The sequence below is a fragment of the Kitasatospora sp. NBC_01539 genome, assembly GCF_045040525.1.
In the GTDB taxonomy this organism is placed as follows: domain Bacteria; phylum Actinomycetota; class Actinomycetes; order Streptomycetales; family Streptomycetaceae; genus Kitasatospora.
In genome coordinates this window covers 7,609,637-7,837,909 of record NZ_CP109390.1, presented here as the reverse complement: position 1 = coordinate 7,837,909, position 228,273 = coordinate 7,609,637, and the positions used below count along the sequence as shown (strand labels likewise).

General features: G+C 74.7%; 197 protein-coding genes, 5 pseudogenes and 1 riboswitch (1 of these 203 running past the window's edge). Of the genes and pseudogenes, 118 read left to right on the top strand and 84 right to left on the bottom strand.

The window, feature by feature from the left end; genetic code table 11:
* Positions 1-37: 37 nt before the first annotated feature.
* The 3 genes from OG335_RS33975 to OG335_RS33965 all read left to right on the top strand — a co-directional run bounded on the left by OG335_RS33975 (position 38) and on the right by OG335_RS33965 (position 2,487).
* Positions 38-412 carry a hypothetical protein gene (locus tag OG335_RS33975; RefSeq protein WP_405014985.1) on the top strand — a complete coding sequence of 125 codons (375 nt, stop codon included), beginning with the start codon at positions 38-40 and terminating at the stop codon, positions 410-412.
* A gap of 257 nt (positions 413-669) precedes the next feature.
* Entirely contained in the window at positions 670-1,248 is a 579-nt protein-coding gene (locus tag OG335_RS33970) for a DUF4328 domain-containing protein (protein WP_405014984.1), read from the top strand.
* A gap of 435 nt (positions 1,249-1,683) precedes the next feature.
* Complete coding sequence (locus OG335_RS33965; RefSeq protein ID WP_405014983.1) at positions 1,684-2,487, top strand: ABC transporter ATP-binding protein; 804 nt, start codon at positions 1,684-1,686, stop codon at positions 2,485-2,487.
* A 15-nt stretch (positions 2,488-2,502) separates the two neighbouring features.
* Here the strand turns inward: OG335_RS33965 and OG335_RS33960 are convergent, their stop codons facing one another.
* On the bottom strand, positions 2,503-3,051 hold the full coding sequence (locus tag OG335_RS33960) for a GNAT family N-acetyltransferase (protein WP_405014982.1): 549 nt from the start codon (positions 3,049-3,051) through the stop codon (positions 2,503-2,505).
* A 230-nt stretch (positions 3,052-3,281) separates the two neighbouring features.
* On the opposite strand from OG335_RS33960, the gene OG335_RS33955 reads away from it, so the two are divergent.
* A complete protein-coding gene (locus tag OG335_RS33955) occupies positions 3,282-3,710 on the top strand; it encodes a VOC family protein (protein ID WP_405014981.1) in 429 nt (142 codons plus the stop codon).
* A 196-nt stretch (positions 3,711-3,906) separates the two neighbouring features.
* Here the strand turns inward: OG335_RS33955 and OG335_RS33950 are convergent, their stop codons facing one another.
* The 3 genes from OG335_RS33950 to OG335_RS33940 all read right to left on the bottom strand — a co-directional run bounded on the left by OG335_RS33950 (position 3,907) and on the right by OG335_RS33940 (position 7,839).
* The gene (locus OG335_RS33950) at positions 3,907-5,127 is read right to left on the bottom strand and encodes an LLM class flavin-dependent oxidoreductase (protein WP_405014980.1); all 1,221 of its coding nucleotides are present in this window, start codon (positions 5,125-5,127) and stop codon (positions 3,907-3,909) included.
* Positions 5,124-6,497: an NtaA/DmoA family FMN-dependent monooxygenase gene (locus tag OG335_RS33945; protein ID WP_405015619.1), complete on the bottom strand. Its 1,374-nt coding sequence runs from the start codon at positions 6,495-6,497 to the stop codon at positions 5,124-5,126. Before OG335_RS33945 ends, OG335_RS33950 begins: the two co-directional genes overlap by 4 nt.
* Before the next feature lie 124 nt (positions 6,498-6,621).
* A complete protein-coding gene (locus OG335_RS33940) occupies positions 6,622-7,839 on the bottom strand; it encodes an MFS transporter (protein WP_405014979.1) in 1,218 nt (405 codons plus the stop codon).
* A gap of 65 nt (positions 7,840-7,904) precedes the next feature.
* Here OG335_RS33940 and OG335_RS33935 point away from each other — a divergent pair, with 65 nt between their 5' ends.
* The 4 genes from OG335_RS33935 (at position 7,905) to OG335_RS33920 (ending at position 11,867) form a co-directional block, all read left to right on the top strand.
* Positions 7,905-8,321 (top strand): MerR family transcriptional regulator, encoded by a 417-nt coding sequence (locus OG335_RS33935; RefSeq protein ID WP_405014978.1) that lies wholly within the window; start codon positions 7,905-7,907, stop codon positions 8,319-8,321.
* Between the two features lie 100 nt (positions 8,322-8,421).
* A complete protein-coding gene (locus tag OG335_RS33930; RefSeq protein ID WP_405014977.1) occupies positions 8,422-9,123 on the top strand; it encodes a Clp protease N-terminal domain-containing protein in 702 nt (233 codons plus the stop codon).
* A gap of 640 nt (positions 9,124-9,763) precedes the next feature.
* Positions 9,764-10,711 (top strand): glycosyltransferase family 2 protein, encoded by a 948-nt coding sequence (locus OG335_RS33925; protein ID WP_405014976.1) that lies wholly within the window; start codon positions 9,764-9,766, stop codon positions 10,709-10,711.
* A gap of 598 nt (positions 10,712-11,309) precedes the next feature.
* Positions 11,310-11,867, top strand: coding sequence for a hypothetical protein (locus OG335_RS33920; RefSeq protein WP_405014975.1), 558 nt, complete (start codon positions 11,310-11,312; stop codon positions 11,865-11,867).
* A 36-nt stretch (positions 11,868-11,903) separates the two neighbouring features.
* Here the strand turns inward: OG335_RS33920 and OG335_RS33915 are convergent, their stop codons facing one another.
* Both OG335_RS33915 and OG335_RS33910 read right to left on the bottom strand, forming a co-directional pair.
* The gene (locus OG335_RS33915; protein ID WP_405014974.1) at positions 11,904-12,521 is read right to left on the bottom strand and encodes a TOPRIM nucleotidyl transferase/hydrolase domain-containing protein; all 618 of its coding nucleotides are present in this window, start codon (positions 12,519-12,521) and stop codon (positions 11,904-11,906) included.
* A 137-nt stretch (positions 12,522-12,658) separates the two neighbouring features.
* Positions 12,659-13,594, bottom strand: coding sequence for a LysR family transcriptional regulator (locus tag OG335_RS33910; RefSeq protein ID WP_405014973.1), 936 nt, complete (start codon positions 13,592-13,594; stop codon positions 12,659-12,661).
* A gap of 145 nt (positions 13,595-13,739) precedes the next feature.
* Between OG335_RS33910 and OG335_RS33905 the strand changes: the two genes are divergently transcribed.
* The 3 genes from OG335_RS33905 (at position 13,740) to OG335_RS33895 (ending at position 17,637) form a co-directional block, all read left to right on the top strand.
* Positions 13,740-15,056 (top strand): MFS transporter, encoded by a 1,317-nt coding sequence (locus OG335_RS33905; protein WP_405014972.1) that lies wholly within the window; start codon positions 13,740-13,742, stop codon positions 15,054-15,056.
* Positions 15,057-15,264: 208 nt separating this feature from the next.
* Positions 15,265-16,890, top strand: a complete 1,626-nt coding sequence (locus tag OG335_RS33900) for a S8 family peptidase (RefSeq protein ID WP_405014971.1) — start codon at positions 15,265-15,267, stop codon at positions 16,888-16,890.
* A gap of 147 nt (positions 16,891-17,037) precedes the next feature.
* The gene (locus OG335_RS33895; RefSeq protein WP_405014970.1) at positions 17,038-17,637 is read left to right on the top strand and encodes a hypothetical protein; all 600 of its coding nucleotides are present in this window, start codon (positions 17,038-17,040) and stop codon (positions 17,635-17,637) included.
* 49 nt (positions 17,638-17,686) lie between these two features.
* Here OG335_RS33895 and OG335_RS33890 read toward each other — a convergent pair whose 3' ends face one another.
* The gene (locus tag OG335_RS33890) at positions 17,687-18,277 is read right to left on the bottom strand and encodes a gamma carbonic anhydrase family protein (RefSeq protein ID WP_405014969.1); all 591 of its coding nucleotides are present in this window, start codon (positions 18,275-18,277) and stop codon (positions 17,687-17,689) included.
* 224 nt (positions 18,278-18,501) lie between these two features.
* Complete coding sequence (locus OG335_RS33885) at positions 18,502-18,909, bottom strand: hypothetical protein (RefSeq protein ID WP_405014968.1); 408 nt, start codon at positions 18,907-18,909, stop codon at positions 18,502-18,504.
* A gap of 436 nt (positions 18,910-19,345) precedes the next feature.
* On the opposite strand from OG335_RS33885, the gene OG335_RS33880 reads away from it, so the two are divergent.
* The gene (locus OG335_RS33880) at positions 19,346-19,723 is read left to right on the top strand and encodes a VOC family protein (protein WP_405014967.1); all 378 of its coding nucleotides are present in this window, start codon (positions 19,346-19,348) and stop codon (positions 19,721-19,723) included.
* Between the two features lie 105 nt (positions 19,724-19,828).
* On the opposite strand, the gene OG335_RS33875 is transcribed toward OG335_RS33880, so the two are convergent.
* Complete coding sequence (locus tag OG335_RS33875) at positions 19,829-20,239, bottom strand: pentapeptide repeat-containing protein (RefSeq protein ID WP_405014966.1); 411 nt, start codon at positions 20,237-20,239, stop codon at positions 19,829-19,831.
* A 332-nt stretch (positions 20,240-20,571) separates the two neighbouring features.
* Between OG335_RS33875 and OG335_RS33870 the strand changes: the two genes are divergently transcribed.
* Positions 20,572-21,921: a hypothetical protein gene (locus OG335_RS33870; protein WP_405014965.1), complete on the top strand. Its 1,350-nt coding sequence runs from the start codon at positions 20,572-20,574 to the stop codon at positions 21,919-21,921.
* A gap of 55 nt (positions 21,922-21,976) precedes the next feature.
* Here OG335_RS33870 and OG335_RS33865 read toward each other — a convergent pair whose 3' ends face one another.
* The gene (locus OG335_RS33865) at positions 21,977-22,570 is read right to left on the bottom strand and encodes a helix-turn-helix domain-containing protein (RefSeq protein WP_405014964.1); all 594 of its coding nucleotides are present in this window, start codon (positions 22,568-22,570) and stop codon (positions 21,977-21,979) included.
* A 114-nt stretch (positions 22,571-22,684) separates the two neighbouring features.
* The gene (locus OG335_RS33860; RefSeq protein ID WP_405014963.1) at positions 22,685-22,891 is read right to left on the bottom strand and encodes a hypothetical protein; all 207 of its coding nucleotides are present in this window, start codon (positions 22,889-22,891) and stop codon (positions 22,685-22,687) included.
* 408 nt (positions 22,892-23,299) lie between these two features.
* Here OG335_RS33860 and OG335_RS33855 point away from each other — a divergent pair, with 408 nt between their 5' ends.
* Positions 23,300-23,932: a hypothetical protein gene (locus OG335_RS33855; RefSeq protein ID WP_405014962.1), complete on the top strand. Its 633-nt coding sequence runs from the start codon at positions 23,300-23,302 to the stop codon at positions 23,930-23,932.
* 147 nt (positions 23,933-24,079) lie between these two features.
* Here the strand turns inward: OG335_RS33855 and OG335_RS33850 are convergent, their stop codons facing one another.
* Together OG335_RS33850 and OG335_RS33845 are read right to left on the bottom strand one after the other, a co-directional pair.
* Positions 24,080-25,303, bottom strand: coding sequence for a serine hydrolase domain-containing protein (locus tag OG335_RS33850; protein ID WP_405014961.1), 1,224 nt, complete (start codon positions 25,301-25,303; stop codon positions 24,080-24,082).
* 359 nt (positions 25,304-25,662) lie between these two features.
* Positions 25,663-25,866 (bottom strand): hypothetical protein, encoded by a 204-nt coding sequence (locus OG335_RS33845; RefSeq protein WP_405014960.1) that lies wholly within the window; start codon positions 25,864-25,866, stop codon positions 25,663-25,665.
* Between the two features lie 349 nt (positions 25,867-26,215).
* On the opposite strand from OG335_RS33845, the gene OG335_RS33840 reads away from it, so the two are divergent.
* A complete protein-coding gene (locus OG335_RS33840; RefSeq protein ID WP_405014959.1) occupies positions 26,216-27,106 on the top strand; it encodes an aminoglycoside phosphotransferase family protein in 891 nt (296 codons plus the stop codon).
* Between the two features lie 346 nt (positions 27,107-27,452).
* On the opposite strand, the gene OG335_RS33835 is transcribed toward OG335_RS33840, so the two are convergent.
* Positions 27,453-28,103 (bottom strand): hypothetical protein, encoded by a 651-nt coding sequence (locus OG335_RS33835; RefSeq protein ID WP_405014958.1) that lies wholly within the window; start codon positions 28,101-28,103, stop codon positions 27,453-27,455.
* A 341-nt stretch (positions 28,104-28,444) separates the two neighbouring features.
* Between OG335_RS33835 and OG335_RS33830 the strand changes: the two genes are divergently transcribed.
* Both OG335_RS33830 and OG335_RS33825 read left to right on the top strand, forming a co-directional pair.
* A complete protein-coding gene (locus OG335_RS33830) occupies positions 28,445-29,059 on the top strand; it encodes an RNA polymerase sigma factor (protein ID WP_405014957.1) in 615 nt (204 codons plus the stop codon).
* Positions 29,056-30,120 (top strand): CU044_5270 family protein, encoded by a 1,065-nt coding sequence (locus OG335_RS33825; RefSeq protein WP_405014956.1) that lies wholly within the window; start codon positions 29,056-29,058, stop codon positions 30,118-30,120. The genes OG335_RS33830 and OG335_RS33825 overlap by 4 nt, the downstream gene beginning before the upstream one ends.
* A gap of 297 nt (positions 30,121-30,417) precedes the next feature.
* Here OG335_RS33825 and OG335_RS33820 read toward each other — a convergent pair whose 3' ends face one another.
* Entirely contained in the window at positions 30,418-31,875 is a 1,458-nt protein-coding gene (locus OG335_RS33820; protein WP_405014955.1) for a family 43 glycosylhydrolase, read from the bottom strand.
* Positions 31,876-33,047: 1,172 nt separating this feature from the next.
* On the opposite strand from OG335_RS33820, the gene OG335_RS33815 reads away from it, so the two are divergent.
* Positions 33,048-33,752, top strand: a complete 705-nt coding sequence (locus tag OG335_RS33815; protein ID WP_405014954.1) for a GNAT family N-acetyltransferase — start codon at positions 33,048-33,050, stop codon at positions 33,750-33,752.
* A gap of 307 nt (positions 33,753-34,059) precedes the next feature.
* Here OG335_RS33815 and OG335_RS33810 read toward each other — a convergent pair whose 3' ends face one another.
* The gene (locus OG335_RS33810; protein WP_405014953.1) at positions 34,060-34,500 is read right to left on the bottom strand and encodes an SsgA family sporulation/cell division regulator; all 441 of its coding nucleotides are present in this window, start codon (positions 34,498-34,500) and stop codon (positions 34,060-34,062) included.
* A 341-nt stretch (positions 34,501-34,841) separates the two neighbouring features.
* Here OG335_RS33810 and OG335_RS33805 point away from each other — a divergent pair, with 341 nt between their 5' ends.
* On the top strand, positions 34,842-35,207 hold the full coding sequence (locus tag OG335_RS33805; RefSeq protein WP_405014952.1) for a PRC-barrel domain-containing protein: 366 nt from the start codon (positions 34,842-34,844) through the stop codon (positions 35,205-35,207).
* A gap of 270 nt (positions 35,208-35,477) precedes the next feature.
* On the opposite strand, the gene OG335_RS33800 is transcribed toward OG335_RS33805, so the two are convergent.
* The 3 genes from OG335_RS33800 to OG335_RS33790 form a co-directional block, all read right to left on the bottom strand.
* Positions 35,478-35,744 (bottom strand): DUF4235 domain-containing protein, encoded by a 267-nt coding sequence (locus OG335_RS33800; RefSeq protein WP_405014951.1) that lies wholly within the window; start codon positions 35,742-35,744, stop codon positions 35,478-35,480.
* A complete protein-coding gene (locus OG335_RS33795; RefSeq protein ID WP_405014950.1) occupies positions 35,741-36,214 on the bottom strand; it encodes a hypothetical protein in 474 nt (157 codons plus the stop codon). Before OG335_RS33795 ends, OG335_RS33800 begins: the two co-directional genes overlap by 4 nt.
* Positions 36,215-36,424: 210 nt before the next feature.
* The gene (locus OG335_RS33790) at positions 36,425-37,300 is read right to left on the bottom strand and encodes a SigB/SigF/SigG family RNA polymerase sigma factor (protein WP_405015618.1); all 876 of its coding nucleotides are present in this window, start codon (positions 37,298-37,300) and stop codon (positions 36,425-36,427) included.
* A gap of 547 nt (positions 37,301-37,847) precedes the next feature.
* On the opposite strand from OG335_RS33790, the pseudogene OG335_RS33785 reads away from it, so the two are divergent.
* The 7 genes and pseudogenes from OG335_RS33785 to OG335_RS33755 form a co-directional block, all read left to right on the top strand.
* Positions 37,848-38,018: pseudogene (locus tag OG335_RS33785) on the top strand (SpoIIE family protein phosphatase); the annotation flags it as partial.
* A gap of 138 nt (positions 38,019-38,156) precedes the next feature.
* A complete protein-coding gene (locus OG335_RS33780) occupies positions 38,157-38,639 on the top strand; it encodes a (2Fe-2S)-binding protein (protein WP_405015617.1) in 483 nt (160 codons plus the stop codon).
* Complete coding sequence (locus OG335_RS33775) at positions 38,636-39,631, top strand: FAD binding domain-containing protein (RefSeq protein ID WP_405014949.1); 996 nt, start codon at positions 38,636-38,638, stop codon at positions 39,629-39,631. Before OG335_RS33780 ends, OG335_RS33775 begins: the two co-directional genes overlap by 4 nt.
* Positions 39,628-41,694, top strand: a complete 2,067-nt coding sequence (locus tag OG335_RS33770) for a xanthine dehydrogenase family protein molybdopterin-binding subunit (protein WP_405014948.1) — start codon at positions 39,628-39,630, stop codon at positions 41,692-41,694. The genes OG335_RS33775 and OG335_RS33770 overlap by 4 nt, the downstream gene beginning before the upstream one ends.
* A 246-nt stretch (positions 41,695-41,940) precedes the next feature.
* Positions 41,941-44,106: a transketolase gene (gene tkt / locus OG335_RS33765; RefSeq protein ID WP_405014947.1), complete on the top strand. Its 2,166-nt coding sequence runs from the start codon at positions 41,941-41,943 to the stop codon at positions 44,104-44,106.
* Positions 44,107-44,289: 183 nt separating this feature from the next.
* On the top strand, positions 44,290-45,330 hold the full coding sequence (locus tag OG335_RS33760; RefSeq protein WP_405014946.1) for a YihY/virulence factor BrkB family protein: 1,041 nt from the start codon (positions 44,290-44,292) through the stop codon (positions 45,328-45,330).
* A gap of 177 nt (positions 45,331-45,507) precedes the next feature.
* On the top strand, positions 45,508-46,884 hold the full coding sequence (locus OG335_RS33755; protein WP_405014945.1) for a mycothione reductase: 1,377 nt from the start codon (positions 45,508-45,510) through the stop codon (positions 46,882-46,884).
* Positions 46,885-47,010: 126 nt separating this feature from the next.
* Here the strand turns inward: OG335_RS33755 and OG335_RS33750 are convergent, their stop codons facing one another.
* Positions 47,011-47,694: an NUDIX domain-containing protein gene (locus tag OG335_RS33750; protein ID WP_405014944.1), complete on the bottom strand. Its 684-nt coding sequence runs from the start codon at positions 47,692-47,694 to the stop codon at positions 47,011-47,013.
* 156 nt (positions 47,695-47,850) lie between these two features.
* Here OG335_RS33750 and OG335_RS33745 point away from each other — a divergent pair, with 156 nt between their 5' ends.
* The 4 genes from OG335_RS33745 (at position 47,851) to OG335_RS33730 (ending at position 52,828) form a co-directional block, all read left to right on the top strand.
* A complete protein-coding gene (locus tag OG335_RS33745) occupies positions 47,851-48,609 on the top strand; it encodes a DeoR/GlpR family DNA-binding transcription regulator (RefSeq protein WP_405014943.1) in 759 nt (252 codons plus the stop codon).
* A gap of 211 nt (positions 48,610-48,820) precedes the next feature.
* A complete protein-coding gene (locus tag OG335_RS33740; RefSeq protein WP_405014942.1) occupies positions 48,821-51,031 on the top strand; it encodes a SpoIIE family protein phosphatase in 2,211 nt (736 codons plus the stop codon).
* 116 nt (positions 51,032-51,147) lie between these two features.
* Positions 51,148-52,023 carry an LLM class flavin-dependent oxidoreductase gene (locus OG335_RS33735; protein ID WP_405014941.1) on the top strand — a complete coding sequence of 292 codons (876 nt, stop codon included), beginning with the start codon at positions 51,148-51,150 and terminating at the stop codon, positions 52,021-52,023.
* A 181-nt stretch (positions 52,024-52,204) separates the two neighbouring features.
* Positions 52,205-52,828 (top strand): histidine phosphatase family protein, encoded by a 624-nt coding sequence (locus OG335_RS33730; protein ID WP_405014940.1) that lies wholly within the window; start codon positions 52,205-52,207, stop codon positions 52,826-52,828.
* Between the two features lie 187 nt (positions 52,829-53,015).
* On the opposite strand, the gene OG335_RS33725 is transcribed toward OG335_RS33730, so the two are convergent.
* On the bottom strand, positions 53,016-54,683 hold the full coding sequence (locus OG335_RS33725) for a ricin-type beta-trefoil lectin domain protein (RefSeq protein ID WP_405014939.1): 1,668 nt from the start codon (positions 54,681-54,683) through the stop codon (positions 53,016-53,018).
* An 879-nt stretch (positions 54,684-55,562) separates the two neighbouring features.
* Here OG335_RS33725 and OG335_RS33720 point away from each other — a divergent pair.
* Both OG335_RS33720 and OG335_RS33715 read left to right on the top strand, forming a co-directional pair.
* On the top strand, positions 55,563-56,147 hold the full coding sequence (locus OG335_RS33720; RefSeq protein WP_405014938.1) for a TerD family protein: 585 nt from the start codon (positions 55,563-55,565) through the stop codon (positions 56,145-56,147).
* Positions 56,148-56,311: 164 nt separating this feature from the next.
* Positions 56,312-56,947, top strand: coding sequence for a TlpA family protein disulfide reductase (locus tag OG335_RS33715; protein WP_405014937.1), 636 nt, complete (start codon positions 56,312-56,314; stop codon positions 56,945-56,947).
* Between the two features lie 134 nt (positions 56,948-57,081).
* Here OG335_RS33715 and OG335_RS33710 read toward each other — a convergent pair whose 3' ends face one another.
* A complete protein-coding gene (locus OG335_RS33710; RefSeq protein ID WP_405014936.1) occupies positions 57,082-57,474 on the bottom strand; it encodes a nuclear transport factor 2 family protein in 393 nt (130 codons plus the stop codon).
* A gap of 126 nt (positions 57,475-57,600) precedes the next feature.
* Here OG335_RS33710 and OG335_RS33705 point away from each other — a divergent pair, with 126 nt between their 5' ends.
* The 4 genes from OG335_RS33705 to OG335_RS33690 all read left to right on the top strand — a co-directional run bounded on the left by OG335_RS33705 (position 57,601) and on the right by OG335_RS33690 (position 61,039).
* Positions 57,601-58,164, top strand: a complete 564-nt coding sequence (locus OG335_RS33705; protein ID WP_405014935.1) for a PadR family transcriptional regulator — start codon at positions 57,601-57,603, stop codon at positions 58,162-58,164.
* Between the two features lie 133 nt (positions 58,165-58,297).
* The gene (locus tag OG335_RS33700) at positions 58,298-58,708 is read left to right on the top strand and encodes a hypothetical protein (protein ID WP_405014934.1); all 411 of its coding nucleotides are present in this window, start codon (positions 58,298-58,300) and stop codon (positions 58,706-58,708) included.
* Between the two features lie 265 nt (positions 58,709-58,973).
* Positions 58,974-59,525, top strand: coding sequence for a LemA family protein (locus OG335_RS33695; protein ID WP_405014933.1), 552 nt, complete (start codon positions 58,974-58,976; stop codon positions 59,523-59,525).
* A complete protein-coding gene (locus OG335_RS33690) occupies positions 59,522-61,039 on the top strand; it encodes a DUF2207 family protein (protein ID WP_405014932.1) in 1,518 nt (505 codons plus the stop codon). The genes OG335_RS33695 and OG335_RS33690 overlap by 4 nt, the downstream gene beginning before the upstream one ends.
* A gap of 245 nt (positions 61,040-61,284) precedes the next feature.
* Here the strand turns inward: OG335_RS33690 and gap are convergent, their stop codons facing one another.
* Both gap and OG335_RS33680 read right to left on the bottom strand, forming a co-directional pair.
* Positions 61,285-62,283: a type I glyceraldehyde-3-phosphate dehydrogenase gene (gene gap / locus OG335_RS33685; protein WP_405014931.1), complete on the bottom strand. Its 999-nt coding sequence runs from the start codon at positions 62,281-62,283 to the stop codon at positions 61,285-61,287.
* Positions 62,284-62,413: 130 nt separating this feature from the next.
* Positions 62,414-63,370 (bottom strand): GlxA family transcriptional regulator, encoded by a 957-nt coding sequence (locus OG335_RS33680; protein WP_405014930.1) that lies wholly within the window; start codon positions 63,368-63,370, stop codon positions 62,414-62,416.
* A gap of 365 nt (positions 63,371-63,735) precedes the next feature.
* Here OG335_RS33680 and OG335_RS33675 point away from each other — a divergent pair, with 365 nt between their 5' ends.
* Together OG335_RS33675 and OG335_RS33670 are read left to right on the top strand one after the other, a co-directional pair.
* Positions 63,736-64,035 (top strand): hypothetical protein, encoded by a 300-nt coding sequence (locus OG335_RS33675; RefSeq protein ID WP_405014929.1) that lies wholly within the window; start codon positions 63,736-63,738, stop codon positions 64,033-64,035.
* A 241-nt stretch (positions 64,036-64,276) separates the two neighbouring features.
* Positions 64,277-64,801 (top strand): hypothetical protein, encoded by a 525-nt coding sequence (locus tag OG335_RS33670; protein ID WP_405014928.1) that lies wholly within the window; start codon positions 64,277-64,279, stop codon positions 64,799-64,801.
* Positions 64,802-64,909: 108 nt separating this feature from the next.
* Here the strand turns inward: OG335_RS33670 and OG335_RS33665 are convergent, their stop codons facing one another.
* Positions 64,910-65,539 (bottom strand): glyoxalase, encoded by a 630-nt coding sequence (locus OG335_RS33665; RefSeq protein WP_405014927.1) that lies wholly within the window; start codon positions 65,537-65,539, stop codon positions 64,910-64,912.
* 233 nt (positions 65,540-65,772) lie between these two features.
* On the opposite strand from OG335_RS33665, the gene OG335_RS33660 reads away from it, so the two are divergent.
* Together OG335_RS33660 and OG335_RS33655 are read left to right on the top strand one after the other, a co-directional pair.
* Positions 65,773-66,819 carry a hypothetical protein gene (locus OG335_RS33660; protein WP_405014926.1) on the top strand — a complete coding sequence of 349 codons (1,047 nt, stop codon included), beginning with the start codon at positions 65,773-65,775 and terminating at the stop codon, positions 66,817-66,819.
* 229 nt (positions 66,820-67,048) lie between these two features.
* Positions 67,049-67,393: a RidA family protein gene (locus tag OG335_RS33655; RefSeq protein WP_405014925.1), complete on the top strand. Its 345-nt coding sequence runs from the start codon at positions 67,049-67,051 to the stop codon at positions 67,391-67,393.
* 266 nt (positions 67,394-67,659) lie between these two features.
* On the opposite strand, the gene OG335_RS33650 is transcribed toward OG335_RS33655, so the two are convergent.
* Positions 67,660-68,271, bottom strand: coding sequence for a hypothetical protein (locus tag OG335_RS33650; protein ID WP_405014924.1), 612 nt, complete (start codon positions 68,269-68,271; stop codon positions 67,660-67,662).
* A gap of 231 nt (positions 68,272-68,502) precedes the next feature.
* Between OG335_RS33650 and OG335_RS33645 the strand changes: the two genes are divergently transcribed.
* The 5 genes from OG335_RS33645 to OG335_RS33625 all read left to right on the top strand — a co-directional run bounded on the left by OG335_RS33645 (position 68,503) and on the right by OG335_RS33625 (position 73,908).
* Positions 68,503-69,264, top strand: a complete 762-nt coding sequence (locus OG335_RS33645; RefSeq protein WP_405014923.1) for an ABC transporter ATP-binding protein — start codon at positions 68,503-68,505, stop codon at positions 69,262-69,264.
* Positions 69,261-71,063, top strand: coding sequence for a hypothetical protein (locus tag OG335_RS33640; protein ID WP_405014922.1), 1,803 nt, complete (start codon positions 69,261-69,263; stop codon positions 71,061-71,063). Before OG335_RS33645 ends, OG335_RS33640 begins: the two co-directional genes overlap by 4 nt.
* A 261-nt stretch (positions 71,064-71,324) precedes the next feature.
* Positions 71,325-71,894, top strand: coding sequence for a hypothetical protein (locus OG335_RS33635; protein WP_405014921.1), 570 nt, complete (start codon positions 71,325-71,327; stop codon positions 71,892-71,894).
* Between the two features lie 27 nt (positions 71,895-71,921).
* Entirely contained in the window at positions 71,922-73,214 is a 1,293-nt protein-coding gene (locus OG335_RS33630) for a sensor histidine kinase (RefSeq protein ID WP_405014920.1), read from the top strand.
* Between the two features lie 13 nt (positions 73,215-73,227).
* Positions 73,228-73,908, top strand: coding sequence for a response regulator (locus tag OG335_RS33625; RefSeq protein ID WP_405014919.1), 681 nt, complete (start codon positions 73,228-73,230; stop codon positions 73,906-73,908).
* Positions 73,909-73,995: 87 nt separating this feature from the next.
* Here OG335_RS33625 and OG335_RS33620 read toward each other — a convergent pair whose 3' ends face one another.
* Positions 73,996-74,643, bottom strand: coding sequence for a TetR family transcriptional regulator (locus OG335_RS33620; RefSeq protein WP_405014918.1), 648 nt, complete (start codon positions 74,641-74,643; stop codon positions 73,996-73,998).
* Positions 74,644-74,794: 151 nt separating this feature from the next.
* Between OG335_RS33620 and OG335_RS33615 the strand changes: the two genes are divergently transcribed.
* The gene (locus tag OG335_RS33615; RefSeq protein WP_405014917.1) at positions 74,795-75,730 is read left to right on the top strand and encodes an SDR family oxidoreductase; all 936 of its coding nucleotides are present in this window, start codon (positions 74,795-74,797) and stop codon (positions 75,728-75,730) included.
* Positions 75,731-75,771: 41 nt separating this feature from the next.
* Here OG335_RS33615 and OG335_RS33610 read toward each other — a convergent pair whose 3' ends face one another.
* On the bottom strand, positions 75,772-76,665 hold the full coding sequence (locus tag OG335_RS33610) for a hypothetical protein (RefSeq protein ID WP_405014916.1): 894 nt from the start codon (positions 76,663-76,665) through the stop codon (positions 75,772-75,774).
* Positions 76,666-76,900: 235 nt separating this feature from the next.
* Between OG335_RS33610 and OG335_RS33605 the strand changes: the two genes are divergently transcribed.
* The 16 genes from OG335_RS33605 (at position 76,901) to OG335_RS33530 (ending at position 100,294) form a co-directional block, all read left to right on the top strand.
* Complete coding sequence (locus OG335_RS33605) at positions 76,901-79,996, top strand: type 2 lanthipeptide synthetase LanM family protein (protein WP_405014915.1); 3,096 nt, start codon at positions 76,901-76,903, stop codon at positions 79,994-79,996.
* Positions 79,993-80,235, top strand: a complete 243-nt coding sequence (locus OG335_RS33600) for a hypothetical protein (RefSeq protein WP_405014914.1) — start codon at positions 79,993-79,995, stop codon at positions 80,233-80,235. The genes OG335_RS33605 and OG335_RS33600 overlap by 4 nt, the downstream gene beginning before the upstream one ends.
* A 52-nt stretch (positions 80,236-80,287) precedes the next feature.
* Positions 80,288-83,236, top strand: a complete 2,949-nt coding sequence (locus tag OG335_RS33595; RefSeq protein ID WP_405014913.1) for an AAA family ATPase — start codon at positions 80,288-80,290, stop codon at positions 83,234-83,236.
* 331 nt (positions 83,237-83,567) lie between these two features.
* Entirely contained in the window at positions 83,568-83,702 is a 135-nt protein-coding gene (locus OG335_RS33590) for a hypothetical protein (protein WP_405014912.1), read from the top strand.
* Between the two features lie 159 nt (positions 83,703-83,861).
* A complete protein-coding gene (locus OG335_RS33585) occupies positions 83,862-84,020 on the top strand; it encodes a hypothetical protein (protein ID WP_405014911.1) in 159 nt (52 codons plus the stop codon).
* A 107-nt stretch (positions 84,021-84,127) separates the two neighbouring features.
* Complete coding sequence (locus OG335_RS33580) at positions 84,128-86,857, top strand: lanthionine synthetase LanC family protein (RefSeq protein ID WP_405014910.1); 2,730 nt, start codon at positions 84,128-84,130, stop codon at positions 86,855-86,857.
* Between the two features lie 98 nt (positions 86,858-86,955).
* Positions 86,956-88,308 (top strand): MFS transporter, encoded by a 1,353-nt coding sequence (locus OG335_RS33575; protein ID WP_405014909.1) that lies wholly within the window; start codon positions 86,956-86,958, stop codon positions 88,306-88,308.
* A gap of 211 nt (positions 88,309-88,519) precedes the next feature.
* Positions 88,520-90,451 (top strand): BTAD domain-containing putative transcriptional regulator, encoded by a 1,932-nt coding sequence (locus OG335_RS33570; RefSeq protein WP_405014908.1) that lies wholly within the window; start codon positions 88,520-88,522, stop codon positions 90,449-90,451.
* Positions 90,433-91,509, top strand: a complete 1,077-nt coding sequence (locus tag OG335_RS33565) for a radical SAM protein (RefSeq protein ID WP_405014907.1) — start codon at positions 90,433-90,435, stop codon at positions 91,507-91,509. Before OG335_RS33570 ends, OG335_RS33565 begins: the two co-directional genes overlap by 19 nt.
* On the top strand, positions 91,506-92,213 hold the full coding sequence (locus OG335_RS33560) for an iron-containing redox enzyme family protein (protein ID WP_405014906.1): 708 nt from the start codon (positions 91,506-91,508) through the stop codon (positions 92,211-92,213). Before OG335_RS33565 ends, OG335_RS33560 begins: the two co-directional genes overlap by 4 nt.
* The gene (locus OG335_RS33555; protein WP_405014905.1) at positions 92,213-92,413 is read left to right on the top strand and encodes an aroma-sacti cluster domain-containing protein; all 201 of its coding nucleotides are present in this window, start codon (positions 92,213-92,215) and stop codon (positions 92,411-92,413) included. Before OG335_RS33560 ends, OG335_RS33555 begins: the two co-directional genes overlap by 1 nt.
* Positions 92,414-92,483: 70 nt before the next feature.
* A complete protein-coding gene (locus tag OG335_RS33550) occupies positions 92,484-95,867 on the top strand; it encodes an adenylate/guanylate cyclase domain-containing protein (protein WP_405014904.1) in 3,384 nt (1,127 codons plus the stop codon).
* Positions 95,864-96,721, top strand: coding sequence for a S8 family peptidase (locus OG335_RS33545; RefSeq protein ID WP_405014903.1), 858 nt, complete (start codon positions 95,864-95,866; stop codon positions 96,719-96,721). Before OG335_RS33550 ends, OG335_RS33545 begins: the two co-directional genes overlap by 4 nt.
* Positions 96,721-97,302 (top strand): GAF domain-containing protein, encoded by a 582-nt coding sequence (locus tag OG335_RS33540; RefSeq protein WP_405014902.1) that lies wholly within the window; start codon positions 96,721-96,723, stop codon positions 97,300-97,302. The genes OG335_RS33545 and OG335_RS33540 overlap by 1 nt, the downstream gene beginning before the upstream one ends.
* A 62-nt stretch (positions 97,303-97,364) precedes the next feature.
* Positions 97,365-100,178: a class IV lanthionine synthetase LanL gene (gene lanL, locus OG335_RS33535; RefSeq protein WP_405014901.1), complete on the top strand. Its 2,814-nt coding sequence runs from the start codon at positions 97,365-97,367 to the stop codon at positions 100,176-100,178.
* The gene (locus tag OG335_RS33530; RefSeq protein ID WP_405014900.1) at positions 100,175-100,294 is read left to right on the top strand and encodes an ALQxL family class IV lanthipeptide; all 120 of its coding nucleotides are present in this window, start codon (positions 100,175-100,177) and stop codon (positions 100,292-100,294) included. The genes lanL and OG335_RS33530 overlap by 4 nt, the downstream gene beginning before the upstream one ends.
* Before the next feature lie 58 nt (positions 100,295-100,352).
* Here the strand turns inward: OG335_RS33530 and OG335_RS33525 are convergent, their stop codons facing one another.
* The 3 genes from OG335_RS33525 to OG335_RS33515 are packed head-to-tail and all read right to left on the bottom strand — an operon-like array spanning position 100,353 to position 104,391.
* Positions 100,353-102,446: a dipeptide ABC transporter ATP-binding protein gene (locus tag OG335_RS33525; protein ID WP_405014899.1), complete on the bottom strand. Its 2,094-nt coding sequence runs from the start codon at positions 102,444-102,446 to the stop codon at positions 100,353-100,355.
* Positions 102,443-103,408 (bottom strand): ABC transporter permease, encoded by a 966-nt coding sequence (locus tag OG335_RS33520; RefSeq protein ID WP_405014898.1) that lies wholly within the window; start codon positions 103,406-103,408, stop codon positions 102,443-102,445. The genes OG335_RS33525 and OG335_RS33520 overlap by 4 nt, the downstream gene beginning before the upstream one ends.
* Positions 103,408-104,391 (bottom strand): ABC transporter permease, encoded by a 984-nt coding sequence (locus tag OG335_RS33515; protein ID WP_405014897.1) that lies wholly within the window; start codon positions 104,389-104,391, stop codon positions 103,408-103,410. The genes OG335_RS33520 and OG335_RS33515 overlap by 1 nt, the downstream gene beginning before the upstream one ends.
* A gap of 365 nt (positions 104,392-104,756) precedes the next feature.
* Here OG335_RS33515 and OG335_RS33510 point away from each other — a divergent pair, with 365 nt between their 5' ends.
* The 6 genes from OG335_RS33510 (at position 104,757) to OG335_RS33485 (ending at position 111,772) form a co-directional block, all read left to right on the top strand.
* Complete coding sequence (locus OG335_RS33510) at positions 104,757-106,454, top strand: ABC transporter family substrate-binding protein (RefSeq protein WP_405014896.1); 1,698 nt, start codon at positions 104,757-104,759, stop codon at positions 106,452-106,454.
* Between the two features lie 234 nt (positions 106,455-106,688).
* Entirely contained in the window at positions 106,689-106,811 is a 123-nt protein-coding gene (locus tag OG335_RS33505; protein WP_405014895.1) for a putative leader peptide, read from the top strand.
* Positions 106,812-106,984: 173 nt separating this feature from the next.
* A complete protein-coding gene (locus tag OG335_RS33500) occupies positions 106,985-108,193 on the top strand; it encodes an LLM class flavin-dependent oxidoreductase (protein ID WP_405014894.1) in 1,209 nt (402 codons plus the stop codon).
* 55 nt (positions 108,194-108,248) lie between these two features.
* Positions 108,249-109,616: an NtaA/DmoA family FMN-dependent monooxygenase gene (locus OG335_RS33495; RefSeq protein ID WP_405014893.1), complete on the top strand. Its 1,368-nt coding sequence runs from the start codon at positions 108,249-108,251 to the stop codon at positions 109,614-109,616.
* Positions 109,613-110,692, top strand: a complete 1,080-nt coding sequence (locus tag OG335_RS33490; RefSeq protein WP_405014892.1) for an LLM class flavin-dependent oxidoreductase — start codon at positions 109,613-109,615, stop codon at positions 110,690-110,692. The genes OG335_RS33495 and OG335_RS33490 overlap by 4 nt, the downstream gene beginning before the upstream one ends.
* A 120-nt stretch (positions 110,693-110,812) precedes the next feature.
* A complete protein-coding gene (locus OG335_RS33485; protein WP_405014891.1) occupies positions 110,813-111,772 on the top strand; it encodes an SDR family oxidoreductase in 960 nt (319 codons plus the stop codon).
* A 46-nt stretch (positions 111,773-111,818) separates the two neighbouring features.
* Here OG335_RS33485 and OG335_RS33480 read toward each other — a convergent pair whose 3' ends face one another.
* The 8 genes from OG335_RS33480 to OG335_RS33445 all read right to left on the bottom strand — a co-directional run bounded on the left by OG335_RS33480 (position 111,819) and on the right by OG335_RS33445 (position 122,655).
* Positions 111,819-112,706, bottom strand: a complete 888-nt coding sequence (locus OG335_RS33480) for a glutathione S-transferase C-terminal domain-containing protein (protein ID WP_405014890.1) — start codon at positions 112,704-112,706, stop codon at positions 111,819-111,821.
* Between the two features lie 126 nt (positions 112,707-112,832).
* Positions 112,833-112,973 carry a hypothetical protein gene (locus tag OG335_RS33475; protein ID WP_405015641.1) on the bottom strand — a complete coding sequence of 47 codons (141 nt, stop codon included), beginning with the start codon at positions 112,971-112,973 and terminating at the stop codon, positions 112,833-112,835.
* A gap of 30 nt (positions 112,974-113,003) precedes the next feature.
* Positions 113,004-113,149, bottom strand: a riboswitch (SAM riboswitch).
* Between the two features lie 138 nt (positions 113,150-113,287).
* Entirely contained in the window at positions 113,288-116,554 is a 3,267-nt protein-coding gene (locus OG335_RS33470) for a penicillin acylase family protein (protein ID WP_405014889.1), read from the bottom strand.
* 205 nt (positions 116,555-116,759) lie between these two features.
* Positions 116,760-118,238, bottom strand: coding sequence for a pyridoxal phosphate-dependent decarboxylase family protein (locus OG335_RS33465; protein ID WP_405014888.1), 1,479 nt, complete (start codon positions 118,236-118,238; stop codon positions 116,760-116,762).
* Positions 118,228-119,640, bottom strand: a complete 1,413-nt coding sequence (locus tag OG335_RS33460; RefSeq protein ID WP_405014887.1) for an MFS transporter — start codon at positions 119,638-119,640, stop codon at positions 118,228-118,230. The genes OG335_RS33465 and OG335_RS33460 overlap by 11 nt, the downstream gene beginning before the upstream one ends.
* The gene (locus tag OG335_RS33455) at positions 119,637-120,773 is read right to left on the bottom strand and encodes an LLM class flavin-dependent oxidoreductase (RefSeq protein WP_405014886.1); all 1,137 of its coding nucleotides are present in this window, start codon (positions 120,771-120,773) and stop codon (positions 119,637-119,639) included. Before OG335_RS33455 ends, OG335_RS33460 begins: the two co-directional genes overlap by 4 nt.
* A 668-nt stretch (positions 120,774-121,441) precedes the next feature.
* Positions 121,442-121,666 (bottom strand): hypothetical protein, encoded by a 225-nt coding sequence (locus OG335_RS33450; protein WP_405014885.1) that lies wholly within the window; start codon positions 121,664-121,666, stop codon positions 121,442-121,444.
* A 284-nt stretch (positions 121,667-121,950) separates the two neighbouring features.
* Positions 121,951-122,655 (bottom strand): S26 family signal peptidase, encoded by a 705-nt coding sequence (locus tag OG335_RS33445; RefSeq protein WP_405014884.1) that lies wholly within the window; start codon positions 122,653-122,655, stop codon positions 121,951-121,953.
* Positions 122,656-123,269: 614 nt separating this feature from the next.
* Between OG335_RS33445 and OG335_RS33440 the strand changes: the two genes are divergently transcribed.
* The 4 genes from OG335_RS33440 (at position 123,270) to OG335_RS33425 (ending at position 126,561) form a co-directional block, all read left to right on the top strand.
* The gene (locus OG335_RS33440) at positions 123,270-124,073 is read left to right on the top strand and encodes an endonuclease I family protein (protein WP_405014883.1); all 804 of its coding nucleotides are present in this window, start codon (positions 123,270-123,272) and stop codon (positions 124,071-124,073) included.
* A 186-nt stretch (positions 124,074-124,259) separates the two neighbouring features.
* A complete protein-coding gene (locus OG335_RS33435) occupies positions 124,260-124,814 on the top strand; it encodes a hypothetical protein (RefSeq protein ID WP_405015616.1) in 555 nt (184 codons plus the stop codon).
* 522 nt (positions 124,815-125,336) lie between these two features.
* A complete protein-coding gene (locus tag OG335_RS33430; RefSeq protein WP_405014882.1) occupies positions 125,337-125,696 on the top strand; it encodes a hypothetical protein in 360 nt (119 codons plus the stop codon).
* 136 nt (positions 125,697-125,832) lie between these two features.
* Positions 125,833-126,561 (top strand): hypothetical protein, encoded by a 729-nt coding sequence (locus OG335_RS33425; protein WP_405014881.1) that lies wholly within the window; start codon positions 125,833-125,835, stop codon positions 126,559-126,561.
* 161 nt (positions 126,562-126,722) lie between these two features.
* On the opposite strand, the gene OG335_RS33420 is transcribed toward OG335_RS33425, so the two are convergent.
* Positions 126,723-127,280 carry a hypothetical protein gene (locus tag OG335_RS33420; RefSeq protein WP_405014880.1) on the bottom strand — a complete coding sequence of 186 codons (558 nt, stop codon included), beginning with the start codon at positions 127,278-127,280 and terminating at the stop codon, positions 126,723-126,725.
* A 361-nt stretch (positions 127,281-127,641) separates the two neighbouring features.
* Between OG335_RS33420 and cpt the strand changes: the two genes are divergently transcribed.
* Positions 127,642-128,172, top strand: a complete 531-nt coding sequence (cpt, locus tag OG335_RS33415; protein ID WP_405014879.1) for a chloramphenicol phosphotransferase CPT — start codon at positions 127,642-127,644, stop codon at positions 128,170-128,172.
* Between the two features lie 79 nt (positions 128,173-128,251).
* On the opposite strand, the gene OG335_RS33410 is transcribed toward cpt, so the two are convergent.
* Positions 128,252-128,821, bottom strand: coding sequence for a TetR/AcrR family transcriptional regulator (locus OG335_RS33410; RefSeq protein ID WP_405015615.1), 570 nt, complete (start codon positions 128,819-128,821; stop codon positions 128,252-128,254).
* A gap of 478 nt (positions 128,822-129,299) precedes the next feature.
* Here OG335_RS33410 and OG335_RS33405 point away from each other — a divergent pair, with 478 nt between their 5' ends.
* The 6 genes from OG335_RS33405 (at position 129,300) to OG335_RS33380 (ending at position 134,335) form a co-directional block, all read left to right on the top strand.
* Positions 129,300-130,517 carry a CapA family protein gene (locus OG335_RS33405; RefSeq protein WP_405014878.1) on the top strand — a complete coding sequence of 406 codons (1,218 nt, stop codon included), beginning with the start codon at positions 129,300-129,302 and terminating at the stop codon, positions 130,515-130,517.
* 212 nt (positions 130,518-130,729) lie between these two features.
* Positions 130,730-131,110 carry a BlaI/MecI/CopY family transcriptional regulator gene (locus tag OG335_RS33400; protein ID WP_405014877.1) on the top strand — a complete coding sequence of 127 codons (381 nt, stop codon included), beginning with the start codon at positions 130,730-130,732 and terminating at the stop codon, positions 131,108-131,110.
* Positions 131,107-132,054, top strand: a complete 948-nt coding sequence (locus OG335_RS33395; RefSeq protein ID WP_405014876.1) for a M48 family metalloprotease — start codon at positions 131,107-131,109, stop codon at positions 132,052-132,054. Before OG335_RS33400 ends, OG335_RS33395 begins: the two co-directional genes overlap by 4 nt.
* 447 nt (positions 132,055-132,501) lie before the next feature.
* Positions 132,502-133,128 (top strand): MarR family winged helix-turn-helix transcriptional regulator, encoded by a 627-nt coding sequence (locus tag OG335_RS33390; RefSeq protein ID WP_405014875.1) that lies wholly within the window; start codon positions 132,502-132,504, stop codon positions 133,126-133,128.
* A gap of 436 nt (positions 133,129-133,564) precedes the next feature.
* Entirely contained in the window at positions 133,565-133,969 is a 405-nt protein-coding gene (locus OG335_RS33385; protein WP_405014874.1) for an ATP-binding protein, read from the top strand.
* 24 nt (positions 133,970-133,993) lie between these two features.
* Positions 133,994-134,335 carry an STAS domain-containing protein gene (locus OG335_RS33380; protein WP_405014873.1) on the top strand — a complete coding sequence of 114 codons (342 nt, stop codon included), beginning with the start codon at positions 133,994-133,996 and terminating at the stop codon, positions 134,333-134,335.
* A gap of 108 nt (positions 134,336-134,443) precedes the next feature.
* Here the strand turns inward: OG335_RS33380 and OG335_RS33375 are convergent, their stop codons facing one another.
* The 3 genes from OG335_RS33375 to OG335_RS33365 form a co-directional block, all read right to left on the bottom strand.
* Complete coding sequence (locus OG335_RS33375; protein ID WP_405014872.1) at positions 134,444-135,115, bottom strand: heme oxygenase (biliverdin-producing); 672 nt, start codon at positions 135,113-135,115, stop codon at positions 134,444-134,446.
* A 330-nt stretch (positions 135,116-135,445) separates the two neighbouring features.
* A complete protein-coding gene (locus OG335_RS33370; RefSeq protein WP_405014871.1) occupies positions 135,446-136,444 on the bottom strand; it encodes a polysaccharide deacetylase family protein in 999 nt (332 codons plus the stop codon).
* A gap of 105 nt (positions 136,445-136,549) precedes the next feature.
* Entirely contained in the window at positions 136,550-137,563 is a 1,014-nt protein-coding gene (locus OG335_RS33365) for a glycoside hydrolase family 11 protein (RefSeq protein ID WP_405014870.1), read from the bottom strand.
* A 656-nt stretch (positions 137,564-138,219) separates the two neighbouring features.
* On the opposite strand from OG335_RS33365, the gene OG335_RS33360 reads away from it, so the two are divergent.
* The 5 genes from OG335_RS33360 (at position 138,220) to OG335_RS33340 (ending at position 141,406) form a co-directional block, all read left to right on the top strand.
* Positions 138,220-138,651: a hypothetical protein gene (locus OG335_RS33360; RefSeq protein ID WP_405014869.1), complete on the top strand. Its 432-nt coding sequence runs from the start codon at positions 138,220-138,222 to the stop codon at positions 138,649-138,651.
* 263 nt (positions 138,652-138,914) lie between these two features.
* On the top strand, positions 138,915-139,181 hold the full coding sequence (locus OG335_RS33355) for an amphi-Trp domain-containing protein (protein ID WP_405014868.1): 267 nt from the start codon (positions 138,915-138,917) through the stop codon (positions 139,179-139,181).
* Between the two features lie 89 nt (positions 139,182-139,270).
* Positions 139,271-139,756: a GNAT family N-acetyltransferase gene (locus OG335_RS33350; RefSeq protein WP_405014867.1), complete on the top strand. Its 486-nt coding sequence runs from the start codon at positions 139,271-139,273 to the stop codon at positions 139,754-139,756.
* Between the two features lie 187 nt (positions 139,757-139,943).
* Positions 139,944-140,330 (top strand): VOC family protein, encoded by a 387-nt coding sequence (locus tag OG335_RS33345; protein ID WP_405014866.1) that lies wholly within the window; start codon positions 139,944-139,946, stop codon positions 140,328-140,330.
* Positions 140,331-140,497: 167 nt separating this feature from the next.
* Complete coding sequence (locus OG335_RS33340; protein WP_405014865.1) at positions 140,498-141,406, top strand: YhjD/YihY/BrkB family envelope integrity protein; 909 nt, start codon at positions 140,498-140,500, stop codon at positions 141,404-141,406.
* 125 nt (positions 141,407-141,531) lie between these two features.
* Here the strand turns inward: OG335_RS33340 and OG335_RS33335 are convergent, their stop codons facing one another.
* The gene (locus tag OG335_RS33335) at positions 141,532-142,389 is read right to left on the bottom strand and encodes an alpha/beta hydrolase family protein (protein WP_405015614.1); all 858 of its coding nucleotides are present in this window, start codon (positions 142,387-142,389) and stop codon (positions 141,532-141,534) included.
* Positions 142,390-143,006: 617 nt separating this feature from the next.
* Positions 143,007-144,467: an MFS transporter gene (locus OG335_RS33330; RefSeq protein ID WP_405014864.1), complete on the bottom strand. Its 1,461-nt coding sequence runs from the start codon at positions 144,465-144,467 to the stop codon at positions 143,007-143,009.
* Between the two features lie 191 nt (positions 144,468-144,658).
* Between OG335_RS33330 and OG335_RS33325 the strand changes: the two genes are divergently transcribed.
* Positions 144,659-145,117: a MarR family winged helix-turn-helix transcriptional regulator gene (locus tag OG335_RS33325; protein ID WP_405014863.1), complete on the top strand. Its 459-nt coding sequence runs from the start codon at positions 144,659-144,661 to the stop codon at positions 145,115-145,117.
* 159 nt (positions 145,118-145,276) lie between these two features.
* A complete protein-coding gene (locus OG335_RS33320; RefSeq protein ID WP_405014862.1) occupies positions 145,277-145,516 on the top strand; it encodes a DUF6296 family protein in 240 nt (79 codons plus the stop codon).
* An 84-nt stretch (positions 145,517-145,600) separates the two neighbouring features.
* Here the strand turns inward: OG335_RS33320 and OG335_RS33315 are convergent, their stop codons facing one another.
* Positions 145,601-146,341 carry an arylsulfatase gene (locus OG335_RS33315; RefSeq protein ID WP_405015613.1) on the bottom strand — a complete coding sequence of 247 codons (741 nt, stop codon included), beginning with the start codon at positions 146,339-146,341 and terminating at the stop codon, positions 145,601-145,603.
* Positions 146,342-146,648: 307 nt separating this feature from the next.
* Here OG335_RS33315 and OG335_RS33310 point away from each other — a divergent pair.
* Positions 146,649-147,953: pseudogene (locus tag OG335_RS33310) on the top strand (glycoside hydrolase family 10 protein); the annotation flags it as partial.
* 404 nt (positions 147,954-148,357) lie between these two features.
* Here OG335_RS33310 and OG335_RS33305 read toward each other — a convergent pair.
* The gene (locus tag OG335_RS33305) at positions 148,358-149,365 is read right to left on the bottom strand and encodes a hypothetical protein (protein WP_405014861.1); all 1,008 of its coding nucleotides are present in this window, start codon (positions 149,363-149,365) and stop codon (positions 148,358-148,360) included.
* A gap of 143 nt (positions 149,366-149,508) precedes the next feature.
* Between OG335_RS33305 and OG335_RS33300 the strand changes: the two genes are divergently transcribed.
* The gene (locus tag OG335_RS33300) at positions 149,509-149,856 is read left to right on the top strand and encodes a hypothetical protein (RefSeq protein ID WP_405014860.1); all 348 of its coding nucleotides are present in this window, start codon (positions 149,509-149,511) and stop codon (positions 149,854-149,856) included.
* Positions 149,857-149,942: 86 nt separating this feature from the next.
* A pseudogene (locus OG335_RS33295) lies at positions 149,943-150,218 on the top strand (response regulator transcription factor); the annotation flags it as partial.
* Between the two features lie 109 nt (positions 150,219-150,327).
* On the opposite strand, the gene OG335_RS33290 reads toward OG335_RS33295, so the two are convergent.
* Complete coding sequence (locus OG335_RS33290; protein WP_405014859.1) at positions 150,328-151,923, bottom strand: MFS transporter; 1,596 nt, start codon at positions 151,921-151,923, stop codon at positions 150,328-150,330.
* 310 nt (positions 151,924-152,233) lie between these two features.
* Positions 152,234-152,602: a hypothetical protein gene (locus OG335_RS33285; protein ID WP_405014858.1), complete on the bottom strand. Its 369-nt coding sequence runs from the start codon at positions 152,600-152,602 to the stop codon at positions 152,234-152,236.
* A 308-nt stretch (positions 152,603-152,910) separates the two neighbouring features.
* Between OG335_RS33285 and OG335_RS33280 the strand changes: the two genes are divergently transcribed.
* Together OG335_RS33280 and OG335_RS33275 are read left to right on the top strand one after the other, a co-directional pair.
* The gene (locus OG335_RS33280; RefSeq protein WP_405014857.1) at positions 152,911-153,516 is read left to right on the top strand and encodes a disulfide bond formation protein DsbA; all 606 of its coding nucleotides are present in this window, start codon (positions 152,911-152,913) and stop codon (positions 153,514-153,516) included.
* A 456-nt stretch (positions 153,517-153,972) separates the two neighbouring features.
* Entirely contained in the window at positions 153,973-155,493 is a 1,521-nt protein-coding gene (locus OG335_RS33275; RefSeq protein ID WP_405014856.1) for a sodium:solute symporter family protein, read from the top strand.
* A gap of 79 nt (positions 155,494-155,572) precedes the next feature.
* Here OG335_RS33275 and OG335_RS33270 read toward each other — a convergent pair whose 3' ends face one another.
* The 5 genes from OG335_RS33270 to OG335_RS33250 form a co-directional block, all read right to left on the bottom strand.
* On the bottom strand, positions 155,573-156,037 hold the full coding sequence (locus OG335_RS33270) for a GNAT family N-acetyltransferase (protein ID WP_405014855.1): 465 nt from the start codon (positions 156,035-156,037) through the stop codon (positions 155,573-155,575).
* A 128-nt stretch (positions 156,038-156,165) separates the two neighbouring features.
* Positions 156,166-157,452, bottom strand: coding sequence for a DUF2201 family putative metallopeptidase (locus OG335_RS33265; RefSeq protein WP_405015612.1), 1,287 nt, complete (start codon positions 157,450-157,452; stop codon positions 156,166-156,168).
* A 32-nt stretch (positions 157,453-157,484) separates the two neighbouring features.
* Complete coding sequence (locus OG335_RS33260; protein WP_405015611.1) at positions 157,485-158,759, bottom strand: AAA family ATPase; 1,275 nt, start codon at positions 158,757-158,759, stop codon at positions 157,485-157,487.
* A gap of 119 nt (positions 158,760-158,878) precedes the next feature.
* Positions 158,879-160,315 carry a hypothetical protein gene (locus OG335_RS33255; protein ID WP_405014854.1) on the bottom strand — a complete coding sequence of 479 codons (1,437 nt, stop codon included), beginning with the start codon at positions 160,313-160,315 and terminating at the stop codon, positions 158,879-158,881.
* A 186-nt stretch (positions 160,316-160,501) separates the two neighbouring features.
* On the bottom strand, positions 160,502-162,667 hold the full coding sequence (locus tag OG335_RS33250) for a SpoIIE family protein phosphatase (RefSeq protein ID WP_405014853.1): 2,166 nt from the start codon (positions 162,665-162,667) through the stop codon (positions 160,502-160,504).
* Between the two features lie 574 nt (positions 162,668-163,241).
* Here OG335_RS33250 and OG335_RS33245 point away from each other — a divergent pair.
* Together OG335_RS33245 and OG335_RS33240 are read left to right on the top strand one after the other, a co-directional pair.
* Entirely contained in the window at positions 163,242-166,121 is a 2,880-nt protein-coding gene (locus OG335_RS33245) for a hypothetical protein (RefSeq protein ID WP_405014852.1), read from the top strand.
* A gap of 41 nt (positions 166,122-166,162) precedes the next feature.
* A complete protein-coding gene (locus tag OG335_RS33240; RefSeq protein WP_405014851.1) occupies positions 166,163-166,960 on the top strand; it encodes an aminoglycoside adenylyltransferase domain-containing protein in 798 nt (265 codons plus the stop codon).
* A 35-nt stretch (positions 166,961-166,995) separates the two neighbouring features.
* Here OG335_RS33240 and OG335_RS33235 read toward each other — a convergent pair whose 3' ends face one another.
* Positions 166,996-168,216 carry a Ku protein gene (locus tag OG335_RS33235; RefSeq protein ID WP_405014850.1) on the bottom strand — a complete coding sequence of 407 codons (1,221 nt, stop codon included), beginning with the start codon at positions 168,214-168,216 and terminating at the stop codon, positions 166,996-166,998.
* A gap of 240 nt (positions 168,217-168,456) precedes the next feature.
* Positions 168,457-168,822, bottom strand: a complete 366-nt coding sequence (locus tag OG335_RS33230; RefSeq protein WP_405014849.1) for a DoxX family protein — start codon at positions 168,820-168,822, stop codon at positions 168,457-168,459.
* Positions 168,823-168,929: 107 nt separating this feature from the next.
* On the opposite strand from OG335_RS33230, the gene OG335_RS33225 reads away from it, so the two are divergent.
* From OG335_RS33225 to OG335_RS33210, 4 genes are all read left to right on the top strand, one after another.
* Positions 168,930-169,307, top strand: a complete 378-nt coding sequence (locus OG335_RS33225) for a winged helix-turn-helix transcriptional regulator (protein ID WP_405014848.1) — start codon at positions 168,930-168,932, stop codon at positions 169,305-169,307.
* Positions 169,308-169,802: 495 nt separating this feature from the next.
* Complete coding sequence (locus tag OG335_RS33220) at positions 169,803-170,930, top strand: hypothetical protein (protein WP_405014847.1); 1,128 nt, start codon at positions 169,803-169,805, stop codon at positions 170,928-170,930.
* A 173-nt stretch (positions 170,931-171,103) separates the two neighbouring features.
* The gene (locus OG335_RS33215; protein WP_405014846.1) at positions 171,104-171,523 is read left to right on the top strand and encodes a YciI family protein; all 420 of its coding nucleotides are present in this window, start codon (positions 171,104-171,106) and stop codon (positions 171,521-171,523) included.
* Complete coding sequence (locus tag OG335_RS33210) at positions 171,496-172,827, top strand: RNA polymerase sigma factor (protein ID WP_405014845.1); 1,332 nt, start codon at positions 171,496-171,498, stop codon at positions 172,825-172,827. The genes OG335_RS33215 and OG335_RS33210 overlap by 28 nt, the downstream gene beginning before the upstream one ends.
* Before the next feature lie 114 nt (positions 172,828-172,941).
* Here the strand turns inward: OG335_RS33210 and OG335_RS33205 are convergent, their stop codons facing one another.
* Positions 172,942-173,313, bottom strand: coding sequence for a hypothetical protein (locus tag OG335_RS33205; protein ID WP_405014844.1), 372 nt, complete (start codon positions 173,311-173,313; stop codon positions 172,942-172,944).
* A gap of 619 nt (positions 173,314-173,932) precedes the next feature.
* Between OG335_RS33205 and OG335_RS33200 the strand changes: the two genes are divergently transcribed.
* The 3 genes from OG335_RS33200 to OG335_RS33190 all read left to right on the top strand — a co-directional run bounded on the left by OG335_RS33200 (position 173,933) and on the right by OG335_RS33190 (position 178,364).
* Positions 173,933-175,192: a family 16 glycosylhydrolase gene (locus tag OG335_RS33200; protein ID WP_405014843.1), complete on the top strand. Its 1,260-nt coding sequence runs from the start codon at positions 173,933-173,935 to the stop codon at positions 175,190-175,192.
* A gap of 262 nt (positions 175,193-175,454) precedes the next feature.
* Positions 175,455-177,158: a beta-1,3-glucanase family protein gene (locus tag OG335_RS33195; RefSeq protein ID WP_405014842.1), complete on the top strand. Its 1,704-nt coding sequence runs from the start codon at positions 175,455-175,457 to the stop codon at positions 177,156-177,158.
* A gap of 306 nt (positions 177,159-177,464) precedes the next feature.
* Entirely contained in the window at positions 177,465-178,364 is a 900-nt protein-coding gene (locus OG335_RS33190; RefSeq protein ID WP_405014841.1) for a hypothetical protein, read from the top strand.
* A 61-nt stretch (positions 178,365-178,425) separates the two neighbouring features.
* Here OG335_RS33190 and OG335_RS33185 read toward each other — a convergent pair whose 3' ends face one another.
* Positions 178,426-179,163, bottom strand: a complete 738-nt coding sequence (locus tag OG335_RS33185; RefSeq protein ID WP_405014840.1) for an SOS response-associated peptidase — start codon at positions 179,161-179,163, stop codon at positions 178,426-178,428.
* 534 nt (positions 179,164-179,697) lie between these two features.
* Between OG335_RS33185 and metG the strand changes: the two genes are divergently transcribed.
* Positions 179,698-181,437 (top strand): methionine--tRNA ligase, encoded by a 1,740-nt coding sequence (gene metG, locus OG335_RS33180; protein ID WP_405014839.1) that lies wholly within the window; start codon positions 179,698-179,700, stop codon positions 181,435-181,437.
* Between the two features lie 193 nt (positions 181,438-181,630).
* On the opposite strand, the gene OG335_RS33175 is transcribed toward metG, so the two are convergent.
* From OG335_RS33175 to OG335_RS33160, 4 genes are all read right to left on the bottom strand, one after another.
* Positions 181,631-182,470, bottom strand: a complete 840-nt coding sequence (locus tag OG335_RS33175) for a hypothetical protein (protein WP_405014838.1) — start codon at positions 182,468-182,470, stop codon at positions 181,631-181,633.
* A 186-nt stretch (positions 182,471-182,656) separates the two neighbouring features.
* The gene (locus tag OG335_RS33170; protein WP_405014837.1) at positions 182,657-182,857 is read right to left on the bottom strand and encodes a hypothetical protein; all 201 of its coding nucleotides are present in this window, start codon (positions 182,855-182,857) and stop codon (positions 182,657-182,659) included.
* Positions 182,858-182,915: 58 nt separating this feature from the next.
* Positions 182,916-183,404: a MerR family transcriptional regulator gene (locus OG335_RS33165; RefSeq protein WP_405014836.1), complete on the bottom strand. Its 489-nt coding sequence runs from the start codon at positions 183,402-183,404 to the stop codon at positions 182,916-182,918.
* 75 nt (positions 183,405-183,479) lie between these two features.
* Positions 183,480-184,493, bottom strand: a complete 1,014-nt coding sequence (locus OG335_RS33160) for an MDR family NADP-dependent oxidoreductase (protein ID WP_405015610.1) — start codon at positions 184,491-184,493, stop codon at positions 183,480-183,482.
* 1,038 nt (positions 184,494-185,531) lie between these two features.
* On the opposite strand from OG335_RS33160, the gene OG335_RS33155 reads away from it, so the two are divergent.
* Genes OG335_RS33155 through OG335_RS33145 form a run of 3 tightly spaced genes read left to right on the top strand, consistent with a single transcriptional unit; the run spans position 185,532 to position 189,653 of the window.
* Positions 185,532-186,203: a hypothetical protein gene (locus tag OG335_RS33155; RefSeq protein WP_405014835.1), complete on the top strand. Its 672-nt coding sequence runs from the start codon at positions 185,532-185,534 to the stop codon at positions 186,201-186,203.
* Positions 186,204-186,224: 21 nt separating this feature from the next.
* On the top strand, positions 186,225-188,369 hold the full coding sequence (locus tag OG335_RS33150) for a bifunctional polysaccharide deacetylase/glycosyltransferase family 2 protein (protein ID WP_405014834.1): 2,145 nt from the start codon (positions 186,225-186,227) through the stop codon (positions 188,367-188,369).
* 57 nt (positions 188,370-188,426) lie between these two features.
* On the top strand, positions 188,427-189,653 hold the full coding sequence (locus OG335_RS33145) for an acyltransferase family protein (protein ID WP_405014833.1): 1,227 nt from the start codon (positions 188,427-188,429) through the stop codon (positions 189,651-189,653).
* A gap of 87 nt (positions 189,654-189,740) precedes the next feature.
* Here OG335_RS33145 and OG335_RS33140 read toward each other — a convergent pair whose 3' ends face one another.
* Entirely contained in the window at positions 189,741-190,460 is a 720-nt protein-coding gene (locus OG335_RS33140) for a leucine-rich repeat domain-containing protein (RefSeq protein WP_405014832.1), read from the bottom strand.
* Between the two features lie 666 nt (positions 190,461-191,126).
* On the opposite strand from OG335_RS33140, the gene OG335_RS33135 reads away from it, so the two are divergent.
* Positions 191,127-192,542 carry a lamin tail domain-containing protein gene (locus OG335_RS33135; RefSeq protein ID WP_405014831.1) on the top strand — a complete coding sequence of 472 codons (1,416 nt, stop codon included), beginning with the start codon at positions 191,127-191,129 and terminating at the stop codon, positions 192,540-192,542.
* Between the two features lie 175 nt (positions 192,543-192,717).
* On the opposite strand, the gene OG335_RS33130 is transcribed toward OG335_RS33135, so the two are convergent.
* Together OG335_RS33130 and OG335_RS33125 are read right to left on the bottom strand one after the other, a co-directional pair.
* On the bottom strand, positions 192,718-192,918 hold the full coding sequence (locus OG335_RS33130) for a DNA-binding protein (RefSeq protein ID WP_405014830.1): 201 nt from the start codon (positions 192,916-192,918) through the stop codon (positions 192,718-192,720).
* Between the two features lie 328 nt (positions 192,919-193,246).
* The gene (locus tag OG335_RS33125) at positions 193,247-193,507 is read right to left on the bottom strand and encodes a hypothetical protein (RefSeq protein WP_405014829.1); all 261 of its coding nucleotides are present in this window, start codon (positions 193,505-193,507) and stop codon (positions 193,247-193,249) included.
* A 388-nt stretch (positions 193,508-193,895) separates the two neighbouring features.
* Between OG335_RS33125 and OG335_RS33120 the strand changes: the two genes are divergently transcribed.
* Positions 193,896-195,017, top strand: coding sequence for a serpin family protein (locus OG335_RS33120; protein WP_405014828.1), 1,122 nt, complete (start codon positions 193,896-193,898; stop codon positions 195,015-195,017).
* Between the two features lie 373 nt (positions 195,018-195,390).
* Here OG335_RS33120 and OG335_RS33115 read toward each other — a convergent pair whose 3' ends face one another.
* Positions 195,391-196,764, bottom strand: a complete 1,374-nt coding sequence (locus OG335_RS33115; RefSeq protein WP_405014827.1) for a PHB depolymerase family esterase — start codon at positions 196,762-196,764, stop codon at positions 195,391-195,393.
* Between the two features lie 25 nt (positions 196,765-196,789).
* On the opposite strand from OG335_RS33115, the gene OG335_RS33110 reads away from it, so the two are divergent.
* Positions 196,790-197,965 carry a PucR family transcriptional regulator gene (locus OG335_RS33110; protein ID WP_405014826.1) on the top strand — a complete coding sequence of 392 codons (1,176 nt, stop codon included), beginning with the start codon at positions 196,790-196,792 and terminating at the stop codon, positions 197,963-197,965.
* 58 nt (positions 197,966-198,023) lie between these two features.
* On the opposite strand, the gene OG335_RS33105 is transcribed toward OG335_RS33110, so the two are convergent.
* Both OG335_RS33105 and OG335_RS33100 read right to left on the bottom strand, forming a co-directional pair.
* The gene (locus OG335_RS33105; RefSeq protein WP_405014825.1) at positions 198,024-198,971 is read right to left on the bottom strand and encodes an alpha/beta hydrolase; all 948 of its coding nucleotides are present in this window, start codon (positions 198,969-198,971) and stop codon (positions 198,024-198,026) included.
* Positions 198,972-199,165: 194 nt separating this feature from the next.
* A complete protein-coding gene (locus OG335_RS33100; RefSeq protein WP_405014824.1) occupies positions 199,166-199,936 on the bottom strand; it encodes a polysaccharide deacetylase family protein in 771 nt (256 codons plus the stop codon).
* 568 nt (positions 199,937-200,504) lie between these two features.
* Between OG335_RS33100 and OG335_RS33095 the strand changes: the two genes are divergently transcribed.
* Positions 200,505-200,708, top strand: coding sequence for a cold-shock protein (locus OG335_RS33095; RefSeq protein ID WP_187217814.1), 204 nt, complete (start codon positions 200,505-200,507; stop codon positions 200,706-200,708).
* Positions 200,709-201,067: 359 nt separating this feature from the next.
* On the opposite strand, the gene OG335_RS33090 is transcribed toward OG335_RS33095, so the two are convergent.
* Positions 201,068-201,664 (bottom strand): dihydrofolate reductase family protein, encoded by a 597-nt coding sequence (locus OG335_RS33090; RefSeq protein ID WP_405014823.1) that lies wholly within the window; start codon positions 201,662-201,664, stop codon positions 201,068-201,070.
* A gap of 300 nt (positions 201,665-201,964) precedes the next feature.
* On the opposite strand from OG335_RS33090, the gene OG335_RS33085 reads away from it, so the two are divergent.
* Positions 201,965-202,261, top strand: coding sequence for a YkvA family protein (locus tag OG335_RS33085; RefSeq protein ID WP_405014822.1), 297 nt, complete (start codon positions 201,965-201,967; stop codon positions 202,259-202,261).
* A 28-nt stretch (positions 202,262-202,289) separates the two neighbouring features.
* Here the strand turns inward: OG335_RS33085 and OG335_RS33080 are convergent, their stop codons facing one another.
* Positions 202,290-202,880, bottom strand: a complete 591-nt coding sequence (locus OG335_RS33080; protein WP_405014821.1) for a HutD family protein — start codon at positions 202,878-202,880, stop codon at positions 202,290-202,292.
* Positions 202,881-203,125: 245 nt separating this feature from the next.
* Between OG335_RS33080 and OG335_RS33075 the strand changes: the two genes are divergently transcribed.
* Together OG335_RS33075 and OG335_RS33070 are read left to right on the top strand one after the other, a co-directional pair.
* On the top strand, positions 203,126-203,575 hold the full coding sequence (locus tag OG335_RS33075) for a DUF5990 family protein (RefSeq protein WP_405014820.1): 450 nt from the start codon (positions 203,126-203,128) through the stop codon (positions 203,573-203,575).
* Positions 203,576-203,686: 111 nt separating this feature from the next.
* The gene (locus OG335_RS33070) at positions 203,687-204,247 is read left to right on the top strand and encodes a GNAT family N-acetyltransferase (RefSeq protein ID WP_405014819.1); all 561 of its coding nucleotides are present in this window, start codon (positions 203,687-203,689) and stop codon (positions 204,245-204,247) included.
* Positions 204,248-204,383: 136 nt separating this feature from the next.
* Here OG335_RS33070 and OG335_RS33065 read toward each other — a convergent pair whose 3' ends face one another.
* The 3 genes and pseudogenes from OG335_RS33065 to OG335_RS33055 all read right to left on the bottom strand — a co-directional run.
* Complete coding sequence (locus OG335_RS33065) at positions 204,384-205,613, bottom strand: C40 family peptidase (RefSeq protein ID WP_405014818.1); 1,230 nt, start codon at positions 205,611-205,613, stop codon at positions 204,384-204,386.
* Positions 205,614-205,937: 324 nt separating this feature from the next.
* A pseudogene (locus tag OG335_RS33060) lies at positions 205,938-206,659 on the bottom strand (putative Ig domain-containing protein); the annotation flags it as partial.
* Between the two features lie 249 nt (positions 206,660-206,908).
* Positions 206,909-207,268: pseudogene (locus tag OG335_RS33055) on the bottom strand (hypothetical protein); the annotation flags it as partial.
* Positions 207,269-207,724: 456 nt separating this feature from the next.
* Between OG335_RS33055 and OG335_RS33050 the strand changes: the two are divergent.
* Together OG335_RS33050 and OG335_RS33045 are read left to right on the top strand one after the other, a co-directional pair.
* Positions 207,725-208,009 carry a hypothetical protein gene (locus tag OG335_RS33050; protein WP_405014817.1) on the top strand — a complete coding sequence of 95 codons (285 nt, stop codon included), beginning with the start codon at positions 207,725-207,727 and terminating at the stop codon, positions 208,007-208,009.
* Positions 208,006-208,266, top strand: a complete 261-nt coding sequence (locus tag OG335_RS33045; protein ID WP_405014816.1) for a hypothetical protein — start codon at positions 208,006-208,008, stop codon at positions 208,264-208,266. The genes OG335_RS33050 and OG335_RS33045 overlap by 4 nt, the downstream gene beginning before the upstream one ends.
* A 29-nt stretch (positions 208,267-208,295) precedes the next feature.
* On the opposite strand, the gene OG335_RS33040 is transcribed toward OG335_RS33045, so the two are convergent.
* Positions 208,296-209,000 carry a DUF4386 domain-containing protein gene (locus tag OG335_RS33040; protein ID WP_405014815.1) on the bottom strand — a complete coding sequence of 235 codons (705 nt, stop codon included), beginning with the start codon at positions 208,998-209,000 and terminating at the stop codon, positions 208,296-208,298.
* Positions 209,001-209,252: 252 nt separating this feature from the next.
* Here OG335_RS33040 and OG335_RS33035 point away from each other — a divergent pair, with 252 nt between their 5' ends.
* Positions 209,253-210,548 (top strand): sensor histidine kinase, encoded by a 1,296-nt coding sequence (locus OG335_RS33035; RefSeq protein WP_405014814.1) that lies wholly within the window; start codon positions 209,253-209,255, stop codon positions 210,546-210,548.
* Positions 210,545-211,210: a response regulator gene (locus OG335_RS33030; RefSeq protein WP_405014813.1), complete on the top strand. Its 666-nt coding sequence runs from the start codon at positions 210,545-210,547 to the stop codon at positions 211,208-211,210. Before OG335_RS33035 ends, OG335_RS33030 begins: the two co-directional genes overlap by 4 nt.
* A 69-nt stretch (positions 211,211-211,279) precedes the next feature.
* Here the strand turns inward: OG335_RS33030 and OG335_RS33025 are convergent, their stop codons facing one another.
* Positions 211,280-212,617 carry a sugar ABC transporter substrate-binding protein gene (locus tag OG335_RS33025; protein WP_405014812.1) on the bottom strand — a complete coding sequence of 446 codons (1,338 nt, stop codon included), beginning with the start codon at positions 212,615-212,617 and terminating at the stop codon, positions 211,280-211,282.
* Between the two features lie 349 nt (positions 212,618-212,966).
* Here OG335_RS33025 and OG335_RS33020 point away from each other — a divergent pair, with 349 nt between their 5' ends.
* From OG335_RS33020 to OG335_RS33010, 3 genes are read left to right on the top strand one after another with little or no spacing between them, the layout of a single operon-like run.
* Positions 212,967-213,626, top strand: coding sequence for a lysophospholipid acyltransferase family protein (locus tag OG335_RS33020; RefSeq protein ID WP_405014811.1), 660 nt, complete (start codon positions 212,967-212,969; stop codon positions 213,624-213,626).
* 58 nt (positions 213,627-213,684) lie between these two features.
* On the top strand, positions 213,685-213,984 hold the full coding sequence (locus OG335_RS33015) for a DUF6400 family protein (RefSeq protein WP_405015609.1): 300 nt from the start codon (positions 213,685-213,687) through the stop codon (positions 213,982-213,984).
* Positions 213,971-214,228 carry a hypothetical protein gene (locus OG335_RS33010; protein WP_405014810.1) on the top strand — a complete coding sequence of 86 codons (258 nt, stop codon included), beginning with the start codon at positions 213,971-213,973 and terminating at the stop codon, positions 214,226-214,228. Before OG335_RS33015 ends, OG335_RS33010 begins: the two co-directional genes overlap by 14 nt.
* 142 nt (positions 214,229-214,370) lie before the next feature.
* On the opposite strand, the gene OG335_RS33005 is transcribed toward OG335_RS33010, so the two are convergent.
* The 8 genes from OG335_RS33005 to OG335_RS32970 form a co-directional block, all read right to left on the bottom strand.
* Positions 214,371-217,079, bottom strand: coding sequence for a lectin-like domain-containing protein (locus OG335_RS33005; RefSeq protein WP_405014809.1), 2,709 nt, complete (start codon positions 217,077-217,079; stop codon positions 214,371-214,373).
* 136 nt (positions 217,080-217,215) lie between these two features.
* On the bottom strand, positions 217,216-218,253 hold the full coding sequence (locus OG335_RS33000; protein ID WP_405014808.1) for a serine hydrolase domain-containing protein: 1,038 nt from the start codon (positions 218,251-218,253) through the stop codon (positions 217,216-217,218).
* A 206-nt stretch (positions 218,254-218,459) separates the two neighbouring features.
* On the bottom strand, positions 218,460-220,541 hold the full coding sequence (locus OG335_RS32995) for a radical SAM/SPASM domain-containing protein (RefSeq protein ID WP_405014807.1): 2,082 nt from the start codon (positions 220,539-220,541) through the stop codon (positions 218,460-218,462).
* A 213-nt stretch (positions 220,542-220,754) separates the two neighbouring features.
* Complete coding sequence (locus OG335_RS32990) at positions 220,755-222,251, bottom strand: GMC family oxidoreductase (protein ID WP_405014806.1); 1,497 nt, start codon at positions 222,249-222,251, stop codon at positions 220,755-220,757.
* Positions 222,248-223,165 carry an adenosine kinase gene (locus OG335_RS32985; RefSeq protein WP_405014805.1) on the bottom strand — a complete coding sequence of 306 codons (918 nt, stop codon included), beginning with the start codon at positions 223,163-223,165 and terminating at the stop codon, positions 222,248-222,250. Before OG335_RS32985 ends, OG335_RS32990 begins: the two co-directional genes overlap by 4 nt.
* 493 nt (positions 223,166-223,658) lie before the next feature.
* Positions 223,659-225,842 carry a 4-alpha-glucanotransferase gene (malQ, locus tag OG335_RS32980; protein WP_405014804.1) on the bottom strand — a complete coding sequence of 728 codons (2,184 nt, stop codon included), beginning with the start codon at positions 225,840-225,842 and terminating at the stop codon, positions 223,659-223,661.
* Between the two features lie 148 nt (positions 225,843-225,990).
* Positions 225,991-226,833: an HAD family hydrolase gene (locus OG335_RS32975; protein ID WP_405014803.1), complete on the bottom strand. Its 843-nt coding sequence runs from the start codon at positions 226,831-226,833 to the stop codon at positions 225,991-225,993.
* A gap of 3 nt (positions 226,834-226,836) precedes the next feature.
* Positions 226,837-228,273, bottom strand: the 3' portion of a protein-coding gene (locus OG335_RS32970) for a glycogen/starch synthase (protein WP_405014802.1). Its footprint extends 714 nt past the window's final position; 1,437 of the gene's 2,151 nt are visible here — the last part of the coding sequence; its start codon lies off the right edge, out of view — the gene reads right to left on this strand; its stop codon occupies positions 226,837-226,839.

Sequence of the window (228,273 nt, the reverse complement as noted above, 5' to 3'; positions counted from 1 at the left end):
CCGGTTCGATGGAAGCTCGATGGAAGGCAGAGGACGGATGACGCTGAAGGAAGGCCTGCGCGTCAGGTTGGCCGAGGACCTCGAAATCGGGGAGGCGGTCGCCGGGGAACCCGGGGCGGTCGTCGGGTTCCTCTCACTGGAAGCCGGGATCGAGGGCACCGTCGAACGGGTGGAGGGGGAACTCCCGGAGAGCGAGGAGTCCCGCGAGTACCAGCGGCTCAGGGCGCTGTTCGAGGACTACGGGCACACCATGCCGGCGGCGAGCCGACAGCAGCTGGAGGCGAAGATCGCCGCGCTGGAACCGGAGTGGACCGCGCAGCAGGCACGGGGCACCCGGGTGACGGTCCGGGTGCGGCTGGACAACGGCTTCGTCCTCGACGGGGCGCACCAGGACATCCTCACCCCCCTGTGAAGGACGCCCCGTGGAGCACGACGTCCCCACGCGACGGCGGCGCCGGCGGCGGCGAGGGATCAGGGAGCGGCCGCGGCGAAATCCCTTTGCAGTGCCAGGTTCGTGGCCTGCGGGCCACGGCAGGAATCATGTGGACAGCCTGAAATGCGCGGCCCTGTTCTGCAGACGATCTCTGCGTGTGACCAGCACCGCAGGTATGTCGGTGGGGGCTCGCAGTGCACTCCGAATCACCTCGTCGTGGGCCGCTTCCGCGCGCCTTGGCCTACAGCGGGCCGGTCGCCGACCCCAGGCGTCTGGCGCTGGCCGCACAGGTGCTGATCGCTGTGCAGACCGCTGCGCAGCTGGCCCTGGCGGCGGCCGGCGGCACCGGGTCGAAGCTCTTCGCGCAGTTCGCGCCGCTCTCCCTGCTGTTGTTCGCCGCCACCGTCGTCGCGTTCCTCTGCTGGTTCCGGCGCTGTCGGCTCAACGCGGAGCGCTTCGCGCCCGGGACCCATCGGTATTCGGCGGGGTTCGCCGTCGGCGCGTGGTTCATCCCCGTGGCGATGTGGTGGATTCCGCGCCGGATGGCGCTGGACGTCTGGCGGGCGAACCCACCCGCCGGCGGGGCCTGGGTGGTCGACGCGTGGTGGGCGGCGTGGCTCGCCAAGACGGTCGGCGGCGCGATCGCCGTTCGGTTCGTGGGGGGCCCTGTCGGGTACTCGCTCTATGACGAGGTCGTCGGCGTCGCCGCCGCCGTTCTGGCGATCCTGGTGATCCGGCAGGTGACCGCCCGTCAGGACGCGGCGGTTCGGGCCGATCTGGCAGCCGTGCCGTTCACCCGGGTTTCGGCGCTCTGACCGCCCCCTGCACACCGCTCTGCCCCTGCACACCGCTGCGGCGATCCGGCGGCCAGGGCCGGTGTGGGCCCCGCCTCCAGGCGTCGTCGCAGGTCAGAGGCTCCATCGCCGAGCGCGACCACCTGACACGGCAGGCCGCCCGGCTCAACGCCCACCGGGGTGGCTGACAGGTACGGGGAGCTGCGGCCCGGCTACGGCAGGGTCCGGGGCGGGAGGGGGCGGGGCAGGCCAGCATGGAACTCGACTATAGGGTACATTTATCATCATTCTCCGAGTGAGGACTCCGGTGCCCCGCTCCTTCCTGCGGACACCGCCGGGCGTGGGGCACGCTGCCGCGACCGCGGCGGCCCCCGGTCGATCGCGCGCCGCCCGGGGCCGACCGGAAGGCCGGCGCCTCCCGCAGCACCGATGTCCTGCCCGACCACGTGAGGAACCATGGCCCGCACTCCCGTACTCCAGGCCGACCGGATAGACGTCGTGCGCGACGGCAGGCTGCTGCTGGACGGCGTGTCGCTGACGGTCCACCCCGGCGAGCACTGGGCGCTCCTCGGCCCCAACGGCGCCGGCAAGTCCACGCTGTTCAGCCTGCTCGGCGCCGTGAGCCACCCCACCCGGGGAACGGTCCAGGTGCTGGGACACACACTCGGCCGCGTCGATCTGCAGAAACTGCGACGTCTGGTCGGGCACGTCAACCCGCGGCATCCCCTGAAGTCCGCGCTGAAGGTGTCCGACGTCGTCCTCACCGGTCTCACCGGCACCGTCGAGCGCGCTCCCCGCTGGTCCCCCGCCCCCGAGCAGGAAGCCCTGGCCGACAAGCTGATCGCCATGCTCGGCCTCTCCGAGCGCGCCGACGCCCGCTGGCCGGTGCTCTCCCAGGGCGAGCGCGGACGGGCGCTCATCGCCCGCGCCCTGATGTCGGACCCGGGGCTCCTGCTCCTCGACGAGCCCGCCACCGGCCTGGACCTCCCCGGCCGGGAACAACTCGTGGAGAGCCTGGACACGCTCCAGCGCGCCCGCCCGGAGCTGGCCTCGGTGATCGTCACGCACCACCTGGAGGAACTGCCCTCCGGCACCACCCACGCCGCGCTGCTCCGCGCAGGCCGCGTCCTGTCCTCCGGTCCCGTGGACGACGTACTGACCAGCCGGCGCGTCAGTGAATGCTTCGACCATCCCCTCGCCCTCAGCAGGACGGCACGGGGGCGCTGGCACGTGGAGGCCGAGCGCGACCGGACGGTCTGACTCCGCGCCGGTGCCTCAACCGGACGGTGCGACCGAGGGCCGGACGCCGAACCACTGCTCGGCGCCGTACTCCTCGAACCGCTCCACCTCGGTGAACCCCAGCTTCGCCGCGAGGCGCATCGCGCGGTCGTTGACGGCCTGGGTGCAGAGCACCACCGGCTCGCCGGGCAGCGCGTCGCCGAACCAGCCGAGTGCCGCCGCGCAGGCCTCGGCGGCGTACCCGCGCCCCCACGCCTCCGGCAGGAACACGTAGCCGAGCTCGGCCTCCCCGCCCTCGGGACGGACGTGACCGGGACGCTCCGCATCGCGCCGATCGAGCGTGATCATGCCGATCATCGCGCCGTCGAGATCGATCACGAAGAAGCCGGGACGCCGCCCGGGCACCTCCGGCACCGCCCGCTCCAGCTCGTCCCGCGGTCGAGGGCCACCGATGTAGGTGCCCACCTCCGGCGAGGCGAACAGCTCGACGAACGCCGCACGATCCCGGGCCTCGGACTCGCGGAGCACGAGCCGCCCGGTCCTGATCGGGGCCGGCGGCCAGGCGACAGGTCCGAACTCGGTCATGCCGGGCAACCTATCGCACGCCCGCGCGGCCGGAACCCCGAACGAGGTGGCATGACGCACCGGCACACGGCCACCATCGTGACGCGGCGAACGAGTCACTGACGGGCGGGGACGGCTGCGCCGCAGAGCAGGGTCCGGCGGCGCCACTCGTGTCACGCGAGGTCTCGACCCGCACGGAGATGACGTCCCCGGGGGGTGCGCTCAGCGGAACGCGTCCATAGGGTGGCCCGATGACGTCGATCAAGAAGTTCCAGGTCACCTTCGACTGCGCCGAACCCGAGCGCCTCGCCCGCTTCTGGTGCGAGGTGCTGGGGTACGTCGTACCGCCGCCGCCGGAGGGGTTCGCCACCTGGGACGACTTCACGGCCTCGCTGCCCGCTGAGCAGCAGGACGCGTGGTTCGCCTGCATCGATCCCTCGGGCGTGGGCCCGCGGCTGTACTTCCAGCGCGTCCCCGAAGGGAAGGCCGTCAAGAACCGGCTGCACCTCGACGTGCGGGTCGGCACCGGACTCGTGGGTGAGGAGCGGCTCGCCACGCTGGAGGCCGAGTGCGCCCGGCTGGTCGCGCTCGGTGCGGTGCACGTGCGAACGCTGTACGACGGCACCGATTCCTGCATCCCGATGCTGGACATCGAGGGCAACGAGTTCTGCGTCGACTGAGGGTCCGCGGGCGTGTCCTCGCGGTTCACCCGCCCGATCGCGATCGTCAGCGTCCTCCGGCCGACCGGCATCTCCCGGGCGAACGGCATCGTCCTCCCGGGAGGCCGGGTCGACGCCGAGGAGGCCGCCCGGATCGGGCCGGCGGAGCAGGTCGTCCCCGCCGCCGGCCTTCCGTCCGCCACGGGTACCGGGCTGATCACTGGCCGGCTCCTGAAGTGCCCTCCCGCGTATGACGGTTGGCGGGACGGGGAAGGCCGAGCAGTCCCCGCAGGGTGTCGGCGCCGTAGGCGGTACGGAAGGCCTTGCGCCGCTGGAGTTCGGGCACCAGGCCGCCGGTGATGGCGGTGAGGTCGTGCGGCAGCGTGCCGGGCCTCAGCCGGTAGCCGTCCAGGCCGGCCTGTTGCCAGTCCAGCAGCAGGTCGGCCAACTCGCCCGGGGTGCCGGTGAAGACGGCCGCGTCCGAGCCGAACTCGCCGCCGTCCACCCCGTCCAGCCGGCGTCTGCGTTCAGCGGCCCGGCCCGGTTCCGCGTCCAGGAGCACCACCAGGTCGGCGAAGGCCCTGACCGGTTCCCCGGCCGGCCGGCCGGACCGCTGCCGCGCCCGCCCGAACTCGGCGAGCCTGGTCGCGGCGTCCGCACGGGACTGCGGCGTGACGAACACGATGTCGGCCGCGGCGGCGGCCAGTTCGTACGGCGTGCTCGCGTGTGCGAGGACGGCCACCACCGGCTGGCCCTGCGGCGGGCGCGGTGTGATCGACGGCCCCCGGATGCTGAAGTGCCGTCCCTCGAAGTCGATGTGGTGCACCTTGTCGCGGTCGATGAAGCGCCCCGTCGGGGTGTCCCGGATCTCCGCGTCGTCCTCCCAGCTGTCCCAGAGCCGGCGGACCGCCTCCACCACCTCGCCTGCCTCGCCGAACAGTTCGCGCAGTCGCGCGGCGATCGACTCCGGGTCGAGGACGTCCTCCGGGGTCAGTCGGGGGGTGGTCCGCCGTCCGAAGTGGGCCGCGTCGGCGGCGCGTGAGGTGATCTGCGGGCGCCAGCCCGCCCGGCCCCGGCTCGCGTGGTCCAGCGAGGCGATGCCGATGGCGACGTGGAACGGCTCGGTGTGCGTGACGTTGGTGGTCGGGACCAGCCCGATGTGCGTGGTCAGCGGGGCCAGCGCGGCCGCGAGCAGGACGGCGTCCAGCCGGCCCCTGACGTGGTCGGTCCGGTCGTCCGGCAGGTGGAAGGCCGAGGTCTGCAGGCCGAGGGTGTCCTCGAAGGTGACGAAGTCGAGCAGGCCGCGTTCGGCCTCGGCGACCAGGTCGGCCCAGTACCGGGCGGTGAGGATCTCGCCGGGCCGGGCCCCCGGCTCCCGCCAGGACGCCGGGTGCCAGCCGGTGCCGTCCAGGGCGACCGCGAGGTGGAGCTGCGTCACGATGTCTCCTTCCCGGCGCGTCGGGCCGCGCCGTCGTGGGCGACCGCCCTGCCGCGGGGCGGTCCCAGGCCGAGGTGGTGGCGGAGCGTGGTGCCGGTGTACTCCGTGCGGTGGACGCCCATCTCCTGGAGCAGCGGGATCACCCGGTCGACGAGGTCGTCCAGCCCGTCGGGCACCAGGTGCGGGGCGAAGATGAAACCGTCGGCGGCGTCGGTCTGCACGAACTCGTTCATGGACTCGGCCACTTGGCGCGGGGTGCCGACGAAGGTCGGCCGCGCGGTGACCTCGGTGACCAGGCCCCGGATGCTCAGCCCGCCGGCCTCCGCGATCGCCCGCCAGCGGCGGACGGTGTCCCCGCGCCCCTTGCGGAACTGCGAGTGCCCCTCGGTGACGCCGTCGGGCAGCGGGTCGACGTCCGGCAGGGGCCCGTCCGGGTCGTACCCCGACAGGTCCCGGCCCCAGGCCGCTTCCAGCAGCATCAGCGCCGTCTGCGGGCCGACCTGGGCGCGGGCGATCTCGGCGGCGTGTTCGGCGGCCTCCGCAGCGGTGTCGCCCAGGACGTACCCGACCGAGGGAATGATCTTCAGGTCCTCCGGGGCGCGGCCGTACGCGGCGAGCCGCCGCTTGACGTCGCGGTAGAAGGCCCGGCCGTCGGCCGGATTGCCGTGCCGGCTGAAGACGACGTCGGCGTCGGAGGCCGCGAACTCGCGGCCCTCGGCGGAGTCCCCCGCCTGGATGATCACCGGGTGGCCCTGCGGCCCGGGGGGCGTGCTGAACCGCCCGGAGATGTCGAAGTGCCGCCCTCGGTGCTCGAACGCGCCCGCCCCGGCCTCGATGAACGCGCCGGAGGCCGCGTCCGCCCGGAAGTCGCCCGGCCGCCAGCTGTCCCACAGCACCCGCGAGGCCTGCAGGAACTCGGCGGCCCGGGTGTAGCGGTCGGCCTCGTCGAGGAAGCCGCCGCGCCGGAAGTTCTCGCCGGTGAAGGCGTCGTGACTGGTCACCACGTTCCAGGCGGCCCGGCCCCCGCTCAGGTGGTCCAGGGTGGCCAGCCGCCGGGCCACCTCGTACGGCTCGTTGAAGGTGGAGTTGACCGTCGCGGCCAGCCCGATGTGCGTGGTGACGGCGGAGAGCGCGCTCAGCACGGTGAGCGACTCGGGCCGGCCCGCCACGTCGAGGTCGTGCAGTTGTCCCTTGTGCTCGCGCAGCCGCAGGCCCTCGGAGAGGAAGAAGAAGTCGAACCTGCCGCGCTCGGCGGCGCGGGCGAGCCGGGCGAACGAGTCGAAGGCGATCTGGCTGCCCGAGCGGGGGTCCGACCAGACCACGGTGTTCTGGACACTGGGGAGTTGAGCGGCGAGATGGATCTGTTTCACGGGCACGGCGGACGGTCTCCTGAGGCAGCGGGATCTGCGGAGTCGGCGGGATCGGCAGGATCGGCGGGCAGTCGGACATCGGGGGCAGGACGGCGGTCGTTCCGCACCTACCGGCGGGCGGCGCTCACCTGCGCCGGAGGGGGAATCCGTGCGTTCGGGCGGCGACCACCACGGCCAGCACCGGGACCATCAGGATCAGCACGCTCCACGGGAGGGACTCCGCGCCGAGCACGCCCAGCAGCACGCCGCCGACGACCCCGCCGGCGGCCATCGCCATGTTCCACAGGGTGACCAGCATCGCCTGGGCGGCGTCGGCCTGTTCACCGCCCGCGTCGGCCACGGCGGTCTGCAGCAGGGTCGGGACGCCTCCCCAGCCGAGGCCCCAGAGCGCCGCCGCCGCGTAGACCGGCAGATGACCGTCGGACAGCAGTCCCAGCCCGGCCGCCGCCACGGCGACCAGCAGTGAGCTGCCGATCGTCAGGGCCCGCGGCGTGTGGTGGATCCGGGCGCCCACGATCCAGATGCTCACCATCGACGCGATGCCGAAGACCAGCAGCACCAGGTCGGTGGAGCGGCCCATGCCGAGGTGGTCGAGGTAGGACGCGATGTAGGCGTAAAGGACGGTGTGGGCCAGCACGAAGACGAAGGTCACGAACAGCACCGGCGTCACACCGGGGACGGAGAGCGCCCCCACGATGCGGGTCCTGCCCTCGGGGCGCTGTCCCGGGTGGTCCGGCAGGGTCGCCGTGATCCACGCGATCACGATCAGGGCCAGCACCGTCATCGCCAGGAACGCCACCTCCCAGCCGAACTCCCTGCCCAGGAAGGTGCCCGCGGGCACCCCCAGCGACAGCGCGACCGGAATGCCCGTCATGACGATGGCGATCGCCCTGCCCTGCAGCGGGACCGGCGCCATCCGGCGGGCGTACCCGGCCAGCAGTGCCCAGGCCAGCCCGGCGGCCACCCCGGCGACGAACCGGCCCGCCATGGTCAGCGCGTAGTCGGTAGACAGCGCCGTGACGGTGTTGGCGACGGCGAACGCCGCCATCGCCGTCAGCAGCAGCCGCCTGCGGCGCCACCCGGCGGTGGCCAGGGTCAGCGGGATCGCGGTGAGCGCCGTCCCGATCGCGTAGATCGTCACCGACTGCCCCATCGCCGACTCGTCGACGCCGAGGTCGGCGCTCATCGCGGGCAGCACGCCCGCCGGGATGGTCTCGGTCAGGCAGGTGACGAAGACGGCCGTGGCGAGCGCCAGCAGCGCCGGGATCGGCAGTTTCCGGTTCTCCGCCTGCTCGTCGTCCGCGGGTTCGGCCTGGGTGTTCGCCGGTACCTGTGTGCTCATGGCGGCTATGGTTGGACCCTCACATATGTGTGAGGGTCAATCAGAACGACTGTGAGGTCGGTCACATGCGCATCGGAGAGCTGTCGGAACGCACCGACACGTCCCGCCGCCTGCTCCGCTACTACGAGGAACAGCAACTGATCGTCTCCACCCGCTCCGCCAACGGCTATCGCGAGTACGACGAGCGCTTCGTGGACCGGGTGATGCAGATCCGGGGACTGCTCGACGCCGGACTTCCGACCAGGATCATCAAGCAGATCCTGCCCTGCCTCGACAAGCCCCGAACCATCCACTTCCCCGACGCCACACCGGAGATGCTCGCCACCCTCACCCTCGAACGAGACCGGATGACCGAACGCATCAACTGCCTGATCCGCAACCGGGATTCGGTCGCCGAATACCTCGACGCCGTCAGCGGTGAGCAGCGCCCCGCCGACACCGACCGTCCGGACACCGCCGTGGCGGGCCCCGGACCGGCCTGAAGCCGACGCGGAACCGGCCCACGCCGGCCCGCGCGGCCCGCCGGAAATCAGCGTCAATTACAGATTGACGATCGAAGGATCGTCAATCTACGATTGACGCATGAGTCCACTCAACATCAGCCTCGCCGACCTCATCGCCCGTCTCGACGAGGAACTCCCCGACACCGACAACCTGGCCCGCATCGGCGAGGCGCACGTCCGTGCCCACACCCTCTCCGACCTCGGCGACCAGCTCGTCGGTCACTACGTCGGCAAGGCCAAGCAGGCCGGCGCGTCGTGGACCGAGATCGGCGACGCCATCGGCGTGTCCAAGCAGGCCGCCCAGCAGCGCCACACCCCCGCCGCGTTCGAGCGGTTCACCAACCTGAACCGGCACAGCATCGTGCTGGCGCAGGAGGCCGCCCGAACGCACAAGCACGACGGCATCGGCACCGAGCACCTGCTGCTCGGCCTGCTCGGCGAACCGCAGGGCCTGGCGTACGAGGTGCTGACGGCGAAGGCCGGGTCGGAGCAGCGCATCCGCGACGCGATCGAGGAGGTGCTGCCGCCGGCCGGTCAGAAGGCGCTGCGCGGCCACATCGCGTTCCGGCCGGAGAGCAAGGAGGCCATCGAGCAGGCATCCCGCGCGGCGGCCGACCTCGGCCACGACCGGGTCGGCACGGAACACATGCTGCTCGGTCTGATCCGCGTCGGGGAGGGCCTGGCCGCGCAGATCCTGCGCGACCTCGGCTTCACCTCGGACGAGCTGCACGAGACGGTCAGGACCGAGGCCGCCGAACGGTCGGGCGAGCGCGACCGGTAGCGACGAACCGATCCGTCGCCACGGGGGGCGGACCGGGGCCCGGACCGGCGTCGTGACCTCCTGCACCCGGGACCGGCACGATGCGCACCGTGCGAACGGCCGGGAACCACGGACCGGCACGGTGCACGCCGCCGGCGCCGCGGGGCGGCCGGCCGACGACTGTTTCCCGCCATCTCCCGCCGTCTCCCGACACGGACGGGCGACGGCGCCGCACCGTCTCCCCCCGCGAGGGTCCGACGTCGCCCTGCGACCCGCGCACGCTGCGCCGACACGCCCGGTGCCGGTCCGGAGACCGTCCCACCGGCCCGGCCGGCCCCACGGGCCGCACGAGTGAGCACAGCTGACACAACGGCATCGAACGGGACATCCGGGATCATTCACGTGGCCGACCCTGGAGCCGTGGCGGCGTCGACTCGTTGACCGGCCATGTCGGCCCATGTTCGATGGGGTCCGATCCGGCCGGGCGGCCACCGCACCGGGCCGGAGCGTCCCGGCCTCCTCGTCCCCCATGACCCGTCGCCGCCCTCCGCATCCGGCAGAGGGCGGCCGACTTCCGCGTGCCGGATCACCACGCCCTGACACACAGCACCACTGCCGTCTCCCTCTCGGAGCCGGGAGGAACAGGGAACAGGGGACCACGATGGCTTCGACGTCAACCGCCACCTTCGTCATGCCGCTCTACGCCGACGGCCCGCGAGCTGCCGACCACCTCCACCACACGGTGGAGAGCCTGCTCGCCCAGACGGACCGGGACTGGCAACTCGTCGTCGTCGACGACGCCTCACCGGAGCCGGCCGTCCGGCAGCAGGTGGAGGCCCTGAGCCGGTCCCATCCCGAGCGGGTCTTCCTCCTCCCCCAGGAGGTCAACCGCGGGCAGGGGTTCTGCCGCAACCTCGGGACCCGCTGGGCGCACGCCCGCGGCTCGGACATCGTGCTCTTCCAGGACGCCGACGACGTGGCCCATCCGCTCCGGCTCGAAGCCACCCGGCGCGCCTTCGCGGAGCGGCCCGACGTCGACTTCGTCTACTCGACCTTCACCGTGATCGACGAGCACGGCGCCGCCGTGGCGGAGGACCGTCTCACCCCGTCGCTCCGCGAGATCGTGGAGTCCCACCGCACCACCCCGGTCGAGGGCCCGGACGCCTGGATCCGCATGGGCGTCGACACCGGTTACACCACGCTGACCTCGACCGTCGCCGTCCGTACGGCTCTCGCCCTCGCCCACCCGTTCCCGCACGTCCGGGCGTCCGAGGACGCGCACGCGTGGTTCCGGATGTCCGCCGGCGGGAGCTCCCTGGCCTACCTCCCGTCGGTCCCCTGCCGGTACCGCGTCCCCCAGGACACCACGGGCTCGGCCGACCGCAGCCGGATCGGGGCCGACTACTACCGGCGGAAGGCCGAGGTCGACACGGACGGCTTCCACCAGGCGATCTCCATCGCCCTCGAACGGCGGGCCCTCGACCCGGCCGAGGTCGACGGCCTCATGAACGCCTTCCTCCGGCGGCTGGCCCTCACCATGGAGCGGGAGGGCCAGCACACCGTCGCCCACCAGGTCCTCGAGGGTGCCGTGCAGGCCGCCGCCCGGTAGCGTCTGTCGGGGCCGCCCCGGGAGCGCGGCGATGGCGGCGGACGTTCGGCGGAGGCATCGCCGACGTCCGGGACGGCCAGAACGGCAACGACGTCCTGGTCGACACCGACGGCACCGACACCATGAGCAGCGGCCTGGGCAACGACAACATCAACGTCCAGGACGGTACCGGCGGCGACACCGCCAACGGCGGTTTGGGCACCGACACCTGCACCGTCGACGCGGGTGACACCGCCACCAGTCGCCGACCATCCCGCCGAGCAGACCGGGGCCGGGCGGAGCACCAAGGGAGCGGGCGCTCCCGGAGACCGGGCCCGTGGCCGATCCGGGCGCTCGTCCGCCGGCCCCTGCGGACGTCGAGGAGTCCGGGAGCCCGCCCCCACCGGCCCAGGTCCCGGCCCCTGCCGGCCAGGTCCCGGCCGGCTCGCCCGGACGTGCGGCGGCCTCCGGGAACACCGGCCCCTCCCCGCGGCGCGGCGAACCCCGGCCCGCGCGGCGCGCCGGGGGAAGTCCCCGGTGTCCAGGGCGAATCCGGTCGGTTCACCATTCCCGGCCGGAACAAGGCAAGGATTGCCTCACTTGTCTATGCTGCCCGTCCATGGAGTCACTGAGGACGGTGCTGGAGGCGGCGATCGCCGACGGCGGCGCCAGCCTGCCCAACGAGGACGAGGACGGTTCGACCACCCTGTCGCTCGAAGCGGTCATCGCCCTGTGGGCGGCGGTACGGGAACGGGACCGGGCGGACGGCCGGGCCCCGCGGAGCCCCGAGCACCTGAAGGTCGCGGCAGAGCGCGGCAGTACGGTGCGGGCGGTCCTGCGGGTCGGCGGCCACCGGTACCGCGTCGATGTCGTCGGCCGCAGTGACGCCCTGTGCTTCGTGACCGGCTGCCCCTGGACCTCGATCGGCGCCGTGCCGCTCCAGACGTGCAGCGACCACCTCGACCATCCCGAGCACGCCCCGGACGCCGCCGCCCACGACCCGGCCGGACTCACCGCGGACCGCACGCGCGCCTGGCGCGAACGGACCGACCTCGCCTACGAGCACCTGCGCGACGACCACGCCCTGCTCAGACGCTGGGAGGCCGTCGTCGAGCAGCTGACGGACGAGGAGCCGATCCGCTTCGACCTCCCCGACGCTTCCGACGGCGGCAGGTGACCCGGCTCAGGTGACCCGGCGGCGCGCCGCCGCGGGTCACAGGTTCGCGAGCAGGTCGTGGAGCGGAGCGGGCACCCGCTCGGAGTCGAGGGCCTCGACGAGGAGGCGGCCGTAGCGGATCTTGCGGCCCTTCTTCGTGCCGAGGAAGCGCCTCATCTGCTGCTGCGGGGGCCGGCCCTGCTGTGCGGGCTGGCGCACGAAGGTCCGCCAGGCCTGGAGGTCGCCCTCGGTCCGGAGCACCTCCTCGATCCGGGCCACGCCCAGCGCACGGATGAGTTCGTCCTCCAGGTCGGCCGCGCACACGAAGAAGCCTTCACGCGCAGCGCGGGCCCGGTCGAGGCCCCGGTCGTAGAAGGGCTGCTCGCCCTGGTCGCACAGTCCGGCGAGGCGCAGCCCCAGCCCCGGCGGCCCGAGGAGGTCGGCGTAGCGGCCGATGTTCATCGCTCCGCCCATGGGTATGACGCACACCCCTTCGGCGGGCAGGTCCCGGCCGTGACGCACGGCCAGCGCCTCGACGGCCGCGAGGTCGCTCAGCCCTTCCAGCAGGACGGCGGTCCGTACGCGCAGCCGTACGGCCAGTTCGCCCGCGGGCCCGCCGGGGCTGCCCGCCGCCCAGTCGGTGACCGCGTCCCGGAACGCTCGCATGTCCGCCATGCGGCGATCTTCCTCCTGAACGGTCCGGTGCGGCACCGGTTTTTGCGTCGTCCGCGCTCGGGGGGGCGGCCCGCAGTGCCGCGGTGATCCGTACCGGCGCCCGTGGACAACGGCGCGGTCGCGGACAGCGGCGGCGTTCACCGCGGGATCACCCAGGTCGGCGCCCAGGTCCCGGCGGCGGCGCGGCCGGCCGACGTGGCGGCGAGGTGGGCGCGGAGGGTTGCCAGCGCCGGGTGGGGGTTGTCCCGGTGCCACAGGAGCGAGTGCGGGTAGACGGGCGTCGGGTCGGTCACCGGGATGCGGCGCAGACCGTGGCCGGCGGGCCAGACGAGGCGGGTCTGCCCGCCCATGAAGGTGGCCAGGGCCGGGGTGTCCGCGACGGTGTCGAGGAGGGCGTCGGAGCCGAAGTTGGGACCGGTCGCCTCGATGGTGAGGCCGAACTCCGCGACGAGGTCGTCGTAGTAGGCGGCCCACTCGGTGCCGGGGACGATGCCGGGCATCCAGATCCGGTGCCCGGCGAGCTCGGCGACGGTCACCGACCGGGCGCCCGCCAGCGCGTGGGCGGGGCCGGTGAGGAGCTGGAGTTCCTCGTCGAGCACGCGCACCGACTCGATGTCCTCGGGAAGGGGACGGCCGGGCGCGGCGACGGCGCGGAACGACGCGTCGATCGCACCGGAGCGGAGCGCGGTGACGGCCGTCTCGATCTCGAACAGCATCACCACGTCGAGGTCGATCTCGGGGTACGCCTGGTGGAAGCCGCGCATGAGGCCCGACGCCGCGCCGCGCGAGGCGATCACGTCGACGCGCAGCGGGCGGCGGCCGGTGCGCACGGAGTCGACCGCGCGCTCGGCGACCCGCAGCAGCTCGCGCGCGTGGGGCAGGAACGCCTGCCCGTCGATGGTGAGCTCGGCGCCGCGCGCGGTACGGGTGAACAGCCGCACACCGAGGCTGCGCTCCAGCGCGGCGATGCGCTTGGAGACGGCCTGCTGGGTGACCGCCAGCGCGGCGGCGGCCTCCTGGAACCGCCCCGCGTCGGCGGCGGCGACGAACGTCCGTACGGTGTCGAGGTCCATGCCGCCACCCTACGGGTACAACCACTGGTTGTGGCCAGGCCGCTCCGCGGTTGTTTGACCTGCGGGTACGGTGCTCGCTTTGATGCTTCCGAACGCTTCCGAACGCGGAACGGTTGTGCAGGTGAGTGGGCGGGAGACGTCGGGCATGAGGAGCGGACACCGGCCGGGACAGCCGCTCGGACGACGGCCCGAAGAACGGCCGAAGCACCGGCCGGGGCGGCGACCGGGGCACCGGCTGGGGCGGCGGTTCGGGTGGCTCTGGGCGGCGTACGGGACCAGCGCACTCGGCACGTGGCTCGCCTTCGGCGCGTTCCCGCTGATCGCCGTCCGGGTGCTGCACTCCGGACCGGCCGAGGTCGCCGCGCTCGCCGCCGTCAGCGCCGCGGTGGGCGCTGCCGCAGCGGTGCCGCTCGGGCCGTGGGTGGAGTTCCGCCGCAAACGGCCGGTACTGATCGCGACCGACCTGGTGCGGTCCGCGGCGCTGCTGACGATCCCCGCCGCGTTCGCGCTCGGCGCGCTCACCTTCCTCCAGCTCCTGCTGGTCTCCGTCGTCGTCGCGACGGCCGACATCACCTTCCGCGCCGCCTCGGGCGCGTACCTCAAGACGCTGCTGGCGGCCGAGGACCTGCTCGTCGCCAACGCCCGGTTCGAGTCCACGGCCTGGACGACCACGATCGTCGGCCCGCCGCTGGGCGGCGCGGCGATCATGCTCCTCGGCCCGGTGGCGACGGTGGCGGCCGACGCGGCCAGCTACCTGCTCTCCGCCCTGGGCATCCGCGCGACCGGCGGTCACGAGCCGCCGCCCGAGCCCCGGAAGGCCGCCCGCATGCGGGCCGGCGACCTCCTCGACGGCTGGCGGTACATCCTCGCCGACACCACGCTGCGCCCGCTGTTCCTCAACACCGCGCTGTTCAACGGCCTGGTGATGGCCACCCAGCCGCTGCTGGCCGTGCTGATGCTCGGCCGGCTCGGGTTCGCACCATGGCAGTACGGCCTCGCCTTCGCCGCGCCCTCGATCGGCGGGCTGCTCGGCTCGCGCCTGGCCCGACCGCTCGCCACCCGGTTCGGGCAGCACCGGGTCCTCGTCACGGCCGGAGCACTGCGCGCCCTGTGGCCCGTCGGCCTGGCCTTCCCGGGGTCCGGCACCTCGGGGCTGCTGCTGGTGATCGGCGTCGAGTTCGGGCTGATCCTCTGCTGCGGGGTCTTCAACCCCGTCCAGGCCACCTGCCGCCTCCGACGCACCGCTACCGACCGCGTCGCCCGCACCCTGACCGCCTGGGCGGTCACGGCCAAGGCCTCCATCGCACTCCTGACCGCCCTCTGGGGTGTGCTGGGCGCCCTGCTCGGCCCACGCACCGCCATCGGCCTGGCCGGCGTACTCCTGCTGGCGACCCCGCTGCTGCTCCCCCGCCGCCCGGCAGCGCATCCCTCCGAACCGCGGCCGGCACCCGGCCCCGTCTGACCGGCCCCGCGGCCGGAGGCCCCTTGCCATAGATCTGATGACACGTCAAACTTGGTCTGTATCAACATAGTTGACGGTTCGATCGACTCAGGGACCGGCACCCTCCCGCCCGTTCGACAGGCGGGTTCGTCACACCGTGCGTACCCCTGCGCGCATGCCCGCAGGACGGTCACGTCGGGCACTTCGGGCAGGAACGGAAGGGGCACCGATGGCGGCAGGGCGGCACATGTACCGGGGGTCGGCCGCGGTCGGGCTGGCCGTGGCGCTGGTGTTCGGTGCGGGCGGTGCGCTCCCGGCCGCGGCGAACGGCCCCGAGGGCGTGGTGCGGGGTGCCGGGGCGCCCGGCACGATCCCCGGCAGCTACCTCGTCGTCCTTGCCCCGCAGACCCCGCAATCCCTCCGGACCCCGCAGGCCCCGCAGACCGCACAGGCCGCGCAGGCCGCGCAGGCCGCGTTGTCGGTCGCCGGGCAGGGTGCGGCGCTCACCGCACGCTACGGCGGCACGGTCCGGCGGACGTTCGGCGCGGCACTGCGCGGGTTCTCCGCGGACCTCTCCGAACGCCAGGCGCGCCGTCTCGCCGCCGACCCGGCGGTCGCCGAGGTCGTCCAGAACCGGAAGGTCTCCCTCGACGGCGCCCAGTCGGCACCGCCCTCCTGGGGTCTGGACCGGATCGACCAGAAGCGGCCGCCGCTGACCGACCGCTTCGACTACCCGGACACCGCCGGCCGGGGCGTCACGGCGTACATCGTCGACACCGGTGTCCGGATCAGCCACGAGGACTTCGGCGGCCGCGCCTCGTACGGTTTCGACGCCGTCGACGGCGACGGCGTGGCCGACGACGGCAACGGACACGGCACCCACGTCGCCGCCACCGTGGCCGGGACGACCTACGGCGTGGCCAAGCAGGCCTTGGTGGTGGCCGTCCGGGTCCTCGACGACTGGGGTTCGGGCACCGTCGAAGGGGTCGTCGCCGGGATCGACTGGGTGACCGGCCACGCCGTCAGGCCCGCCGTGGTCAATCTGAGCCTCGGCAGCGACCCGGACGACGTGCTGGACACCGCCGTACGCAACTCGATCGCCACCGGCCTGACCTACACCGTCGCGGCGGGCAACCAGGGCGCGGACGCCTCGGAGCACTCGCCCGCCCGGGTGCCGACGGCCATCACCGTCGGCTCGGCCGAGAGCGACGACAGCGTCTCCTCGTTCTCCAACCACGGCCCCCTGGTGGACCTCTTCGCCCCCGGCAGTGACATCACCTCGGCCGGAATCATCTACGACGAGGACTACACCACCATGTCCGGCACCTCGATGGCGTCGCCGCACGCCGCCGGCGCCGCCGCCCTCTACCTCGCCGACCACCGCACGGCCACCCCGGCCCAGGTGGCCGCCGCACTGAACGCCTCCGCCACCGCGGGCTCGCTGAGCAACCTCGTCGGCAACTCGCCCGACCGGCTCCTGTACACCGGCAGCATCCCCAACCGCCCGCCCGGTCCGCGCTTCACCGACGCAGCCGACCTCCCGATCGAGGAGGCCACCGCCGAGTCACGGCTCACCGTCACCGGCGTACCGGGCCGCGGCCCGGCCAACCTCGACATCGCGGTCGACATCGACCACGAGTACCCGGACGACCTGGTCATCGACCTGATCGCACCCGCCGGCACGGTGCACCGGCTCAAGGGCGAGGAGTTCACCGCCGGATGGGACGCCGGCATCCACCGGATCTTCGGCATCGACGCCTCCGCCGTGACGGCCGGCGGCACATGGCGGCTGCGGGTGGCCGGCGGCTCCGAGTACTTCTCCGGCTACCTCGACAGCTGGGCCCTGCAGTTCTGACTCCACGCCGCACCGCCCTGCTCCGGCCCGGACGGGTCCGGAGTTGGACCGAGCGGGTGGCACCCCCTGCCCGCCGGTGTGGTGCCCGGGTCCGCCCGCGGGTGGCCGCGGGAGGCTGGTCCTCCCGCGACAGGCAGGAGCGAGCGTGTGAGTGGACGCAGGACGGGCGACGCCGGGGGCCCGGCGGCCGAGGGCGGCACCGGCGCGCGGCCGGTCGGGGACGCCGGTGTGCTGGGGACCGCGCTCGGCGTGGTGCTGGCGTTCTCCTTCGCCGAGGGCTCGTGGCAGTGGTTCTCCACGTACCTCGGCATCACGCTCCTCACGGTCGTCCTGTCCTTCGGCCGGGTGCCGGTGCGGACGCCGGGCAGCCGGGCCGGCTACGGCTGGAGCCTGACGGCCTACTCGCTGGTGGTGGGCCTGTGCGTGGCACTGGCGCTCGCCCCCGCACTGCAGCGCTGGCGCTGGCTGTTCCCCATGCCGGGCACCCGTCAGGAATGCGGCCGGGCAGGCCGTTACGAGAGCCTGCACACGCAGGCCGCCCTCGGGTCCCTCTCCGGCCAGGACGCCGAGGCGCTGGCCTACGCCCGGCACGAGGCCGGCCACCAGGCCGTCGCGGACTGCCTCGCCGCCACCACCACGCTCTGGCTCCCGGCCTACGCGCTGGGCGCGGCCCTGCTGACGGCCGCGGCGTCGTGGTTCCGGGCGCGGACCCGGGCCCGCGGGGCCGCGGACCGCACCACCGGATAGGTCCCCGGTCCGGCCGGGGTTCGCGGCGCCCTCCGGGGAGACGCTGCGGCTACCCGGCGCCGCCCTCGGCCGTGACGCCCTCCACCGGAGGAGCCGGCCGGGCGATCGGCCGGGCGATCGGCCGGGCCGTCCGGTGCCCGTCGGCCAGCAGGAGGTACCCCTCGCCGTTGAGCGTGATCCCGGCGCGCTCCTCCGCGCTCAGCGCACGGCGGATCCTGGCCGGCACCCCGGCGACGAGGGAGCCGGGCGGCACCTCCATGCCCTGCGGCACCACGGCACCGGCGGCGATCAGCGAACCGGCCCCGATCCGGGCCCCGTTGAGGACGGTGGCGTTCATGCCGACCAGGCAGTCGTCCTCGACCGCACAACCGTGCAGCACGGCGTTGTGCCCGACCGAGATCCGCTCGCCGACGACCAGCGGGAAGCCCGGGTCCGCGTGGAGGGTGCAGTTGTCCTGGATGTTGCTGTCCGCGCCGACCGAGATCGCCTCGGCGTCACCGCGCAGCACCGCGCCGTACCAGATGCTCGCCCTGGGGCCCACCGTCACGGCCCCCACGACGACGGCGTTGGGTGCGACGAACGCCGTGGGGTCCACGGCGGGCACGAGGCCCCCGACTTCGGCGATGAACGGCTCCGTCATGATGCCTCCTCCTGGCGGACGACCGGCCGTCCGATGCCGGTCATGATCGCACCATGTCCTGCCCCGCCGCACGGACGAGTGGCCCGGGCCCGGGGCCGGGCCGACGGACCGCCGGACCGCCGGACCGCCGGACCCGCACACGGCGCCGCCCCCGGAAGATGGGGCCTTCCGGGGGCGGCGCCGTGCAGTGGTACGGCAGGTACGGCAGGTGCGGCAGGTGCGGCTCAGCCGGTCTGCTGCGGCTGCGCGGTGGGCGCCGGTGCGGCCGCGGGCTCGGCGGCCTGCTGGGCCGGAACGACCTGCACGGGCGCGGGGGCCTGCTGGGCGGGAACGAACTGCACGGGCGCGGCGGCCTTGCTCCGGGCCGACAGCGAGCGGACGAAGTTGATGATCATCAGCACCGGCAGGATGAACGCCTTGAAGAAGATGATGTACTCACCGCCCTCGAAGATGAAGCCCAGGTACACGCCGTAGCCGACGAAGCCGACACCCGCGAGGACGTTGAACACGCGCCACCCGGCGCTGAGGCCGCCGAAGTTGACGGCGCCGATGCCGACCATCGCTATGCCGCTGACGATGAGCAGCAGGACGTACCAGGAGAAGAGGGGCTCGGCGCTGAAGTCGAGATTCACAGATGGTTCCCGTATGGAGAAAAGACGATCATTTGATGGGGACGACCGCGAACAGTAGCGGAAACCCGACCCGGTGTCCTCCGCATTAACCCGCGGCAGGAACCGGGCCCACCGACACACTGTGGGGCCGTCGATACCGCGGGTACGGAAGGCGGCGCCCGGGCCCGGGCCGGGTGCCGACGGGCAGGTGCGGCTCCGATGGTCCGACGACGGGATGCACGTCGGCGACGCCGACACCGTGCGGCGCATCCGTGCGGACGACAGCCTGGCCGCGGAGGGCTCGTCCGGCTCGGTGGCCTCCCCCGGACCGCGATGACACCCACCTCGGACCGGGATCGACCGATGGACCGGGCGGCGCCGGCGGATGCCACCCGGGGCGGGAGGGAGGGAAGGTGGAGGGGACGAAGGACGGCCTCACGACGAAGGAGAAGCCCCGATGGCGGGTGGACGGATGCAGCTGACCTCGACGGTGCTGAACGCTCCGGAACCGGAGCGGCTGGCCGGGTTCTACCAGCGGCTCCTCGGATGGGAGACCGTCGTCGAGGAGCCCGGATGGGTGCGGATCGGACCACCGGGGGGCGGGGCCGGGCTCGCCTTCCAGTCCGAGGACTCCTACGTGCCCCCGGTGTGGCCCGCGACGCCCGGCGAGCAGCAGATGATGATGCACCTGGACATCGAGGTCGACGACCTGGACGCCGCCGAGCAGCGGGCGCGAGCGCTCGGGGCGACGGTGGCCCCGCACCAACCGCAGCCCGACGTACGGGTCGTGCTCGATCCGGCCGGGCATCCGTTCTGCTTCTGGGTACGCACCTGACGACGCCGGGCCCGGAGCAGCCACGGCACGGGCACCGCGGACAGCCGGACGAGCGGGCGGCGGACGAGCGGACGGGCGGGCCGGAGGGAGTCACCCGGTGAGGGGTCAGCCCGGGAGGGGCCAGCCGATGACCCGGTCGAGCTGAAGGCCGCGGAGGACGGCCTTGTCCAGTTCGATGCCGGTGGTGTCGGTCAGCCCGTGGGGCGGGGCGCCGGTGAGGACGTAGCCGAGTCGCGCGTCGGTCAGGTCCGCGGCCCGGAGGTCGGCGCCGGTCAGGTCGCAGCCCGCGAAGGAGACTCCCCGCAGGGAGGCGCCGCTCAGGTCGGCCCCGCGAAGGTCGCACAGCTTGAAGCGGCAGCCGTCCAGGGTGGCATGGCGCAGGTCGGCCCCGCGGAACGAGCACCGGGTGAACCACAGGTGCTGCAGGCGCACCGATACGAGATCACCACCGTCGAACGACTCCCGCCGGAGAGCCGCGTACCGGCGGCGGGATTCGAGGTGCTGCTTTGCCGTCATCGCTGCGACCATGACCGACATCGTGTCAGCCCTGGGGGACGGCCGGGTGGGGTCCCCCGGTCCGCGACCGGCCGGCGGCCCCGGTCGGGCATCCGGTGGCCGGGCACCCGGTGGTCGGCCGCCGGAGACGTACCCGGCCGTCCATCTGCGCTCCACGGGGTGTCCAACCGCCTGGTGGGACGACGACACCGGCGGGCGCGAGAGTGTGCCGGTCCCGGTCGTCCGGCCGCGGTGGGTGGCACGGCGTGCGCCGCCCGTGCTCCGCGCCCGTGTGCCGTCAGGACGACCGCCGCAGGCGGCCTCCGGGCTGCCGCAGACCGAACGGAGTCGCCATGAGGACCGGGTTCTCCACCGTTCTGGCCGCCACCGCGCTCACCGCGGGCATCCTCGCTGCGGCGAACGCCCCGGCAGCCGCTGGTCCGGGGGCCGGCCACACCTTCACCCGGTTGTTCGACACCCCGTACGCCCAGAACCAGCAGGGTCTGGCCTGGGCCGACGGCTACCACTACGTCGGCTTCGACATGGGCGGCGGGCAGAGCCGTGTCGTCGTGTACGACGACACGGGCAAGGAGATCAGGCGCAGCGGTCTCCTGCCGCTCGGCCACGCCGCGGAGCTGAGCTTCCGGCAGGCCGACGGCAATCTCTACGTGGCGACGGGCGGCGGCTCCAACCCCACCTACGTCAACGTCGTCGACATGCGTCCGGCCACACCGGTGGTCCGGCGGACGTACGACTTCACCGCGCTCGGCAACAACGGCATGGTGGCGGTCGACAACGCGAACGACCGGATGGTGGTGTTCGCCGGCCCCACCGGCGGGCCCTACACGGTGGCCTTCGCGGACTTCTCGGGCACCGTCTCGTCCCGGTTCACGCTGCCCGACCTCGGGACCCCGCAGGGCATCGAGGTGGTCGACGGCACGGTGCTGTACTACACGAGCGCCGAGGGGTTCACCCACAACACCGTCACGGTGCTCGGCACCAGCGGGGCCGTCCTCGACACGATCGACGTCCCGATCGCCAACGAGGGGGAGGGCCTCGCGGTCGACCCCACCACCAACCGGGTCTACCTCGGGTTCCACAGCCCGCGCACGGTCTACGCGATGAGCCCCGTGGCGGCGCTGCCGTACGGCGTGAACACCCTCCTCAACCCGGGTGCCGAGTCGGGTGTCGCGGGTCCGGGCCACCCCACCACGGTGGCCGTACCCGGCTGGGGCGTCACCGGGGGCATGAGCACCATCGGCTACGCCGTCGGCGGCGGCTACCCGACGGCCGGAAGTCCCGGTCCGGCCCGGCGCGGGGCCGCGTTCTTCACCGGCGGCACGGCGGGCACCGCCACACTCACCCGTACCGTCGACACGGCGGTGCTCGCCGGCGACATCGACGCGAACGGCGTCGCCTTCACCCTCTCCGGCCACCTCGGCGGCTACCTCGCGCAGGCGGACGACGCCAGGCTCGCCGTCACCTTCCGCAACGGCACCGGCGCTTCCCTCGGCACCGCACAGATCGGCCCGGTCACGCCCGCCGACCGGGGCAACACCACCGGCCTCCTCCCCCGCACGTCGACCGGCGCCGTGCCCGCCGGCACGCGCAGCATGACCGTGGTGCTCACCGCCACCCGCGGGGCCGGCACCAACAACGACGGCTACGCCGACAACCTGTCCCTGGTCCTGTCGCACCGCTGAGGCCCGTCCGGACCGGAGGGGCCCCGCCGGTCCGCCCCTCCGGCCCCGGCTTCGGTCACCGGGGTGGGACGGCCGCCTGTCCTCCGTCCTCGCCGCGCTGGTGGCCGCGGCGGGCATCGCGGTCGAAGACGCCCAGGATCTCGCAGGGTCCCCCGTCAGCGCCGATGGCGTGCGGCAGCATGGTGGGGAACTCGGCGGCCTGGTTGGTCTCGATCCGGAAGCGGCGGTTGCCCAGCAGCAGCGTTGCGGTGCCGGACAGGACGACGAGCCATTCACGGCCCGGGTGCGCACGCAAGCGCGCGGGGTTGTCCGGCGGCGGGTCGGTCATGCGCTGGCGAATGACGGTCATGCCGGGCTGGGCCTTGATGGACCAGCGCATCTGGCCGCGGGCCGCGTCGATCGTCGGGCCGGCGACGACGTCGTCCGTGGCCGTCTCGACCAGCTGGTCGAGCGAGGTGTCCAGCGCACGGGCGAGGGTGACCAGTTGGTCGAGGGCGAGGCGGCGGTGGCCGGTCTCGATGCGGCTGAGCGTGGACGGGCTGACGTTGGCGCGGGTGGCCAGCTCCTCCAGCGACCAGCCCTGCGCAACCCTCAGGGCGCGGATCCGTTTGCGTACCAGGCTGTCCAGCTCGCCGTCACCTTGCGTCATAGGCAACATCGTATGCTCATGATGCAAGACGGGCCTACGGTCGCCACCGGGCCCGTGTCCGGGTTCCCCCGGCTTCGCGCCACCCGGTCGGGGCCTGGGCGGCACAGCGGCCGGTCAGCCCTCCGCGCCCGCCAGCAGGCCGCGCAGGGCGGTGGTGTCCGGCGCGTCGGCGACGGCTTCCTCGACCGCGTCGTCCAGGCGCTCCTCCCACGCGGGCGGCAGGGCGAGACCGGGCCGGCTCGTCCAGCAGACGTCCGGGTCGGCGAGGCCCTCACCGATCAGGTGCAGGTGGACGAGGCCCGTCAGGCCGTCCCTCAGCACGGGCCGCAGGAAGTTGCGGGCCGACGAACCCGTCAGCGCGCCGGCCGCGGCGGGCCCCTCACGGCGGCAGGAACGGCCCGCCGCACGGGCTGTGCGCGAGCCTTCCGGGCGTGCCGGGCACCTCCGACGGGAAGGGCGCGTCCGGCCGGTCCGCCGCGCGGCACGCGGGGGGCTCAAGCCTCGTGCGCGGCAACGGCCTTGCGGATCGACAGGACGTCGAGGGGCGGGACGTCGGGAGGCGGGACGTCGGCAAAGGAGTCGGCGGCGCACCTGGTCGACGGGTCACCGCAGGACGCAACGCGCTCCGCCCCCGCACTCGCGTCGGCGGCCGGTTTGAGCCGGTACCCCTGGTGGACGTGAGTACGGCTACTCATGTCCACCAGGCGTGCCGGCGTGAAGACTCGGCGCATGAACAGAATCACCGCGCCGACGGAACAGGCTGCCAGATCCCCGTACCACCCGCGGCTCGTCCTCGTGGCGGCAGTTCTGGCGGGACTGGCACTCGCCGGCTGCGGTGCCGGGAAGGCGACGACCAGCTCCCCGGGCAGCCCCGCCGACACCGCCGCGGTCCCGTCCGACGGCCCCTCCCAGGCGATGCTGGACCGGGTCGCGCTGTCCTGCCCGCCCAGTGCCCCGCCGCGGGCGGTGCCGAGCGGTCCGGCGGGGCCGCCGCCTCCCGGTTCGGTGGAGGTGCCCCCGGACGTGGAACCCGTCGCGCCCACCGCCGGTCCGGAGGTGGAACTCAACGCTCGGGACTGGTGCGCGGGCAACCTCCACGAGGAGCGCGTCACCCAGGCGCTCGGGGACCTGCCGGACCCCACCCCGGCCACGGTCAGGACGGTCCTCAACAACCTCGGTTACCTCGACGAGCGCATCCACGACCTCAAGCAGTCCGGTGCGACCACCCGGTTCTTCCTCGACCTGCGGGACAACGGCGGGCGGCTCTGCCTGGAGGGCTCGGCGGCCGGCGAGAGCACCGTCGTCGACACGTGCGTGGCCCCTGCGGCCGGTCCGTTCACGCCCGACGAGCGGAAGCGGTGAGCACCACCTCGGTGGTCACGGCTTGCGGGCATGACGGAGAGTCGGGCGTAGTCGGCGGTGGGCCGGACGATGCCGGGGCCTGCCGTGGTCCGCAGCCGACCCCGACCGGAACGCCTCCGGCCGGGACGACGACCTGTGGTGCCCCGCTCAGCCGAAGTCCGGGATGGGGTGGTCCGGGGCGAGGGCGGCGGCGATCCGCTGGGTGATCTCCTGGGCGGTGTGGCCGTCAGGGGTGTCGGGGCCCTGGGTCGTCGACACCGCGATGGCGAGGCGCTCGCACGGGAGGTAGGCCTGGGAGGCGGAGTAGCCGAAGAACAGGGGGTGCTGCACGACCCAGTCGTCCAGGACTAGCAGGCCCGCGCCGTAGTGGGTGGCTTCGGTGTTCGGGAGGCAGACCGTCTCGGGACAGGTGTCGGTCGGCCGGCCCAGCCCGACCGTCCCCGGGTTCAGGAGCTCCTGGTAGGCGGACGGGGAGAGCAGTTCGCCCGAACCGATGCCGGAGGCCGAGCGTGCCAGGTCGCAGATGTCGGTGGTCTGCACCGCGCCGGGTGCGGTGGTCCACGAGGGGTTCCAGAAGGTGGACTCCTCGTACGTCCCGCGGTCGGCGGTGAAGGCGTGCAGGACGGGTGTCGGGATGTCGGGCGTGAAGCTGTTGCGGGTCTCGTCCAGGCCGAGCGGGCCCATGATCTTCTGCTGGAGCAGGACGTCCAGCCGGGTGCCGGTGATCTTCTCCAGGGCGGCGCCGAGGAGTACGAAGTTGGCGTGCGAGTAGCTCCAGTTGGTACCCGGCTCGTACCAGAACGGCCTGCCGGTCGAGATGGCCACCAGTTCGTCGGCCGTCCACTGGCGGAACGGGTCCGCGTACACGGCGTCGGAGAAGCCGGGGCTGGTGACGTAGTCGACGAGTCCGGAGGTGGAGGCGGCGAGCATGCGCAGGGTGACCCGGTCGCCCTGCGGGAGGCCGGGCAGCCAGCGCCCGACGGTGTCGTCGAGGCCGACCTTGCCCTCGTCGACCAGCCGCAGGAGCGCCGTACCCATGTAGCTGATCGCCACGTTGCCGTTCCGGAAGTGCATGGCGGGTTCGGCCGGCACCCCCGTCATCGACTCGCCGAGCGCCGCGGTGACGACCTCGCGACCGTCGAGGGTGACCCGCAGGATCACGGACTTGAGGTCCAGCTCCGCCTTGGTCCGCTCGGCGATCCGCAGGACGTCGACGGCCGGACCGCTCGTCGGCGGACGGGAACTGACACAGGGCCGACGGTGGCCACCGTCGGCCGCCGCACCGCCCACGGCCGTGGCCGGGGTGCCGAGGGCGATGAGAGCGGTGACCGCGACGAGGCGCAGCAGTGAGGTCGGGCGGGTGGGTCTCATGCCCGCAGTATCGGCCGGGAGTGCACGGCCACCGCCCGGCGGCCACCGACCCGCACCGACAATCACCCCATCGGGCCCGCACGGTGGATCGGGGACGGCCTTCGAGGGCGTGGCCGCGGCGTCCGCGCGCGGCAGGTCCGCACACCTCCGTGTCCGGCCACGGCTGTGAACGGGCGGGCATCTCCGGAGCGGTCCTGACGGCCGGGTGGGAGCCGCGGTCGTGGCGCGGCTCGCGGAGGGCGAGGGCTGCCGTGGTCAGGTGCGCAGGTGTGTGGCGAGGTGCTCCCGCCGCAGTAGCTCGCGCCGGTCGGGCAGGGCGGCCGCCGCGGTGGTGGGCGAGTTCGGCGGTGCCGGAGCGGTCAGGCGACGCGCTGCTCTCCGTCGGCGGGGACGGCTTCGGGAAGGCCGCGTTCGGCCCGGATGTCGTCCCAGGTACGGCAGGCGTCCAGGTCGACGCCGCGGTCCGCCAGGTCGAGCAGCACGTACGCCAGGGTCGGGTCCTCCAGCGCGGCGTCCCGGGCCGTGGACCGCAGGGCCTCCGCCTCGGTCGGATCGAACACCATTCGCATCGCGTCCTCCAGAGCGCCGGGTGCCGGTGTGTCGAGGCTAGCGCAGGCAGCGCGGCGACCGGTGCGGGTTCGGATTCCCCGACCGGCACGGAGTACGCGCGCCGTCCGACGGGTCCTTCCGCGCCCGAGCGGATCCTTCCCCGCCCGACCCGCACGACGCAGCCGTCCACCGGGTTGCGAGGCGACCGAGTACGCCCCGCACGCGGGTGATCCACCGCGGCGCACGCCGGCTGCGGCGCACACGCCGACCTGCCGGGCGGCCCGCGCCTGTCCGGGCGAAGCCGGGTGGACCGGCCGTGGCGCTCGGCCTCCCACGGGCCGGGTGCGGCCGTAGGGTCCTGCCATGACCGTTCACCGGATGCCGGCCGCGGAGGTCCCCGTCTCCGTCGAGCTGGTGCGCCGTCTGCTCGACGCACAGCATCCCGATCTCGCGGACCTGCCGGTCGAGGTGCTGGCCAACGGCTGGGACAACCTCGTGTGCCGGCTCGGCGAGGAGCTACTCGTCCGGCTGCCGCGCCGCGCCCTGGCGGCCGAGCTCGTCACGCACGAACAGCGGTGGCTCCCCGAGTTGGCCGGCCGGCTGCCGCTCCCCGTGCCCGTGCCCGTACGTGTCGGGCGGCCGACCGCGCAGTACCCGTGGTCCTGGAGCGTCGTGCCGTTCCTCCCCGGCCGGATCGTGGCGCAGCGGGCGCCGGACGACCTCGGATCGACGGCCACCGTCCTCGGAGGCTTCCTGCGCGCCCTGCACACCCCGGCCCCTCCGGACGCCCCCGTCAACGCGTTCCGCGGAATCCCGCTGTCCGGACGCGCCGGGGGCGTCCTGGAGGGGCTGGCCCACGTCGCCGACGCGTCCGACCGGGCCGCCGCGCTGCGGGTCTGGGAGGCGGCAGCCGCCGCGCCCGCCTGGGACGGGCCGCCGCTGTGGTTGCACGGGGATCTGCACCCGGCCAACATCCTGGTCGACCACGGCCGGGTCAGCGCCGTGATCGACTTCGGCGACATCACCTCCGGCGATCCCGCCACCGACCTGTCCGTGGCCTGGATGCTCCTCACGGCGGAGCAGCGTGCAGCCCTGCGCCGGGCCTACGGGCAGGCCGACGACGCGACGTGGGAGCGGGCCCGCGGGTGGGCGCTGGCCCTGTCCCTGGCCTTCCTGACGCACTCGGCGGACAACCCGCTGATGCACGGCATCGGCGGGCGCACCTTCCGCGCGGCGCTGGAGCAGCCGCACTGACCCGCCCTGCTCGGCACGCCGGACGAGTACGTCTCGATCGCGCGGTCCGGGGGCGAACCGGCCACCCTGCCGACGGGACGGAGGAGTTCGACGCATCGGCGCGGATCCGGATCCGCGCAGATCCGGATCGGCGCGGTCTGCGTGAGGATCCGAGCCGGCGCCTCCACCACGGATCGGTCGCGGGCGCGGAGAGATCCTGCAGCGTCCGGGCCAGGTGTCCATGGGTGGAATCCGCGGTCGGGCCACGTGTGAAGCGCAGTTCACCCCGCCCACCCGATCCGACCGGCCCTTCGCGACACCCCACCCCACCCGGCCGGGGCCTGCCTCGACCGGAACTGCGCATCCGTCAGCGGTCCTCGGCGAGGTGACCGTAGCCGCCGGCCTCCCAGACGACGGTCCGGAACTCCCGCAGGGTCAGTGCGGTGACGGCCCGTCCTCGGACGGCGGGGAAGTGCACGGTGCCGCAGCGCAGGCAGTACCAGCCCTGGGACCACACCCGCTCGGCGGCCGGCCGCCCGGCCAGGCGCCGCCTGTGTGCGGACCGGCGCACGGCCGTGCCGACCAACAACAGGACCGCTGCCAGCAGGGCGAACCCGGAGATCCATCCGAGAAAGGCGTAGTCGGGCCTCGGCGCGTCCGCGACCGATGCGAGGTCGAACGGGTAGGTCCGCCGGTCCGTCGACACAGCGTCACCGAACCAGTGACCGGCGACGGCGCCCCCGGCGAAGGTCCCGACGGACACCACCAGGAGCGCCATTCCGGCGGCACGGCCGGCTGACGCCGGCGGCGTCGGAGCCGGCTCCAGCGCGTCGGCCAACGAGGTGGTGACCGAGCGGGTGACGGTCGTCTCCGGCTCCGCGAAGCGGGCTCTCGTCGTGATCCGCTCGCTGTCCCGTCCGGCGTGGTACGCGGCCGGAACACCCACCACCAGGTCCGTCAGCCCGCAGCTCGGGCACGGCTGCAGTACCGGTGCTCCGCCGTCTTCGATCCCTGCCATGAGCCCCCCATGAACGTGAACGTGCGCAGACGATCAGGCGCGGCCATGCTGGCAGACTGCCGGGCACCTGTGCGCGGGATCTGAGCGAACCCTGAGGATCGGTCGGGATCCGCGCTGCCGGGCGGGGCCGGAAGATGCGGCGGCGCGGGTGGATGCGCGGATGGATGCGGTCGGCGCAGGTGGCGGCGAGTACCCCGGAGCGCAGGAAGGCCGGCGGGTGGGGAGTCTGCTCACGCCGCTCGCATGCCGACGCGACCGTACGCGGGCCCGTGCACGCGCGCGGCGAGAATACCTGGGAACCGTTCCCCCGCTGCGGACACCAGACTTGCGTGGAGTCTCCCTTGCCCCGTCAGCAGGACCCGCCCGGCGACCGGCGGGCATTCGCCGCGCTGTTCGACGAGCACGCCCGGACGGTGTTCGCGCATGCCGCCAGATCCACCGGCGACCGGCATGTCGCGGACGACGTCGTGTCCTTGACGTTCCTGGAGGCGTGGCGGCTGCGCGACAAGTTGCGCGGCGAGGTGCTGAACCCGCGGGCGTGGCTGCTGGGCATCGCCACCAACGTGCTGCGCAACACCGCGCGAGCGGCCCGCCGGCACCGCGCGGCGATGGCCCGCATGCCGGTCCGCGCGTCGGTACCGGACTTCGCCGACGAGGTGGTCGGCAGGATCACCGACGCCGACACGGCCGCCGCCGCACTGCGCGCGCTCGGGCAACTCCGGCGCGGCGAGCGCGAGGTGTTCACGCTGGTGGTGTGGTCGGGCCTGGGCTACGCGGAGGCCGCACAGGCTCTCGGAATCCCGGTCGGCACGGTCCGGTCCCGGTTGTCCCGGGCACGGGAGAAGCTCCACCGAAGCGTCGAGGCCGAGGGAACCACGGGCCGCCACCCCGTGGAACCGCGGCGCGGCCGCGGACACCACCTCGATGACAGCCGTCTGTCCGGGAGGCAGCCGTGAACACCGCACGTGGGCCCCTTGAGGGGCGGGACGAGCAGGGCGAGCGCCGGGAACTGGCGCGGCTGCTGCCGCCACCGCCCCACCCGGAGATGGCAGCGGAGTCGTTGAAGGAGTTCCTGTTGAACGAGATCGACCTGCACCCCCGTGCCCGAACCCCCGCCACCACCCTCCCGCTCGTCTCCGCCGATGCTCCCGCTCCCGTGCGATCCGTGCGGCGGTGGCCGCGCCTGACCGTGGTGACCGCGGTCGCCACCGCCGTGGCCGTCGCCGTGGTGGTGAGCGTCCACAGTGGTGGCGGGCCCGCGGAGCAGGCGCCACCGGCCACGGCGGCCTCCGTCCGGCTCCTGGACCGCATCGCCCGGGCGGCCTACGTCCGGCCGCAGACGGCGGTCCGCGACACCCAGTACTCCTACGTCAGGACAGTCGGCCACAGCACGTCACTGAGCGAGGCCGGCGGCGGCACGATGCGGCGCGCCACCACCACCGAGGACATCGAAGAGTGGGTCGCCGTCGACGGCGGCCGGCCCGGCCTGCAGCGCGGCGCCGGCGGCGATCGGGCGATCCCCGCGCCCGGCGGCGGATCGCTCAACTCACCCACTCACAAGCTCCTTTCCGCCCTGCCTACGGACCCTGAGGCGCTGCTGCGGCAGATCTACGCCGACGCGGACCTCAACCACGGCACAGGCTCCGGTTCCACCACCGGCCCCGACCAGGAGGCCTTCACCGCCATCGGCGACCTGCTGCGCAGCTCGGTCGCACCGCCCGGGGTCAGCGCCGCGCTCTACCGTGCCGCCGGGCGCATCCCCGGGGTGGTGACCGTCGCCGACGCGGTGGACGCAACCGGACGGCACGGAGTCGCAGTCGCCCGCGTGCACAACGGCGAGCGCTCCGAGTGGATCTTCGACAGGCAGACCCTGCGCCTCCTCGGCGAGCGCACCGTCCTGCTCGCGGACGGCCCTTGGGGCGCGGCGGGCGACGAGGTGACCTCCGTCGCCGTCGTCGCCCGCGGCATCACCGACGCGCCCGGACAGACCCCTGCGGAGGGATCGGACAACACGTAGCGACTCCGGCACCGATGGCGGGCCGCTCCATCGATCCGACCTGACCTAATCCGACCCGACCCGCCAGCGCCCACCGGCGCCCACCGGTACCCACCGGCGGAAGGGCGTGAGCCGCTTCCGCCGATGGGCACCGTCACCCCTACGGGTCGCCGCTCACCGTCGTCCCCCGGGCGGCGTGCGACACACCTCCCGGCGACGACTTCGTTGCACGGCAACGCAGTTCGTCCGACGCTGCCTGTCCGGCCCTGCGCCGCGCCACCGGAACGGGGGAAGCACGGCCCGGGACGGACACCGCCGTCAGGAGAGCTGCCACTGCTGGGTGGCCAGGCCGTTGCAGGTCCACTGCCGCACTTCGGAGCCGGGAGTGGTCGCCCAGTTGTAGTCGTCGAGGCACAGGCCGCTGGTGCGGTTCTTCAGGGTGGAGTAGCCGTTGCCGAGTGCGGTGACCTGCCACTGCTGCGGGGCGAGGCCGTTGCAGGTCCACTGCTGGACGGGGGAGCCGGCCGCGGTGGCCCAGTCCTTGTCGTCCAGGCACAGACCGCTGTGGCTGTTGCTGAGTTGGTAGTACCCGTCCGCGACGGGGGTGAGGTACCAGTCCTGCACGGCCGCGTCGTTGCAGGTCCACTGGCGCACCTCGGCACCCGGGGTGGTCACCCAGTTGTAGTCGTCCAGGCAGAGGTTGCTGTACTGGCTGCGGACCCCGACGGGGGTTCCGGCCTCGCCCGAGGGCGCGGCCAGGACGGTGGAGGTCGAGACCGGCGTGCCCAGGTCGGGTGTTCCGTCCGCGTTCCAGGAGATCTTCTGGACGCGGGTGGTGCGGGTGGTGCCACAGCCCTGGGAGGCCGAGGAGTTGGCGTGGTAGGCGATCCAGGTCTCGGTGCCGTCGGGCGAGGTGAAGAACGAGTGGTGCCCCGGCGCGAACACCCCGGCCGCGTCGTTGCGCTGGAAGATCGGGTTCGCGGTCTTCGTCCAGGAGGCCGCGGCCAGGGGGTCACCGCCTCCGTAGGTGAGCATGCCCAGCTTGTAGTTGGGGCCGTTGCAGTGGCTGGCCGAATAGGTGATGAAGGTACGGCCGTTGTGCTGGAGGGCGAACGGGCCTTCGTTGACGGCGCCGTCCTGGAGCTCCCAGGCCAGCTTGGGTGCGGAGATCCTCGTTCCGTAGGCGCCGGCCGTCCACGGGTTGGTGAGCGGTGCGATGTAGAGCGACTGCAGGCCGTCGCTCGCCGCGAACGCCGAGAACATCATGTAGTTGGCGCCGTTGAGCTTGAGCACCGCGGCGTCGATGGCCCAGCCGTTGTCGGGCATGAGGTTGAGGATCCCGCGATCCGTGTAGGGACCGAGCGGATCGGTCCCGGAGCTCTCGGAGACGTGCGTGCGCCGCGCGCCACCGGCCTGCTCGACGGAGTAGTACAGGTACCACTTGTTGCCGAGCATCTCCAGGTGCGGGGCCCACATGGCTGTTCCGCCGGTGTGGACGACGACCTGCTCGGCAGCGCCGCGCAGCCCGGAGATCGTCGTGGCCCGGCGCATGACGACGTCGGAGGACCAGGTGGTGGCGACGTAGTAGTAATAGCCGTTGTAGTACAGCAGGGTGGGGTCAGCGCTGTTGGGAGTGTCGACGACCGGGTTGGTGAAGGTCGGCCCCGGGGCCGCCGACGCCGGCGAGGGGTTGACAACGACGATCATGAACAGACTCACCAGGAGCGCCGAGAGCACGGCGGTTGCTCTCCGCGCGAAGGTGTGAGGGGGGTTCATCGGCATGGGGGCTCCTCGGGGTGGACTGCCGGAGAGGGTGCGGTTCAGGACGGACGCGGCGTCGGCATGGAGGCGGCGTCCTCCCGGCTTACGGGTACGGCCGGCCGCGGAACCCACAACAGGGCTCTCTGCGGAGGGAAATCGAGTCGTCCCGGATGGTCGACGCAGCCGGACAATGCCTTTCGATTGCCCGTGTTACGCCAGGTGCACGCACGTCACGCATTCCCGGAACGTGAGCAGCGGGCGACGCCGAGCACGGACGTGAACAACGCATGCGCACCAGTGGAACCGGCCGATTGCGCGGACCGCCGGACGGGCGGGAAAGCCTGGCCGGCGACACCGTCACGACGACACGGCAAACCGCCACCGGGAAGTGGCGATCCGGACCGCATTCGACGCATCGGACCGGCGGACGGCGCCGTCGACACGGCGCCCGCGGCCTGCCGGGGAGGCCGTCGACGGGCCCCCGAGGCAAAGCAGCGCTCGGCATCATTGCACGTCAGGCTCCTGAGAGGTGATGTTAGCGCTAACAATTCTGCTGCGCCGATCGAACGGGTTCAGTACTCGAGTGGCCACGACGCTAAACCGCCGGAGCGGAACGCACAAGAGATTCTTCAAACTCTCCTGAAAGAGGCCTGCACACCCGGTCGTTCGGAACAGCCGAGCACTCGTCAGAACTCCCGTACATGGCGGACGGCGGTCACGCTTTCCGGAGGTGCGCAATGCCCCGGCACAACGGCACTGCGGCGCACGAATGTCGGTCCGTCCGAGGGCGCACACCGGCGCCCCCAACCGGCACGTCGTGCCGACCGAGGTGCGCGATCTCGACGCAGCGCCGCCCCTTCGGTCCCCAACTCGCCCTCGACACGGGCCCCATCGCTCCCGTCCCGAACCGCTGCTCCGGCCGCGGCACACCCGACGGACCGTCAGGGACATGCAACGCCGCCCGGCAGCCGGCCTTCAGGACCTACGCTGCGCAGCGCCGCCGACTGGTCCGGGCGGCAGGCACGGTGGGCGCGGAGCGGGCATTTGCCATGGTCAGCGGATTCGCCCAGCCTGTCCCCGAGTCGGTCGCTCGTTACACTGCCGTCGCCGGTCCGAGGACGGACCGGCACCGAGCGGCATCGCGCCGGTCGACCGGCTTCCCTGTACGACGCGAGAGGTACAGCACGATGATGAACCGCGACGCGGTCGCGCTCGACGACCCGGTGGGTGAGTCGCTCCGCGGTCATCACGCCCATCTCGCCCGCCGCATCGGCCGAGCCGCCACGTACGTTCCGGAGGTCGCGACCTTCTCCGCGGTCTCCGCCGACCCGGATGCGGCGGAGTGGGCCGATCTCGCACGGCTGCTCGGGCCGGGTGGATTCGCCGACATGTTCAGCTGCCCGGCGATCCCGCCGTCGGACTGGGAGCCGGTCTTCGTCCTCGAAGGCCGCCAGATGATCCGGCCCGCCGACAGCCGGACCGACCGCCTTCGGGCCGAACCCGGCCGGGGCGTGGTCGAGTTGCACGCGGAGGATGTGCCCGAGATGCTCGACCTCGTCGCGCGGGCCCAACCCGGGCCGTTCTGGCCGCGCACCCGGGAGCTCGGCGCCTACCTCGGCATCCGCGACAACGGCACGCTGGTGGCGATGGCGGGCGAGCGGCTCCGGCCTCCGGGATGGACGGAGATCAGCGCCGTCTGCACCGCTCCCGAGGCACGCGGGCGGGGCCACGCCGCAACCCTGGTCGATGCGCTCGTCGCGCGCATCGCCTCCCGGGACGAAAGGCCCTTCCTGCACGCGGCCGAGGCGAACACCCGCGCGATCGCCCTGTACGAGCGGCTCGGCTTCGAGACCCGGCGGCATGTGACCTTCCGCGGGTTCCGCACGCCGTGACGGCCTCCGGCTCGCGGATCGGGTGCGCGGCGCCGTTCGCCGTCTCGGACCTGAGCCGTCTCGGACCTGAGCCGTCCCGGGCGTCAGCCATCTCGGGCGTCAGCCATCTCGGGCGTCAGCCATCTCGGGCGTCAGGCCTCTCAGGCCTTAGCCGTCTCGGACCGTCAGCCGTCTCGGACCGCGCGCCCGAGGGCTGACCCGCGAGGGATCCGTGAGGGCGTCCGGCCGGTGGTCCCTGGACCGACCTGCGACGGGCCGACCTGCGACGGGCCGCCGCCGGCCCGGGCCGGCCAGGCGGGCGGTGTCGTCACGTGGGATTCTCGGCGGACGGCTCCACGAAGAGGGTCGAGATGTCGTCGGGAACGGTGATCCAGGCGGCCTCCGACCCGGCGGCCACGCGTACGTACGTGGCGCGCAGGAAGGCGCGCAGGGCGCGGGTGCTCGCGTGGACGACCGCCACGCCGTGGGTGCCCGCGAAGCTCAGTTCGGTCAGCGCGGGGGTGAGCGGGCGGACGGTCACGTCGCCGGTGCCGCAGCGCCGGGTCAGTCCGACCGTGAGCAGTTCCCGTCCCATGACCCAGGTGACGGAGCCGTCGCGGGAGCCGCCCTCGTCTGCCGTGCCGGAGTCGAGGAAGGCGAGGCGTACGGCGTAGGGGTCGTCGGTCTCGTAGCGCATGAGCATCGTCATGTCGCCGGCCGCCGGGCCGGTGAGGTGAACGGTCGACTCGTGCTCGACGGCGTCGCGCATGGAACTCCTCTGTTCGGGCATGTCGGCGCGCCGTCTGCCCGCCTCGCGTCGCCGCATGCGGCCGACCGGCCCCGATGTCATCCGAACGGCCGAATAGCGCCCCCGCCAACGGCCCTGACCGTGCATCAGGCGGTCGGCGCGACGGCCGACCGCACTCGCACCAGCGACCCCGCACCCGAGCGCAGGTCCGGCGCACGGAGCGTGGCGCGTGCGTGCCGCGGCAGGCTCTCCCTGGGACGGCGGCGGACGTGTGGGCCGCCGGGACCGGGGCAGCCGAGGTGGCAGAGAGCGCGTCGCGCCGGGAGCGGCCCGCGCCCGCCGAACCACACAAGGGAGGCACCATGAGCGGCATCGAGATCTGGGAGTTCCGCGTCACGTCCGGCCACGTGTCCGGCACCGACCTGGTCGGCTTCCACGTCGAGGCCACCGACGGCCACATCGGGAGGGTCGACCGGCTGTCGGAGGTCACCGGCTCGCAGTACCTGGTGGTCGACACCGGCCCGTGGATCTTCGGCAAGCACGTCCTGCTCCCCGCCGGCACCGTCGTGCGGGTCGAGCAGGACGACAAGAAGGTCTACGTCGACCGCACCAAGGACGAGATCAGGAGCAGCCCGGAGTACGACATCGACAAGCACGACCCCGTCGACAGCGTGTACCGGGACGCGTACGCGAGCTACTACGGCCCGTACTACGGCGGTCGCATCTGACCCGGACGCCGACCGGACGCCGAGCGCGAGCGGGCCGCCACCGATCCGGTGGCGGCCCGCAGCCGTACGCCGCAGGCGGTCGGGGTGCCGGGGCCAGGTGTCCCCCGGCTGGGCCTCGGCTGCGCCCGCCGCGTGTCCGGCGGGGCCGCGACCCCGGTGCTCGACCGCCGGACGGCAGGGCGACGCGACCCGACCGCTCGGTCGTGCTCCTCGGGGGAGCCGGCCGAGCGGTCGGGGGACGGCGGGAAGGGCCCAGGCGGTGGAAGGGGCTCAGGCGGGCCAGGTGCCGGTGAGGCGACGGGTGGTGACCGCGCCGCCCCGGTCCACGGCGGCCTTCACGGTGCCGAAGATCGCGCCCTGCAGCGCGGCCGCCACCAGGATCTCCGGCCACGTCCGGTGCTCGTCGGTGGCATCGGGCGCGTCGTCGTCGTGGCCGAGCACCTTCCAGGCCTGCCGGAAGAGCGCACCTGCCAGGAGTCCGGCGGACGCACCCAGCACCAGGCCGACCGGCCTGTAGGCGATCTTCGCGACCTTCACCGGCGCCCTCCGAGCAGGCCGCGGAGCATCACGGCCGTGAGGACGGCGGCCGCGGCGGCCACCAGCAGCGGTGCACGGTTGGCGCGGGCGGCCGTCATGGCGCGGCCTGCCTGCACGCGCAGCTGCGGCGGGGTGCGGTCAGCGGCGAGGTGCCCGACGTGCGCCGCGGTGCCGCGGGCCTGGGCCGTCACCTGTCCGGCGCGGTCCAGGACGTCCTTCGGGGTGTGGTCCCGGACGGTGTGGACGGCGTGGGTGACCGTGTCGCGCACGGCCTCGGCGGCGTGCACGGCCGCTTCCTGTGCCTCGTTCTTCATGGCTGTCACCTTTCGCCGGTCGTGGTCCGGGATCGCAGTCCCGTCGGTCAGGTCGTCCATCGTGCGGCCGAGTTCCTCGCGGGTGCGGTCGGCCTGGGTACCGAGCTCGTCCAGGGACGGTGCGGACGTGTCGTTGCCGGGTATCCCCGTCGTCATGGCCTGCTCCTCTCGTCCGTATCGCCGGAGTCGGCCCTCCCGCGGTCGCGGGACCGGCCGAACATCCGTCACCCGGCGGCTACCCCCGACCGCGCCGCCCATCCGTGCCGGTGTCGACCCGGCTCCCGGCACCGGTGCCGGAGCGTCGGGCGCCAGGAGGGCATCCGAAGGGCCCGCACGACCCCGCACGAGCCCGCACGGGGGCGCCGGTCAGTCGGCCAGCAGGCCCGTGCGCAGGTGCTTGAGGATGCGGGTGAGGATGCGGGAGACCTGCATCTGGGAGACGCCGAGCTGCTCGCCGATCTGGCTCTGGGTCATCTCGGCGCCGAAGCGCATCGAGAGCACGGCACGGTCGCGCTCCGGCAGGGCGGCGACGAGGGGCTTGAGGGTCTCCAGGTGGAGCACCGCCTCGAAGCCCTTCTCCTCGACCGCGTGGCGGGCGCCGAGGACGGCGGCGGGCTCCTCCCCGTCGGTGGGGATGTCGAGGGACTGCGCCGCGTAGGCGTTGGAGGCCTTCATGCCCTCGATCACCTCGCGCTCCTCTAGGCCGAGGTGCGCGGCGAGTTCGGCGGGGGTGGGCCGGCGGTCGAGCAGCTGCTCCAGCTCGTCGGAGGCCCTGGCCAGGGCCAGGCGGAGTTCCTGCATGCCGCGGGGCACGTGCACCATCCAGGAGGTGTCGCGGAAGAACCGCTTCATCTCGCCGATGATGGTGGGCAGGGCGAAGGTGGTGAACTCGACCTCACGGGCGGGGTCGAACCGGTCGATCGCCTTGATCAGACCGATCGTGCCGACCTGGAGGATGTCCTCCATCGGCTCGCTGCGACTCGCGAAGCGCCGCGCGGCGAACCGCACCAGCGTCGCGTTGAGCTCGACCAGCGTGCCCCGCACGTACGAGTACTCACTGCTCCCCTCCTCCAGCGAACCCAGCCGCACCAGCAGGTCCCGCGACAACTCCTTCGCATCCGCCGGCGCCACCGCACCCGGGGCCTCGATCCGCGCCGCCGGAACGGCCGCGGGGGCTGCCGCCCCGAGGTCGGTGAGGTCGGTGAGCTCGTGAGCCGGTGCCGTGCCCTGCAGGACTGCCATGCTCATGGTTCTCCTCCGGTCGCGGACCCGGCGGGAATGCCGTGCCCGCACGGCCGCTGCCCTCGATCCCGCAGGGCATGCGCCGCTCCCGAAAAGTCGTCCGGTATCGGATGATTTGTCAGACCCAGGAGGGACAGCAGGGAGCAGGCCCGCATTCCGATCCGCCGATCCGCCCCTCTGCCCCTCTGCCCCTCCGCCCCTCCGCCCCTCCGATCCGCCGCCAGGATCCGACGCACCGTCTCCTCGCGACCGTTTCCCCCGCAGCGGCGCCCCCATGCACGTCCACCGGCGGTCCGAGCGACCGTCCGCGCCGCCCGGCGGCACCGTCACCGGGCGGGTTCAGGTCCGTCCGGCTGACCCGGGGTGCCCGGATCCTGCATTTCGGCTGAGCTGGGGGGATGGCGCAACGACCACCACCGCTCGGGGAGGGTGAGGTGCTGCTGGAGCAGTTCCTCACCACAGGCCGCACGCTCGACCCGGCCGACGTGCCGGGCATCGCGGAGCGCTGCACCCGGTCGCTCGGCATCGGCAGGAGCACCGTGACGGTGTGGTGGAGGCGAGGGGCGCGGCGCGCCAGTTGTTCGGGCTGGAGCGGTTCGCCGACTTCGTCATCCGCGCGACCGCGGCCGGCGAACCGGCACCGGAGGCGCTGCGGCGGCTGATCCACGACCTGCTCGGGCAGCAGGACAGCCGGCTCACCGACGACGCGACGATCATGACGATCGAATGGCAGCCGCCCCCGCCGGACCCGCCCGCACCGGGCCGCGTCACGAGCGACGGGACACGACGCATCGGCACGGGACGACCCAGCACGACACGCCACGACACGCGACGACACAGGACGAGAGGCACGCGCATGATCGCCACGACCGAGACCGGGGTGACGCTGGAGGTGAACGGCGCCCGCCGGGATCTCCGGCTCGACAACCGCTGCACCCTGCTGGACGTGCTCCGCGAGCAGCTCGCGCTGACCGGTGCGAAGAAGGGCTGCAACCACGGCCAGTGCGGGGCGTGCACGGTGCTGCTCGACGGCCGGCGGGTGAACAGCTGCCTGGTCCTCGCCGTCACCGCCGACGGCTGCTCCGTGACCACCGTCGAGGGCCTCGCGGCCGGCGGTGACCTGCACCCGCTGCAGCAGGCGTTCCTCGACCACGACGCCTTCCAGTGCGGGTTCTGCACGCCCGGTCAGCTGTGCTCCGCGGTCGGCCTGCTCGCGGAGGCGGAGGCCGCCGGCGAGGTGCTGGACGGGCCTGCGGTGCGGGAACGGATGAGCGGCAACCTCTGCCGCTGCGGCGCCTATCCGCACATCGTCCGGGCCGTCGTGGAGGCCGCGTCGTGAGGGCGTTCGGCTATCTGCGGCCCACCGGCCCGGCGGAGGCCGTCCAGTTGCTCGCCGGCGGCCAGGACGCACGTTACCTGGCCGGCGGCACGAACCTGGTCGACCTCATGAAGCTGGGGGTGGAACGGCCGCGTCTGCTCGTCGACCTGGGCCGGCTGCCGCTCGGCGGCATCGCCCCGGCCGACGGCGGCGGGCTCCGGATCGGCGCCCTGGTGCCCAATGCCGACCTGGCGGCCGACCCGCTGGTGCGGGCGGCGTACCCGGTGCTGTCGGAGGCGGTGCTCGCCGGGGCGTCCGGGCAGCTGCGCAACCGGGCGACCACCGCCGGCAACCTGCTGCAGCGCACCCGCTGCCTGTACTTCCAGGACACCGCCAAGCCGTGCAACAAGCGCCGGCCCGGCTCCGGCTGCCCGGCCCGCGAGGGCGTGCACCGCGACCTCGCGGTGCTGGGCGGCTCCGAGCACTGCATCGCCACGCATCCGTCCGACCTCGCGGTGGCGCTCGCCGCGCTGGGTGCCGTCGTGGAGCTGCTCGGCCCGGACGGTGCGCGCACCCTGCCCGTCACGGACCTGCACCGGCTGCCGGGCGACCGGCCGGAGGAGGAGCACCGGCTGCTGCCGGGCGAGCTGATCACCGCCGTGGTCCTGCCGCCGCCGGTGCCGGACGCGGTGTCCGCCTACCGGAAGGTCCGCGACCGCGCCTCGTTCGCCTTCGCGCTCGCCTCGGTCGCGGGCGTCCTGGCGGTGCGCGCGGGCCGGGTGACCCACGTGTCGCTGGCGCTCGGCGGTGTCGCGCCGAAGCCGTGGCGCGCCCGGACCGCCGAGCGGCGGCTGGTGGGCGGCCCCGCCGACGAGGCGTCCTTCGCCGCTGCCGTGGAGGCCGAACTCGCCGCTGCCCGCCCGCTGCGCGACAACGCGTACAAGGTGCCGCTGGCCCGCAACCTGGCCGTCCGGCTGCTGTGCACCCTCGCGGAGACGGGGGAGGTCCGATGAGCGGCCCGGAGCGCGTGGAGGGCCGCGACAAGGTCACCGGCAGCGCCCGCTACGCCGACGACCGCCGGCCGCCCGGCTGCGTGTACGCCTGCCCGGTGCCCGCCACCGTCGCCCGCGGCGCGGTCACCGCGGTCGACGGCGCGGCGGCCCTCGCCGACCCGCAGGTCCTCACCGTGCTGACCCACCTGGACGCGCCGCGCCTCGCGCACGCCGACGATCCGACGCTGGCGGTGCTGCAGTCGGCCCGCGTCGCCCACCGCGGGCAGTACGTGGCGCTCGCCGTCGCCACGACCCTGGAGGCCGCCGAGCAGGCCGCCGCCGCGGTGCGGGTGACGTACGCGGCGGAGCCGCACGACGTGGTGCTGACCGAGGGGCACCCCGGCGTCTACGCGCCCGAGCAGGCCAACGGCGGTCACCCGGCGGACCGCGTGCGGGGCGACTTCGACGCCGCGTGGGCCGCCGCCGAGGTGCGGGTCGACGCCACCTACCGGACGCCGCCGCTGCACAACCATCCGATGGAGCCGCACGCCGCGACCGCCTGGTGGGAGGGCGACCGCCTCACCGTGCACGACTCCAGCCAGGGCACCGCGGAGGTGCAGCGGGTCCTGGCCGCGCTGTTCGGCCTGGGGCGGTCGCAGGTCCTGGCGGTGAGCGAGCACGTCGGCGGCGGATTCGGCTGCAAGGGCACGCCCCGGCCGCACGTGGTGCTGGCCGCGATGGCGGCACGGGTGGTGGGACGGCCGGTGCGGCTCGCCCTGCCGCGCGCGCACCTCGCCGCCGTGGTGGGCCACCGTGCGCCGACCGTCCAGCGGGTGCGGCTGGCGGCAGGAGGCGACGGGCGGATCGCGGGGCTGGCCCAGGAGATCCTGACCCGTTGCTCGACGCTGAAGGAGTTCGTGGAGCAGGCCGCGGTGCCGGCCCGTGTGATGTACCGCTCCCCCGCCTCGCGGACCACGCACCGGGTGGTGCGGCAGGACGTGCCGGCGCCGTCGTGGATGCGGGCGCCGGGCGAGGCCCCCGGCATGTTCGCGCTGGAGTCCGCGATGGACGAGCTGGCCCTGGCCTGCGACGTCGACCCGGTGGAGCTGCGGCTGCGCAACGAACCCGGCACCGAACCCGACAGCGGCCTGCCGTTCTCCAGCCGGCACCTGGCGGAGTGCCTGCGCGAGGGCGCCCGCCGCTTCGGCTGGGAGCGGCGCGGCCCGGCGGGCCACGCCGAGGGCCGGCTGCTGATCGGCACCGGCGTCGCCGCCTCCACCTACCCCGTGCTGATCGGACCGGCCTCCGCCGAGGTCCGGGCGGACGCGGACGGCACCTTCGTGGTGCGGGTCAACGCCACCGACATCGGGACGGGTGCCCGCACGGTGCTCGCGGTGATCGCCGCCGAGGTGCTGGCCGTGCCCGTCGACCGGGTCCGGGCCGAGATCGGGCGCAGCGACCTGCCGTACGGCGGCGTGGCGGGCGGGTCCAGCGGCACCTCGTCGTGGGGGTGGGCGGTGCACGCGGCGGCGTCCGCGCTGGCGCGGCGGCTCGCGGAGGGCGGGCCGGTGCCCGCGGAGGGCCTGTCGGCGGGCGCCGACACCCGGGAGCTCGTCGGGCAGGGTACGGAGTACGCCCGGCACGCGTTCGGCGCGCAGTTCGCGGAGGTGCAGGTCGACCGGGACACCGGCGAGGTGCGGCTGCGGCGGCTGCTCGGGGTCTTCGCGGCGGGACGGATCCTGAACCCGCGCACGGCCCGGTCGCAGTTGCTCGGCGGCATGGTGATGGGTGCGTCGATGGCGCTGCTGGAGGAGTCGGCCATGGACCCGGAGTTCGGCGACCACGCGGAGCGCGACCTCGCCGCGTACCACGTGGCGGTGAACGCGGACGTGCCGGACGTGCAGGCGTACTGGGTCGAGGAACACGACCCGCACGTCAGCCCGATGGGCTCGAAGGGCATCGGCGAGATCGGCATCGTCGGCACGGCCGCGGCCGTCGCCAACGCGGTGCACCACGCGACGGGCGTGCGGGTGCGGGAGCTGCCGATCGGTGTCCGGGCCCTGCTGGGGCGGACGGGAGGGTGAGACCCGTCCACGCGCCGGGGGCGAGCGGCGGCGGCCGCGTCCCGCGGGTGAATCCGGCGGCTCCCGGCTCATGGGCACAGCCCGGGCGGGCAGGCGCCCCCGCGACACCACCGGTCCCCGACCCGTCGGCACACCCCCGGCACGCCCCCTCGACACACCCCCGACGCCCCCCGGCACGTCCCCTCGACACGTCCCCTCGGCACATCCTCAGCATGCTTCCTCAGCACGCCCGGAAGGAATCCGACCATGACCTCGCACACCACCGGCGGCCCGGCCGCCCGCCACGTGTCGCTCGCCCCGCCGGTGGCGGAGCGCGCGGGCTGGACGCCCACGGACGTCCGCGCCGTGGACACCGCCCGGCTCCTCGCGGCGGACGCCGTCCAGAAGACCGGCAACGGCCACCCCGGCACCGCCATGAGCCTCGCCCCGCTGGCCCACCTGCTCTTCCAGCAGGTGCTGCGCCACGACCCGGCCGACGACCGTTGGCTCGGCCGCGACCGGTTCGTGCTCTCCTGCGGGCACACCAGTCTGACCCTCTACACCCAGCTCTTCCTCACCGGCTACGGCCTGGAGCTCGCCGACCTGGAGTCGCTGCGCACCTGGGGCTCCGCCACCCCGGGCCATCCGGAGTACCGGCACACCCGGGGTGTGGAGATCACCACCGGGCCGCTCGGCCAGGGGTTCGCCGCCGCCGTGGGCATGGCGATGGCGGCACGCCGTGAGCGCGGCCTCCTCGACCCCGACGCGCCGGTCGGCGAGAGCCCGTTCGACCACCACGTATACGTCCTCGCGTCGGACGGCGACCTGATGGAAGGCGTCACCTCCGAGGCGAGCTCGCTCGCCGGCCACCAGCGGCTGGGCAACCTGATCGCGGTCTACGACCAGAACCACATCTCCATCGAGGACGACACGGACGTCTCCTTCAGCGAGGACGTCGCCACCCGTTACCGCGCCTACGGCTGGCACGTGCAGACCGTCGACTGGACGTCCACCGGCCGCTACGTCGAGGACGTGGACGCCGTCCTCGACGCCCTCCGCGCGGCCCGCGAGGAGACCGGCCGCCCGTCCATGATCGTCCTGCGGACCGTCATCGGCTGGCCCGCACCGAACCTGCAGAACACCGGCAAGGCCCACGGCGCCGCGCTCGGCGACGACGAGGTCGCCGCCACCAAGGAACTGCTCGGCTTCGACCCCGCCCGGCACTTCACCGTCGAGGACGAGGTCCTCGCCCACACCCGCCGGGCACGCGACCGCGGCCGACACCTCCACGAGGCCTGGACGCCCGGCTACGACCGGTGGCGCGCGGCGAACCCGGAACGCGCCGCCCTCCTCGACCGGCTGCTCGCCGCCCGCCTGCCCGAAGGCTGGCACAGCGCCCTGCCGTCCTTCGACGCCGACCCGAAGGGCCTGGCCACCCGGGCGGCCTCCGGTGCTGTCCTGACCGCGCTCGCGCCCGTGCTGCCCGAGCTGTGGGGCGGCTCGGCGGACCTCGCCGGCAGCAACAACACCACCATGGACGGCGAGCCCTCGTTCCTCCCGGAGGGCGTCGAGACCACCGAGTTCAAGGGCGGCCCGTACGGCCGCACCCTGCACTTCGGCATCCGCGAACACGCCATGGGAGCCGTCCTCAACGGCATCGCCCTGCAGAGCCTCACCCGGCCGTACGGCGGCACGTTCCTCACCTTCAGCGACTACATGCGCCCCGCCGTGCGGCTCGCCGCGCTCATGGGGCTGCCCGCGGTCTACGTCTGGACCCACGACTCCATCGGCCTCGGCGAGGACGGCCCCACCCACCAGCCCGTCGAGCACCTGGCCGCGCTCCGCGCGATCCCCGGCCTGGACGTCGTCCGCCCCGCGGACGCCAACGAGACCGCGGTCTGCTGGCGCACCGTGCTGGAACACACCGACCGCCCGGCGGGGCTGGTCCTCACCCGCCAGAAGGTACCGGTGGTGGAGCGCTCCGACGCGGCCTGCACCCCCGCCGACGGCGCGTCGCGCGGCGGCTACGTCCTGCGTGATCCCGCCGGTGGCGCGGCACCGCGGGTCCTGCTGCTCGCGACCGGCTCCGAGGTGCACATCGCGCTGGCCGCGCAGGAAGCCCTCGCGGCGGACGGCGTGCCGGCACGCGTGGTCTCGCTGCCCTGCCTGGAGTGGTTCGCCGCGCAGCCCGCGGAGTACCGGGAGGCCGTCCTCCCGCCGGACGTCACCGCCCGCGTCTCGGTGGAGGCCGGCGTCGCCCTGGGCTGGCGCGAGCTGGTGGGCCCGCACGGCCGGATCGTGAGCCTGGACCACTACGGCGCGTCCGCCGACTACGAGCGGCTCTACCAGGAGTTCGGCATCACCGCCGAGGCCGTGGCCGCCGCCGCCCGGGCGAGCCTCGACGCGGCCGGACACGGCGGAGCCGCACGCTGAGCCCGCCCCTCCCCGCCCGGTGACCGGGACCGTCCGGGACCACGAGGCCGCGCAGGCCGCCCGGACGGGCCCGGTCACCGGGACGGCATCGCGGACGAGCGGCACCGCAGCCCCTGACGAGCGGGATCGCAACCTGCCCGCCCGTCGACGGTTCACCGCACCCGATCCGGACACACGCCCACCATGGCGCCTCTGTTCCGGCACGAACCCGCGCACGACGACGAGGCGGGCGGTGACCCGCCCGGCCCGGATCGACATGTCGAGGAAGCCGCCCCGGATTCGCCGGGCGGCCTGCCCCGACGTTCCTGGTGGGCCGTGCTGCGCCGTACGGGCAAGGAGTTCATGGCGGACGACCTGCCCGACCGCGCGGCGGCCCTCACGTACTACGGGGTCCTGGCGATCTTTCCGGCGCTGCTGGTCCTGGTGTCCGTGCTCGGCGTGGTGGGGAGGTCCGCCACCGACTCCGTCCTCGACGACATCGACGAGCTCGCCCCCGGCGCGGCCCGCGACATCCTGCGCAACGCGGTCGTGCAGCTCCAGAACAACGGCAGCACCAGCACGATCCTGATGATCGTGGGCTTCGCCGCCGCCCTCTGGTCCGCCTCCGGCTACATCGGGGCGTTCATCCGGTCCTCCAACGCCGTGTACGACATCCGCGAGGGCCGGCCGGTCTGGAAGACCACCCCGCTGCGCATCGGGCTGACGCTGCTGCTCATGCTGCTGCTGGCGGCGAGCGCGGTGATCGTCGTCTTCACCGGCCCGCTCGCCGACCGCGTCGGGCATGCCCTGGGTGTGGGCACCACGGCGCTGACGGTGTGGTCGATCGCCAAGTGGCCCGTGCTCGTCCTCGTCGTCGTCCTGATGATCGCCGTGCTCTACTGGGCCGCTCCCAACGTGCGCGACCGCGGCTTCCGGTGGATCTCGCCGGGCAGCTTCCTCGCCGTGCTGCTGTGGCTGGCCTCGTCCACCGGCTTCGCCGTGTTCGTCGCCAACTTCGCCTCCTACAACAAGACCTACGGCAGCCTGGCCGGCGTCATCGTCTTCCTGGTGTGGTTGTGGCTCGCCAACCTCGCCATCCTCCTCGGTCTCGAGTTCGACGCCGAACTCTCGCGCGAACGCGCCACGCAGGGCGGCCTGCCGCCCGGGGAGGAGCCCTACGTGCGCCCCCGCGACACCCGCACCTGGCCGGACGGTGAATCCGGTGCGGACGACGAGTCCGGGTGAGGCAGCGGATGCCCCGGCGGTACCGGGGCCGCCACCCGCGCCCGGCCGACCGGCGAGGTACCCGAGGACGCGCGGGACCCGCGGGACCCGCACGCGAGGACGCCCGGGGCCGGTCCCGCAACGCCGTCGTACGGAGTCCTCAGGCATGGTTCCCCGTCCGGCGGATACGTTCCGACCATGCATCATCACGATCTCGTAGTGATCGGCGCGGGCACGGGCAACGCGCTCATCGACGACCGCTTCGCCCACCTGGACGTCGCGTTGATCTCCGAGGGCCCCTTCGGCGGGACCTGCCTGAACGCGGGCTGCATCCCCAGCAAGATGCTCGCCGCGACCGCGGACGTGGCCGACACCGTGCGCGACGCCGCCCGGCACGACGTGGACGCGGACCTCCGGACGGTGCGCTGGTCCGACGTCCGGCGGCGGGTATTCGGCCGGCTCGACGCGGCCTCCCGCGAAGGCGAGGAAGGCCGCCGCGACTCCTCCTTCGTGACCGTCCACCGCGGGCCGGCCCGCTTCACGGCGCGGCGCCGGCTGCGGGTCGACACCGCAAACGGGCCGGTGGAGGTGACGGGCGACCGGATCGTCGTCGCCGCGGGCGGGCGGCCCACCGTGCCACCGGTCGTCGCCGACTCCGGGCTGCCGTACGAGACCTCCGACACGATCATGCGGATCGCCTCGCCCCCGGAGCACCTGGCGGTGCTGGGCGGCGGGTACGTCGCCGCCGAACTCGCCCACGTCTTCCACTCCGCGGGCAGCCGGATCACGATCGTCGAGCAGCAGGACCGGCTGCTCACCCAGCAGGACGAGGCGGTCTCCGCGGCCTTCACCGACACGCTCCGCTCCCGCTACGACCTGCGGCTGGGCCGCGAGCTCACCCGGCTGGAGGGCGCCCCGGGCGCGCTGCGCCTGGTCCTGGACGACGGCACGGTGGTGGAGGCCGACGCCCTGCTGGTCGCGGTCGGACGTCGGCCCAACAGCGACCGCCTCGGCCTCGACCGGGCCGGCGTCGCCGTCGGCGACGACGGCCTGATCGTCGTGGACGAGCAGCTGCGCACCACCGCCGACGGCGTCTGGGCGATCGGCGACATCTCGACCGGGGTGCCGCTCAAGCACGTCGCCAACCGCGAGGCGAAGGTGGCGGCGCACAACCTGCTCCACCCCGACAGCCCGCGCACGATGTCCTACGACGTCGTGCCCTCCGCGGTCTTCACCCGGCCGCAGATCGCGCAGGTCGGCCTGACCGAGCAGGAGGCCCGCGCACGGGGCGTCGACTACGCGGTGGGGATCCACCGGTACGAGGACGTGGCGTACGGCTGGGCGCTGGAGGAGACCGACGGGTTCTGCAAGGTCCTCGCCGAGCGGTCCACCGGGCGCCTCCTCGGCGCCCACCTGATGGGGCCGCAGGCCGCCGCTCTCGTCCAGCCCCTGGTCCTCGCCATGGGCACCGGGCTGACCGTCGGCGAGGTCGTCCGGCGGTCGCTGTGGATCCACCCCGCCCTGACCGAGGTGGTCGAGAACGCGCTGCTCGCACTGCGGACGGAGGAGCGGTGAGGAGCACCGGGCCTCGGGACGGCGCGGGACGGCGCCTCAGGTGGTGACTGACGGTGGCCGGGGGCGGGGGCGGGCTCGGACGCCGGGTGCGCGGCACCGCGGAGGGCACGGAGGGCCCGGGGCCGGTCAGCGGTGCGGCCCGGTGGCCGCCGCGGGGGCGAAGGGCCCCTCCAGGGCGGCCCATTGCAGGAGCAGGATGGTCTTGCCGTCGGTGATGCGCCCGTCGCGGATCATGGCGAGGGCGTCGGCGAAGGGCAGTTCGAGCACGTCGATGTCCTCGCCGTCCTCCTCCAGTCCTCCGCCGTCGCCGGTGCGGTCGGCCGGGGTGTAGGGGGCGTAGAAGTGCAGGCGCTCGGTGACCGAGCCGGGGCTCATGTAGGCGTCGAGGACGTGGGTGAGCGGGCCGAGCGTGACCCCGAGTTCCTCGGCGCTCTCGCGCCGGACGGCGGCGAGCGGGTCGTCGCCGTCGAGCAGTCCGGCCGCGGCCTCGACGAGCATGCCGTCGGGGTGGTCGTTGACGTAGGCCGGGTAGCGGAACTGCCGGGTGAGCAGCACCTGTCCGCGCGCGGTGTCGTACGGCAGGACGACCGCGCCGTTGCCGCGGTCGTACGTCTCGCGCTGCTGGGTGACCCAGCGTCCGTCGCGGCGCCGGTAGTCGAAGGTGGTGCGGCGCAGCACGTGCCAGCCGCGGGAGGTGAGCTCCACGTCGCGGACCACGACACCGGGGTTGCGGTCGAGGTCGAGGCCGGCGCGGTCGAGGCCGGTGCGACCGCGGTGGTCGGGGGTGTCGATGCCGGGGCGGGTGGTCACGCGGCCTCCTGCGGGGTACGGCGCGGGATCCGGTGGACGGCGTGGGGGCCGGTGGGGCCGGACCGGTGGGGCCCGGCGATGGGGATGGGAATGGGCTTGTCGGTCATGGCGCGCTACGATACATGCAAAATCGTGCAAGAACAGGAGAGAACGCGGATGCTGGCTGCTGAACGGCGTGACCACCTGCTGGGCCTGCTCGCCCGCGAGGGCAAGATCGTCGCCAAGGACGTCGCCGCCGACCTGGGCATCTCCGAGGACAGCGTGCGGCGCGATCTCCGCGACCTCGCCGCCGAGGGGCTCTGCCACCGCGTCTACGGCGGGGCACTGCCCGTCTCCCCCGCCGTGGCGGACTACGCGGCCCGGAAGACCGTGACCCCCGACGGCAAGCAGAAGGTCGCGGCAGCGGCCGCCGCACTCGTCCGGCCCGGCAGCGCCCTGATCCTCGACGGCGGCACCACCGCCCTCGCCGTCGCCGGCATGCTCCCGCCGGAGCTGGCCTGCACCGTGATCACCCACAGCCCGACGATCGCGGTCGCGCTCCTCGACCGTCCGCACGCCGAGGTCTTCCTGCTCGGCGGCCGCGTCTTCAAGCACTCGGCCGTCGCCTGCGGTGCCGCCGCGGTGGAGGCCGCCCAGAACGTCTCGGCCGACCTCTGCCTGCTCGGCGTCACCGGCGTCCACCCGGAGGCGGGCCTCACCACCGGCGACGCCGAGGAGGCCGCGATGAAGCGCGCCTTGGCCGCGCGGGCCGCGGACACCTACATCCTCGCCTCGTCCGAGAAGATCGGCACGGCCTCGCGGTTCCGCGTCCTGCCCTGGGAGGAGATCAGCGGACTCGTCACCGACGCCGACCCCCACCACCCCGTCGTCGAGCGGCTCACGGCACGCGGCGTCGAGATCCTCACCGCCGGCTGAACACCCGGCCCGGGCCGACGACCGAGGCCGACGACCGGGGCCGGCACCCGAGCCCGACGCCCAGGCCCGACGCCCGTCACGCCACACCGCGCGCCGCCGCCACCCGGAGGCGTATGGTCCCGGTACGCGGGCCCGCACGGAGACCCGCGGCGCCCCGCCGGCCCCCGGATGCGTCGGCGGGGGCGATCGCGACGGCCGACAGGGGTGTCGGATGTCCGAACCGAACGGACCGCCGGACAGCGCCGCCCGGGCGGACCGGATCCTGGACGCAGCACTCGCCGACACCGTACGGCGTACCGGAGCGTCGGCCGGGATCGTCTACCTCCCGGACGCCGGGCACGGCGGCGACGCGGCGCTGCGACTGGTGGCCGTGTGCGGCATGCCGGCGGAGATCGTCGCACCGTGGAAGCACGTGCCCCTGGCGGCCGAACTGCCCGTGACGGACGCACTGCGCGACGGCGCGCTCGTCTGGGTCGGCTCGCAGGAGGAACTGGCGCGGCGCTACCCCAGGGCCGCCGCGGTCCTCCCGTACCGCTTCGCCCTGGCGGCCGCGCCCATGGACGGCGCGCGCGGACGCCACGGCGTCCTCCTGCTGCTGTGGCCCGCCGGCCGGCCCGGACACGCCGGTGCACGCGAGCGCGCACACCTCACGGCCGGCGCACGCCGCATCGCCCACCGCGTGGAGGAGGCGCCCGGGGCGGCGTCGCTGCCCGACCGGCCGCGCACCGTCCCCGCGGCCCGGCCCGGCCCGCCGCCGCGGTCCGCGGCGCACACGGCGGCCACGGACTTCGCGGAGCGGCTGCCCGGCGGCAGCCTGGCCCTCGACCTGGAGGGCCGCATCACCTTCATCACCAACGGGGCGGCCGACCTGCTCGGCCGCCCCGCGGACCAGCTCATGGGCCTGCGCCCCTGGCAGGCGCTGCCCTGGCTCGACGACCCGATCCACGAGGAGAAGTACCGGGCCGCCGTCATCAGCCGCGAACCGATCGCCTTCACCGCCCTCCACCCCTCGGGCACCCCGCTCGACGTCCGGCTCTTCCCCGACACCAGCGGCATCAGCGTCCGCATCACCCCGCGGCCCGGCGGCCGGCAGCCGCCGGACGCCGCCTCCGGCGACGACGGCTCCGAGGCCCGCCGGGCCCCTGCCACGGCGACCGCCACCGCCTCGTCGGCCGGACGCCTCTACCAGCTCGCCCACCTGGCCGCGGCCCTGACCGAGGCGGTGAGCGTCGCGGACGTCGCCGGCCTCGTCGCCGGGCAGGTGCTGCCCGCCTTCGGCGCCCAGGGGCTGGTGCTGTCGACCGCCGACGCCGGACGCCTCCGGATCACCGGCCACCACGGGTACCCCGCAGAAACGATCCGCCGCCTGGACGGACTGCCACTGGACACCACCCTCACCCCGGCCGGCCAGGTCATCGCCGACGGCACCCCCGCCTTCTTCCCCGACCCCGCCGACCTGGGCCGCCGCTACCCGCAGGCAGCGCGGCTCAGCGGGAAACAGGCCTGGGCGTTCCTCCCCCTGACCGTCTCCGGCACCCCGATCGGATGCTGCATCCTCTCCTACGAGCGTCCGCACGACTTCACCGCCGACGAACGCGCGGTCCTCACCTCCCTGGCCGGGCTGATCGCCCAGGCCGTCGACCGGGCCCGCCTCTACGACACCCAGCACGCCCTCGCCACCCACCTCCAGCAGGCGCTCCTCCCCCGCTCCCTCCCGCACGTCCCGGGCCTGCACGCCGCCTGCCGCTACCTGCCCGCCACCCACGGAGCCCAGATCGGCGGCGACTTCTACGACCTCATCCGCCTCGGCGACCGCACCGCAGCCGCCGTGATCGGCGACGTGCAGGGCCACGACGCCACCGCCGCCGCCCTCATGGGACAGGTCCGCACCGCCATCCACTCCCACGCCACCGCCGGCGCCACACCCGCCCAGGTGCTCACCCGCACCAACCGGGTCCTCGCCGACCTCGACCCCGACCTCCTCGTGTCCTGCCTCTACGCCCACCTCGACCTCGACGCCCGACGCCTCGACCTGGCCGGCGCCGGACACGTGCCACCCCTCATGGGACACGGCCGCAGCGCCGGCGTCCTCCCCGTGGAACCCGGCCCGCTCCTCGGCATCGACACCGCCGCCGCCTACCCCGGCACCACCGTGCCCCTGCCGCCGGGCACCCTGCTCGCCCTCTACACCGACGGCCTCGTGGAGCTCCCCGGCACTGACCTCCAGCACGCCACGACCGCGCTCACCGACTGCCTGACCGACCACCTCGCCGGCCACCTCGCCGACGGCCCGACAGCCGACTGCGACCAGGACCTCGACCGGCTGATCGACGACCTCGTGCACCGCAACTGGCCCGCCGGCCGGCACACCGACGACATCGCCCTCCTGCTGCTCCGCACCCACGACCACCCGTCCCCGTAGCCGCGCACCCGGGGCCGCGCACCCGGCCGGGGGCCGCGCGCTGCGGAGACCGGGCACCGGCCGCCGGGCCGCCGGATCGTTGATCACCCGCCCGGACGCGGCATAGGTTACGGCGCATGACGAGTCTTCGAATCGGCGTGATGTACGACCGCGACTGGGCCCCGGAAGGCTTGCCCGCATTCGCGCGCGAGGTCGAGGCCCTCGGGGTGGACGACCTCTGGGTGGTGGAGGACCTCGGGTGGAACGGCGGCGTGTCGGCGGCCGCCGTGGCGCTGGGAGCCACCGGACGGCTGCGGGTGGGCATCGGGATCACGCCCGCGCCGCTGCGCAGTCCCGCGTTGCTGGCGATGGAACTGGCGACGCTGGCACGGGTGTTCCCCGGTCGGCTCGTGGCCGGGATCGGGCACGGCGTGGCCGAGTGGATGGTCTCGGTCGGCGTCGCGCCGCGGTCGCCGCTCGCCCTGCTGGAGGAGACGATCGACGCGGTACGCGCGCTGCTGCGCGGGGAGTCGGTCGAGCTGAAGGGACGGGAGGTGCGCCTCGACGGCATCCGGCTGGTGCATCCGCCCGTCGAGCCGCCGCCGGTGATCGCGGGCGTGGTGCGGCCCCGCTCACTGCAACTGTCCGGGCGGGTCGCGGACGGCACGCTGATCGCCGAGGGCCACGGGCCGCGTGACGTGGAGAACGCGCGGGAGCTGATCCGCCAGGGCGGGGGCGACGACGCCCACAGCGTCACGGTCCTCGCCTTCTGCTGCGTCGGCGACGACGCCGAACAGGTCGCGCAGACCCTGCGGCCCAGCGTCGAGGGTCACGGCGCCTGGCTCGGCCGTCCGCCGGAGCAGGTGTTCACCGTCTCCGGCGGTGCCGCGGACGCGGCGGAGCGCATCCGCGAGCTGGCGGCGGCCGGGGCCGGAACGGTCGTGCTGCGGGTCGTCGGCCCCGAGCCCGTGCGGCAGCTCGGGACCGTACTGGACGCGCTCGCACGCCGGTGACCCCGCTCGGACGGTCGGCCCGGCCACCGTCCGTGGCATCGCCGGCCGGGCAGTCCCGAGGAGGTCCGGCAGGACGTGTCCTGTGCCGACCGGACGTGTCCGGAGGGAACCGGGGCCGGCCGGGGCGGCGTCCACTCCAGGACGACGCACACGATCGGTGGCGGGCGCGAAGGAGTTCGGAATGACCGGCACGGCCACCCGCTACCTGCATCTCGTCCGGCACGGCGAGGCGTTGCCGGACGAGAGCGGTCTCACGGAGAACGGCCGCCGGCAGGCGGTGCTGCTCGGCGAGAGACTCCGGGACGTCCCCTTCTCCGCCGTTCACCACGGTCCGCTGCCCCGGGCGGCGCAGACCGCGCGCCTGATCGGAGAACAGCTGAAGGACGTTCCCCTGCACGTCTCGGACGCTGCCGGCGACTACCTCCCCGATGTGCCGGAGAGAGGCGAACTCCCCCCGGAGTCATCCGACTTCCTGCTCCGCTTCCTCGACCGTTCCACGGCTGAGGAGCGCGAGCGAGGCCCGGTTCTCGCCCGTCAGGCGCTGGCCCGATTCACCGGGCCGGTGGACGGCGACGAGACTCGTCACGAACTGGTCGTCACCCACAACTTCCTGATCGGCTGGCTCGTCCGGCACGCCATGGACGCACCGAGGTGGCGCTGGATCGGCCTCAACCACTGCAACGCCGCTCTGACGGTGATCCGCTACGCGCCCGACCGGCCCTCCTCGGTCCTCTTCTACAACGACATGGGGCACCTGCCCACCGAACTGCGATGGACAGGATTCCCACCCGAGTTGTACGGCTGATCGCGTCAACTCGTCGTTGGTCGGCAGGTTCTGACGGTCAGTCCGGCGAGGCTCTCCGACTCGCCTCGCTGCCGGTGGGTCCGTAGCGGGCGGCTGCCGCGGGGCGGTTCGCCCCGCGGCAGCCACGACCGGGCCGGCAGTCGCCGGGCCGGCCCCTCGCCGTGCACGGCCGAGGTGCGGCTCGTTCTCAGGCCAGGGCGAACTTCTGGGCGCCGGAGCCGTTGCAGTCCCAGATCTGCAGCCGAGTGCCGTTCGCGGTGGCACCCGACGGCGAGTCGACGCACCGGCCGCTGGTCGGGTTCGACAGCGAGCCGTCGGTGTTGACGACCCAGTTCTGGTAGCCGCCGCCGTTGCACGTGGCCAGCTGGAGCTGCGTGCCGCCTGCGCTGTTGCCGCCGGCGATGTCCAGGCACTTGCCCAGCGTGCGCAGGGTCTGGCCGCTCCAGGTCCACTTCTGGTCGAGCGAGGTCGCCTGCTGGCAGTCCCAGAGCTGGACCGCGGCGCCGTCGCCGCCGGTGTCGGCACCCGCCACGTCCACGCACTTGCCGCCCGGACCGTAGATCGGGGTGCCGATGGCGAACTTCTGGGCGCCGGAGCCGTTGCAGTCCCAGATCTGCAGCCGGGTACCGTTCGCGGTGCCGCCGGACGGGGAGTCGACGCACCGGCCGCTGGCCGGGTTCCGCAGCGAGCCGTCGGCCTGCCGCACCCACGACTGGTAGCCGCCGCTGTTGCACGTGGCGAGTTGCAGCTTCGTACCTGCGGCACTGCTGCCGCCGGCGATGTCCAGGCACTTGCCGAGGGTCTGCAGGGTCTGGCCGCTCCAGGTCCAGTGCTGGTCCTTGGCCCCCGACTGGCAGTCCCACAGCTGCACCGCGGCGCCGTCGCCGCCGGCGTCGTCACCCGCCACGTCCACGCACCTGCCACCGGGGCCGGTGATCGACTGGCCCGTCACCGAACCGCCGCCGCCACCACCGGAGCCGGCACCCTTGTTGTACACGGCCACCGAGTCGATGATCAGCTTGCCGCCCGAGACCGTTGCCGCGTTCGGGCCCCCGCCGAAGGCGTCCGGGAAGCCGCCGCCGATCGCCAGGTCGTAGATGATGAAGAACGGGTGGTCGATCGCGTTGGCCCAGGTCGTCGCGTCCACCTGGTTGGCGTTGACGGTGTAGAAGTTGTTCCCGTCGAGGTAGAACCGGACCTGCTCCGGCGACACCGAGCGGTCGATCTCCGCCGCGTAGTCGTGGAAGCCGGTCTGACAGCCCGAACAGGCGCGCTCGCCCGAACCGATGCCGGTCGACTCGTTGCACGGACCACCCGGGTTCACCCCGCAGTGGATCGTGCTGAAGACGGAGCTGCGGCCGTTGATGTCCTCCATGATGTCGATCTCGCCGGACTTCGGCCAGGTCACACCGTCGCGCAGAGGTGCGCCGAGCATCCAGAACGCCGGCCAGTACCCCGCACCGTTGGCGGTGTTGACGTTCGGCTGCTGCAGGACGGACTCGATCCGCACGACTCCGCCCGCCGGGGCGCCGAAGCCCGCCGACTGGGTCTCCACGCGCCCGGAGGTCCATCCGCTCCGCGGGTCGGAACCGGAGTGCAGGGCCTGGAGCACCAGGTGCCCCTGGCCGTCGTAGTAGACGTTCGAGGTGCTGCTGGTCATGGTTTCGATCTCACCGGTGCCGAAGTTGCTGCCCGGCCCCGTGTCGTACTTCCACAGGCTCTGGTCGATGCCGGTCCCGGACGCACCGTTGAAGTCGTCGCTCCAGGTGAGCGAGAAGCCCGACGGCGTCGGAGGCACCGCCGCGTCGGCGCTCGCCGTCGCGACGACGGTGGCCGCCACCGTGACCGCGACCACGGGTATCAATGAGAGCGCTCTCTTCCACGCACGGCGACGTGGCCGTCCACTGAGAAATGTCATGCATGCAGCATGGCGATCGGCCATCCGTTCAACAAGAAGGTGAACACGTTCATCTTTCCGGGAACCCCCGCGAACGCACCCCGCACCTCACCCCTGACAGGGTGCAGGCTCACGCCCGTCAGAGCTCGTGACGGAGTGGTGAGTTGACTCTTCTGAGCCTGCGTCGACAGATGAAGGAGCAGGTCAGCGAGGCCAGGGCATCGTGGAGTCGGAGTCGGCGCCCCCCGCGGCCGGCGAGGCGCCCGGGCCGGTGGAACGGGGCGAAGGTGCGCTCCACGACGCAGCGCGGTCCGCCCGGTTCGTGGATGCCGTGGCGGCGCGGCCGGCCGCGGTCGACGCTGCCGTGGCAGCCCTGGCCCCCGCGCAGGGCTTGAGAGCGCTCCCGCGAACGGCCGACCGGATCGGCGACCGCGACCGGCGCAGTTGCAGTACGCGGTGCAACCCGGGGCAGCGACGGCAGGTCCGGGAACCAGCCGAGGGTTCGAGGTCGACGACGCGGACGGCGATCACGACCGCCACGTCCAGGTGCACTGTGAACTGCGGTACGACCGCCGCCGAGCTGCGGGCGCTCGGGCACTTCACGTCGCGGTTCTTCCACGACGGCGGGGACGGCCTCCCTCCGGTCGACGCGGAGCGGCGGGCCGGCCGTCGGCGGCAGGAACCTCGGGGCCGTCCCGGTCGTCCCCACGGTTGTCCGTCCGCATCCTTCCGGACCGTCCGCAGGCCGCCACCGCGCACTCCGACCTCGGTGGTCCGCCCGGCAGGCGCACCGGGCAGACTGTGTACGGAGCAGTAACGCGACCGAGAGGACCACGCATGATCACGCTGACGAAGGACGACGGCCCGGCGGACCTGGACGGGGTGACCCACCTGGCCGTGGGTGTGTCCTGGGATCCGACCGCGGGGAGCAGCGGCGGGCTGATGGGCAAGTTCCGGCAGAAGGTCGGCGCCGACCTCGACCTGATCGCCATCGCCATGCAGGGCCAGGATCCGGTCCGGATGGCAGGGCTGGACTCGCTGGACCCGCTGGGCAACGGCTCTCTCGTGCACAGCGGTGACAACCAGACGGGGCACGGGGACGGCGACGACGAGACGGTCACCGTCGACCTCGCCCGGGTGCCCGCCCACATCACCGCCATCGTCTTCGTCGCCGCCGCCTACAAGAAGCGCAGCGCCTTCCAGAACGCGCGCAACATCAGCTTCAAGGTGTACGACGCGACGGGCGGCAGCAGCCAGCAGGTCGCCGACATCTGGCCGAGTCTGCTCACCAGCGACAACGGCTGCGCCGTGGCCAAGGCCGTGCGGGTCGGCACCGGCTGGAAGCTCCAGGTGATCAACGAGACCGGCAAGATCAAGCAGGGCGACGAGCGGGACCTCATGCGCTTCGCCGTCAGCAAGTAGCGGGCGGCGTCGGGCCGGGAAGCCGGAACGCGGGCCGGAAGCGGGACGGTCCGGCGATCCCTCGTACCGGCAGCCTGCGACCGGGCGGCAGGCATCCGCCTCGGGCGGGCGCACGTCGCCCCCTCTCGGCGGACGGACCGATCCCGCCGTGCGAGGCTCTGCCCATGCCCGGCCCGAAGCGCTCCCGCACCCGGCTCGTCGCGGCGACCAGCGTCGCCGCGCTCACCGCACTCGCACCCGCCCTCGCCGGCTGTTCGGCGTCCGGACCGGCTGCCGACAGCGGTAGTCGGGACGGCCTCGTCACCGCGAAGGGCAGCCGCTTCGCGACCGCCGCCCCCGGCCACCGCCAGGACGCCCCGGACATTTCCGGCACCACCCTGGACGGACGCCCGATCCGCCTGTCGGACCACCGCGGCAAGGTGGTCGTCCTGAACCTGTGGGGCTCCTGGTGCAACCCCTGCCGCACCGAGGCGCCCGGGCTCCAGACGCTCTGGGAGAGGTACCGGGCGCAGGGCGTGCAGTTCTTCGGCATCGACACCAAGGACAACGACCCGGACAACGCCGTCGCGTTCGAGCGGAGCAAGGGCATCACGTTCCCGAGCGTCTACGACCAGGACGGCACCCAGGTCCTCAAGTTCCCCAAGGGAAGCATCAATCCGAAGTTCATCCCGTCCACCATCGTGGTCGACCGCGACGGCGGGCTCGCCGCCCGGGCGTTCGGCGCCCAGAGCGCCGACACCGTCGAGGCGATGATCAGGCCGGTCCTCGCGGAGCCGGCGCCCCGGCCGCAGGTGCCGTGATCCCTGCGGCCCCCTGGGGAGGGTGACGGCACGGGTCGGGCGTCCGAACCGCCCGTCGGGTCAGGCCAGTCGGGGCAGTCGGGCCACTCGGGCCGTGGCCGTGGCCGTGGCTGCGAGCGTGGGCGCCCCGGCGGTCACTGCGCGGCCGCCTCGCGGGCGATCCGGTCGAACTGGGCGCCCATCGCCTCGGAGAGGGCCTGTGCGGCGGAGAGCGGGCGGACCATGACGGTGAACTCGTCGATCCTGCCCTCGTCGTCGAAGTGCAGGAAGTCGCAGCCCTGGATCTCGCGGCCGGCGACGGTGGCGGTGAAGACGAAGGCGTGGTCACGCCCGTCGGGGTTCGCGATCTCGCGGATGTACGTGAAGTCCTCGAAGACCCGCAGCACGCCGCGGAGGATCGCCGCGGTGATCGCCTTGCCGGGGTACGGCTTGAACGCGACGGGGCTGGTGAAGACGACGTCGTCGGCGAGCAGCGCCGTCAGGGCGGCCTCGTCGCGGTCCTCGACGGCCTTGCGGAAGGCGTGCACGGGTCCTCCGAATACTCAATTAGTTGACTAGGTGATTCGGTGAGTATGCAGGCGCCCGGGACAGGTGTCCAGGGGAGCCGCAGCAGCACCGCCACCGGGCCGGTGACCAGGTGCTACGTTGGCGCGATGGCATTGCGCAACGCGGTGATGGCCGCCCTCCTGGAGGGCGAGGCGTCGGGGTACGACCTCGCCAAGGGCTTCGACGCCTCCGTCGCCAACTTCTGGACGGCGACGCCCCAGCAGCTCTACCGGGAGCTGGAGCGCATGGAGGGCGAGGGCCTCATCGAGGCGCGCGTGGTCGAGCAGGAACGGCGGCCCGCGAAGCGGCTGTTCTCCCTCACCGCGGCAGGCCGGGAGGCCGTCCGGGCCTACACGACCCGGCCGCCGTCGCGGCCCACCGCCATCCGCGACGAACTCCTGGTCAAGGTCCAGTCCGCCGACGCGGGCGACGCCGCGGCGGTCCGGGCCTCCGTCGCCGAACGGATCGACTGGGCCACCGTCAAACTCGCCCGCTACGAACGCCTCCGGGCGAAACTCCTCGACGGGCGCAGCGAGGAGCAGTACCTCGCCACCGCCGAGCGCGTCGGCCCGTACCTGACCCTGCTGCGCGGGATCGCGTTCGAGCAGGAGAACATCCGCTGGGGTGAGCTGGCGGCCCGGGTCCTCGGCGGGCGGGCGCAGGCCGGGTGAGGCCGCGCCGGCCGGCCCTGACCGTCCCCGTGGCGGCCTGGCAGGCGGGCGGCCACACACCGTCCGGGTACTCAGCGGGAGGTGAGTACATCCGCCCTGCCCCGCGGCCGGGGCCGACCGGGACGATTGCGCCATGCGCCGGAAGACACTGCATCTCGTTCCCCTCCTGCTGACGGTTCTCGTCGCGCTCGCGGCCTGGGCCGCCTGGCTGGGCTGGGACCAGCACCGTGACGTGCACCCCGACGGCTCGGAGACGGGCCCGTACGAGGCGTGGCAGGTGATCGGGCTGGTCCTGACCCTGCTGGTGTCCGTGTACTGGGCGGCGTCCCGGCGCCATGTCGCGAGCGCGGTGGTCGGCACCTCCGCCGGCCTGACCGCCGCCGTGCTCTACGACTGGTCGGACGACTCCAGCGGCCTCTACGTGGTCGGTGCGGGCATGGTCATGGTGGGCAGCCTCCTGGTGACCTCCGCCGTGGCCGGACTGATCGCCGCCGTCACACGGAACGGCCGGCGGGGAGAACCGGCACGGACCCGCGAGGCCTGACACCGCCGGACGCGGCCCGGACGCGGCCCGGACGCGGCCCGGACCGCACCGCCCGGGGCCGCTCGTGGCGCCCCGGCCGCGCCCGGCCCCGGCGCACCCGTCCGCAGACGAAAGAAGCCCGGCCGCCAAGGCGCCCGCCCCGGTCGGACCGCCGCCATAATCGCGGCACCCGGCCCGCGCATGCCCTTAAGATCACCACGACCTGCCCGGGCCGGCCGGAGCACGAGGGTCATGTTTCTTGGAGGGCGACACCGTGGGTGTCATCGTGGGTGGGATTCTTGCCGTGCTGGCCGTGCTGGTGTGGTGGGTCGTCAGGACGTACAACCGTCTGATTCGGCTGCGCAACCAGACGCAGGCGTCCTGGGCGCAGATCGACGTCCAGCTGAAGCGGCGGCACGAGCTCATACCGAACCTGGTCGAGGGTGCGCGCGGGTACGCCACGCACGAGCGGGCCACGTTCGAAGCCGTCGTCGCCGCCCGGGGAGTGGCCGTGGGCAGCGGCCCGGGCGTCACGGACAAGGCCGCTGCGGAGGACGTGCTGACCGCGTCCCTGGGCAGGCTGCTCGCCCTCGGCGAGAGCTACCCGCAGCTGAAGGCCGACCGGCACTTCGCCCTCCTGCAGGAGGAACTGACCTCCGCGGAGGACAAGACCGCCTACGCGCGGCAGTTCTACAACAGCGCCGTGCAGAGCTACCACACCGCCCTGGAGAGCTTCCCGGGGAACCTCGTGTCCCACCTCGGCGGCGCGCACGGCCGACGCGAGTACTTCGAGGCCGGCACCGCCGCGCAGGACGCGGCCCAGGTGAGGTTCGCGTGACCCTCGACGCCCAGTTCCACTGGGGCGGTGCCGCGCTGCTCGCGCTCTGGCTCGCCGCCTTCGGACTCTCCCTCGCGGCCACCCGCAACGGCGCCGTGCCCACCGGCCCCGCCACGCAGGAGTTCGGCCCCGAGCCGGAGCCGCCCGCCGTCGTCGCCCTGCTGGCCAACCGGTGGCGGTCCGTCGACCACGCCGCCGCGGCCACCCTCCTGGACCTCGCGGCCCGCGGCCTCCTCGAACTGCGGCAGCCCGCCGACGACCCGGCGCAGAGCACGGTGCACCTCACCGGCAAGGACGCCGCGGACCTCACCCCGTACGAGCGGCGGGTCCTCGACCGTGTCACCGAGCGGGCCGGCACCTCGGGCGCCCCGATCGGGGCGATCGCCTTCCGCGCCGAGGAACGCGCGAAGGCGTGGAACGGCGCGCTGCGTCAGGAGATCGTGGCCGAGGCCCGGCTGCGCGGGCTGTCGCGGTCCCGGTTCGGGCCCCTGCTCTCGGGCGCCCTGTTCCTCACCGCCTTCGGCCCCGGCGTGCTGTTCGCCCTGGGCGCCGTCACCGGCGGGCACAACGTCCGCGGCGCGGTCGCGGTCGGGATCATCCCGGCAGCCGCGCTGCTGTACGTACTGACCAGGGCGCTCGGCGAGCGGGCGACACCGCTCGGGCTCGAACGCGCCGGGCACTGGGCCGGGGTCCGGGCGTGGCTCGCGGCGCACGAGGACTTCGCCCCGCTGCCGCCCGCGGCCGTCACCGTCTGGGACCGCTACCTCGGCTACGGCGCCGCGCTCGGCGTCACCGGCCGGGCGGCACGTCTGCTGGGCTTCGACGCGGGCGACAAGCGCCGGGTCTGGTCCTCGTACGGCGGTGCCTGGCGCCCGGTCCGGATCCGCTACCCGCGCCTGCGTCCCGGCTTCGGCTCCACCACTCCGCAGTTGCTCCAACTCGCGGGCGCGGCGGCGCTGGTGGCCGTAGGACTGCTGCTGTTCGCGATCGTTCGGCAGCCCGACTGGGCGGTCACCGACGGCCCCGACCCGAGCCACTCACTGCGCCGCCCGGGGCTGCTGCTGTGCCTCGGCTGGGTGTTCATCGGCCTGCTCGCCCTCCTGCTGGCCGGCCGCTTCAGCCGCTGGACGCTGTTCCTGGCCTTCCTCGCGTTGATGCCCGGCAACTTCGCCAGCAGCAAGGGCTGGATGAGCGACGGCATGGAGCGGCCGGGGCCCCTGCCGGGCGAGACGGTCGCGATCGCCTGCTTCGGCGTGCTGACGGTCTACTACCTCGCCCTCGTCGTGTTGGAGCGGCGGGATCCGCACACTCTCACCGGCGAGGTGCTCCGCATGGAACCGCGCAAGCGCGAGGACGCGCCGCGCTTCCTGGCCCTGGACACCGGCGACGCGGACCGCACCGTCGCCTGGGCCCTGCCGGCCGGCGCACCGGAGGTCCTGCCCGGCAGCGTGGTGCGCCTCGCGGTGTCACCGGCCACCCGGGTGGTCAGGTCGGCGGAGTTCGTCACCGCCTGACCGCCTGACCGCCGGAGCGCCGGAGCGCCTGACCGCCTGAGTCTCCGGACGAAGGCCCGGGCTCCCGCCCCGTCGCACGTGCCGACGGGGCGGGAGCCCGGGCCTTCCGGCAGGGGCGGCCGAACCGCTGCCGCCCACCTGCCACCTGCCACCTGCCACCGGCTCGTCTACCACCGGCTCGCCTGCCGTCCGCCACTGGCCGCCTGGCGCCTGGCGCCTGGCGCTCGGGCCGTACCGGCCTGCGGTCAGCCCGCGGCGAGGAACTCGATCGTGTCGATCACCCGGTTCGAGAAGCCCCACTCGTTGTCGTACCAGGCGACCACCTTGACGTGCCGGCCGTCGACGCGGGTGAGCTCCGAGTCGAAGATCGACGAGGCCGGGTTGCCCGTGATGTCGGACGACACCAGCGGGTCCTCCGAGTACTCGAGGACACCCGCCAGCGGCCCCTGCGCCGCGGCACGGTAGGCCGCCAGCACCTCCTCGCGCGTCACCTCGCGGGCCACGGTCGTGTTGAGCTCGACGATCGACCCCACCGGTACCGGCACGCGGATCGAGTCGCCCGACAGCTTGCCGTCGAGGCCGGGCAGGACGAGGCCGATCGCCTTGGCCGCACCCGTCGTGGTCGGCACGATGTTGACCGCGGCGGCGCGGGCCCGGCGGGCGTCGCGGTGCGGGCCGTCCTGCAGGTTCTGCTCCTGCGTGTAGGCGTGCACCGTCGTCATGAAGCCGTGCTCGATGCCCGCGAGGTCGTCGAGCACCTTCGCCAGCGGCGCCAGCGCGTTGGTCGTGCACGAGGCGTTCGAGACGATCGTGTGCAGGTCCGGGTCGTACGCGTCGTTGTTCACCCCGAACGCGAGCGTCACGTCGGCGCCGTCCGCCGGCGCGCTGACGAGCACGCGCTTCGCGCCCGCGTCGAGGTGCGCCCGGGCGGCCTTGGCCGCCGTGAAGCGGCCGGTCGCCTCGACCACGATGTCGATCCCGAGTTCGGCCCACGGCAGCTGCGCCGGCTCCCGCTCGGCGAGCACGGCGATGCGGCGGCCGTCGACGACGAGGGTGGTCCCGTCGGTGGTCACCGGACGGCCCAGGCGGCCCGCCGTCGTGTCGTAGGCGAGGAGGCGGGCGAGCGCGGCGGGCTCCGTGAGGTCGTTCACGGCGACGACCTCCAGGTCGCTGTCGCGTTCGAGCAGGGCGCGGAGCACGTTGCGTCCGATGCGGCCGAATCCGTTGATGGCGATGCGAGTCATGAGTGGTGTCCCTTCGGGTTCTCCACCAGGTTCTCGCGCGGCACCCGCCGGTGACAGCGGCGTGATCGCCACGGTCCGAAAGGATCGCGCCACGCGGTCGCGGCCCGGTCCGGGGGCCCGCCTCGGGGGGCTACCTGCCCTGGGCGAAGGTGCGCCGGTACTCGCTCGGCGTGGTGTCGAGGATCTGCTGGAAGTGCAGCCGCAGGTTCGCGCCCGTGCCGAGACCGACGTCCGCGGCGATCTGCTCGACACCCCGCTGCGAACGTTCCAGCAGCTCACGCGCCATGTCGATCCTGGCCCGCATGACCCACTGCATCGGCGTGTACCCCGTGTCCTCGACGAACCGTCGCGAGAACGTGCGCGGCGACACCGCCGCGTGCCGCGCCAGCACGTCCAGACTGAGGGGCTCGCCCAGCCGGCGCAGCGCCCACTCCCGGGTGGCGGCGAACCGCTCGCCGAGCGACTCCGGCACGCTGCGCGGCACGTACTGCGCCTGGCCGCCGCTGCGGTAGGGCGCGGCGACCAGCCGCCGCGCCGCATGGTTCGACACCGACACCCCGAGGTCGGCCCGCAGGATGTGCAGGCACAGGTCGATGCCCGAAGCGGCGCCGGCCGACGTCAGCACGCTGCCCTCGTCGACGAACAGCACGTTCTCGTCGACCCTGACCCGCGGACGCTTCGCGGCCAGTGCCCGCGTGTAGTGCCAGTGCGTCGTCGCGCGCTTGCCGTCCAGCAGGCCCGTCGCGGCGAGCGCGAAGGCGCCCGTCGAGATCGCGGCGAGCCGCGCACCCCGCTCGTGCGCGGCGACGAGCGCGTCGAGGACGGCCTGCGGCGGGTCGTCACGGTCCGGGAACCGGTACCCGGGGATGAAGACGATGTCGGCCCAGGCCAGCGCGTCGAGCCCGTGGGCGACCGCGTACGACAGGCCGTCACCACCGGTCACCAGCCCCGGCGCCGCACCGCACACCCGCACCTCGTACGGCATGCTCGCGCGGGTCGTGAACACCTGCGCGGGGATCCCGACGTCCAACGGCTTCGCACCTTCGAGCACGAGGACGGCGACGTGATGCAGACGTGAGGCAGGCACGGGAGAAGCCTACGCGGCGCCCCCGGGGCCGCACCGGCACCGGGGACGGCGAGACCGCCGGCAGCGAGGGGAGGGCACCGGGTCAGACCCCGCACCCCCGCCGGAACACCCCACCGCCACCCCGTACTCCGGGATCCGGCCGGACGGCGGCAGGCTGTCCGGCCGTACGGAGGGGGACGGGCCGGAGTGGGTGCGGCGGCGGCAGGGACATGGATGCCGGGTGACCGGAAGGTCAACCGGAAACCCGGGCGGCCGATTCGGGCGCGGACCCGCGGGGCGAGGGGCGGTTCTGCGCTCCGATGCCCTGTCATACTGGCCGCGTAGGCGCCGTGGGGGGCGCTGCCCGAGAGAAGGCCGGTGGCTGCATGTCCCGATGGATCGTCCTGGCCGTCCCCGTCCAGGGCGTCTCGGACACCAACCGCGACGCGCGCATGGTCGCGGAGTTCGACGGCAGCGCGGAAGACGCGGCACAGGCCCTCCTGCATGCGGCGGGGACCTACGCGTACGGTCTCCGGACAGTGCGCCGCCGGGAGGTCTTCAAGTGCTCCGACGGGTCCTACCTCATCCGCATCCGTGGACGGCTGTCGACGTACGCCTATGTCATCCGGCTCGCCGAACTGGTCTCGGACACCGACGCACCGTCTGCGCCCGGATCCACCGTCTGAGGTCCGCGCCGCACTCCCGTGACCGCGGCCGGGCCACTCCCGACGCTCCGTGACGGGGCCCGGCCCGGTGGAGGTGACGGGCGTCCGGGCGGGAGGACGCCGTTCCCCGGGCCGGTCGGCCGCGTACACCACGTACACGACGAGCCAGGCACGTCCGATGCCCGGACCGGCTCGCCCGAACCACCGTCAACGGCCGGACGGCGCGGGACGGGTGTCGGCAGCCACGGCTAGGGTGCGGCGCATGCGCTCACTGATCGCCGCCGTCCGCACGCACCGGGCCGCAGCCGAATTCCTGGCCTGGCCGGGCGACTTCGAACTCGACCGGAGCGACCACGGCGAGGAGGTCCATCTCGCGTCCGGTGCGGCCCTGGAGGGCTTCGCCGGCGACGGCACCGGCGGCACGTTCTTCTTCTGCGGCACCGGCGGCGAGGAACGCCCGGTGCTCTACGCGGACTCGGAGGGGCAGGCGGCACTGGTCGCCATCGGCCTGGCCGAGCTCCTGCAGCTCCTGCTGGCCGCCCCGTGGTGGCGCGACTGCCAGGCCTTCACCGGCGAGGAGAGCGACGAACTCGCCGAGGAGTACCTCCAGGACATGCCCGACCTCGCGGAGCGGCGGGAGCGCGCCGCCGCCGCGCTGGGCCTCGACGTGCCGACCGCCGCCTCGGCGCTGGCCCGCCTGCACGAGGTCGCGACCGGCCCCGGCCGGGAGGTCGTCCTCGTCTTCACTCCCGAGGGCAACCCGTACGACCCACTGATCGAGGCCTGACCGGCCCTTCTGCCGTCCGGGCCGCGCCCGGTCCCACCACGGACACCGCCCGCCGACACCCGGCGTGCGGGCGTCCGGCGTGCGGCGGTGCCGATCCGGCCGGTGCCGTCAGCTCGCGGCGGGCACCGCCGACGCGGTCTCCCAGGCGAAGCCGTCCAGGTCGGTGAAGGGCCCGCCGGTGCCGCCGATCGCGAGTCGGTGCGATCCGGTGCCGTCCGGGGAGACGCCGAGATCCTTGGCGAGGGCGCGCCGCCGGTACAGCGCCAGCTTGACGGGGCCCGACCCGGCGGCGAACTCGACGTACATGCGGCTGAAGCTCTTCGCCACGGCGAGGCCCTGCTCGACGTAGAACCGCTTGCTCGCGGCGATGTCCGCGACGCCCAGCAGGAGCACGATCTCGTCGATGTTCCGGGTGGCCGGACCGGTGTCCTTCTTCGCCGAGGTCGCCACCTTCCAGATCGCGCCGTCCGGGGCCTGCACGACACCGCCGTAGCCCCAGAGCGACTTCGCGGCGGGCTTCAGCGGCGTGGCACCGGCCTCGACGGCGGCGTCGACCAGGCTGTCGACGTCCGCCGGCTGCGACACCGTGAGCGCCAGCGTGAACCCGCGGAAACCGGTGGTGGGGGCCTCCGAGGCCCGCACGCGGATCTGCGTGTCCAGGCCGAAGGCGGAGGTGTAGAAGTGGTGCGCGGCCGCGGGGTCGGCCACGTCGAGGGTGACGGATTCGATGGATGCCATGCCCCTCACGCTAGGTGCGGCCCGGCGGCCGGCGCTTCTCGAATCCTGATCGATGCTGCCGCCGGGGACCGGACCGGTCGGTGCGCGAGACGGCACGGCGGCACCCCCGCCGAGACTGCTCGCACGACCGGACACGCCTTCACCCCGGCCCTCGGCCGGTTCGCCCCCACCCGCTTCCGGGGTCCGCGGTGCCGCAGCGGGATATCCGTTGCTCCCGCCTGCGGTGACCTGCGATGATCCTGCGCCGTGAGTCTCTTGCTGATCGTCGTCCTGGTGGGCCTCGCCCCTTCGCTGATCCGTTCCTACCGCAGGTCGCAGGCCGTCGACTGGGCCAGGTCCCGCTTCGACCCCGCCGCGTACGGCCTGGTGGCGACCGCCATGCTCGACCCGCGGCGCACGTCCGGGCGGCGGGCGACGACTGGGACGAACGCTGGTCGAGGCTGGAACTGCTCGCCGAGATAGCGCAGGAGGACGACGCCTGGCTGACGGCCTGGCGCACCGCCGAACCGGGCGACTGCGACGCCGCGACCCTGGAGGCCAAGCACCTGGTCCACCAGGCCTGGGCGATCCGCGGCCGGGCGTACGCGCACGAGGTGCCGCCCCAGAACATGGAGAAGTTCCGTCAGTTGCTCCCGGCGGCGATCGAGGCGGCGCACCGCGCCTCGCTCCTGGCACCGGACAACCCGGCGCCGTGGGTGGTCATGGTCACCGCGGCGCGCGGCGCCCAGTACGCCCCGGACCGGTTCCGGCCGCTCTGGGACGGCCTGGTCGCCCGCGCCCCGTGCCACTACGAGGGGCACTGGCAGGGCATGCAGTACTGGTGCGCCAAGTGGTTCGGCTCGAACCGGAAGATGATGGCCTTCGCCCGGCGCGCCATGGACAAGGCTCCGGTCGGCAGCCCGCTCGCCGGCATCTACGTGCACGCGCTGTCCGAACTCACCACGCGCAGCGGCGCCCGTGCGTTCCCCGTCAGCTGGGCGGCCAAGCGGCGACTGAAGGCGGTCGCGGCCTCGCTCGCCACCGTGCCGGCGGAGGACCCGCGCCTGCCCGTCCTGCGGCACGTACTCGCCGGCCACCTGGACCGGGCCGGACTGTCCACGGACGCCCTGGAGCAGTTCCGGCTGATCGGACGCTGGTGCGGCTCCGGCCCCTGGACGGACCGGGGCAACCCCGTGGCGGCGTTCGACCTCGCCCGCGGCGTCGCCGTGCGGCTCTCCCGGGCGAAGCCCCTGCCGGAGGGGATGCGGAACACCAAGGACATGGTCCACCACCACGGATGACGGACCCGCCGCCCCGGAGCTGCCACTGACGCCACGGCGGCCGCCACGCCGCCGCGCCGCCGCGCATCACCGCACGGCACCGGGGTGGCGGGGCCCCCTCCGTGGGCCGCTACGGCCGGGCGGTGGGCCGCCGGGACGCACCCGGCGGCCGTCCCGTGGACGCGCCCGACGACCACGGAACGGCGCAGGTACGATCTGCCCTCCTGAACGATCTACAGGAGGTTCCCGCATGATCCAGCGGTTCGGCACGGGCGCGCGTATGAGCGAGGCCGTGGTGCACAACGGCACGGTGTACCTGGCGGGACAGGTCGCCGGCGACATCACCCAGGACGTCGAGGGCCAGACGAAGCAGGTCCTCGCCGGCATCGACGCCCTGCTGGCGGAGGCCGGCAGCGACAAGACCAAGGTGCTCCGCGCGGAGATCTTCCTCGCCGACATCAAGGACTTCGCCGCGATGAACTCCGCCTGGGACACCTGGGTGCCCGCCGGCGCCACGCCCGCGCGCGCGACCGTCGAGGCCCAGCTCTACCGTCCCGAGGTGCGCGTCGAGATCATCGTGACCGCCGCGGTCTGACCCCCTGTGGGCTGACCCGCCGCGGTCTGATCCGCCTCGACCCGCGTCCGGTCGCACGGACGACCCCGACACCCGACCCCGGAGCGAGAACGCCGACGGCGGACAGGGCTGCGAAGGACCGCAGCCGTGCCCCCGGGGTCGGGGCGGACGCCCGTCGCCGGCCTGCCGTGCCCCCCTGCCGTCGGCTCGGCGAGTCCGGCCCGGCGGTCAGTGGCAGCCGTGGCGGGCCGATCCCGGCGGCGCGGCGGTGGGTCCGGTGGCGGGGCTCAGGGGGCGACCGGCGCCGCGGGCTCGCCCTTGTGGTCGAGGACCAGCTTCAGCAGTGCCGCGTTGTGGCCGAGCAGCCAGTACGTGCCGCCGGCGAGCTCGACCGGGTGCGAGTATCCGAGCCGGGCCTGCGTCGCGTTCTGCTGGACGCGGCCCTGCGGGAAACTCGCCGTGCCGTCGGTGAGGGGCTGGATCTGCAGTCCCTTGCCGCGGCCGCGCCAGGCGAGTGCCGTGCCGCCGTCGGGGGTGCGCTGCAGCAGCAGGTAGCCGAGGGTCTGGCTGCCGTCGCGCGTGCCGAAGGCGGGCAGGCAGAGCCGGATGCCCGAGGCGAGCCGTGCCGCGTCCGCCTCGGGGGTCCGGGCGGCGGCCAGGCCGGTGGCGGCGACGAGCTTCGCCGCCCAGCCCCGGTACACGGCGGAGGTCGCCTGCGCCCCCTCGACGCCGGGGTGGAACGAGGTCGGGAGCACCGCCTTGACCAGCGCTTCCAGCAGGTACCACACGACGAAGCCCACCAGGCCCAGCACGGGACCCCCGACCGCCAGGCCGGTGAAGACCAGGACCAGCGCCAGCGCGATGGACACGCACAGGTGGACTGCCAGGCGGACGTTCACGTCACTCCCAGGACAACGGATCACGACAACGGATCACACGGTCGATCGCCTCACGAACGATCGCGCAGACCCTAGCGCCCCGTGACTGCCGGGCGACAGGGGGTCCACCGTGCGGGCAGGGGCGGCGGTCCCGCGGCGGAGGCGGTCGACGGCGCGGGGCGTCCGCCGTCCGTGGGCGGGGCTCCGAGGTCGGTACTGTGGTCGAACGAATCGTCGGGAGGCACCGTCCACATGGCCAAGATCCCTGCCGCGCAGCGCGCCGCCGCGCGGCCGCCCCTGCTGCAGCTGACCGGCGTGAGCCGCTCGTACGGCGACCGGGAGGTGCTGCACCCGGTGGACCTGAAGCTCGCCGCCGGCGAGTGCGTGGCGCTGCTCGGGCACAACGGGTCCGGCAAGTCGACCCTGCTGCGGGTCGCGGCCGGGCGCGACCTGCCGACCCGGGGCACCGTCCGGTTCGACGGACTCCCGATGGACGAGAACGATCCGCGGATCCGGGCGAGGGTCGCGGTCGTCGGCGACACGGTCACCTGCTACCCGGACCTCACGGTGCGCGAGCACCTCCTGCTGGTCGCGGTCGCGCACGGTGTCGCCGACGCGCCCGCGTGGGTCCAGCAGGTGCTGGACGACCGGTTGCTGGCCGAGCGGGCCGACGCGCTGCCGTCCGCGCTCTCCTCCGGGCAGATGCAGGCGCTGCTCCTGGCCTGCGCCCTCGTCCGGCCCCGCGATCTGCTGCTGTTGGACGAGCCCGAGCAGCGCCTCGACCCCGACGCGCGGCGGCGGCTGGCGGAGCTCCTCCAGGCCGAGCTCGCGGACGGTGTGGCGGTGCTGCTGGTCACCCACCACACCGATCTCGCGCGGGAGGTCGCGCACCGGGTGGTGGTGCTGGAGGACGGCCGGATCGTCCGGCAGGGCGCCCCGGGCAAGGTCCTGGCGGCCGAGGCCGCGGGCCGCACCACCGGACGCGGACCTGCTGCACCGGCCGGCGCCCGGTGAGCGGCTCGGAGACGGTGGCCGCCCCGGCCACCACGGCCGACCCGCAGCTCGCCGCGGACGAGGCCGAGACGGCGGCCGCCGCACCCGGCCCGACGGAGGACGGCCCGACGGACGACGCGACGGACGGCGACGCGACGCCCGACGACTGGACCGCCGACGACGACTGGACCGACGAGGCGCTGGCCCTGCTGCACGCCCTGCGGACCCCGCACCGGCGCAACCGGGCCAAGCAGATCGGCTTCGCGGCCTACTGCGCCGTGCTCATCCTGGTCATCTGGGGAGGCGTCCCGAGCCTCGGCCTGTTCCTGCAGGCTTCCATGGGCGCCGACTACACCGGTCACGGCCCCGCCCTGCTGGCCGCCATGCCGAGCGGCATCGCCGCCCTCGGGCTGGCCACCCTGCTGCTCGCCGTCCGCGACGGGCTCTGGCGCGGGCCGGTCGTGCCGCCGCGGGCCACGACGGACTGGCTGCTCGCGCACCCGGTCCGTCCGCGCCCGGTGCTGCGGCCCTGGTTCTGGCTGTCGTGCGGGCTCGCCCTGGTGCCCGGCCTCCTCATGGCCGTCGGCGGGATGGTCACCCTCGGTCTGACCGTACGGGCCGGGCTGCTCGCGGCCCTCGGCTGGTGCCTGGTCGGCGGGGTGTGTCTGCCGCTGCTCGGCGTCAGCGCCGCACTGCTGGTGCAGCGGAGCGACCGGGCCGCCCGCTGGGTTCGCCGGCTCACCCCGTACGCCTCGGTGCTGATCCTGGCCCTCGCCGCGCAGAGCGCGCTCGCCGCCACGGGGCACTCCGTGCACGGGCTGGAGCAGGTGGAGCTGTGGTCGGGCCCGTGGGGGTGGGCGGGGATCGCCGCACTGGCCCCGACGCCCGCCGCCGTCCCCGGTGCCTGGGCGGCCGCCGCCCTGCTGCTCGTGCCGACCGCGGTGTGCCTCGTCCTCGCCGACCGGGCCGCCTCCACCGTGTCGCTGACCCTGCTGCGCGAGCGGGCCCGCACCGCGGCCGGTGTCCTCGCAGCCCTGCGGACGGTCGAGCTCCGCGCCGCACGGCTGGCCGTGAACTCCGCCTCCGGCGGCAGCCGGCAGTTCAGGGTCCGGCTGCCGGCCCCCCGCCGGGCGTGGCTGGTCGTGTACTGGCGGGACGCGCTCGCGCTGCTCCGCTCACCCGCACGGCTCGGCCGCTCGGTGCTGCTCACCGTGCCGGCGCTGCTCTGCGCGGTACCGGCCCACGGGACGCGGGGCGTGCTGTCCTGGGCGATCACGGCCGTCGCCCTGCTCTTCGGCTACCTGGCCGTGGCGCAGCTGCTGGAACCGGCCCGGATCGAGACGGACGACGTACGCCGGGCGTCCTGGTCGCCCTACCCGTTCGCCGGGCTCATGCTGCGCCACGCGGTCGTCCCCACCGTGCTCGGCGTGCTGCTGGGCACGGCCGGCGCCGTCGCGGCGGTGCTGTCCGGCGCCGGACCGACCGTATGGCTCGCGCCCCTCGTGGTGCCGGCGCTGGTCGGCGCCGGTCTCGTGAACGCCTGCCGGGGCGCGGCCCGGCGCGACCTGCTCTTCCGGCCGGCGCAGGCCGCCGGCGGCGGGACGGGAATCATCGCCTTCGCCGGCTGGTACGCGGCGGGTCCGGCCGTGGCCCTTCCCTTCCTGGCGCTGCCGCTCTCCGAGTGCCTGCGCACCGGGGCCGCGGCTCCCTTCGGCCGGACGGCCGCGGTGGGCGCCGCACTGGCCGCCGTCCTGCTCCGGTGGGCGTGGTCGCGGGCGGGCAAACTGCCCCGGCAGACCCGGCCGGGCGGGGCCGCCTGACAGCCGGACCTGCACAGCCCGCCCAGCCCCGGCCGCAACCCCGGCCGCGACCCCGACCGGGGGCCGTGGCCGGGGTTGCGGCCGTCGGGCCCGCGAAGGGTGGGAGGCTCCGGCCGGGCAGGTGCACGGCGCGTGGGCGGGTCCGCGGACACCCCCTACCCGGGTAGGGGGCCGGAGACGGCTCCCCGGTGTGACGATCTGCGGGGTGCGGAGACCTAGCGTCGGTGTGACAAGGCCGAGCCCTCCGAAGGAGACGTTCCGATGGCACTCACACCCCCGCTCGCACCCCCGTCGGCCCCGTCGGCCCCGTCGGCCCCGTCGGCCCCGTCGGCCCCGTCGCCGGGACGGTCGATCACCGACCGGCTGCTCGGCTGCTACACCTGGCGGCCCTCCGCCTACGCCCTGGCCGCCCTGCCGGTGGGCCTGGTGTCGCTCCTGGCGGCGTTCGCCGGTCGCTCCGGGCCCGCCTTCGGGCTCCAGCGCGGCCTGGCGGTCCGGCTCCTGGCCGCCCCGGTCGCCCGGCTGCCCCGCCGACGGCTCGTACGGGCCCTGGCGCACGGCGTCCTCGCCCTGCCGCTGCAGTTGTTCACCGCCGCCCTCACCGGGGTGCTGTGGGCGGACTTCCTGGTCCGCGGCCTCTGCTACCCGCTGGCGGAGTGGGGCCAGGACGTTTCCGCGTCCTGGGGCGGCCCCACCATGGCGGGCGCGTGGGCCGCGCACTTCGGGGTCGGCCTGCTCACCCTGGCGGTCCTGCTGCCGCTCGTCCGGCTGCTCACCGCCGGCCAGCGCCGCCTCGCGGTCCGCCTGCTGGGCGCCGGACCGGAGGTCTGAGCCATCACTGCCCTAGCGTGGCCGACGATGAACACCGAACCTGCCCGGCGGCTGCGGGCCGCGGCGCTGCCCGCCTCCGTCCTCGCGCTGACCGGCCTGGGCTGGGCCGACCTGAGCCAGCACTACGCCCTCGACGCCGGAACCGCCCTCGCCCTGGGCCTCGCCCGCGCGCTGCCGCTGCTGTGGGTCCGTACCCGTCCGCTGCTCGCCTACGGGGTGTCGCTGGCGGCGTCCGTGCTCACCGCCGTGCTCGCCCGGCCGGTCTCCGCGGCCGAGCCGTGGCCGATGACGGTGACCGGCCTGGCCGCGGCGGTCGCGCTGCTCGTCATGGGCGGGAGCCGGCTCCCGCGGCGCACCTGCACCGCGATGGGCCTGGCCCTGCCGTTCGTCACCGCCGTCCTGCTCGCCGCGCTGCCCGGACGCGGCAGCTGGTCCGGCCTGGTGACCGTCGTGATCGCCACGGCGCTGGCCCTGGTCGCGGCCGAGGTGCTGCGCGACCGCTCGCTGACCCGCACCCGGCTCGCCGAGCAGGAGCGCATCAGCGAGACCGAACGGACCCGCCGCGCGCTGCTGGAGGAGCGTGCCAGGATCGGCCGCGAACTGCACGACGTGGTGGCCCACCACATGTCGCTGATCGCCGTCCGCGCGGAGACCGCGCCCTATCGCCTGCCGGACTGCTCGGCCGAGGTGCACGCGGAGTTCCGGGCCGTCAGCGGTGCCGCCCGGGACGCCCTGACCGACATGCGGCGGCTGCTCGGCCTGCTCCGCGGCGACGAGGCGGCGGCCAGGGTTCCCCAGCCGGAGCTGGACCGGCTCCCCGCACTGGTCCTGGAGGCCGGCCCCGGCGTCGGCCTGGAGGTGGTCGGCGAGCTCGGCGACGTCCCCGCGACGGTCGGCGTCTGCGCGTACCGGATCGTCCAGGAGTCGCTGTCGAACGCCCGGCGCCACGCCCACGGCGCCGCGGTGGACGTCCGGTTGCACCGGACCGCCGCCTCGCTGCGGATCACCGTCCGCAACGGCCCGGGCCCCGGGCGGGCGCCCGCCACCGGCGGCCGCGGCGGCACGCAGCACGGTACGGAAGGCGCCACGCGGGACGGGCCGGGCGACGGCACCGCGTACGGCAGGGCGGACGACGGCGGGTACGGCAGCGGGGACGGAACGGGGAACGGCAGCGGCAGCGGCGGCAGCGGCAGCGGCAGCGGGCATGGTCTGATGGGCATGCGGGAGCGGGCCGCCGTGCTCGGCGGCGGGTTCTCGGCCGTCGCCGGACCCGACGGCGGGTTCACCGTGACGGCCGACCTGCCGCTGCCGGCGAAGTGACCACGGGGGAACCATGAGCACGAGCATCCTGATCGTCGACGACCAGGCCATGGTCCGCCAGGGTTTCGGCGCCCTGCTCGACGCACACCCGGGCCTGCACGTGGTGGGTGACGCCGCCGACGGCGCCGCCGCGCTGGAGGCCGCCGCCCGACTCGACCCGGACGTCGTCGTGATGGACGTCCGGATGCCGGTGATGGACGGCCTGGAGGCGACCCGCCGCCTGCTCCGGGGCCCCGGCGACCGCCCCAGGGTGCTCGTGCTGACCACCTTCGACCTGGACGACTACGTCTACGAGGCGCTGCGGGCCGGCGCCAGCGGCTTCCTGCTGAAGGACGCGCCCGCCGAGGAACTGGTCCACGCCGTCCGGGTGGTGGCCGCGGGTGACGCCCTGCTCGCCCCGTCCGTGACGCGTCGCCTCATCGCGGACTTCGCCTCCCGGCGCCCGGCCGCCCCGCGCGGCGGACCGGCCCGGCAGCTCGCCGGCCTGACACCCCGTGAGACCGAGGTGCTGGAGCTGATCGCCCGGGGCCTCTCCAACGCCGAGATCGCCCGGGCGCTCGTCGTCGTCGAACAGACCGTCAAGACCCACGTCAGCCGGGTGCTCGCGAAGCTCGGTCTGCGTGACCGCGCGCAGGCCGTGGTCTTCGCCTACGAGTCCGGCCTCGTCACCCCGGGAGCCCGGAACCCGGCGTGACCCACCTCGCCCGGACGCGCCGGGCGGCTTCGCGCGCGGGCACGGACGCCCGGCACGGACGCCGACACGAGGGTCAGGCGCCGAGGGTCAGGCGCCCGCGGTGACCGCCCTGAGCCCGGCCAGCGACTCCTCGACCAGCTGCGACAGATCCTTCACCCCGGGCCAATCCCCCGACTCCGGCCCGTCCGACCCGTCCGCCCGCTCCGGCTGATCCGGCCCGTCCGCCCGCTCAGGCTGATCCGGCTGGTCGACCCATCGCCGGAACGCGATCTTGAAGACGGCGATGCCCGCCTCCGCGGCCAGGCTCGCCGGGACCTCGTCGACACCCCGCTGCCGCAGCGCGCCGGCGAGTGCGGCGGCCAGCCTGGCGAGTTTGATCAGCTCGCGTTCCTGCAGCTCCGCGTTGGCGTCGATCACGGACTGGCGGCGGCGGGCGAGCGGCGCGCGTTCCTGGAGTACGGCTGCGGCTGCCGCGAGGGCCGCCGACACGGCCTCCATCGGGGTGGCGGCCCCGGGGGCGCGGGTGGCGGCGTCGACCATGCCCTCCTGCAGCAGGGCGGAACCCGCGAAGAGCACCTCGCGCTTGTCCGCGAAGTGCCGGAAGAACGTCCGCTCCGTCAGCCCCGCCCGTTCGGCGATCTCCGCCACCGAGGTTCGCTCGAAGCCGCGCTCGACGTAGAGGTCCAGTGCCGCTCGTTCGAGCCTGCCGCGTGCGTCCGGCTCCCATCGACCCATGCCCGGCATCGTACCCGACGACAGTGGCTGCCATCACGTGACGACAGCCGCTGACATCAGGTGTACGGTGGCGATGACAGTAACTGACATCGCCCGGTCGCCACGCCCGCATCCCGGGCGAGGACGACCGGCCGACGCTGGAGGCTTTCTCATGCGCGTTTTCGTCACCGGGGCATCCGGATGGATCGGCTCCGCCCTCGTCCCCGAACTCATCGGGGCGGGCCACCGGGTCACCGGGCTCGCCCGCTCGGACGCCTCGGCCGCCGCCCTCACGGCGGCCGGGGCCGAGGTGGTGCGGGGCACCCTCGACGACCTCGACCTCCTCCGCGACGCGGCAGCCGCCTCGGACGGGGTGATCCACCTCGCGTTCAAGCACGACATCGCCTTCACCGGCGGATTCCAGGACGCCGCCGACGCGGACCGCCGCGCCGTCGAGACGTTCGGCGACGCCCTCGCGGGTTCCGGCCGGCCCCTCGTCATCGCCGCCGGCCTCCTCGGACTCGTCCCGGGCCGGGTGAGCACCGAGACGGACGGCCGCACGGCCGACTCGCAGCCCGACCACCTGGGCGGCGGCCCGAGCACCCGGATGGGCACCGCCCACCTGACCCTCGCGCTCGCGGACCGGAACGTCCGGTCGGCCGTCGTCCGGCTCCCCCCGACCGTGCACGGCGAGGGCGACCACGGATTCATGGCCGCCCTCGTCGCCGTCGCCCGCGACAAGGGCGTCTCCGGCTACGTCGGCGACGGCGCCCAGCGCTGGCCCGCCGCGCACCGCATCGACGCCGCGCACCTCTTCCGGCTCGCGCTGGAAGGCGCACCGGCCGGCTCGGTCCTCCACGCGACCGCCGACCCGGGCGTGCCGCTCAGCACCGTCGCCGAGGTCATCGGCCGCCACCTCGGTCTGCCGACGCGATCCGTGGCCCCCGACGAGGCAGGCGCGCACTTCACCTGGCTGGCGGGGCTCATCGCCCTCGACAGCCCCGCCTCCGCCGAACTCACCCGCGAACTCCTCGGCTGGCAGCCGACACAGCCGGGCCTGATCGAGGACCTGGAGAAGGGCCACTACTTCCGGACCGCCGGCCGGTAGCGCCGCACCGGGCTGCCGCCGCCACGACCTGCGGATGCGGGTCAGAGGCCGCCGAGGCCGGGTGAGTCGAGGTCGTACTCCTCCCGCGGCGGCTCCGGAGCGCGGGGCGGGCCGGGGGGCGCCGGCACGGGTGCCAGGGGGTGGTCCCCCGGCAGGACGTGCGCCCCGTACAGGGCCACCCTGCGCGGCAGTTCGGCGTCGGCGGGCAGCGGCGCGGCCGCCGCGGCCCGGCGTGCGGCCTCGCCGGCCGCAGTGACGCCGCCCCTCATGGGCGGCCGGCGGTCCTGCAGGACGGGAACGACGACGAGCACGCCGACCTGCGCGGCCGGCAGCAGCCAGGCGTCGCAGACGACCGCGAGGGCGGACCCGGCTGCCAGGAGGGCGGCCACGGCGGCGTTGCGCCGACGGCGGGCGCGGGCCTGTGCCGCCCTCCGGGCCACGGCGGCGGGTGCGCGGGACGGCACGCCGTCCGGCAGGCCCCACTCGCACAGCAGGCCGTCGGCGACGAGCCGGTCACGCAGGCGCGCCATGCACGGCACGTGCTCCTCGTGCCAGAAGAGGCGGGTGGTGACGGTGCCCTCCTCGCCGCCGATCTCGTGGAGGAGGGTGGCCTCGACGTCGTCGCGGGGCACCGGGTCGAGGACACGGAGCCGGAGCACGCCGTACTCCTTGCCGGTCACGGCGAGGCGCCCTTCGGCGTGCATCCGTACCAGCGCGGCCGCCGGCACCCGCAGGGAGCGCAGCACCGACGAGGCGAGGTAGGCCAGTTCGTACAGGTCCAGGCTCGCGGTGACGGGCCGCGGGGGGCCCGCGGTGGCGGCGAGCGCCTGCCGGGCGCGGGTCTCCGCCCGGTCGGCGACCGTCAGCACGGTGGCCGACAGCACCGTCAGCACGGCACCGGCCGCCGCGCACGGCACACTTCCGATCGGGTCCATGCGTCTCCCCCGCCGCCGGTGACGCCCGACCCGTACCCCGGGGGCGACCCGCACACACCGTCCGCGGCCCGTCCGCACCGCGTGCCGCGCCGGACCGGACGCCCACCACCGGCCACCACCGGCCACCACCGGCCACCACCGGCCACCGGGGAGCGGTCGGCGGCCGGCGGCCGGTGAAGTGGCTGTCCGGATAGTGCTCTTGTGGGGCGGGCGCGGTGAATGACACGCTCCGGCTGTGATCACCCCTGACACGGCGTCACTGCCCGGCGGCTGGTGGCTGCGGGCCGTCGCCCCGGCCGCGCGGACCGCCGGTGGTCCTCCGGCGTGGGCGGGCTTCGTCGAGGAGGTCGTGGCGCACGGTGCGCCGCCGGCCCTTCCGGACGGCGCGTTACCGGGCCTCACCGGCTTCACGGCGCTGATGGAGCCGTTCGCGCGGCACGCGGCGCGGCGGCTGCCCGACCTCGGTCCGGTCTCCGCCTCCGTCCGGGAGTCGTGGACCGCGCGCCTGGCGGAGCGGCTGGCCGCGACGGCGGCCCGGGCCCTGGTGCTGGAGCTGCACACGGCGGGGGCGGCCGGCCGGCTCGACGGCGGGACGCCCGCGCTGCGTTTCCGTTCGTTCCTGCAGGCGTCCTCGCAACGGGCCGGCCGGGTCGGATTGTTCACGCACCATCCGGTGCTGGGGAGGCTGGTCGGGCAGGCCTGTCTGCACGCGGCCGCGGCGACGGGCGAGCTGCTGGAGCGTTTCGCCGCCGACCGCGCCCGGATCGTCGCCGACCTGCTGCACGGCGTCGATCCGGGCGAGCTGGTCGAGGTGCACGGTGCGGCGGGCGACGGGCACCGGCAGGGGCGGGGCGTCGCGGTGCTGGGCTTCGCGACGGGCTGCCGGGTGGTCTACAAGCCGCGCCCGCTCGCGGTGGACCGGCACTGCGCCGGTCTCCTGGAGTGGTTCAACGCGCGGTCCGGGCTGCCGGCCCTGCGCGTCCCGGTGGTCGTCGAGCGGCCCGGTTACGGCTGGGCGGAGTTCGTCCGGCCGGAGGGGTGTCCGTCCGCGGACGGCATCGACCGCTTCTACCGCCGGCTGGGCGGGCTGCTCGCCGTGCTGTACGCCGTGGGCTGCACGGATCTGCACCACGAGAACCTCGTCGCCTGCCGGGACGAGCCCGTCGTCGTGGACGTCGAGACGCTCTTCCATCCGCCGGATCCGTCGGACGGTCGACGGGATCCGGCCGAAGTCGCCCTGGAGGCCTCCGTCCACCGCACCGGGCTGCTGCCCCAGTTGTGGGTCGGCGACGAGGACGCGCTGGACGTCTCGGGCGTGGGCGGTGACCCCGGGGCGGCGACGCCGCTGGACGTCGTGGACTGGGCCGACGCGGGCACCGACCGGATGCGGCTGGTCCGCGGGACACGGCCGTTCGCCGGGGGCGCCAACCTGCCGCGTCTCGGTGCGGCGGCCGTCGACCCGGCGGAGCACGTCGAGACGCTGGTGGCGGGATTCCGGGCCGGGTACCGCACCGTGGTGGCGCACCGTGACGACCTGCTGGGCGCCGACGGCCCGTTGGCGGGGTTCGCCGACGACGAGGTGCGGGTGGTGGCGCGGGCCACCCAGGTGTACGCGACGCTGCTGGACGAGTCGACCCACCCGGATCTCCTGCGCGACTGGGAGGAGCGCCACCGGGTGCTGGGCACGCTGCGCGAAGGCGACGGTGCGGACGCTCCGCCCTGGCCCGGTCTCGTCGAGGACGAGCTCGCGGACCTGTGGAACGGCGACGTGCCGCTGTTCACGGCGCGGCCCCGCCACGCCGACCTGTGGACGGCGGCCGGCCGGCGCGTCGCGGGCGCCCTGGACCGGCCGGGGCTCGACGTGGTGACGGAGCGGATCCGGGCGATGGGCCCACGGGACTGTGCGCGGCAGGAGTGGATCGTCCGCGCGGCCATGGCCGGCCGGTCGCGCGCGGACGCGCACGGCGACGGCGCGCCGGGGCCGCGGCCGTGCGGCGGCGGTTCGGCGCACCGGCCGGACGACCGGACCTGGCCCGCGCCCGAGCGGCTGCTCGCCGCCGCCCGCGCCGTCGGTGACCGGCTCGTCGTGGACGCGTACCGCGGCGCGGGGGCCGCCAACTGGCTGGGCCTGGAGCTGCTGGGCGACCGCTACTGGCGGCTGCAGCCGCTCGGCGCGGACCTGGGGAGCGGGCGGACCGGGGTGGCGCTGTTCCTGTCCCGGCTCGCCGTGCTGACCGGGCAGGAGCGGTACGCGGAGGTGGCCCGCGAGGCACTCCGCCCGCTGCCGGGGCTGCTGGCCGGATTGGCCCGCCGGCCGGACGACCTGGGCACGGTGGGCTCCGGCGGGTTCGCCGGGCTCGGCGGCGTCGCGTACGCGCTCGCCTCGGTGGCGCGGTGCCTGGACGACGCGGAGGTCGGCAGCCTGGTCGGGCCGGCAGTCGAGCTCGCCGGGCACGCCGTGGACCGCGAGGCGGAGTACGGCGTGGCGGGCGGGACGGCGGGCGGGCTGGCCGCGCTGCTCGCGGTGCACCGGACGACCGGGTCGGCCGCGGCCCTGCGGGCCGCCGGGCGGGCCGCCGAGCGGCTGGTCGACGCGCCGCTTCCGGCCGGGCCGGGGTTCGCCGACGGGCGGGCCGGGGTCGGGTGGGCGCTGCTGCGGTACGCGGAGGCCGGCGGGGGTGCGCGCTTCGGCCTGGCCGGGACGGCGGCGCTACGGGCGGCGGCGGACGGCTGCGCCGGTGACCGGCCGGGCTGGTGCCGGGGCTCGCACGGTGTCGCGCTGGCGGTGGCCGACAGCCCGGCGGCCCGGGAGGACCCGGCGCTGTCGGCCCTGTCGGCGCGGGCGGTACGGGCGGCGGACGGCGGCGGACCGCTTGCCGGGTACGGCCTGTGCCACGGCGAACTCGGCGTCCTGGAGCTGCTCGTCCACGCGTCCACGCCCGACGGGGCATCCGCGGCCGACGGGGCCTTTGCGCCCGACAGGACATCCGCGCCCGACGGGCCGTCCGCGGCCCGGACGCCCGGGGCCGCGGTGCATGAGCCCGCGGTTCGCGGGGCAGCAACACCCGGGGCCGGGGCGCGGCGGGCCGCCGCCGTGGTCACGGCGGTGGAGCAGGGCGCGCTGCGGTACGGGACGCCGGGCGGGACGGCCGTCCCCGGCCTGCTCCACGGGCTGGCGGGGACGGGCTACGGCCTGCTGCGGCTGGGTTTCGCCGCCCGGGTGCCTTCGGTGCTGCTGCTGCGGGCACCGAGTGACGGACCACCGGCCGCCGGGGGCGTCCTGCCCGCCGGACAGGTCGGCACCTTCGAGGGATTACGGAGTACGCGATGAACGAGACGGAGACCGTCCGCACCTGGAAGAAGCCCGCGGCGCAGCACGGGGAGGCCGCCGACCATCCGGCCGGCCGTGTGCAGCTCGGCGGCGGCGGGGGTCTGAGCCGCCGGGCCGACCTCCTGTCGGGTGCGGGCGCGAGACTGCGGAACACCACGACCTTCACGCAGACCATGACCATGACCCTGCCCCTGGCGTGTCCCGCGGGGCCGGAGTCCGACAGCCGGGCGGCGCGGTAGCGCCCGGTCCGCCCACCCCGCCGGTGGCCGCCCCAGGACGGGAGCCCTTGCCATGCGTGCCACTTCCCCCGTCACTGCCGGCCGAGGCGCCGAACTGGCCGTGATCGACGAGGCGCTCGCGCGGCTGCGGGCGTCGCAGGGCGGCTCGGTGTTCGTGCTGGGCGAGGCGGGCATCGGCAAGTCCCGGCTGGCCCGGGAGAGCGCGGACCGGGCTGGCCGGCTCGGTGTGTGCGTGCTGCGCGGCCGCAGCAGTGCGACGGGTCTCACCGGGCCGTTCCGGCCGCTCGTGGAGGCGCTCGCCTCGTACTCCCGGGTCGGCGGGCTGCCCGCCGACCCGGAGCTGGCGCCCTACCGGCCCGCGCTCGCGCGGGTGGTCCCCGAGTGGCGGGGGGCGGAGGCGGGCTATCCGGAGAGCATGGTGGAGTTCGCCGAGGCCCTGCTGCGGCTGCTGGTCGTGCTCGGCCGGGAGCGCGGCTGCCTGCTGGTGCTGGAGGACCTCCACGAGGCGGACTCCGAGACGCTGGCGGTCGTCGACTACCTGGTGGACAACCTGGCCGCGCTGCCGGTGCTGATCGTCGCCACGCTCCGCCCGGAGTCGGGTGCGGCGCTCGACCTCGTCGACGCGGCGGGCCGCCGCCGGACGGCGGCCGTGCTGACGCTGCGTCCGCTGGACACCGCCGGGGTGCGGACGGTCGCGGCGGGCTGTCTGGGGGTCGCGGAGGACAGGGTGCCGGCCGCCGTGGTCGACCGGCTGGCCGGGCACGGCGGCGGCAACCCGTACCTCGCCGAGGAGTTGCTCGCCGACCTGGTGGAGTCGGGTGCGGTGCGGCTGGCGCCGGAGGGCCCGACGGTGGTGGGCGATCTGGTGACCGGTGTGCCGACGTCCGTCGTGCAGAGCCACGCCCAGCGGCTTGGCCGGCTGGACCCGGCGGTGGGGCACCTCCTGCTGACGGCCGCGTGCCTGGGGTCGCGGTTCTCCGTCGCCACGTTGCAGATGGCCCTCGGCGTGGGCGAGCAGCACCTCTTCGCACGGTTGCGGGACGCCACCCGCGCGGGTTTCGTCACCCCGGTGGGCCGTGGGACCGACCAGTACGCGTTCCGGCACGCGCTGACGGCGGAGGCGCTGCTGGCGGTGCCCGCCCCGCCCGAACGGGCCGCCCTGGCCCGCCGTGCGGCCACCGCGCTGGAGGGTGCCGACCCGGTGCTGGCGGAGGACAGGTGCCGGCTCGTCGCGGACCTGTGGACCACGGCCGGGGAGCGCGGGCGCGCCGCCGCGGGCTACTCGGAGGCCGGCCGGCGGGCGCAGGCCGGCGGGGCGTGGGCGTCGGCCGTCGCGCTGTTCGAGCGGGCGGCCGAGCTGGCGCCCGCGGAGGACCGGGCGGCCGTCGTCGAGTCCCTCGCGCAGGCCCTCGCCGGGGCCGGGCACCTGGAGCGCGCCTTCGCGCTGGCCGAGACGCTGGGCATGGCCGGCGCGGACGCGCTGGACGTCGGCCGCCGGGTCGACCTGCACCTCAGGCTCGCCTGGGACGCCGTGATGGCCGAGCGCGGCCCCGACGCGCGGAGGCAGGTGGCGGCGGCCCGCGCGCTGATGCCGGAGCCCCGTGGGCGCGGCGCCGGGCTGTCCGGGCAGGGCGCCGCCCTCGCCGTGGTCGAGGGGCATCTCGCGCTGCTGCCGGGGGCGCAGCCCGGCGCGGGGCCGGACCGGGCCAGCCGCACGGCGGACGCCGAGCAGTCGGCGCGCCGGGCCGTCGAGGTCGCGGAGCGGGCGCCGCTGCCCGTGGTGGCGTGCCAGGCCTGGCACCTGCTGGCGCTGCTGGGCCGCGAGCGCGGCTTCGACCATGCCGACGCGTGCCTGGAGCGCATGCTGGCGGTGGCCGAGAAGCACGGCCTGCAGCTGTGGCGGGTGGGGGCGCTCGTCCGGCTCGGGGTCAACGCCTTCATGCGCACCGGGAGTTCGGCCCGGCTGGAGGTGGCGCGGCAGACGGCCCGTGCCCTCGGGGCGATCGTGCTGACGCAGGACACCGAGGGAATGCTCGCCATGCACGCGGTGCTGCGGGCCGAGTACGGGAAGGCCCGGGAGGCGGTCGACCGCTCGCTCGGGGCCACCGCCCGACTGCGCAACCTCTCCACCCACCGCTACCTCCTGCTGACCTCGGCCACGCTCGCCGCCCACCGCGGGCGCCGCGGCGAGATGGACCAGGAACTCGAACGGTTCCAGCGGGCCGGCGGGGCGGAGTCCTTCCTCACCCCCGTCGTGCTGGGCCTGTGCCGGGCCTTCTGCGCGCTGATGGAGGAGGACAGGGCGGCCGCGGCGGCGGAGCTCGCCGCCGTGGCCGACTGGGAGGCGGCACACCCCAACGTCTTCTACCTGTCGGGCAGTCACGGGATGGGCCCGCTCCTGGACGTCCTCGCCGGCCGCGCCGACCGGGCGGCGCACCGGGCGCACGCCGCGGCCCCGGCGGCGGAACTCGCCTGGAACCACCAGTTCCTGCTGCTCGCCGAGGCGGTGCTGCTGGGGCGCGAGGGGCGGGGCGGCGAGGCCGCGGCCGTCCTCGCGACCGTCCACGACACGTACGGCGCGCTCTTCCCGGCGGCCCACCACCTCGGGCTTCGGCTGGTGGCGGAGGCCGCGCTCGACGACGGGTGGGGCGATCCGGTGTCGTGGCTGCGGGCCGCCGAGGAGTACTTCCACACGGCCGAGGTCACCGCGGTGGCCGGGGCGTGCCGGGCCCTGCTGCGCGGGTCGGGTGCGGGCGTGCGGCAGCGGCGCGCGGGGCGGGACAGGATCCCGGCCGCGGTGCGGGAACTCGGCGTCACCCTGCGGGAGTACGAGGTGCTGGCCCTGCTGGCCGGGCGCCCGAGCAACGCGGAGATCGCGCGCCGGCTCTCCATCTCGCCGCGCACCGTGGAGAAGCACATCGCCGGCCTGGCCCGCAAGACGGGGCGGTCGGACCGGTCCGCGCTGTGCGCGCTGGCCCGTCTGCTGACCGCGGAGGAGTAGGCCCGCCCGCCGGCAGCACGACCGGCGCGGAACGGCCGGGACGGCCGGGTCGGCCAGGGGACGGCCCACGCGGACGCTGAACGGCGCGGGTCGGCCGGGACGGCGCGGGACGGCCGGGGGTGCCGGGTCGACCGGGGGTGCCGACCTGGGGTGATACCGACTGCGCACCGCGCGTAGACCGTTCCCGGAGCGGCCGGGCCTAGCGTTCTGTCCATCGGCGAAGGGCCCTCGGCTCGAACCGGGGCCGCCTGCCGGGGCCGCCTGACGAGGCGGCCCGACGGGGCGGCCCGCACACACCACTGTTGCGCGCTCGGACCAAGGAGAAACGATCATGGCTGACAACATCGAGCCCACCGGCACCGACGAGACCGTTCTCCCGCTGCAGGAGCTCGGCGGTGGCGAGGAGGACGAGGTCCAGGCGCACGCCAGCAGCGTGAGCCTGGCGGCCTGTGCGATGGAGGCCTGATCGGTCCGGCTCCGGCCGGCACGGACTCCCGCGGCACCCGGCCCCGGCCGGACCGCGGAGGAGCAGGACGGCGGTTGCGGGCACCGGGCGACCGGGCGAGCCGCACCCGCCGAGGCACCACACACCCACGGCACCACCACGTGCGAGAAGGAGACGATCATGGCTGACCACATCGAGCCCACCGGTACCGACGAGGACGAGGTCGAGGCGCACGCGGAGTCGGTGCTCCCGCTGCAGGGCCTCAGCAGCCCCGAGGACGAGGCCGGCATCCTGCCGCCCGCCGACGGCAGCAGCGTGAGCCTGGCCGCCTGCGCCTGATCACCCCGAGCCCGTGGCGTCCGGACGGTCCGTCCGGGCGCCACGGGCCGTGCCCGATGCCCGCCCCGCGGGGCGCCCTGCCTGCCGCGGGAAGAGAAGGGGAGAGCATGCACCAGCCGCTCGCGTTCGCCGTCGCCGATCCGGAGTTCTACGCGCCGCTGGAGTCGGCGACCGACCGCGGCGAGGTCTACCGCCCCTCGACCGTCCCGCCGGAGTGGCGGAGCATCGAGTCGAACGTGTGGACGATGTGGTTCCGGCGGAAGCTGGAGGGGGTCGAGGACGGCTGGAAGGTCCACGTCTCCGCGAAGGCCGACCGGCTGCAGGCGGTCCTCGACACCGTGGCCGCGATCTGCTTCGAACAGGACGTCCCGTTCAAGCACCTCTCCTGCCGGCTCTTCCACCAGTGGGCGCACCACAAGCACGCCCCCCGGCCGCAGAGCGGCAAGTTCGTCGCCGCGTACCCGTTCGACGAGGCGGCCGCGCGGCGGCTCATGGAGGCGCTGCGCGCGGCCCTGTCCGACGAGGACGGGCCGTTCGTCCTCACCGACCGCCGCTTCGGGGACTCCCGGACGGTGCACTACCGGTACGGGGCCTTCGTGCCGCGGTCGCGCGTACGGGCCGACGGCACCCGCATGCTGCTGGCCCGCAACGGTCACGGCGAGCTGGTGGAGGACCTGCGGGGAGCCTCGTTCCAGCCGCCGGACGGCATCCACGACCCGTTCCGCCCGCCGGCGAAGGCCGCAGGCCCGAGCACGGCCGCAGGCTCGAGCACGGGCACGAGCACAAGCACAAGCACGGGCACGGGCACGAGCACAAGCACGGGCACGGGCAGCGTGAAGGGCCCCGCGAAGCCGGTGACGCTGGGCGGGTACGTGTTCGAGGCGGCGGTGCGGCACAGCAACGCCGGCGGCGCGTACCAGGGCCACGACGCGGCCACCGGACGGCCGGTGTTCATCAAGGAGGCCCGGGCGCACACGGCCGTCGAGGCGGACGGGCGCGACGCCCGGGCGCGCCTGCGCGGCGAGTGGGAGACCCTGCGGGCCCTCCACGGGCTGGCCCCCGGACTGGCCCCCGAGCCGCTCGCCCATTTCAGCGCCTGGGAACACGACTTCCTGGTCACCGAGTTCATCGACGGCAGGGCGATGAACAAGTGGATGGCCGGCACCAACCCCCTGATCAGGGCCGGTACGACGGCCCAGGACGTCGCCGCCTACTTCGAGCGCTGCCAGACGCTGATCGACGGGGTCGAACAGGCCCTCGACCGCCTGCACGCCTGCGGCTACCTCTTCGTCGACGTCAGCCCCGGCAACGTGCTGGTCGGCGACGACGACACCGTCCGGCTGGTCGACTTCGAGGTGGCGCAGCGCCCCGGTGCGGACTTCAGCCCGATGGGCACGCCCGGCTACTCCCCGCCGCGCAGCCTGATCGGCAACGACCCGTCGGTGTACGACGACTACGGCGTCTCGGCGCTCGCCCAGCTGCTCGTGGGCCCGTTCCACCACGTGGTGCGCCGCAATCCCGACGTGCTGGACCACCTGCGGTACGGCATCGGCCGGGTCGGCCGGGTGCCGGAGCGGTTGTGGCGGCGCGCCACGAGGTACCACCCGCCGAGCGGCGCGGCGCAGCTGCCCGGGCCGGAGGAGGTGGCGGCCGCCCCGCTGGTGCACCTGGCCGGCCTGCGGGACTCGGTGGCGGACGCGCTGGTGGCCATGGCGGACGTCGGGCACCCGGAGCGGATGTTCCCCACCGTCGCGGACGGCTACCGGACCAACACGCTGTGCCTGGCGTACGGGGCGGCGGGGGTCGCCCACGCGCTGCACCGGGCGGGCCGGCCGCTGCCCGACGGGATGCTGGAGCGGCTGCGGCGCGAGGCGCTGGACCGGGCCGGCGACCTCGCCCCGGGGCTGTACGTCGGGGCGGCCGGGATCGCCCGGGTGCTGGCCGACCAGGGCTTGGTGGACGAGGCCCGGGACGTCCTCGCGGTCGCGGACGGGCACCCGCTGGTGGCGGAGAGCGCGACGGTGTTCGGGGGCGCCGCCGGTCTCGCCCTGGGCCACCTGGCGTTGTACGGCCACACCCGCGACGAGCACCACGTGGAGCGCGCCCTCGCGCTGGCCCGGGCCCTGCCGGACGACGAGGCGCTGGCGGCCCGGCTGGGGCCGGACGACGCGACCGGCCTGGCGCACGGGCGGACCGGGGTCGCCCTGATGCTGCACCAGCTCGCCGCGGTCTGCGGTGACCAGGCGCTCCTGAAGCGCGGGCTGCAGTTGCTGCACCTGGAACTGGACCGCGAGACGGCCTCCGAGGAGGCGGGCATGACCTTCCCCGTCTCGGCGGTGGACGGCCGGGCCATGCCCTACCTGTACTGCGGGTCGGCGGGGATGCTGCACGTGGCGTCCCGCTACCTGGCGGTGGCCGACGACGAGCGGCTGGCCGGGGCGATGCCGCGGCTGCTGCCGGTGATGGGCGTCGCGTACACGGTGATGCCCGGGCTGTTCCAGGGCCTGTCGGGGCTGGGGTTCGCCCTCGCGGACCACGCGGCGGTGACCGGTTCGGCGGAGAGCCGGGCGGCGGCGGTGCGGACGGCGCAGAAGCTGTTCGGCTTCGCCGTCCCGCACGCGACCGGGGTGCGGATGCCGGGCGACCAGCTGCTGCGCTACAGCGCCGACCTGTGGAGCGGCTCCGCCGGTGTCCTGCTGTTCCTGACCGAGCTGCTGGCGCCCCGGCCCGACGCCCTGTTCACCGTCGACTCCCTGTCCACCGCCGATGCCCTGTCCACCGTCGGCTCGCCGTCCGCGGCGGCTCCGCCCACCGGGTGGGGGCCCGCAGCCGGGTAGCGCCGCCGTCTCCTCCGCCGCACGGGGTCCGGGCCGCACGGGCGGGCCCGGGCCCCGTGCGGCCGTGCGCGAGGAGATCCCTTCCTCCCCTCCCTGGAGTGTCTGCTGTGCGACGTGACGTCAACCTCTACTGGTGCGGGCAGACCGCTTCGGCGTTCGGCTCCGTGTTCACCGCCATCGCCCTGCCGGTCGTGGCCCTGACGGATCTGGGGGCCACGCCCGGCGAGGTCGGTGTGATCGGTGCCGCGGCGACGGTGCCGGGCATCGTCCTCGGCCTCCTGGCCGGGGCCCTGGCGGACCGCGTCGCCCGCCCCCGGCGGGCGATGCTGCTGCTGGACCTGCTGTCGGCCGCCGCGGTCGGGGCCGTGGCCCTGGGCCTGCGGCAGGGGGTGGCATCGATCGGCTGGCTGATCGGCCTCGGCCTCGTCCAGGGATTCCTCGGGGTCCTGCTCGCCTCCCTCTACTTCGTCCACCTGCGCCAGCTGGTCGGCGCGCAGGCGATCGGGCAGGCCCGGGCGCGGCTGCAGGCCGGGCAGTTCGGTGCCGCGCTGGCCGGCCGGATCCTGGCCGGCCCGGTGATCGCGCTGTTCGGCAGCTCGGCTGCGCTGGCGACGGACGGCGCCAGCTACCTGCTGAGCGCGCTGGCGCTGGCGAGCATGCGGTCGCCGGACCGGACGGCGGCCCTCCCGCGCGCTGCCGCCCCGCGGCAGGGCGTCCGCGGGGCGGCCGCCGGGCTGCGGTTCTTCGCCGCTCACCCGTTCCACCGCGCCCTGCTGCTCTTCATGGTGGCGCCGGCGGCGGCGCTGGCCGGGGCGGCGACGCTGACCGGTCCGTTCCTGCTGCGCACCGTGCACCTGCCGGTCGGCGTGTACGGGCTGGCGTTCGTGCTGTCGGGTGTCATGGGGCTGACCGGGTCGGCCGTCGCCGGGCGGCTGCTGCACCCGGGACGCGACGCCCGGCTGACGGTGCTGGTGTGCTTCGGCGGGGCGCTGCTGTCGTCGGTGCTGCTGCCCGTGGCGGCCGGGCCGCTGCCGCTGGCCGTGGTGTGCGCCGCGCTGGGGATCGGCCTCCCCGTGCTGTTCGGCGCGGTGGCCAACGTGGCACTGGTGTCCGTGCTGGCGACCGACGTCCCGGAGGCCGTGATGGGCCGCGCCATGGCGGCGCTCCAGGTCGTCACGTCGGCGACCGCGCTGGTCGGTGCGCTGGCCGGCGGATTCCTCGGCGACCTGCTGGGCGTCCGGTCGGCGCTGTGGGTGCTGATCGGCGCCGCGCTGCTGGTCATCGGCGCGGTCGGCCCGTCTGCGGCCCGCGCGGCCCGCGACCTGCGCGCGGCGGACCGGCGCGCGGCGGCCGCGGACGGCCCGCACCCGGACACGCCGGACGCCCACGGAACGGACGCCGGCGAACCGGACGCCGCCGCGGCCGGGCCCGCCACCGCCACGACCGTGTGAACCGCGGCGCCGTCCACCCGCCGGCCCCCACGTACGGCCGCCCGGCGGGCCCGCACAAATATGGGGGCGGTGCCCCGATGTGCGCCGCACGGCGCCGCCTCGACGATGTTCACGACAACGGCCACAAGCCCCCTCGCACCGCCCGACGCGCGCCCCCGGACGCTGAAGGAACGCCTGCATGCCTCTTTCCGACAAGGAATCCCCGTGCACCGTGAGGTTCTCACTGCTCGGCCCGCTCACCGTGACGAGCGGCGGACGCACCCTGCCCCTCGGCCCGATGAAGCAGCGGGCCGTCCTGGCCATGCTGCTGTGCCGCCCCAACACCCCCGTGTCGGTGGACTCCCTCGCCGACACCGTCTGGCCCGGTGAAGCGCCCCGGACCGCCCGCAAGAACCTCCAGAAGTACGTCTGGGCCCTGCGCCGCCTCCTCTGCGAGGCCGAGCGGCCCGGCCGGCTCGCCCTCGCCCCCGGCGGCTACCTGCTGCACGTGACGGAGGAGGAGGTCGACACCCTGCACTTCCGCGCGCTGGCCACGGCAGGACGCGAGGCCGCCCGCAGCGGCGAGCACGACACCGCCGCCGAACTGCTGCGCCGGGCACTCGACCTGTGGCAGGGCCGACCCCTCGCGGAGCTGTCGGACTCCGAACCGCTGCAGGCCGAGGCCGACCGGCTGACCGACCGCTACCTCTCCGCCTACGAGACGTGGGCCGAGATCGCCTCGGTGCGCGGCCGCAACGCCGAGGTCGCCGAGGCGGTCGCCGACGTCGCCGAGCAGCACCCGCTGCGGGAGCGGCTGCGGGCCGTCCAGATGATCGCGCTGCACCGCGCCGGGCGCCAGAACGAGGCCCTCGCCGTGTACGAGTCGCTGCGTCAGCTGCTCGCCCGCGAGCTGGGCCTGGCGCCCAGCGCCGCCATGGAGGAGGTGTACCGGGTGGTGCTCGCCGGCACCCTCGGCGCGGCCTCCGCCCCTGCGGCGGCCGCCCCGCGCCGGGCGCCGACCCGCACGCTGCTGCCCCCCGACACCCCCGACTACACCGGCCGCCGGGAGCAGCTCTCGGAGCTGCGGGAGGCGGTACGGCGCAGGAACGGGCACGTCGCCCTCCTCGTCGGGCCGGTGGGCACCGGCAAGAGCACCCTGATGGTGCATCTGGCGCACACCCTGCGCGAGGACTTCCCCGACGGGCGGCTCCTCGTCGACCTGCGCCGGGCGGACGGGGCGAAGCGGCCGCTCACCGCCGTCCTCGGGGAGCTGGCCCGCGCCGCCCGGCTCGACCGGGTCACCGCGCTGCTGCCCGACCACCCGGCGCAGGCCGCCGCGCTGTGGCGCGACTGGTTCGCCGAGCACCGGGTCCTCCTGCTGCTGGAGAACGCGCCCGACGAGGCGGCCGTGCGGCCGCTGCTGCCGGGCACCGGGGCCGGCGCGGCGGTGATCGCCTCGCGGTCGTGGCTCGCCGGGCTGGCCGGTGTCCACCGGATCGCCCTGGCGCCGCTGACCGTCGAGGAGGCGATGGAACTGCTGGGCCGCATCATCGGCCCGTCCCGCGTCCGCGCCGACCGCGCCTCGGCCCGGCGGATCGTCGAGGCCGGCGGGCTCTCGCCGCTGGCCGTACGGATCAGCGGCCAGCGGCTGGCCGTGCTGCGCCACCTGCCGCTCGCCGAGTACGCGGCCCGGCTGGCCGAGCCGGAGGCCGTCATGGACGAGCTCGCCGTCGGCGACCTCGCCGTCCGGAACCGGATGGCGGACGGCTGGCAGGCGCTGACCGACATCGGCCGGTCCGCGATGCTCCGCCTCGGACGGCTGCCGCTGGCACGGCCCTTCACCCTCGGCGACGCCGCGACGGCCCTGGGCTGTCCGGAGCCCGCCGCGCTGCGGGTCCTGGAACTGCTCATCCACACCGGGGCGCTGGTCTCCCCGTCGACGGAGGTCACCGCGCACGCGGCGCTGTACGAGCTGCCCCGGCTGGCTCACCTCTACCTGCGGGAGCTCGGCGGGCGCGAGGAGCGGGCCGCCGCCCCGGCCGGAGCAGCGGATATGCCGGTTGAGAACCACCGGGCAACCGGTCCCGGACCGGTGGGCGCCACAGTGCTCACGACACCGCACGACCACGCGGAAGAGGAGGGCACGTGGAACTGGGCGAGCTGATCGCGCTGCGACCCGTCCCGGCCGCCGGGCTCCTGCTGACGCTCACCCGCCGGTGCCCGCTGTCCTGCGCCCACTGCTCGACCTCCTCCACGATGGCCGGCGAGCAGACCGCGGCGGACCGGCTGCGCCGCTTCGTCGCCTCGTTCACCGCCGCCGACGCCCCGCAGGTCGTGCTGCTCACCGGCGGCGAACCGCTCCTGCGCCCCGGCCTGGCGGCCGGGCTCGCCGCCCTGGCCCGCGCGGCGGGCACCCGCACCGCCCTGCTGAGCGGCATGTTCTTCGCCCGCGGCGGCAGGCCCGTGCCGGCGCGGATCATGCGGGCGATCACGGCGGCCGACCACTTCTCGGCCAGCCTCGACGCCCACCACGAACGCGAGGTGGCGCGCGCCGACGTGTTCACCGCCGTACGGCGGATCCTCGACGCGGGGGTGCCCGCCAGCTTCCACCTGACCGGGACGGGCCCCGACGACCCGTACCTCGCCGGGCTCGTCGCCGACATCCGCGCCGCGTTCGCCGACCGGGTGCCGATGCTCGTGAACGACGTCCGGCCGGTCGGGCGCGCCGCGTCCTGGGCCGGCGCCACGACCCGGCCGGACGGCGGCGCGGCCGTGCCCTGCCCGATGGCCGCCTGGCCCACGGTCGCCTTCGACGGCACGGTCGTGGCCTGCTGCAACCAGCGGGCGGTGGACGCCCGGCCCGTGCCCGCCCACCTGCTCCTCGGGCACGTCGCCGAGGACGACTGGGGCACGGTGCGCCGCCGCTCCCTCACCTCGCCCGTGCTGCGGATGCTCCGCGTCGTGGGGCCCGGACACCTCCGCGCCCGGTACGCGCCCGACGCACCCGACCGCGGCTACTGCGCGACCTGCCGGACCCTCTCCGACCGGCCCGCGGTGCTGGCGGGGGCCGCCCGGGACGGCGCCGGACCGGTCGGCGAACTCCTCGACCGCCACTCCGCGCAGACCCAGCGGGCGGCCGGCCCCGCCGCGTTCGTCCGCCGCCACGGCACCTCCGCCTACGCCGACCTCGTCACCCTCACCGCCGACGGGGGACGGCCGTGACCGTCTCCCCGCCCGCACCCGGCACCGCCCCGGCACCGCCCACCGCCTCGGCCGTGCTGCGGGCCCGGCTCGCGCTCGCCGCGCCCACCCTGCAGGCGGCCTGCGCGGCCCTGTGGCAGCCCGCCGGCCTCCGCCCCCGCTACCTCCGCTACCTCGGCGCGATGCACGCGCTCGTCCGGGCGTCCGTCCCGCTCATGGAACTGGCCGCCCGCCGCTGCGCGGAGAGCCCCGGCGACCCGCTCGCCGACCGGCTGGGCCGCTACCTCGCCGCGCACGTCGAGGAGGAGCGCGACCACGACGCCTGGCTGCTCGACGACCTCGCCGTCGCCGGCGGCGACCCGGCCGCGCTGCTCGCCGCACAGCCGCCGACCGCCGTCGCCGAGCTCGTCGGCGCCCAGTACTACTGGATCGAGCACCACCACCCGGTCGCCCTGCTCGGCTACGTCCTCACCCTGGAGCACAACGCACCCTCGCCCCGGCTGGCCCGGCGGCTCGCCCGGGACACCGGACTGCCACCGGCGGCGTTCCGGACGGTGCACGAGCACGCCGCACTCGACGGCGGCCACGCGGCCGACCTCGACGCCCTGCTCGACGAGCTGCCGCTGACGCCCGCACAGCTCACCGCCGTGGCCGTCAGCGCCCTCCACACCGCGGACGGGATCACCCGTCTGTTCGTCAGGCTCACCGCACCCGGAGGCCAGTGATGACCGATCGGCAGCACACCCTGCGCCGGCTGGAGGAGGCGGGCTTCGCCCTCGACGCCTTCACCGAGGAGCAGCAGGAGGTCCTGGAGGAGCTCAGCCCGCAGGAGCTCACCCTGCTCCTCGACATCAAGAACCGGCTGGACGAGGTCGGGCCCGAGGTGCAGGCGCACGCCGAGATCGCCGGCGGCGCACTGTTCTGACCCCGCGGGACGCGGGCGCCCCGTGCGGGGCCCCGTCTCCGTCCGACGATCACGCTGAAGGTGGACCGGCATGCCCTGCACCTACTGCCGCCAGTCGCTGCCGTCCGGCGCCCGGTTCTGCCCGTCCTGCGGCACGCCGTGCGCCGAGGCCCCGCAGGGACCGGCGGACGCGCCCCAGGAGGGCCGCAAGGTGGTCACCGTCCTGTTCTGCGACATGGTCGGCTCCACCGCGCTCTCCGGCGTCCTCGACCCGGAGACCCTGCGCGGCGTGACCCTGCGCTACTTCGAACTGATGCGCCGTCAGATCGAGACGCACGGAGGCACGCTGGAGAAGTTCATCGGCGACGCCGTGATGGCCGTCTTCGGCGTGCCGACCGTACGGGAGGACGACGCGCGGCGCGCCCTCGCGGCCTCCCTGGGCATGCTGAAGGCCCTCGACGAACTCAACACCGACCTCGACGCCGCGCTCGGGGTGCGCCTGGGCGTCCGGATCGGCATCAACACGGGCCGGGTCGTCGCCGGGGCCGACTCCTCCGCACGGCAGGCCCTCGTCTCCGGCGAGACCGTCAACATCGCCGCCCGGCTCGAACAGAACGCGGGCCCCGGCGAGGTGCTGATCGGCCCGGACACCCTCCTCGCGGCCGGCCCCACCGTGCAGGCCCAGGAGGTAGGCCCCCTCACGCTCAAGGGCAAGACCGACCCGGTGACCGCCCACCGCCTGCTCGGGCTCGGCGAGGACGACCCCGAGGCGCTGCGCCGCTTCGACCTGCGCTTCGTCGGACGGCAGCGTGAACTCGCGGCACTCGACGAGGTGTTCGCCGGGACGGCGGCGGGCGGCGGCGCCCGGCTGGTCACCGTCTCCGGCGAGGCCGGACAGGGCAAGACCCGGCTGGTCCGCGAGTGGCTGGAACGCACCGGCCCCACCGCCCTCGTGCACGGCTCCGGACGCTGCCGCCCCTACGGCGGCCGGGGCAGCCTCGGACCGCTCGCCGACGCACTCACCGACCTGCTCCCCCCAGCCCACCACGGCACCGCACCCCACGACGACGACGCACCCCACGACGACGACGCCGTCGCACTGCGCGGCGTCGCGCCCCGGGGCGGCAGCGCGTCCCAGGACGGCGTCACGTCCCAGGGCGGCGGCGCGGACGACCCGTGCCCGTGCGACCTGCACCGCGCGGCCGCCCCGGAGGAACGCCCCGCCCTCTCCGAGGCCCTGGCGGTGCTCGAAGGCGGCCTCCTACGCGACGGCACGCCCAACCCGTCCGTGGACGAGACCTGCAGCGCCCTGCTGCGGGTGCTCACCGCACTCGCCGCCCGCCGGCCGGTCGTCCTCGTCGTCGACGACTGCCACTGGGCCGGCCCGCTGCTGCTGGACGTCCTCGACCGGCTCGTCACCCGGCTCGGCCCCGCCGCCGTACTCCTCCTCTGCCCGGCCCGCCCGGAGGCCGCCGAGACGTGGTCGACCCCCCGGCGCACCGCGGTCACCCTGACCGGCCTGTCGCCGGAGGAGTGCACGCGGCTCGCCGCCGAGCTCGTCGCCGGCGCCGACCGCCACCCGGACGGCCCGGCCCTGCTGGAACGCACCGGCGGCAACCCGCTCCACCTGGAGCACCTGCTCTCCGCCCTCGACGGCGACGGCACCGACAGCGGCGGGGACGGCGACGGCCGGGCCGCCGAACTGCCGCCCACCGTCCAGGCGCTCCTCGGCGCACGGGTCGACGCGCTCGGCGCCGCCGACCGCGGCGCCCTCGACCTCGCCGCCGTCCTGGGCCGCGAGTTCACCGTGCACGAGCTCACCGACCTCGCCGACCGCAGCACGCCGGTCCGGCCCGCGCAGGACCGGCCCTCGCTGCGCCCCGCCCTCCTCGGGCTCAGCCGCCGACGCCTGATCGAACCGGCTCCCCCGCCGTCCGCCGACCCGGCGTCGTTCCGCTTCACCAGCGGGCTGGTCCAGGAGGTCGCCTACCAGTGCATGTCCAAGCGCACCCGCGCCGACCTGCACGCCTACGCCGCAGCACTCCCCTCGGCCCGCGCCGCCGGGCCCGCCGGCATCGGCGAGCACCTCGAACTCGCCCACCGCTACCGGCGCGAGCTCGGCATCACCGACACCGACACCGACACGCTGCGCCGCGGCGCGGCGGAGGCACTCGCCGAGGCCGGCGGCCGCGCCCTCGACCGCTCCGACCTCCTCCGCGCGGAACACCTGCTCTCCCGGGCCTCCGCCCTCACCCACCCCGGGGAGCCCGCCACGGTGCCGACCGCCCGCAGGCTCGGCGAGGTGCACCTCGCCCTCGGCCGCACCGAGCAGGGCCGCGCCCTGCTCGGCGAGGCGCTCGCCGCCGTCGACCACCCCGAGGAGAGCGCCTACGCCCGGCTCGCCCTCGCCGTGGACGCGGCCCCCGGCGCCGACGCCGTGCCGCAGGCCGCCCTGGCCGTCCTGCCGATCTTCGAGGCAGCGGCCGACGACCTCGGCCAGGCCCGCGCCTGCCTGCGCCTGGCCCAGCACCACCAGGGCCGCGGCCGGCACGGCGAAGCCGACCGGCTGCTGCTCCGGGCGCTGCGCCACACCATCCGGGCCGACGCCGAACCCGAACGCGCCGCCGCCCTGGGCGCGATCGGCATCTCCCTGTGGCGGGGCCCCGAACCGGTGCCGTCCGCCGTGGACCGCTGCCGCGCCCTCCTCGCCGACCACGGCCGGGGCCGGCGCACCGTACAGGTCACCCTCAACTGCCCGCTCGCCGTGCTCCTCGCGCTCCAGGACGAGCACGACGCCGCCCGCGAACACCTCGCGCGCGCCGACCGGCTGGCCCGCGAACTCGGCTTCGCCGAGGCCGAGGTCTTCCTCCCGCTCTTCGGCGCGGCCGTGCACTCCGCCGCCCGCGCGCACGACACCGCCCTCGACCTGCTCGGCGAGGCCGCCCGGGCGGCCCGGGCCCTCGGCGCGGAGTCGCTGCTGCGCACCATCACCCTGGAATCCGCCCGGCTCCACCTGGACACCGGCCGCACCGAGGAGGCACGCCGCCTCCTCGACGGGCAGGCCGCCCCGCCCGACGGCGGCCCCGACACCGAGACCGCCGACCGCGACGGCCTGCGGGCACGCCTCGCCGCCGGCCGCGGCGACGCCGACCGCGCCCTGCGGCTCGCCGCGCGGGCCGTCCGGGCCGCGGACCGCACCGACTCCCCCCTGGTGCGGGCCCACGCCGCACTCGACGAGGCCACCACCCTGCTGCTGCTCGACCACGGCCCGGAGGCGGGCGCCGCCGCCGCCCGCGCCGGCCGGTGGTTCGGCGCGAAGGGACACCTGCCGGGCATCCGGTGGGCCGCCGCCCTCCTGCCGGCCGACGGCACCGCCGTACCCGGGCACGCGCCCGACAACGGCACCGCCGTACCCGGGCACGCGCCCGACGCAGGACCGAACCCGCACGTGCGCAGAAGGGAAGTCATCACATGACCACCACGGCCCCCACGGGCATCCCCAGGGGCGGCGGGCTCACCTGGAGCCTGCGCGGCAAGAGCCCCCAGGACATCCCCGTCACCGCCGACGGGGTGCCCGCGGGCGCCCGGCAGCAACCGCGTCAGGGCACCGGCCGCGGTGTCCGGGTGTGCGTGGTCGACTCCGGCGTCGAACGCGACCACCCGCTGATCGGCCCGCTCGGCGGTTCCTGGGTCGTCGTCAAGGACGGCGACGGCATCGAGGTGCGGGCCACCGACACCGGCGACACGTGCGGCCACGGCACGGCCTGCGCCGGGATCATCCGCCGCACCGCACCCGACTGCGAGATCCACAGCGTGCGGGTGCTGGGCGAGCGCTTCTCCGGCACCGGCGACATCCTCCTCGCCGGTCTGCGATGGGCCGTGGAGCAGGGCTTCGACGTGGTGAACCTGAGCCTGTCCACCACCCGTACCCGCTTCGCCGAGGAGCTCCACGCGCTCGCGGACACGGCGTACTTCGACCGCACCGTGATCGTCGCGTCCGCCCACAACACGCCCGTGGAGAGCTTCCCCTGGCGGTTCGCCTCGGTGATCTCCGTCGGCAGCCACCAGGAGGACGACCCCGACCTGCACCTGTACAACCCGGACCCGCCCGTGGAGTTCTTCGCCCCCGGCCAGAACGTCGAGGTGCCCTGGCTCGGCGGCACCTCGATCCGCAGCACCGGCAACAGCTTCGCCACGCCCTACGTCGCCGGGCTCTGCGCCAGGTTCCTCTCCGCGAACCCGCGGATGACGACCTTCCAGCTGAAGAACGCGCTCTACCTCTCCGCCGCCAACGTCCGTGTCACCGCCCGCAGCCACGAAGGTGCCTGATGTCCTCTGCCACCGAGCCCGCCACGCAGTCCGCACACCCCGTCGCCCTCGAACTCCTCCAGTCGGTCGTCGACGTCGCGAGAGCCATCTTCGGCGCCCAGGCCAGCTCCGTCTTCCTCCTCGACGAGGAGACCGACGAGCTCGTCTTCCAGGCCGTCTCCGGCCAGGGCGAGGAGTTCCTCGTCGGACGCCGCTTCCCCGCCGACCGCGGGATCGCCGGATGGGTCGCCACCTCCGGCGAACCCATGATCGTCGACCGGCTCTCGCAGAACACCGCCTTCGACCGCACGTTCGCGCAGTCCACCCAGTACGTCCCCGACGCGCTCATGGCCGTACCGCTCCTGCACGACCACCAGACGCTGGGCGTGCTCGAAGTCCTCGACCCGTCCCCGCAGACCCGCTCCAGCCTCGACGAACTCGAACTGCTGTCGATGTTCGCCCGGCAGGCCGCGACGGCGCTGCGCCTGGTCACTCACCACCGGCCGGCCGCCCCCCGCGTGCTCACCCCCGACGACCACCTCACGGCGACCCGCCTCCTCACCCAGCTCCACGAGCTGCTGAACGTGCCCGGTACGCCCTGAACACCCGCACCGCCGTGACCGGCACCGCCGTGACCCCGGACCCGACGCCCGAAGGAGCAGCCTTGGCACCGGCGCCCGCCGCGCCCCCCGTACTCCCCGCGGCCCTCCGGGCCGGGGACTCGGCGCTCTACCCGGACCTCGTCCGCGCCGCGCTGCGCGTCCGCGGCGCCCACGGCTGGTCGCTCGCCCCCTCGCCGCTCTGGTGGTTCGCCGCCCCGCCCGCCGCGGTCCTCCGCGAGCAGGGCTGGAAGCTCCACCTGTCGGCCACGCCGCTCTCGGCGCCCACCGTGCTCTCCCACGTCGCCGCCGTGCTGGCCGGCGAGCGGGTGCCGTTCAAGTTCGCCCGGACGCCCCGCCTGCTGACCAACCTCGTGGCGATCGACCAGGAGCGGGGCAGCGGGGGCAAGTTCGTCACCGTCTACCCGGCGGACGACGAGCAGTTCCGGCGGCTCGCCGAGGCACTCCACCGGGCGACCGCCGGCCTGCCCGGTCCCGGCATCCTCTCCGACCGCCCGTACCGCCCGGGCAGCCTCGTGCACTACCGCTACGGGGTCTTCCGCGGCACCGACCGGCTCACCGTCGACGGCACGGTCGAACCGATGCTCCGCACCCCGGCGGGCGGCCTCGTCCGCGACCGCAGGCAGGCCCGCTTCGCGCCGCCCGCCTGGGCCGTCCCGCCCCTGCCGGACCCGGCACCCGTTCACGACCCGGCACCCGTCCACGACCCCGCATCCGTTCACGACCCGGCACCCGTCCACGACCCGGCATCCGGGCCGTCCCCGGCGCCCGGCCGGCCCGCGGCCGTCCTCCTCGGTGACCGCTACGAGGTCCGGTCGGCGCTCCGCCACTCCTACCGCGGCGGGGTCTACCTCGCCACGGACCGCGCCACCGGCCGGGACGTCGTGGTGAAGGAGGCCCGCAGCCACGTCGGGGCGACCCTCACCGGCACCGACGCGACCGACCTGCTGCACCACGAGGCGGCGGTGTACGCGCGCCTCGCCGGGCTGGGGATCGCCCCCGGGGTGCACGGACTCCTCGTGCAGGGCGGCAACCACTACCTGGTGCAGGATCGCGTGCCCGGCCGGACCCTGCGCCGCTGGACGGCCGACCACCTCGACGCGGGCCGCACGCCGCCCACGGGCCCCGTCCGCGCGCTGGCGCGCGTCGTCGCACAGGTGCACCGGCTGGGCCTGGTGCTGCGCGACCTCTCGCCGGACAACGTCATGGTGACGCCCGACGACGAGGTGCTGCTGATCGACCCGGAGGCCGTCGCCGAGCCGGGCAGCCCGGTGCGGCGGGTCCGCACGCCCGGGTACTCCGCGCCGGAGACGGCCGACGGCGACGGCCGGGCGCCCGGTCAGGAGGCGGACCACTTCAGCCTCGGGGCGGTGTTCCTCCACGTGCTGACCGGGGCCGACCCCGTGCTCGCCCCGGACCGGCCCGCGCTCCGCCGGCACGACGAACGCCTCGCCCTGCTCGTCGGCGCCGTCCTCGCGGACGGGCCCGGCACGCGGGCCCACCGGCGGACCGTGCTGGCCATGATGGCCGAGGACCCCGCCGCACGCCCGGGCCCCGACCGGCTGCGGGCCCACCTCGCCCGGCCGCGGCCGGACGCCGGCCCCGCCCGCGTCCCCGCACCGGCACCCGTACCGGCGCCGGCGGACGGCGCCGCCGGTGACCGGATGCTCGACGACGGCCTCACCTGGCTCCTCGACAGCATGACCCCGCACGACCCGCGGCGGCTCTGGCCCGCCGGGCCGTCCGGCGAGCGGACCGACCCGCTGAACGTGCAGCACGGCGCCGCCGGGGTGCTCGGCGCGCTCACCGCCGCCGGCCGGCACCGGCCCGACCCGCGGCTGCACGCCGGCGTCGCCGAGGCCGCGCGCTGGATCGCCGCCCGTACGGAAGGGCCCGGACCGCACCTCCCGGGCCTGTACTTCGGCCGCTCCGGCACCGCGTGGGCCCTGCTCGACGCGGCCCGGCTGCTCGACGACGACGCCCTGGCCGGGCACGCCGTCCGGCTCGCCCGCGCCGTCCCGGTGCGGTGGCCCAACCCGGACGTCCTGCACGGCGCGGCCGGCGCCGGCCTCACCCAGCTGCACTTCTGGCGGACCACCGGCGACCCCGGCTTCCGGTCCCGCGCGGTCACCGCCGCCGAGCACCTGCTGGCGGCGGCCGCCCCGGGACGCGCGGGCACGGTCTGGCCCGTACCGCGGGGCTTCGACTCGGACCTCGCCGGCATCGCCCACTACGGCTTCGGCCACGGGGTCGCCGGGGTCGGCACGTTCCTCCTGCTGGCCGGACTCGCCACCGGGCGCGACGACTTCGTGGCGGCCGCGCAGCAGGCCGGCGAGACGCTGCTGACGGCCGCCCGCCCGCAGGACGGCGCGGCCGGGTGGGCCGCGGACGACCGCCGCGCCGGGACTCCCACCCACGCGCCGCACTGGTGCAGCGGTGCGTCCGGGATCGGCACCTTCCTCGTCCGCCTCTGGCGGGCCACCGGCGACACGCGCCACCGGGAGACCGCGGAGGCGGCCGCGGTCGCCGTCCACCGGGGACGGCACCGCGGTTCACCGGCCGCCTGCCACGGCCTCGCGGGTGACGCGCAGTTCCTGCTGGATCTCGCCGACGCCCTCGACGACCCTCACCACCGCCGCCGGGCGCACGGGCTGGTCGCCGGTGTGCACGCGCGGCACGTCCTCCACGAGGACCTCGTGCTCGCCCCCGACGAGACCCTGACCGGTGTCAGTGCGGCGTACAACACCGGCCTGGCAGGGCTGCTCGGCCTGCTGGTGAGGCTGCGGCACGGCGGGACGCGACCGTGGCTCCCCCACGAGGGAGCCCCCGACTCCGGCGGAGGGAGGTGTTCGACATGACGACCGACGTGAACGCGCTCCAGCAGCTGGAGCTCGACGTGCAGGTGGACGACGGCTGGATCTGCCCCATCATCAGCTGCTGGTCCAGCGACTGGGCCGACTGGGCGGAGCAGTAGCCCGCCCGTGCACGGCCGCCCGGCCGCCGCCCCGCACGGGGCGGCGGCCGGGCGTGTCCTACGGCGCGCCGTGCGGGAAGTGGCAGGCCGCGACGTGGTCGACGCCGGGCGCGGCCCCGGCGGGCTGCGGGCTCTCGCGCTCGCAGCGGCTCCGGCCGGTGGTGTCGAGCACCGCGTGGACGGGGCAGCGGGCGCGGAAGCGGCAGCCCTCCTGACGGACGGTCGGCGACGGCGGGTCACCGGCGAGCAGCACCCGGGCCCGGGCGCGTTCCGCGACCGGGTCGGGCAGGGGCACGGCGGCGAGCAGGGCCCGGGTGTACGGGTGGCGGGGCCGTTCGAAGACCTCGGTCACCGTGCCCGCCTCGACCGTCCGGCCGAGGTACATCACGCTGACCCGGTCGGCGAGGTGGCGGACGACCGAGAGGTCGTGCGAGACGAAGAGGTAGGCGAGGCCGAGTTCGGCCTTGAGCTGCTGCAGGAGGTTGAGGACGCCCGCCCGGACGGAGACGTCGAGCGCGGACACCGGTTCGTCCAGCACGAGGAGTTCCGGACGGACGGCGAGCGCCCGGGCGATGGAGATCCGCTGCCGCTGGCCGCCGGAGAACTCGTGCGGGTAGCGGTCGGCGTGCGCCGGGTCCAGGCCGACCTGGCGCAGGAGTTCGGGGACGCGCCGGGCGATCCGCTCACGCGGGGCGTGCTGCGCGCGGAGCGGTTCGGCGATGGCGTCGCCGATCGGCATCCGCGGGTCGAGGCCGGCCGCCGGGTCCTGGAAGACGATCTGCAGCCGGGCGCGCAGCCGGTGGCGGGCGGCGCGGTCGAGCGCGGCGGTGTCGTGCCCGAGGAGTTCGATCCGGCCCCCCTCGGGGCGGGCCAGGCGCATGAGTTCGTAGAGGGTCGTGGACTTGCCGGAGCCGGACTCGCCGACCAGGCCGAGGGTCTCGCCGCGCCGGATGTCGAGGTCGACGCCGTCGACCGCGTAGACCTCGCCCACCGTGCGTTTGAAGACGACGCCCCTGAGCCGGGGGAAGGTCTTCGTCAGGCCGGTGACGGCGAGCACCTGTTCGCGTTCGGCGCGCGGTTCGGCCGGGCCGGGGGCGGGTGGTTCGGGCATCGGGTAGACGTCGCCGGGGGCGGGGGCGCGGGCGGCCAGCTCCTCGGCGCGGACACAGGCGGCCGCGTGGTCGCCGGCGCTGGCGAGCGCGGGCTCGGCGGTGCGGGCGTTCTCCAGCGGGTGCACGGCGGTGCGGGCGAGCGGGGGTTCGGCGGTGCGGCAGCGGTCCTCGACGAGCGGGCAGCGCGGGGCGAACGGACAGCCCGGCCCGCTCTCGCCGGGGGCGGGCGGGCGGCCGGGGATCGGTACGAGCGGCCCGCCGCGGCCGTCCGGCCGGGGCACGGCGCCGATCAGGCCGAGGGTGTAGGGGTGCCGCGGGTTCGCGAAGAGGGCGTCCACGGGCGCGCTCTCGACGACCCGCCCGGCGTACATGACGGCGACCCGGTCGGCCATGCCGGCGATGACGCCGAGGTCGTGGCTGACCAGCACGAGGGCGGCGCCGGTCTCACGGCAGGCGGTGCGCAGCACGTCGAGGACCTGCGCCTGGATGGTGACGTCGAGGGCGGTGGTGGGTTCGTCGGCGAGGAGGATGTCGGGGCCGTTGGCGACGGCCATCGCGATCATGGCGCGCTGCCGCATGCCGCCGGAGAACTCGTGCGGGAAGCCGTCGAGGGCCTTGCCGGGCTCGGGGATGCCGACGAGGTCGAGGAGTTCGGCGGCGCGTCTGCGGGCGGCGGCCCGGTCGACGGGCTGGTGGATGCGGACGGCTTCGGCGATCTGGTCGCCGATCCGGTGCACGGGGGTGAACGCGGAGAGCGGGTCCTGGAAGACCATGGCGACCTTGCGTCCGCGGATGCGGGCGAGTTCGCGGCCGGGCAGCCCGAGGAGTTCGCGGCCCTCCAGGCGCACGGAGCCGCCGACGCGGGCGGTGGAGGGCAGCAGGCCGAGGACGGCGAGGGCGGTGACGGACTTGCCGGAGCCGGACTCGCCGACGATGCCGAGGGTCTCGCCGTGCCGCAGGTGCAGGTCGACGCCGCGGACGGCGGGCAGGGGTCCGAAGTCGACGGTGAGGTCGCGGACTTCGAGCAGGGCGGGGGTCACGGGGTGCTCCGGCGCGGTCGGCGGGACGAGGGGCGGGCGGCCCGGAGGCGGCGGGCGGGGCGGGCGGCGTCGGCGGTGGGGTCGAGGGCGTCGCGCAGGCCGTCGCCGACGAGGTTGACGGCGAGGACGAACAGCACGAGCAGCGCCGCGGCGAAGTAGAACAGCCAGGGGAAGACCGGCGCGTCGCCGGTGCCGGCGGCGAGCAGGGTGCCGAGGGAGACGTCCGGGGCGCGGACGCCGAAGCCGAAGTAGGAGAGGGCGGCCTCGCTCATGACCGCGCCGCCGACGGTGATGGTGGCGTCGATGATGAGGAAGGAGGAGACGTTCGGCAGGATGTGCCGCAGGACGATGCGGAACGGCCGCACGCCCATGAACTCGGCGGCCCGGACGAACTCGCGCTCCCGGAGGGAGAGCGTCATCGAGCGGACCACCCGGGCGGTGATCATCCAGTTGAACAGCGCGATCAGCAGGACGAACGCGATCCAGCCGGTGCCGCGGAGCCGGGGCGAGACGATCGCGATGACGAGGAACCCGGGGAAGATCAGCATGAGGTCGACCAGGAACATCAGCACCCGGTCCGCCCAGCCGCCGAAGTAGCCGGCGCAGGCGCCGACGAGGGACGCCAGCACGGTGGAGAGCAGCGCCACCAGCAGGCCGATGACCAGGGACTTCTGCAGCCCGCGGACGGTCTGCGCGAAGACGTCCTGGCCGATCCCGTTGGTGCCGAACCAGTGGTCGGCGGAGGGGGGCTGCCGGATCGCCGCGTAGTTGGGCGTGGCGTAGTCCCACGGGGTCAGGTGGGGGCCGAGGAAGGCGAGCAGGAAGAGCAGCAGCAGGATCGCGGCGCCGACGAGCACTCCGCGGGCGGCGGCCAGCCGGCCCAGGACGAGCCGCAGCCGGCCGGCGGGGGCGGTGCCGTCGACCGGGGCGGGCGCGGCGCCGGGGAGCACGGTGGTGGTCATCAGTACCTCACCCGGGGGTCGAGCGCCGCGGTGAGGACGTCGGCGAGGAAGCCGGCGCCCAGGACGACGACGGCGGCGAACAGGTTGACGGCGACGACGGCGTTGACGTCCTGCTCGTTGACGGCCTGGATGAACCACTCCCCCATGCCGTGCCAGCCGAAGATGGTCTCGGTGAAGGCGGCGCCGGTGAAGATGCCGAGGAAGCTGTACGCGAACATCGTCGACATCGGGATGACCGCCGTCCGCAGGCCGTGCCGGACGAGCGCCCGGCCGCGGGTGAGGCCCTTGGCCTCCGCGGTGCGCAGGAAGTCGGATCCCAGCACGTCGAGCATGGTGGAGCGCTGGTAGCGGCTGTACGTGGCGAGGCCGCCGAGCGCCAGCGAGAGGGTGGGCAGCAGCAGGTGGAGGGCCCAGTCACCGAGGTGGGTGACGGGGCCGCCGGCGAGGTTCGGCGTCTCGTAGCCGGTGAACGGGACGACCTCGTGGCCGGCCGCGTCCTTGGCGGCGATCGCGCCGTTCTTGAGGAACAGGGCGACGAGGAAGACCGGGGTGGAGAGCAGCACGAACGAGAAGACCGTCAGCGCCCGGTCGGAGAACCGGTACTGCCGCACCGCGCTCCAGGCGCCGCCCGCCACGCCGAGCACCATGCCGAGCAGGCTGCCGACGAGCAGCAGCCGCAGCGAGACGCCGATGCGGCGGCCGAACTCCTCGTTGACGGAGGTGTTGTGGATGGTGCGGCCGAGGTCGGCGTGGAGCAGCAGCCCGTCGGCCCAGGTGGCGAAGCGCCGCACGACCGGGGTGCGGTCGTTGAGGTTGAGCGCGGTGAGCTGCCGGTCGACGGCGGCGGCGGACGGACGGGGCTGCTTGGCCTCGAAGTAGGCCCGCGGGCCGAGTGCGGCGCAGGAGAGCGCGTAGGCGAGGAAGACCGCGACGGCCAGGAGGACGGCGTGGTAGCCCAGCCGCTTCGCCAGATAGCGGGTCACCGGGCACCGCCGGGGTGGTTCGCACGCCTGGTGGACATGGTCGTTCGCCTTCGCTCAAGGGGTGTTTGCAGCAGGTTCGCGCACGGTTCCACGGCACGGAGGGGTCGTCCGTGCCGGGTGGCGTCGCGGGGCGCTTCGGCCGGGGTCGGCGAACACGCAGGTCACAGTCGATCAGACGGATACGGACGGGATGTTGCGGCCGCATTGCGGCCTGTTTCGTTTCGATCAGTTCTGAACATCGCCCCCTGGTAGCCGATCTGATCCGCTGTTACCTTCTGCCCGTCGGCACCGACTTGGCTGCCCACGTTCAAGTGCCGCCACACCTGGCGGCCGTCCCGCTCTTCGAGACCCCCGAGGAACTCCCGATGGACGCAACGCTCGCCACCCGCAGAGTCGGCCGCACCGCGGCCGCCGCCGTCGCGCTGGCCCTGGCCGCCACCGCCTGCTCCGGCACCTCCGGCGGCACGGCGGACGACGTGGCGAAGACCGTCACACCCACCCGGGACGCCGAGGACAACAACCCGCAGCCCCTGGACCGGATCAAGGACGGCGGCGAGCTGCGCGAACCGCTCCAGCAGTGGATCACCCAGTGGAACCCGTACCAGGTCGACGGCACCTACGGCGACGCCGTCGAGATCATGGGCTATGTCGAGGCGAAGCTCTTCCGCTCCGACGCCAAGGGCGTCTACCAGGCGGTGCCCGAGTACCTGGAGTCCGCGAAGGTCACCTCGACCTCCCCGCAGGTCGTGACCTACCGCCTCAACCCCAAGGCGAAGTGGTCGGACGGCAAGGCCCTCGGCTACCAGGACTTCAAGGCCGTCTGGCAGGCCTCCAACGGCAAGGACCCGGCCTACAACCTCTCCGACTCCTCCGGCTACGAGCAGATCTCCGCCGTCGAGCAGGGTGCCGACCCCACCGAGGTCAGGGTGACGTTCACCGAGCCGTACGCCGACTGGCAGAGCCTCTTCAACCCGCTGCTCCCGGCGGCCGGCATCGCCACCCCGCAGGCCTTCAACGAGGGGTGGATCGAGAAGGTCCCGATCGTCGGCGGCCCGTTCACTGTCGGCACCGCCGACAAGACCGCCCAGACCATCACCCTGGTGCCGAACCCCGCCTGGTGGGGGCCGAAGCCCAAGCTCGACCGGATCACCTACCGGGTGCTGGACTCCGCCGCCATCACCCAGGCGTTCCTCAACAACGAGGTCGACTACGCCTCCGCCGGCACCGCCACCGCCTACGGGCAGCTGAAGGACTCCAAGGACGCCGCGATCCGCACCGGCACCCCCTGGGACGAGGTGCACATCTCCTTCGGCGGCAACGGCGCCCTCGCCGACCGGACGGTCCGCCAGGCGCTCGGCAAGGCCCTCGACCGGGCCTCGCTCATCAAGATCGTCAACCAGGGCGTGCCCGTCGAGTTCAAGCCCCTCGACAACCACCTCTTCATGACCAACCAGAACGGCTACCGGGCCAACGCCGGCGACTGGGTCACCTACGACCCGTCCGCCGCCAAGCAGTTGCTCGACACCGCCGGCTGGAAGGACGCCGGCGGCACCCGCAGCAAGGACGGCACCCCCCTGGAGCTCCACTACGTGATGAGCGACGGCTCCACCCAGGCCCAGGCCGACCTCGCCGCCGCCGTCCGGAGCATGCTGCAGCAGGTCGGCGTGAAGCTCACCGTCGACAGGGTGCCGAGCAAGGAGTACTTCTCCAAGTACATCAACGAGGGCCGCTTCGACCTGGCGAGCTGGCGCAACACCGGCTCCTTCCCCCTCTCGAAGACCGTGCCCATCTACCGCGCGCCCCAGGGCGAGAACGTCTTCGGCAACTACTCCAAGCTCAGCACGCCCGAGATCGACACCCTGCTCCGCAAGGCCGCCGCCACCCTCGACCCCGCCGAGGCCGCCGAGCTCTACAACCAGGCCGACGTGAAGATCTGGGAACTCGCCCACACCGTCGAGCTCTACCAGCGCCCCAGCATCGTCGCCGTCCGCAAGGGCCTCGCCAACTTCGGCGCGGGCAGCCTGGCGGACACCGTCATCACCTCGGTCGGCTGGGAGAAGTAGGCCCCGCCGCAAGCGCCGCACGCCGGTCGCCGCACGCCGACCGGCGTGCGGCGACCGGCGCTTGCGGCCTGCGGCGCCGGACGGCACCCCGCCTCACTCCACCGTCGGCACGGCTCGACCGCGCCGGAGGCCCGCCGGCCCCGGGCCGGGCCGCCGGGTGGGGATTGTGCGGGCCCCGGTCCGGGGATAGCGTGCACGCAGGTGATGCAGGCCGACGGGACGGAGGTGACGGGCGTGCAGCGGACATCCGAACTGCCCACGGACGGAACCCCCGTGGCCTTCCACCGCACCGTCGGCGCGTACGCGCGCCGCCACGTCGACCTGCAGCGCGTCGCCAGCGCCCTCTGTCCGCGCTGAGGCAGCGCTCCCCGCTCGGCACCACGTCTCCCGGCTCGGCACCCGCGGCCCGGGAGTCGGCCTCCGCCGACGCCGCCGTGCGCGCGCCGCCCACCCGCCGCCGATCCCTTCGGCACGCCCCGCCGCCCCTCCGCGCGGGCAGGGCTGCCACTCCGACAGGAAGCGACAGGCCCATGTCCCCCTCGCGCACGCCCCTCCACCTGGCCGTCGCTCTCGACGGCGCCGGCTGGCACCCCGCGGCCTGGCGGGAGCCGGACGCCCGCCCGTCCGACCTGCTCACGGCCGGCTACTGGGCCGGCCTGGTCGCCGAGGCCGAGCGGGGCCTGCTGGACTTCGTCACCCTGGAGGACGCGCTCGCCCTGCAGTCCTCCGACCCCGCCGGGCCGGACGGGCGCACCGACCGGGTGCGGGGGCGGTTGGACGCCGTACTGGTCGCCGCCCGGGTCGCCCCGCTGACCCGGCACATCGGCCTGGTGCCGACCGCGGTCGTCACGCACACCGAGCCGTTCCACCTCTCGAAGGCCGTCGCCACCCTCGACCACGTGAGCGGCGGCCGGGCCGGCGTACGCGTCAAGGTGTCGGCCCGCGCCGACGAGGCGGCGCACTTCGGACGGCGCCCGGCACCCCGGGTCCGTTTCGACGACCCGGGCGACCCGGCCGGGCAGGCCGCGGTCGCCGATCTCTTCGACGAGGCCGGCGACTACGTCGAGGTGCTGCGGCGGCTCTGGGACAGCTGGGAGGACGACGCGGAGATCCGGGACGTCGCCACCGGCCGGTTCGTCGACCGCGACAAGCTGCACCACATCGACTTCGAGGGCAGCCGGTTCGGCGTCAAGGGCCCGTCGATCACGCCGCGGCCGCCGCAGGGCCAGCCGCTCGTCACCGCCCTCGCGCACGCCGCGGTTCCCTACCGGCTGGTCGCCCGCTCGGCCGACCTCGGCTACGTCACCCCCCGGGACGCCGCCCAGGTCGGCGCCGTCACCGCCGCGATCCGCGCCGAACAGGCCGCCGCGGGCCGCGCCGACGACACCGTGCACGTCTTCGGCGACCTCGTGGTCGTCCTGGACGACACCACCGGGGCCGCCGCCGACCGCAGGGCGCGCCTGGACGAACGGGCCGGTGCCCCGTACACGAGCGACGCCCACGTCTTCGCCGGCACACCCGCCGACCTGGCCGACCTGCTGGAGGACTGGCAGCGGGCCGGGCTGACCGGCTTCCGGCTGCGGCCCGCCGCGCTGCCGCACGACCTGACCCGGATCACCCGCGGCCTCGTCCCGGAGCTGCAGCGCCGCGGCGTGTTCCGCACCGCGTACGAGGCCGGCACCCTGCGGGGACTGCTCGGCCTGCCCCGCCCGGCGAACCGGTACGCCGCCGCCGGGTGACCCCTGCCGACACCGTCCGACCGTCCGCCGAGCAGAGACCGTGGGGGCCCCTCGCATGTCCAAGCCCGTCAAGCAGATCCACCTCGCCGCGCACTTCCCCGGCGTGAACCACACCACCGTCTGGAGCGACCCCGCCTCCGGGAGCCAGATCGCCTTCGACTCCTTCGCCCACATGGCGCGGACCGCCGAACGCGCCCGGTTCGACTTCATCTTCCTCGCCGAGGGGCTCCGGCTGCGCGAGCAGAACGGCGAGATCCACGACCTCGACGTCGTCGGCCGCCCCGACACCCTCACCGTGCTGGCCGCCCTCGCCGCGGTCACCGACCGGCTCGGCCTGGCCGGGACGATCAGCTCCACCTTCAACGAACCGTACGAGGTGGCCCGGCAGTTCGCCTCCCTCGACCACCTCTCGGCGGGTCGTGCCGCCTGGAACGTCGTCACCTCGTGGGACGAGTTCACCGGGGCGAACTTCCGGCGCGGCGGGTACCTCGCCCAGGAGGACCGCTACCTGCGGGCCCGGCAGTTCCTCGCCGCGACCCGGGAGCTCTTCGACTCCTGGCGGGGTGACGAGATCGCCGCCGACAAGGAGTCCGGCGTCTTCCTCCGCGACCCGGAGGCGGGCCGGTTCGACCACCACGTGAGCCAGTTCGACATCACGGGCCACTTCGACGTGCCGCGCAGCCCGCAGGGCCGCCCGGTCGTCCTGCAGGCCGGTGACTCCGACGAGGGCCGCGAGTTCGCCGCCTCCTCCGCGGACGCCGTCTTCAGCCGGCACAGCACCCTGGAGGCGGGCCGGGCGTTCTACACGGACGTCAAGGGACGGCTGGCCCGGTACGGCCGCTCCCCCGGCGACCTGAAGATCCTGCCCGCCGCCACCTTCGTCCTCGGCGACACCGCCGCCGACGCGCAGGAGAAGGCCGGGGTGATCCGCCGTCAGCAGATCGGCGGCCGCACGGCGATCCGGCTGCTGGAGCAGGTGTGGAACCGCGACCTGAGCGCGTACGACCCCGACGGTCCGCTCCCGGCCGTCGATCCGCTCGTCGGCGAGCACACCGTCGCCCGCGGCCGGGCCGACGTGCGGATGCACCGCGACCCGGTGGCCGTCGCCCGGCAGTGGCGGGACCTCGCCGCGGCGAAGGGCCTGTCCATCCGTGACCTCGTCATCGAGGTGAACGGGCGGCAGTCGTTCGTCGGCACCCCGGCGGAGGTCGCCGCGGCGATCGACGGCTTCGTGCAGGCGGACGCGAGCGACGGATTCGTCCTCGTGCCGCACCTGACGCCCGGCGGGCTCGACGAGTTCGCCGACACCGTGGTGCCGCTGTTGCAGGAGCGCGGCGTGTTCCGCACCGAGTACGAGGGCACGACGCTCCGCGAGCACCTCGGGCTGGACACGCCCGGCACGGCGGCGGGGGCGGCGTCGTGAAGTTCCTCGCCATCACCCTGATCGTGCACGCCCCCGACCCTGTCACCGGCGTCCTGCCGTCGACCCGCGACCGCTTCCGCGAGGTCGTCGGCAACGCGCTCCTCGCCGAGGAGCTCGGCTTCGACGGCTTCGGGGTCGGCGAACGCCACGAACGCCCCTTCATCTCCTCCGCACCGCCGGTGGTGCTCGGTCACATCGCCGCCCTCACCCGCCGCATCCGCCTCTTCACCGCGGTCACCACGCTCAGCCTGCTCGACCCGGTGCGCGCCTACGAGGACTACGCCACGCTCGACCACCTGTCGGACGGCCGGCTGGAGCTGATCATCGGCAAGGGCAACGGCACGGCGCAGCGCGACCTGTTCCACGTCGGCCCCGAGGACCAGTGGGACCGCAACGCCGAGTCGTACGAGCTGTTCCGCCGGATCTGGCGGAACGACAGGGTCACGGCCACCCCGCGGTTCCGGCCCGCGCTGACCGGGGCCGAGGTGTGGCCGCGCCCGCTGCAGCAACCGGTGCGGGTCTGGCACGGCAGTGCCACCAGCCGCGCGTCGGTCGAACTCGCGGCGCGGTACGGCGACCCGCTGTTCTCCGCCAACGTCACCCACGGCATCGGCCCGTACGCCGCGCTCGTACGCCACTACCGGGAGCGGTGGAAGCACCACGGGCACGACCCCGCCCTGGCCACCGTCGGTGCGGGCACGGCGGGCTACTACGCCGCCCCGACCTCGCAGCAGGCGCTCGCCGTCTACCGGCCGGTCTTCGAGGGACAGCTCGCCCTCCAGCGCCGGATGGGCCTGGAGCCGGTGTTCACCACCCTGGAGGACTTCGTGGAGCGCAGCTCCGCGCTGATCGGCAGCCCGCAGCAGGTGATCGAGAAGGTGCACCGCTACCACGAGCAGCTCGGGCACAGCGTGCTGCACCTGCACGCGGACGCCGGGGGGCTCACGGGGACCCAGCACCGCGACAGCCTCGAACTCTTCCAGTCGGCGATCGCCCCCGCCCTGCGGCACGGGATCCCCGACCCGCCGTGGGGCTGGGGCAGCCCGGCGGTGCCCGGACCGGCCGCCGCACCGTGAGCACCGCCACGCCGTGAGCACCCCGCACCGTGAGCACCGGCGCCGCAGGGGCCCGCCGCCGCAGGGGCCCGCCGCCGGGAGATACCGCGGGCTGTCACCCCAGGCGTGCACTGTGGTGCCATGAACACCACCACGGACAACCCGCCCGCGGGCACGGAAGGCCCGCTCGCCGGGCGGATCGCACTCGTCGCCGGGGCCACCCGCGGTGCCGGACGGGCCCTCGCGGTCGAGCTCGGCCGCTCCGGCGCCACGGTCTACGTCACCGGCCGCACGACCCGCGACCGGATCAGCGAGGTCGGCCGGACCACGGAGACCATCGAGGAGACCGCGGAGCTGGTCACGGCGGCCGGGGGCACCGGTGTCGCGGTGCCCACCGACCACCTGGACGAGGACCAGGTGCGTGCCCTCGTCGCGCGGATCGACCGCGAGCAGGGGCGGCTCGACATCCTCGTCAACGACCTCTGGGGCGGCGAGCACCTGCTCGTCGGCTCCGTCTTCGGCAAGAAGAGCTGGGAGACGCCGCTCGCCGACGGCCTGCGCATCCTGGAGCTCGGGGTGCGGTCGCACGTGATCACCGCGGCGCTCGTCCTCCCGCTGCTGATCCGCTCGGACGGGCCGCTGCACGTGGAGGTCACCGACGGCACGGCGGTCTCCAACCGGCGGTACCGCGAGAACCTCTACTACGACCTCGCCAAGAACGCGCCGATCCGGATCGCCTTCGGCCTGGGCCAGGAGCTGGCGGAGTACGGCGGCACGGCGGTCGCCGTCACGCCCGGCTGGATGCGCTCGGAGCAGATGCTCGCCGCGTTCGGGGTGACCGAGGAGAACTGGCGCGACGCCGTCGCCCGGGAGCCGGACTTCGCCATCGCCGAGTCGCCGGCCTACCTCGCCCGCGCGGTCGCCGCCCTCGCCGCCGACCCGGGCCGGGCCGCCCGCTGGAACGGGCGGTCCACCTCCAGCGGGGAGCTCGCCCGGGTCTACGACGTACGGGACGTGGACGGCAGCCGGCCGGACGCCTGGGCGTACCTGGAGGACGTCAGGTACGGCGGGAAGGACCGCCCGGCCGACGACTACCGCTGACGGCCCCGGCCGCCCGCCGCACCCTGCGGCCCCGGCCGGCGCGGTGTCAGGCCGCGCCGATCCGGAGTGCCTGCGGCAGCGGGACGACGGCGGGGTCCGCCGGCCTCACCGGGTCGGCGCCGCCTCCGGCCGCGCGCCGGAAGGACGCGAGCCGCTCCGGCGCGACGTGGCCGTGGAACGCGGGGAGGCGGTGCAGCCGCCGGACGTACGCCCGCAGCCGGTCGTACCCGTCCAGGAGGTCCGCCGTACCGGCGTCCGGGCAGGACCCGAACCCGCCGCCCAGCCGGACGAGGGCCACCCACAGGTCCACGTCGGCGGCGGTCAGCCGACCGCCGAGCACGTAGGGCGCCGCGTCGAGCCGGCCGTCGAGCAGGGCCAGCGCCCGGTGCTGCGCCTCCGCCGGGGCGTCGCCGGTCAGCGCCTCGTCGAGGAGGTCGCGGAGGGCGTCGATGTCGTCGGCCAGGGCCGGCGGGCGCAGCCCGGGCAGGTCGTCCCGGGCCGGGCCGGCGAGGTGCTCGGCGAGGTCGCGGAGGATGTCGGGGGTGTGGTTGCTGACGATGCGTCCGCTCCACCGGTCGCAGAGCGCGGGCACGGTGAGCGGGCCGTCGTAGTGGTGCAGGGTCGCCGCGTAGGCCAGGCGCAGGGACTCGCCCGCATCGGGCGTGGCCGGAGCCGTGAGGACGGTGGTGGTGACCGCTGTCCCGAGGTCGAGCAGGTCGAGGGTGATCGCGACGCGCAGGGAGTCCGGACAGTCCGGACAGAGGTACACCTGGTACCGGTGCGGGGCGGGGTAGAAGCCGCCGGCGCGGTGGACGCCGATGCGGCTGCGGAAGCGGTGGTCGGGATCGGCGGCCTCGGCCCGCAGCGCGGACGGGCCGGGCTGCGGCAGGCACGGCACGGCGTGGCCCGGACCGGGCAGGACTGTCTCGGACATGGCTCTCCCTCGGGTGGTGGCGCCCCGGCAGCCCGGTCGGTCACGGAGGCAGCGCGGAGTCCCGCCCTGTGTCCGGCCGTACCGGCTCCGCGGCCCGGTGCGCGTGGATGCGCGGTGGGTCGGGGATCAGGCGGCGGGGCCGCGGGCGCTGCAGACGCGCAGGAGGTCGATGTGCAGGCGCCTGGTGAGGAGGCAGCTCCGACGGCCGGGGAGTCCCGGCGTCCGCCGGGTGTCCTCCCGCTCGCTGTCGGCACTGCGCATGTCCACCGGTCCGATCGTCGGGTCCCGCCGGACACGGGGCCGCGCTTGCCCCGCCGCGTCGGCGGGGCCCGGTCGTCACCCGGGGCACCCCGTCGCGGTGGAAGGGTTGCCCGTCAGCGGGCCGGGGCCGATGACCCGCCCGGGCAGGAGTCCTGCACGGTGGGGCGCTGACTGTCGTGACCGTCAGCAGCAGTGTGGTCGAGCACTGCCGGGTCGTCAAGAACACTGACGGGTAGGCCCGGACGGCGGTTCGGCCGGTGGGGCACGGGGCTGCGGGGGCCGCCGGGGCGAGGTGCCCCCGCGCCGGCGGCCCTGCGGCGTCAGCGGGAGTGGATCCCGATCTCGTTCAGGGAGTACCGGTTGTCGGTGCCCCGTTCCAGCAGGGTGATCCGCACGTGGCGGGCGTCGGTCGGGGTGAACGGCCGGTTCTCCAGTCCGCCCCGGCCGCCGGTGGTGGCGTAGACGGTCCGCCAGGTGGCGCCGTCGGTGGAGACCTCGATCCGGTAGGCCTTCGCGTACTGGTCGGACCAGTTCAGCACGGCCCGGCCGACCCGGCGGACGGCGCCCAGGTCGACACTGATCCAGGCGGTCGCCACGGTCTTGCTGGCCCAGCGGGTGCCGGGGTCGCCGTCGACGGCCTTGCCCGGCGGGTAGGAGACGACGACGGCGTTCTGGTAGTCGGAGGCGGTGGCCTTCGCCCCGGCGGCGAGGTTCGCGAGGTCGTCGGTGCGGCGGGCCGGGAACTCCACCACCTGCTGGTAGGTGGGCCGGTTCTGCCAGGCGATGCGGGGCACGGTGATGCCGCCCATCGCCCGGTGCACGATGGAGTCGGCGCAGACCTGGTCGCCCGCGCCGCAGTACTTGTCGGCGGGGTAGGTGGTGGTCGCGGGCGTCGCCGCGGCGGCGGTGAGCGTGTCGAGGAGCACCTGCCGGCAGGCCGTCAGGGAGCCTCCGCCGCAGTACGGGCGGTCCAGGGGGCCGCGGACGGTCTGTCCGAGGACGCCGCGGATGTCCTTGCCGACGTACGACCACCAGCCGTGCTGGAACGCGGAGCCCTTGTGCGCCTCGCCCGCGGCGATGCTGCTGCCGGAACTCCCGCTGCCCTGCTGCCCGTTGGAGGGCGACTCGTTGATCTGCGCGACGGCGGTCAGTGCCCGGTAGAGCCCGTCGCCGAGCGCGGGCCGGAACTCGCCCTCGACCAGCAGCGGCCACCAGGCGTCCAGCAGGCGGATCGCCTCCGCGTCGGCGTAGACGCCGTCGCCCTTCGCGGCCTCGCGCCGGTGCGAGCCGGACGCCTGCCAGGCGCGGAGCCTCGCCACGGCGGCGGCCTGCCCGGGGTCGGTGACCGGCGCCGCGTCGATGACGCGCAGCAGGTCGGGCAGGACGCGTTCGGCCCGCAGGTCGACGGCGGCGGCTTCCTCCATCGCGGTGACGAGGTCGGCGCGGGTCACCGCGCCGCGCCGGGTGAGGTCGGCGACCCGCCGGTCGAGCAGGTCGGCGCGGTGCACGGCGCCGTTGCCCCAGGCGGAGGTGAAGCCGGGGGCCTGCTTGTTGTTCCAGCTGACGTAGTAGTCCTGGTCGGTGGAGTGCGGGTGCTGCGCCGGGGGTGCGACGGCCGAGGTGTTGGCGGCGCGGTCCCAGCCCTGCCACGTGTAGGCCGGGCGGGCGAGGATCGGCAGGTCCGGGTCGGTGCCCGCGGCCCGCACCGGGTCGGTGCCGGAGTTGTAGTACGCGGTGTGGTCGGCGTCCGCGTAGAACCAGTTGAAGGTGTAGCCGACGTCCTGGGCGGCCTGCTGGAACGCCGCCGCGGAGGTGATCGCCGCCGGGTCGTTGAACTCCTGGAAGCCGATGACGGAGTCCAGGTCGTGCCGGTAGGTGGCGCGCAGCGCGGTGTACGCGACCGGCCGGCCGGCGACGGTGCCGGTGTGGGTGACCAGGCCGTACGCGGAGCGGAGCGTCACCAGGTCGTAGGCGCCCGCGGCGGTGGCGTCGGCGGTCGACGGCTGCCAGGCGTTGTGCCGGGTGAGGGTCTCGAACGGGGTGCAGGTGCCGTCGAGGAGGTAGCTGAGGGAGGCGGTGGTGGGTGCGGCGCCGGACGCCTCGCAGAGGTCGGCGGCGAAGGTGTCGGTGATGTCCTGGTTGGCGGAGGTCGCGCTCCAGGCGTAGTCGGGCCCGCGGCCGATCTCCACGTAGAAGCTGAGGCCGGGGAAGGACGCCCCGCGGGTGCGCAGGCCGGGCCCGTCGAGTTCCTGCACCATGAGGATCTGCGGCGCGTAGTAGCCGGTCTGCGGGCCGAAGACGGCGATCGGGTGGCCGGAGGCGGTGTGCGCGCCGGAGACGAGGAGGGCGTTCGACATGCCCTTCTTCGCGGTGATCAGGTCGGCGGGCAGCACGCCCTCCGCCGTGGCCGTCGCCGCGGCCGCCTGCGCGGCGGCTCCCGCGGTGGCGCCGGTGCCCGTGCCGTTGCGGGCGTGGGCGTAGGCGGTGACCGAGTCGGCGTCCGGGAGGGCGACGCCGACCGGGGCGGCGGGCGAGGCCGCGTACGGGAACGCCGTGCCGTCGTGCACGGTGGCGGTGGCCTCGGGGTCGTCCCCGGAGCGCCAGGCGGTGTAGGCGCGGTCGCCGTCGGCGGTGCCGTAGCGCTGGCGGAACGCCAGTCGGGCGAGGGCGTTCTCGACCTCGCCGCCGCCGCCCCCGCCGAAGATCGCGCCGATGACCGAGGAGACCGCGACGACGTCGGTCGCGGTGAAGGGCTGCACGGTGGAGCCGTGGCCGGTCAGCACGTACTCGCCGGGGTAGGTGTCGGCGGCGACGTCGGCGGCGGCGAAGGCGTTCAGCCCGGCCACGTAGTCCTGGATGTCCTGGTACGCCTGCGCGCCGCGGCCGCCGGACGCCCGGACCCGGTCGAGCTGCTGCTGGAGGTCCGTCTCGGTGTACGGGGCGACGGCCCACAGGCTCTGCTCCAGCGCCCGGTTGCCGGCGGCACCGCCGGCGAACGACGAGAGCTGGCCGCGTCCGACGTGGCGCAGCACGTCGATCAGCCAGAGGCGGTCCTGCCCGGCCGCGTAGCCGGCGCCGAACTCGGTGTCGGCCCGGGTGGTGCCCTTGATGTGCGGGGTGCCGGTGGCCTTGTCGCGGGTGATGGTGACGCCGGGCCGCGGGGAGAGGGTGCTCTCGACCTGCCCGGCGGCCACGCCGAACGAGGCGTCGTTGAAGTAGGCGGCGAGCTGGTCGTCCGTCAGCCCGGAGTAGTCGTGCAGGAGGTTGTCGTACCGCTCGACCTGGTCGGCCGAGTGGGCGGGCCGGGTGCCGACGCTCTGGTGCAGGAGGATGCCGGCGAGGGTGGCGTGGCCGTTCTCGCCCGCGGTGAGGATGTCCTGGCACTGGCCCAGGCAGGGGTCGCCGGGCGCGGGCGCCGGGCCCGCGGCGGCCTGTGCGGGCAGCGCGGCCGCGCCGGCGGCGAGCAGGGCGACGGCGGTCAGGGCCGCGACGGCGGCCGAGCGGAGCGACCGCCGGGTGCGGCCGGGGCCGCCGGAGCGGCGGGCCCGGGCGGCCTGCGCCGGAACAGGGGCTGGAGCTGGGGGCACCGGAGCCTCTTCCTTGGGTGGGGTCTGGCATGCACACCCGGGAACGGGTGCACGCGAACGTTAGACCCGCTCCTCCACCTGTCGGTAGATCCGCGCCGCAATCCGCCATGGGACCGCAACAGCACTGACACACAAGGGGCTTGAGTGGAAGTCCGGAACCTCCGGGACGACGCCGGGGGCGCGTCCGCGCGCCCCCGCCCCCGCGTCAGATCCGGAAGATCGACCCGACGAACTCGGACAGCAGGCGCTCCTTGAGCGGCCCCGGCAGGGCGTCGAGCAGCACGAGCACCGGGGCCATCCGGCCGGGCAGGCCGCCCTGCGGGTCGAGCCCGGCGAAGGCCAGCACCCCGGCGACCTCCTCCGGCCCGAGGGCCGCGGGGTCGAGGCCGGCCGCGAGTTCGGCCAGCGCCGGGTCGACGGCGACCGGCGGCAGGGTGCGGGCGGTCTTGAGGGCGGCCGCCAGGTCGGCGAGCAGGTCCTCCACCCGGTCGGCGGTCGCCGGGGTGAGGGTCAGGTGCAGGTTGGGCGGCAGGCCGTCGTACGACAGCTGCGGCTGGAGGTACCAGCCGCGTTCCCGCATCTCGTCGGCGAGGTGCAGCAGCAGGCTGAGGTCGGGCCGCCCGTCCGGGCCCTCCAGGGTGAGGGCGACGAGGCCGGCGGCCGGGTCGCCGAGCACGCGGACGCCGGGGGTGGCCCGCAGGCCGGCCAGCAGGCGGTCGGAGGCGTCCGCGACGCGGGCGGCGAGCGCGGTGTAGCCGTCCTCGCCGACGTGCCGCAGCACCGCCCAGGCCTGGGCGAGCAGCCCGCCGGACTTCGTGCCCTGCACGGTGGGGTTGACGACCGGGTAGCCGGGCCAGCCCGCGTGCGCGAAGTACTGGTGGCGGCGCAGCTCGGCGTCCCGGTAGAGGACCACGGAGGCGCCCTTGTCGGCGTAGCCGTACTTGTGCAGGTCGACGGAGAGCGAGGTGACGCCCGGCACGGACAGGTCGAACGCGGGCACCTCGCGGCCGGCACGGCGCAGGTAGGGCAGGATCCAGCCGCCGATGCACGCGTCGACGTGGCAGAGCACGCCGCGGGCGGCGGCCGCGGCGGCGATCTCCGCCACCGGGTCGACGACGCCGTGGGCGTACGAGGGGGTGGAGGCGACGACCAGCACCGTCCGGTCGTCGATCGCGGCGGCCACGGCGTCGGCGTCGGCCCGGTACGTCGCGGGGTCGACGGGCACGACGACGGCCTCGACGCCCAGGTAGGCGGCGGCCTTGTGGAAGGCGGCGTGGGCCGTCGACGGCAGCACCATGCGCGGCGCCGTCACCCCGCGGGTGGCGCGGGCGTGGTCTCGGGCGGTCTTCACGGCGAGCAGGATGCTCTCGGTGCCGCCGCTGGTGAAGGTGCCCTGGGCACCGGGGGCGCCCAGCACCGCGGCGACCGCGGCGACGATGTCGTTCTCCAGCCGGGCGACGGACGGGAAGACCGTCATGTCGAGGCCGTTGACGGTGGCGTAGGCGGTGTACGCGGCGGCGGCCAGGCCGTCGAGGCCCTCCAGGCCGGCGTCGTACACGTAGGCGAAGGTGCGGCCGCCGCGGGTCGGCGCGTCGTCGCCGCGCAGGGCCCGCAGCTCCGCGAGGACGTCGTCCGCGGGGCGGCCGGGCGGGAGGGCGCCGGCGGGGGTGTGGTCAGCGGGCACGGGTGGTTCCGTTCTCGGGTGCGGGGGTGGTGGCGGCGGGCAGGGGACCGCTGTCGGGCAGACGGTCGGCGGCGGGCAGGGGGTCGGCCGGTTCGGCGCGGTAGCGGCGGAGCAGCAGGAGGCTGGCCGCCGCGAGCAGGGCGGGCAGCAGTCCGGTGCCGGCCGTGATGGCGGCGAGGGCGGTGTCCGGCTGGGTGCTGCGGTGCGCGGCGTCCGACGCGTGGAACCCGCTCAGGGCGAGCAGCGCGGCGAACACCCCGGCGCCCACGGCGAGCGCCAGCGTCTCCGCGGCGGTCCACAGCCCGGTGAACGTCGCGGCGCGGCGGCTGCCGGTGCGTTCGGCGTCGGCGGCCAGGGTGTCGGCGAGCATCGTCAGCGGCAGCAGTTGCAGGCCCGCGTACGCGACGCCCACCGCGGCCGCCGCCACGTAGCCCAGCCACGCCCCGGCCGCGCCGGTCAGCGCCAGCGCCGCGCAGGCCGCCACGAACAGCACCGTCGCGCAGCCCTGCGCGTACGCCGTGCCGCGGCTGCGGGCGAGCCGGTTCCACAGCGGCATGACCAGCACCAGCGGGCCGATCATCGCCGCGAAGAGCGGGGTGACCGCCGACGGCGAGCCGAGGGTGTACGTCGCGAAGTACTGCACCCCGGCGAGCATCACGCCCACCGCCAGCGCCTGCACCGCCCACATGCCGAGCAGGTGGCGGAACGACCGGTTGTCGCGGACGGCGGCGAGCTGCGCCCGCAGCGACGGCTCCGACCGGCTGCGCGCCACGGACGGCGCCCGCCGGGTCGCGTGCCAGGCGCCGAACATGCCGACCGCCAGCAGGCCGGCGACCGCCGCACCCATCAGCCGGTAGCCGGCCGCCGTGTCGCCGCCCGCGTGCGCGAGCGCCGGCGCCACGGCCCCGGAGAGCAGGATCGCCGCCCCCAGGAAACCCACCCGCCAGCCCAGCATCCGGCCGCGCTCCGCCTCGTCCTCCGTCATCTCGGCGGGCATCGTCACGTACGGCACCTGGAACACCGCGTACGCCGTCGCCGCCAGCAGGAACACCACGGCGACGTAGCCCGCCGCCGCGGCACCGCGCAGCGGCGGCGCGGCGAAGAGCAGCGCGAACAGCGGCGGCAGTGTGCACGCCCCGATCAGCAGGAACGGCCGGCGCGGCCCCCACCGCCACCGGCTGCGGTCGGACACCGCACCCACCAGCGGGTTGACCAGCACGTCCCACGCCTTCGGCAGGAACACCGCCGCGCCCGCCACCGCCGCCGGCACCGCCAGCACGTCGGTCAGGTAGTAGAGCAGGATCAGGCCCGGCACGGTGCCGAAGGTGCCCGTGCACAGCGAGCCGACGCCGTAGCCGATCCGCACCCGGGCGGGCAGCGGTCCGGCCGCGGGGGCGCTCACCGGGCCCTGCCCGCGGGAACGAGCGCACGGAAGCGGGGCAGCACCTCCTCGCCGACCCGGTACGCCTCCTCCAGGTGCGGGTAGCCCGAGAGCACGAACTCGTCGATGCCCAGCGCCGCGTACTCGGCCAGCCGTTCCGCCACCTCGTCGTGCGAGCCGACGAGCGCCGTCCCCGCCCCCTCCCGGACGAGCCCGACGCCCGCCCACAGGTTCGGGGCGATCTCCAGGGAGGCGGCGTCCGCCCGCCCGCCGTGCAGGGCCGCCATCCGGGCCTGCCCGGTCGAGTCCATCGCGGCGAACCGCCGCTGGGTGGCCCGGACGGCCGCCGGGTCCATCCGGTCCAGCATCCGCTCGGCCTCCGCCCACGCCTCCGCCGCGGTGTCCCGCGCGATCACGTGGATGCGCAGCCCGTGCCGCAGCACCCGGCCGGCCTGCGCCGCCAGGCCGTCGAGGCGCGCGATCCGGGCGGCCAGCGCCTGCGGCGGCTCCCCCCAGTACAGCTGCACGTCGGCGCGGCGCGCGGAGACCGCCTCGGCCGCCGGGCTGGCACCGCCGAAGTACAGCGGCACCGGGTGCTCGGTCGCGGGGTCCACGAGAGCGGCCCCCTCGGTGCGGACGTACCGCCCCTCGACGTCGCCGCTCCGACCCGCCAGCAGCTCCCGCAGCACCGCCATCACCTCGTCGGTGCGGTCGTAGCGTTCGTCGTGCGCGAGGCGGTCGCCGTACGCCCGCTGCTCGACCGGGTCCCCGCCGGTCACCACGTTGAGCCGCAGCCTGCCCCCCGCGAAGCGGCGGAAGGCGTCCGCCTGCTGCGCCAGCAGCGTCGGACTGGCGAACCCGGGGCGGAACGCCACCAGGAAGCCGATCCGCTCGGTGTGCTGGGCGACGGCCGTCGCGATGATCCACGGGTCGACGCACCCCAGGCCGACCGGGGCGAGCAGCGCCGTGAAACCGGCCTGCTCCGCCGCGCGGGCCACCTGGGTCAGGTAGCCGACGTCGGCGCGGCGGCGGGTCGCGGCGAGCGTGCGGCCCTGGACGGACGTCACCCCGCCGGGGTCGCGTCCGTCGCCGCCGGTCGGCAGGAACCAGTGGAACACCGGCTCACCGCGCAGGGCGGGCTCGTCTCCGGGCACGGGAACTCCTCACCGGGCGGTGCGCGGGCGGCACACCCCGGGTACACGGGACCGGCCGGAACGGCCGGCGGGGAGAGACAGGGAAGGGAGGGGTGACGCACCGGCGCGGAACCCGCGGCGCACGGCTCACCCCGGCGACCGGCACGGCACCCGCCGGTCGGGACCGCCCGTCAGACGGCGGGACGGCGGCGGACGGCGGGACGACCGGAGAGGCTGGGGCCCCAGGCGGGGCTGGGGCGACAGGCGGGGCTGGGGCGACAGGAACGCGACGGACAGGGCACCGGACAGCCGCCCTCGCCACCGGACCGGTGCACGAAGGACTCGCTGGCTGCAGGGACGCCTGACATGGCACAGATCATGAACGACAACCCACCCCGCCCACAAGGGCCGGTCGGAAGAGCCGCCGGCCGGGCCCGTCCGCCGGGCCCGCGCTCGACCTGCTTCGGCGTGCTCCGGGAGTGACCACCCTCCCGGCCCGATCCGGGCGCCGACCGGCGCGGTGCGTCGTCCCGGCGCCGGTGCGGTGGAGAGTGAGCCGCCGGCCGTCCCGGCACCCGGCGGGGCCCTGGCCTCCCATCGGTCGGCACCGTCGCCGGGCCTGCGTCACGGTCCGCACCGATCGTCGCGCGGGCCGGAGGTCCGGCTGCGGGTCGTCGAAGGGCGGGCCGTCAGACGGGTTTGACCGCGAAGAGCTCCAGGTGTCCGCACGACGGGCAGCGGAAGGCGTCGATCTGCCAGCGCGGGCGGCCCAGGCGCTTGGCCCCGCCGAAGATGCCGCGCTCCAGGGCGCCCGCGATCCACCGCGCGTACCCGCGGGAGCCCTCCCCGGTGTCCTCGACGAAGCCCTGCTCCAGACCGAGGACACCGCACTGCGTGCACTTCAGGTTCTCCACGCCACCGAGTGTAGGAGGCGCGTACGACACGTGTACGAGTGATCGGCGGACGGAACGGCGGGCGGCCGGGCCGCAGTTCCGCTGCCGCGGCGCCGGCCGGCCGCGCGAACCCGGGGCCGCCGGGGCCGCACCGGGCCTCCACGCCACGATCGCGGGCAGCGCACCGCTCGACGCGGCCGTGCTCCGGCCTCCCGTCCGCCCGGGCCTGCCGGGCACTCCTCGCAACGGCGCAGCGCCCGAAGGGTGTTGCCCGGGTTGCGCACTGCTGCGGAGGACTTCCCCGTTCAGCCGACCGGGGCGGCCGACCGGGAGGGTCCGTCCGGAGCCACCGCGCGCCGCCTGCTCCGGCGGCCCTGCATCCACGTCACCGTCAGTGCGACGGCGCCCGCGACGGTGAGCAGCAGCCCGACACCCGCCTGCACCACGAGCGCCCGGGCCTTCCGGCCGGCCGCCCCGTCCACCAGGCCACCCGTCGACCACACCGCGAGGCCCCGCACCGAGGTCTCGGGCACCAGGCCGTCACCGTCGGCGAGGACGTGCCGCGACACCTGCTCGCCGGCCGTCTCCCCCCGGTCGTCGCCGAGCACGAAGAGCTGGTGCGGCCCCACGGTGACGTCGAAGTCGAAGGAGGTGCCGCGCACGTAGGGCTCGTCCATCGCTGCGCCGTTGCGCCGTATGCCGTCCTCGGAGCAGCAGTAGAGCCGGTCGCCGGCATGCCCCAGGACCCGCTTGAAGGCGGGGCCGTCCGTGGCGGTACGGCCGACGTCCAGGAGCACGACACCGCCGTCCTGCACGGTCACCGTGTCCGCGACCAGCACCCGGTCGCCCGGTTCCAGGAGCGGCGTCATCGCCCTGCCTCGGACGGTGTACACGTGGTAGTCGCCCGTCAGGTGCCGTCCCGCGTCGGCCGCGACGGCGCCGCCGGCCACCAGCACCGAGGCCGCCGACCAGATCACGGCCCGCCGCCCGCGGATCCCCCGCCGCACCATCCCGCACCACTCCGCTCTCGACGCCGCTCACCCGCCCGCGCGCACCCGGGCATGCCCCGGCACCCGACGCGGCGCATCGTACCAATCATCACACCGCCACCTGGGGACCGGTGGTGGGCGCCACCGCGGCCGGCGGACGGATCCCGCAGGGGGAACCGGCTCGTGTACCGCTGCGGTGACCGCGGTGTGCAAGATCGCGGCGATCCGCGCAGCTCGTGATCCCGGCCGCGGAACTCATCCGGCGCAGGCCGCCGCGCCGTTCACCTTCGGCCTGTCCGAGGTCGGCGCACTGGGCGCGGCGTAGGCGGCGAAGATGACCGCGCGCCGGCCGCACATCGCCGTGTCCGGGCGGGACGAACCGCAGGCCGCCCGGGTCGGGCGCCAACCAGGTCCAGTCCTCTGGCAGTTGAGGATCTCCCGCGCCCGCGCAGCGGCGACGGCCGAGGGCTCGCAGCGTATGCGAGAACGTCACAGAACGTCCTTCTCCCGGTTACACGGCAGGACCTCACGACGTGTCATGCTCCCGCTTACCACATAGTCAACACGCGTAGATCGCGGCGCCCTTGAGTAATCCGCCGCCTTCCGGCGCGTGCCGTCCCGGGAAAGGCACCCCTATGCCCGTTGCGCAGATACGCAGGTGGAAGGTGTCGTCGGCGACCGTCCTCGCCGTCCTCCTCAGCCTCACGCTCCCGACGGTCGCCGCGACCCCCGCGAGCGCCACGACCACCGCGTACGACAGCACGTACTACAAGAACGCGATCGGCAAGAGCGGCACGAGCCTGAAGTCCGCGCTGCACACGATCATCAGCCCCCAGACCAAGATCTCGTACGACGCGGTCTGGAACGCCCTGAAGGTCACGGACCAGGACCCGAACAACACCGGTAACGTCATCCTGCTCTACAGCGGGGTCTCGCGCAGCAAGACCCTCAACGGCGGCAGCGTGGGCAACTGGAACCGCGAGCACGTGTGGGCCAAGTCCCACGGCAACTTCGGCGAGGTGACCGGCCCCGGCACCGACCTGCACCACCTGCGCCCCGCGGACGTCCAGGTCAACAGCATTCGCGGCAACCTCGACTTCGACAACGGCGGCAGCGCGGTCGCCAACGGCGGCGGCAGCCTCGTCGACTCCGACTCGTTCGAACCGCGCGACGCCGACAAGGGCGACGTGGCCCGCATGATCCTCTACATGGCGGTCCGCTACGACGGCGGCGACGGCTTCGCCGACCTGGAACCCGACGAGAAGGTCAACAACGGCAGCACCCCGTTCATCGGCAAGCTCTCCGTTCTCAAGCAGTGGAACGACGAGGACCCGCCGAGCGCCTTCGAGGAGCGGCGCAACCAGGTCATCTACGACACCTACCAGCACAACCGCAACCCGTTCATCGACCACCCCGAGTGGGTCGAAGCGATCTGGTAGACGCACCACGGCACGAGCCGGGCTCCCCTCCACGGACGGGAGCCCGGCCCCGTTCAGCACCACCGCACGGTGGCCCCGGCCGTCCACCCCGGCAGCCGGCCCCGGACGCCGGGAAACCCGCTGGGTGATCCCCACCGCCGGACGCTAACGTGCGGAGCGGACCGAGGAGGTGGGCCGGTGCGCCCCGTGCTGTTGGTGGATGTGGACGGACCGCTCAACCCGTACGCGGCGAAACCGCACCGCCGTCCCGAGGGCTACGGGACGCACCGCCTCCTGACACCCAGGTGGGAGGCCGCCGAGCGGCGCCGGCTGACCGCCTGGGGGCTGCCCCACAAGCCGGTGAGGCCGCTGCGGGTCTGGCTCAACGAGGACCACGGCCGGGCGCTGACCGCGCTCCCCTTCGACCTGGTCTGGGCGACCACCTGGGAGGAGGAGGCCAACGACTTCGTGGCCCCGATCCTGGGGCTGCCCGCCCTCCCGTTCGTCCCGTGGCCCTCGCCCAGGCCCGAGCCTGCCGGCGGAGTCTTCTGGAAGACGCCCGAGATCGTCTCCTGGGCGGCGGGCCGCGCGTTCGCCTGGGTGGACGACAACATCACCGACGCCGACCGCGCCTTCGTCCACGCCCACCACGACGGCCCCGCCCTCCTCCACCGGATCGACCCGCAAGCCGGCCTGGCCGACCAGGACTTCACCCTGCTGGCCGACTGGGCCGCGAGCCTGGACCGGCACCCTGCCGTCTGAACAGCCCGCCGGACTGCGGACCGGCCGGACGGCAGCCTCGCGCAGGAACGGTTCCGGTGTGGCCGGCGTGCCGCGCGAGCGCGACGAGGTCGAGGTCGAGGTCGAGGTCCGGGACCGGCGACGCCGGGGAGAGGCGGAGGACGGGACCCTCCGACCGGGCCACGAACCCCACGCCGTCCCGCTTCGACGGCAGTTGGCCGATCCGCTGCACGCGGAAACCCGTCCGGGTGCCCGACCCGGCCATCCCGGGGGACGGACCACCGGACGGGGCGTCAGACTGTAGACCGTGAACCACTCCACGACGGTGCCGCGCGCCGCCGCCCTCGACACACCGGCCGTCCGGCAGCGGGCACGGCCACGCGCACGGACTCCCGCGCGGAGACCGTCGTAGCCACGCCCGCCCGGCACCGTACCGGCCCGGCGCGCCCGTACGGTGGACGCACGGCGCGCTGACCGCCACCGGCCCGGGCCGCCGCCCACTCGCCCAAACCAGCCCCGACCAGCCCCGACCAGGAGACGCCGATGACCCTGCCGACGCCCGCCGAGACCTGCCCCCTGCACGGCGTTCCCGACAACTGCGGCGAAGCCGTCGCCCTCTACCTGGCCAAGGCCGCCGAACAGCGTCCGGCCGGGCAGCCGCGGACCGTCGTCGTCCACCAGACCTCCGCCGCACCGGCGTTCGTCCGACCGGTCGACGCGCGGGTGGAGGAGGCCCGAGCCGCCAACCAGGCGTCACTGCGCAGCGCCGCCTGGGTGGTCGGGGGAATCCTCGCGCTGATCGTCGCCCTGACCGCCGTGAAGCTCCTCGGCTGGATCAACCTGAGCATCCCGAGCGGCAACCAGCCGCAGCCTGCGGCCACCGTGACCGTGACACCGCGCTGACCGGGCGGAGGCGGACCCCCGGGCCCGGCTCCCGACACCTACCCGCACCTTCTGCACACGGGTCGACCACGTGTGCCGGAACCGCTGACGGGGTATCGAGGGACGTGACGACTGCGCACGAGGGGGAACGCACGGGATGGGGACACCTGACCACCGCGCGGCCGAGGAGCGGGGAACACCACCGCGCACCGCCGGGCCCGCGGGCCGGACCGCGGTGTACGCGACGCGTGCCGTCGCCCTGATCGCAGGCGTCGCGGCGATCACCGCCGGCGTCCTGTACGGGGTGGACCAGCACGCCCGGGCCACGGCCCACCTGCAGGCCCGGCCCTGCGCCGCCACCGCCGGGGCGACCGGCGGCGAGTGCCTCGGCCAGGAGGCCGGCACCGTCACCGAGAAGTACTCCGGCGAGGGCCAGGGACCCGACCGGCTCCTCGTCACCCGCGCCTCGGGCCGGCACGCGTCCTACGTCGTCGGCGGCGAGGTCTACAACACCGTCTCCCCGGGGGAGACCGTCGAGCTGACGACCTGGCACGACAGCGTCACCGCCATCTCGGCCGACGGCAGATCCAGCCGGGTCAGCCAACTGGGCATGGCCGCCCTGCTGTCGACGGCTCTCCTCCTCGGCCTCGGCCTGCTCGCCGTGGAGTACGCCGTCCTGATCCCCCGTGCCGGGACCCGCTGGGTCCTGCCCGCCGCCGGCCTCGGACTCACCCTGTGCGCGGGCCTGGGCGCCTGGACCGCCATCGACAACACCAGCTGGTGGACGTTCGGGACCGGCGTCACCCTCTGCCTCGGCGGAGCCGCCGCGGCGGCCGCCTACCTCAGGACGGCCGTCCGGCCCGCGCCCCGTCCGCAGGCCTCCTAGGGCGTGTCTGACGATTCGCGGCGGATCAGCGCGCGGCGTCGGGCGCCCGGCTGGGCGTGCCGGCGGATCGTCCTCGTACCGGGTCGTACTCGGGCGATTCACCGGTGCGTCCAGCCGGGATGCCCGGCGTCGTGCGCCCGCCGGGAATGGTCAGACACGCCCTAGGACAGCGGCTTCCCGCCGAGGCCGGTCCGGTCGACGCCGCGCGGCGAGAACGTCATCGAGCCGACCCAGCCCCGCCGCACGAGCGCGATCTGCGACGGGAGCGGTGTCACCGGGTCGAGCGCCCTCCCCCGCGACCAGTTCTCGAGCAGCCCCTCGGTCGTCTCGACGGCGGACACCACCATGGTGACCTGCTGGCCCCCGTCCGCCCAGGTGTTCCACAACGCCCACCCCTCCGGCCGGGGCTCGACACCCATCCGTGCGCACGCCTCCTCGTAGCCGTCCTCCATCCCGGCCGGCATGACGCCGGGTTTCAGCAGCGTCGCACCGACCAGTCTGACCAGGGCACGGTCCTCCTCGATGCAGCCGTCTCCCTCGAAGTGGTAGCTGCGCACCGCCCGCGCAAGCGCGTTCACACTGCTCCGGAACGGTGTCACGTCCTCCGGATCCGGCTCGTACGAAAGCCAGTCCTCGTCGGACGCCTCGACCGTGACACGGTAGGCGAGGCGCTCGATCTCCCGGAGATAGTCCATCTCGCCGAGCTCAGGTGCGGTCATGGCCCGCAGTGTCGCACCGCCCCCCTCCACACGGACACGGGTTTTCGGCCCCCCCACTCGGCCCCCCGAACCCGTGGCCCCCGCCGAACCCGTCGCGCACCGAAGAGCGCGCACGACCAGCTGTCGACTCCACCCGGCCGGGCTGCGGCAGCCCTGGCCGGGAGTGCGTTGCGACGATCAGGAGTTCGTCGAACACCGCATCGGGGCAGGCGGCAGCGTGCCGGTCCCGGGCAGGTGTCCGCCGACGGGATGCCCGGGCCACCACCGGCCGAAGGTCCGCCGCCCCATGCGGTGGGAAGGCTGCCGGCGGTGGCGCGGAAATCCGTTCCGGGCGGTGTCGCGCTGCCACTACGGTGGCACGGTGACGACTCAGGTGATCGTGCTCAACGGTGGTTCCAGCTCGGGGAAGTCCGGAATAGCCCGGTGTCTGCAGGCCCTCCTGCCGGATCCGTGGCTGGCCCTCGGGACCGACACGCTGGTCGAGGCGATGCCGGCCTCCCTGCAGGCGGACGGCGGGATCGAGTTCGCCCCGGACGGAGAGGTGATCGTCGGCCCGGCGTTCCGCACACTGGAAGCGGCCTGGATCGAGGGGGTCGCCGCGATGGCCCGTGCGGGCGCCCGGGTCATCGTCGACGAGGTCTTCCTCGGCGGCGCCGACTCGCAGCAGCGGTGGCGGACCGCCCTGGCCGACGTGTCGGTGCTGTGGGTCGGAGTCCGGTGCGACGGTGCGGTCGCCGCAGGCCGCGAGGTCGCTCGCGGCGACCGGATCATCGGCATGGCCGCGTCCCAGGCGGACCTGGTGCACCAGGGCGTGACCTACGACCTGGAGGTGGACACCGCGCACGCCGAGTCGATCGAGTGCGCGCGGGCCATCGCCGCCCGGGCCGGCTGACCCGGGCGCCGGGACGGCTCCGCCGCGGCACCGGCGGTGGCAGTGGCAGTGGCGGTGGCGGTGGCAGTGGCCGTCGTGGTCAGCGGGTGGACCAGGTGCGCAGCAGGGTGTCGAGGGAGTCGACGATCCAGGCCCAGCTCTCCTGCGGGTCGACGGCGGTGTGGCTGAAGCCGCCCCCCGCCTCCAGGCTGACGTAGCCGTGGAAGACGCTGCCCAGCAGGCGGACCGCGTGGGTCTGGTCGGGCTCGGTGAGGTCGTAGCCGCGCAGGATCGCCCGGGTCATCCGCGCGTGGCGGACGCCCGCGCTGGCGGCGGCCGTCTCGGGGTCGAGGCTGAACTGCGCGGCGGCGTAACGGCCGGGGTGTTCGCGGGCGTAGTCGCGGTAGGCGTCGGCGAACGCCGCGAGGGCGTCCTTGCCGGCACGTCCGGCGACTGCGGCCGAGACCCGGTCGGCGAGTTCTTCCAGGGCGAAGAGGGCGATCCTGGTCTTCAGCTCGTGGGAGTTCTTCACGTGCGAGTAGAGGCTCGCGACCTTGACGTCGAACCTCCGGGCGAGTTCCGAGGCGGTCACCCGGTCGAATCCGACCTCGTCGGCCAGGTCCGCCCCGGCTCGGGTCAGCCGCTCGGCGGTCAGCCCGGCTCGAACCATCATGTGTCTCCCGTCCGGCACCGATCGGTCTGCGTGTGCCCTGTGGCGCGTGCCGTGTCCCCTTCGCCCTCCGTGCGTCGGGCAGGTGCCCAGCATTCCACCTGCGGTTCGGCGGGAGGCACCGGGCGGGTGGGTGTGGGCCGGGAGGTGCGGCGCAGCAGGGTCGGTCCGGCCGTCCGGGAAGTCCGGTGCCGTGCCGGCGGTGCAGGCTGGTGGCAGCCGCCCGGGCCCGCAGGGGCCGCTGCGGCGGGCCGTGCCGGAGGTGCCCGGTTACCGTGGCCGTGTGGCCAGGATGCCCGACCGTGCTCCCGCGGAGCGCCGGACGCCGCCGCCCGTCTCCCGCCGTGCCGTGCTGATCGGCGCCGCCGGGGGCGTGCTGGGTGCGTGTGCCGGGCCCGGGGCCGGGTCGGGTCGGCCCGCGGGGTCCGGTTCCGGCGGGGCGGCGTCCGGGTCCCGGTCGGCGGTGCGGCTGCCGGTCGTGCTGGCGGTCCATCCGTCCGGGGCGATCGGGGCGGCGGCGGGCCGGGCCGAGGTGGAGGAGCTCTTTCGCGGCGGGGCCGGCTCCTGGCAGGGGTTCCGGGTGGTCCGGGGGCCGGGTGCCGTCGCCGTGGCCATGGCCGATCGGGGTGCCGTCGCGCTGGTGACCGCGGACGCGCTCGTCCCCGGGGTCGACGTGGTGCCGGTCGACGGGCACGACCCGCTCAGGGCGCCGGAGGCGTACCCGGTGACGGCGGAGGTCGGGGTCGGGGCGGGCGCGAGGCCGGGGCGCGTGGTGACGAGCCTGTGGACCGGGGACGTGATGCTGGGCCGCCGGGTGGGCGCCGCGATGGCCGGGACGGGGAACTGGGAGCTGCCGTTCGCGCAGACCGCGGACCGGCTGTCCGCCGCCGCCCTGACCGTGGGGAACCTGGAGTGCACCCTGTCGAAGGAGGGGCGGGCCACGCACGGCGGTGACTCGTTCGGGGCGGACCCGCGGGCGCTCGCCGGGGTGCGCCGGGCCGGCTACGACATCCTGACCCTGGGCAACAACCACCTGGGCGACTACGGGGACGCGGCGCTGGTCCGGACGGTGGCGGTGGCGCGGGGCGAGGGCTTCGCCACCACCGGGGCGGGAGAGAGCATCGCGGCCGCGCGCGATCCCGCGCGGGTCGAGGCGGGGGGCCTGCGCTTCGTCGTGCTCGCGTTCGACGCCGTCGGGGAGTCCCCGGAGGCGGGCCCGGCCTCGCCGGGCGTGGTCTGGCTGCGGATGCCGCCGATCACCGGGCCGCTCGCCGCGGCGGACCTCGCGGCCGTCGAACAGTCGGTCAGGGCGGCGCGCGCCTCGGCGGACGTGCTGGTGGTCGTCCCGCACTGGGGCAGGGAGTACAGCCACCGGCCGGTCGCCGACCAGTACACCGTGGCCCACCGGCTGGTCGAGGCGGGCGCGGACGCCGTGATCGGCATGCACCAGCACTGGGTGCAGCCGATCGAGGTGTACCGCGGCCGCCCGGTCGTGCACGGGCTGGGCAACTTCGTGTTCGACATGACGTTCTCCGAGCAGGTCCAGCAGGCGGTCGTCGTCGAACTCGTCCACTGGGGAAGGACGCTGAAGAGCATCCGGGCGCTGCCCGTGCGCATCGGGACGGGCGGGGTGCCGCGGTTCCTCGACCCGGCCGGGGCCGAGGGGCGCGGCATCCTCGCCACCGTGTGGGGCTGACCGGTGGCCGCGGGGGTCGGGCCGTCCGCCTGCCCCGAAGCCCGTGCGGTCGGCGGGGGTGCGGGGTCGGGACGGTCCGAATGCCCCCGTAGAGTCAGGTTAGGCAAACCTTATGAGCACGCTCGGCCGATCCGTCGGCGCCCCCGTCCTCGGCTTCGGCAGTGGCACGGGCGCCGGCATCGGGCCGGTGGACGGATCAGGACGGGATCGACATGTCGGACGACACCAAGGACGCCAGACGCCCACACGGCGAGCTCGTGGCGGACGTGCTCGCCGCCCTGTGGGCGGCCGACGGGCCGCTGACGGCCCAGCAGGTCAACGACGCCCTCGGCCTCGGGCTCGCCCGGACGACGGTGGCGACGATCCTGGGGCGACTGCACGAGAAGGGGACGCTCGTCCGCACGCGCGCCGGGCGGGGCTTCGCCTACGCGCCGGTGGCCGACGCACCCGGGCTGGCCGCGGGCCGCATGCACCGCGAGCTGGAGAGCGAACCGCGCCGCGACCTGGTGCTGAAGCGCTTCGTGTCCTCGCTCTCCGAGCACGACGAGGACGTGCTGCGGAGCCTGCTGCGGGAGTCCGAGGAGGGCGCGTGACCCTCGCCCTGGCGCTCGTCGCGCTGACGTTGCTCTGCCCGTGGGGTGCGGTGCCTGCCGCGCGCCGCCTGGCCCGGCTCCTCCCGCCGCGTGCCGCGTCCCTGGCGCTGACGGGGACGGCGGTGCTGCTGGCCGGGGGTGCCGTGGCGGCGCTGGTCGGACTGCTCCACGTGCCGCTGCTGGCCTCGCTGGAGCGGATGCCCGTGCCGCGGCTGGCGGCGAGGTGGCCGGTCGCCGTGCCGGTCGCAGGCGCGGCCGGGGCGGTGCTCGTGGTCCAGGCCGTGCTGGTGGCACTCCGGTGGCGCGGGCAGCGCGCGCTGCTCGCGCGGGCCTGGGCGTCGGTCGGCGACCGGACGGTCGGCGGCGACCTGCTGGTGGTGCCGGACGCCGACGCGGACGCCTTCGCGCTGCCGGGCCGCCACGGTCGCGGCGGGCGGGTCGTCGTGACGGCCGGCATGATGCGGGCGCTGGGCCGGACCGAGCGCGACGTGCTGCTGGCCCACGAGCGGGCCCACCTGTCGGGCCGTCACCATCTCCTGTCCTGCGTCACGGATCTCGCCGCGGCGGTCCACCCCGCGGTGCGGGACATCCGGTCGGAGCTGGCCTTCCACCTGGAGCGGTGGGCCGACGAGTCCGCTGCCGCGTCGGTGGGCGACCGCCGGGCGGCCGCGACCGCCATCGCCCGGGCGGCGCTCGCCTCCTCGTCGTCCACCGGGCCGGCCCGGCGTCCGGGGCTGCTGCTGTCGGTGAGTACGGGTCCGGTGCCGCGCCGCGTCGAGGCCCTGATGGCGCCGGCCCCCGGGGCACCGCGGGGGCGCGCTCTGCGGGCGCTCACGCTCGGCCTCGGGGCGGTGGTGGCGCTCGCGGTGGCGTCGGGCCTGGGCTCCGCGTACGGGCTGCACGAGTACGTGGAGGCGGTGGTACGCGCCGCACAGGGCCGGTGACGCCGCTCCCCCGCCGCGCCGGGCACGCCACGAGCGCCGAACGCCGGGTGCCGAGCGCCGAGCGCCGAGTGCCGAGCGCCGAGTGCCGAGCGCCGAGTGCCGATCGGGGGCGTACCGGGCTGCCCGCGGGTCCGCCGCGCTGCGCGCCGGACACGGACGGGCCGGAGGCGTGCCGCGGACCGCGCCGGACACGTCGGACGACATCGATGTAGACAGAGAGCCCGGGCCGCCGCTAAGGTCAGCCTGGGCTGACTCCTCGGAGCTGCCCCGACGCTCTGCGTCGCACGCCCGGACGGGGAACCCCGGTGACCCGCGGGCCGGATCGCCGCCCGGCGCCACTCCCCTCGTCACGGCCGCCGCGTCCGGTCCGGTGCACGGGCCCGTCACGGCCTCCCGCGACGGCAGGACCGGGCGTGACCTGTCCCCTTCTCAGCGATTGGATGCGGCGTGTACGACGGGCGGAAGGGGTCGTCGAGTCCGTTCGAGCAGACCGTGCATCTCCTCGCGGCGGCCTCCGGTGCGGCCGAGGCCCGGCTGGCGGAGCGCCTGGCCGGTCGGGACACGACCCGCGACCACCTGTCGGCGCTCGAAGCGCTCGCCCGGCTCGGACCGCACGCCCGGCCCGACCTCGCGGCGCGGCTCCCACTCGGCCCGACGGCCGCGGCCCGCGTCGTCGGCGACCTGCTGTCGGCCGGCCTCGCGCAGTCCTTCTTCGTGCAGATCGGCGGGCGCCACGAGGTGATGACGATCACCGCCGCCGGGCAGGAGGCCCTGCAGCGCCTGCACGATGACGTCTCGTCCGTCCAGGACGACCTGCTCTCCGCACTGACGCGGGGCGAACGCTCCCAGCTGAACGCCCTGCTGCGGCGGGTGTGCGCGACCTCCGCCCGGGACCCGCGGCCGGCGCCGGTGCCCCGCCAGCCGTCCGGTCGGCGGACCGAGCGTGAGCGGGGCCGCCGCACCGAGCGGTCCGCCGAGCCGGACGGCGGCGTCGCTGCGGACGGGAACCCCGGGGAGGTCGCGGCCACCGAGCCCGACGGTGCGGCCGTGGACGGCGTCCGGTCCGGCGGGTAGCGCAGCCCGGTAGCGACTCCTGCAGTACCCCGTCCACCGGCCCGACCGCGATGGCGCGTCCGGCGGCGAGCAGCACCACCCGGTCCGCGCAGGCCGCCGCGAGGCCGAGACGTGCAGCACGACGACCACGGCGTCGCCCGCGGCGTCGCGTCCGGCTACCACCTCCCCGGGGGCGAGGGCACGTACGACACTGCCGCGCACACCCTCGTGGCCGGCTTCGACGGCAGCGTCCGCTGCGGGCCGGGCGGGCCGGATGGGCTGTGGAGGTGTCGGTCGCAGCCGCGACCGCCGGGCAGTGGCGGGCCGACGAGCCGGCTCGCCCGACTTCTCTCAGTCACTCGTTCGGGTGGCGGGCGGAGCGCCGCCCGGAGTTCTCCGTACACCACCCGTACGCTCGCCGAGGTCGTCGACGGGATACCAACGCCCCGGGAGTCGAGTGAAGCCGCAGCGCGTGGAGTTGCCGTCCGAGGTGGCGAGTGTGTGCGCCGCCGGAGCATGGGCGGGGCAGGTCGGTGAGGCCTGCGGGCTGGACGAGGACGGTCGGTACCGGCTCGGGCTGGCCGTCCGGGAGGCGACCGCCAACGCCGTCCTGCACGGGAACCGGCAGGACGGGGCCAAGCGCGTACGGCTCGACTGGGCGGCCTCGGACGGACGGCTGGTCGTCACGGTCGGCGACGAGGGAGAGGGTTTCACCCCGCCACCGCCCCCTCGGTCGCTCAACCTCACCGCCTCCGGGCGGGGGCTCACGCTGATCGGCCACTTCACCGACGGCTGCAGCGTCGTGCGCCGCGACGACCCGCCAGGCACCGACGTGGTCCTGGTGCTCGACATCGCTCCGTAGCGATCCCCCCAGAAGGCAGGCACCATGGCCCAGTTCACCACCCGGCAGCAGGACGGCGCCAGCATCGTCGACGTCAAGGGCGCCATCGTCATCGGCGTCGGGGACGTCCAGCTCCGCGAGGCGGTACGCGAACTGCTGTCGGACGGCAAGAAGAAGATCGTCCTCAACCTGGCCGACGTCACGAGGATCGACAGCAGCGGAATCGGCGAGCTGGTCTCCGCCTTCACCACCACCAGCCGCGAGGGCGGGAAGCTCAAACTGACCAACCTGCCCCCGAAGGTCTACGACCTGCTGGTCATCACCCAGCTGATCACCGTCTTCGAGGTGTTCGACAGCGAGGACGAGGCCGTCGCCAGCTTCGGCTGACTCGGGCCGAGGGCGGAGGACCGGCCGCGGCACGGCCGGTCCTCCGCCCTCGGTGTACGTTCGTCCGCGGCACCCCCCTCGGGGCCGACGGGGGCGCGGGCACCCCGGTCAGGCGCTCAGCGGGTACCGCGCGTCCAGGTCGCGGAAGACCGCGCCGTTCAGCGCGAACGCCCGCTTGCACTCCTCCGTCACCCGGCGCCGTTCGATGTCGTCGAGGGCGAGCCCGGCCGCGTCCAGCTTGGCGCGGTACTCGCGCTTGGCGGCCGCCGGATTGTCGATCCCGTCGAAGACGTAGAACCGCACGCCGTCGCCCTTGCGGGCGAAGCCCCAGGTCTTCTCGGCGATGCCGCGGATGATCTGGCCGCCCGACAGGTCGCCGAGGTAGCGGGTGTAGTGGTGGGCGACGTAGCCGGCGGGCCACTCGGCGGCGAGCCACTCCAGGCGGTCGACGTACGCCGCGGTGGCGGGCAGCGGCGCGAGGGCGTCCCGCCAGCCGGGGCCGCGCAGGTGGGCCAGGTCGCGCTCGATGGCCTCGGTGCGCATCAGCGCCCGGTCGATGAACGGGCCCGCGACCGGGTGCTCCGCCAGTTCGGCGGCCCGCCCCTCCAGGGCGCGGTAGACGTACCAGAGCTGACCGGTCAGGTCCGCGTACGCCTCGACCCCCAGCCGGCCGCCGAGCAGACGGCTCATGAACGAGGACTGCTCGGCCGCCTCGTGCTCCGCCCTGCTCGCGGCGCGCAGGACGGCGGAGAACGGGGCAGGCTGCTCGGGGGTGGACATACGGGCCTCCGTGGATCGGATCGTCACACCCCGATCTTTTATGGTTAGGCTTACCTAAGTCAATGGCTTACCGACAGGCCGTCGGCAACCCTCGCCCCCAGCATGCCCGCACCCCTGCACCGCATGCACCCCCGCACCACATGCACCTGCGCACCGCATGCACCTGCGCCTCCAGCCGGTGCGCCACCACCTCCGCCCCGTGCCGGGCCGCGAGTTCGGCGGCCGAGCCGAGGTGGTCCTCGTGCCGCACGGGCCCACGGGGAGCGGCGCGCGGCGACGCGACGGCCCGGGGTCGTCGCGTCGCCGTGCGGTGCCCGGAGCTGCGGTGTGTCAGGCCGCGCTGCAGGAGACCGTCGGCCAGGTCCAGTTGCCGTTCGCCTGCACCGTGACGCCCCAGTTGTTGCCGCTGCCGTTCGGCTTCGCCGTCAGCACCTGCGCACTCGGGTAGCTCGCCGCGATGTTCCAGGTCGACAGGATCTTCGCCGGCGACGGCACGTTCATCGTCACCGTCCAGTTGCCGGCCCCGCTGACCGACACGTTGAGGTTGTAGCGGTCACTCCACTGCTGACCCGCCGACACCGTCGCCGTGCAACTGCCGCCGGTGCCACCGCCACCGCCCGTGCCACCGCCGTCGGGGGCGACGGCACGGCCGGTCTGCGGGGAGATCATGCCCGCGCACAGGCCGCGGCTCGCCAGCCCCTGGGCGATGCGCGGGATCGCCGCAAGGGTGTTGGCGGGCCACTCGTGCATCAGGATGATCTGGCCGTTGGTGAGCCGGGCGTTGGCCTGCACGATCGCGTCGGTGCTCGCGCCGTTCCAGTCCTGCGAGTCGACGTCCCAGATGACCTGCGTCAGACCGTACTTGGCCTCGACCGACTGCAGGGTGGCGTTGGTCTCGCCGTACGGCGGGCGGAACAGCTTCGGCGTGCCGCCGCCCGCGGCGGCGATGGCCTGCTGGGTCCGGGAGACCTCGGAGTCGATCTGCGCCTGGCTCTGCTGGATCAGGTGCGGGTGGGTGTAGCTGTGGTTGCCGACCCACATGCCGGCGTTGACCTCGGCCTGGACCTGCGCCGGGTAGGACGCGGCGAACTGGCCCTCGTTGAACATGGTGGCCCGCAGGCCGTTCTGCTTGAGCGCGTTGAGCACCGCCGGCGTGTGGTCGTTGGACGGGCCGTCGTCGAAGGTCAGCCCGACGTACCCGTTGCAGGTGGCGGCGTGCGACGGGGTGGCGCCGACGGCGGTGAAGGTGATGGTGCTCGCCACGGCCACGACGGCGACGGCGAGTCGTGCGACCAGCGAGCGGATCGACGGATGCGGTGTGGTTCGCATGCGGGTGGGTCCTCCTTGTGGGGGCGGCGCAACCACGGCCGGGCTTCATCGGGTGGCTGTGCACGGATGAAGCCCGGCCTCTGGGTGTTCCGGGCTGTCGTCGGGTCAGGCCGCGCTGCAGGAGACCGTCGGCCAGGTCCAGTTGCCGTTCGCCTGCACCGTGACGCCCCAGTTGTTGCCGCTGCCGTTCGGCTTCGCCGTCAGCACCTGCGCACTCGGGTAACTCGCCCCGATGTTCCAGGTCGACAGGATCTTCGCCGGCGACGGCACGTTCATCGTCACCGTCCAGTTGGTGGCCCCGCTGACCGACACGTTGAGGTTGTAGCGGTCACTCCACTGCTGACCCGCCGACACCGTCGCCGTGCAACTGCCGCCGGTGCCACCGCCACCGCCCGTGCCACCGCCACCGGTCGAACCGCCGGAGTCGCCCAGCGTGATGTTCGAGTTGCCGCTGCTCTGGTACCCCTCGGTGGCGAGGACCATGTAGTTGAAGCTGCCCAGGTTCATGCCCTTGCCGGCCCACGCGTCGAAGTGGTTGCCGGTGGTGATGGTGCCGCCGGTCCGCTTCGACTGCCGGACGCTCCAGTACTGGTTGAAGGTCCGGGTGCCCTCGATGGAGGGGGCGTTGGTCCGGGTCGTCTCGTAGATGTCGTAGGTGCCGCCGTCGCTGGTGACCGTGCCCTTGAACGTGCCCGTGGGCCGGTAGGTGCCCCAGTTGTCGACGACGTAGTACTCGACGAGCGGGTTGGTGGTCCAGCCGTAGAGGGCCAGGTAGGCGTTGCCGGACGGGTTGAAGCTGCCCGAGTAGTTGACGCTCCGGCGTCCGCCGGTGCTCCAGCCCTTGCCGGCCACGAAGTTGCCGCTGTTGCTCCACGAGGTGCCGTACGTGCCGCCGGCGCCCAGGTTCATGGAGACGGATCCGCCGCCGTCGGTCCAGAACGAGTAGTAGTAGCCGTTGTTGGTACCGGTCTGGTTCGAGGTGATGGTCGTGTCGGCGCCGGCCGTCGCCGGCATGGCCAGCGAGGCCACGGCCAGGACCAGGGCGCAGACGCTGCCGACGAACAGCCTGAGCCTGCCGCGGCGTGCGCGGCTCCCGGGACGGGTGGGGACGTGGGTCATCGGTGTGTTCCTCCTAGCGGGGCGGGTGGGACGGCCGGGGGTACGGGGTGGCCCGGCCGGGGCCGTTGACGGCCGGGGTGAGGGTGACCACGGTGGACGGCGACCGGCGGGCGGTCACCGTGCACCGGCGCCGGGCGACGTGTCCGGACATGGCCGGTACCCGTACGCCCGGCCACCGGAGGACCGGGTCGCGGTGGCGACCGGATCGGCCTGTGGTTGAGGTCCGTCAACGGCGATCAGTGTTGATCTGACCCTGTCGACTGTCAACGGTTTCGACAGTAATCGCGAAACCTTTTCCCCCAACGCCACTCCGCCTTCGGGTATTTACGCTGTTCACGCTGGACTGTCGCGCAATCCCACCGGAGATCGATTGGCTCGTTCGACCGGAAGATCCTCGATCAGAGCCACAGGTAACGAAACATTTCGCTGCAGAGGCCGATCGTTCAGGCGAAGGCTCCGCGGATGAGCGACAGGGCGCGGCGGCGCCGGAGACGGCAGCAGCCGCACCCGGGGGCCGCCGCGCCGAGTTCCGTCACCCGATCGGGCGACCGTTGGGCGCGTTCGCCGTGAGCTTCACCGCCGCACCGCAAGGATCGTCCGTATGCACTCCGACTGGGAGTCGCACCGGCCCCTACCCTCACCAGGAGACAACCGTCATGGCCCCGATCCCCAACGGCACCTACGGAATCGTCAAGTACGGCGAGCAGCACCTGACCCTCCAGGACGCGAAGGCCCCGGCCGTCCTGCTGCCGCCGACCGGCCAGCCCGGCGAGCAGGAGTGGCAGGTCGAGAGCCTCTCCAACAGCAACGTCACCATCAGGAACCTGCGGCACGAGACGTACCTCAGCTACGACGGCGTTCCCGAGATCAACAAGATGCTCCGCGGCTCCTCGCAGGCCACCGAGTGGCAGCTCCGGCAGTCCGCCCAGCCGCAGACGTTCCACATCGTCGTTCCCGGTGGTCCCGTCGACGGCGTCGAGCTGACCGTCGACCTCAGCCTGCTGCGGATCTTCCCGCCGATGACCGCGCTGCGGCCGCTGGAGCCGCAGGACGTCCGGCAGGCGTGGCAGTTCGCGTTCCACGAGTAGGCCCACCCGCCGTCCGCCGCCGTCCCGCCCCGGCCACGGGGCGGGACGGCGGCGGACGCACGCCGGAGCCGGCCAGCCACCCGCGCACCGGGGCCGCCGCACCCGTCGACAGGTCCACGAGCGGAGTCCACGAGCCGCATCCAGGAGCCGCATCCACGAGCCACGCGCGGTACGGCGCACGGCGACGCCGCCGCCGGGCCGATGCGGAGCATCGGGCTCAGAATGGGAGGCACCTGCTGTTCCCACCGGCCCGGGAGGCGTCCGTGAAGGACCTCGAGTTCACCCAGAAGCGCAAGCTGTCGCGTGCCGAGGCCGCCGATCAGCTCGACGCCCTGGCGGCTGCCGTCCGGCGCGGCGGCCAGGCCGAGCTGGACCTCGGCCCCGGCAAGCTGACGCTGCGGATCCCCGACGAACTCCAGACCGAGATCGAGGTCGAGCTGGACGACGGCGAGGTCGAGCTGGAGATCGAGATGTCCTGGCGGACGGACCGACCGGACCGAGCCGAGGACGCCGAGGACGCCGACGGCTGACGGCTGACGACCCGCGCGCCGGGCACCGTCGCGGCGACCGTCCCCGGGCCGCGGACGCCGCCGCGTGGCGTGGGCGTAGGCTCGGCCGGATGGACATCCGCATCGCCACCCGCGAGGACTGGCCGGCCGTCTACCGGTTCTACTCGACGATCATGGCCGAGGGCCGCACGTACCCGTTCCCCGAACAGCAGAGCCTCGACGAGGCGGAGCCGTGGTGGATGGAGCGGCCGCCGGGCCGCACGGTGGTCGCCGTCCGGGGCGGGGAGATCGTCGGGTCCGCCAAGATGGGGCCGAACCGGCCCGGTCGCGGCGCCCACATCGGCACGGCCTCCTTCCTCGTCGACCCGGCGCACCAGGGCCGTGGCGTGGGGCGGGCCCTGGGCGAGCACGTCATCGGCTGGTGCCGCGCGGAGGGCTTCCGCGGCATCCAGTTCAACGCGGTCGTGGAGGTCAACGCCCCTGCGGTGCACCTCTGGACGTCCCTGGGGTTCGCCGTCCTCGGCACCGTGCCGGAGGCCTTCGACCATCCCGAACACGGCCTGGTCGGGCTGCACCTGATGTACCGTCGGCTCTGACGGAGGGCCCCGACGCGACGGCCCGGGCCGTCCGGCGCGTGACTCCGGGCGCCGGACGGCCGCGTGCCTATAGTGGGGGCGCGGCCGACGATCCCGTCCCGGCCCTGCACCGCCGGAGCGCCGTGGTGAACGCCGTGCCGAAGCGCCTCGCCGAGCGGTGGACCGCGCCCGACCCGCCGGAGGCCCGATGAGGATCAACCTGTCCAGCGTCTTCGTGGACGACCAGGACAAGGCCCTGCGCTTCTACACCGAGGTGCTGGGCTTCGTGAAGAAGACCGAGATCCCGTTCGGCGAGGCCCGCTGGCTGACCGTGGTCTCCCCCGACGCCCCGGACGGCACCGAGCTCGTCCTCGAACCCGACGGGCACCCCGCCGTCGGGCCTTTCAAGGCGGCGCTGGTCGGCGACGGCATCCCCTTCACGTCGTTCGCCGTCGACGACGTCCACGCGGAGTTCGACCGGCTCCGTGCGCTGGGCGTGCGGTTCGTCCAGGAGCCCGCGTCGGCGGGCCCCGTCACGGTGGCGGTGTTCGACGACACCTGCGGCAACCTGATCCAGATCGCCCACCAGAAGTAGCCGCCGCGGGCGGGACGGGCATCCTCGAGTACGGCGGCGACGTCCTCTCCGGCCACGTCGTTCCAGGACACGGCGGCCCGACAGGTTACGCTCGCGACCGGGAGGGCCCGCCGGGTACCGAGGAGAGCAGCACGGCACAGACCGATCGCGAACAGATCATCAGAACGTTGACGTTCTGGTTGCGGCCCGGCTTCGCGCTGCGCTGCTTCGCCCGCTTCCAGCGGATCGTGGGCTTCGACCGCTCGATGGCGCTGGCTGCCAGTGCGCTGGCGGCGACGATCCCGCTGTCGATCATCTTCGGCACCGTCCTGGCGAGCAGCGGCCATCAGGACGCCGCGGACCGGCTCATCAACCGCTACCACCTCACCGGTGGCGGCGCGGAGGCGGTGGAGCAGATCCTCTCGCCGCCACCCGAGGCGAACACCACCATCGGCATCTTCGGGACGCTGTTCCTCGTGATCTCGGTGCTGAGCTTCGCGCGCGCGGTGCAGCGGCTGTTCGAACAGGCCTGGGAGCTCAGCCCGCTCAGCGTGCGCAACACGCTGAACGACCTGCTGTGGGAGCTCGGTCTCGCCGGCTACCTGGCGGTCACGGGCCTGGTCTACGGATTCCTCGGCCACGGACGGCTCCAACTGGGTGCGGCCGCGGCGGAGGTACCGGTGACCACGGCCTTCCTCGTCTGGAGCGGCTGGGTCCTCAGCGCGCGCCGGATCACCTGGCGCGACCTGCTGCCGTTCGGCGTCATCGCGGGCTTCCTGGAGGGGGCGTACTCGATGGGCGCGACCCTGTACCTGCCGCACCTCTTCAGTTCCTCGGCCTCCCGGTACGGCGCGATGGGCGCGGTGTTCGCGATGCTCTCGGCCATGTTCGGTGTCATGCTCGTCGCCGTCGGCTCGGCCGCGCTGGGGCGTGAGGTGCACGACGAGCTCGTCCACATCCGCAGGGGCGAGCGGCCGCCCGACGACGAGGTGCGCCGCGAGTGGAACAACGTCATCGACCAGATGCGCCTGCGGTGGCAGAGCGCCCGGAAGCAGATCTCCCGCTCCCGCCGGTCGAAGGAGCCTGACGGCCCCTGAACCCGGACCGGATCGCCGCACCGCCACCGCCACCGCCGCCACGCACCGCGGCGCCGCGACCGGCGGCAGGACCACCGGGTGGCGGCGGTCCTGCCGCCGGTCGCGGCGGGCGGGAAGGGAGAGCGTCAGGAGGTGTGCGGGCAGGTGCCCCGGTACTCGTCGATGGTCAGGCTCGGCTGCGGCAGCGGGCACAGGAACTGCTCGTAGCGGGTGTCGTTGTCGATGAAGCGCTTCAGCCACGAGATGCTGTACTTCGCGATCGTGGTGTTCGCCGAGTTCGGCGAGAAGTGCGTCCCGTTGTTCAGCTCCAGGTACGCCTTGTCGAGGGTGGACGGCAGGCTCTGGTAGAACGGCTCCGCGTGGGTGGCCACCGGTGCGATGGTGTCGCCGTCGGCGCCGATGATCAGGGTGGGCGTCTGGACCTCGGGCCAGGTCGTGTCGGTGTTCCACGGGGTGAGCGGGATGGCGGCCTGGAGCGACGGCCGGCTCTTCGCGGCCTCCAGGGTGCCGCCGCCGCCCATCGAGTGGCCCATGACGCCGAGTCGGCTGGTGTCGATCCGGGTCCGCGCGCTGCTGGTCTGCGTCAGGTAGTCCAGCGCGGACAGCAGCTGACGGCCCCGGCTGGCGGGCTGGTCGAGGGTGGTGAGGGTGTCGATGGTGAAGACGACGAAGCCCTGCGAGGCGAGACGGGGGCCGAGCCAGGCGATCGACGACTGGTAGGCGGTGTAGCCCGGCGCGATCACCACGGCGCCGAAGGTGCCGTCGGCCGTGGAGGTCGGGTAGTAGATGGTGCCGCCGCCGAACCCGCTCACGAGCAGCGAGGACACGGTCGTCTGCGAGACCGCGTACGGGCCGCTCGTGGCCTCGATGCTCGACGTGGTCGGCGCGGGGCCGCGCTCGTACGGGTTGCCCGCGGCCTGCGCGCCGGGCGCCACCGCGGCACCGAGGCCGCCGAACGCCAGGAGCGCCGTCAGGCCCGCCACGAGGGTCCGCGAACGGCCCGCGCGGCTCCGGTGACGGGGGCCGGCGGCGACGCCCTGCGCGTCGGCACCGCCCTCGGCGAGGGTGCGGGTGGTGAGGGTGGTGTCGCTGTCCTGCTGGTGCACGACGGAGTCGTCCTCTCGGTCGTGGCGGCACCGCACCGGACGCGCCGAGCCCTGGTGGGGGCCCGGGCACTCTCCCGCTGCCGGTCGGTGCCGCCGTGGGGGCTGGCGGCACCAATGTCGTGCCTGCGCCCGGGGAACGCATCGGGGAAATCACCGGCCGCGTTCATGCCGACTCCGCCGCACGCCCCGCGCCCGGGCCCACCGGGTTCCCGCCGAGGGGCCGTCGCACCACGTGGTTCTCTCCGACACGGCCGCACCGGACGGCTCGGGCGCACCGGACGCACCGGACGGCTCGGACGCACGGGACGGCTCGGACGCACTGGACGGCTCGCCCTCCCGGCGGGTGCCGGGCGGACGAGCCGTCCGTGGAGGGGCGTCCGTGGGACGCCGGGCGCCGATCCGCCGGGGGCTCCACCCACCCGGATCAAGCCCGGTCAGGCCGGATCAGGCTGGATCGCTCCTGGTCAGGCCGGACCAGGCCGGACGGCTCCGGGTCAGGCCCTGGCCCCGGCGGCCGGTGCGGGGTCGGCGGAGGCCCCGGCGGGCGCGTCCCCGGCCTCGACCGGGCGGGCGGCGGGGATGGCGGCGGCGATCAGGGCCGCGACCAGGGCGACGCCGCAGCCGACGATCAGGCCGGTGCGGAAGCCGCTCTCCGACGTGAGGCTGTGACCGCCGAGGTCGATCGTCATCTGGGAGAGGACGACGCCGACGACGGCCGCGCCGGTGGAGGTGCCGAGGGAGCGCATGAGCGTGTTGAAGCCGTTGGCCGCCGCGGTCTCCGACCGGGGGACGGAGCTCATGATCAGGGCGGGCATGGAGCCGTAGGCCAGGCCGACGCCGCTGTTGACGGTCATGCCGACGAGCATGATGCCCCAGGCGGTGCCCATCAGCGGCAGCGCCAGGCCGTAGCCGGCGGCGATGACGAGGACGCCGCAGACGAGCGTGAACTTCGGGCCGCGGGCGTTGGTGAGCTTGCCGCCCAGCGGGGAGACGATCATCATCATGATGCCGCCGGGGGCCATCCACAGGCCCGCGGCGAGCATCGACTGGCCGAGGCCGTAGCCGGTGGCCTTCGGGAACTGCAGCAGCTGAGGCATGATCAGCATGCTCGCGTACATGCCGAAGCCGACGAAGATCGAGGCGATGTTGGTGACCAGGATGCGCGGGCGGGCCGTGGTGCGCAGGTCGACCAGCGGGTCGCGGGTGCGCAGCTCCCAGACGCCCCAGCCCAGCAGCGCGACGACGGACGTGGCGAAGAGGGCGACGATCGTGCCGGATCCCCAGCCCCAGTCGGCGCCCTTGGAGACGGCCAGCAGCAGGGTGACGAGGCCGACGGCCAGGCCGAGCGCGCCGGGCAGGTCGAAGCGCTGACCCTTGGCGGCGGCGGGGACCTCGGGCACCAGGAACCAGATCAGGACCCCGATGGCCAGCGCCAGCACCGCGGAGCCCCAGAAGAGCACGCGCCAGTCGGCGTACTGGGCGACGGCGGCGGAGATGGGCAGGCCGAGGCCGCCGCCGATGCCCATGGAGGCGCTGACGAGGGCGACGGAGGAGCTGAGCTTCTCCGCGGGCACCACGTCGCGCAGCAGGGCGATGCCGAGCGGCACCATGCCCATCCCCATGCCCTGCAGTCCGCGTCCGACGATCATGGGCACGACGGAGGAGGCCAGGGCGCAGACCACCGAACCCGCCACCAGCGGCACGGCGCAGACGAGGAGCATGCGGCGCTTGCCGAGCATGTCGCCGAGGCGTCCGGAGATCGGCACGCAGACGGAGCCCACCAGCAGGGTGACGGTGATCACCCAGGCGGCGTTCGACGACGAGGTGTGCAGGATCTGCGGCAACTCCGCGATGAGCGGGGTGACCAGCGTCTGCATGATCGCCGCGGTGGTGCCCGCGAGGGCGAGCGTGGCCACCACGCCGCCGGTGCGGGTCGATGTCTGGGGGGCGTCCACTCGGACTCCTCGGGCTACTCGGCTACTCGAAACAGCAATGGTTGTGCATAGTGCACATTGCATGCATCATGCACGTCGTGTGGCAGATACACAAGGCTGTGGCACGATGGAGGGACGAGCCCATCCCCCCACCCGCGCCACGCTCGCCGACGGGCACCGGGGTCACGGTCAGGTCAGGAGGCGGCACACCGATGGTCAGGCCCACGCGCCAGGTCGAGTACGAGCAGATGCTCCTCAGCCGCCACGGACTCCTCAGCCAGGGAGGCGGCCGCCGAAAAGAGGGCGGCATGGAGCGCAGCGCGTACATCCTGCTCAGCCGCATCCGCGTGCAGGGGCCGATGTCCATCGGCGAGCTGAGCGACGCCTTCGCCCTCGACGCCTCCACGCTCAACCGGCAGACGGCCGCGGCGGTCCGCGCGGGGCTGCTGGAGCGCATCCCCGACCCGGACGGCGGCCTGGCCCGCAAGTTCCGCATCACCGCCGACGGCGAACGGAGCCTCGACGAGGAGCGCGAGGCCATGGTCGGCATCCTCGACGACATCATGGCCGACTGGCCGGACGCGGACATCGCCGCGTTCGCGGGCTACCTCAAGCGGTTCAACAGCGGTATCGAGCGCCGCATCGGCGGCCACCCGTGGCCCCGCCCCTGACGCGGCGCAGCCGGGACGGCAGCGGGCAGGCAGCGAGCAGGGGGCGGGAGCGGGGGGCGGCCCGGGACCGGGTCCGCGAGGCCGTCGCGCAGGTTTGGGCGCGCGTACGGCGGACAAGCGCTCTATGATCCGCTCCGCAGCGACGGACAGGGCGACGCCATGCTCCTCTTCACGCGGTACCTGGTGACCTTCCCCGGTTCGCTCTGCGGCCATGCCCCGCAGCAACGCCTGATCGTCACCTCCACCGGCACCCTGGGCCCGGGCGGCCACCCGGTCTACGCCGACGAAACCGGCCGGCTCCGGCTGGAGATCACCGCGCGCGGCATCGCGCACCTGCTGACCCCTGCCGTCGACGCCCTCGAACCCCCCGGGCCGCTGCACGCCGAGCCGCTCCGCTAGGGGATCGTCCCAGGGCTCGTCCGGCTCGTCCGGCTCGTCCGACAGCAGGCTCGCCGGGGCCCTCCCGGCAGGGCGGTCCGGCCGTCAGGCTCCGGCCGCGACCGGGACCGGGACGGACGGGGCGACCGCGGCGGACGGGCCGGCGGACGCCAGGGCGGCCGCGGCCAGCAGTCCCGGCCGCGGGCTGCACAGCAGAGGGACCGCCCCGGACCAGCCCTCCGCGACCTCGGCCATCGACGCCTGCGCCAGGACGATCACGTCGGCGTCGGCGAGGCGGCCCGCGGCCTCGCGCACGGCGGCGAGATACCCCTCGCGGTCACCGGCCTCGAAGCGCTCCCAGGCGCCGTCCACCACGGTGACCGTCACGGCGACGGAGCGGCCCGACCGGGCGGCCTCCTCCTCGATCAGCGCGACGGTGGGCCCGACGGTGTCGGACAGTGCGGCCACGACGGCGATCCTGGGGCCGGACGTCGCCGGGCCTCCCTCGGCAGGTGCGGGCCCGGCCGCCACCGCCGCTGCAGCCATCGGCCGGTCCACCCGGAGCACGGGCACCGGCGCGTCCGACCGGTCCGCGCATGCGGCCACGGCCTCGGCGACCGCGCCGACGGTCGAGCACGTGCACAGCACCGCGGTCGCCCCGGCGGCCACGAGGTCGTCGACCAGGGCACCGATGTCGCCGGCGACCGCGGCGGGGCCGTCCCGGCGCGCCCGCTCCAGCACGTGCTCCGCGACCCGGTGCTCCAGGCGGAGCCCGGGCGCGAGTTCGGCCCCCAGGGCGTCGAAGGTGGCGACGTGCACCGGAGAGGTGTGGAGGAGGCCGAGCACGGTGTCCATGAGTCCCTCTCGTACGGCGGCCGGGCAGACCGCGGGTGCGGACACGGTAGCGCAACCGTCGTGGCTGACAGGTCGTCACCGGCCCGAAGCCGACCGTCCCACCGACCCCACCCCCGGGGCCGCTCCACCGCCCCCGGGGCCGTTCCGGCCGGGCATCCGGTGGTATCCCGTGGGCCGTCCGGGCGAGCGGGCGACGGCCCGGCCGACCGGCCCGCCCTCCCGGGGGATGGTCCGGCGAGCCCCGTCCGCGGCCCTGCCCGCCGGAGACGGGTCCGCCCTCGTTCCCAGGAGCAGCCGGATGACCCTGCCGTCCGCTCGGCGCACCGGGCGCCGCGCCTTCCTGACCGCCCTGGGCGTCGCCGCCACCGCGGGCGCCGCCGTCCCGGGCGCCGTCACCGCGGTCGCGGCGGCGTCCACGGGCGCTTCGGCCCGGCGGGCCGGTGCCGCCGCAGCGCCTCCCCCGGCGGGCGGCGCGCAGCGGCCCGCCGTGAAGCGGCAGATGCGCGGCCTGTGGATCGCCTGCCTGAACCACACGGACTGGCCCGGTCGCCACCGGCTCGACGCGGAGGTGGCCCGGGCGGACTTCACGGCGATCCTCGACCGGGCGCGGGCCACCGGGTTCAACGCGGTGTTCGTGCAGGTGCGCCCGACCGCCGACGCGCTGTGGCCCTCGCCGTTCGAGCCGTGGTCGCAGTGGCTCACCGGTGTCCAGGGCCAGGACCCGGGCTGGGATCCGCTGGGGTTCGCGGTCCGTGCCGCGCACGAGCGCGGCCTCGCCTTCCACGCCTGGTTCAACCCGTTCCGGATCGCGATCCACCCCGACCCGGCCCGCCTGGTGCCCGGCCATCCGGCCCGGCTCCACCCGGAGTGGGCGGTCGCCTACGACGGCGAGCTGTACTACAACCCCGGTATCCCCGCGGTCCGTTCCTTCGTCCAGCGGGCCATCCTGCACGCCGTCACCCGCTACGACGTCGACGGCGTTCACATCGACGACTACTTCTATCCCTATCCGTCGCACGACGGCCGGGAGTTCCCCGACGACGAGGCGTTCGCCGCGCACGGCCGCGGCTTCACCGACCGTGCGGCCTGGCGGCGCGACAACATCGATCTGACGGTCCGTCAGCTCCGTGACCGCGTACGCGCGGTACGGCCCGAAGCCGCCTACGGCATCAGCCCGTTCGGCGTCTGGCGCAACGCCACCTCCGACCCGGCGGGCTCCGCGACCGCCGCCCTGGAGGCCTACAGCGCGCAGTACTGCGACTCCCGCCGATGGGTGCGCCGGGGCTGGGTCGACTACATCGCGCCCCAGCTGTACTGGCACATCGGCTTCGGCATCGCCGACTACGCCGTCCTCGCGCCGTGGTGGGCCGAGCAGACGGCCGGCACCGACACCCAGCTGTGGATCGGCCAGTCCGCCTCCCGCCCCGGCGCCCCGGGACGCCCCGCCCCCTGGCAGGACCCGGCCGAGCTCTCCCGCCACCTCGCGCTCAACGCCACCCTGCCGGGCATCGGCGGCGACCTCTTCTTCAGCGCCCGCACCGCCCAGACCGACCGCATCGGCGCCGTCCGGCAGCTGGCCGCCGAGCACTGGACCCGGCCCGCCCTCGTACCGCTGCTGCCCCGCCTCGCGGCCGGCGCCCCGCCCGGGCGCCCGTCCGTACGCCTCGGCGCCGACCGCCGCACCGTGCAGGTCGTACCCTCCCCGCACACCGGACGTCCCCTGCCGTTCCAGTACGCCCTCTACCGGTACGACACCGACCCCGGCCCGCACCCTGCGCCGGACCCCGACCGCCTGGCCGCCCTGCTGCCCGCCCTCACCTCCGACCGCCACCGGCCGGCGGACGACGGAGCCGGTGCCTGGTACGCGGCAACCGCCGTGGACCGCGCCGGACGCGAGAGCCCGGCCGGTCCGCCCGTACGGCTCCCCGCACCCTGACCGCCGCGGGCACCGTGCGCACCGGCGCCTGCGGCCCTGCTGGCTGCCCTGCTGCCCTGCTGCCCCGGACGTCAGCCGCCGTCGACCCGGTGCAGGACCAGTCGGCGGATCTCGCGGGCGAGTTCGGACGAGTCGGCGCGGGACCTGCCCTCGGCGGCCATCAGGGCGGTGCCCAGGCTTCCGCGGTCGGCCCACGTGCAGGAGACGAGTTCCTCCACCAGCCCCTCGGCCGGGTCGGTGATCGAGACGCACCGCATCCGGCCACCGTACGGGCCGGGGTCGGCCTCCCAGGGGGCGTTGACCACGATCGCCGTGTCGGGCAGGACGGACGCGTCCTCCACCACGCTTCCGGGCATGCGGTGGAAGTCGCCCACCGCACCCGCGACGAGAACCGTGACGCCGCCCGTGCCGTCGTCCCCGTAGGCGGCGCCGAAGGACCGGATGTCGTCCGACGCCCAGACCGACCCGAGCTGATCGGCGAGGACGGCGGCGGGGGTGCCGAACTGCCTCTGCCACGCGCGCAGGGCGGGCGGCGGATCCGCCGTGTAGCGCGGGTACGCGCGGTAGTCGGCGCCGGACCAGGCCGCGGCGCCCACCGCCGACCCCGCCACCACGGTGACGGCCAGCGCGGCGAGCGCCCACTCCCGCGCGGAGCGACGCGGCACGGGTGGCAGCGGTGGCCGGGCCACGGAGGCGGGCGCGCCGGGTTCAGGTACACGGGGTGCAGGTGCGCCGGATGCGGGTGCGCCGACGGCCGGGATCGCCGCGTCCGGTGCCGCGTGGGCGGGCGCTCCGCCGGCCTCGGCCCGCTGCCGGGCGGCGTCGAGAAGCCTGCGGAGGAGGTACGACGGCAGCACGAACGGCGGGAGCAGCAGGCACAGCGCCCAGCCGGGCCAGTGAAAGGCAGGCACCGCGAGCATCGCCAGGCCCGCCCCCACGGCCAGTGCGGCTCCGGTGCCCGACGGCGCCCGGACGAGCGGTCGCAGGAGCCGGCCGCCCGGACGGGACAGCGCTGCCACGGTCTCGGCGAGCACGGCGTACCGCGCACCGGCGGCCTCCCCCGCACCTTCGGGCGGCACCCCGTCGTCGGACCGCGCCGCGGCGGGGAGGGCGACGCGGCCGGGGGCGGGCCCGGCGGGCGGGCGGCGGACCGTGGAATGATCGGCTTCGTCCGTACCCGGGGCCGTGCCGTCGGCCTCCGCACCGTCATGCAGGAGCAGCAGTGACCGAGCCGTCCGGCCCGCACCGGCGCATCGCCGACACCATCCGCCCGGCCATGATGGAGGGGCTGCACGGCGCGACGCTCCACGGGAGCGACGGCGCGCAGCACATCGCCGCGTGGGTGGACTGGATCGCCGAGGCCGTCACCGTCCACGTGGTGCAGCCGATCGCCGACGAGCGCGACGCCTTCGCGGACCGGGTGGACACGCTCTCCCACGTGGCACAGAACCACAAGAAGGCGTACTCGGCCGCGGCCCGGGACGTGCAGCGGCTGGAGGCCCGGGTCGCCGAGCTGGAGGCGGAGGTGGAGCAGCTGCGCGAGGCCTCCCCCGACTCGCCCGGCAGCTGACCGCCCCGGGCGATCGTTCCGGGGCGGTCAGCTGCCGGGGCGGAAGTTCCACAGCACGTGGTTCACCACGCCGTGGGCGGCGCGTCGCCCCCGCGCCCGGCGACCGGGTCAGCGGGCTCACCCTCGGCGCCGACGACTACCTCGCCGAGCCGTTCCACTTCCCCGAGTCGATCCCGCGTCTCCGCGCACCCGCCCGCCGCCGACCCACGGCCCGGGCCCGGACGCTGCACGCCGCCGGGCTCGAACTCGACCCGGTGCGCCGGACAGCCCTCCGCGACGGCCGGCCGCTGGAGCTGTCCGTCAAGGAGTTCGCCGTCATGGAGGCCCTGCTGCGGGCCCGTCCGGGCTTCCTGAGCGCCGAGGGCCCGTCCGGGCTTCCTGAGCGCCGAGGGCCCGCCCGGCTGACCGTACGCCGTGGTCCCGCAGGCCCCGGGCCCTGCGGGACCAGGGGGACCGGGGGGACCCCCGGTCTCAGACGCGCTGCTCCGCCCGCGCCCGGTCGTCGGGGGTGGCGCGCGGACGCACGCCCACCGTGACGAGGGCGATCAGCGCGGCGGCCAGCAGACCGGCCCCGCCGACCAGCGCGCAGGTGTGCAGCGCGTCGGTGAAGCTCTCGGCGTAGGCGGTGTGGGCCTGCCGGGTGGCGTCCGGAGTGTCGAGGTGGAGGAACGCGCCCGCGTGGATGCCGGCGTGCGCGACCACGCCGAGGGCCTGGCTCCGGTCGGCGGCCCCCAGCCCGGAGTCGGCGAGATGCGTCGGCAGCGTGGCGAGCACCCGGTGGGTGAGGAGGACGCCGAAGACGGCGGGGCCGAACGCGCTGCCGATCTGGCGCAGGGCGCTGTTGGAGGCCGCGGCCGTCCCCGCGAGGTGGTGCGGCAGGCTGTTCATCGCGATCGTGGTGATCGGCGCCATGGCCAGCGCGATGCCGACGCCCAGGACCGCCATCACCGGGCTCGCACCGCCGATGGTGGTCGAGGCGTCGAAGAGGCGCACGCACAGGGCCCCTGCCGCGGCGACGACGAGGCCGGCCATCAGCACCGGCCCGGGAGACGTCCGGTTCATCAGGCGGCCGACGAGCGGTCCCAGCACGACGGTGAAGCCGTTGAGCGCGGCGAGGAGCACCCCGATGTCCCAGGTCGAGGCGTGGTGAACGAGCCCGAAGTACAGGCTCAGCGTGAAGACCAGGCCGACCTGGGTGAACAGGACGAGCGCCATCACGACCGCCGTCCCGGAGAACGCCGGCGACCGGAAGAGCCTCATGTCCAGCATCGGGCCCGGCGACCGCAGCTCCACCACGACGAAGGCCGGCAGGGCGACCGCAGCCACCACGAACGCGGCCACGACCGGCCCCGCCCCCCAGCCGGCACTCCCGCCCTCGATGACGCCGTAGACGAGCCCGGTGATGGCCACAGCGGCGAGGATCTGCCCTGGCACGTCCAGGTGCCGCTCGCGCGTCGACCGCGAGTCCTCCAGCACGACGGCTCCCACCGCGAGGCACAGCACGCCGAGCACCAGCGAGGGCAGGAAGATCCACCGCCAGGTCGCGTGCTCGACGATCGCGCCGTTGATCAGCGGGCCGAGCGTCAGCCCGAGGCCGAGGGAGGCCGTCCACAGCGCGATCGCCGTCGCCCGCCCGCGCGGGTCCGGACGGACGTGGCTGATCAGCCCGAGCGTGGAGGGCAGCAGGGCGGCGGTGCCCACCCCGGCGAGCGCCTGCCCCACGCACACCTGCACGACGCCGTCGGCCGTCAGGCAGACCAGGCAGCCGAGCGCGAACACCGCCAGGCCGCCGGCGTACGTCTTCTTCCGGCCGTACAGCTCACCGATGATCCCGAACGTCAGCAGCAGCGCCGCGGTCGGCAGGATGAACGCGTCGGTGATCCATTGGAGTCCCTCGGTCGAGGCGTCGAGACCCTGCTGGATGACCGGGAGCGACGCCGAGACGCCGACCACCGGCAGGTACCCGACGAAGATCCCGAAGCAGGCCAGCGCGACGGTGACGGTGCCGTGGCGCGGCGGGACGGCCGGGGAGGAGTGCGGCGAGGCGGGCGAGGCTATGGCTGACATGGTCCCTCGGAAGGCCGTGGTGCGTGCGGGGGTGGCTGGAGGACGGCAGAGCACCTGGATCGGGCGGGCACGCGGCCCGTCCGGTCCTCGTGGGGGCGGACCGGCCCTCCTCCGGGGAAGCCGCTTCGGACTGTATACCGGCCGGGTCGTGGCGCTGTCGCCGGACCGGCAGGCCCGAAGGCCGCGCCACCTGCACCGCTCCACCCGCACCGGGCCTCGGCCGACCCGTCCACTCGTGTGCTCCGGTCACCCCGTCACGTGGGTCGGCCCCTCAGGACGGACACTCGGGACGGACGCTCGGGACGGACCCTCAGGAGGCCGGCTCGAACCTGTCGGAGCGCCGGTCACCGGTGGCGTCCTCGATCCGGCGGACCGATTCCATGAGCGTGTGGCCGAGCGGGAGCTGTCGGCGGTGCCGGTGCGCGAGGTGCACGAGATCGCCCCACCGGTCCTCCACCCAGGCACGCCCCGCCTCGTCGCGGAGCCGGACCAGGTCGGAGGTCTCCGCCAGGGCGCTCCGCTGCTCCTCGTCGAGGAGCAGCTCCCAGCGGTGGCGATCGGCCTCGCGGGGCGGCGGCGGCGCGCACAGGACGGTACGGAGTGCGGCGATCCGGGCGGCCGCTGCCTCGCGGAGCCCCTGTGCGAGGAGGTCGGCGTGCTGGGAGACGGGCGTGATCATCCGGTCACCGTAGCGCCGCCGCCCGCGTTCCGGGGACGCGACAGGCCGAGTGCCGCACGACCCGCGGTTCGCACTGATGTTCCGTCAGCAGCCCTCGCCCGATGGGCAGTCAGGATCCCGCAGCCGCCCGGTCGGGCCCGAGGCGCCCCGATCCGGCCCGGGGCGGATCGGGGTCTGCCGGTCGGGTTCGGCAGGACGACGCTCCGGCGGAGGCGTTGCACCGCACCGGACGCGGCGGAAGTGGCCCAGGAACACGGCGTGGAAATGGACCTGTCGACCGGTCCACTCGGAGCCCTAGCCTCGGCCGGGTGAAGACCACAGTCGACTTCTACTTCGATCCGATCTGCCCGTTCGCCTGGATCACCTCCCGCTGGATCCTGGAGGTCGAACGGCACCGCGAGCTCGACCTGAACTTCCGCGTCATGAGCCTGTCCGTGCTCAACGAGGGCCGGGAGGACCTCCCCGAGCGCTACCGGCGGCTCCTCGACACGGGCTGGGGCCCCGTACGGGTGTGCATCGCCGCGGCCCAGCTCCACGGCGACCACGTGCTCCGCGACCTCTACACCGCCCTCGGCACCCGCCTCCACCCGGGGAACCGCGCCGCCGACGAGCAGGTCGTCCGGGAGGCGCTGGCGGAGGTCGGCCTGCCCGAGGACCTCGCCGCCGCGGCCGACAGCACCGAGTTCGACGACGCCCTGCGCAAGAGCCACCACGAGGGCATGGACCCCGTCGGCGAGGATGTCGGCACACCCACCATCCACGTCGACGGCACCGCCTTCTTCGGCCCCGTACTGACCGCCGTACCGCGCGGCGACGAGGCGGTCCGGGTCTTCGACGGCGTACGGCTCCTGGCGGGCCACCCCGCGTTCTTCGAGCTCAAGCGCACCCGGACGGGCTCGCTCGACTTCACCTGAGCCCCGGCCCCGCGCAACCGCCACCACCGATACCGCAGATACCGCAGATACCGCCGATTCCGATACCGATACCGACCCAGCGGGCCCGACCACCACGGTCGGGCCCGCTGTCGTGCGCCGGCAACTGCCACCGCCGCCCGCCGCCGCCCGCCGGAATCCGCCCGGCCGCGGCCGCCCCGACACCGGGAGCGCAGGATGTCGGCCGCATCCCACATACGTGAACTTCCATGCGCGCGAACCGTCTTGGGGCCGGGCAGCGCTCGGGCGACGGGACACGCGTCCGTACTGGAGATGTCCACCTGCTCGACCTGATCCTGTCAGGAGTGTGGACACCGGGTCGGGGAGTGGCTATGTTTCCGGCAATTCACATAGGTCAACGCCGTCCACACATGTGAATCACTGCAGGACGGCAGCGGCGCGGCCACAGGCCGTCGGAGAGCCGGGAGGCCGAACGACATGCACACCCTGGACTGGCTGGTTCTGGGCGGGTACTTCCTCGTGATGGTGGCCATCGGCGTCTGGTCCCATGCCCGAGTGGGCACCGTCGAGGACTACTTCACCGCCGGCGGCAGGATGCCCTGGTGGCTCGCCGGCATCTCGCACCACATGTCCGGCTACAGCGCGATCATCTTCACCGGCTACGCCGGCATCTCCTACCTCTACGGCGCCACCTCCTACTGGACATGGGCCTTCCCCATCGCCCTGGGCGTCGGCGCCGGAGCGACGCTGTTCGCGCCACGGCTCAACCGGGTGCGCTCCAAGCTGCGCGTCGCCTCGCCGCTGGAGTTCCTCGCCGCACGCTTCAACGTGCCCACCCAGCAGGCGATCGCGTGGTCCGGCGGCCTGCTCAAGGTCGTCGACGTCGGCGCCAAGTGGGCCGCCATCTCCACCCTGCTGGCCACGTTCACCGGTCTCTCGATCCTGCAGGGCATCCTCCTCACCGGCGCCGTCACCGCGCTGTACTGCACGGTCGGCGGGCTCTGGGCCGACGCCCTCACCGAACTCGGCCAGTTCGTCATCCAGTTGGTCGCCGGGCTGGTCATGCTGATCGCCGTTCTCGCCAAGATCGGCGGCATCTCCGGCTTCTGGACGGTCTGGGACAAGCTGCCCGCCGGCCACGCCCACCCCGTCGCCGGCCCGTACACCACCGGGTTCCTGCTCGCCTTCCTGCTCATCAAGTCGCTGGAGTACAACGGCGGCATGTGGAACCAGGCGCAGCGCTACATGGCCGCGCCCGGTGCCGCCGAGGCCAAACGGGCAGCCCGCCTCTCGGCGGCGCTCTGGCTCGTCTGGCCCGCCGTGCTGTTCTTCCCGATGTGGGTGGCACCGCTGCTGGTGCACGCGCAGCGCCCGGACGCCTCCGACGCGTACGCGCTGCTCGCCGAGACGCTCATCCCGCACGGCCTGCTCGGGCTGGTGGTGGCGGGGTTCTTCTCGCACACCATGGCGATGTGCTCCTCGGACGCCAACGCCATCGCCGCCGTCTTCACACGCGACGTCATCCCGGTGTTCTCCCGCACCGCCCGTGCCTGGAACGTGCGCGCCGGGCTGCTCGCGGCCCGGATCGCCACCGTCGCGTTCATCGGCCTGTCGATGGCGGTCGCGACGCAGGTCAACTCGCCGACGTTCCACGACATCATCACCGTGGTGATCAAGTGGGTCGCCGGGCTGATCGGCCCCATCTCGATCCCGCTGCTGCTCGGCACCCTGCCGTTCTTCCGCCGCTCGGGCCCGACCGCCGCCCTGACCTCCTGGTCGGTGGGCCTGTTCGCCTTCTGGCTCACCAACTACGGCATCTCGGGCCTGCCGACGTCCGTGTCGACCGCGACTCCGGTGCTGACCTCGCTCGTGCTGTTCACCCTGATCGGCTTCCTCCGCCCGGAGGACACCCCCGAGCGGCTCGCCGTCCTCGCCGCCGTCAACGACGACGACGCCCCGGCACCGCCACGACGCACGGCGGTACCGGTCGCCGAGTGAACCCGTCGGCGGGCACCGGCTGTTCACGGGGCAGCCGGTGCCCGCCGACAGCGGGCCGGACGACGGGCCCGACGACGGGTCAGGCCTCCGGCGCCATGTCGTAGGTGAGGAACGGCGTGCGGGTGGCGACCTGGTCGTACTTGGCGCGGGCCCGGTAGTTGTCGTCGGCCGTGATCCATCGGACGGTGTTCCAGCCCCGCTCCGCCGCGATCGCGCGCAGCCGGGCGAAGAGGGCGTCCACCGCGCCGCCGCCGCGCGCGGCGGGATCCACGAACAGGTCGTCGAGGTAGCAGCCCACCCCGCCGCTCAGCGGCCGGGCGAACGGCCGGTAGTGGGCCAGACCGACAGGCGTGCCGTCGGCGCCCGCGACGATCAGGCAGTTCACCTCGTGCGACGGATCGCCGATCCACGACCAGACCATCGCGAACCGCTCGTCCGTGATCTCCACCCGGTAGAACTCACCGTACTGGCGGAAGAGTTCACGCCAGGCGGTGAAGTCGCCCCCCTCGGCCGGGCGGACGGTCCAACGGGGTTCGGCGGTCATGATCGGTCTCCCGGGTTCGGTCGGCGTGTCGGTCCATTCTGGAGGGTCGTCCGCCCGGGACGGACCCCGGGCTTCGGCAGGTCGGGGCGGCGGCGGTCCACCGCCGCCCGCCCGCCCGCCGCGCGGCCTCAACCGATGGCGACCACGCGCGCCCAGTCGGGTGGTGCGTCCGGCGCGTAGTCGGGGTCGTCCTCGTCCGGGCCGCCGCTCGATCCGGGCCGGTCGAACAGGCCGACCACCGTCCGGCAGGGGGGACGCGTGTCCGGCCAGTCCGTCTGGCCGTCGGTCAGCACGACCACGACGTCCGGTCGGTGCTGCGCCCGGAGGGCTGCGGCGAAGCCGGTCCGGAGGTCCGTGCCGCCACCGCCCACCAGGGGAATGCCCTCGGCGCGGCAGAGCGGGTGCACGACCCGGGCGGCCGCGTCGCAGGACAGGACGGTGATCAGGTCGCGCCGTCCGCCGACGGCCCGTGAGATCGCGGCGACCTCCAGGAGTGCGCTGCCGAGTTCGGCGTCGCTGACCGACCCGGACGTGTCGATGACCACGCTCACCCGGGGCGGTCTGCGCCGTAGGCTCGGCAGCACCACGCCGGGCAGTCCGGCCGAACGCCGCGCGGGCCGGCCGTAGGTGTAGTCGTCGCCCGCGCCGGGGCCGGTGACCGCCGAGCGGACCGCCGCGCCGAGCAGTTCCCGCCACGGCTGCGGCGGGTGGAACGCCTCCTCGGCCCACCGCTGCCACCCCTGCGAGATGTTCCCCGGCCGGGCGGTGACGCCCTGCGCGACCCGGAACCGCACCGCGTCCCGTTCCTGGGCGCTGAGGCCGTACGCGCCGTCCGGTCCGAGGTCCCATGCGCGTTCGTGTCCGTCTGCGCCGCTGCCGCAGTCCAGCCACGCCAGGTCCTGCGTCCACGGCCCGAGCCGGAACTGCCGGAGGTAGTCCTCCATGAGCTCCCCGTCGCCCAGCCCCAGGCTGCCCGGCCGGACGGCGCCCTCCGGGCTCACGAGCCCGTCCCCGTAGGCGTCGTCGTTGATCTCGCAGTCGGCGGCGATGTTCATGCGCAGCCGTTCGCCCGGCCCGGTGAGTCCGAGTTCCCGGGCGACCCGGTCGCTGCGCCCGTGGTGGTCGCGGAGCAGGTGCGACACCTCGTGCACCCACACCGCGGCGAGTTCGTCCACCGGTGTCCGGGCGACGAACGTCGGCGAGGCGTAGCACCGCCAGTACCGGTCGACGGCCATCGTCGGCACCGTCCGCGACTCCACGGTGTGCAGCGCGAACAGCGCCGTCGCCAGGTACGGCCGCACCCGGGCGGCGTACAGCCGGGCAGTGTAGAGCTTGTCGAGGTCCAGGGCTTCCGTGGCCTCCCGGGCGCCCCGCGCCACCCGCGCCACCGGCTTGACCGGCTTGACCGGCTTCATCGGCTTGACCGGCTTCATCGGCTTCATCGGCTTCATCGGCCGACCTTCGTCGCGGACCCGGTCCGGGCGGCCACCAGGTCCGCCGTGCGGTCGGCCCTCCGGGAGAGCGCCACCGCCCCGGCGAAACGCTCGATCGCCTCCGGCACGTCCCAGTCCTCCCGGCGCAGTGCGGCGAGGGTGGTCGCGGGGACGACCACCAGGTCGGGGGCCCCGGTCTCCAGGGCCCGCACGAGGAGGGCCCATGCCGCGTCCCAGCGGGACTTCTCCGGACGGTTGCGGACCGCCGCCACCACACCGTCGAGCACGGCCTGACGCAGATCGCCCCGCTCGGGCAGGGCGGCGCCCGCCGGGTCGGCGAGGAGCGACTCGGGGTCCGGGAGGTCCATCCTGTCCATGGCGGCCAGCAGTTCGAGCCCCGGGCCGTCGCCGACCGCGCCCCGGACGAGCACGGAGAGAACCTCGCGGGACGCGCCGGCGGCCGTCGCGAAGGCGATCAGGCAGAGGGCCATCTCCCAGCTGCGGGGTGACGGCCAGGCGCCGCCCCGGCGGGTCTCCGTGGTGGGCAGCCGGTGCACGATCGCGGGGCGGGCGGCGAGGAGCCCGCAGACGGCGCGGCGGGCGAGCTCCACGGCCTCCGGGAGCCCGGCCGGGTCGAGCTGCGGCAGCGTGGCCCGGGGCCACGTCCCGCCGAGCCCGCGCACCACCACGTCGTGGTCGTGGGTCCACTGCAGGTGGACGAACCGGTTGGCCAGCGGCGGGCTCAGCTCCCACCCGTCGGCCGCCGAGGACCGCGGGTTCGCAGCGGCCACGATCCTTACCCCGGGCGGCAGTTGCAGGGCACCGATCCGCCGTTCCAGGACGACGCGGAGCAGGGCGGCCTGGACGGCCGGCGGCGCGGTGGACAGTTCGTCGAGGAAGAGCAGCCCCCGGCCGGCCCGGACCAGCCGCACGGCCCAGTCCGGCGGGGCCATCGGGACCCCCTGCTCAGCGGGGTCGTCGCCCAGGATGGGCAGCCCGGAGAAGTCGGACGGCTCGTGCACGCTCGCGATCACGGTGGTGAGCGGGAGTTCAAGGGCCGCGGCGAGCTGGGTGAGCGCCGCGGTCTTGCCGATGCCCGGCTCCCCCCACAGGAGGACGGGCAGGTCGGCGGCCACGGCCAGGGTCAGGGCCTCCAGTTGGACGTCGGGGCGCGGTTCGGTGGTGTGGGTGCGCAGCAGGGCCAGCAGGTCGCCGGCGACGTCGAGCCGGGAGGCCCTGACCGGGTCGGAACCGGTGCCCGCCGGGGCGGACACGGTGTGCGCGGGCATGGCGGGAGCGGGCATGGCGGGAGCGGGCATGGCGGGAGCGGGCATGGTCATGGGCATCGTCGATCACCTCAGGAGTCGTGGTGGGCCGCAGAACGGCAGGGGAAGGGATGTCCCCGGAGTCAGTGGAAGCGCACGTGGCGCGGGTGGGAGCGGCGCTCCCGCGGGCGGCGGCGGTCGGGCGCGACCTGGCCGGGCCCGGACAGACCGGCCCTGAACAGCCCGTACGCGATGCGCCGCTGCGCGGCCGCCTCCAGTTCGTCCCGGAGGGCGCCGCTGCGCAGTCGTGCGTCGGCTCCGAGCAGACCCTCGACGACGGCCAGCGCACCGGTGATGTCGCCGTGGCGCAGGCGCTCCCGGACGTCGGTGAGGCTCTCCGGGCTGCGGTGCGCCCGGTCGATCGCCTGCAGGCAGGGCAGCGGTGTGCCGGTCAGCTCGGCGAGCAGTTCCTCGCGGCGGATCTCGGCCGGGCCGTGGTCCAGCGCGGCGAGGACCCCGTCGACCAGGCCGATCCGGTGCCGGGCTCCCCGGCAGTCGACGAGGCGGGGCTGCCCCGCCTCGTCCCGGACCCCGGACGGTCCGGCCGGCGCACGGCCCGGGACGAGGGCCGAGGCGACCAGCGGATGCAGCCGGTCGGCCTCGACGGCGCCGGAGCGGAGCAGTTCGAGGTCGGGCAGCACCCACGTCGCCGCGTCGGGCAGCACGGGCAGCGCGTGCCTGCCGGTCGACGCCACGGCGTTCCGCAGGACGGGCGGGCCGGGGCGGGTGGCGTCCGTGCCCGGGTCGACGTCCACGTGCAGCCACCGTCGCGCCCCGAGCCGCACGGCGACGGCGGCGGCGGTACGAGGGCCGGGGGCGGCACCGCTGCCCGTGGGCCGGCCCTCGGCGCGGAGCAGGACGGCCGCCTCGGCCGCCCACCGATCGACGGCGCAGCCGTGCCCCTGTGGCAGGACCGCCGGCAGAGCGGGCGCCGTGGCGGGGTCGTCCTCCGAGGGGGGCCGGTCCGCTCCGGAGCGGGTCCGCAGTTCGGCGGCCCTGCGTGCGTCCCACAGGTGCGGGTGCAGGTCAAGGCGGAACCGCGGGTCGGGATGCGGGTGCGGGTGCGGGTGTCCGGGGGCGAAGCCTTCGCGGTGGGAGCCGTCCCACAGCGCGAGGCTGATCCGCTGACCGGCGTCCGCCCAGGCCGGTGGTGTCCGGGCCACGAGGTGCACCGGACGTCCGTCGTCGCCGTCCGCGACGCCGTACCGGGCCAGGGTGATCGTCAGACCCGGGCGCAGCAGGCCCCGGGGGGCGATCCTCGGCATGTGCCAGCGCAGCAGGTCGGGCGCCAGGTGGCGGAGGTCGGCCCGGATCCGGGCTGCGAGGTCGGCGCCGCGGGTGCGCGCCAGGGAGCGCAGGTCGACGTCGGGATCGATGTGTGCGGCGGTGCACGCGGCCGCCCAGTCGCCGGCCAGCCGGCGGGCGGTGGCAGCCTCGATCATGGAGGGCGGCACAGCGAATGCGCGTACGTGCAGCCAGAAGGAGAGTCGGGTTTCCTCGTTCGCGGTCTGAGTGGGCATCAGCACTCACCTTGCGCGGACGGGACCCCCATTCCGGGAGCGGAGTCGGTCGTCATGGGCGGGGAGCATAGCGCTCCGGCTCCCGGGCCGCCACGGAGTTCGGCCGCGCTGCCGTGCGGCGGTGCCGCGGTGCCGTGAGGCGGTGCCGCGGCGTCTCGGTGCCCCACGACACGGCTGAGAGCGCTCTCAGGCCGGCGGTGCGGCGGGCACGGGCGGCTCGGGCCCGGCCTCGGTCTCCGGTTCGGGCGGTCCCGGGAGCGCCTGTTCGGCCCAGATGGTCTTGCCCCGGCCCCGGGGGCGCACCCCCCAGCGGTCGGTGAGGTGGGCGGTGATGAACAGCCCGCGCCCGCCCTCGTCGGTGTCGTCGGCGCGGCGCAGCCGGGGGGCGGTGCCGCTGTCGTCCGTGATCTCGCTGATCAGCGCCCGGTCGCGGATGAGGCGCAGCTCGATGGGGCCGCGGGCGTAGCGGACGGAGTTGGTGACGAGTTCGCTGACGATCAGCCTGGTCTCGTCGGCGAGGTCGTCCAGTCCCCAGTCGGCGAGTTGGGCGGTGGTGTAGCGGCGGGCCTCGGCGGCGGCCTGCGGGGTGTTGGGGAGGGTCCAGGCGACGGTGTGGGTGGCGTCGAGGACGCGGGTGCGGGCGAGGAGCAGGACGGCGTCCTGGAGCGGCTGTTCGGGGGCGAGGGCGTCGACGACGGCGTCGCAGGTGTCCTGCAGCGTGGCGTGGGGTGCGGTGGTGACGGCGCGGAGCCGGTCGAGGGGGATGTCCGGCGGGTGCGCTCCGGGGGCGGCGCCGAGGAGCGCGGTGTTGTACAGGAGGAGGGTGCTGCCCTCGGGCAGGGTGTGGTCGACCGCCGTGTAGTGGGCGTTCCCGTGGCCCAGGAGCGGACCGGGGGTGAGGCCGAGGATTTCGACCTCGCCGTCCGGGTGGAGGAGGACGGGCGGCGGGTGGCCGGCGGACGCCATGGTGCAGACCCGGGTGGTCGGGTCGTAGATCGTGTAGAGGCAGCTGGCGGGCCAGTTCTGGCGGGGCCCGGCGCCCCGGTCGGCCGGGCCGGGTACGGGACGGCCGGCGAGGTCGTGCAGGCGTTCGAGGAGCTCGTCGGGCGGCAGGTCGAGGTCGGACAGGGCGGCGACGGCGGCCCGCAGCTCGCCCATGGCACCGGCGGCGTTGACGATCGGGTCGGAGGTGTCGCCGACGGCCAGGGCGACGCGGGCGCCGGACAGCGGGACGACGTCGAACCAGCCGCCGCCCGCACCGGCGGGCAGGTAGGCGTGCGCGGTCTCCACGGCCGCGTCGGCGAGGGTGGGCGCGTGGTGCAGCTGGTGCTGGAGGATCCGGGCGACCGAGCGTTCGCGGCTGTAGAGGCGCGCGTTGTCCAGGCAGAGCGCGGCGGCGGCGGTCAGCTGTTCGGCGAGGGCGAGGTCGGTGCGGTCGAACGGCGTGGGGTTGCGCCAGCGGTAGAAGCAGGCCAGTCCGAGGACGACGCCGCGGGCGCGCATCGGCACCACCATCATCGAGTGGACGCCGACGGCGAGCAGCCGGGCGTCGCGCCGCCGCGCGGGGTCGAGCCAGTCGCCCTGCGTGCCGAGGTCGTCGAGGAGCACCGGTGCCAGGTCGGCGAGCGCCTTCCGGTAGGGCGTTCCGAAGGGGTAGGTGCCGATCTCGCCGACGATCGGTACGCCCTGGCGGTCGGGGTCGGCGACCGAGCGGAATCCGGCGCGGCGCAGCGGTGCGCTGGCGAGCACGGCGTCGGGCGCGGAGGCCTCGCCGCGCAGCACCGGGTCGAGGACGTCCACGGCGACGGTGTCGGCGAGTTCCGGCACGGCGACCTCGCAGAACTCCTCGGCGGTGCGGAACACGTCCAGGGTCGTCCCGACGCCGGTGACGGCGCGGTTCAGCAGGTGCAGTCCGGCCTCCGCCCGGGCGCGGGCGGTGATGTCACTGAGGGCGACGGCCAGGCCGACCACCGTGCCGTCGGCGTCCTGCAGGCGGAAGCAGGCGGCGGAGAGCGTCACCTGCAGCGGGGGGTGGGTGCGGCTGCGCGCCCGGACGTGCAGGTCGGGCAGCGGGCGGCCGGTCTCCAGCACCGTCCGCACGGCACGCTCGACGGCTTCCGGCCCGGTCACGTTGCAGGCTTCCAGCACCTCGGCCAGGGTCCGGCCGAGCATGCGGTCGACGGGGAAGTCGTGGATCAGGCGCCCGGCGGTGTTGGCCCGGACCAGCCGCAGGCGGGTGTCGAGCAGGTGCAGGCCGACCGGCGACAGCGCGAACAGCGCCGCCTCCAGCGACCTGGCCAGGCCGGCGATCGACGGACCCGACATGCCTGCCAGGTCGTGCGTGCCACTCACGGGGGAACCACTCCCTCCGGCGGGTCGGACCGAACCACCCGATTCCCCGAGCAAACCCCGGGCCGCACCGTGCCGCCACCGCTGCCGCCACCGCTGTCGGCGCTGCGGGCGGGCGCGCCGGAGGGCCGGGGCCGGTGGCGGGTCCCGGTCGTCGCGCCCGGCGGCGGGGCCCTCCCGGGCTCCGGCCGGTCCGCCGGCCGGTTCACCCGTCCGGGGGCACGCTCCGTCACCGGCGGCGGCCCGGACGCCACCGTGGCACCGGGCCAGCGTGACACCGGGCCGCCTTAGCACCGGGCCTCCAGCGCACACGGCCGCCGCGTCACCGGACCTCCGGACCCTCCGCACACCAGGCCGCCGACCCGTGCGGACCCCGTGCGGACCGGTGCGCCGGGGCCGCGTGAGGACGGCTCCGGCCGGGCACCCTCTTCTCGTACGGCCGTGTGCGGTGTCGGACCGGAGGTCTAGACTCGCGGTCTGACTCCGGGTCAGGGCGGGGCGCCTGCGGGCGGCCCGCGGGGGCGGCTATGGGGGGCCGATGGCACAGGGGGTTCTCGGCGGGTCACCGGTGGGCGGTGTGCGCACGACCGCCAAGTACGAGGTCGACGCGCTGGTCAGGGATCTGATCGACCAGTTCAGCAGGGCCCGGCTGCCGATGCCGGTGGTGGTGGTGTACTCCGAGGACGACGACCCCGCCCTCGACCGTGAGGTCGAGGAGGTGGTGCGCGCCGTCCACGAGGCGCAGGAGAGCGGCGGGCTGCCGTACCACGTCGTGGCGGGCAGCGGCGGCGACGACCCGCACCGCAACGCCGTGGCGATCCTCGACGGGCTGGCCAGGGGGCCGTGGGCCCGCCGCGGACAGGCCTGGTACCGCACGTACCCCTCCCCGCGGTCGCGGCTGGTCGCGGCCATCGAGGCGGCGGCCCGGCACGTGGTCGCCGCCGACGCCGGCCCGGGCTCCCGGACGGACGACGAGCTGACCGACGCCGTCCTCGCCCGCCTGCGCGACCTGCACTGGCGGCCCGAGCCGCGGCCCGCGGGCGGCGAGTTCCAGCGTGCGCTGTCGCCGGTGCTCAACTCGACCACCCTCATCGGGGCGTTCGTCCTCGCCGGCGTGACCAGCCTGCTCACCCAGGCGCACTGGCAGGTCGTGCTCCTGGTGGTGGTCGGCCTGTTGCTGCTCCTCGGCCTCACCGGCTGGGTGCGGCGCAACACGGCGCCGCTCTCCTGGCTGGGCCAGGCCAGCCGGTGGTTCGCCACCACCACCTTCCTCGCCGCGTCGGGCCGGCAGGCGGCCGCCTGGTCGCTGTGGCGGCCCCGGATGTCCTGGGACGTCACCCAGGCCCGCGCCCGCGAGGTCGCCGGGGCGATCCTCCGCGCCGAGCTGCCCGGGATCCCCGAGGACGAGAAGGACCGCGCGCAGCAGTTCCACCTCCAGCTGCGCACCCTCGCGCTGCTGGAGGACCTCCGCTGGGCGCACCGGTCGTGGGCGCCCGACCTGCGGGGACGCAAGCGGCGCGTGCCGCCGGTCGTGTTCGTGCCGCGGGCCGGGCACGACAACGGTGCGCTCCGGGTGCTCGGCGCGATCAGCGACGTCCGCAGCCGCCGCAGCGAGCAGGACCCGCTGCTCGTGCTCGCCGGTGTGGCGTACGCCGACGTCGCCGCCTGGCTGGAGGGTGCCGGTACGGCTCCGGTCACCGTGCACTCCGTGGACCGGCGCCGCCGCGGCCCGTACGAGAGCTGGGTGAGCGACCTCCGGGTGCGCCAGGCGCCGAGCCGCGGCCGGGCCCTGGCCTGGACGCTGCCGGTGCGGCTCACCCGCCTCCAGCTGGGCGCCGGCGAGACCACCCGGCTGGCCCCGGTGGCCGTCCGTCGCTCCGGCTGGGTCCTCTGGTCGCGCTGGACCGTCCTCGCGGTCCTGGTGCTGGCCTCGTGCGGCGGCGTGCTGCGCGTCGGCCAGCTGTCCGACCGGTACTGCGAGGCCCGGCTGGCGGGCTCCAACACGGACGCCGTGTGGCGCACCGATCCGGGCGGCACCCGGGAGTGCATCGGTGTCGCCACCGGAGGGGTGTCGCTCGCGGGCGACGACGACGGCGTGCGGCTCAGCGGGCAGCTCCCCGGCGGGGACGCCGACCGCACCGGTGCCACCGTCGGCCTGCGCACGCTGGAGGACTCGATCCGCCGGGAGAACGCCCGCGTCGACACCCTTCCCGACGTCCGCTTCGTGACCGTCGTCTACGCCGGCTCGCTCACCACCACGGCCGGACAGCCGTCGCGCGCCCTCAACAGCCTCAAGGAACTCACCGGGGTGCACCTCGCCCAGCGGCGCAACAACGCGGGCGAACCCGTGAAGATCAAGATCCTGGTCGCCAACGGCGGGCAGGACATGTACTTCCAGACCGACATGGTCGAACGCATCGTGGCCGTGGCCCGGCGCGACCCGTCCGTCGTCGGCGTGGTCGGCCTCGGCCGGGACACCGCCGACAGCGACACCACCCTCGACATCCTCCAGCACGCCGGCCTCGCGGTCGTCAGCACCACCAACTCGGCCAGCTACCTGACCAGGAGGCACGTCAACTACTTCGGGCTCGCCGCCACCGACCAGGAGGAGGCCGCCGCCCTGCGCCTCGTCGTGGACGGGCTCGCCCTGCCGCCCGCCGAGCGGTACGCGGCGGTGCTGACCCGCCGTGCCGGCCGGGACGACCGGTACAGCCCGGAGCAGGCCCGGTACGGCTCGGAGATGCTCGCCGCCGCCGGGTTCCGGCTCGTCGCCGGCAGCCCCCTGGAGTACGGGCTGACCAGCAACGGCGACCCCGACTTCGAGGAGGCCCTCCGGACCAGCTGCCACTCCGACCACCAGCCCGCCGTCGTCTACCTCGCCGGCCGCGCCGACGACGTCGACCAGCTGATGAAGCGCCTGGCCGCCGACGCCGGGTGCGGCCGCCCGCTCACCGTCCTGACCGGCGACGACCTGACGAAGGCCCAGTTCGGCCCCGGCGGCACCACCATGGCCCCGCAGGCCACCCTCTACTACACGGCCCTCACCGACCCCACGGTCACCGCACGCACCTCCGACCTCGCCGCCGTGGCCGCCACCTACCTGCAGCTCGCACCCCGCCGCGACAACCCGTACGAGGACGACGTGTTCTCCGACGGGGCGCTCGCCCTCGCCTACGACGCGACGGCCGCCCTGCAGGCGGGCGCCGCCATGGCCGGCGCCTCCCAGCACGGCGGGGTCGGGTCGGTGATGGCGGGTCTGCGGGCCGTCGAGATGAAGAACCGCGCCGTCGGCACCGTCGACTTCCGCGACACCCGCCCGCTCGTCGACGGCCCGCAGCCGGGGCACGGCATCCACCTCATCCGGGTGCGCCCGGTCGCCGGAGGCGCACCGCTGGTGGAACGCGTCTGCGGCCGTCCCGCCGGTGACACCCGCCCGCTCACGGGCTGCACGCCCTGACCGCCGGGCACGGTGCGGGCGTCCCGGTGGAGACTGGCCGCATGCACCGCAGCCCGGAAGGCCCTGCGCCCCTGCCCGCCGACGTCCGCGCCTACCTGGACGAGCTCGTCCGGCGCACCCGCGCCGTGTGCGGGCCGCACCTGGTGAGCGTGCTCACGGTCGGCTCGATCGCCCTCGGCGACTACCGGCAGGGGCGCAGCGACATCGACGTGATGGTGGTCGTGGCGCCGACCCTGCCCGGACCCGCCCTGACCGGGCTGGCCGGGGCGCTCGCCCACCCCGCACTGCCCTGCCCGGCGACCGGGCTGGAGCTGGTGGTGCACGACCGGGACGCCGTCGGCCGTCCCTCCGGCGGCGCCGGCTACCTGCTGGACCTCAACACCGGCCCGCTGCTGCCGAACCGGGCGAGCTTCGACCCCGCCCGGTCCCCGGCGTTCTGGTACGTCCTCGACCGCTCCATCGCCCGCCAGGCCGGGCGCCCGCTGTTCGGCGCACCGGCGGAGCAGGTGATCGCCGCCCCCGCCGATGCCGACCTCCTCGCCGCGCTGCGTGCGTCCGTCCGCGAACACTCCGACGGTGAAGGCCATCTGGCGGACAACCGCGTGCTCAACGGCTGCCGTTCGGTGGTGTTCTGCCGCACCGGTCGCTGGACGGCCAAACGGGCCGCGGCACGCGACGTCTCCGCGTCCGAGGCCGGGTTCAGGCCCGTCGTCGAAGCCGCCCTGGCCGGTTTCGAGCGCCCTCGCGGCGCCGCGGTCACGCTGCCCCGCGCCGACGTGCGGGCCTTCCTGGACTGGGTCCGCGAACGCGTCGACGCCACCGGGTCGCTCCGCCGCTGAGCCGGTGCCCGTACCGACCGGCGCCGGGCCGGCGGTCAGGAGGCGGTGCGCAGCCGGCGGTGGCCGGTGGCCTTCCGGACGGCGGCCTGGAGTTCGTCGCGGCTCATGGTGGAACGGTGGGCGATGCCGAGGTCGGTGGCGCGCCGGTAGAGCTCCGCCTTGGTGAGGGCCGAGAGGTCCTCCTTGGCCGCGTGCCCGGTGGTGGTGCGCTTCTTCGACGGCGCGGCCGTCCCGGAGGTGCCGGTCCCGGAGGTGCCGGTCCTGGGGGTGCCGGTCCCGGAGGTGCCGGTCCTGGGGGTGCCGGTCCCGGAGGTCGAGGACTTGGAGGTCGAGGTGGACTTCTTGCCCGCCGCCGCCTTGGGCGTGCGGCGGCTCCGCTCGCCCGTCGCTCGCCCTGCCGTCCCCGGTGCGGCCGATGCGGCTGTCCTGTTCGCCTTGTCGGCCTTGTCGGCCGCCGGCAGCTCGGCGATGCCCTGGACACTGTCCAGGCTGCGCCGCAGGGCGTCCATCAGATCGACGATGTTGGTGCCCTCGGGGGCTGGTCCGGCGGAGGTGGCGATCTCGCGGCCCGCCTGCTTGTCGTCGATGAGCTGGTGGACCTGTTCCTCGAAGGTGTCGTGGTAGTCGTCGGGGTCCCAGTCGACGGCGAGCATGCCGATGAGCTGCTCGGCGGTCTGCAGCTCCTGGCCGCTGATGGTCTCCTTCCCGCCGGGCAGGTCGCCGATCTCCTCACGGGGGTCGCGGACCTCGTCGGCGAAGTGCATGGTGTGGAGCTCCAGCAGGCCGTTCTGGGCGCGGACCGCGGTCAGGTACTCCTTGCCGCGCATGGAGAACATCGCCAGCCCCGCCCGGTCCGAGCGTTCCAGGGCCTTCGCGAGGAGCTGGTAGATCTTGGCGTACTCCTTGCCCTGCGGGCCGAGGTAGTACGTCTTGTCGAAGAAGATCGGGTCGATCCGGGAGAGCTCGACGAACCCGGACACGTCGATGGTGCGCGAGCGGCCGGGCGAGATCTGCTCCAACTCCTCGGGCTCGATGACGACGTACTCGCCGTCGCCGGTGTCGTAGCCCTTCACGATGTCGGAGAAGGCGACCTCCTCGCCCGTGCGTTCGTTGACCCGCCGGTTGCGCACCCGGTCGAAGGTGCCGCGCTCCAGCTGGTGGAAGTGCACCGCGTGGCTCTCCGTGGCGGTGTACAGCCCGACCGGCACGGTGACCAGTCCGAACGTCAGAGCTCCGGTCCATATGGGCCTGGCCATCGAATCTCCTCACCACGCCGCACCACCGCGCCGGCGGCGGTGCCGCGGCGCGTTTTCCGGGCGTCCGGTCCCCTGCCGGGCCGACGGCATCGCGGGAACAGGCCCCACAGCCAGCTTGGCCGCACCCGCGCCGGACCGCACGCCCACCGGGGGCGCGCCCGGTCCGCCGGGAGCCTCCCGGCGGACCGGGTCATCGGCGGGCCGGGTCGTCGGCGGACCCGTCAGAGCCAGGTGGTCCCGTCAGAGCCAGGTGGTCCCGAGCCAGGCGGCCGCGGCGGCGGCCACCAGCAGGGCGATGTTGAGTCCGATCTGCCGGGTCTCGCCCCGGGAGACGTGGACCACGATGCCGCCGATCTGGATCACGACGAGCCCGATCGCCGCGGCTATGGCGAGCCCGGGCGCGATGCCGGTGAGCGGCGGCAGGATCAGGCCGACCGCGCCGAGTACCTCCAGCACCCCGATGGCCCGGACGAACGGCATCGGGATCTGGTCGACCCACCCCATCATGGGCCTGAGCTGCTCCTGGCTCTGCACCGCCTTCTTGCCTCCGCCGTAGAGGTAGAAGGCCGCCAGCAGCGCGGCGACGATCCAGTAGGCGATGTCCACGGTGACCCCTTGCACGATAGTTACCAGGCGTAAGTTGCCCCATCATGGGTCACTGTCCGGGGGCTTACAAAAGGCACACGCATGTGCGCCAGGCACAGGGAGCTGTCATGTCGCAGTACGAGCACACGTGCATGATCCGGGGCGACGGCGGAGGCACGATCCGCGCCGTGCTCGACCGGATCTGCGACAAGTGGACCCTGCTGATCGTGGCCACCCTCGACCAGGGACGCCTGCGCTTCACCGAACTCCAGCGGCAGATCCCCGGGATCTCGCAGCGGATGCTGACGCTGACGCTCCGCAACCTGGAACGCGACGGGCTGGTGTCCCGGACGGCCTACGCGGAGGTCCCGCCGCGCGTCGAGTACGCGCTGACCCCCACCGGGCAGAGCCTCATCCCGCCCGCACTCGCGCTCGCCGGCTGGGCGATCGAGCACATCGCGGAGATCGAGGCCAGCCGCGCCGCGTACGGCGACCGCGCCGGCTGATCCCGGCGCGCGCAGGCCGACGGGCCGCGCGGCCGCGTGAGCCGAGGACGGGCCACCGCCTTCGCCCCGACCCCGACCCCCGCCGCCACCACCACCGAGCAGGACGGGGACGGGCGCGCGGGAACCGGAGGGGCTCGCCCGAGGCCCCTGCCGCCGGTCCCGCGGACGGACGGCGGAGCGACCGCGGCCACGCGGCGGAGGGGTCCGGCGCGGGCGCGCCGCCGACCGCCGCGCACCGGCCGGCGGCGGGTCCCCGGCCGCACCTCCGCAGGCCACGACCGCGGCGCGGCTGCCCGCCGCGGCCACGGGTCGGCGCCGCCCGGCGGGATCCGCCTCCGGCCCGGTTGCGGCGCGGCCGGCGACCGGCGGCGCCGACGGCGCCCCGCCCGCCGGCGGGCGGCCCCGCGCAGGGCGGCGGAGCCGTACACTCGGCGCCGGATTCGGGAGGGCAGAGCGGTGCGCGATCCGCTGGTGTGGCGGTGTGGTGACGGGCCGATGGCCGACTGGCTGGAACGGGTGGCGGAGCTGGTGGTCGGCCCGCAGCCGGACGGCTACCGGGTGTGGGGCGATCTGCGGTGGCCCGACCAGGTCTACGGGCGCGTCGTCGCCTCCGGCCTCACCCCCGCGCAACTGGCCGAGCTGTTCACCGCCGAGGGCTTCGACGGCCTGTACGCCGACACCCACGGCGGGGCGACGCTCGACGCGCCGACCGTGCACATCGCCCCGCTGACGTGGGAGGACAGGGGCCCGTCCGGTCAGGGGGTGCGCATCCTGCACGCGGAGCCGGCCGGCCCGGTCGGCGGACGGGTGCGGATCGCGGCAGCGCTGCACACTCCTGGCGAACTGGCCGCCTGGATGCGCCAGTTGTCGCCTGTGCTGCCCGACCCCGCGCCCAGGGTCGACTGGCCCGCGAGCGCCGGCACGACACCGCTGGCCGGGACCTTCCTGCACCGCCGGGACACGCTCCTGCTGTGCCTGGACACCCTCGAATCCCGGCAGCGGCCCGGCAACGCCTCGAACCGGCTGCGGCTGCACATACCCACCGACGGGGCCACCTGGCCCGCGGACCCGTCCGACCGGCCGGCCCCGCCGGCGGAGCGCGGTGTGACGACCGTGCAGGAACTCGCCGACTGGCTGGGCGAAATCGGCGTCCGCTGGTCCGGCGGGCCGCTGCCGCGCGTCGGCATGTGGGCGGGTGCCTCGCCGCTGCCGCGCGGCACCCTCGCGAGCGCGCAGGAGTCGGCGGACGGCCTCGGGGTGCTGCACTTCGCCCGCCCCGGGCGTCCCGCCCTGTCCGCCCGGGGGCCGGCCGCCGGGATCGCCGACTGGGCCGTCCCGCTGCTCGAACCCGCCGTCCACGAGGACGTTCCGGCGCAGTTGCGGCGCCACCTCGCCCGCTGGCTGCGCAAGGTCGAGCAGGCGGCGTTCGCCGGCCCGGCCGAGTGGACGGTCGCGGGCTTCCCCGGACCGTTCTCGTCCGCGCAGCTGGCGCAGTGGCTCAACGCGCACTGCGGTGACGGGCGGATCGCCGTGGACGGGCTGGCGGACGGGGCCGTCGTGCTGAACGGCACCGTGACCCCGGGCGGCGGGACCGCCGTGACCGGCCGACGCTCCCAGGGCTGAGACCGGCCGAACCGGCCACCGGCCACCGGCCGACCGTTCACCATGAGGTTCCGAACGAAGGGTCCGAAAAAAATATCCGGTCCGTGTCAGCCCGCCGTGTCGATCCGCGGCGTCCCCGTTCGACCTGGGATAGAGAGGGTCGAGACACGGCCCCGGCACCGAGGAGAGCAACAATGGCGAAGTACATGCTGATCATGCGCGGCACCGACGAGTCGATGGCGAAGATGATGGAGACGCCGTTCGAGGAGATGCTCGAAACCATGGGCCGCTTCAACGACGAGCTGATCCGGGCGGGCGTGCTCGTCGCCGCCGAGGGCCTGGACGACCCGTCGCAGGGCGTCGTGGTCGGCTACGACGGGGAGACCCCGGTGGTCACCGACGGCCCCTACGGCGAGACGAAGGAGCTGTTCGGCGGCTTCTACCTCCTCGACGTGGCGTCGAAGGAGGAGGCGGTCGAGTGGGCCAAGCGGCTTCCGGCCCTCCCCGGTACGAAGTGCGAGATCCGCCGCGTGCCGAGCATCGACGAGTTCCCGCAGGACAACGAGTGGATCGTCAAGGAGCGGGCGTGGCGCGAGCGCACCGGCCAGATCTGACGCCCGGGACCGTCGACGGCCCGCCGAGCAGCGAATCGGCGCGGCGGGCCGTCGAAGCCGTCTGGCGGATCGAGTCCGCACGGATCGTGGGCGCACTGGCCCGCTACACCGGCAGCCTCGAACTCGCCGAGGACGTCGCCCAGGAGGCGGTGGCGGAAGCCCTCGTGACGTGGTCGCGCGACGGCGCACCGGCGAACCCGGTGGGCTGGCTGCTCGCCACCGCGCGGCGGCGCGCCATCGACAGCTTCCGCCGCCGGTCGGCACTCGACGAGCGGTACGCCCTGCTCGCCGGCGTGCTGGCCGAGGGCGAGGCGAGCTCGGGTGCGGTGACCCCGCAGCACCGGTCGGACGACCTGCCGTGGGACCCCGACCGGGTCGACGACGACGTCCTCGCGCTGATGTTCGTGGCCTGCCACCCGGTGCTCTCCCCCGAGGCCCGCACGGCGCTCACGCTGCGCGCGGTCGGCGGCCTGTCCACCGAGGAGATCGCCCGGGCGTTCCTCGTGCCCGTCCCGACCGTCCAGGCCCGGATCACCCGGGCGAAGAAGACGATCGCCGCAGCGGCGGTGCCGTTCGCGCTGCCGCCGGCCGACGAGCGCCGCGAGCGGCTCGGCGGTGTCCTCAGCGTCCTGTACGTGATCTTCACCGAGGGTTCGACGGCCACCGCCGGCGACCGCCTGCTGCGCACCGACCTCGCGTACGAGGCGATCCGGCTGGCCCGGACGCTCGCCGCGCTGCTGCCCGACGAACCGGAGGTGTACGGGCTGCTCGCGCTGTGCGAGCTGACGGCCGCGCGCTTCCCCGCCCGCACCGGGCCCGACGGCGAGGCGGTGCTCCTGGAGGACCAGGACCGGCGGCTGTGGGACAGGTCGGCGATCCGCCGCGGGCTGGCCGCGCTCGGCCGCGCCGCCACCGGCGGCCGCGGCCTGGGGCCGTACGGCCTGCAGGCGGCGATCGCCGCCTGCCACGCGTCGGCCCCCTCGGTGGCGGAGACCGACTGGGCGCGTGTCGTGCTCCTCTACGAGGCGCTCGGCCGCATCGCCCCGTCGCCCGTCGTCGAGCTCAACCGGGCCGTCGCCGTCGCCATGGCGAGCGGACCGCAGCAGGCGCTGTCCCTGGTGGACGACCTGGCCGCGTCCGGCCGGCTGTCGGGATCGCACCTCCTCCCGACCGTGCGCGGCGAACTGCTCGTACGGCTCGGCCGGACCACCGAGGCGCGGGCCGAGCTGGAACTCGCCGCCCGGCTGTGCCGCAACCTCCGCGAGCGGTCCGTCCTGCTCCGCAAGGCCGAAGCGCTGGCCTGACGGCCGTCCGCCTCCCGCAGCCCGGGACGCGGACGGCCCGTCCGGACGTCGCCCGATCGTCCGCTCGCCGGGAGTACGGGCTGCCGGTCGCGGGCCGCGCGCCCGGCATGCGGGTCAGCCGCCGGGATGCGGGGGCCTGCGCCGCCACCGGCCGCGGCCGCCCGGCTCGGCGCGCTTCCACACCCGCCGCGGCAGGTCGAGCCGCGCCGCGCCGGGCAGCACGTCGCCGAGGAGCCCCGGAAGCTCCTGGTCGGGCACCTCCCGCCAGCCGGTGAAGTCCGCGGTGACGTACGAGCCCAGCGGCCACCCGCGCCCCTCCGCGTCGACACCACGCCGCCAGCCGAACGCGACACCGCCCGTCTCCTGCGGCACGGCGAAACCCTCGGGCGCGCGGCCGACGCACGCCACCGCGAACACCCCCAGCTCCGACGGACGGCCGTCGACGAAGTGCCGGTAGACCGCACCCGGCGCGAAGAACTCCACCACCGCCGCCCTCCATCCCTTGCCGAGGCCCTACCCCCATCCTGCCCTGTCGCCTCCCTCCGGCGACCGCGCGACAGGCCCCGGGAGGCAACGCGGGCGACGGACCCCTCGACGACCGCTTCCGCCAGCCAGGGGTCGGGGGCCGGGGCCGGGGGCCGCATCGCATCGCGCCGCCACCGCCCGGCGTTCCCCCGGCCACTGCCTCGGGCCCCGGCAGTAGCGGTCGGTACACGGCCTGCGGACACGCACTGCGACCGGGCGGTGGCGACCGGTACATTCGTGACGAGCCGTCAGGATGCCCGCTCCGCGCCGCAGGACGGACGGCGGCGCGAACCGTCTCCGGCGACGGCCCGTCAGCCCGGTCCGGCCACAGGGCAGTTCGGCGGCCAATTCGGCCATGTACTCGACATTTTTCCCTTAGCTCAGCCTTAAGAGCACCTTAGCTCGTGGAGCGCCACGGAATCACCGCAGGTCAGAGCGGGTTTCCGGATTCGCACCGTCATTGCCCGGGCCGCCGCGCCTTCCGTAGGATCACGACCTCGCTGGACGTGAGAGCGCTCTCGAAGCCGAACCGGAACGCGTCCCGCGCAACGTCCGTCCCTCCACAACAAGGTGCGTGCCCATGGCTGCTCATCGTGCCCGCCGATGGTCCCTCGGCGGATTCGTCCTTCTTCTCTCGGTGGCGCTGGTCGCCGCGGTCCTGGTGTCGGCAGGTGGATCCGGCACCTCGCGGGCCAGCGCCGCCGTCGGCGCCCAGACGTGGTCGGACGAGTTCAACGGCGCGGCCGGGCAAGGCCCGGACCGCGCGAAGTGGACCCTGGAGACCGGTGGATCCGGCTTCGGCAACCACGAGCTGGAGTACTACACCAACAGCACGAACAACGCCGCGCTCGACGGCCAGGGCAACCTGGTCGTCACCGCCCGCAAGAACACCGACACGGGCCTGAGTTGTTGGTACGGCTCGTGCCAGTACACCTCGGCGCGCCTGAACACCGCCCAGACCTTCACCCAGGCCTACGGCCACTTCGAGGCCCGGATCAAGATCCCGCGCGGCCAGGGCATCTGGCCGGCGTTCTGGATGCTCGGCTCCGACATCGGCACGGTCGGCTGGCCCACCAGCGGTGAGATCGACATCATGGAGAACATCGGCAAGGAGCCGGGCACCGTCCACGGCACGATCCACGGCCCCGGGTACTCCGGCGCCGCCGGACCCGGCGCCGGATACTCCCTGCCCGGCGGTGCGCCGTTCGCCGACGCCTTCCACGTCTTCGCCGTCGACTGGAGCCCGAACGCGATCACCTGGTCGGTGGACGGCACCACGTACGAGACCCGCACCCCGGCGGACGCCGGTGCCAACAAGTGGGTCTTCGACCACCCCTTCTACGTCATCCTCAACCTGGCGGTCGGCGGTGACTGGCCCGGCAACCCGGACGCCTCCACCTCCTTCCCGCAGGCCATGACGGTCGACTACGTGCGCGCCTCGGCCTGGAACAGTTCCTCCGGCTCCGGCGCGATCAAGGGAATCGGCGGAATGTGCGTGGACGTGGCGGGCGCCTCCACCGCTGACCGCACCCCGATCCAACTGCACAACTGCACCGGCGGCCCGGCCCAGCAGTGGACGGTCGGCAGCGACGGCTCGGTGCGCGCCCTGGGCAAGTGCCTCGACGTGGCGGGCGGTTCGACCGCCGACGGCGCCCAGGTGCAGCTCTACACCTGCAACGGCACCAAGGCCCAGCAGTGGACGTACACCGCCGCCCACGATCTGACGAACGTCGGCGCGAACAAGTGCCTGGACGCCACCGGGAACTCCTCGGCCGACGGCACCCGGCTGCAGACCTGGACCTGCTCCGGCGGCGCCAACCAGAAGTGGACCATCGGCTGACCCGGTCCGGCCCACGCACCACAGCCCCGCGCACCACAGCCTTCGCACCACACTCCCTCGCACCACACCCGCGCACCACACCCGCGCACCACAGCCTTCGCACCACACTCCCTCGCACCACACCCGCGCATCGCGCCCCCCGCGCCCCCCGCGCACCACACCCCCACCCCCCGCACGTTCGCGCCCGACTCCCGCGCCCACGGCCGAAACCCGTGACGCGCGCCCCGTGGCACGGACCACACCCCGAAAAGGTCGCTCCCTCATGACGGCACGTCACCAGCGCCCCATCAGCCGACGCAAACTCCTCACCGCCACCGCGGGCATGGCCCTCGCCGTCCCCGCGGCGGCCTGGTGGCTGCAGTCCAGCGCCGACGCCTCCACCGCGGCGACCCTCCCGCTGGACCTGCTCAACACCACCGGCAACAACACCGTCTACGCCTACGTGCTGGGCCGCGACCCTGCCGCGGGCGGCAACTGGGCCTTCATCCAGGCCGACGGCACCTCGCTCTACCACCCGCCGTCCCCCGCGAACGACCAGACCCCGCTGGGCGTCGACTGCGCCATTCCGCTCAACGCCTCCGGCGCCGGCGCCCGTTCGGTCACCCTGCCGCACCTCGACAGCGGCCGCATCTACTTCTCGGTCGGCTCGAAGCTCACCTTCCTGCTCAACCGCGGCGGCGGCCTGGCCCTCCCGTCGGTCAGCAACCCGGCCGACCCCAACATCGCTGTGCGCCACGACTTCTGCGAGTTCACCTACAACAACGACCAGCTGTACGCCAACATCACGTTCGTCGACATGGTGTGCCTGCCGATCTCCTTCCGGCTGGACACCGCCCAGGGCACCCAGACCGTCCGCGGCCTGCCCGCCGACGGCCTGAGCCGGGTCGCCGCGGCCCTGCGCGCCCAGTCGGCGGCGGACGGCAGCGACTGGAGCCGGCTGATCGTCAACAGCGGTGGCTCCGACCTGCGGGTGCTCAGCCCCAACCTCGCCATCCGCGGCAACACCTCGCTGTTCGCCGGCTACTTCGACGACTACGTCAACAAGGTCTGGGACCGCTACCGCACCACCGACCTGCGGATCGACACCCAGTACACCTGGGGCACCGTCGTCGGCCGGGTCTCCGGCGACCGGCTGGACTTCCCCGGCGTGGGCAGCTTCACCAAGCCGTCCACCCTCTCGATCTTCTCCTGCAGCGACGCGCCGTTCACCACCGGCAACGACGAGATGGGCAACCTCAGCGCCCGGCTCGCCGCCGCACTCAACCGCACCACCCTGCTCGACAACCCGAACCAGCCCACCGCCGAGAACCCCGCCGCCTTCTACACCGCGGCCCGCACCAACCACTACGCCCGCATCCTGCACGGCACCACCCCCGACGGCCTCGGCTACGCCTTCCCGTACGACGACGTCCACCCGGCCGCCGTCGACTTCGAGGGCAAGGTGCAGTCCGGCACCCCCGGCCGCTTCACGATCACCGTCGGCGGTTCCTCCGGAGGCGGAGGCAGCACCCCCACCCCGACCCCCACCCCGACGGCGACGGCCACGCCGCCGGGCGGCGTCAGTGCCTTCGGCACCATCCAGGCCGAGTCGTTCGGCGCCCAGTCGGGGAGCGCCGTCGAGTCCTGCTCCGACACCGGCGGCGGCCAGGACGTCGGATGGCTGGCCAACGGCGACTGGCTGAAGTACAGCGCGGTCAACTTCGGCAGCGCCGGCGCGACGCGCTTCAGCGCCCGCGTCGCCTCCGGTGCCGCGGCCGGGATCAGCGGTCTGGTGGAGGTCCGCATCGGAAGCCGCACGGCGACACCGGTCGGCAGCTTCGCGCTCGCGTCCACGGGCGGCTGGCAGACCTGGCGCACCGTCCCCGCGGACATCGCCAAGGTCACCGGCACCCAGGACGTCTACCTGACCTTCACCAGCGGACAGCCGGGCGACTTCGTCAACCTGAACTGGTTCACCTTCGCCTAGGACCCGCGCAGCGGCAGCCGCCCGCCGTCCCCCGAGCCCCGCTCGGCGGGACGGCGGGCGGACCGCTCCCCCGGGGGAAGTCGGCCGTCGCCCCGGCGTCCCGCCCGGCCCCGCGAACGCACCGCGCAGAGCCGCGGGAGTCGTCTCCCACGGCGTGGTCGTCCCCGCCGCCGACAGGCCGGGCCGGGCCGGCCCAGGCCGGCCGCCCCACCGGTCGCGGCCGCCGGGGCTGGCACCCGGCACGGCGATGGCGGACGATCGAACGGGACGCCCGACCCGGCGGCGAGCGGGAAGGAGGTGCAGGTCGTGACGGATCTCGACGAGGTCGCGGACGAGCTGTACGGCCTGCCGGCCGGCGAATTCACCACCGCACGCGACCGGGCGGCCGCCCGCGCACGCGCGTCCGGCGAGCGGGACCTCGCCGACCGCATCCGGCATCTGCGCAGGCCGACGGCGGCCGCGCACGCCCTCAACCTCCTCGCCCGCACCCACCCGGCGGAGGTCGCCGCCCTCGTCGACCTCGGCCACGACCTGCGGACCGCCCAGGAGGGCCGCGACGGCCCCGGGCTGCGCGAACTCTCCGCCCGACGCCACCGGGCCGTCGGCACACTGGCCGGCTTGGCCGCCCAGGACACCGCCGCCCGCGGCGTCCACCTCGGCGACGCACAGCAGCGGGAGGTGGAGCAGACCCTCCGCGCCGCCACCGTCGGCCCGGAGGCCGCCCGGCAGCTCACGGCGGGCCGCCTGGTCACCGCACTCGACGAGATGCCCACCGGCCTGCCCGCCCTGCCCGAGCCGTCCGGGGACGCGGTGCGCGGTGCCGCGGCGGCCCCCGGGGAACGGGAACGGAAGAAGCACCCGCCGCAGGAGCAGGAGCGGGAGCGCCCACGGGCCGGCGGGGCCGAGGCCGGGGCGGCGCTGGAGGCCGCGGAGGAGCGGCTGGACACCGCCGAAGCGGAGGTCGCCGGGCTCACCCGGCAGCAGGCGGAACGCGTCCGGGACGTCGGGGCGGCGCAGCAGGCCGTCGACCTCGCCGCCGAGGCCCTTCGTACGGCCGAGGCCGGGCTGGCGGCCGCCCGCACGGCCGAGGCCCGGGTGCGCCGCGACCGCGACACGGCGCAGCGCCGGTCGGAGGCGGCCCGGGTGCAGGTGGAGGCCGCGCGGCAGGAGGTCGCCGGGCCGGACGGCAGGCCCGTCGGCCGGTAGGCCGGTAGACCGGTCGGGTCCGCGGGCAGGCAGGACGGCGCTCAGGCGCGCGGGACGGCGCTCAGGCGGGCTCGGGGACGGGGTCGAGGAGCTGCGGGCCGTTGTTGCCGACCTTGTTGACCGCGGTGGAGACCGGGGTGACGACGAGTTCGCCGCCGGCGGGTGTGTGGAGGAGCGTGCGGAGCTCGTCGGGGTCGGTGTGGGCGGGGTCGAGCCAGGCGTCGACGTCGGCCGGGTCGATCGCGAGCGGCATGCGGTCGTGGATGCGGCCGGCGGCGTCGCGGGCCTCGGTGGTGATGATGGTGACGGTGGTGAGCCAGGCGGCGGGGTCGTCGTCGGGCCTCGTCCGGTCGCGCCAGAACTCGTAGAGCCCGGCCATGGCCATCAGGCTGCCGTCGGCGGGGGCGATGAAGTACGGCTGCTTTCGCGCCTTTCCGCCCGGAAGCGCGGGCAGCGGTGTCCATTCGAAGAAGCCGTCGGCCGGCAGCAGGCAGCGCCGGGAGGTGAACGCCTTGCGGTAGGCGGGCTTCTCGTGGACGGTCTCGACCCGGGCGTTGATCATCCGGGAGCCGACCGACGGGTCCTTCGCCCAGGACGGGACGAGGCCCCAGCGGAGCGCCCGGAGTCGGCGCTGCACGATGTCGGTGTCCTTGTCGAGGCGTTCCATGACGGCCCAGACGTCCTTGGTGGGCGCCACGTTGTAGTCGGGCTCCAGCGTCTCCGCGGGATCCCACCGGGTGACGCCGAAGAGGTTGACGAGGTCCTGGGGACCGGTGGTGGACACGTAGCGGCCGCACATCGGCGGGCTCCTTCCCGGCCGGACCCGCCCCGCCCGGGTCCGCCGTGCGGATCGGACGGTTCGGTGCGGGCCTGTTCCTGGACAGCGTCTTCCGCCCGGAACCGCCTCCGCTCGCTGCCCGCTGCTCGCCGGCAGCGGCGTGCCGGTACGGCTCCGGGCCGATGGCATCGTAGACCTCGCCACCGACGACGGCCCGTCTCCCACGCGGCCCTCGCGCGTGCGGCCCGCGCCGACCCCGTCGACCGACGTGCCGCGCCCGGGCGGGCGGTGCGCCGCCGCCGGGCGTCCGGACGGTGCGTCACCCCGCGGCGCGGCGGGAACGGCCGTCACCGCACCGCGGTCTTGACAGCGGCGGAGAAAGCGGTTCGGGCCGCCCGGCCCGCTTCGGTACGATGGCGGCGGCCGGGAGCCCGCTCCTCCCGCGGCTCGGGCGATCGCGACGCCCCTGCGGCGGCGTCGAGGGGCCGCCAGGCCACCGACACCCGCCCGCGGGCAGCCCGAAGGTGCCCGCCGGAGACATAGGAGCATCCCAGGATGACTCGGCAGTTGATCACCAGCGCGCTTCCCTACATCAACGGGATCAAGCACCTGGGCAACATGGTCGGGTCGATGCTCCCGGCGGACGTCTACTCCCGCTATCTGCGCCTGCGCGGCCACGAGGTGCTGTTCATCTGCGCCACCGACGAGCACGGCACCCCCGCCGAGCTGGCCGCCCAGGAGGCGGGGCTTCCGGTCGCCGAGTTCTGCGCGCAGGCCCACGACCAGCAGAAGGCCGTGTACGACGGCTTCCAGCTCTCGTTCGACTTCTTCGGCCGCAGCTCCTCCCCGCAGAACCGCGAGATCACCCAGGAGATCGCCCGCGAGCTGCACGCCAACGGGTTCATCGAGGAGCGGTCGATCCGCCAGGTGTACTCGATCACGGACGGCCGGTTCCTCCCGGACCGGTACATCGTCGGCACCTGCCCGCACTGCGCGTACGACAAGGCCCGCGGCGACCAGTGCGAGAACTGCACCCGCGTGCTCGACCCGACCGATCTGCTGGAGCCGCGCTCGGCGATCAGCGGCAGCTCCGAGCTGGAGGTCCGCGAGACCACCCACCTCTTCCTCCTCCAGTCGAAGCTGACCGACGAGGTCGAGGCGTGGATCGCCGCCAACGGCGACTCCTGGCCCGTCCTCGCCTCGTCGATCGCCCGCAAGTGGCTGGCCGAGGGCCTGCAGGACCGGGCGATCACCCGCGACCTGGAGTGGGGCGTGCCGGTGCCGGCCGACGTCTGGCCGGAGCTGGCCGCGGCGGGCAAGGTCTTCTACGTCTGGTTCGACGCCCCGATCGAGTACATCGGCGCCACCAAGGAGTGGGCGGACGCCGCCCCGGCCGGCGAGACCCGCGACTGGAAGTCCTGGTGGTACGAGGCCGACGACACCGTCCGGTACACGGAGTTCATGGCGAAGGACAACGTCCCGTTCCACACGGTGATGTTCCCCGCCACGATCCTGGGGTCGCGCCGGCCGTGGAAGAAGGTCGACTACGTCAAGGCCTTCAACTGGCTCACCTACTACGGCGGCAAGTTCTCCACGAGCCAGAAGCTGGGCATCTTCACGGACGTCGCCCTGGAGCTGCTGCCGGCCGACTACTGGCGCTACTTCCTGATGGCGCACGCGCCCGAGTCGGACGACTCCAGCTTCACCTGGGACCTGTTCGCCTCCGTCGTCAACAAGGACCTCGCCGACACCCTCGGCAACTTCGTCAACCGGGTGCTGACGTTCAGCCGCAAGCGATTCGGCGACGAGGTGCCCGCGGGCGGCGAGCCCGGCGAGGCGGAGGAGCGCCTCGGCGCGCAGATCGCCGCGCTGCTGGCCGAGTTCGAGGGCAACCTGGAGGCACTGAACTTCCGCAAGGCCGCCCAGAGCCTGCGCGCCCTGTGGAGCGCCGGCAACTCCTACCTCGACGAGAAGGCGCCCTGGCTGCAGGTCAAGACCGACCCCGAGGCGGCCGCGCTCACGCTGCGCACGGCGATGAACCTGATCCACCTCTACTCGGTCGTCTCCGAGCCGTTCATCCCGGCGGCCGCCGCGGCCGTCCGGCAGTCCTTCGCCCTCGCCGGGGACGACCCCGCGCGTACGGCGGGCTGGGTGGACGCGGAGCAGGCGGCGGCTCTGGACCTCGTCCCCGCCGGTACCCCCTTCACCGTCCCGCCGGTGCTGTTCGCCAAGATCACCGACGAGGACCTCGCGGCCTGGACCGCCCGCTTCGGCGGCGCCCCCGACGCCGTCTGACGGGTCGGGGCCTCACGGGCGCCGCGCCTGCCGCACCCGCGGCGGGCGCGGCGCCCGAGGTGTGGGCCACCGCGGCCGGGACGAGGTTCGCCGCGGCCGCCGTGGCCGACCAGCGCTGCCCGGGGCAGCCCGGGGCATGGTGGCCCGGTCGGCCACGGTGGCGCGGGTCGGGCGTTGCGGCCCGGACGCTCTCCTACGGGCGTTCGAACAGCTGGAGCACTCCGCCGAGCGAGAAGCAGAGGGCACCGACGAGTGTGCCCCAGTTGGCCACGCCCGTGTCGACGACGCTTCCGGTGCCCGGCCGGGTGAACGCGGCGATCGCCGAGACCATGAAGAGCGCGGAGCCGAGCTGGTTCACCGCCACGATCCACCACGCGAGGCTGCGCGGGTGGACGCACCGGCGGCCGTGGCAGAGCTCCAGGAACGCGAGGTGCCCGGAGACCAGGAAGAGGACGCACCCCACGATGTCCGGCGCCCAGATCAGCCGGTTGACCTGCTGCGAGTCCAGGCCCCGCAGGAAGGAGTCCAGCAGGTCGACGGCGAAGACCAGCGTGCCGGCGAAGAGCACGGCGACGCTCAGCCAGTCCAGCCGCGCCGGCTCGTAGCTCCACCAGCGCCAGCGCCGCGTGACGAGCGTGCCCCTGCCGACGTCGTGGCGTGGGGCGTTCACCACCTGCAGCAGCGAGACGTAGCCGCCGGTGTTGAAGCAGAGACCGCCCGCGAAGTAGATCCAGGCGCTCTCCGTGGGGTCACCGGACCCGAACTGCGCCACCCAGGCCCCGGCCGCGAACAGCGCCCCACCGAGGACGAAGGCGACGGCGGCGACGGTGTTGAGCCTGCGGAGCCTGCTGATCGACACCGGGTCCGCGACGGCGTGCCGGCCGTCCGGCTCTCCCGGCCGGTGGACGGCGATGACCCCGCGCCGCCGGGCGAGCCGCGACTCCCAGACTGCCGTACCGCCTTCGGGCAGACGCCAGGCGAGTCGGGTCGTGAACGGTCCTGCGCCCTCGGCGCGCTGCTCGGGCTGCCCCACGGACCGAGCCTAGACCTGCGGCCGGGCCACCGTCGGCAGCGAAACACCGGCGCGGCCGTACGGGCTGCCGACCCGGACGGCCCGCGTGCGCGGCGACGGCGGGGTGCGCGGCGTATGCGGCGAGGGCGGGGTGCGCGGCGTACGCGGCGAGGGTCGACAGGGGCCGGCTCGGGCTCGGGCCCGCAATCAGGCGTCGGGGGCCCTGAACGCCATCGCACCGACGGCGAGCGGTCGGCGGGCGGGTCGCTCGGCCACCGGCTCCTCGGCCGGCGGCGGGAGGAACAGCGCGCGGTCGACGGGCGGCAGCGGGCGCCGGTCGGCCACCGGGGCGTCGACGGCAGGAGCGGAGAAGTCGGGGAGCCCCAGCGGGCGGCGGTCAGCACTCATGATCAGCAGTGTGACCGATCCCGCAGGCGCCAAACCCGGCGGCGGGGGTGATGCTCCGTCAGGCGCGCCGGTCGCTCCGGATCGTCCCTGCGGCGGGACGGATCTCGACCGGTGGCGGGACGTGGCTGCCGCCTCCGCCGGTGCACGGGTCCTCGTCCGTGGCGGTGCACGGGTCCTCGTCCGTGGCGGTGTGCCGGGCGAGGTCGTCCCGCAGCCGGGTGAGCCGGGCGATCTCGGTGTCCAGTACGGCGAGGCGGTGCTCGACGACGGGGGTGAAGGTCTCCGGCCCGCCGCCCGACGCGGCGCAGGCGGTCGGCGGGTCCTCCGTCAGCAGGTCGAGCCGGTGGGCGCGGCTGCGCAGGTCCTCGATCGTCAGCCCGAGGGCGAGGAGCCGACGGATCAGCCCGACCCGGGCGACCTCCGCCGGCCCGTACACGCGCTGCCCCGACGCCGTGCGGACCGGCGGCGGCAGCAGGCCCCGCTGCTCGTAGAGACGCAGGGCCCTGGGTGTGGTGCCCGCGGCCGCCGCCGCGTCGCCGATCCGCATGCGTCCTCCCCCACGGCCGCCCGCGTGCGGACGGCCTCGACCCGACGACCGCACCGCCCGTGCGGGTCGGCGGGTCTACAACTCGACGATCATGGCGCCGAAACCGTCGCCCCCGATCAACCGGGTCAACGCCCCGGGCGCCTGATCGATGCCCGCCACGACCGTCCGGGGGAAGGAGATCTCACCCGCGCGCAGCCAGGCACCGAACCGGTGCCGCCACTCCGCCTCCAGGTCCGGGTGGTCCAGCCCGCGGAAGCCGCGGACCGAGACGCCCAGGGCGAGCAGCCGGAAGGAGTCGACCACCGCCGGCGAACTGCCGCCCCGCCCGCCCGGCGCCATCTGCCCGGACAGTGCGCCGACCAGCGCGAACCGCGCGCCCGGCCGGGCCGCGTCGACGGCCGCCGTCAGCTGTTCGCCTCCGACGGTGTCCAGCAGGACGTCGATGCCGTCGGGGGCCGCCTCCGCCAGCTGGTCGGCGATCGGCCCGGCTCCGCGCACCAGCACCGCGTCATAGCCGAGTTCGGCCACCAGCCGCTTCGCCTTCCCGGGCGAGCCGGTGGTGCCGATCACCCGCGACGCCCCCAGCAGCCGGGCGGTCTGCCCCGCCACAGTGCCGACGGCGCCCGCCGCTCCGGTGATCAGCACGGTGTCGCCCCGGCGCAGCCCGGCCGACCGGGTCAGGGCGCCGTACCCGGCCGAGGCGGGCGACAGGTGGGCGACCGGGTCCGGCAGGGAGCCGTCCACCGGGGTGAAGTCCGCGGCGGCGCCCAGCGCATGATCCCGCCACCCCTGCAGGTGGGTCACGAGGTCGCCCGGGCGCAGCGGCCCGTCCGCCGGGGCGGCCAGCACCTCGCCCAGCGCCGGACCGAACAGTGCCTGACCGGCGCGGATCGGCGGCAGGGGAACGCCGTCCACCTCGCCGCCGATCAGCGTGCGCAGGCCCGGGAAGACCAGGAAGTGGGTGTTGCGCACCAGCACCCGGCCGGGGCCGGGCGCCGGGAGCGGGATCCTGGCGACGCCGAAGTGCGCGGCCGTCGGCAGGCCGTCGGGGGTCGCGGTCAGCCGGACCTCGCGGGCGGTGGTGGGCAGTGGCACGGCGGACTCCGGGTGGGCAGGGCAGCGGCCGTCCCGCTGCGGGCGCCGGAACGCTAACCCCTCACCCGCAGGTCAGGGTCAAGGGTGGACGACGGGCATCCGTCCCGTACGGCTGCGCGGTGCGCCCGGGACGGGCGGCCCGCGTCGGCGACGGGGCCCGCAGGGCCTGCGCCCGGCGGCACATCACCCGTTCGGCGGGCGTGCGGGGCGCATCGGGCGAGTTGTCCACAGGCAGCGGCCGCGGGTGCGGCCGGGCCGCACGATGGGTCCCGGACGCCCGCCGCCGGGAAGAAGCCCGGACGGCATCGCGAGGAGGAGGCCGCCATGCCCGTCACCACTCCGACGTTCGTCGTGAAGTCCGTCGTGAAGTCCGTCGCCAAGTCCGCGCGGACGGCGGCGCAGCCCATCACGCGGCACGTCACTCGGCACGTCGCACGGTTCATCCCGCGGCAGATCGCACGGATCACACGGATCACACGGATCACCGTGTGGGCCGTCGTATCGGTCATCGCTTCGGTCGCCGCTTCGGTCATCGCATGGGCGGCAGCCGCCCGGCGGGGTCCTGTCCGGGGTCCGGAAGGCCCACCTGAACGGCTACCCGGAGTGACGGCTCCTCGCCAGGTTGCACACGCACCGCACGTCCGGGACACCCGGCCCGAGGGGTCGGCCCGCAACGCCGGACGGCCACCCCGAGGGCCGCCGACCCTCGACTCTCCCACCGAAAATCCGCGGAAGATCTTGACAGGTGACGGTAAAAAGGTTCCGGCACTTTGGTCACGTCTTGGTGACGATCGAGAGCAAATGGGAATATCACCTATCAATTCGTGCACTTTCCTCTCAGGCCGGTGAGATAGTTTTCCAGCACCGGACGACAGGTGGGTGGCGACGAAGGCACCGATCCACGCACGGCGGCCGAGGCACGGGGGTCCTCGGGAGGACCCTTCACACACTCGGCCCGCGATCGGTGCCCGTCGGCGACGACGGCACGCCGACTCGCCACGGGGCCATGAAAGTTGACTCACCGTGAGCACCGTGCGTTCGCGCATACCCGACGAGCCGTCCTCCGGGCTCGTCCGGCACGACAGGACCATCCGGCTCCGGTCGCCCTGGGCGGCCCGGTCGACCGCGCCCGAAGTGCCGGCAGTCTCCGTGGTGGAGCACGTCCTGATCGAGTCCGACGGCACGGCCAGGGCCGTGTTCGTCGACCAGAGCGGTCGGCGCGGCCGTGCCCTCCGGGGCCTCGGGTGGGTCGCCGGGCTGGCGTGCGCGGGATTCGCCGGCGTCGCGCTCACCACCGTCGCCGGCTCCAACGGTGACGCCCCCTCCATGCCGATCCCCTCCCCCGTGGTGGGGGCGGGGAAGGTCCCGGCCGCCGGCGCCTCCGTGGCCGCACCAGCGAGCCGGACACCCGCACGCCCCACCACCTCGCCCGCGGCGAGCCACTCCGCGGCAGCCGGGAAGCCCGCAGCCGCCTCCGCCGCCACCAGCCGGGCGGCGGCCGCATCCGGCGCAGCGGTCGTCACCCGGAAGCCCGATCCCGGCACCGCCGTGTCGGCCTCCTCTCCGGCCACGGCCACCGCCTCCTCCGCTGCCTCCCCACCCGTCACCGCGCCCGACCCCGAACCACCCGCGGCCACCCCGACCCTCCCGGCCGACGCGGTCGAGGCGAACGGCTCCGCCGACACCTCCGGCACGTCCCGCTAGGCATTCCCAAGGATCACTGCCATGTCCCGTTTCCGAGGCAGGCGGACGGCCGGGCGGCTGCGCCGCCGTGCCGTCCCGCCCATGCGGTTCGCCCTGCCCGTCGTCGTCCTGCTCGCCCTGCTGCTCACCCTGCTGCTGCGCGGCCTGGTGACGAACGAGGTCTTCCACGACGCCCGGATCAACGTCTCGGTCGACAAGACCACCGTGCCGCCGGCCCTGCTCACCGGCGGTCCGGTGATCGACGCCCGCGGCCCCGGGGAGCCTCGCAGCTACCGCGCCCAGGACCACACGATGGCGCTCACCTTCGACGACGGTCCGGACGAGAAGTGGACCCCGCAGATCCTGGACGTGCTCGCCCGGTACCACGCCAAGGCCACCTTCTTCGTGACCGGATCGATGGTCGTCCGGCACCCCGACCTGATCCGGCGGATCCTCGCCGAGGGCCACGAGATCGGCCTGCACACCTTCACCCACCCCGACCTGACGCTCCAGTCCGACAGCCGGGCCACCTGGGAGATGGCCCAGACCCAGCTGGCCCTCGCCGGCGTCGCGGGCGTGCACAGCGCGCTGTTCCGGCCGCCGTACTCCTCCGACGCCTCGGCGCTGGACGACCTCACCTGGCCGGTGATCAAGAAGCTCGCCGACCAGGGCTACGTGACCGCGTTCATCGACGAGGACACCGAGGACTGGCAGCGCCCCGGGGTCGACGCGATCGTCAGGGCCGCCCTGCCCGCGAAGCCGGGCGCCGGCCACGTGGTGCTGCTGCACGACGCGGGCGGCGACCGCTCGCAGAGCGTCGCCGCGCTCAAGATCCTGATGCCCGAGCTGCAGTCCGAGGGGTACCGCTTCACCACGGTCAGCGAGTCGATCGGCGCCAAGAGCTCGATGTCCGAGGTCAAGGGTTTCCCGCTCTGGGAGGGCAAGGCCTTCCTGTGGATGGCGCACGGCGCGGTGAACGTCATGCCGGTCCTGGTCGTACTGCTCGCCGTCGTCGGCACGCTCGTGTTCGGCCGGTTCGCCCTGATGCTCGTCCTCGCCGTCAAGCACGCCCGCCGGACACGTCGGCGGACGTTCACCTGGGGCCCGCCCGTCACCCGGCCCGCCACGGTCCTGGTGCCCGCCTACAACGAGCAGGAGTGCATCGCCAACACGCTGCGCTCCCTGGTCGACGGCGAGCATCCGATCGAGGTGATCGTCATCGACGACGGCTCCACCGACGACACCGTCCGGATCGTCGAGGATCTCGCCCTGCCGGGCGTGCGGGTGATCAGCCAGCCCAACTCCGGCAAGGCGACCGCTCTCAACACCGGCATCGCGCACGCCGCGCACGACCTGATCGTGATGATGGACGGCGACACGGTGTTCGAGCCGTCGACCGTCCGCGAGCTGGTGCAGCCGTTCGCCGACCCCCGGGTCGGCGCGGTCGCCGGCAACGCCAAGGTCGGCAACCGGGACAGCCTCATCGGCGCCTGGCAGCACGTCGAGTACGTCATGGGCTTCAACCTGGACCGCCGCATGTACGACGAACTCGGCTGCATGCCCACCGTCCCGGGAGCGGTCGGCGCCTACCGCCGCGAGGCCCTGGAGCAGGCCGGCGGCATGAGCGAGGACACCCTCGCCGAGGACACCGACCTGACCATGGCCCTGCACATCGACGGCTGGCGCGTGGTCTACGCGGAGAACGCCCGGGCCTGGACGGAGGCCCCCAGCACCCTGAGCCAGCTCTGGTCGCAGCGCTACCGCTGGTGCTACGGCACCATGCAGGCGATGTGGAAGCACCGGCGTGCCGTGGTCGCCTCCGGGCCGGCCGGCCGGTTCGGCCGGGTCGGGCTGCCGCTGGTCGCCCTGTTCATGGTGGTGGCGCCGCTGCTGGCCCCGCTCTTCGACGTCTTCCTGGTCTACGGCCTGCTGTTCGTCGACGCGCCCAAGACCTTCGCGGCCTGGCTGACCGTCCTCGTCGCCCAGTTCGTCTGCGCCGGCTACGCCTTCCGGCTCGACCGGGAGAAGCCCTGGCACCTGCTCTCGCTGGCGCTCCAGCAACTCGTGTACCGCCAGCTGATGTACCTCGTGCTGCTGCAGTCGTGGATCACCGCCCTCACCGGCGGCCGCCTGCGGTGGCAGAAGCTCCGGCGCACCGGAGAGGTCGACGTCCCCGTCACCGTCTGAGCACCGCCGGCCACCACCGCACCACCCAGCACCGCGCCGCCCACCCGAAAGGCCATCATGACCGCGCCAGCCCTCCCCGGGTACGCACCGCCCGGCGCCGGGCCGTCCGACTCCGCCGTCACGCCGACGGCGCCGGACCGGACGAAGCCCGGGCGGGACCTCTACCTCGACCTGCTGCGGGCGGTCGCACTCGTCCGCGTGGTGTTCCTGCACATGTTCGCCTGGTCGTGGCTGCCGATCGTCTTCCCGTCGATGGGCGTGATGTTCGCGCTGGCCGGGTCCCTGATGGCCCGCTCGCTGTCCCGGCCCGCCCTCTCGGTGATCCGCGGGCGGCTGCGGCGCCTCCTGCCGCCGCTCTGGCTGCTCGGCGCCGTCGCGGTGCCGGGGATGATCCTGCAGGGCTGGTCGGCGTCCGGCTCCGGCCAGAGCGGGACCGAGTGGTGGAGCAGGATCCTGCTGTGGATCCTGCCGCTGAGCGACCCGCCGTTCGGCTACCCGCTCCCCGGCGTGCACGGGCTGCTGGACACCGCCTGGGGTGAGCACGCCGCCGGGCCGCTCTGGTACCTGCGCGCCTACCTGTGGTTCGTCCTGCTGTCGCCGCTCATGCTGTGGCTGCTCCGGCGGGTCTCGTGGCTGGTGGTGCTCGCCCCGCTGGCGTTCTGCGTCGTCCTGGAGCGCGGCTACGTGGACCTGCGCCCCGAGCTCTACAGCATCGTGGACGGCCTGGCCATCTACGGCTCGTGCTGGCTGCTCGGCATGGCGTACCAGGAGGGCATGCTCGGGCGTTTCCCGCGCTACATCCTGCCGTCGCTGGTGCCGTTCGTCATGGGCGTCGTGCTCTGGTGGACACTGAACGGCACGAACGACATGGGCGGCCCCGCCACCCTGGAGGACAGCACGCTGGGACAGGCGGTCTGGTCGTTCGGCTTCGTCCTGCTGCTTCTCAACGCCGCCCCCTCGTGGCGGGAGTGGCCGCCCCGGCTGCGCCGGTGGGGCGGCTGGATCGGCCTGCTGAACTCGCGGGCCGTCACCGTCTACCTCTGGCACAACCTGGCGATCACGGCGGCGATCAGTCTGATCGGCCTCACCTGGAGCGTGCCGCTGCTCGCCGAGAACGTGCCGTGGCTGCTCGACAGCGAGTGGACGGCGATGGTGCTGGCCTGGCCCGTGATCGGCCTGTGCATCGTGCTCTTCGGCTGGATCGAGGACGTCGCGGCCAAGCGGCGCCCCCGGCTGTTCCCCTACCAGCGGCAGAACGCCGAACCGCGCGTCCGGGACCGCTGAGCCGTCCCCGCAATTTCCGGGGCGGACGTCGCACGGGCGTCCGTCGCACTCGCCCGCGCCCCCACCTGCACCCCCACCCGTGCCCGTTCAGGCCAGGACGACGCACCCGCGCTGCTCCAGCTCGGCCACGAGGGGCAGCCCGGGGTCGATGCCGTTCCATCGCAGGTCGAGCTTCTCCAGCGCCGGGAGCCGGAGGAGCCAGTCGGGCAGGCCGCCCAGCCGGTTGCTCCGCAGGTCGAGGTGGCGCAGCCGTGGGAGTCCGGCCAGGACGCCGGGCACCTCGGTGAGGGCGTTCTCCCGGAGGTCGAGGTGGCGCAGCTCCACCAGGCCTCCGAGCGACGCCGGCAGCCGGTGGATCACGTTGCCCCGGAGCCAGAGCTCGCGCAGTGCGGTGAGCCCGCCGACCGTGTCGGGGAGCGTCGTGAGGCGGTTGTGCTGGGCCCGCAGCTCGACGAGGCCCGTCATCCCGCCGACCGCGTCGGGCAGCGCGGTGAGGGCGTTCTCGCCGACATTGAGGTAGCGCAGCCGGGTGAGGCGGCCCAGGGTGTCGGGCAGCCGCTCGATGCGGTTGTCGTGCAGGTAGAGGCAGTCGCGGAGGGCGGTCAGCTCGCCCAGTTCCTCCGGCACCTCCGTGAGTGCGTTGTGGCCCAGGTCGAGCGTGCTGAGCCGTTGCAGGCGCCCGATCTCCGCGGGCAGGGCGGTGAGCCCGTTCTCGGCGAGGATGAGCACGTGGAGCTCCGTCTCGGTCCACACCGCGTCCGGTACGTGCCCGAGCTGCTGCCGCCACAGGTTTCGCACGTGCTGCACGATCCTCGTCCTCCCGCCGTCCTGTCCCGGTGCCCGACCGTAGCCGGTCCGGCCGGGGCGTATCCGCGGCAGCCCGCCCCCTGCGCGCCGGCCGGGCGCAGGGGGCCGTGCCCGGAGGGCGAAGGGATACCGTGCGTGCACGTCCGGTGCCGGTGGGACACCGTGCCGAAGGGGCGCAGATGTGGGACGTTGGAGGGACGGTTGCACCACCACCTCGGAAAGGGGCACGACGTGTCATCGAAGCGACGCCGCAAGAAGAAGGCCCGTCGTGGGCATGCCGCCAACCACGGGAAGCGGCCGCAGTGCTGAGTTGCCGCTGACGTACGGGCCGCACCGCCGCCCCTGACCCGGGCGCCGGACGGCCCCGCGGGCTCGGCCCGCCGCCGGCACGACAGCCGTCGGATCTCCTGGGAGAACCGACGGCTGTCCGCCGGTCCGCCGGTCCGCCGGGCTGATTCGTCTTCGTCGCCTCGGGCAGGACGGTCGGCGCCCAGGCCGCCACCCGCCATCCGCCACCCGGGGCGCGGGGCGCGGGTACCGGTCCTGCGGGGTACCGGTGGTGTTCGCAGCGCGTTCAACCCGCGGTCGCCGGTGTGCCTCAGGCTCTCCCGGAGCGCGGGCGTCCTGCTCGCCCGCACACTTCCCCCGAGTCGAAGGCGGCCACCCTTGCCCACGTACCGGCGCAGACCAGCCCTCATCAGCGCTGTCGCCCTGTCCGTTCTCGTCCTCGGCCTGTCCGGGGTGCCGGCGTCGGCGGAGGACACGTCCACGGTGCGGATCAACGAGGTCGAGTCGAACGGCGGCAGCCCCGGCGACTGGGTCGAGGTGGTCAACACCGGCACCGCCACCATCGACATCTCCGGGTGGATCGTCAGGGACGACAACGACTCCCACACCTACACCGTGCCCACCGGCACCACCCTCGCCCCCGGCGCCTTCCGGGCCCTCGACGTCGAGACCTCCTACGGCCTCGGCAGCTCCGACAAGGCCCGCCTCTACCGCGCCGACGGCACCACCCTGGTCGACTCCTACACCTGGACCGGCCACGCCACCACCACCTACGGCCGCTGCACCGACGGCACCGGCACCTTCACCACCACCACCGCCTCCACCAAGGGCACCGCCAACGCCTGCCCCGGCGGGACGAGTGGTGGCGGGGGGCAGACCGGCCCGACCTGGCCCGGCAGTGCCTCGGTCACGGTCGCGGACGGCACCAACGTGTTCGGGACGAACCTGAGCGGCCTGTCGTTCGAGAGCGCGACCGTGCTGTGGGCCGTCGACAACGGCCCGGGCCGGATCTACCGCCTGGTGCCCAGCGGGACGACCTGGACCCCTGACACGAGCAGCGGCTGGTCCTCCGGCAAGGCGCTGCACTACGCGAACGGCAGCGGCGACCCGGACGCGGAGGGCGTCGTCGTCACCCCCGACGGGACGTTCGTCTCCACCGAGCGCGACAACGGCAACAGCGGCACGAGCATGCCGAAGATCCTGCGCTTCGACACCTCCTCGTCGGCGTCCTCGCTCAACGCCACCGCCGAGTGGAACCTCACGTCCGACCTGCCGTCCGTCGCCGCCAACAGCGGCCTGGAGGGCATCTCGTGGATCCCGGACTCCTTCCTGACCGCGCACGGCTTCCGTGACGAGCACACCGGCGCCGCCTACGCCCCGGCCTCCTACGCGAGCCACGGCAGCGGCCTGTTCTTCACCGGCCTGGAGGCCAACGGCACCGTCTACGCCTACGCGCTGAACCTGAGCACCGGCGGATACACCCGGGTCGCCACCATCACCAGCGGCTTCCCGGGCGTCATGGACCTGGAGTTCGAGGCCGCCACGGGGCACCTCTGGGCGGTCTGCGACGACACCTGCAACGGGCGCACCTCGACCCTGGACATCAACGCCCAGGGGCAGTTCGCCGTGACCCACACCTACGACCGCCCGACCGGGATGCCCGACTACAACAACGAGGGCTTCGCCGTCGCACCGCAGTCGGCGTGCACCGCGGGCCAGAAGCCGGTGGTCTGGTCCGACGACAGCAACGACGGCGGCCACGCGCTGCGCGCCGGCACGCTGAACTGCACCTGATGCCGCGGGGTGGGCGGCCGGCCACGGCCGTACGGCCGACCGCCCGCCCCACCGCGCACCACCGATCCGCGCACCACCGACCGGCGCACCACCGACCCGGGCGACCTGCACCCGAACAGCCCGTGGCCTGCCTCGGACGGCCGGGTCAAGTCAGGTCAGGTCAGGTCAGGTCAGGTCAGGTCAGCGAGCGGCCCTGTTCCCGGAGGGCCGCTCGCAGCCGTTCGAGGGCCTTCGGCCCGACACCGTGGAGCTTCTCCAGCTCCGCCACGGCGACGCCGTCGAGCTGGTCGAGCCTGGTGTACCCGGCCCCGATCAGGGCGCGGGTGGCGGGCGCACCGATGTTCCGGGGCAGGTCGTGCGGCGGCTGACCGGTCATGGCGCCATCGTCGCCCATCCGCCTCTCCCGCACCACCGACCCGGGGCATGCGACCCGTGTCGGGTGGCCGCGGGTGCGAGCGGGCGTCCTGCCACCGCCCCCGGGAGGACGGCGGCCTGCTCCCCTGATGCTGCCGCGGACGCCTCGTCGGACAGCACACCGGACGGGACGACGCGCGGGGACCATCAGGACGATCACCGTGCAGCCGGTCGTGCTGAGCACAGGATCACGACGACGGCGACCGGCAGGCCGCCGGTGGCCCCGGCGGATCCGCCTCCGCGCCGGTGCACCCGGGCCAGGGCGGCGTCGACCGGGCGCTGACCGAACGTCAGCAGCCGCCGCCTCCACCACCGCCCTGGTTGTTGTTGCTGATGAACGGACCGGGCCGCTTCCCGTCGTATCCGTGCGGCACGGGCGGGTTGAGGTCCGCGGGGTTCCGGTCGGCCATCAGCCCCGACAGGAACCCCGTGAACCGCTCCCACCGACTCAGCACCGCCGACGGCGGGTTGGGCGCGTCCGGCGCGTCCTTCGGCCGTACGTAGTGGGCGCGGCCGTCCTCGTGGCCCTGCTCCGGCAGATCCTGCTCCATCCCCGACTCCCCCGGTACGGCGCACAGCCGGACGCTGTACTCCGTGGTCGATCGTCCCACCGGGCATCGCCGCAGGCCAGGCCTGCGCGCCTCGGATCGAGACACATTCCCCGTCACTCACCGACCGTCACGCACCAGCCGCCACGCACCAGCCGCCACGCACCGACCGCAGCGGGGCACTTGTCACGGCCGGCCACGACGGCCTCGTGGCCGGCCCGTTCTGCGGACGCCCGGACCGGTGTCTGGCATCATCCGACCCATCGGATCGGGTTCAGGTGCGGACACGGGGGCGGTCTTGGCCACGGCAACCACGGGCAGCACGGTACGGGCGGTCAACGCCTTGGCCTCACGATGGGCCGGGGACATCCAAGGAGGCACGACGGCAACGGTGTTCGCCGCGGCCGGCGTCTGGCCGCTGCTCGCTTTCCTGGCCGCAGGGGCGGACCGCACGGTCCGTGAGGAGCTTGCCGAAGCACTCGGCGTACCGGCCGGGGAGGCCGTCGAGCAGGCCGCCGTACGGGCCCGGGACCTGCTCGACGTACTCGGCGCCGTACCCGGGGTCGGTGCCGCGATCGGGCTGTGGACACGGGACGACCTGCTCCTGGAGGCCCGGTGGCTGGCGGCGGTCGGCGCGGGGACTCACGAACGGCTGACCGGTGACCCCGCCGTCGACCGCGACCGGCTGGACGCGTGGGCGGACAGCCGCACCGACGGCATGATCCGATCGATGCCGCTGGAGCCTCTGCGGAGCACCCGGCTCGTCCTCGCCGGCGCGCTGACCGTACGCACCCGCTGGCAGCAGGCGTTCAGGCCCTCACGGCACCAGGCCGCGGCCGGGCCGTGGGCCGGCCGTCCGCTCGCGGCCCTGCACCTCGACAGCTCCGCGCTGTTCGACCGCCTGGCCGTGGCGGAAACCGCCGCGGGCCCGGTCACCGAGGTACGGCTGCCCGGCGACACCGACATCGACGTCCATCTCGTCATCGGCCCGGCCGCCGCGCCGCTCGGTGCCGTGCTCGCCGCCGGGCTCGACCTCCTGGACGGCCGGGCCGTCCGCACCCCCGCCGCCGCGCTTGCGCACGGCGACGAGTGGCCCGGGCTGACGGTCCGCAGCGCGGACAGCGCGCAACCGGGAGACCGACTGGCCCTGACCACGGTCCCGTTCACGGTCCGCACCCGGCACGACCTGCTGCAGCACGCCCGTCTCCTCGGCCTCCGAACGGCCTCCCGGGTGGGCAGCTTCACGGGGATCACCAGCACCGAACCGCTGGTCGTCACACAGGCCGCGCAGAGTGCCACCGCGACGTTCGGCGGGCTCGGCTTCGAGGCTGGAGCGGTCACGGCCGTCGGCATGTCACGCGGCGCCGCCGCGCGCCGGCCCGGCCATCGCGTCACCGTCGCCGACGCCGTGTTCGACCGGCCGTTCGCGTTCCTCGCGGTGCACCGCACGTCCGGGCTGGCCATCGCGGCCGGCTGGGTCGGCGAGCCTGCGGAGCACGAGGACGTGAGCTGACCCCGGCGCCGCCGAGGAGGACGAGAGCATCCGTACCTGCACCCTCCGGAGCGGCCTGCACGGCCTGTGCAGCCTCAGGCCCGGCCGACGCGGACGGCGTGGGGATGCCGTCGGCGCGGTCCGCCCGGACGACAGCCCGGACCGGCCGTCACGGGGGGAACGGCCGGGCCGGGCTGGTGGCGGGAGCGGCAGCACACCGGGCTCCCGACCTGACGGTACGACGGGTCGGGCCCCACCCGCCGGTCGGCCCGTGGCGCCGCGCCGGACGTCACCCGCCCGGCGCGCGCGAGAGGCCGGTGCGGGCGCCCTCCGCCGCGGGCCTGCGCCGGTGCCCGGCGGGTGGGGACCCGGGAGCACCGGCGCATGGCCGGCCTCAGCCGAGGGTGCAGGCGGTGCCGTTCAGGGCGAAGGCCGTCGGGGCGGTGGTGTTCCCGGTGTGCGTCGCCTGGAAGCCGATCCCGACGGACCCGCCCGGGGCGATGGCCGCGTTGTAGGCGGCGTTGCGTGCGGTGACGGCGCCCGCCGACGGGCTGTAGACGGCGTTCCAGCCGGAGGTGATCGTCTGCCCGGCCGGGAGCGTGAAGGCGAGCGACCAGCCGTTCACCGGCGCGCCGCCCTTGTTGGTGACCGTGATCGCCGCGGTCAGACCGGTGTTCCAGGCGTTGGTGGTGTACGCGACCTGGCAGGCCGTACCGGTGGGCGGGGTGGTCGGCGGCGTCGTGGGCGGAGTGGTGGGAGGTGTCGTGGGCGGGGTCGTCGAGTCGAGGCCGAAGAACGCGACGGCCCGGGCCGCCATCCCGCTGGTCGGCAGGCTGTGGCCGACGCCCTGCACGCTGATCGCCTCCACGGCGGCCTGGGTGCCGGTGCTGCCGTAGCGGGTCCGGGTCCAGGAGGCCTGCGGGCTGTCGGTGAGAGCGGGGGTCTGGCCGACGCCCAGCACGTCGGTCCACTGCTTCACCTCCTCGCCGAAGTTCGGGTAGCGCAGCGTGGTGTCCTCGGTGCCGTGCCAGAGCTGCATCCGCGGCCGCGAGCCGGTGTAGCCCGGGTAGGCGGCGCGCACCAGGTCGCCCCACTGCTGCGGGGTCTTCGTCACGGTGCCGTTGGCGCAGGCGCTGTTCCAGCCGGATCCGTCGGTGGTGGCGAAGCAGCCGAACGGCACGCCCATGAACGCGGCGCCCGCCTTGAAGACGTCCGGGTAGTCGCCGAGCAGCACGTTCGTCATCATGGCGCCGGAGGAGGCGCCGGTGACGAAGATGCGGTCCGGGTCGACGGCGTAGTGCTGCTGCACGTAGCCGACCATGGAGCGGATGCCGACGGGGTCGCTGCCCCCGTCACGCTTCAGCGCCTGCGGCGAGGAGACGTCGAAGCAGTTGCCGCTGCGGGTCGCGGACGGGTACACCACGATGAAGCCGTACCGGTCGGCCAGCGAGGCGAACTCGGTGCCGGAGTAGAACGCCGGCCCCGACCCGGTGCAGTAGTGGACCGCCACCAGGACGGCGGGCCGGGCGGTGACGCTGTCCGGCACGTAGAGGTGCATCCGCAGGCTGCTGGGGTTGGTGCCGAAGGCGGTGACCTCGGTGAGCGTCGCCGCCGTGGCCGGGGGCGCCGAGATCAGCACCGCCGCCAGGAGCGGCAGCACGGCCGCCAGCAGCGCGGCGAGCAGCGAACGCACGGGCCGGGCGGCCTGCGTGCCGGGGCCGGGCCGGGCGGTCCGCCCGGATTTCGGGTGCACGTACCTGTCGGGCATGTCGTGTCCTTTCTAGACTGCGGCTGTGAAGGGCTTGTTGCTGCGGTTGTCGACGTTGGATGCGGATGCGGCTGCGGCCGTGCGGGTGATCGCCCATTTCGAGGCGCTGCTGGGCAGCGGGGCGCTCGACGCCGCGTCCCTCGTGCGCTCGACCGCGGGCCTGGCGGAGTGCGCCGCCGGGTGGCAGCCCGTGGACGGCGACCCGGTGCGGTGCGGCCCGGACGGCAGAACCCTGGACGGCCGGCCCGGCCCGGTCTCGGGTGAGGCCGACCTCGGCCCGTCCGGCCGGGTCTGGCTGGAACGCCCTTGCGCTCCCGGCCCGTTGGACGATCTGGTGCTGGAGTGGATGGCGATCGCCGCCCGGGTGCTCGGCGGTGGCACGCGGGGCGCGGAGCCGCCGCACGTCGCCGATCCGGCCCTCGTCGAGCTGGTGCTGTCCGGCCGGGAGGCGGTGGCCGACCGGGCACGGGCACTGCGGCTGCTGGGTCTCGTGCCGGAACTCCCGCTGCGGGTGGTGGCGGTGGCCGGCGGGGCGTCCGTGGACGCCGGGGTGGAGGCGGTCACGCTGTTCGGGCGCAGCCGGCAGCTCGGGACGGTCCGGGTCGCGCGGCTGGGGCCGGTGGGGGCGGCCCTCGTCCAGCAGCGGGAACCGGGTCGGGCACCGGCGGACGCCCTGCGCGAGGTGCTGCGGGAACGCGGGCGGGAGTCGGGCGGCGCCCGGGCCCCGGTACGCGGTACGCGGGTCGGCATCGGCGGCCGCGCGGAGCCGCTGGCGGCCCGGGAGTCGTGGCTACAGGCGCGGGCCGCGCTGCGGTTCGCGGTGGCGGGCTCCACCGCGGAGGCGGTCGTCGACCACGGCGAACTCGGCCCGGTGGCCCTGCTGGCGGAGATCCCGACGGAGCGGCTGCGCGCCCAGCCGGACGTACGCGCGCTGGACCTGCTCGCCGGCCGCGAGGAGGACGGCGCACCCGGCATCGCCGCCCTCGCGGCGTTCTGCCGGACCGGCTCTCTGCGCCAGGCCGCCGCGGAACTCCACCTGCACCACAGCTCGGTGGCGGCCCGGCTGGCCCGCGTCGAGGAGGGGACGGGCTGGCAGCTGCGCGACCACCAGGACCGGTTCCGGGCCCAACTCGCCCTGTACGCCTGGCGGCTGGCCACCGCCACCGAGGCCACCACCGCTACCGCCACCGAAGCCGGCTGATGCCGGACCGTCCGCTGCAGGGCGCACCGTAAGTGGTGGCGGCCCGTCCCCGCCGTGCTCATCGGCCCAGCGCCCGGCGGAGCACCGCGACGGCCTCGGCGTGGGCGCGCTGCACCACGGCGGCGTGCACGACCATGCCCGACCCGTGGAACGTGCCCGGCAGCACGTGGAGTTCGGTGGGCACGCCGGCGGCGAGCAGCGCGCGGGCGTAGTCGATGCCCTCGTCCCGCAGCGGGTCGAACTGCATCACCGTGACGTGCGCGGGGGGCAGGCCCGCGAGGTCGGCGGCGGACGCCCGGCCGGGCGCCGCGAGACGGTCGACGGCCGCACCGCCCGGTACGCCGGTGCCGAGGTACGCCTCCCAGGAGAGGTGGGCGCTGTGGCGGTTCCAGATCGGCGTGTCGGTGAACTCCCGGGCGCTGGGGGTCTCCAGCCGGTCGTCGAGGGCGGGGCTGTGGAGCTGCTGGAGGCGGATCCGGGGGCCGCCGCGGTCGCGGGCGAGCATCGCCAGCCCGGCGGCCAGCCCCGCGCCGGCGCTGTCACCGCGCAGCGCGATCCGGTCGGGGGCGAGCCCCAGCTCGGCGCTCCGCCCCACCAGGGCGGACAGGCCCGTCCAGCAGTCCTCCAGCGCCGCCGGATAGCGGTGCTCGGGGGCCAGGCGGTAGTCGACGGAGACGACGAACGCCTTCAACTCCCGGCAGAATTCGAGGTTCTCGTCATGGTCGACGTCCGGTGAGCCCAGGACGAAACCGCCGCCGTGCATCGTGTAGAGCAGGGGCAGCGGCCCGCGGGCGTCCTGCGGCCGGTACGTGCGCAGCGCCAGCTCGGCACCGTCGGGTCCGGGCACCCGGAGCAGGCCGACCGTCACCCCCGTGCTGTCGGCCCGCTCCACGGTGCCGGCCAGCTCCGCCGCCTGAGCGGCCCTCGCGGCGGCGAGGTCGGAGATGTCGACCTCGGGCGACATCGCGAGCGCGGCGGCGAGTTCGGGATCGAAGGCATGGCGCATGCTGGTTCATCCCTTCCTGACGTGAGCGGGGCGGCGGGACCGGCGGGGTGGCGGGGGTTCAGTGTGACCGGCAGGGCAGTGTGACCGGCGGGGCGGCCGGACGCCGAGGCCACGGCCGGACACCGAGCCTACGGGCGGCCGCCCGACCGGTGCGGTGGGGCCGCGCGGGGTGGCCGCCGGACGGGCCGCCGCCCTCAGCCGCGACGCGCGGGCTGGTCGAAGCGCCAGCCCGCGGCCCTGAGCACCGGGATGACGCGGTCGACGGCCTCGACGGTCTGGCTGCGGTCGCCGCCGCCGTCGTGCAGCAGGACGACGGCACCCGGGGTGACGCCCTCCTCCAGGCGGCGGACGAGTTCGTCGGTGCCCGGCGGCTCCCAGTCCCCGACGGCCAGCCGCCAGCCCAGCGGCTGCATGCCCAGACCCGCCGCCACCTCCGGGGCGGCACCCCAACTGCCGTAGGGCGCGCGGAACCAGCGGATCGGCGCGCCGGGCGCGGCGGCACGGATCGCGGCGGAGGTGCGCTCCAGGTCGGCCCGGATCCGCTCCGGCGACCAGCCCGCCATGTCGTCGTGGTGCATCGAGTGGTTGCACAGGGCGTGTCCGTCGGCGACGATCGCCCGCACGAGTTCGGGGTGTGCCTCGACATGGTCGCCCCACAGGCAGAAGACCGCCTTCACGTGGTGCTTGCGCAGCACCGCGAGGAGCGCGGGGGTGTCGGTGGGGTTCGGGCCGTCGTCGAAGGTCAGGGCCACCGAGTTGCCGCGGTGACGGGTGGAGTCGACCACCGCGCTGTCGGGGCGCGGCGCCGCCTGTGCGGGTCCGGCTCCTGCCACGACGGCCTGCGGGAGGCCGACGGCGAGCAACGCGGGCAGCGCCACGCGGCCGAGCCTGCGCAGGTGCCGGGAGCGCCGGGGCTGCCGGGGCTGCCGGGCGGCCTCCCGGTCGGCGGTGTCACGGATGGCCAAGGCGCTGCTCCTCGCAGGTCGTCGTACGGATCGTCGTGGCGGGACGGGCGCGCCCGCCGGACCCCCTCGTGGGCCGGCGGGCGCTTGTGAGAACAGTCCCACGGTGCGTCGGGTCGGAGCATCCGACAGGTGTCGGGACAACGGCCGCTCCCGCCCGACTCCTGCGCGGCCCGTCGCCCGGGGATCGTCGGGGACGCCGCTCCGCCGCCGTCACGGCTCCCGGCGCGCGCGGCGGGTCATGACGGTGACGGACGCACGATCACCCCGGGTGGCCCCGGCTCGGCCTCGCGGAGACCGTGCGAGCGCCACGGAGGCACCACGGAGGCACCACGGCCGGGCCCGACACGCCGCCGCGCGGCCGTGCGGGTGGCGCGGCGGGGCCGTGTCGCGGCGGTCCCGGGTCTCGGGGCCTGCGCTCTGTACGCTGGCCGCGGCCGGTCCGCAAGGGCGCCCGCAGCAGCATGCACGGGGGCCGTGTTCCGCCGGCCCCGCCGACGGTCCGCGTGGCCGACGATCTCGCACGACGCACACCTCAGGGTGGGCACGGGCGCACCCTTAGGAGACAGCAGTGGCGACAGGCACCGTGAAGTGGTTCAACGCCGAAAAGGGCTTCGGCTTCATCGAGCAGGACGGCGGCGGCCCTGACGTGTTCGCCCACTACAGCAACATCGCGGCCCAGGGCTTCCGTGAGCTCCAGGAGGGTCAGAAGGTCACCTTCGACATCACCCAGGGTCAGAAGGGCCCGCAGGCGGAGAACATCGTCCCGTCCTGACCCCGCGCGGCAGAGGGCCCCGCACCGACCGGCACCGTCCGGCCCGGCGCGGGGCCCTCTCGCGTCCGGCCCGGCTCGGTGGCGACGGCCTCCCGCCCGGGCTGCCGCTCCGTCGATCCGCACGGTGGCGGGACGCAGCACGGCCCGGCCGCCAGGGGGGTAGGGCGGCCGGGCCGGGCATCCATGGAGCGGGCCGCTGTACGCCGCCCTGCACCCACGACGTTACGACTGCCGCGGGCCGGCACCGGGAAGGCGCGCGGGACGGATCGCCCGGCGCGCCCCGTACGGCGCACCCGGTCCGTGGCGCGCCCCGGCCGCAGCGGTGGCCCCGAGCGGCGGCCGACGTGCCGGCGAGGTGCCTACCCCTTGGTGGACGGCCGGTAGGTGCAGACGTGCACGCCGGTGCTGCTGGTGACCGTCGAGACCAGTTCGAGGGGGCGCAGCGCCCCGTCCTCGGGGAAGATCGACTTCCCGCCGCCGAGGATCACCGGCATGATCATGAGCCGGAGTTCGTCGACCAGGCCCTCGCGGAGGAGCGTACGGGCCAGCGTGGGGCTGCCCATCACCAGCAGGTCGCCGCCCTCGGCGACGTGCAGTTCGCGGAGGTGCGCGACGGCGTCGGCGCCCGGGATGCGCGTGGTGTTGTCCCAGACCAGGTCGGACTCGCCCAGCACGCCGGAGACCACGTACTTCGGGATGGCGTTCATCCGGTCGGCGAAGGGGTCACCTGCCCGATCGGGCCAGGCGGCGGCCATCGTCTGCCAGGTGCGGCGCCCGAAGAGCAGGGCGTCGGCCTTGCGCAGGGCGTCGTCGAAGGCGCCGCCCACGGTCTCCGGGTCGAAGAACGGGTGCGACCAGCCGCCGTGGGCGAAACCGCCGTCGGTGTCCTCCTCCGGGCCGCCGGGGGCCTGCACGACGCCGTCGAGGCTGATGAACTCGCTGATCACGATGCGCATGGGGACTGCTCCTCAGATCTGTGCACGGGTCGCGGGGCCGAAGCGCACGGCTCCGCCCACGGATCGTCACGCCGTCCCCGGTCGTCCGGTGTTCGGCGTGGGACCCATCGTGCTACGGCCCTACGACAGTCCGCCGTCACGCCACTCGGCACCCCGCCGGACGGCCCTGCGCAGGTTCTGCCCGGCACGCCCGCGCGGGGCGTCGACGTGCCTGGACGGGGAAGACGGCGGACGTTCACGGGTGCACGCGTCGGGCAGGACCGGGGCGGCACCGGGACGGGACGAGGGAGGTGGCCGTCGATGGACGTCGACGTGGCGGTGTGGTGGTGCGTGGCCGGGGTGCTGGTCGTCGTCACGCTGGTCGTGGTGGTGCGGCTGTTCGTCCGGCTGCTCCGGGCGCGCCGGATGCTGGGCTCCTCGGGGGTGCCGCTCTCCACCCGGCTCGGCTTCTGGGCGGCGGTGGTCTACGTGGTGCTTCCCGTCGACCTCCTCCCCGACCCGATCCTGCTCGACGACATCGGGGTGCTGCTGCTGGCGCTCCGTTCGCTCGGCAAGGCCGCGTCCACGGTCGCACCGGCGGCCCGGCACCGTCGCTGACGTCTCGGCGCCCGCCCGGCACGGAGGCTCACGCCGGGGCGGACGGGCTCCGACGGATCGTCACCACGGCGGCGAGGCCGTCCAGGACCTGCAGCAGTTCGCCGCCGCCGGGCGCGGCGTCCTCGCACACGGCGGCGTCATGGCGGGCGAGCAGCGGGCCCGTGGTGCCCACCGCCACGGTGCCCGCCAGGCAGACCACCATCAGGGTGCCGCCGTCGGGCACCTCCAGCGGGCCCGGACCGCCGGCGACCACGACCCGGGCGCTCGCGCGGCCACGACGCGTCATGACGTTGAGGGCGACGACGGGGCCTCCCGGCAGCCGGCCCCCGGTGGGCGCGTCCCCCGGGAACGCGAACGGCTGGTGCGGCCCGACCCGTACCGGTGCCGTGCCGCCCACGGCGAGTTCCAGCGCCTCCCCCGCGACGACGGTGATGACCCGGTCGACGCCCGGGAAGACGGAGAACGGGCCGCTCTGCGCGACGTCCGCAAGGCTCACCCGCCAGTCGAAGTCCGCGGGCCCCGACCCGGCCGGGCCGCCCGCGACCTCGCGGGTGACACCGCCGCCGTTCAGCCACGGCACGGCCGCCCGCCCGTCGGCCCGGAGGACCTGCCACGCCATGCCGCCCGCTCCGTCCCGCCGACCGCCGCCGTCGCCGCGGCGCCCCTCCCGGGCCACCCGGGCGTTCCGGCCCTTGCTGCGGCCGATCCTGTCACACGGCCCCGCCGCAGCCCGGCGACCCGGCCGCCGCACCGGGCGGCAGGGACAGGGCGGCGGGGCCGCGGGGACGGGGCGGCACGGCCGCGGGATGGCAGGATGGCAGGGCCGGCCCGCACCACCGGCAGGCCCGTGTCGGAGGAGGCGCCGTGCGGATCCGGATCGAGGCTTCCGACCTGCCGGGCCGCATCTGCGCCCCCGGCCCGGGATTCCCCGGGTACGCCGACGTCCATGTGGCGGTGCAGCGCCGGGGACGGGCGGACGACCTGCTCGACCCGCAGCCCGGTGACGCCGCCCGGGCGGTCTGGACGCTGGAGTGCACCACCGTCCGTACGCCTGCGGGCCTCGACGTCCGGGGGTCCTGCGTTCAGGGGCGGCCCGGGACCCGTTTCGTCTACCTCTCCTGGACCGCGACCCGCCCGGACGGCACCGTCGGCATGTTCCGGCGCGCCAAACTGATGCTGGACGCGGTCGATACGGCCACCGTCGAGGCGGCACTCGTCTCCGGACGACTGGTCGCACGCCTGGGCCTCACGGACGCCCGGGGCACTCCGCTGTGCGCGACCGTCCGGCCACCGCTCGTCACCTGGTCGGCCTGAGCCACGCCGGGTCGGGCAGCGCGAGGTGCCCGGTGGCCTGCCACCGCCGTGCACACGAACCCGTGCGAACGAACCCGCGTGCACGGCGGTGGCGGTGGGAAAATGGCGGCCATGAACCAGGCCCTGCCGGTCCGCACCGTTCTCGCGCACACCGCCGACCTCGACGACGCCACGCTCGCCGCGGCACGCGCCCTGCTGGACGAGGTCTTCGCCCCCGACATGACGGACGCCGACTGGGAGCACTGCCTCGGCGGCATGCACGCCCTGCTGTGGGAAGGCCCCGAACTCGTCGCCCACGGTGCGCTCGTGCAGCGCCGGCTGCTGCACGGCGGCCGCGCCCTGCGGACCGGCTACGTCGAGGGTGTGGCCGTCCGCGCGGCATCGCGCGGCCGCGGCCACGGCGCCGCGGTGATGACCGCACTGGAACGGATGGCGCGCCGTGCGTACGACATCGCGGCGCTCGGCAGTTCCGAGGAGGCCGTGGACTTCTACACCGGCCGCGGCTGGCTGCGCTGGCCCGGCCCGACGGCAGCCCTGACGCCGGACGGCATCGTGCGGACCGCGGAGGAGGACGGCTGGATCCTCACGCTGCCGCTGCACCCGGCCGAGGAGGTGCCGCTCGACCTCACCGGTCGGCTCGTCTGCGACTGGCGCGACGGCGAGTGCTGGTAGCGCGGCTTCGGCACCCCGGCCTCCGGCACCCTGCCCCGGGCGCCCTGGCGGCCCGGCGGTACCCCGGCCGCGGTACCCCGGCCGCTCCGGCCCGGGGCGGCCGGGCGTCCGCCGGGCCGGAGCGCACGGGATGCGGTCAGCAGTCGGGGACGACCGTGCCGTTGTTGTCCTTCGCGACGTCGTTGCCCCACCGCGACAGGTAGTACGCCGACACCCACTGACCCCCCGGACCGACGTCCGGATCCGTCTTCAGCCACCAGTGGTTGAAACTGCCACCACTGCTGACCTCACGCCCCCACGCCTTGCAGAACACGTAGTTGGTGCCCTGGTACAACGTGCCCGTACTCGCCGTACTCGTCGGCGACCCGTACACCGGAGCGTTCGCGAACGTGTCCACCCAGTACTTGGCGGTACTGGGCGGGGGCGGGGTCGAACCGCCGCCGGGGCAGTCGGGGACGACCGTGCCGTTGTTGTCCTTCGCGACGTCGTTGCCCCACCGCGACAGGTAGTACGCCGACACCCACTGACCCCCCGGACCGACGTCCGGATCCGTCTTCAGCCACCAGTGGTTGAAACTGCCACCACTGCTGACCTCACGCCCCCACGCCTTGCAGAACACGTAGTTGGTGCCCTGGTACAACGTGCCCGTACTCGCCGTACTCGTCGGCGACCCGTACACCGGAGCGTTCGCGAACGTGTCCACCCAGTACGTCCCCGCGGGCGGCGGGGGCGGGGTGGAGCCGCCGCCGGGCCCGTACAGGCGGATGGCGCCGTAGTAGTCGCCGTGCGAGGACAGGGCCGACACCTGCACATGGCCGCCGGAGTACGGTGCCTCGGCGATGTACCCCTGGCCGAGGTAGATCGCCACGTGGTGGATGGTGGACGGCGTGTTGCCGAAGAACACCAGGTCACCGGGGAGCAACGGGCCCGTCCCGTCGGCGCGGTAGAACCTGGCGACCGCCCGCGAGGACGTCCACTGCGTGGTGGTCACGCCGTTGATGACATCGGTGCCCACCGCCAGGTAGTACGCGTAGCGGACCATGCCGGAGCAGTCGAGGCCCTTGACGTGGCAGTCGTCGGGAGCGCCGTTGGAGGCGTCGCAGATGCCGTACGAAGGACCGGGCTGGCCGCCATGGCCGCCACCCCAGGAGTAGGGCGTGCCGATCAGGCTGCAGGCGGCGTTGACGGCCGAGTTGGCCTGCGGTGCGGCGCCCGAGGAGAGCACCCCGCAGGCGGGTGCGGCCTGGGCCTGCTGCTGGGCGGCGCCGGCGAAGAAGACCACGAGGGAGGCGAGCACGGCCAGGAGCGCGGCGTAGCGGAGGGCCGGAAGGGCTCGGCGGGGTAAGGGGTCGACGCGCGTAGTCATGAGGGAGTCCTTAACTCCTCTGCCACAAGCAGCAGGAGGGGAGGGGGAGTTGATGGCGGCCATTCAAGCACCGCGCAACGGCTGCCGATAGGCCCCGTACGGGGCGATCCCGAGCGTGCCGCACACGGGCCGCGCGCACCCCGTGCGGAAACCACATCGTCGGCGCCCGGCACCCGGTGCCGGGCACCACGACACCACGCGGGCGGCCGGTCGCCGGTCGCCGGTCGCCGGTCGTGTGAGAGTCCGGGTACGCCGGGGGCCCGGCGGCTGGTGCCGCCGGGCCCTGGGGTGGCTTTCAGGCCCTCGGGGGGCCGTCGGGCCGGATCAGCTGGTCTGGATCGCGGTGTCGTCGATCACGAAGCTGGTCTGGAGCGAGGAGTCCTCGACACCGTTGAACTTGAGGGTGACCGACTGGCCCGCGTAGGAGGACAGGTCGATCGTCTTCTGGGTGTAGCCGGTGGCCGCGTTCACGTTCGAGTGCGTGGCGACGGACGTGCCGTTGACGGTGACGGTGAGCTTGTCGTAGACCGTGGTGCCGGTCTCGGCGGTGTCGATGTGCAGCCAGTAGCTGAGGGTGGCCCTGCAGCCGGCCGGGATGGTGACCGTCTGGGTGGCGCTGTCGGTGTGGGCGGAGCCGTAGCCGTTCAGCCAGGCCTTCCAGGAGCCGCCGTGCGAGGCCTCGGAGGAGCTGTTGTCGACGACGCCGCTGGTGGTGGTCCACGGCGCGGCGGTGCCGGTCTCGAAGCCGGCGTTGCCGAGCAGCTGGGCCGGGGTGCAGGTGCCGCCGCCCGTGCTGACCGTCCAGGTGAAGCTCGTCGTGCCGGTCTTGGCGGCGGCGTCCTTGCGGTGACGGTCACGTTGTACGTGCCGGCGGTGGTCGCGGTGCCGGTGATCTTGCCGGCGGTGCTGATCGACAGGCCGGTCGGCAGACCGGTCGCGGTGAAGGTCAGCGGCGCGGTGCCGCCGGTCGCCGCGATCTGCAGGTTCGCGGTGCCGTTCACCGCCGTCGACTGGTTGCCCGGGTTCGTCACCGTCACGCCGCTGCCGGCGGGCTTGGTGAGCAGGCAGCCGCTGACGGAGAGGTCGATGGCGCGGCCGGTGCCGAGGCAGGTGGTGAACCAGTAGGTCTCCTCACCGTAGCTCTGCCCCTTGGTGACGGTGGTGGTGCCGTCGGCCGCGACCTCGCACGGGTTGTTGAGCGTGCACATCGCACCGTCGTCGTTGCCGGTGTTGTTGATGCCGACGACCTTCCTGCTGGTGGCGTCGACGATCGGCGAACCGGACGTGCCGTGCGTGGTGTTGCAGCCGGAGCTGTAGCGGATCGAGTCGCGCCAGGTCCACTGGTCCTCGCGGAGGGTGTCGACGAACCCGTTGATCGAGCAGTTCCACACCTGCTTCCAGTACGAGGAGGGTATGAACATCGACGAGCCGTTGACCGGGTGCGTGTCGCTGATCGTCAGTGCCGTCGCGCCGAACTTGCTGCTGACGGACGCGAAGGTGTCGGTCAGCTGGTAGAGCGCGACGTCCGTGCCGGTCATGGTCGCGTACAGCACCTTGTCGGCCTGCACGGTGCCGAGGGACGAGCCCGAGCTGCCGAGCAGTGTGCCGGATCGGCTGGCGGTGGTGTTCTGGATCACCTGGCCCGCGCTCGGCATGGTCGGCAGGCAGTGGCCGTTGGTGAGCATCATCGCCCGGTCGGTGTCGACCGAGGAGGGGTAACGCACGAGCGACGCCGAACAGTTGCTCAGCGCGATGGTCGACGTCAGATCGCCGGCCTGGACGGCGGCAGCCGGCGTGGCCGCGGGGAGCAGTGTGCCCGCGACGACCGCGACCGCGCCGATTCCGGCGGCAAGTCCCTTGAACATGGGTCTCCTTGTGGGGGATCGCCGGACGCGCGACCGGTTGCGCACGCCCGGGCCGCACGAAAATGCCATGACCTCATCAACCAGGTCAACTGTTCGGACAGATGTGGCGGTCGGGGCTCCGGCTCGCCCGGACGGCTCACCCCCGACCCGACCGGGCGCCGGGGAGCTGACTGCACACCGGCGAAACCGATACGGTCGACACCGTGCGGACGGAGCACGGCCCGCCCGCACAGGAGGAGGAGACCGATGAGCGCACAGCCCGTCCACCGCAACTCCGGCCCGCGCGTGCCCCGGAGCATCGACGGCATCGGCAGCGCCCTGCCCGCGGCCGAACGGATGGCGTTCTACCGCGAACTCGGCCCGGTGGAGGACCAGGCGGGCCGGGAGGCCGTCCTGACCTCCTGGTGGCTCAAGGCGATGTCGTCGACGTACGGCGCCGACCGGTCCGGCTTCCGCGCCGCCGTGGGACCGGTCCTGGCGGGCGGCCGGGCGAGCGGCATCGCGGGCGGCACCGAGGGTGTCGCCCGGTGAGCGACTGGCAGGTCTTCCTGCAGGACCAGCCCGCACGCGCACTCGACCGGATCGCCGGGACCGACCGCGAGCTGTTCATCCTGGTGACGATCGCGCTCACGCAGATCGGCGCGGCCTCCGGCGACCCGGTCGACGAGTGGGGCGACCTGCGGTCCGTGGTGCTCGCCCCGACCGTCACCGCGGAGATCTTCGTGAACGCCGACGCCGTACCGCCCGCCATCGACGTCGTCCGGCTGGTGTGGCTCGTCCTCGACTGAACGCCGCCGCGACGCGGCGGGGGGCGGGCTCACGCCTCCCGGGCGAGGAGCCGGGCCACGGCCGCCCGGTCGAAGCCCCGGACGACGAGCCGGACGGCGAAGGCCATCTCGTAGGCGAACACCGGGAGCGCAGCCAGGCTGCCCCAGAGGGATATCTGCTCGTACACGCCGAAGAGCACCAGCACCGCCGACGCGAAGATCAGCGGGCCACCGACCATGCCCATCACCGCGATGAACCGCGGTACCAGGCGCGAGCGGTGGAGGAACCATCCCATCATCAGCGTGCTCGGGCCGAGGGCGAGGTTGGGGCCGGCGAGGAACGTCCAGTCGTGCACGGCCACCAGCGCCCGGGCCGCCCCCAGGTACGCCGCCGGCTGCGGGTCGGCGGCGGCCGAGAAGTCACGGCCGAGCGTCAGCACCGACAGCACGGAGACGACGCCGACGACGATCACGGCCGCCTCCAGCAGCCTGAAGCAGGCGTAGCCGAGGGCCACGCTCTCGCTGAGCCTCCGGACGACCGGGAACATCACCACCCCGGTGCCGATCACCGAGAAGGCGAGCAGCATCTCCAGCAGTGCGCCGGAGGCGAGTTCGGCGCCGTGCGGGCGCCCGCCGACCACGTACAGCGGGTCGTCGAGGACGGGCCCGTACAGCAGCAGGCCCGCGATCGACGCGGCCGCTGCAAGGATGTACAGCGCCCCTGTGGCCGTCGCCGTCCCCCTGAAGGTGTTCATGTCCGTCTCTCCGCTCCGTGTCGTGCGGCGCTCCGGGGCGGGGCCGCTGTGCGTCGGGGCCGGCGGCCCCGGTGCCGGGAGGCGCGCAGACGGCGGCATGCCGTACCGCCCGCCGCGGCCGCTCCGGGGCGGCCGTGTCCGGCGGGTCCACGGTGCACCGTCGGCGTGCCCCGCACCTCCCCTGCCGGGTGGACGGCGCCTCCACCCCGGGGTGGAGGCGGCACCGGGGACGGCCGCCCTACGCTGGCCCCCGTGACCGCACCGTCCCTGCCGCAGCACCAGTACCCGCCGCCGTCCCGTGCCCGGTCGACGGCCGGGCGGCTCCTCCTCGCCACGGCCGTGGGCGCCGCCGTGTGGTTCGTCTACGCCGCCGTGCTGCTCGGTGGGCGGCCACCGGGCCCGGACGGCGACCGGATCGGGGCCGCCCTCCTGGTGGACCTGCTGCTGGGCGCGGCCGCGGCCGCCCTCCTGACCGTCCGCCACCGGCACTCGCTCGCCGTCGCCTGCCTGGCGCTCGCCGCGTGCACCGCCTCGGTCTCGGCGCTCGGCCCCGCGGTGATCGCCGTCGCGTCGACGGCGGCCCGGCCGCGCCGCGGGGCGCTCCTCGCCGCGGGCTCGGTGGCGGCCGCCGCGGGCGCCCTCTCCGAAGGCGTCTACCGGCCGTGGTTCGTGCCCGGCGCGCTCGCACCGGGCGGCGGCGGCGCGCTCGCGGTGGTGGGCAGCGCCGCCGTGACGCTGCTGATCGTCACGGCCGCCGCCGCGACCGGCGCGCTGCTCGGGGCCCGGCGCGACCTGCTCGCTTCGCTGGAGGAGCGGGCCCGCACCGCCGAACGGGCCCGGGGGCTGGCCGCGCAGGCCGCCCGTGACGCCGAACGCACCCGGATCGCGCGCGAGATGCACGACCAACTGGCCCACCGGATCTCCTTGGTGGCGCTGCACGCCGGCGCGCTGGTCTACCGCGAGGACCTCGGCCCCGCCGAGATCACGACGGCCGCGCAGACGATCCGGACGAACGCGAGCCTCGCCCTCGCCGAACTGCGGGACGTGCTGGGGGTGCTGCGCGACGGCGACGGACCTGAAGACGGCGACGGACCCGAGAGCGGCGACAGCACGGCCGGGGACCGGCCGGACCGGTCGCAGCCCACCCTGGCCGAGCTGTCGGCGCTGCTGGCGGACTCCCGGGAGGCGGGCACGGTCGTCCGGCTCGACACCTCCGGGCTGCCCGGCGGCACGCTGCCGGGGCGCGGGCTGCTGCCCGACGTGCTGTCCGGCGCCTCGTTCCGGGTGGTGCAGGAGGCGCTCACGAATGCCCGCAAGCACGCGCCGGACGAACCGGTGGACGTCAGTCTGGACGGCTCCCCCGGCGGCCGGCTGGCGATCGAGGTCCGCAACCGACGGGGCTTCGCAGGGAGTTCGGACCTGCCGTCGGCCGGGGTCGGCCTGACGGGACTCGACGAGCGGGCGCGGCTGGCGGGCGGCACGCTGGAGCACGGTGCGACGGAGAGCGGCGAGTTCGTGGTGCGCGCGTGTCTGCCGTGGCCGGCGTGAGCGCGGTCCGCGTCGTCCTGGCGGACGACGATCCGCTCGTCCGGACCGGCCTGCGGATGATCCTGGACGGTGCCCCGGAGGTCGAGGTCGTCGGCGAGGCGTCCGACGGGCAGGAGGCGGTGGACCTCGCGGTCCGCACGGCGCCCGACGTCGTCCTGATGGACATCAGGATGCCGCGGATGGACGGCCTGGCCGCCACCCGGCGCCTGCGGGAGCGGTGTCCGGCCGTACGGACCGTCATCCTCACCACGTTCGACACGGACGAGAGCGTCCTGACGGCGCTGCGGTACGGCGCGGTCGGCTACCTGCTGAAGGACACGCCGCCCGCCGAACTCGTGCTCGCCGTGCAGCGCTCCGCGCGCGGCGAGCCGAGCCTGTCGTCCCGGGTCACCACGCGACTGATCAGTGCCGTCACCGCGACCGCCGACGACTCCCGCCGTCGCGCGGCCCGCACGCTGCTCTCCCGGCTGACCGGGCGGGAGCGGGAGGTGGCGGCCGCAATCGCCGAGGGGCTGACGAACGCGGAGATCGCGGAGGCGCTGGCCATGGGTCTGGCGACCGTCAAGACACACGTCGGCAGCGTGTTCGCCAAGTTGGAGGTCTCCAACCGGGTACAGGTCGCCCGGCACGTGCACGAGGCCGGGCCGCCGCCGGGCTGCTGACGCCGGGTCAGCCCGGTTGCGGCGAGGACTTCTCCGGCTCTCCGGCCGGGTGCGGCGGCCGGCGCCGCCTCAGCGGGACGCGGCCCCGCTCGGACGGCGCGACGCCTGCCCGGCGGCCGTGAAGCCGTCCCGCTGCAGGGCCGCGAGGGTGTACCGCTGGACGGCGGTCAGGGCGGCGGAGAAGTCGCTCCTGTCCTGCGCGGCCTTGCCGAAGGCGTCCTTGAAGGCGGAGTACGCGACGTCCACGTCCGGGCCCCAGGCGGCGGGGGCGGTGGTCTTCGCGATCTCCGCGGCCCTGGTGTAGAAGTCGGGCTGGTTGGCGAAGAAGTCCGGTGCCGTGGCGAGGGCGCCGCCGGTCTGGGCGGCGGTGGCCGCCGGGTAGATGCCGGCCTCCTTGACCAGGGCGGCGACGGCCGCCGGGTCGGTGTTCAGCCAGGTGGCGAACTCCACGGCGGCGTCGGTGTGTCCGGCCTTGGCGGCGCCCGCGGTGACCCCGGTCGTCGAGCCGCCCCAGCTGCCGGTGACGGACTCGCCGGCGTTCCACTGCGGCAGCGGGGCCATCGCCCACTTGCCCTTGGTGGAGGGGGCGTAGCTGGTGAACACCCCCGGGGCCCAGACCGCGGAGACCCAGGCGATCTGGGTGCCCTCGTCGAGGGCCTTGCTCCACTCGTCGGTGTACATGGGCCGGTTGTCGACGGCGCCCTCCCCGACGAGGCCGCCCCAGAAGTCGGCGACCTTCCGTGTCGGGGTGTCGTCGAGCGCGACCTTCCAGGTGCGGCCGGATCCGGTCCACCAGGTGGCTCCGGCCTGTTGGGCGAGGCTGGCGAAGAGGCCCGGGTCGCCCGCGGAGAAGGTCGTCAGCCTCCTGGACGGCGCCTTCCTGCGGAGTTCCCTGGCGGTGTCGGCGAACTCCGCCCAGGTGGTGGGCACATCGAGGCCGTACTGCCGGAAGAGGTCCTGCCGGTAGAAGAGCGCGAGCGGGGCCGTGTCCTGCGGCACCGCGTACACGGCGTCGGAGCCGAGCGTCACCTGCTGCCAGACGCCCGGGGCGAATCGGCCGCCGAGGCCGTCGGTCCGGTCGGCGATGTCCACCAGGACGTCGTTGGCGACCAGGGTGGGCAGCGCCTGGTACTCGGCCTGCACGAGGTCGGGGGCCACGCCGACGTTGACGGCGTTGACGACCTTCGGCACGAGGCTGTCGCCCGACGCCTGCTTCTCGACCGTGACGTGGATGTCCGGATGGGAGGCGTTCCAGATCTCGGCGACCTTGTCCATGTGGGGCGCCCAGGCCCAGTAGGTCAGTTCGACCGGCCCGTCGGCCGCGGGATCCGCCGCGCCGCCGGAGCAGGCGGTGAGGAGCAGGGTGCCGCAGAGTGCGGCGGCGAGGAGCAGGCGACGGCGGTGCATGGGGACTCCCGGAACGGCGGCTGGGTGGGGCGGCGACGGCTCGCGCACGGCGGCGGCGTGGGGGCCGCGGTGGCGGAGGCGTACGTGGGACTGCCCACGAAGCCGTCGACCGTGATGTGCACGTTCACAATACGGAAACCTGAATGTCAGGTGTCAATGCCTCAGAAGGCATGGTTATCAGCGTGATACCGACGCCAAGAGGCTGTGCACGTGCACAGCAGAAGCGGGACGCTCACGAAGCACGGCCCGCACACCGCGCCCGGATCCGAGTACGGCTACTCAGGCGGCCCGGGACGGCCTTCCGGGAGGATGGCCCGGACCGCCCGCCACCCGGCCCGAAGGACACCCCGTGCTCAGCCGCCTCGCCACCGCCCTGGTGCCGCTCCTCGGCCGCCTCACCGTCACCAGCGACCTGGCCGGCGCCGTCCCGGCGGGCAGCATCGTGGCGGCCAACCACTCCTCACTGGCCGACCCCGGCGTGGTGCTCGCCGCCCTGCACCGGCTCGGCACCGACCCGGCGGTGATGGCGACCGCCGGTCTCTGGCGGATCCCCGTCCTCGGACGGGCGCTGCGCGACGGCGGCCACATCCCCGTGCACCGCCGCACCGTCCGGGCCGCCGACGCGCTCGACACCGCCGCCGCGGCCCTCGCCGACGGCCGGGTGGTGCTGATCTACGGCGAAGGCGGCCTGCCCCGGCGGAAGGACCCGGCCGACACCGCGCCCGGCACCTTCCGCACCGGGCTCGCGCGGCTCGCGGCGGCGACCGGCGCACCGGTGGTGCCGCTGGGCCAGTGCGGCGCCCGGCGGCTCAGCTCGGGCAGCACGGCCAAGCAGTTCGCCGGCCTCGCCACGGCGCCGCTGCGGCGCCCGGCGCTGCACGTCCACGTCGGTGCGCCGGTCCGGCTGACCGGCGACACCGCCGCGGCGACGGCCGCGGCGCACCGGGCCGTCACCGAGGCGTGGCGCACCGCGTCCGCCCGGGTGGACGCGGCGCCCGCCCGCCTGTGACTCCCCCCACTCCCCCTTGACCGGGAAGAAAGGTCTACCTAAGTTCGGCCCCATGTCCATGCACCGCCCCAGTGACCCCGGAGACCAGGCCGGAGCGCCCACGCCCGGCCGTCCGCAGCCGGACGAGGCCCGTCTCGTCGACTTCACCGTCGACCTCACCGCCCAGGAGGTGCTCCGCCGGGCCCAGGTGATGGCCGCGCTCGGCCCCGACTGGGACCCGATCGCCGTGCTGCGCGGCGAGGAGGAGGCGTACGACCTGCTCTACTCGGGACTCGACGCCGAGCAGGAGCGCCTCTACGCCGACCTCGTCGCCGCCGGTGTCCTGCCCGACCGGAGGAGCGGCCGTGCTGCCCCTTGACCCGCAGGCCGACATCGGCCGACGCGCCTGGGTGGCCTGCCCCCGTTGCAGCGAAGCCGCCGACTGCACCCCGTGCGCGGAACGGCGCAGCTGCACCGAGCACTGGCGCTACCTGCTCTCCAACACCGGCAGCCTGCTGCACCTGCAGTGCCCGGGCTGCACCCACGTCTGGTCGCACGAGACCGGCTTCGGCGCGACCCGCTCCCTCTGGAACCGCATCACCGGCAGGCTGTCCGCGCACTGACGCGCGGCACCGCGGCACCGCGGCACCGGCCCGCTCGGAATACGGCGGCGCGACGGCGTGACGGCACCACGGCGGCCGTGACGCGCTCCGGATGCGCGGAGGCGGGCCACCTCGCGGCGGCCCGCCTCGGCAGGGTGGTGCGTCACGCGTGTCCGGCATGCACCTCCGGGCTCGCAGACCCCGGACGGCCCGACCCCGGGCTGTCCGGCCCGGGCTGCGGGCTCGGGCTCGTGCTCGGGTGCGGCGCGTGGCTCCAGCCGGGCGTTCCCGGGTCGCCGGGGCCCCACGGCTCGCCCGGGTGGCCGGGGTGACCCGGCCAGCCGGGAACGCCCGGGTGCGGGTCGGGCGGGCAGGTCGGGTCGGGGCCCGGGTGGCCGTTCTCGACGAGGACGGAGGCGTCGGCCCGGTCGTTCGTCGGGTCGGTGTCGGTCTGGTCCACCGTGCCGACGGCGGCGGTGTTGGTGGCCGGTCCCGTGGCGACGGCCCGGGCGGTGAGGGTGAGGGTGGCCCGGTCGCCTTCGGCGAGGGCACCGATCGTCCAGACGCCGGTGGCCGGGTCGTAGCCGCCGGCGGTGGCGTCCGAGCGCACGTACGCCAGAGAGGCGGGCAGCAGGTCGGTGACCGTGACACCGGTGGCGGCGGCGGGGCCTGCGTTGGCGGCGGTCACGGTGAAGACGACCTCCTGTCCGAGCTCCGGCATCGCGTCGTCGACCGTCTTGGTCACCGCGATGTCGACCGTCTGCACCGGCTGCACCGGCCGCACGGTGACGGAGGCCGTGTTGTTGTCCGTCACCGGGTCGGTCTGGGCGGCGGAGACGACCTGCACGGTGTCCGTCACCGGGTCGGTCGTGGTGACCCGGACGACCACCACCAGCTGCACGGAGGCGCCGACGGCCAGCGCCGGTACGCTCCAGCGCCCGGTCGCCGAGTCGTACGCGGTGCCGGTGGACGGCGTGGCGGAGACCGGCGTCACGCCGGACGGCACGGGGTTCGAGAGGATCACCGAGGTCGCGTCGTCCGGTCCGTTGTTCGTCGCCGTGACGGTGAAGGTGACGTCGCTCGGCACGGGGGGCGCGGCGGGGTCGGCCGTGACGGCGACGGCGATGTCGGCGACCTCGCCCACCGTGGCACTGGCCGGCGGGGAGGTGACGGTCTGTCCGATCGGCGTCTGGCCGGTGGCGGTCGCGGTGTTGGTGAAGGTGCCGGTGTCCGCGAGGTCGGCGGCGGTGAGCACGTAGCTGCCGGTGCAGGTGGTGCTCTCGCCCGGGGCGAGCACGGAGACCGGGCAGGAGATGGCCCCGGTGGCGGAGTCCGCGCCGATCACCGGGTCGCGGACGACCAGGGTCGAGACGGTCGACCCGCCGGTGTTGGTGACCGTGAACGCGTACCCGACGGTCTGCCCGGCGGTGTGCGGGGCCGGGGTGGTGACGGACTTCGTCAGGGCGAGCGACGAGACCAACGGCACCGTCACGGAGGACGGTCCGGAGCGCACGGCGGTGCCGCCCGGGTCGGCGGCCCGGGCGGTGGCGGTGTTGACCACCTGTCCGGCGGCGACGTCGGCGTCGGTGACGGTGTACGTGCCGGTGCAGACGATCGTGCTGCCCTGCGCGGGGGCGGGCGGCAGTTCGGTGGCGGGGCAGGTGACCGGCGCGAGGCGGTCGTCGGAGACCTGGAGGCCCGTCAGGGTGTCGAACCCGCCGTTGGTCACCACGTACTGGTACGGGATGACCGTGCCGGCGGTGATCTCGGCGGGCAGCGGCGTGCCGGAGCGGTCGACCTGCTTGACGAGGTCGAGGCGGGCGAGCGGCAGGATGCTGGCGGCGTTGACGCTGCGGATGAGGTGCACGTCGGTGCTGCCGCCGGTCGAGGCGCTGAAGCCGAACTTGTACGTGGACGGCGTGCCGGGCGGGGCGGGCTGGTCGAGCACCTGCTGCCAGCCGTTGCCGTCCTGGAAGTCGATCTGCACGATCACCCGCGGCGAGGGGGCGGGCGTGATCTGGACGTTGACGGACCGCTTGGCCACGGCCGGGTCGGTCGTGCCGAACGGCGCGCTGAGCGTGCCGGGCAGGGTGGAGGTCGGCCTCTGCGGGTCGGCGGAGGGCACCGTGGTCGACGCGAGGTAGCAGTAGCCGGAGGTGCCGTTGCCGGGCCCCCGCAGGGTGACGACGTTCGGGGCGACCGGGCCGTCCACCTGTACGGGCGACTGCTGGCCCACCGGGCAGTCGGCGCCGCGGTTCTCGCCGTCGTCGAAGAAGTTGCCGTAGGCGTCGAGGCCGACGCCGAGGTAGCCGCCGACGACCCCGGGGGAAAGGTTGCGCTGGGCGTAGCCGAGGCTGCCGCCGTCGGCGCCCTGCCCGTCGAGCGGGGTGGCGCCGTCGACGAGGTAGAAGCCGATGCCGTCGCCGGGCGCCGCGGTGCCGGCGTACTGGTACTGCTCGAAGGTGACGGAGAGCCCGGCGGCGGCGGGCACCGGGCGGCGGTAGAGCAGGGCGCCGCCGACGAATCCGCTCGCGTCGTTCAGCTGGAGGTAGCCGGGGGTCACACCGGGGGTGGGGGGCGGCCCGGCGCCGTTCGCCGGGCACGGCGGAATCTGGGCGGCGTCGGGGGCGGGCGTGCTGCCGGGCGCCGCGCCGGTGAGGCAGGTGCGCCCGAGGGGCTCCCAGGAGGGGTCGGGCACGGTGTCGTTCTGGAACGTCTCGTCGACGATCACCGTGCCGCCGGTGGGCAGCGCCGCGAGGGCGGCCCCGCCCGGCAGCGGGACGCCGGAGAGGGCGGCGGCGGACAGGACGCCGGTCAGCAGCGCGCCCGTCAGTCCTCGTAACCTGCGCCTCTGGGGCGTTGCTGATGCCATGTCGTTCCCTCCGGTCGCTCGGATCTGCCCACCGGCCGTAGCGGACGCGGGGGAAGGGCGAGCCTACGAACGACCGGTCGAACAGGAGCCCGAATGAGCCGCCCGTGGGCGTGTCCACGGGCGGCGTGACGGGCTGTCAGGCGGTGTACGCGTCCTGCAGGGTGCGCAGGAGACCGAACCCCTCCCGGTCGACCGAGCGGCGGGTGTTGCCGAGGACGACGGCTCCGACCCGCTTCTCCGGGTCGAACCCCGCGAACGACGCGAAGCCGCCCGTGCCACCGTTGTGCCACACCTGGAGGTGGCCGCCCTGGCCGGCGTGCAGCCGGTGCGAGAACCAGCCGAGGTGCGCCCGGGCGAACGGGTTCTGCGGGTGCTCGACCGCACGGGCGAGCCGCACGGCAGCGGCGGCCCAGCCGGCCGGCGGGTCGAGGTGGGCCCGCAGGAAGGCCGTCAGGTCGGCGGCGGTGGAGCGCAGACCGCCGGCGCCCGCGAGGCCGGCGAGGTCCCACGGCACGGTGGGCCGGAGGCGCGGTGTGTGGCCCTGCGCCATGCGGCCGGGCCGGACGAGGCCGACCGCGGTGTCGTCGAGCCCGAGCGGACGGGTGAGGCGGTCCGCGACCAGGTCGGCGTAGCCGGTGCCGGCCCGTCGGGCCAGGGCCAGCCCGAGCAGCCCGGCGCCGAGGTTGGAGTAGCGGAAGCGCGTGCCGGGCGTCGCTCCGAGGCGCGTGGTGGCGAGCCCGCGCAGCAGCACGGCCGGGGTGCAGTGGGCGTACGGGTCCGGCTTGCCCGGGCGCAGCAGGGCGGGGATCCGCATGCCCCTGGGCAGCCTGGGGAGTCCGGAGGTGTGGGTGGCCAGGTGCTGGAGGGTGATCTGCTCGCCGTCGCGGGACGGGACGCGGGTGCCGGGGGGCAGCAGGTCGGCGAGGGGCTCGTCGAGTGCGACCTGCCCGTCGCCGACCGCGCGGGCCAGCACGAGCGCGGTGAACACCTTGGTCACGGAGCCGATCTCGAAGACCGTCCGGCTGTCGGGTGGTCCCTGGTCGGCTCCGGTACGGCCGGCGCCGTGGATCTCGCTGCGGCCGTCGGCGAGGACGGCGACCACGGCTCCCACACCCTGATCGGCCACCTGGCCGGCGGTGCTCCGCGCTGTCCCCGCCAGGTCGATCGTCCCCATGGCTGCCAGCCTAGCCGCGGTGGCGGCGGCACCGGCAGGGCGGTCGCGGGGCGGGACCGGGCGCGGCCGGCGCGGGTGCGGGTGCAGGTGGGTGCGGGATCGTACGGATGCGGGAGCGTGCGCGTGCGTGGTGATGCGGGTGCGGGTGCAGGTGGCGGCGGGAGCGTGCGGCGGGGCCGGTGGGCGCCCCACCGCCGCGTGCGCGGTCAGCCGACGGGCAGGGCGTCCCGCTGCCACTGCTGTGCGCGGATCCGGAGTTCGGCGCCGTGGCGGCGCACGAGGTGCGGGTCGCGCAGTTCGTGGGCGAGCAGGCCGTCCGCGAGTTCGGTCCGTCGTTCCTCGGTGCGGGGCACGCGCAGTGCCACGGCGAGGCGTTCCGCGGTGGCCTGGTCGAGACCGTTCTCGTGGGCGAGCAGCGCGGAGAGTTCCGGGTCCGGTCGGCGCGGGTCCGTGGCGGGGTGGTGCGGCACGCGCTGCCCGGCGACGTGGCGGAGCAGCGCGGCGGCCTCGGCGGGGAGGAGGTCCGCGTAGCGGGGCAGGTCGGCGTCGGAGGCGGTGAGCAGCAGGTGCTTGGCGGTCAGCGCGGCCTCCGGGAAGGGCCGGTGGGAGGCGAGCGGCGCGAGGGACTCCGGCGGCAGTCCCAGGACGCAGCCCGCGTGCAGCAGGATCTCGCGGATGCGGTCGGACTGCGGGGCGTCGGGCAGGAGGGCGGCTGTGCGCTCGACGAAGCGGGTGAGCACCGCGGCCGGGCCGGCGGGGTCGAGGGTCTCGCCGCCGCGGAAGTAGCGGGCCAGATACCCCTGCCACCACGCGAGTTGGGTCTCGTAGAGGGCGGCGACCGTGTCTGCCCAGGCGTCGTCGGTGACGAGTCCGGCCTCGGTGAGTTGGTGCAGCAGCGGCATGAGGTCGCGGTAGACGAGGCGGATCCACAGGTGCGGGGAGCGCTGGATGCCCCAGCAGTACTCGTGCAGGTGGTCGGCGAGGAGTTCGGCCAGGCTCGTCGTGGCGGCGCCGAGTTCGGTGCGGATGCCGCCGGGGGTGACCTCGAAGCGGTAGAAGAGGTCGGGCGAGGCGGGCGGCCGGGGTGCGGGCAGCTCGTGGTCGATGAGGCGTTCGAGGTCGGCGTATCTGCGCTGCAGGGCCTCGTGGTCGAGGGCGAGGCGGGGGTGGAGGGGGTTGGCGAACCGGTCCTTGATCTTGACGATCTCCTCCGACAACGCCTGGTAGAGGAAGGTCTTGTCGAAGCGGTAGCTGAACGACAGCCCGATGTAGGGGAAGACGGTGCAGCCTCGGCATTCGGAGCGATGGCCGACCTCCTCGTCGCGGACGCGGAGGAACTCCTCGTCCTGGACGAGTTCGGCGAGGTCGCGGTCCCACTCCACGGAGTTGTCGAAGGCGTGGTAGCAGGGCAGCACGAGGCGGCCGTCGGGGCCGATGGTGAGGATGCGCTTGTTGGCGTAGCAGTCGGTCGGCGCGAGCGGGTCGAGGCTCTCGACGTACTTGCGGAAGTGCAGGTTGAGCACGGCGAAGGGCTGGTGGAGCAGGCCGAGGAGTTCGGCGGCGATGGCGCCGGACGCGGGGGCGCCGGATGCGGAGGCGCCGCTGCCGCAGGGTGACGGGCGGTCGTCGACGGGTCTGCCGTTCTGTTCGACGAGCTTGAGCTTGCGCGCCGTCCGGTTGGTGTCGCGGACGGTGTCCTGTTCGTCGAAGTACTCGAACATGGTGGAGAAGTACATGGTGACGCGGTTCTCCTGGGCGAAGCGCAGGAGTTCGGGCACCTCGTCGACGTTCTCGCGGGTGACGACGCAGATGAGCTTGAGGTTGCCCGAGCCGGTGGCGGCGATGCGCCGGATGACGTCGAGGGCCCGGTCGAGGGTGGGCACGCCGCGGATCCGGCGGTAGCGGTCGGGCTGCAGGGTGTCGAGCGAGACGTTCATGGTGTCGACGTACGGCACGATCTCGTCGATGTGCTTGGCGAAGCGGATGCCGTTGCTGGTGATCTCGGTGGCCATGCCCAGCGCCTTGGCGTACTGCACGATGCCGTTGATGTGCGGGTGCAGGACGGGTTCGCCGCCGGTGAAGTCGACGTAGCGGACGCCGAGGGCGTGCAGCTGGTCGAGGATCTCGCGACCGCGCTCCAGGGTGAGCTCCTGGTAACCCTTGAACTTGTCGTCCTGCCAGACGTTGCAGTAGCCGCAGAGCGAGTTGCAGCGGAAGGTGATGTAGAAGCGGGCCGACTGCAGGGAGCCCGGTGCGGCGGCGGTCGCGGGTGCTGTGCGAGGTGTCACGGCTGTCTTTCCGTCCGTACGGCGTCGTCGACGACGACGAGATCTCTCAGGTGGTGTCTGCAGGCTCCTGCAGGGCGCTTCTTCGATCCAAGTGGACTGCTCGGCATGATGGTTGATGGCACATCAGACTCACGAGCCAGTCCCGGTCGGGCCGGAGGGAACCGGCCCGACCGGCAAGGGGTGGCGGCGGGGGGGCGGACGGTCCGGGGCGGGTCAGGACCCGACGACGTCCGCCAGCATCTCGGCGACGGCGAGCACGGGGAGTTGGGGGTTCGCGGCCGGCACCGTCGGCAGGAGCGAGGCGTCGACGACCCGCAGGTTCGACACGCCCCGCACCCGCCCCGCACCGTCGGCCACCGCCATCGGGTCGCCCTCGGCACCCATGGCGCAGGTGCCCACGGGGTGCCAGTACGTGCCCAGCCGCCCGCGGAGGTCCTGGGCTGCGAGCCCACTCGCGGACTGCCCCGGCACGGGGACGGCCAGGTGCTTCAACGCCGTTGATTCCAGCAGCCGTTCGACGATGCCCAGGCCCGTGCGCAGCACGGCGGCGTCGCGCCCCTGCGGGTCGGTGAGGAAGGCCGGGTCGATCTCCGGCGCCTCCGCGGGATCGGCGGACCGCAGCCGCACCCGGCCGCGTGAGACGGGCTTCATCACCAGCACCGAGAATCCGGCCTCGTACTGGCCGGGCGGGAGCTTGCCGAAGAGCGGCGGGCCCGCGGTCGGCACGATGTGCAGGTCCCAGGAGCCGTCGGTGCAGTACTCGCTGGCCGCCCTGACGAGCGTGCGGTTGACGTAGAGGTCGCCGGTCGCCTCCTTGGCGGCGAGGGAGGCGTTGAGCTCGTCGGTCGGGGCCATCGGCACGAACGCGCCTGGCTGGTCGACGAGGTTCGCGCCGACCCCGGGCAGGTCGGCCGTCGGGCGCACCCCGACGGCCTCCAGGTGCGCGGCCGGCCCGATCCCGCTGCGCAGGAGCACGGCGGGCGAGCCGAACGTGCCGCAGGCCAGCAGGTATTCGTCGGCGACGAGGGTCTCGCGCCGCCCGTCGGCCTCGACGACGACGCCGCGCACCCGGCCGTCCGCGATGTCCAGCCGGTCGACGGTGGCACCGGCAAGGACGGTCAGGTTCGGCCGGGCCCGCACCTCCTCGTCCAGGTAGGCGAAGGCGGCGTTCCAGCGCAGCCCGTCGACGGCGTTGAGCAGCGGAGTGCCGTGGCCGGGACCGCCGGGCGCGCCCATGTCGACCTCGGGGTAACCGAGTTCGGCAGCCGCCGTGACCACGCTGCGGCTCCACGCCGAGATCTCGTGGTCGGGCACGGCGTGCAGGCGCATCCGGTCGATCGCCCGGAGGCGGTACGGCTCCAGCCCCTCCTCCGACCACCGCGGGCCGCCGAGCCGGGCCCAGGCGTCGAGGTCGGGGCCGGGCGGCCAGGTGTTCCAGGCGCCGTTGATGCAGGACGAGCCGCCGAGGATGCGGCCCCGGATGCGGTGGACGGGCGTGTTGCGCTCCCACACGTCGCCGCGCGGCAGTGCGCGGGCGTTGCGCACCTGGTCGGGCCAGTCGTGCAGGTGCGGTCCGTAGTCGGGGCCCGCCTCGACCAGGCGGACGGTCCGGCCGGGATCCTCGGAGAGGCGGGCGGCCAGCACGCAGCCGGCGACTCCCCCGCCGAGGACGAGCACGTCGGATCCGGCGCGGGCCGGGGTGTCGGTCACGCAGTACCCCCGGACTCCGGCTCCGCGGCGCGGGCGAGCAGTTCGTCGCGGCCGATGCAGTCGGTGCGGGTGCCCGGCACGGTACAGGCGTAGGCACCGGCGATCGCCCCGAAGAGGGCGGAGCGCTGCGGGGTCTCGCCGGAGAGCCAGCCCAGGAGGAAGCCGGACGCGTAGGCGTCCCCGGCGCCGTTGGAGTCGACCACCGGTGCCGGCGGGACGACCGCGGGGATGTGCGTGAGCTCCCCGTCGACGAGCAGGTAGGAGCCGTCCGCACCCGCTGTGCCGACGACGATCCTCGCCCGGCCGCGCTCGGCGATCTGCCGCAGGGTCTGCTCCGGCTTCGGGAGGGCGGTGGTGGAGACGAACACCAGGTCGGCCTCGTAGGCGAAAGCCTCGTGGTAGTCGTTGACGCCGTCCCAGTTGTGCAGGTCGGTGGAGATGGTCACGCCCGCCTCGCGCAGCACCGGCAGGGCGAAGGCGCACGGATAGGTGATGGAGACGTGGGCGTGGCGGGTCCGTGCGGCCAGCTCCCGGACGGTCGCCTCGGGAAGCCGGTCCGCCTCGTGCGCGCGGCTGTCGTCGTAGAGCGAGAGCCTGCGCCCGTCCGGGCCGACCAGGTTGACCGCGCGCTTGGTGCCGTTCGGCGCGGGCACCTCGGTCAGGGCGATGCCGCGGTCGCGGTGGAGAGCGCGGACGAGGTCGCCCTCGTGGTCGTCGCCGAGCATGTCGATGTGGTGGGTGCGCAGTCCGAGCGCGCTCACGCCGAGCGCCACGAAGTCGCCGGTCTGCCCGGCCCGCCGCTCGATGGCGGGCAGCATGTAGCTGTCGGCGTACGGGAGCGGCAGCTGCGGGACGTGGACGATCGTGTCGACGCCGGCACCTCCCAGGACGAGGATGTCGGTCTCGGTGCTCATCGGTGCTCCTCAGAGGTGCGGAAAGGGTGGGAGTAGGCCGGGCGTCGGCCGGGCGGGGCCGGCGGGGAGGCGGTCCGGCCGGAGGTCAACTGCCGCCGCCGACAGGTGAGTCAAGCAGGCGGCCGCAACGAAGGCAAGAACTTGCAGGCTGTTCCGGCAAACTCTTGCACGGTGGTGCGGTTCAGGGCCGCACGCGGTACGACATCGCTCGGACGTGGACTCGGTCGGACACGGACCGGTCGGACGCCGACCCGCTCGGGGGCGGCACCGGGCGGGCCCGGAACCGCTCCGGCTCAGACCCCGTCGAACACGGAGTTGGTCGGACACGGAGCCGGACCGACACAGAGCCCGTCGAACACAGAGCCGGGCGGATGCAGAGCCGGTCTGGCACAGAGCTGGTCGGACACAGACTCAATCGGACCTCGACCCTGTCGGTTCCGGGCCCGGGATCGGACCCCGGACCAAGCCCGGGACACCGCACGCCTGGTCGCGCCTACGGACCCGCCGGTCGGCCCGCCAGGTCCCGGTACAGCGCCGCCACCGCCCGCGGACCAGGCCGCTCGGCCAGCTCCTCCAGGCTCAGCGGCCGTCCCTCCGGGTCCGCCACCGGCAGCCGCCAGTTCGGGTACGCGTCGGTCGTCCCGGGCAGGTTCTGCGGACGGCGGTCCCCCACGGTGTCGGGCAGCCACACCCCGAGGAGTTTCGCCGGTGTCATCGCCAGGAACCGGTGCAGGCCCATCGCCTCGCGCGTCGGCACCCCGCCGGACACCCCACCGGACACCCCATCGGGCTGCGCACCGGGCTGCGCACCGGACACCGCACCGGGTTGCACGGCACCATCCGCACGGTTCTCCGGGCGACCGTCCGCCGCGAGCGCACCGCTGCGCGCGAGCTCCTGCAGCCAGCCCGTCCGCTCGGCGGCCGCCGCCTCCTCCGCCCGGTCGACCGGCTCCGCGAGCAGCCCCAGGCGCTCGTGCAGCCGCACGTGGGCACCGTCCAGCCAGGCCGCGGTGCTCGGCAGGTCGTGGGTGGTGAGGGTGGCCAGGCAGTCGTCCCGCCACTGCTCCGCCGGCAGCGGGCCCGACCGCTCCTCCGAGCCGCCGAGGTACTCGAAGCGCAGCACCGACGTGCCCAGGATGCCGCGGTCGGCCAGCTCCTCGCGGACACCCCGCTCGACGGTGCCGAGGTCCTCCCCGATCACCAGGCTGCCCGCCCGGTGCGCCTCCAGAGCGAGGACGCCGAGCATCGCCCCGTGGTCGTAGCGGACGTACGCGCCCTCGGCCGCGCTCGCGCCCTCCGGCACCCACCAGAGCCGGAAGAGACCCATGATGTGGTCGAGCCGCAGCGCCCCGGACCGTCGCAGCGTGCCCCGCAGCACGTCCGCGAACGGCGCGTACCCGGCCTCGGCGAGGGTGTCCGGACGCCACGGCGGCAGGCCCCAGTCCTGGCCGTGCGGGTTGAAGTCGTCCGCCGGGCAGCCGACCGTCATACCTTCCGCCAGGTAGCGGCGCAGACTCCAGGCGTCCGCACCCTCCGGGTCGACGCCGACCGCGAGGTCGTGCATCAGGCCGATCGCCATGCCGGCGCCGGTGGCGGCCTGCTGTGCGTGCGCGAGCTGCTCGTCGACCAGCCACGCCAGGCGGCGGTGGAAGTCGACCCGGTCCGCCAGCCCCGCCGCGGCCGCGGCCACCTCCGGCCCGTCGGGGCTGCGCAGCCCGGCCGGCCAGGAGCGCCACCGGGTGCCGTGCACCTCTGCGAGCGCGCACCAGGTCGCGAAGTCGGTGAGGCCGCGCCCCTCCGCGGCGGCGTACCGCTCGTACGCCGCGCGCCGTTCCGGGCCGAGCGGCACCCGGTGGACGAGCTCCAGCGCGCGCAGTTTCAGGTCGCGGACGGCCTCCCGGTCGATCAGCCCCTCCCCCGCGAGGACGGCCTCCCGCAGGCGGGCCGCGCGCGCGGCGAGCTCCCCCGCCACCGCCCGGTCGGCGGCCGGCAGCGCCGCGTACTCGGGGACGGCCTCGATCCGCAGGTTCATCGGGTCCGGGAAGCGCCGGCTGCTCGGCCGGTAGGGGGACGGGTCCGGCAGCGGCCCCGGCACGTACGCGTGCAGCGGGTTGAGCTGCAGGAAGTCGGCGCCCAGGCCGCCCGCCCAGCGGCCGATCCCGGCGAGGTCGCCGAGGTCGCCCATGCCCCAGGAGTGGCGCGAGAGCACCGAGTACAGCTGCACCAGCAGGCCCCAGCCGCGCCGCTCGGGGCCGCCGAGCCGGGTCGGCGCGACCAGCAGCGGCACGGCCTCCCGGCGGCCGGCCCGTGCGGCGTGCAGGGTGTGGCGACCGACGGGCAGCTCGGCCAGGCCGGCACCGGCCGGGCCGAGGGCGCGGGTGGCACCGTCCTCGGTCACCGCCCGGAGCTCGGTGCCCTCCGGCACGGCCGCGAGGGTGTGCGGGCGTCCGCGGCGCAGCACCACGCAGGGTGGCAGCAGCCGGTCGGCGGCGGCCCGGTCGTGCGCGGTCAGGGCGGCGCGGACGCCGGCCGGGGTCGCGGCGTCGACGCCGAGCGCGGCGAGCACGGCGCGCAGGGTGTCCGGAGAGGTGTCGACCCGGTGGCCGAGGTCGGTGGTGTAGTGCGCGGCGACGCCGTGGCGGCGGGCCAGTTCGGCGAGGTCGGGGGTGGGCGGCATCGGTCGGCTCCCGGTTCGGGGGGTGAGAGGGCTCCGGCGAGGGGGGTTCCGGCACGGGAAACTCCGGCGCGAGGAAACTCCGGTCAGCGGCTCGCGTCAGGAGCTCCGGTCAGCGGCTCGCGTCAGGGGTTCCGGTCAGCGGCTCGCGTCAGGGGTTCCGGTCGGGCTGCGGCGGAGGGAAGAGGCGTTCGAGCACCGCCGCGACGCCGTCCTCCTCGTTGCTCGGGGCAACCTCGTCCGCCTGCCGCCGCAGGTCGGCATGGGCGTTGCCCATCGCGACGCCGTGGCCGGCCCAGGCGAGCATCGGGATGTCGTTGGGCATGTCGCCGAAGGCGACCGTCGCGGCGGCGGTGAAGCCCAGCAGGCGGGCGGCGGCGGCGAGCCCGCTCGCCTTGCTGACGCCCGCGGGGAGGAGTTCGACCAGGCCCTCGCCGGAGTGGGTGACCGCCACCTCCCCGGCGCAGATCTCCCCGGCGACCGCGGCGAGCCGGTCGTCGTCGAGGTCCGGGTGCCGGATGAGCACCTTGTCCACCGGCTGCGCGAGGAGTTCGACGGGATCGGCCAGGCGCCAGCCGCACCTGAGCTTCTCGTCGAAGCCGGGGGTGACCACGAACTCGCCCGACAGGCCGGCCGTCACTGCGGCCAGTCGCAGCGGCCCCGTCCGCTCGGCGATCCGAGCGAGCAGCCCGCGGACGACCGCCCGGTCGAGGGTCGCCGAGGAGAGCAGGCGGTCGGCGCCGACGTCGTACAGCTGGGCCCCCTGCCCGCACACCGCCAGGCCCTTGTAGTCCAGCCTCTCCAGCAGCAGGCTGCGGCACCCGGCCGCCGGGCGGCCCGTGACCACCAGGTGCAGCGCGCCGGACGCCTCGGCGCGGGCGAGCGCGGCACGGGTGCGGTCGGAGATGCTGAGGTCGGCGCGGAGCAGGGTGCCGTCGAGGTCGGTGGCGACGACCGCGTAGCGGGGGCGGTCGGCACGGGTGGGTGCGGTCATGGTTCAGCTTCTCTCTCGGGCGGCGCCGGCGGGGGCGGTGGACCGGCAGGCGTCGAGGGGGCGCTCGTCCCAGGCGAATCGGCCGCTGCGCAGCCGGAGCAGGAAGACCAGCGGGCCGGCCGGTTCGGCGGGCAGCACGGTCTCGTACCGGCCGTCGGCGCCGGTGAGCGGGTGCTCGCCGGTCGGCAGCAGGAGCAGCACGCTCTCGGCGTGCGGCAGCCGGTACTCGACGCGGACGCCGCGGCCGGCCGGTTCGACGAGGCAGCGGCGGTCGAGGTCGGCGGCGGTGCCGGTGTCGTCGAGCAGGGTGGTGAGGTCGGCGCAGCGGGCGAAGTCGGCCCGTTCGAGGGCGGCGGCGAGCAGTTGTTCGAGTTCGGGCCGGCCGGCGGGGGCGACCGTCCGGTAGGCCGCGAGGTCGCCCAGGCGCAGGGCGGCGTCGGCGATCTCCCGCCGGTGGGTGATGCGGTCGGTGTCGGCGAGGCTGTCGAACCAGCCGTACTCGGCGGCGCGTTCGGGGGTCAGGCCGGGCAGGACGCCGGCGCTCGCGGCGGCGAAGGTGGCCAGCCGGGTGGTGGCGGCGCGGCGCCAGGTGAAGCGGCGGGCGAGCGCGCGGGCGTTGTCGGAGAGCCGGCGGTACTCGGCCGGGTCCTCGCGGTGGAGGCGGGCGGCTTCGCGGATGCGGGCGGTGAGGGCGGCGGTGAGCAGCGGGTCGTCCTCGGTGAAGGAGCGGGGCACGTGGAGCCCGGTGGCGTCGCGGTGCCGGCGCGGCAGGTGGTGGCGGTAGTGGGTGGTGACCTCCTGTGCGGTGGCGATGGGCACCGCGCCGAAGGCCATGAGCTGGCCCTGGGCGATGAGGAAGGAGTCGAGTTCGAACTTCGACGGGAAGAGGCAGAAGTCGGCGGCGACGGCCTCGCGGTGCAGGGTGTCCTCGTCGGCCATCGCCCAGTCGAGCCGCACCCGGTCGGGGTGGCGGTCGGCGACCTCCTGGAAGTACGGGTCGCCGGCGGCGACGGTGACGTCGTCGCCGCCCGCCGCGACGGCGCAGCGTACGACGAAGTTGACGTCGGGGTCGGTGGCGAGCACGGCTTCGATGGCGCGGAAGAGTTCGACCTGCCCCTTGTGGTGCACGGAGAAGCGGGCCGAGTGGTAGAAGGTCGGGAGGGTGGGGTCGAGCCCGAGGGAGGTGAGCACCTCGGCGCGGTCGACGGCGGCGGGGTCGCGGGCGAGCCAGCCGTCGGGGACGGCGCAGCCGCCGACGAACTGTCGTTCGGCGGTGTGCCGGACGATCCGGGCGACGGTCAGCTGCCGGAACGCCTCCTCGAAGGGGGTGTCGCGGAGGGTGGAGTAGAAGTCGAGCTGCCCGTGGGTGAGGAAGTCGATGAGGTCGGCGGTGGCGGCGGTGAGGGCGAAGTAGCCGATGCCGTCGGCCTTCTTGCGTTC

What these genes read in the sequence shown, in the direction of transcription:
- metG (WP_405014839.1), top strand. Translation starts at nt 179,698, where the DNA reads ATGACTCGGCAGTTGATCACCAGCGCGCTTCCCTACATCAACGGGATC.
- OG335_RS33810 (WP_405014953.1), bottom strand. Translation starts at nt 34,500, where the DNA reads ATGCGCGACGCCGTCGAGCACGAGTCGACCGTTCACCTCACCGGCCCG.
- OG335_RS33235 (WP_405014850.1), bottom strand. Translation starts at nt 168,216, where the DNA reads ATGGCCAGGCCCATATGGACCGGAGCTCTGACGTTCGGACTGGTCACC.
- OG335_RS33270 (WP_405014855.1), bottom strand. Translation starts at nt 156,037, where the DNA reads ATGACCGCCGAACCCCGTTGGACCGTCCGCCCGGCCGAGGGGGGCGAC.
- gap (WP_405014931.1), bottom strand. Translation starts at nt 62,283, where the DNA reads ATGACTCGCATCGCCATCAACGGATTCGGCCGCATCGGACGCAACGTG.
- OG335_RS33540 (WP_405014902.1), top strand. Translation starts at nt 96,721, where the DNA reads ATGTCCTCTGCCACCGAGCCCGCCACGCAGTCCGCACACCCCGTCGCC.
- OG335_RS33365 (WP_405014870.1), bottom strand. Translation starts at nt 137,563, where the DNA reads ATGACCCACGTCCCCACCCGTCCCGGGAGCCGCGCACGCCGCGGCAGG.
- OG335_RS33400 (WP_405014877.1), top strand. Translation starts at nt 130,730, where the DNA reads ATGTCGGACGACACCAAGGACGCCAGACGCCCACACGGCGAGCTCGTG.
- OG335_RS33960 (WP_405014982.1), bottom strand. Translation starts at nt 3,051, where the DNA reads ATGACCGAGTTCGGACCTGTCGCCTGGCCGCCGGCCCCGATCAGGACC.
- OG335_RS33370 (WP_405014871.1), bottom strand. Translation starts at nt 136,444, where the DNA reads ATGCGAACCACACCGCATCCGTCGATCCGCTCGCTGGTCGCACGACTC.
- OG335_RS33760 (WP_405014946.1), top strand. Translation starts at nt 44,290, where the DNA reads ATGGCGCCTCTGTTCCGGCACGAACCCGCGCACGACGACGAGGCGGGC.
- OG335_RS33840 (WP_405014959.1), top strand. Translation starts at nt 26,216, where the DNA reads ATGACCGTTCACCGGATGCCGGCCGCGGAGGTCCCCGTCTCCGTCGAG.
- OG335_RS33795 (WP_405014950.1), bottom strand. Translation starts at nt 36,214, where the DNA reads ATGACGACGGGGATACCCGGCAACGACACGTCCGCACCGTCCCTGGAC.
- OG335_RS33625 (WP_405014919.1), top strand. Translation starts at nt 73,228, where the DNA reads ATGAGCACGAGCATCCTGATCGTCGACGACCAGGCCATGGTCCGCCAG.
- OG335_RS33940 (WP_405014979.1), bottom strand. Translation starts at nt 7,839, where the DNA reads ATGAGCACACAGGTACCGGCGAACACCCAGGCCGAACCCGCGGACGAC.
- OG335_RS33320 (WP_405014862.1), top strand. Translation starts at nt 145,277, where the DNA reads ATGCTCCTCTTCACGCGGTACCTGGTGACCTTCCCCGGTTCGCTCTGC.
- OG335_RS33545 (WP_405014903.1), top strand. Translation starts at nt 95,864, where the DNA reads ATGACCACCACGGCCCCCACGGGCATCCCCAGGGGCGGCGGGCTCACC.
- OG335_RS33420 (WP_405014880.1), bottom strand. Translation starts at nt 127,280, where the DNA reads ATGACCGCACCTGAGCTCGGCGAGATGGACTATCTCCGGGAGATCGAG.
- OG335_RS33375 (WP_405014872.1), bottom strand. Translation starts at nt 135,115, where the DNA reads ATGTCCACCCCCGAGCAGCCTGCCCCGTTCTCCGCCGTCCTGCGCGCC.
- OG335_RS33530 (WP_405014900.1), top strand. Translation starts at nt 100,175, where the DNA reads ATGACGACCGACGTGAACGCGCTCCAGCAGCTGGAGCTCGACGTGCAG.
- OG335_RS33360 (WP_405014869.1), top strand. Translation starts at nt 138,220, where the DNA reads ATGGCCCCGATCCCCAACGGCACCTACGGAATCGTCAAGTACGGCGAG.
- OG335_RS33610 (WP_405014916.1), bottom strand. Translation starts at nt 76,665, where the DNA reads ATGGACCCGATCGGAAGTGTGCCGTGCGCGGCGGCCGGTGCCGTGCTG.
- OG335_RS33930 (WP_405014977.1), top strand. Translation starts at nt 8,422, where the DNA reads ATGAGTCCACTCAACATCAGCCTCGCCGACCTCATCGCCCGTCTCGAC.
- OG335_RS32975 (WP_405014803.1), bottom strand. Translation starts at nt 226,833, where the DNA reads ATGACCGCACCCACCCGTGCCGACCGCCCCCGCTACGCGGTCGTCGCC.
- OG335_RS33225 (WP_405014848.1), top strand. Translation starts at nt 168,930, where the DNA reads ATGTCGCAGTACGAGCACACGTGCATGATCCGGGGCGACGGCGGAGGC.
- OG335_RS33965 (WP_405014983.1), top strand. Translation starts at nt 1,684, where the DNA reads ATGGCCCGCACTCCCGTACTCCAGGCCGACCGGATAGACGTCGTGCGC.
- OG335_RS33955 (WP_405014981.1), top strand. Translation starts at nt 3,282, where the DNA reads ATGACGTCGATCAAGAAGTTCCAGGTCACCTTCGACTGCGCCGAACCC.
- OG335_RS33805 (WP_405014952.1), top strand. Translation starts at nt 34,842, where the DNA reads ATGAGCGGCATCGAGATCTGGGAGTTCCGCGTCACGTCCGGCCACGTG.
- OG335_RS33265 (WP_405015612.1), bottom strand. Translation starts at nt 157,452, where the DNA reads ATGAAGCCGGTCAAGCCGGTCAAGCCGGTGGCGCGGGTGGCGCGGGGC.
- OG335_RS33220 (WP_405014847.1), top strand. Translation starts at nt 169,803, where the DNA reads ATGGCCGACTGGCTGGAACGGGTGGCGGAGCTGGTGGTCGGCCCGCAG.
- OG335_RS33925 (WP_405014976.1), top strand. Translation starts at nt 9,764, where the DNA reads ATGGCTTCGACGTCAACCGCCACCTTCGTCATGCCGCTCTACGCCGAC.
- OG335_RS33755 (WP_405014945.1), top strand. Translation starts at nt 45,508, where the DNA reads ATGCATCATCACGATCTCGTAGTGATCGGCGCGGGCACGGGCAACGCG.
- OG335_RS33015 (WP_405015609.1), top strand. Translation starts at nt 213,685, where the DNA reads ATGCACCGCCCCAGTGACCCCGGAGACCAGGCCGGAGCGCCCACGCCC.
- OG335_RS33050 (WP_405014817.1), top strand. Translation starts at nt 207,725, where the DNA reads ATGAGCGCACAGCCCGTCCACCGCAACTCCGGCCCGCGCGTGCCCCGG.
- OG335_RS33345 (WP_405014866.1), top strand. Translation starts at nt 139,944, where the DNA reads ATGAGGATCAACCTGTCCAGCGTCTTCGTGGACGACCAGGACAAGGCC.
- OG335_RS33550 (WP_405014904.1), top strand. Translation starts at nt 92,484, where the DNA reads ATGCCCTGCACCTACTGCCGCCAGTCGCTGCCGTCCGGCGCCCGGTTC.
- OG335_RS33255 (WP_405014854.1), bottom strand. Translation starts at nt 160,315, where the DNA reads ATGCCCACTCAGACCGCGAACGAGGAAACCCGACTCTCCTTCTGGCTG.
- OG335_RS33290 (WP_405014859.1), bottom strand. Translation starts at nt 151,923, where the DNA reads ATGTCAGCCATAGCCTCGCCCGCCTCGCCGCACTCCTCCCCGGCCGTC.
- OG335_RS33855 (WP_405014962.1), top strand. Translation starts at nt 23,300, where the DNA reads ATGAACAGAATCACCGCGCCGACGGAACAGGCTGCCAGATCCCCGTAC.
- OG335_RS33275 (WP_405014856.1), top strand. Translation starts at nt 153,973, where the DNA reads ATGCACACCCTGGACTGGCTGGTTCTGGGCGGGTACTTCCTCGTGATG.
- OG335_RS33815 (WP_405014954.1), top strand. Translation starts at nt 33,048, where the DNA reads ATGATGAACCGCGACGCGGTCGCGCTCGACGACCCGGTGGGTGAGTCG.
- OG335_RS33655 (WP_405014925.1), top strand. Translation starts at nt 67,049, where the DNA reads ATGATCCAGCGGTTCGGCACGGGCGCGCGTATGAGCGAGGCCGTGGTG.
- OG335_RS33975 (WP_405014985.1), top strand. Translation starts at nt 38, where the DNA reads ATGACGCTGAAGGAAGGCCTGCGCGTCAGGTTGGCCGAGGACCTCGAA.
- OG335_RS33705 (WP_405014935.1), top strand. Translation starts at nt 57,601, where the DNA reads ATGGCATTGCGCAACGCGGTGATGGCCGCCCTCCTGGAGGGCGAGGCG.
- tkt (WP_405014947.1), top strand. Translation starts at nt 41,941, where the DNA reads ATGACCTCGCACACCACCGGCGGCCCGGCCGCCCGCCACGTGTCGCTC.
- OG335_RS33520 (WP_405014898.1), bottom strand. Translation starts at nt 103,408, where the DNA reads ATGACCACCACCGTGCTCCCCGGCGCCGCGCCCGCCCCGGTCGACGGC.
- OG335_RS32985 (WP_405014805.1), bottom strand. Translation starts at nt 223,165, where the DNA reads ATGAGCACCGAGACCGACATCCTCGTCCTGGGAGGTGCCGGCGTCGAC.
- OG335_RS33910 (WP_405014973.1), bottom strand. Translation starts at nt 13,594, where the DNA reads ATGGACCTCGACACCGTACGGACGTTCGTCGCCGCCGCCGACGCGGGG.
- OG335_RS33665 (WP_405014927.1), bottom strand. Translation starts at nt 65,539, where the DNA reads ATGGCATCCATCGAATCCGTCACCCTCGACGTGGCCGACCCCGCGGCC.
- OG335_RS33630 (WP_405014920.1), top strand. Translation starts at nt 71,922, where the DNA reads ATGAACACCGAACCTGCCCGGCGGCTGCGGGCCGCGGCGCTGCCCGCC.
- OG335_RS33790 (WP_405015618.1), bottom strand. Translation starts at nt 37,300, where the DNA reads ATGGCAGTCCTGCAGGGCACGGCACCGGCTCACGAGCTCACCGACCTC.
- OG335_RS33770 (WP_405014948.1), top strand. Translation starts at nt 39,628, where the DNA reads ATGAGCGGCCCGGAGCGCGTGGAGGGCCGCGACAAGGTCACCGGCAGC.
- OG335_RS33920 (WP_405014975.1), top strand. Translation starts at nt 11,310, where the DNA reads ATGGAGTCACTGAGGACGGTGCTGGAGGCGGCGATCGCCGACGGCGGC.
- OG335_RS33670 (WP_405014928.1), top strand. Translation starts at nt 64,277, where the DNA reads ATGCGCTCACTGATCGCCGCCGTCCGCACGCACCGGGCCGCAGCCGAA.
- OG335_RS33125 (WP_405014829.1), bottom strand. Translation starts at nt 193,507, where the DNA reads ATGGAGCAGGATCTGCCGGAGCAGGGCCACGAGGACGGCCGCGCCCAC.
- OG335_RS33260 (WP_405015611.1), bottom strand. Translation starts at nt 158,759, where the DNA reads ATGCCCGCGCACACCGTGTCCGCCCCGGCGGGCACCGGTTCCGACCCG.
- OG335_RS33700 (WP_405014934.1), top strand. Translation starts at nt 58,298, where the DNA reads ATGCGCCGGAAGACACTGCATCTCGTTCCCCTCCTGCTGACGGTTCTC.
- OG335_RS33380 (WP_405014873.1), top strand. Translation starts at nt 133,994, where the DNA reads ATGGCCCAGTTCACCACCCGGCAGCAGGACGGCGCCAGCATCGTCGAC.
- OG335_RS33585 (WP_405014911.1), top strand. Translation starts at nt 83,862, where the DNA reads ATGGCTGACCACATCGAGCCCACCGGTACCGACGAGGACGAGGTCGAG.
- OG335_RS33495 (WP_405014893.1), top strand. Translation starts at nt 108,249, where the DNA reads ATGTCCAAGCCCGTCAAGCAGATCCACCTCGCCGCGCACTTCCCCGGC.
- OG335_RS33485 (WP_405014891.1), top strand. Translation starts at nt 110,813, where the DNA reads ATGAACACCACCACGGACAACCCGCCCGCGGGCACGGAAGGCCCGCTC.
- OG335_RS33350 (WP_405014867.1), top strand. Translation starts at nt 139,271, where the DNA reads ATGGACATCCGCATCGCCACCCGCGAGGACTGGCCGGCCGTCTACCGG.
- OG335_RS33845 (WP_405014960.1), bottom strand. Translation starts at nt 25,866, where the DNA reads ATGGTGTTCGATCCGACCGAGGCGGAGGCCCTGCGGTCCACGGCCCGG.
- OG335_RS33745 (WP_405014943.1), top strand. Translation starts at nt 47,851, where the DNA reads ATGCTGGCTGCTGAACGGCGTGACCACCTGCTGGGCCTGCTCGCCCGC.
- OG335_RS33200 (WP_405014843.1), top strand. Translation starts at nt 173,933, where the DNA reads ATGGCTGCTCATCGTGCCCGCCGATGGTCCCTCGGCGGATTCGTCCTT.
- OG335_RS33740 (WP_405014942.1), top strand. Translation starts at nt 48,821, where the DNA reads ATGTCCGAACCGAACGGACCGCCGGACAGCGCCGCCCGGGCGGACCGG.
- OG335_RS33580 (WP_405014910.1), top strand. Translation starts at nt 84,128, where the DNA reads ATGCACCAGCCGCTCGCGTTCGCCGTCGCCGATCCGGAGTTCTACGCG.
- OG335_RS33025 (WP_405014812.1), bottom strand. Translation starts at nt 212,617, where the DNA reads ATGCACCGCCGTCGCCTGCTCCTCGCCGCCGCACTCTGCGGCACCCTG.
- OG335_RS33880 (WP_405014967.1), top strand. Translation starts at nt 19,346, where the DNA reads ATGGCGGGTGGACGGATGCAGCTGACCTCGACGGTGCTGAACGCTCCG.
- OG335_RS33510 (WP_405014896.1), top strand. Translation starts at nt 104,757, where the DNA reads ATGGACGCAACGCTCGCCACCCGCAGAGTCGGCCGCACCGCGGCCGCC.
- OG335_RS33445 (WP_405014884.1), bottom strand. Translation starts at nt 122,655, where the DNA reads ATGGTGCGGCGGGGGATCCGCGGGCGGCGGGCCGTGATCTGGTCGGCG.
- OG335_RS33555 (WP_405014905.1), top strand. Translation starts at nt 92,213, where the DNA reads ATGACCGATCGGCAGCACACCCTGCGCCGGCTGGAGGAGGCGGGCTTC.
- OG335_RS33000 (WP_405014808.1), bottom strand. Translation starts at nt 218,253, where the DNA reads ATGGGGACGATCGACCTGGCGGGGACAGCGCGGAGCACCGCCGGCCAG.
- OG335_RS33040 (WP_405014815.1), bottom strand. Translation starts at nt 209,000, where the DNA reads ATGAACACCTTCAGGGGGACGGCGACGGCCACAGGGGCGCTGTACATC.
- OG335_RS33240 (WP_405014851.1), top strand. Translation starts at nt 166,163, where the DNA reads ATGCACCGCAGCCCGGAAGGCCCTGCGCCCCTGCCCGCCGACGTCCGC.
- OG335_RS33835 (WP_405014958.1), bottom strand. Translation starts at nt 28,103, where the DNA reads ATGGCAGGGATCGAAGACGGCGGAGCACCGGTACTGCAGCCGTGCCCG.
- OG335_RS33105 (WP_405014825.1), bottom strand. Translation starts at nt 198,971, where the DNA reads ATGCGCCATGCCTTCGATCCCGAACTCGCCGCCGCGCTCGCGATGTCG.
- OG335_RS33165 (WP_405014836.1), bottom strand. Translation starts at nt 183,404, where the DNA reads ATGCGGATCGGCGACGCGGCGGCGGCCGCGGGCACCACACCCAGGGCC.
- OG335_RS33480 (WP_405014890.1), bottom strand. Translation starts at nt 112,706, where the DNA reads ATGTCCGAGACAGTCCTGCCCGGTCCGGGCCACGCCGTGCCGTGCCTG.
- OG335_RS33085 (WP_405014822.1), top strand. Translation starts at nt 201,965, where the DNA reads ATGGACGTCGACGTGGCGGTGTGGTGGTGCGTGGCCGGGGTGCTGGTC.
- OG335_RS33070 (WP_405014819.1), top strand. Translation starts at nt 203,687, where the DNA reads ATGAACCAGGCCCTGCCGGTCCGCACCGTTCTCGCGCACACCGCCGAC.
- OG335_RS33875 (WP_405014966.1), bottom strand. Translation starts at nt 20,239, where the DNA reads ATGACGGCAAAGCAGCACCTCGAATCCCGCCGCCGGTACGCGGCTCTC.
- OG335_RS33130 (WP_405014830.1), bottom strand. Translation starts at nt 192,918, where the DNA reads ATGACCGGTCAGCCGCCGCACGACCTGCCCCGGAACATCGGTGCGCCC.
- OG335_RS33915 (WP_405014974.1), bottom strand. Translation starts at nt 12,521, where the DNA reads ATGGCGGACATGCGAGCGTTCCGGGACGCGGTCACCGACTGGGCGGCG.
- OG335_RS33780 (WP_405015617.1), top strand. Translation starts at nt 38,157, where the DNA reads ATGATCGCCACGACCGAGACCGGGGTGACGCTGGAGGTGAACGGCGCC.
- OG335_RS33720 (WP_405014938.1), top strand. Translation starts at nt 55,563, where the DNA reads ATGATCACGCTGACGAAGGACGACGGCCCGGCGGACCTGGACGGGGTG.
- OG335_RS33115 (WP_405014827.1), bottom strand. Translation starts at nt 196,764, where the DNA reads ATGCCCGACAGGTACGTGCACCCGAAATCCGGGCGGACCGCCCGGCCC.
- OG335_RS33500 (WP_405014894.1), top strand. Translation starts at nt 106,985, where the DNA reads ATGTCCCCCTCGCGCACGCCCCTCCACCTGGCCGTCGCTCTCGACGGC.
- OG335_RS33410 (WP_405015615.1), bottom strand. Translation starts at nt 128,821, where the DNA reads ATGGTTCGAGCCGGGCTGACCGCCGAGCGGCTGACCCGAGCCGGGGCG.
- OG335_RS33285 (WP_405014858.1), bottom strand. Translation starts at nt 152,602, where the DNA reads ATGATCACGCCCGTCTCCCAGCACGCCGACCTCCTCGCACAGGGGCTC.
- OG335_RS33615 (WP_405014917.1), top strand. Translation starts at nt 74,795, where the DNA reads ATGCGCGTTTTCGTCACCGGGGCATCCGGATGGATCGGCTCCGCCCTC.
- OG335_RS33850 (WP_405014961.1), bottom strand. Translation starts at nt 25,303, where the DNA reads ATGAGACCCACCCGCCCGACCTCACTGCTGCGCCTCGTCGCGGTCACC.
- OG335_RS33325 (WP_405014863.1), top strand. Translation starts at nt 144,659, where the DNA reads ATGGTCAGGCCCACGCGCCAGGTCGAGTACGAGCAGATGCTCCTCAGC.
- OG335_RS33005 (WP_405014809.1), bottom strand. Translation starts at nt 217,079, where the DNA reads ATGGCATCAGCAACGCCCCAGAGGCGCAGGTTACGAGGACTGACGGGC.
- OG335_RS33430 (WP_405014882.1), top strand. Translation starts at nt 125,337, where the DNA reads ATGACCCTGCCGACGCCCGCCGAGACCTGCCCCCTGCACGGCGTTCCC.
- OG335_RS33595 (WP_405014913.1), top strand. Translation starts at nt 80,288, where the DNA reads ATGCGTGCCACTTCCCCCGTCACTGCCGGCCGAGGCGCCGAACTGGCC.
- OG335_RS33185 (WP_405014840.1), bottom strand. Translation starts at nt 179,163, where the DNA reads ATGTGCGGCCGCTACGTGTCCACCACCGGTCCCCAGGACCTCGTCAAC.
- OG335_RS33590 (WP_405014912.1), top strand. Translation starts at nt 83,568, where the DNA reads ATGGCTGACAACATCGAGCCCACCGGCACCGACGAGACCGTTCTCCCG.
- OG335_RS33090 (WP_405014823.1), bottom strand. Translation starts at nt 201,664, where the DNA reads ATGCGCATCGTGATCAGCGAGTTCATCAGCCTCGACGGCGTCGTGCAG.
- OG335_RS33820 (WP_405014955.1), bottom strand. Translation starts at nt 31,875, where the DNA reads ATGAACCCCCCTCACACCTTCGCGCGGAGAGCAACCGCCGTGCTCTCG.
- OG335_RS33730 (WP_405014940.1), top strand. Translation starts at nt 52,205, where the DNA reads ATGACCGGCACGGCCACCCGCTACCTGCATCTCGTCCGGCACGGCGAG.
- OG335_RS33890 (WP_405014969.1), bottom strand. Translation starts at nt 18,277, where the DNA reads ATGACGGAGCCGTTCATCGCCGAAGTCGGGGGCCTCGTGCCCGCCGTG.
- OG335_RS33170 (WP_405014837.1), bottom strand. Translation starts at nt 182,857, where the DNA reads ATGAGTGCTGACCGCCGCCCGCTGGGGCTCCCCGACTTCTCCGCTCCT.
- OG335_RS33065 (WP_405014818.1), bottom strand. Translation starts at nt 205,613, where the DNA reads ATGACTACGCGCGTCGACCCCTTACCCCGCCGAGCCCTTCCGGCCCTC.
- OG335_RS33080 (WP_405014821.1), bottom strand. Translation starts at nt 202,880, where the DNA reads ATGGCGTGGCAGGTCCTCCGGGCCGACGGGCGGGCGGCCGTGCCGTGG.
- malQ (WP_405014804.1), bottom strand. Translation starts at nt 225,842, where the DNA reads ATGCCGCCCACCCCCGACCTCGCCGAACTGGCCCGCCGCCACGGCGTC.
- OG335_RS33675 (WP_405014929.1), top strand. Translation starts at nt 63,736, where the DNA reads ATGTCCCGATGGATCGTCCTGGCCGTCCCCGTCCAGGGCGTCTCGGAC.
- OG335_RS33645 (WP_405014923.1), top strand. Translation starts at nt 68,503, where the DNA reads ATGGCCAAGATCCCTGCCGCGCAGCGCGCCGCCGCGCGGCCGCCCCTG.
- OG335_RS33600 (WP_405014914.1), top strand. Translation starts at nt 79,993, where the DNA reads ATGAACGAGACGGAGACCGTCCGCACCTGGAAGAAGCCCGCGGCGCAG.
- OG335_RS33865 (WP_405014964.1), bottom strand. Translation starts at nt 22,570, where the DNA reads ATGACGCAAGGTGACGGCGAGCTGGACAGCCTGGTACGCAAACGGATC.
- OG335_RS33145 (WP_405014833.1), top strand. Translation starts at nt 188,427, where the DNA reads ATGACCGCGCCAGCCCTCCCCGGGTACGCACCGCCCGGCGCCGGGCCG.
- OG335_RS33215 (WP_405014846.1), top strand. Translation starts at nt 171,104, where the DNA reads ATGGCGAAGTACATGCTGATCATGCGCGGCACCGACGAGTCGATGGCG.
- OG335_RS33905 (WP_405014972.1), top strand. Translation starts at nt 13,740, where the DNA reads ATGAGGAGCGGACACCGGCCGGGACAGCCGCTCGGACGACGGCCCGAA.
- OG335_RS33660 (WP_405014926.1), top strand. Translation starts at nt 65,773, where the DNA reads ATGATCCTGCGCCGTGAGTCTCTTGCTGATCGTCGTCCTGGTGGGCCT.
- OG335_RS33715 (WP_405014937.1), top strand. Translation starts at nt 56,312, where the DNA reads ATGCCCGGCCCGAAGCGCTCCCGCACCCGGCTCGTCGCGGCGACCAGC.
- OG335_RS33425 (WP_405014881.1), top strand. Translation starts at nt 125,833, where the DNA reads ATGGGGACACCTGACCACCGCGCGGCCGAGGAGCGGGGAACACCACCG.
- OG335_RS33440 (WP_405014883.1), top strand. Translation starts at nt 123,270, where the DNA reads ATGCCCGTTGCGCAGATACGCAGGTGGAAGGTGTCGTCGGCGACCGTC.
- OG335_RS33935 (WP_405014978.1), top strand. Translation starts at nt 7,905, where the DNA reads ATGCGCATCGGAGAGCTGTCGGAACGCACCGACACGTCCCGCCGCCTG.
- OG335_RS33900 (WP_405014971.1), top strand. Translation starts at nt 15,265, where the DNA reads ATGGCGGCAGGGCGGCACATGTACCGGGGGTCGGCCGCGGTCGGGCTG.
- OG335_RS33635 (WP_405014921.1), top strand. Translation starts at nt 71,325, where the DNA reads ATGGCACTCACACCCCCGCTCGCACCCCCGTCGGCCCCGTCGGCCCCG.
- OG335_RS33195 (WP_405014842.1), top strand. Translation starts at nt 175,455, where the DNA reads ATGACGGCACGTCACCAGCGCCCCATCAGCCGACGCAAACTCCTCACC.
- OG335_RS33620 (WP_405014918.1), bottom strand. Translation starts at nt 74,643, where the DNA reads ATGGGTCGATGGGAGCCGGACGCACGCGGCAGGCTCGAACGAGCGGCA.
- OG335_RS33870 (WP_405014965.1), top strand. Translation starts at nt 20,572, where the DNA reads ATGAGGACCGGGTTCTCCACCGTTCTGGCCGCCACCGCGCTCACCGCG.
- OG335_RS33735 (WP_405014941.1), top strand. Translation starts at nt 51,148, where the DNA reads ATGACGAGTCTTCGAATCGGCGTGATGTACGACCGCGACTGGGCCCCG.
- OG335_RS33150 (WP_405014834.1), top strand. Translation starts at nt 186,225, where the DNA reads ATGTCCCGTTTCCGAGGCAGGCGGACGGCCGGGCGGCTGCGCCGCCGT.